Source organism: Vibrio sp. Vb1127, assembly GCF_033338735.1.
GTDB classification, from domain to species: Bacteria; Pseudomonadota; Gammaproteobacteria; order Enterobacterales; family Vibrionaceae; genus Vibrio; species Vibrio alginolyticus.
On sequence record NZ_JAWOTF010000001.1, the window covers coordinates 115,343 to 346,028 of the forward strand.

General features: G+C 43.7%; 194 protein-coding genes and 2 pseudogenes (2 of these 196 cut by a window edge). 86 read left to right on the plus strand and 110 right to left on the minus strand.

Features of this window, described 5'->3' with window-relative positions; all coding sequences use genetic code 11:
* The 8 genes from R7H07_RS00545 to R7H07_RS00580 form a co-directional block, all read left to right on the plus strand.
* Positions 1-236: the 3' portion of a hypothetical protein gene (locus tag R7H07_RS00545; RefSeq protein WP_206958846.1), read on the plus strand. Its footprint begins 352 nt before the window's first position; 236 of the gene's 588 nt are visible here — the last part of the coding sequence; its start codon lies off the left edge, out of view; it ends in the stop codon at positions 234-236.
* 382 nt (positions 237-618) lie between these two features.
* Entirely contained in the window at positions 619-819 is a 201-nt protein-coding gene (locus R7H07_RS00550) for a hypothetical protein (RefSeq protein ID WP_193285748.1), read from the plus strand.
* A 51-nt stretch (positions 820-870) separates the two neighbouring features.
* Positions 871-1,380, plus strand: coding sequence for a hypothetical protein (locus tag R7H07_RS00555; protein WP_206958843.1), 510 nt, complete (start codon positions 871-873; stop codon positions 1,378-1,380).
* A 17-nt stretch (positions 1,381-1,397) separates the two neighbouring features.
* A complete protein-coding gene (locus tag R7H07_RS00560; protein ID WP_206958840.1) occupies positions 1,398-2,438 on the plus strand; it encodes a S49 family peptidase in 1,041 nt (346 codons plus the stop codon).
* An 84-nt stretch (positions 2,439-2,522) separates the two neighbouring features.
* Positions 2,523-3,365 (plus strand): hypothetical protein, encoded by an 843-nt coding sequence (locus tag R7H07_RS00565; RefSeq protein WP_206958838.1) that lies wholly within the window; start codon positions 2,523-2,525, stop codon positions 3,363-3,365.
* A gap of 37 nt (positions 3,366-3,402) precedes the next feature.
* Positions 3,403-3,567, plus strand: coding sequence for a hypothetical protein (locus R7H07_RS00570; RefSeq protein WP_169644173.1), 165 nt, complete (start codon positions 3,403-3,405; stop codon positions 3,565-3,567).
* A 9-nt stretch (positions 3,568-3,576) separates the two neighbouring features.
* Entirely contained in the window at positions 3,577-4,200 is a 624-nt protein-coding gene (locus tag R7H07_RS00575; protein WP_206958836.1) for a phage baseplate protein, read from the plus strand.
* Positions 4,201-4,205: 5 nt separating this feature from the next.
* Positions 4,206-5,954: a hypothetical protein gene (locus R7H07_RS00580; RefSeq protein WP_206958834.1), complete on the plus strand. Its 1,749-nt coding sequence runs from the start codon at positions 4,206-4,208 to the stop codon at positions 5,952-5,954.
* A gap of 246 nt (positions 5,955-6,200) precedes the next feature.
* Here the strand turns inward: R7H07_RS00580 and R7H07_RS00585 are convergent, their stop codons facing one another.
* Together R7H07_RS00585 and R7H07_RS00590 are read right to left on the minus strand one after the other, a co-directional pair.
* Complete coding sequence (locus R7H07_RS00585) at positions 6,201-8,657, minus strand: ABC transporter permease (protein ID WP_206958832.1); 2,457 nt, start codon at positions 8,655-8,657, stop codon at positions 6,201-6,203.
* Positions 8,657-9,349, minus strand: a complete 693-nt coding sequence (locus R7H07_RS00590; RefSeq protein WP_005376323.1) for an ABC transporter ATP-binding protein — start codon at positions 9,347-9,349, stop codon at positions 8,657-8,659. Before R7H07_RS00590 ends, R7H07_RS00585 begins: the two co-directional genes overlap by 1 nt.
* Between R7H07_RS00590 and tesA the strand changes: the two genes are divergently transcribed.
* From tesA to R7H07_RS00610, 4 genes are all read left to right on the plus strand, one after another.
* A complete protein-coding gene (gene tesA / locus R7H07_RS00595) occupies positions 9,348-9,950 on the plus strand; it encodes a multifunctional acyl-CoA thioesterase I/protease I/lysophospholipase L1 (RefSeq protein ID WP_054575991.1) in 603 nt (200 codons plus the stop codon). The two genes, R7H07_RS00590 and tesA, sit on opposite strands and share 2 nt — an antisense overlap.
* 82 nt (positions 9,951-10,032) lie before the next feature.
* The gene (gene fabV / locus R7H07_RS00600; RefSeq protein WP_064354774.1) at positions 10,033-11,232 is read left to right on the plus strand and encodes an enoyl-ACP reductase FabV; all 1,200 of its coding nucleotides are present in this window, start codon (positions 10,033-10,035) and stop codon (positions 11,230-11,232) included.
* A gap of 180 nt (positions 11,233-11,412) precedes the next feature.
* A complete protein-coding gene (locus R7H07_RS00605) occupies positions 11,413-13,326 on the plus strand; it encodes a sensor domain-containing phosphodiesterase (protein ID WP_017634164.1) in 1,914 nt (637 codons plus the stop codon).
* A 71-nt stretch (positions 13,327-13,397) separates the two neighbouring features.
* On the plus strand, positions 13,398-15,053 hold the full coding sequence (locus tag R7H07_RS00610; protein WP_206958830.1) for an ABC-ATPase domain-containing protein: 1,656 nt from the start codon (positions 13,398-13,400) through the stop codon (positions 15,051-15,053).
* A 79-nt stretch (positions 15,054-15,132) separates the two neighbouring features.
* Here R7H07_RS00610 and R7H07_RS00615 read toward each other — a convergent pair whose 3' ends face one another.
* On the minus strand, positions 15,133-15,753 hold the full coding sequence (locus tag R7H07_RS00615) for a DNA-J related domain-containing protein (protein WP_005376328.1): 621 nt from the start codon (positions 15,751-15,753) through the stop codon (positions 15,133-15,135).
* Positions 15,754-15,881: 128 nt separating this feature from the next.
* Positions 15,882-16,721: an isopenicillin N synthase family dioxygenase gene (locus R7H07_RS00620; RefSeq protein WP_005376329.1), complete on the minus strand. Its 840-nt coding sequence runs from the start codon at positions 16,719-16,721 to the stop codon at positions 15,882-15,884.
* A 242-nt stretch (positions 16,722-16,963) separates the two neighbouring features.
* Between R7H07_RS00620 and R7H07_RS00625 the strand changes: the two genes are divergently transcribed.
* Positions 16,964-17,560: a DUF2238 domain-containing protein gene (locus R7H07_RS00625; protein ID WP_005376330.1), complete on the plus strand. Its 597-nt coding sequence runs from the start codon at positions 16,964-16,966 to the stop codon at positions 17,558-17,560.
* Here the strand turns inward: R7H07_RS00625 and cutA are convergent.
* From cutA to R7H07_RS00650, 5 genes are all read right to left on the minus strand, one after another.
* Entirely contained in the window at positions 17,522-17,854 is a 333-nt protein-coding gene (gene cutA, locus R7H07_RS00630; protein WP_005376332.1) for a divalent-cation tolerance protein CutA, read from the minus strand. The genes R7H07_RS00625 and cutA overlap by 39 nt on opposite strands.
* A gap of 14 nt (positions 17,855-17,868) precedes the next feature.
* Complete coding sequence (locus R7H07_RS00635) at positions 17,869-18,120, minus strand: hypothetical protein (protein WP_005376334.1); 252 nt, start codon at positions 18,118-18,120, stop codon at positions 17,869-17,871.
* A complete protein-coding gene (locus R7H07_RS00640) occupies positions 18,104-19,813 on the minus strand; it encodes an SgrR family transcriptional regulator (protein WP_005386283.1) in 1,710 nt (569 codons plus the stop codon). The genes R7H07_RS00635 and R7H07_RS00640 overlap by 17 nt, the downstream gene beginning before the upstream one ends.
* Positions 19,814-19,892: 79 nt before the next feature.
* The gene (locus tag R7H07_RS00645) at positions 19,893-20,126 is read right to left on the minus strand and encodes a DUF3389 domain-containing protein (RefSeq protein WP_005386281.1); all 234 of its coding nucleotides are present in this window, start codon (positions 20,124-20,126) and stop codon (positions 19,893-19,895) included.
* Between the two features lie 6 nt (positions 20,127-20,132).
* The gene (locus tag R7H07_RS00650; RefSeq protein ID WP_005376340.1) at positions 20,133-20,567 is read right to left on the minus strand and encodes a hotdog fold thioesterase; all 435 of its coding nucleotides are present in this window, start codon (positions 20,565-20,567) and stop codon (positions 20,133-20,135) included.
* Between the two features lie 201 nt (positions 20,568-20,768).
* On the opposite strand from R7H07_RS00650, the gene R7H07_RS00655 reads away from it, so the two are divergent.
* Positions 20,769-21,557, plus strand: a complete 789-nt coding sequence (locus tag R7H07_RS00655) for a M48 family metallopeptidase (RefSeq protein ID WP_017634168.1) — start codon at positions 20,769-20,771, stop codon at positions 21,555-21,557.
* A gap of 82 nt (positions 21,558-21,639) precedes the next feature.
* Here the strand turns inward: R7H07_RS00655 and R7H07_RS00660 are convergent, their stop codons facing one another.
* On the minus strand, positions 21,640-22,668 hold the full coding sequence (locus R7H07_RS00660; RefSeq protein WP_047103591.1) for a site-2 protease family protein: 1,029 nt from the start codon (positions 22,666-22,668) through the stop codon (positions 21,640-21,642).
* Positions 22,669-23,090: 422 nt separating this feature from the next.
* Here R7H07_RS00660 and R7H07_RS00665 point away from each other — a divergent pair, with 422 nt between their 5' ends.
* From R7H07_RS00665 to R7H07_RS00680, 4 genes are all read left to right on the plus strand, one after another.
* The gene (locus tag R7H07_RS00665) at positions 23,091-24,326 is read left to right on the plus strand and encodes an outer membrane protein transport protein (protein WP_017821929.1); all 1,236 of its coding nucleotides are present in this window, start codon (positions 23,091-23,093) and stop codon (positions 24,324-24,326) included.
* 20 nt (positions 24,327-24,346) lie between these two features.
* Complete coding sequence (locus R7H07_RS00670) at positions 24,347-26,755, plus strand: VolA/Pla-1 family phospholipase (RefSeq protein ID WP_086047414.1); 2,409 nt, start codon at positions 24,347-24,349, stop codon at positions 26,753-26,755.
* Between the two features lie 136 nt (positions 26,756-26,891).
* Entirely contained in the window at positions 26,892-27,101 is a 210-nt protein-coding gene (locus R7H07_RS00675; RefSeq protein WP_005376349.1) for a YgdI/YgdR family lipoprotein, read from the plus strand.
* 289 nt (positions 27,102-27,390) lie between these two features.
* Positions 27,391-27,948, plus strand: coding sequence for a PhnA domain-containing protein (locus tag R7H07_RS00680; protein WP_005376350.1), 558 nt, complete (start codon positions 27,391-27,393; stop codon positions 27,946-27,948).
* A gap of 127 nt (positions 27,949-28,075) precedes the next feature.
* On the opposite strand, the gene R7H07_RS00685 is transcribed toward R7H07_RS00680, so the two are convergent.
* The 3 genes from R7H07_RS00685 to R7H07_RS00695 all read right to left on the minus strand — a co-directional run bounded on the left by R7H07_RS00685 (position 28,076) and on the right by R7H07_RS00695 (position 31,931).
* The gene (locus R7H07_RS00685) at positions 28,076-28,267 is read right to left on the minus strand and encodes a hypothetical protein (protein ID WP_005376351.1); all 192 of its coding nucleotides are present in this window, start codon (positions 28,265-28,267) and stop codon (positions 28,076-28,078) included.
* 279 nt (positions 28,268-28,546) lie between these two features.
* Positions 28,547-29,566: a TerC/Alx family metal homeostasis membrane protein gene (locus R7H07_RS00690; protein WP_206958828.1), complete on the minus strand. Its 1,020-nt coding sequence runs from the start codon at positions 29,564-29,566 to the stop codon at positions 28,547-28,549.
* A gap of 622 nt (positions 29,567-30,188) precedes the next feature.
* Positions 30,189-31,931, minus strand: coding sequence for a bifunctional metallophosphatase/5'-nucleotidase (locus R7H07_RS00695; RefSeq protein WP_005376363.1), 1,743 nt, complete (start codon positions 31,929-31,931; stop codon positions 30,189-30,191).
* 268 nt (positions 31,932-32,199) lie between these two features.
* Here R7H07_RS00695 and R7H07_RS00700 point away from each other — a divergent pair, with 268 nt between their 5' ends.
* Positions 32,200-33,834 (plus strand): ATP-dependent endonuclease, encoded by a 1,635-nt coding sequence (locus tag R7H07_RS00700; RefSeq protein WP_017634174.1) that lies wholly within the window; start codon positions 32,200-32,202, stop codon positions 33,832-33,834.
* Between the two features lie 153 nt (positions 33,835-33,987).
* On the opposite strand, the gene R7H07_RS00705 is transcribed toward R7H07_RS00700, so the two are convergent.
* A complete protein-coding gene (locus R7H07_RS00705) occupies positions 33,988-34,470 on the minus strand; it encodes a DUF1097 domain-containing protein (protein WP_017634175.1) in 483 nt (160 codons plus the stop codon).
* Between the two features lie 227 nt (positions 34,471-34,697).
* Positions 34,698-35,603 (minus strand): LysR substrate-binding domain-containing protein, encoded by a 906-nt coding sequence (locus R7H07_RS00710; protein ID WP_005376369.1) that lies wholly within the window; start codon positions 35,601-35,603, stop codon positions 34,698-34,700.
* A 301-nt stretch (positions 35,604-35,904) separates the two neighbouring features.
* Here R7H07_RS00710 and focA point away from each other — a divergent pair, with 301 nt between their 5' ends.
* Entirely contained in the window at positions 35,905-37,356 is a 1,452-nt protein-coding gene (gene focA / locus R7H07_RS00715) for a formate transporter FocA (protein WP_054730569.1), read from the plus strand.
* A gap of 137 nt (positions 37,357-37,493) precedes the next feature.
* Here the strand turns inward: focA and R7H07_RS00720 are convergent, their stop codons facing one another.
* The 3 genes from R7H07_RS00720 to R7H07_RS00730 form a co-directional block, all read right to left on the minus strand.
* Positions 37,494-38,063: a YceI family protein gene (locus tag R7H07_RS00720; RefSeq protein ID WP_017634178.1), complete on the minus strand. Its 570-nt coding sequence runs from the start codon at positions 38,061-38,063 to the stop codon at positions 37,494-37,496.
* Positions 38,060-38,599, minus strand: coding sequence for a cytochrome b (locus tag R7H07_RS00725; protein ID WP_005390157.1), 540 nt, complete (start codon positions 38,597-38,599; stop codon positions 38,060-38,062). The genes R7H07_RS00720 and R7H07_RS00725 overlap by 4 nt, the downstream gene beginning before the upstream one ends.
* Before the next feature lie 174 nt (positions 38,600-38,773).
* A complete protein-coding gene (locus tag R7H07_RS00730) occupies positions 38,774-39,016 on the minus strand; it encodes a DUF2164 domain-containing protein (protein ID WP_042520836.1) in 243 nt (80 codons plus the stop codon).
* Between the two features lie 183 nt (positions 39,017-39,199).
* Between R7H07_RS00730 and R7H07_RS00735 the strand changes: the two genes are divergently transcribed.
* On the plus strand, positions 39,200-39,832 hold the full coding sequence (locus R7H07_RS00735) for a hypothetical protein (protein WP_005376385.1): 633 nt from the start codon (positions 39,200-39,202) through the stop codon (positions 39,830-39,832).
* Between the two features lie 187 nt (positions 39,833-40,019).
* Positions 40,020-40,808 (plus strand): EAL domain-containing protein, encoded by a 789-nt coding sequence (locus R7H07_RS00740; RefSeq protein ID WP_054730571.1) that lies wholly within the window; start codon positions 40,020-40,022, stop codon positions 40,806-40,808.
* 27 nt (positions 40,809-40,835) lie between these two features.
* Here R7H07_RS00740 and R7H07_RS00745 read toward each other — a convergent pair whose 3' ends face one another.
* Both R7H07_RS00745 and R7H07_RS00750 read right to left on the minus strand, forming a co-directional pair.
* Positions 40,836-42,095, minus strand: a complete 1,260-nt coding sequence (locus tag R7H07_RS00745; RefSeq protein WP_005376383.1) for a DEAD/DEAH box helicase — start codon at positions 42,093-42,095, stop codon at positions 40,836-40,838.
* Positions 42,096-42,162: 67 nt separating this feature from the next.
* Positions 42,163-42,765 (minus strand): ACP phosphodiesterase, encoded by a 603-nt coding sequence (locus R7H07_RS00750; protein ID WP_054730575.1) that lies wholly within the window; start codon positions 42,763-42,765, stop codon positions 42,163-42,165.
* 556 nt (positions 42,766-43,321) lie between these two features.
* Between R7H07_RS00750 and R7H07_RS00755 the strand changes: the two genes are divergently transcribed.
* Positions 43,322-44,752, plus strand: a complete 1,431-nt coding sequence (locus R7H07_RS00755) for a methyl-accepting chemotaxis protein (protein WP_005376380.1) — start codon at positions 43,322-43,324, stop codon at positions 44,750-44,752.
* 430 nt (positions 44,753-45,182) lie between these two features.
* Here R7H07_RS00755 and R7H07_RS00760 read toward each other — a convergent pair whose 3' ends face one another.
* The gene (locus R7H07_RS00760) at positions 45,183-45,851 is read right to left on the minus strand and encodes an HAD-IA family hydrolase (RefSeq protein ID WP_047103569.1); all 669 of its coding nucleotides are present in this window, start codon (positions 45,849-45,851) and stop codon (positions 45,183-45,185) included.
* Between the two features lie 195 nt (positions 45,852-46,046).
* Positions 46,047-46,556, minus strand: coding sequence for a hypothetical protein (locus R7H07_RS00765; RefSeq protein ID WP_005386088.1), 510 nt, complete (start codon positions 46,554-46,556; stop codon positions 46,047-46,049).
* 145 nt (positions 46,557-46,701) lie between these two features.
* Between R7H07_RS00765 and R7H07_RS00770 the strand changes: the two genes are divergently transcribed.
* From R7H07_RS00770 to glgC, 4 genes are all read left to right on the plus strand, one after another.
* Entirely contained in the window at positions 46,702-47,172 is a 471-nt protein-coding gene (locus R7H07_RS00770; RefSeq protein WP_005397614.1) for a CreA family protein, read from the plus strand.
* A gap of 233 nt (positions 47,173-47,405) precedes the next feature.
* Positions 47,406-48,710 (plus strand): inosine/guanosine kinase, encoded by a 1,305-nt coding sequence (locus R7H07_RS00775; RefSeq protein WP_206957507.1) that lies wholly within the window; start codon positions 47,406-47,408, stop codon positions 48,708-48,710.
* A 236-nt stretch (positions 48,711-48,946) separates the two neighbouring features.
* Entirely contained in the window at positions 48,947-50,695 is a 1,749-nt protein-coding gene (locus R7H07_RS00780) for a formate--tetrahydrofolate ligase (RefSeq protein WP_025767796.1), read from the plus strand.
* A gap of 538 nt (positions 50,696-51,233) precedes the next feature.
* Entirely contained in the window at positions 51,234-52,451 is a 1,218-nt protein-coding gene (gene glgC / locus R7H07_RS00785) for a glucose-1-phosphate adenylyltransferase (RefSeq protein WP_025767797.1), read from the plus strand.
* A 97-nt stretch (positions 52,452-52,548) separates the two neighbouring features.
* Here the strand turns inward: glgC and R7H07_RS00790 are convergent, their stop codons facing one another.
* Both R7H07_RS00790 and R7H07_RS00795 read right to left on the minus strand, forming a co-directional pair.
* Positions 52,549-55,710, minus strand: coding sequence for a chitinase C-terminal domain-containing protein (locus tag R7H07_RS00790; protein ID WP_206958826.1), 3,162 nt, complete (start codon positions 55,708-55,710; stop codon positions 52,549-52,551).
* Between the two features lie 277 nt (positions 55,711-55,987).
* Entirely contained in the window at positions 55,988-56,869 is an 882-nt protein-coding gene (locus tag R7H07_RS00795; protein ID WP_005386077.1) for an AraC family transcriptional regulator, read from the minus strand.
* A gap of 206 nt (positions 56,870-57,075) precedes the next feature.
* On the opposite strand from R7H07_RS00795, the gene R7H07_RS00800 reads away from it, so the two are divergent.
* The 7 genes from R7H07_RS00800 to R7H07_RS00830 all read left to right on the plus strand — a co-directional run bounded on the left by R7H07_RS00800 (position 57,076) and on the right by R7H07_RS00830 (position 63,617).
* On the plus strand, positions 57,076-58,224 hold the full coding sequence (locus R7H07_RS00800) for an iron-containing alcohol dehydrogenase (RefSeq protein WP_047103556.1): 1,149 nt from the start codon (positions 57,076-57,078) through the stop codon (positions 58,222-58,224).
* Between the two features lie 294 nt (positions 58,225-58,518).
* Entirely contained in the window at positions 58,519-59,175 is a 657-nt protein-coding gene (locus tag R7H07_RS00805; protein ID WP_005376394.1) for a lysoplasmalogenase, read from the plus strand.
* Between the two features lie 169 nt (positions 59,176-59,344).
* Positions 59,345-60,079 (plus strand): amino acid ABC transporter ATP-binding protein, encoded by a 735-nt coding sequence (locus tag R7H07_RS00810; RefSeq protein ID WP_005376395.1) that lies wholly within the window; start codon positions 59,345-59,347, stop codon positions 60,077-60,079.
* Positions 60,079-60,876 (plus strand): amino acid ABC transporter permease, encoded by a 798-nt coding sequence (locus tag R7H07_RS00815; RefSeq protein WP_005376396.1) that lies wholly within the window; start codon positions 60,079-60,081, stop codon positions 60,874-60,876. Before R7H07_RS00810 ends, R7H07_RS00815 begins: the two co-directional genes overlap by 1 nt.
* A 9-nt stretch (positions 60,877-60,885) precedes the next feature.
* Positions 60,886-61,704 (plus strand): transporter substrate-binding domain-containing protein, encoded by an 819-nt coding sequence (locus tag R7H07_RS00820; protein WP_206957505.1) that lies wholly within the window; start codon positions 60,886-60,888, stop codon positions 61,702-61,704.
* 81 nt (positions 61,705-61,785) lie between these two features.
* Positions 61,786-62,706, plus strand: coding sequence for an amino acid ABC transporter permease (locus R7H07_RS00825; RefSeq protein ID WP_005376398.1), 921 nt, complete (start codon positions 61,786-61,788; stop codon positions 62,704-62,706).
* A 92-nt stretch (positions 62,707-62,798) separates the two neighbouring features.
* On the plus strand, positions 62,799-63,617 hold the full coding sequence (locus R7H07_RS00830) for an EAL domain-containing protein (protein ID WP_017820958.1): 819 nt from the start codon (positions 62,799-62,801) through the stop codon (positions 63,615-63,617).
* 106 nt (positions 63,618-63,723) lie between these two features.
* On the opposite strand, the gene R7H07_RS00835 is transcribed toward R7H07_RS00830, so the two are convergent.
* Positions 63,724-64,257, minus strand: a complete 534-nt coding sequence (locus R7H07_RS00835; protein ID WP_005376400.1) for an RNA-binding S4 domain-containing protein — start codon at positions 64,255-64,257, stop codon at positions 63,724-63,726.
* 226 nt (positions 64,258-64,483) lie between these two features.
* On the opposite strand from R7H07_RS00835, the gene R7H07_RS00840 reads away from it, so the two are divergent.
* Positions 64,484-65,437, plus strand: coding sequence for an endonuclease/exonuclease/phosphatase family protein (locus R7H07_RS00840; RefSeq protein WP_206958824.1), 954 nt, complete (start codon positions 64,484-64,486; stop codon positions 65,435-65,437).
* A gap of 17 nt (positions 65,438-65,454) precedes the next feature.
* On the opposite strand, the gene cra is transcribed toward R7H07_RS00840, so the two are convergent.
* Positions 65,455-66,435, minus strand: coding sequence for a catabolite repressor/activator (gene cra, locus R7H07_RS00845; protein WP_005376402.1), 981 nt, complete (start codon positions 66,433-66,435; stop codon positions 65,455-65,457).
* Between the two features lie 373 nt (positions 66,436-66,808).
* Here cra and fruB point away from each other — a divergent pair, with 373 nt between their 5' ends.
* From fruB to fruA, 3 genes are read left to right on the plus strand one after another with little or no spacing between them, the layout of a single operon-like run.
* Positions 66,809-67,942 carry a fused PTS fructose transporter subunit IIA/HPr protein gene (gene fruB, locus R7H07_RS00850; protein ID WP_064354756.1) on the plus strand — a complete coding sequence of 378 codons (1,134 nt, stop codon included), beginning with the start codon at positions 66,809-66,811 and terminating at the stop codon, positions 67,940-67,942.
* A gap of 9 nt (positions 67,943-67,951) precedes the next feature.
* Complete coding sequence (gene pfkB, locus R7H07_RS00855; RefSeq protein ID WP_042520798.1) at positions 67,952-68,923, plus strand: 1-phosphofructokinase; 972 nt, start codon at positions 67,952-67,954, stop codon at positions 68,921-68,923.
* Between the two features lie 18 nt (positions 68,924-68,941).
* Entirely contained in the window at positions 68,942-70,681 is a 1,740-nt protein-coding gene (gene fruA, locus R7H07_RS00860; RefSeq protein WP_206957500.1) for a PTS fructose transporter subunit IIBC, read from the plus strand.
* 82 nt (positions 70,682-70,763) lie between these two features.
* Here the strand turns inward: fruA and R7H07_RS00865 are convergent, their stop codons facing one another.
* From R7H07_RS00865 to R7H07_RS00880, 4 genes are all read right to left on the minus strand, one after another.
* On the minus strand, positions 70,764-71,474 hold the full coding sequence (locus R7H07_RS00865; protein ID WP_065275269.1) for a hypothetical protein: 711 nt from the start codon (positions 71,472-71,474) through the stop codon (positions 70,764-70,766).
* 175 nt (positions 71,475-71,649) lie between these two features.
* The gene (locus R7H07_RS00870) at positions 71,650-74,709 is read right to left on the minus strand and encodes an efflux RND transporter permease subunit (protein WP_065275268.1); all 3,060 of its coding nucleotides are present in this window, start codon (positions 74,707-74,709) and stop codon (positions 71,650-71,652) included.
* A complete protein-coding gene (locus R7H07_RS00875; protein ID WP_206958823.1) occupies positions 74,709-75,770 on the minus strand; it encodes an efflux RND transporter periplasmic adaptor subunit in 1,062 nt (353 codons plus the stop codon). Before R7H07_RS00875 ends, R7H07_RS00870 begins: the two co-directional genes overlap by 1 nt.
* Positions 75,770-76,843 (minus strand): efflux RND transporter periplasmic adaptor subunit, encoded by a 1,074-nt coding sequence (locus R7H07_RS00880; RefSeq protein WP_065275267.1) that lies wholly within the window; start codon positions 76,841-76,843, stop codon positions 75,770-75,772. The genes R7H07_RS00875 and R7H07_RS00880 overlap by 1 nt, the downstream gene beginning before the upstream one ends.
* A 160-nt stretch (positions 76,844-77,003) precedes the next feature.
* Between R7H07_RS00880 and vdeR the strand changes: the two genes are divergently transcribed.
* Positions 77,004-77,732: an efflux transporter transcriptional repressor VdeR gene (gene vdeR, locus R7H07_RS00885; RefSeq protein ID WP_005376423.1), complete on the plus strand. Its 729-nt coding sequence runs from the start codon at positions 77,004-77,006 to the stop codon at positions 77,730-77,732.
* A gap of 71 nt (positions 77,733-77,803) precedes the next feature.
* On the opposite strand, the gene gcvT is transcribed toward vdeR, so the two are convergent.
* Both gcvT and R7H07_RS00895 read right to left on the minus strand, forming a co-directional pair.
* A complete protein-coding gene (gene gcvT / locus R7H07_RS00890; RefSeq protein ID WP_206958821.1) occupies positions 77,804-78,922 on the minus strand; it encodes a glycine cleavage system aminomethyltransferase GcvT in 1,119 nt (372 codons plus the stop codon).
* A gap of 260 nt (positions 78,923-79,182) precedes the next feature.
* On the minus strand, positions 79,183-79,806 hold the full coding sequence (locus R7H07_RS00895; RefSeq protein ID WP_206958819.1) for a helix-turn-helix domain-containing protein: 624 nt from the start codon (positions 79,804-79,806) through the stop codon (positions 79,183-79,185).
* 379 nt (positions 79,807-80,185) lie between these two features.
* Between R7H07_RS00895 and R7H07_RS00900 the strand changes: the two genes are divergently transcribed.
* The 3 genes from R7H07_RS00900 to gcvP all read left to right on the plus strand — a co-directional run bounded on the left by R7H07_RS00900 (position 80,186) and on the right by gcvP (position 84,906).
* The gene (locus tag R7H07_RS00900) at positions 80,186-81,481 is read left to right on the plus strand and encodes a serine hydroxymethyltransferase (protein ID WP_005376430.1); all 1,296 of its coding nucleotides are present in this window, start codon (positions 80,186-80,188) and stop codon (positions 81,479-81,481) included.
* A gap of 53 nt (positions 81,482-81,534) precedes the next feature.
* On the plus strand, positions 81,535-81,915 hold the full coding sequence (gcvH, locus tag R7H07_RS00905) for a glycine cleavage system protein GcvH (RefSeq protein ID WP_005376432.1): 381 nt from the start codon (positions 81,535-81,537) through the stop codon (positions 81,913-81,915).
* A gap of 126 nt (positions 81,916-82,041) precedes the next feature.
* Positions 82,042-84,906, plus strand: coding sequence for an aminomethyl-transferring glycine dehydrogenase (gene gcvP / locus R7H07_RS00910; protein WP_017820968.1), 2,865 nt, complete (start codon positions 82,042-82,044; stop codon positions 84,904-84,906).
* A 240-nt stretch (positions 84,907-85,146) separates the two neighbouring features.
* Here gcvP and R7H07_RS00915 read toward each other — a convergent pair whose 3' ends face one another.
* The 3 genes from R7H07_RS00915 to R7H07_RS00925 all read right to left on the minus strand — a co-directional run bounded on the left by R7H07_RS00915 (position 85,147) and on the right by R7H07_RS00925 (position 87,783).
* Entirely contained in the window at positions 85,147-85,548 is a 402-nt protein-coding gene (locus tag R7H07_RS00915) for a VOC family protein (RefSeq protein WP_005388788.1), read from the minus strand.
* Between the two features lie 250 nt (positions 85,549-85,798).
* Positions 85,799-86,626, minus strand: a complete 828-nt coding sequence (locus R7H07_RS00920; protein ID WP_225452537.1) for an MBL fold metallo-hydrolase — start codon at positions 86,624-86,626, stop codon at positions 85,799-85,801.
* A 266-nt stretch (positions 86,627-86,892) separates the two neighbouring features.
* Complete coding sequence (locus tag R7H07_RS00925) at positions 86,893-87,783, minus strand: LysR family transcriptional regulator (protein WP_237289134.1); 891 nt, start codon at positions 87,781-87,783, stop codon at positions 86,893-86,895.
* 108 nt (positions 87,784-87,891) lie between these two features.
* Here R7H07_RS00925 and R7H07_RS00930 point away from each other — a divergent pair, with 108 nt between their 5' ends.
* The 3 genes from R7H07_RS00930 to R7H07_RS00940 all read left to right on the plus strand — a co-directional run bounded on the left by R7H07_RS00930 (position 87,892) and on the right by R7H07_RS00940 (position 90,305).
* Positions 87,892-88,803: a DMT family transporter gene (locus R7H07_RS00930; RefSeq protein ID WP_005388780.1), complete on the plus strand. Its 912-nt coding sequence runs from the start codon at positions 87,892-87,894 to the stop codon at positions 88,801-88,803.
* 195 nt (positions 88,804-88,998) lie between these two features.
* Positions 88,999-89,460: a carboxymuconolactone decarboxylase family protein gene (locus R7H07_RS00935; RefSeq protein WP_042520770.1), complete on the plus strand. Its 462-nt coding sequence runs from the start codon at positions 88,999-89,001 to the stop codon at positions 89,458-89,460.
* Positions 89,461-89,564: 104 nt separating this feature from the next.
* Positions 89,565-90,305, plus strand: coding sequence for a helix-turn-helix domain-containing protein (locus tag R7H07_RS00940; RefSeq protein WP_206957499.1), 741 nt, complete (start codon positions 89,565-89,567; stop codon positions 90,303-90,305).
* A 119-nt stretch (positions 90,306-90,424) separates the two neighbouring features.
* Here R7H07_RS00940 and R7H07_RS00945 read toward each other — a convergent pair.
* Positions 90,425-90,577: pseudogene (locus R7H07_RS00945) on the minus strand (YcxB family protein); the annotation flags it as partial.
* Between the two features lie 234 nt (positions 90,578-90,811).
* The gene (locus tag R7H07_RS23905; protein ID WP_033906523.1) at positions 90,812-91,009 is read right to left on the minus strand and encodes a transposase; all 198 of its coding nucleotides are present in this window, start codon (positions 91,007-91,009) and stop codon (positions 90,812-90,814) included.
* 331 nt (positions 91,010-91,340) lie between these two features.
* Between R7H07_RS23905 and R7H07_RS00950 the strand changes: the two genes are divergently transcribed.
* Together R7H07_RS00950 and R7H07_RS00955 are read left to right on the plus strand one after the other, a co-directional pair.
* Positions 91,341-91,910, plus strand: coding sequence for a DUF6795 domain-containing protein (locus R7H07_RS00950; protein ID WP_050550092.1), 570 nt, complete (start codon positions 91,341-91,343; stop codon positions 91,908-91,910).
* Positions 91,910-93,106, plus strand: coding sequence for a lipase family protein (locus R7H07_RS00955; RefSeq protein ID WP_033906522.1), 1,197 nt, complete (start codon positions 91,910-91,912; stop codon positions 93,104-93,106). Before R7H07_RS00950 ends, R7H07_RS00955 begins: the two co-directional genes overlap by 1 nt.
* Positions 93,107-93,416: 310 nt before the next feature.
* On the opposite strand, the gene R7H07_RS00960 is transcribed toward R7H07_RS00955, so the two are convergent.
* The 5 genes and pseudogenes from R7H07_RS00960 to R7H07_RS00980 all read right to left on the minus strand — a co-directional run bounded on the left by R7H07_RS00960 (position 93,417) and on the right by R7H07_RS00980 (position 96,223).
* Positions 93,417-93,587, minus strand: a complete 171-nt coding sequence (locus R7H07_RS00960) for a hypothetical protein (RefSeq protein WP_162564176.1) — start codon at positions 93,585-93,587, stop codon at positions 93,417-93,419.
* Positions 93,588-93,931: 344 nt separating this feature from the next.
* Positions 93,932-94,426 carry a YcxB family protein gene (locus R7H07_RS00965; RefSeq protein WP_065275264.1) on the minus strand — a complete coding sequence of 165 codons (495 nt, stop codon included), beginning with the start codon at positions 94,424-94,426 and terminating at the stop codon, positions 93,932-93,934.
* A 224-nt stretch (positions 94,427-94,650) separates the two neighbouring features.
* Entirely contained in the window at positions 94,651-94,911 is a 261-nt protein-coding gene (locus tag R7H07_RS00970; protein ID WP_005376453.1) for a DUF5062 family protein, read from the minus strand.
* Positions 94,912-94,993: 82 nt separating this feature from the next.
* Positions 94,994-95,362: pseudogene (locus R7H07_RS00975) on the minus strand (threonine aldolase); the annotation flags it as partial.
* Positions 95,363-96,223 carry an immunity 49 family protein gene (locus tag R7H07_RS00980; protein WP_065275263.1) on the minus strand — a complete coding sequence of 287 codons (861 nt, stop codon included), beginning with the start codon at positions 96,221-96,223 and terminating at the stop codon, positions 95,363-95,365. It lies immediately after the preceding pseudogene.
* A 356-nt stretch (positions 96,224-96,579) separates the two neighbouring features.
* Here R7H07_RS00980 and R7H07_RS00985 point away from each other — a divergent pair, with 356 nt between their 5' ends.
* The 3 genes from R7H07_RS00985 to R7H07_RS00995 all read left to right on the plus strand — a co-directional run bounded on the left by R7H07_RS00985 (position 96,580) and on the right by R7H07_RS00995 (position 100,009).
* The gene (locus R7H07_RS00985; RefSeq protein WP_005376459.1) at positions 96,580-97,194 is read left to right on the plus strand and encodes a PolC-type DNA polymerase III; all 615 of its coding nucleotides are present in this window, start codon (positions 96,580-96,582) and stop codon (positions 97,192-97,194) included.
* A 173-nt stretch (positions 97,195-97,367) separates the two neighbouring features.
* Positions 97,368-99,128 carry an ABC transporter ATP-binding protein/permease gene (locus R7H07_RS00990; RefSeq protein WP_206958818.1) on the plus strand — a complete coding sequence of 587 codons (1,761 nt, stop codon included), beginning with the start codon at positions 97,368-97,370 and terminating at the stop codon, positions 99,126-99,128.
* A gap of 488 nt (positions 99,129-99,616) precedes the next feature.
* The gene (locus R7H07_RS00995; RefSeq protein WP_053307648.1) at positions 99,617-100,009 is read left to right on the plus strand and encodes a hypothetical protein; all 393 of its coding nucleotides are present in this window, start codon (positions 99,617-99,619) and stop codon (positions 100,007-100,009) included.
* 40 nt (positions 100,010-100,049) lie between these two features.
* On the opposite strand, the gene R7H07_RS01000 is transcribed toward R7H07_RS00995, so the two are convergent.
* The 4 genes from R7H07_RS01000 to R7H07_RS01015 all read right to left on the minus strand — a co-directional run bounded on the left by R7H07_RS01000 (position 100,050) and on the right by R7H07_RS01015 (position 103,693).
* Complete coding sequence (locus tag R7H07_RS01000; protein ID WP_017820976.1) at positions 100,050-101,054, minus strand: metal-dependent hydrolase; 1,005 nt, start codon at positions 101,052-101,054, stop codon at positions 100,050-100,052.
* A gap of 328 nt (positions 101,055-101,382) precedes the next feature.
* A complete protein-coding gene (locus R7H07_RS01005) occupies positions 101,383-101,841 on the minus strand; it encodes a hypothetical protein (protein ID WP_005388759.1) in 459 nt (152 codons plus the stop codon).
* Between the two features lie 93 nt (positions 101,842-101,934).
* Positions 101,935-102,963 carry a phospholipase A gene (locus R7H07_RS01010; protein ID WP_005376466.1) on the minus strand — a complete coding sequence of 343 codons (1,029 nt, stop codon included), beginning with the start codon at positions 102,961-102,963 and terminating at the stop codon, positions 101,935-101,937.
* 226 nt (positions 102,964-103,189) lie between these two features.
* Positions 103,190-103,693, minus strand: coding sequence for a DUF2938 domain-containing protein (locus tag R7H07_RS01015; protein ID WP_005376471.1), 504 nt, complete (start codon positions 103,691-103,693; stop codon positions 103,190-103,192).
* 84 nt (positions 103,694-103,777) lie between these two features.
* Between R7H07_RS01015 and R7H07_RS01020 the strand changes: the two genes are divergently transcribed.
* On the plus strand, positions 103,778-104,185 hold the full coding sequence (locus R7H07_RS01020) for a helix-turn-helix domain-containing protein (RefSeq protein WP_206958817.1): 408 nt from the start codon (positions 103,778-103,780) through the stop codon (positions 104,183-104,185).
* A gap of 72 nt (positions 104,186-104,257) precedes the next feature.
* Here the strand turns inward: R7H07_RS01020 and def are convergent, their stop codons facing one another.
* The 6 genes from def to R7H07_RS01050 all read right to left on the minus strand — a co-directional run bounded on the left by def (position 104,258) and on the right by R7H07_RS01050 (position 109,673).
* A complete protein-coding gene (gene def / locus R7H07_RS01025; RefSeq protein WP_054576019.1) occupies positions 104,258-104,764 on the minus strand; it encodes a peptide deformylase in 507 nt (168 codons plus the stop codon).
* A 234-nt stretch (positions 104,765-104,998) separates the two neighbouring features.
* Positions 104,999-105,463 carry an ABZJ_00895 family protein gene (locus R7H07_RS01030; protein ID WP_065275261.1) on the minus strand — a complete coding sequence of 155 codons (465 nt, stop codon included), beginning with the start codon at positions 105,461-105,463 and terminating at the stop codon, positions 104,999-105,001.
* Positions 105,464-105,975: 512 nt separating this feature from the next.
* Positions 105,976-106,515 (minus strand): tetratricopeptide repeat protein, encoded by a 540-nt coding sequence (locus R7H07_RS01035; protein ID WP_065275260.1) that lies wholly within the window; start codon positions 106,513-106,515, stop codon positions 105,976-105,978.
* A 1-nt stretch (position 106,516) separates the two neighbouring features.
* Complete coding sequence (locus R7H07_RS01040; protein ID WP_065275259.1) at positions 106,517-107,287, minus strand: hypothetical protein; 771 nt, start codon at positions 107,285-107,287, stop codon at positions 106,517-106,519.
* Positions 107,288-107,577: 290 nt separating this feature from the next.
* Positions 107,578-109,023 (minus strand): AGE family epimerase/isomerase, encoded by a 1,446-nt coding sequence (locus R7H07_RS01045; protein WP_206958816.1) that lies wholly within the window; start codon positions 109,021-109,023, stop codon positions 107,578-107,580.
* 113 nt (positions 109,024-109,136) lie between these two features.
* Entirely contained in the window at positions 109,137-109,673 is a 537-nt protein-coding gene (locus R7H07_RS01050) for an AAA family ATPase (RefSeq protein WP_149192057.1), read from the minus strand.
* A gap of 38 nt (positions 109,674-109,711) precedes the next feature.
* Here R7H07_RS01050 and R7H07_RS01055 point away from each other — a divergent pair, with 38 nt between their 5' ends.
* A complete protein-coding gene (locus R7H07_RS01055) occupies positions 109,712-109,981 on the plus strand; it encodes a hypothetical protein (protein WP_176225766.1) in 270 nt (89 codons plus the stop codon).
* On the opposite strand, the gene R7H07_RS01060 is transcribed toward R7H07_RS01055, so the two are convergent.
* Positions 109,958-111,301: a magnesium transporter gene (locus tag R7H07_RS01060; protein WP_206958815.1), complete on the minus strand. Its 1,344-nt coding sequence runs from the start codon at positions 111,299-111,301 to the stop codon at positions 109,958-109,960. The genes R7H07_RS01055 and R7H07_RS01060 overlap by 24 nt on opposite strands.
* Positions 111,302-111,516: 215 nt before the next feature.
* Between R7H07_RS01060 and R7H07_RS01065 the strand changes: the two genes are divergently transcribed.
* Positions 111,517-112,392, plus strand: coding sequence for a universal stress protein (locus tag R7H07_RS01065; RefSeq protein WP_047101465.1), 876 nt, complete (start codon positions 111,517-111,519; stop codon positions 112,390-112,392).
* A gap of 43 nt (positions 112,393-112,435) precedes the next feature.
* Here R7H07_RS01065 and R7H07_RS01070 read toward each other — a convergent pair whose 3' ends face one another.
* Positions 112,436-112,825: a MazG nucleotide pyrophosphohydrolase domain-containing protein gene (locus R7H07_RS01070; RefSeq protein WP_005376487.1), complete on the minus strand. Its 390-nt coding sequence runs from the start codon at positions 112,823-112,825 to the stop codon at positions 112,436-112,438.
* Between the two features lie 26 nt (positions 112,826-112,851).
* Positions 112,852-113,280, minus strand: coding sequence for a PaaI family thioesterase (locus tag R7H07_RS01075; protein WP_086047438.1), 429 nt, complete (start codon positions 113,278-113,280; stop codon positions 112,852-112,854).
* Positions 113,281-113,491: 211 nt separating this feature from the next.
* Here R7H07_RS01075 and gloA point away from each other — a divergent pair, with 211 nt between their 5' ends.
* Both gloA and R7H07_RS01085 read left to right on the plus strand, forming a co-directional pair.
* Positions 113,492-113,878, plus strand: a complete 387-nt coding sequence (gene gloA, locus R7H07_RS01080; RefSeq protein WP_017635331.1) for a lactoylglutathione lyase — start codon at positions 113,492-113,494, stop codon at positions 113,876-113,878.
* 11 nt (positions 113,879-113,889) lie between these two features.
* Positions 113,890-114,990, plus strand: a complete 1,101-nt coding sequence (locus tag R7H07_RS01085) for an alkene reductase (protein WP_206958814.1) — start codon at positions 113,890-113,892, stop codon at positions 114,988-114,990.
* A gap of 117 nt (positions 114,991-115,107) precedes the next feature.
* On the opposite strand, the gene R7H07_RS01090 is transcribed toward R7H07_RS01085, so the two are convergent.
* Positions 115,108-115,383, minus strand: a complete 276-nt coding sequence (locus R7H07_RS01090; RefSeq protein ID WP_017635333.1) for a nitrogenase-stabilizing/protective protein NifW — start codon at positions 115,381-115,383, stop codon at positions 115,108-115,110.
* Between the two features lie 241 nt (positions 115,384-115,624).
* On the opposite strand from R7H07_RS01090, the gene R7H07_RS01095 reads away from it, so the two are divergent.
* Positions 115,625-117,475: an acyltransferase family protein gene (locus R7H07_RS01095; RefSeq protein ID WP_206958813.1), complete on the plus strand. Its 1,851-nt coding sequence runs from the start codon at positions 115,625-115,627 to the stop codon at positions 117,473-117,475.
* Positions 117,476-117,555: 80 nt separating this feature from the next.
* Here the strand turns inward: R7H07_RS01095 and R7H07_RS01100 are convergent, their stop codons facing one another.
* The 4 genes from R7H07_RS01100 to R7H07_RS01115 all read right to left on the minus strand — a co-directional run bounded on the left by R7H07_RS01100 (position 117,556) and on the right by R7H07_RS01115 (position 122,557).
* Complete coding sequence (locus R7H07_RS01100; RefSeq protein ID WP_005376497.1) at positions 117,556-118,026, minus strand: RES family NAD+ phosphorylase; 471 nt, start codon at positions 118,024-118,026, stop codon at positions 117,556-117,558.
* A 1-nt stretch (position 118,027) separates the two neighbouring features.
* A complete protein-coding gene (locus tag R7H07_RS01105; protein ID WP_005376498.1) occupies positions 118,028-118,480 on the minus strand; it encodes an antitoxin Xre/MbcA/ParS toxin-binding domain-containing protein in 453 nt (150 codons plus the stop codon).
* A 174-nt stretch (positions 118,481-118,654) separates the two neighbouring features.
* On the minus strand, positions 118,655-120,829 hold the full coding sequence (gene katG, locus R7H07_RS01110; protein WP_206958812.1) for a catalase/peroxidase HPI: 2,175 nt from the start codon (positions 120,827-120,829) through the stop codon (positions 118,655-118,657).
* A 186-nt stretch (positions 120,830-121,015) separates the two neighbouring features.
* Entirely contained in the window at positions 121,016-122,557 is a 1,542-nt protein-coding gene (locus R7H07_RS01115) for a glutamate synthase-related protein (protein WP_206958811.1), read from the minus strand.
* 156 nt (positions 122,558-122,713) lie between these two features.
* Here R7H07_RS01115 and R7H07_RS01120 point away from each other — a divergent pair, with 156 nt between their 5' ends.
* On the plus strand, positions 122,714-123,193 hold the full coding sequence (locus R7H07_RS01120; RefSeq protein WP_005376501.1) for an aminoacyl-tRNA deacylase: 480 nt from the start codon (positions 122,714-122,716) through the stop codon (positions 123,191-123,193).
* Between the two features lie 175 nt (positions 123,194-123,368).
* On the opposite strand, the gene R7H07_RS01125 is transcribed toward R7H07_RS01120, so the two are convergent.
* The 3 genes from R7H07_RS01125 to R7H07_RS01135 form a co-directional block, all read right to left on the minus strand.
* Positions 123,369-124,781, minus strand: a complete 1,413-nt coding sequence (locus tag R7H07_RS01125; RefSeq protein WP_025767833.1) for a coniferyl aldehyde dehydrogenase — start codon at positions 124,779-124,781, stop codon at positions 123,369-123,371.
* A 125-nt stretch (positions 124,782-124,906) separates the two neighbouring features.
* On the minus strand, positions 124,907-125,479 hold the full coding sequence (locus R7H07_RS01130; RefSeq protein ID WP_025767834.1) for a GNAT family N-acetyltransferase: 573 nt from the start codon (positions 125,477-125,479) through the stop codon (positions 124,907-124,909).
* Positions 125,480-125,583: 104 nt separating this feature from the next.
* Positions 125,584-126,042, minus strand: coding sequence for an NUDIX hydrolase (locus R7H07_RS01135; protein ID WP_025767835.1), 459 nt, complete (start codon positions 126,040-126,042; stop codon positions 125,584-125,586).
* A 168-nt stretch (positions 126,043-126,210) separates the two neighbouring features.
* Between R7H07_RS01135 and R7H07_RS01140 the strand changes: the two genes are divergently transcribed.
* The gene (locus R7H07_RS01140; protein WP_005376505.1) at positions 126,211-127,116 is read left to right on the plus strand and encodes a DMT family transporter; all 906 of its coding nucleotides are present in this window, start codon (positions 126,211-126,213) and stop codon (positions 127,114-127,116) included.
* A 79-nt stretch (positions 127,117-127,195) separates the two neighbouring features.
* Here the strand turns inward: R7H07_RS01140 and R7H07_RS01145 are convergent, their stop codons facing one another.
* On the minus strand, positions 127,196-127,510 hold the full coding sequence (locus tag R7H07_RS01145) for a DMT family transporter (RefSeq protein WP_005376506.1): 315 nt from the start codon (positions 127,508-127,510) through the stop codon (positions 127,196-127,198).
* Between the two features lie 394 nt (positions 127,511-127,904).
* Here R7H07_RS01145 and R7H07_RS01150 point away from each other — a divergent pair, with 394 nt between their 5' ends.
* Positions 127,905-129,269: an endonuclease/exonuclease/phosphatase family protein gene (locus tag R7H07_RS01150; protein ID WP_206954164.1), complete on the plus strand. Its 1,365-nt coding sequence runs from the start codon at positions 127,905-127,907 to the stop codon at positions 129,267-129,269.
* A gap of 283 nt (positions 129,270-129,552) precedes the next feature.
* On the opposite strand, the gene R7H07_RS01155 is transcribed toward R7H07_RS01150, so the two are convergent.
* The 4 genes from R7H07_RS01155 to R7H07_RS01170 form a co-directional block, all read right to left on the minus strand.
* Positions 129,553-130,086 carry a DNA mismatch repair protein gene (locus R7H07_RS01155; RefSeq protein ID WP_206958810.1) on the minus strand — a complete coding sequence of 178 codons (534 nt, stop codon included), beginning with the start codon at positions 130,084-130,086 and terminating at the stop codon, positions 129,553-129,555.
* The gene (locus tag R7H07_RS01160) at positions 130,080-130,466 is read right to left on the minus strand and encodes an MAPEG family protein (protein WP_206958808.1); all 387 of its coding nucleotides are present in this window, start codon (positions 130,464-130,466) and stop codon (positions 130,080-130,082) included. The genes R7H07_RS01155 and R7H07_RS01160 overlap by 7 nt, the downstream gene beginning before the upstream one ends.
* A gap of 209 nt (positions 130,467-130,675) precedes the next feature.
* Positions 130,676-131,581, minus strand: coding sequence for an EamA family transporter RarD (rarD, locus tag R7H07_RS01165; RefSeq protein WP_104976592.1), 906 nt, complete (start codon positions 131,579-131,581; stop codon positions 130,676-130,678).
* 102 nt (positions 131,582-131,683) lie between these two features.
* A complete protein-coding gene (locus R7H07_RS01170) occupies positions 131,684-132,406 on the minus strand; it encodes a sulfite exporter TauE/SafE family protein (RefSeq protein WP_005390054.1) in 723 nt (240 codons plus the stop codon).
* 444 nt (positions 132,407-132,850) lie between these two features.
* On the opposite strand from R7H07_RS01170, the gene R7H07_RS01175 reads away from it, so the two are divergent.
* Complete coding sequence (locus tag R7H07_RS01175; RefSeq protein ID WP_206958806.1) at positions 132,851-133,381, plus strand: prepilin-type N-terminal cleavage/methylation domain-containing protein; 531 nt, start codon at positions 132,851-132,853, stop codon at positions 133,379-133,381.
* Between the two features lie 49 nt (positions 133,382-133,430).
* Here R7H07_RS01175 and R7H07_RS01180 read toward each other — a convergent pair whose 3' ends face one another.
* Complete coding sequence (locus R7H07_RS01180; protein WP_025998672.1) at positions 133,431-134,411, minus strand: chemotaxis protein; 981 nt, start codon at positions 134,409-134,411, stop codon at positions 133,431-133,433.
* A 683-nt stretch (positions 134,412-135,094) separates the two neighbouring features.
* On the opposite strand from R7H07_RS01180, the gene R7H07_RS01185 reads away from it, so the two are divergent.
* Positions 135,095-135,703 carry a response regulator transcription factor gene (locus R7H07_RS01185; protein WP_017821556.1) on the plus strand — a complete coding sequence of 203 codons (609 nt, stop codon included), beginning with the start codon at positions 135,095-135,097 and terminating at the stop codon, positions 135,701-135,703.
* Here R7H07_RS01185 and R7H07_RS01190 read toward each other — a convergent pair.
* The 5 genes from R7H07_RS01190 to R7H07_RS01210 all read right to left on the minus strand — a co-directional run bounded on the left by R7H07_RS01190 (position 135,700) and on the right by R7H07_RS01210 (position 143,529).
* Complete coding sequence (locus tag R7H07_RS01190; RefSeq protein ID WP_025767842.1) at positions 135,700-136,587, minus strand: LysR family transcriptional regulator; 888 nt, start codon at positions 136,585-136,587, stop codon at positions 135,700-135,702. The genes R7H07_RS01185 and R7H07_RS01190 overlap by 4 nt on opposite strands.
* Positions 136,588-136,744: 157 nt before the next feature.
* The gene (locus tag R7H07_RS01195) at positions 136,745-138,115 is read right to left on the minus strand and encodes a GGDEF domain-containing protein (protein ID WP_005376517.1); all 1,371 of its coding nucleotides are present in this window, start codon (positions 138,113-138,115) and stop codon (positions 136,745-136,747) included.
* 9 nt (positions 138,116-138,124) lie between these two features.
* Positions 138,125-138,721, minus strand: coding sequence for a response regulator transcription factor (locus R7H07_RS01200; RefSeq protein WP_017635347.1), 597 nt, complete (start codon positions 138,719-138,721; stop codon positions 138,125-138,127).
* Positions 138,714-139,880 carry an EAL domain-containing protein gene (locus R7H07_RS01205; RefSeq protein ID WP_065275251.1) on the minus strand — a complete coding sequence of 389 codons (1,167 nt, stop codon included), beginning with the start codon at positions 139,878-139,880 and terminating at the stop codon, positions 138,714-138,716. The genes R7H07_RS01200 and R7H07_RS01205 overlap by 8 nt, the downstream gene beginning before the upstream one ends.
* Positions 139,864-143,529 carry an ATP-binding protein gene (locus R7H07_RS01210; RefSeq protein WP_206958804.1) on the minus strand — a complete coding sequence of 1,222 codons (3,666 nt, stop codon included), beginning with the start codon at positions 143,527-143,529 and terminating at the stop codon, positions 139,864-139,866. Before R7H07_RS01210 ends, R7H07_RS01205 begins: the two co-directional genes overlap by 17 nt.
* Positions 143,530-143,976: 447 nt before the next feature.
* Here R7H07_RS01210 and ylqF point away from each other — a divergent pair, with 447 nt between their 5' ends.
* Positions 143,977-144,921: a ribosome biogenesis GTPase YlqF gene (ylqF, locus tag R7H07_RS01215; RefSeq protein WP_065275249.1), complete on the plus strand. Its 945-nt coding sequence runs from the start codon at positions 143,977-143,979 to the stop codon at positions 144,919-144,921.
* A gap of 337 nt (positions 144,922-145,258) precedes the next feature.
* Positions 145,259-146,440: an alpha-hydroxyketone-type quorum-sensing autoinducer synthase gene (cqsA, locus tag R7H07_RS01220; protein ID WP_017635350.1), complete on the plus strand. Its 1,182-nt coding sequence runs from the start codon at positions 145,259-145,261 to the stop codon at positions 146,438-146,440.
* Positions 146,441-146,543: 103 nt separating this feature from the next.
* On the opposite strand, the gene R7H07_RS01225 is transcribed toward cqsA, so the two are convergent.
* Positions 146,544-148,589: a response regulator gene (locus tag R7H07_RS01225; protein WP_065275248.1), complete on the minus strand. Its 2,046-nt coding sequence runs from the start codon at positions 148,587-148,589 to the stop codon at positions 146,544-146,546.
* A 363-nt stretch (positions 148,590-148,952) separates the two neighbouring features.
* On the opposite strand from R7H07_RS01225, the gene R7H07_RS01230 reads away from it, so the two are divergent.
* Positions 148,953-149,570 carry an HAD family hydrolase gene (locus tag R7H07_RS01230; protein WP_054577832.1) on the plus strand — a complete coding sequence of 206 codons (618 nt, stop codon included), beginning with the start codon at positions 148,953-148,955 and terminating at the stop codon, positions 149,568-149,570.
* A gap of 89 nt (positions 149,571-149,659) precedes the next feature.
* Here R7H07_RS01230 and R7H07_RS01235 read toward each other — a convergent pair whose 3' ends face one another.
* Positions 149,660-150,208, minus strand: a complete 549-nt coding sequence (locus R7H07_RS01235) for a GNAT family N-acetyltransferase (RefSeq protein WP_005376525.1) — start codon at positions 150,206-150,208, stop codon at positions 149,660-149,662.
* 271 nt (positions 150,209-150,479) lie between these two features.
* Here R7H07_RS01235 and R7H07_RS01240 point away from each other — a divergent pair, with 271 nt between their 5' ends.
* Together R7H07_RS01240 and dcuC are read left to right on the plus strand one after the other, a co-directional pair.
* Positions 150,480-151,604 (plus strand): acyl-CoA desaturase, encoded by a 1,125-nt coding sequence (locus R7H07_RS01240; RefSeq protein WP_005376527.1) that lies wholly within the window; start codon positions 150,480-150,482, stop codon positions 151,602-151,604.
* Between the two features lie 359 nt (positions 151,605-151,963).
* Positions 151,964-153,331, plus strand: coding sequence for an anaerobic C4-dicarboxylate transporter DcuC (gene dcuC / locus R7H07_RS01245; RefSeq protein WP_005376528.1), 1,368 nt, complete (start codon positions 151,964-151,966; stop codon positions 153,329-153,331).
* 103 nt (positions 153,332-153,434) lie between these two features.
* On the opposite strand, the gene R7H07_RS01250 is transcribed toward dcuC, so the two are convergent.
* A complete protein-coding gene (locus tag R7H07_RS01250) occupies positions 153,435-153,791 on the minus strand; it encodes a hypothetical protein (RefSeq protein WP_005376535.1) in 357 nt (118 codons plus the stop codon).
* Between the two features lie 577 nt (positions 153,792-154,368).
* On the opposite strand from R7H07_RS01250, the gene R7H07_RS01255 reads away from it, so the two are divergent.
* The 4 genes from R7H07_RS01255 to R7H07_RS01270 all read left to right on the plus strand — a co-directional run bounded on the left by R7H07_RS01255 (position 154,369) and on the right by R7H07_RS01270 (position 158,445).
* A complete protein-coding gene (locus R7H07_RS01255) occupies positions 154,369-155,601 on the plus strand; it encodes an OFA family MFS transporter (RefSeq protein ID WP_065275247.1) in 1,233 nt (410 codons plus the stop codon).
* Positions 155,602-155,667: 66 nt separating this feature from the next.
* Positions 155,668-157,281 carry a VRR-NUC domain-containing protein gene (locus tag R7H07_RS01260; protein WP_065275246.1) on the plus strand — a complete coding sequence of 538 codons (1,614 nt, stop codon included), beginning with the start codon at positions 155,668-155,670 and terminating at the stop codon, positions 157,279-157,281.
* A gap of 165 nt (positions 157,282-157,446) precedes the next feature.
* Positions 157,447-158,094, plus strand: a complete 648-nt coding sequence (locus R7H07_RS01265) for an AcfA family outer membrane beta-barrel protein (protein WP_054574626.1) — start codon at positions 157,447-157,449, stop codon at positions 158,092-158,094.
* 15 nt (positions 158,095-158,109) lie between these two features.
* Positions 158,110-158,445 carry a YgiW/YdeI family stress tolerance OB fold protein gene (locus tag R7H07_RS01270; protein WP_065275245.1) on the plus strand — a complete coding sequence of 112 codons (336 nt, stop codon included), beginning with the start codon at positions 158,110-158,112 and terminating at the stop codon, positions 158,443-158,445.
* Between the two features lie 80 nt (positions 158,446-158,525).
* Here the strand turns inward: R7H07_RS01270 and yegS are convergent, their stop codons facing one another.
* The 11 genes from yegS to R7H07_RS01325 all read right to left on the minus strand — a co-directional run bounded on the left by yegS (position 158,526) and on the right by R7H07_RS01325 (position 170,639).
* Positions 158,526-159,428, minus strand: coding sequence for a lipid kinase YegS (yegS, locus tag R7H07_RS01275; RefSeq protein ID WP_065275244.1), 903 nt, complete (start codon positions 159,426-159,428; stop codon positions 158,526-158,528).
* An 8-nt stretch (positions 159,429-159,436) separates the two neighbouring features.
* A complete protein-coding gene (locus tag R7H07_RS01280) occupies positions 159,437-160,342 on the minus strand; it encodes a LysR family transcriptional regulator (RefSeq protein WP_005376541.1) in 906 nt (301 codons plus the stop codon).
* 172 nt (positions 160,343-160,514) lie between these two features.
* Positions 160,515-160,940 carry a bifunctional diaminohydroxyphosphoribosylaminopyrimidine deaminase/5-amino-6-(5-phosphoribosylamino)uracil reductase RibD gene (locus R7H07_RS01285; protein WP_005376542.1) on the minus strand — a complete coding sequence of 142 codons (426 nt, stop codon included), beginning with the start codon at positions 160,938-160,940 and terminating at the stop codon, positions 160,515-160,517.
* Between the two features lie 49 nt (positions 160,941-160,989).
* A complete protein-coding gene (locus tag R7H07_RS01290; RefSeq protein WP_065275243.1) occupies positions 160,990-162,291 on the minus strand; it encodes a BatD family protein in 1,302 nt (433 codons plus the stop codon).
* On the minus strand, positions 162,288-164,018 hold the full coding sequence (locus R7H07_RS01295; protein WP_065275242.1) for a VWA domain-containing protein: 1,731 nt from the start codon (positions 164,016-164,018) through the stop codon (positions 162,288-162,290). Before R7H07_RS01295 ends, R7H07_RS01290 begins: the two co-directional genes overlap by 4 nt.
* Entirely contained in the window at positions 164,011-165,081 is a 1,071-nt protein-coding gene (locus tag R7H07_RS01300) for a vWA domain-containing protein (protein WP_065275241.1), read from the minus strand. The genes R7H07_RS01295 and R7H07_RS01300 overlap by 8 nt, the downstream gene beginning before the upstream one ends.
* Positions 165,074-165,652 (minus strand): DUF4381 domain-containing protein, encoded by a 579-nt coding sequence (locus tag R7H07_RS01305; protein WP_017635361.1) that lies wholly within the window; start codon positions 165,650-165,652, stop codon positions 165,074-165,076. Before R7H07_RS01305 ends, R7H07_RS01300 begins: the two co-directional genes overlap by 8 nt.
* On the minus strand, positions 165,653-166,615 hold the full coding sequence (locus tag R7H07_RS01310; RefSeq protein ID WP_053349173.1) for a DUF58 domain-containing protein: 963 nt from the start codon (positions 166,613-166,615) through the stop codon (positions 165,653-165,655).
* Positions 166,616-166,627: 12 nt separating this feature from the next.
* Positions 166,628-167,611: an AAA family ATPase gene (locus tag R7H07_RS01315; protein WP_206958802.1), complete on the minus strand. Its 984-nt coding sequence runs from the start codon at positions 167,609-167,611 to the stop codon at positions 166,628-166,630.
* An 85-nt stretch (positions 167,612-167,696) separates the two neighbouring features.
* On the minus strand, positions 167,697-168,998 hold the full coding sequence (locus R7H07_RS01320; protein ID WP_065275239.1) for an anaerobic sulfatase maturase: 1,302 nt from the start codon (positions 168,996-168,998) through the stop codon (positions 167,697-167,699).
* Positions 168,999-169,112: 114 nt separating this feature from the next.
* Positions 169,113-170,639 (minus strand): arylsulfatase, encoded by a 1,527-nt coding sequence (locus R7H07_RS01325; protein WP_047008268.1) that lies wholly within the window; start codon positions 170,637-170,639, stop codon positions 169,113-169,115.
* Positions 170,640-170,779: 140 nt separating this feature from the next.
* Between R7H07_RS01325 and R7H07_RS01330 the strand changes: the two genes are divergently transcribed.
* A complete protein-coding gene (locus tag R7H07_RS01330; RefSeq protein WP_017635364.1) occupies positions 170,780-171,637 on the plus strand; it encodes a LysR family transcriptional regulator in 858 nt (285 codons plus the stop codon).
* 134 nt (positions 171,638-171,771) lie between these two features.
* Here R7H07_RS01330 and R7H07_RS01335 read toward each other — a convergent pair whose 3' ends face one another.
* The gene (locus tag R7H07_RS01335) at positions 171,772-173,319 is read right to left on the minus strand and encodes an arylsulfatase (RefSeq protein WP_005376560.1); all 1,548 of its coding nucleotides are present in this window, start codon (positions 173,317-173,319) and stop codon (positions 171,772-171,774) included.
* A gap of 306 nt (positions 173,320-173,625) precedes the next feature.
* Between R7H07_RS01335 and R7H07_RS01340 the strand changes: the two genes are divergently transcribed.
* From R7H07_RS01340 to R7H07_RS01350, 3 genes are all read left to right on the plus strand, one after another.
* Positions 173,626-174,012 (plus strand): winged helix-turn-helix domain-containing protein, encoded by a 387-nt coding sequence (locus R7H07_RS01340; RefSeq protein WP_206958800.1) that lies wholly within the window; start codon positions 173,626-173,628, stop codon positions 174,010-174,012.
* Between the two features lie 80 nt (positions 174,013-174,092).
* Positions 174,093-176,447 carry a fatty acid cis/trans isomerase gene (locus tag R7H07_RS01345; RefSeq protein ID WP_206958799.1) on the plus strand — a complete coding sequence of 785 codons (2,355 nt, stop codon included), beginning with the start codon at positions 174,093-174,095 and terminating at the stop codon, positions 176,445-176,447.
* A gap of 18 nt (positions 176,448-176,465) precedes the next feature.
* Positions 176,466-176,657 carry a hypothetical protein gene (locus R7H07_RS01350; RefSeq protein WP_005376565.1) on the plus strand — a complete coding sequence of 64 codons (192 nt, stop codon included), beginning with the start codon at positions 176,466-176,468 and terminating at the stop codon, positions 176,655-176,657.
* 50 nt (positions 176,658-176,707) lie between these two features.
* Here R7H07_RS01350 and torS read toward each other — a convergent pair whose 3' ends face one another.
* The gene (gene torS / locus R7H07_RS01355) at positions 176,708-179,671 is read right to left on the minus strand and encodes a TMAO reductase system sensor histidine kinase/response regulator TorS (RefSeq protein WP_064369292.1); all 2,964 of its coding nucleotides are present in this window, start codon (positions 179,669-179,671) and stop codon (positions 176,708-176,710) included.
* A gap of 43 nt (positions 179,672-179,714) precedes the next feature.
* Between torS and torT the strand changes: the two genes are divergently transcribed.
* Together torT and R7H07_RS01365 are read left to right on the plus strand one after the other, a co-directional pair.
* Positions 179,715-180,764, plus strand: a complete 1,050-nt coding sequence (gene torT / locus R7H07_RS01360; RefSeq protein ID WP_258473774.1) for a TMAO reductase system periplasmic protein TorT — start codon at positions 179,715-179,717, stop codon at positions 180,762-180,764.
* A 64-nt stretch (positions 180,765-180,828) separates the two neighbouring features.
* Positions 180,829-181,284, plus strand: coding sequence for a methylglyoxal synthase (locus R7H07_RS01365; protein WP_005376571.1), 456 nt, complete (start codon positions 180,829-180,831; stop codon positions 181,282-181,284).
* A 77-nt stretch (positions 181,285-181,361) separates the two neighbouring features.
* Here R7H07_RS01365 and helD read toward each other — a convergent pair whose 3' ends face one another.
* Positions 181,362-183,431 (minus strand): DNA helicase IV, encoded by a 2,070-nt coding sequence (gene helD, locus R7H07_RS01370; protein WP_005376572.1) that lies wholly within the window; start codon positions 183,429-183,431, stop codon positions 181,362-181,364.
* Positions 183,432-183,755: 324 nt separating this feature from the next.
* On the opposite strand from helD, the gene yccS reads away from it, so the two are divergent.
* The 3 genes from yccS (at position 183,756) to R7H07_RS01385 (ending at position 186,712) form a co-directional block, all read left to right on the plus strand.
* On the plus strand, positions 183,756-185,909 hold the full coding sequence (yccS, locus tag R7H07_RS01375) for a YccS family putative transporter (protein ID WP_005376573.1): 2,154 nt from the start codon (positions 183,756-183,758) through the stop codon (positions 185,907-185,909).
* 189 nt (positions 185,910-186,098) lie between these two features.
* Positions 186,099-186,329, plus strand: coding sequence for a hypothetical protein (locus tag R7H07_RS01380; protein WP_005376575.1), 231 nt, complete (start codon positions 186,099-186,101; stop codon positions 186,327-186,329).
* Between the two features lie 80 nt (positions 186,330-186,409).
* Entirely contained in the window at positions 186,410-186,712 is a 303-nt protein-coding gene (locus R7H07_RS01385; RefSeq protein WP_042520711.1) for a hypothetical protein, read from the plus strand.
* Positions 186,713-186,895: 183 nt separating this feature from the next.
* Here the strand turns inward: R7H07_RS01385 and R7H07_RS01390 are convergent, their stop codons facing one another.
* Positions 186,896-205,516 (minus strand): retention module-containing protein, encoded by an 18,621-nt coding sequence (locus tag R7H07_RS01390; RefSeq protein WP_206958797.1) that lies wholly within the window; start codon positions 205,514-205,516, stop codon positions 186,896-186,898.
* Positions 205,517-206,377: 861 nt separating this feature from the next.
* On the opposite strand from R7H07_RS01390, the gene R7H07_RS01395 reads away from it, so the two are divergent.
* Entirely contained in the window at positions 206,378-206,629 is a 252-nt protein-coding gene (locus R7H07_RS01395; protein WP_005376619.1) for a YgjV family protein, read from the plus strand.
* Positions 206,630-206,717: 88 nt separating this feature from the next.
* On the opposite strand, the gene R7H07_RS01400 is transcribed toward R7H07_RS01395, so the two are convergent.
* Positions 206,718-206,999 carry a DUF2218 domain-containing protein gene (locus R7H07_RS01400; protein ID WP_005376622.1) on the minus strand — a complete coding sequence of 94 codons (282 nt, stop codon included), beginning with the start codon at positions 206,997-206,999 and terminating at the stop codon, positions 206,718-206,720.
* Between the two features lie 41 nt (positions 207,000-207,040).
* Positions 207,041-209,047: a TonB-dependent siderophore receptor gene (locus R7H07_RS01405; RefSeq protein ID WP_205391201.1), complete on the minus strand. Its 2,007-nt coding sequence runs from the start codon at positions 209,045-209,047 to the stop codon at positions 207,041-207,043.
* 116 nt (positions 209,048-209,163) lie between these two features.
* Here R7H07_RS01405 and R7H07_RS01410 point away from each other — a divergent pair, with 116 nt between their 5' ends.
* Positions 209,164-210,132: a helix-turn-helix domain-containing protein gene (locus R7H07_RS01410; RefSeq protein WP_005382609.1), complete on the plus strand. Its 969-nt coding sequence runs from the start codon at positions 209,164-209,166 to the stop codon at positions 210,130-210,132.
* A gap of 87 nt (positions 210,133-210,219) precedes the next feature.
* Positions 210,220-210,606 (plus strand): Cu(I)-responsive transcriptional regulator, encoded by a 387-nt coding sequence (cueR, locus tag R7H07_RS01415; RefSeq protein ID WP_005376627.1) that lies wholly within the window; start codon positions 210,220-210,222, stop codon positions 210,604-210,606.
* Between the two features lie 42 nt (positions 210,607-210,648).
* Here the strand turns inward: cueR and vctC are convergent, their stop codons facing one another.
* The 13 genes from vctC to rbsD all read right to left on the minus strand — a co-directional run bounded on the left by vctC (position 210,649) and on the right by rbsD (position 223,260).
* Positions 210,649-211,404: an iron chelate ABC transporter ATP-binding protein VctC gene (vctC, locus tag R7H07_RS01420; RefSeq protein ID WP_017635379.1), complete on the minus strand. Its 756-nt coding sequence runs from the start codon at positions 211,402-211,404 to the stop codon at positions 210,649-210,651.
* A gap of 2 nt (positions 211,405-211,406) precedes the next feature.
* Positions 211,407-212,357: an iron chelate uptake ABC transporter permease subunit VctG gene (vctG, locus tag R7H07_RS01425; protein ID WP_005376631.1), complete on the minus strand. Its 951-nt coding sequence runs from the start codon at positions 212,355-212,357 to the stop codon at positions 211,407-211,409.
* Positions 212,350-213,285, minus strand: coding sequence for an iron chelate uptake ABC transporter permease subunit VctD (gene vctD, locus R7H07_RS01430; RefSeq protein WP_017820306.1), 936 nt, complete (start codon positions 213,283-213,285; stop codon positions 212,350-212,352). The genes vctG and vctD overlap by 8 nt, the downstream gene beginning before the upstream one ends.
* 22 nt (positions 213,286-213,307) lie before the next feature.
* Complete coding sequence (locus tag R7H07_RS01435; protein WP_005376635.1) at positions 213,308-214,216, minus strand: siderophore ABC transporter substrate-binding protein; 909 nt, start codon at positions 214,214-214,216, stop codon at positions 213,308-213,310.
* Between the two features lie 163 nt (positions 214,217-214,379).
* On the minus strand, positions 214,380-215,060 hold the full coding sequence (locus R7H07_RS01440) for a Crp/Fnr family transcriptional regulator (protein WP_005382613.1): 681 nt from the start codon (positions 215,058-215,060) through the stop codon (positions 214,380-214,382).
* Between the two features lie 134 nt (positions 215,061-215,194).
* Entirely contained in the window at positions 215,195-215,926 is a 732-nt protein-coding gene (locus R7H07_RS01445; protein ID WP_206958796.1) for a nucleoside phosphorylase, read from the minus strand.
* Positions 215,927-215,936: 10 nt separating this feature from the next.
* Positions 215,937-216,668 carry a nicotinamide riboside transporter PnuC gene (pnuC, locus tag R7H07_RS01450; RefSeq protein WP_017820308.1) on the minus strand — a complete coding sequence of 244 codons (732 nt, stop codon included), beginning with the start codon at positions 216,666-216,668 and terminating at the stop codon, positions 215,937-215,939.
* A 499-nt stretch (positions 216,669-217,167) separates the two neighbouring features.
* Complete coding sequence (locus R7H07_RS01455) at positions 217,168-218,190, minus strand: substrate-binding domain-containing protein (protein ID WP_005373138.1); 1,023 nt, start codon at positions 218,188-218,190, stop codon at positions 217,168-217,170.
* 35 nt (positions 218,191-218,225) lie between these two features.
* Positions 218,226-219,143, minus strand: coding sequence for a ribokinase (rbsK, locus tag R7H07_RS01460; protein ID WP_025767872.1), 918 nt, complete (start codon positions 219,141-219,143; stop codon positions 218,226-218,228).
* 222 nt (positions 219,144-219,365) lie between these two features.
* The gene (rbsB, locus tag R7H07_RS01465) at positions 219,366-220,244 is read right to left on the minus strand and encodes a ribose ABC transporter substrate-binding protein RbsB (protein WP_005373143.1); all 879 of its coding nucleotides are present in this window, start codon (positions 220,242-220,244) and stop codon (positions 219,366-219,368) included.
* An 87-nt stretch (positions 220,245-220,331) separates the two neighbouring features.
* Positions 220,332-221,315, minus strand: a complete 984-nt coding sequence (gene rbsC, locus R7H07_RS01470) for a ribose ABC transporter permease (protein WP_005373145.1) — start codon at positions 221,313-221,315, stop codon at positions 220,332-220,334.
* Positions 221,312-222,817: a ribose ABC transporter ATP-binding protein RbsA gene (gene rbsA / locus R7H07_RS01475; RefSeq protein ID WP_054574641.1), complete on the minus strand. Its 1,506-nt coding sequence runs from the start codon at positions 222,815-222,817 to the stop codon at positions 221,312-221,314. The genes rbsC and rbsA overlap by 4 nt, the downstream gene beginning before the upstream one ends.
* A gap of 23 nt (positions 222,818-222,840) precedes the next feature.
* Positions 222,841-223,260: a D-ribose pyranase gene (rbsD, locus tag R7H07_RS01480; protein WP_005382620.1), complete on the minus strand. Its 420-nt coding sequence runs from the start codon at positions 223,258-223,260 to the stop codon at positions 222,841-222,843.
* A gap of 473 nt (positions 223,261-223,733) precedes the next feature.
* Between rbsD and R7H07_RS01485 the strand changes: the two genes are divergently transcribed.
* Positions 223,734-226,094 (plus strand): EAL domain-containing protein, encoded by a 2,361-nt coding sequence (locus tag R7H07_RS01485; RefSeq protein ID WP_054574642.1) that lies wholly within the window; start codon positions 223,734-223,736, stop codon positions 226,092-226,094.
* Positions 226,095-226,233: 139 nt separating this feature from the next.
* Here R7H07_RS01485 and R7H07_RS01490 read toward each other — a convergent pair whose 3' ends face one another.
* Positions 226,234-226,809: an imm11 family protein gene (locus R7H07_RS01490; RefSeq protein ID WP_053349404.1), complete on the minus strand. Its 576-nt coding sequence runs from the start codon at positions 226,807-226,809 to the stop codon at positions 226,234-226,236.
* 862 nt (positions 226,810-227,671) lie between these two features.
* Here R7H07_RS01490 and R7H07_RS01495 point away from each other — a divergent pair.
* From R7H07_RS01495 to R7H07_RS01505, 3 genes are all read left to right on the plus strand, one after another.
* Positions 227,672-228,313: a murein L,D-transpeptidase catalytic domain family protein gene (locus R7H07_RS01495; protein WP_033906463.1), complete on the plus strand. Its 642-nt coding sequence runs from the start codon at positions 227,672-227,674 to the stop codon at positions 228,311-228,313.
* 326 nt (positions 228,314-228,639) lie between these two features.
* Positions 228,640-229,098, plus strand: a complete 459-nt coding sequence (locus R7H07_RS01500; protein WP_017633653.1) for a hypothetical protein — start codon at positions 228,640-228,642, stop codon at positions 229,096-229,098.
* A gap of 86 nt (positions 229,099-229,184) precedes the next feature.
* Entirely contained in the window at positions 229,185-229,508 is a 324-nt protein-coding gene (locus R7H07_RS01505) for a hypothetical protein (protein ID WP_042522561.1), read from the plus strand.
* Between the two features lie 125 nt (positions 229,509-229,633).
* On the opposite strand, the gene R7H07_RS01510 is transcribed toward R7H07_RS01505, so the two are convergent.
* A complete protein-coding gene (locus R7H07_RS01510) occupies positions 229,634-230,314 on the minus strand; it encodes a DedA family protein (RefSeq protein WP_054577812.1) in 681 nt (226 codons plus the stop codon).
* A gap of 50 nt (positions 230,315-230,364) precedes the next feature.
* Positions 230,365-230,686 carry the 3' portion of a hypothetical protein gene (locus R7H07_RS01515; RefSeq protein ID WP_258484351.1) on the minus strand. It continues 116 nt past the right edge of the window, so the window shows 322 of its 438 coding nt (coding positions 117-438); its start codon lies beyond the right edge, outside the window; the stop codon is at positions 230,365-230,367.

The window sequence follows — 230,686 nt, forward strand, 5'->3', positions numbered from 1 at the left end:
AACCCGTTAAGACACTGAGTGCAAGGTTCATTAAGATGCTCAAAGACTTCGACGCTGGCGCAGGTGTAGATAAACACATGACAACTTTAACCGAAGTCAACCGATTAATTCCACATATGAAGAATGTTATAAACTGTAAAAGACAGCCTACCGTTTACGATTGGTTTTATAATACTAAGATACCCCATGCTGAACTATGTATTTTAATTCAAGAAACTCATGATCAGTTAACATAAAAATAAGCAATAGTCTATATTATTTTAATGTATTTACTATACAAATAAATATATTTTTGGTATAATACTTGTATAGAGTGATTTAAAAGACTTCTATAGTTTTATTCGATATCCTTCCTATGTTTTCGATAAAATTTTCCTTTGTTACCTCTAGTGTTGCAATGCTAAAAACGTTACTCCAAGCGTTTTACTCAACTTATTTTATTAGTGATGAGGCTCCTCCTTTCCTCTATCTAATATAAAGTTGAGGTTTTGCACCATTTAATTGTAGTCAAAAAGTTTACAATTACTCTATACCTTCTAATCACTTCCACAGTGAATTAACAATCTTATACTCTCACTTAATTTAAACCTAATCCAATTTAACAATGGAGGTCAACCCATGCCTAGAAAACGGATTTTATATAGTTCACCCGAAGAACTATTAAATGAATTGATAACCGGAAGTCGTAACATTAAAAATGTATATATCATGCGACTGAGAGCTAGAAATCTATATGAAGATGAAGAGCAATTTGAAATTATCGATGCCGCTTTAAAAATGTATCAAGCTTCTAGAAAAATAAAATCAATCGATTTCTAATCTATCCCCCTACCAATAGCAGCAACCCTATAATAATAAAAAGGAAGTAACATGAAGATAACTGAGCTTATCGAACTATACCCACAGTTAAACAAACAACAATTAATTAAATTGAGAAGTCATTTTTACAGCATTAAAGGTCGCTGTAATAGTAAATGTGAACATCATAAATACTATCACGATGTTGATTTCAAATTTACAGACTTAATTGAATTCATCGACTTTATTCTATCTGAAAAATCGAAAGGTCGTGATTACTTTACAATCAATAACCCTCATATTTGTAGACTCTTTGATAAAGGAGAGTACTCACCTATCAATTGTATTATTCGTAGTAGGAAGCAAAACATTAGAGAAAGTTCTGGATATGAATTCAAGATTTACGACAGTCTGACTGGAAAGGTCGAGTATTTTAATAGTGTGAGGCTTTTCTATGAAATCAACAAGAATGTATTAGACATTTCACTCGCTACATTATATCGACGTATCACAGATAATAAGATTATTAATGTAAACGATGGCGTAACATTTGGCTATATCAAAATTTCCTACATCAAATAACTATAACAAGGAATATCATGAATTATTTAAGTAAAGCAGTATTACAAAAACCTCAACTTTGCAGCCTTAGCTTTTTTGAAACAATCGCAGAGGTTATCGAAAACAAAGAGGCTCGCCAACTAGCATTATCTGGTGAAGCATTGAGTTCACCAAACCCATTAAAAGATAAACTAGAACAGCAAGGTTTTGGTGTATTGGACGTTTCTGGAGTCCTCACCGCCAGACCAACAAATTTCCAAGCGTTATGTGGTGGAACTAACTACAGTGATCTAATTGCCAACATGCAAAAACTAGCTGATTCAGGTAAGAAAAAAGTAGTTTTGAATGTTAGTTCCGGTGGTGGCGAAGCTTTTAACTGCTTCTACTGTGCCAAACAACTACGAAAAATCGCTGATGCTAACGGTATTAAGTTAACTGCTTGGATTGATGGTGAAGCCTGTAGCGCCGCATACGCCCTAGCCTCAACATCACATGATGTTATTGCAGACCCAGAGAGCTACAGTATCGGCTCAATTGGGGTGGTCATTAAGTTACATAACGATAGCGCCGCCCTTGAACAGCAAGGTATTTCACGCAGTTTCGTATACGCTGGAAATAATAAAATCCCTTATGCAGCCGATGGTAGCTTTAAACAAGAGTTTTTAGACGACTTACAAGAATCAGTAAACGAAACTTACACCAAATTTGTTGAACATGTAGCTAACTATCGTCCACTTAGTAAGCAACAGGTCATTGATACTCAAGCAAAAGTTTACAGTGCGGATAAAGCACTAAGCTTGAAACTTGTCGATAAGTTACTGACTCAAGAAGAGTTTCTAACATACATGCATGGTAATAGCGTATACAGCCATAAACCTACACCAACCGCCAAAGCAACCGCAAGTAATAGCAATACCCCTGCTTTTGATAAAGCCAAAGCTACCGCATTAGCGAGTGTTTCAAAGCCTGTAGTTAAGAGTGAACCAGAACAAGAACTAAGTTACGAGCAAGAGAAATTAGAACACAAACTTAAACTTGAAGCGGCAGTTCGTAGAGCTAAAGAGAAACGAGGTTTGTAATATGGCAGAAGAAACCAAACTAGTTTTACAGAAACTCCGTACTCTCCAATCCCTAATTAAAAAACAAAATAAGGATAACAATAAATGAGCATTGCAACCGACACCTTACCAAATATCCAAACTGTTGAAGAACTTATCAAAGAATATTATCGCACTCAAGTGACTAAACCAGAACAAATTGATCAGGAACGTGTTGATAAGGTGGTTAATTTCAACCTAGCCTCTTATAACCTTCCTTATATCTCCACGTCCGCACCTAAAGCATTTAGTTCACGTAAGGATGAAATTACATATCTTTTAAGTGGTAGCAACCTTGTAAAAGAGAATAAACTGTGTGCATATCACCATGAATTTATCCGAGAAGGATTACAACAGCTTCTAGGAAAGCATGCTGAGTTAATTGATCGAGGTTTTAAAACAGTCTCTAATCAAGAACACAATTTATTCCATCAATTGAGTGTTAATAAGCTTATCTTGAAGAAGCCTGATTGCTTGATTGAAAAAGATATTAAATTTCTCAAAGAGAAAGTTTTATCTATTCTTGATGAACTCAACGAAATTGAACGTAAAGAAAAAATGGATGTTGTAAAAGCAACGAATTGGGCGCAAAACAAGCATTCTGAACAGAAAGCAGCTTATGATAAAGCTATTGCTGAATTAGCCGCTAGTGAAGCTAATATCCTAAATGATATGTATGTTAATTTCTCACAATACTTTGATAGCATTGAGTCAAGAGATTATTGGTTCTTTGATAATTTAAAAGATATGTGTGGAAACGCCTCAAACAAAGATATCGAAGAAGTTCTTACCCATTTAAATTTCATCCCTCTTCGTAAATATCTCGCTGATGATAAACAGCATAAACTTTGGGTGAAAGAAAGTGAAGCTGAAAATCTAGACTATAAGAGTATCCAATATAACAAATAAAATGATAACTGCCCCTTTTAACTAAGGGGTTAATAAAATGCCTATGGAATTTATACAACTACCTCCCCTCCTTCTGATCCTCATCCCTATTCTAATTATCAATACCCTATTTGGTAAACCAAAAGAGAAAGATCCTAAAGAAGATTATCGAACAGTATTGAAGAAGATAAAGAAGATTGTGGATGAAGAACTGAGAAAATAAGGAAAGATTATGATCACACCTACCTATTTGATGTCTAATGATGACCTTGGTAGATTTTATGCCGATGCTTTTACCGAAATCCTACCTAGTTATCAAGCTAATGCTACCAAATACCCAGTAAGCGATAAGAGCGTTATCACTTCAAATGTAGTTAAGAGCAACCCTACATTATCACTTACCTGTTACGTTGGTAAGAATCCCCTCTCAAATATAAATGGTAATTTGTTAAGTATTGATGACAAAGAGCAACGCCCTTTGAATGCCCATCAAATTCTTCTCAATTGGTTTAACAAAAGCACTAAGTTAACAATCGTGAATGAGTTTTACAATTTAAATGACTACGTCATTGTTAAATATACGCCTCGACAAGTCAACACAACTGATTCTATGGAATATCGTTTAATCTTAGAACATATCCGAAACGTGTCTTATGAACGAGGCTACTTATTAACGTTTGCCGATGAACAAAAAAGCATTGATGGTCAAAACAAAACTAGCAGCACAAATAACGGCTTTAGTGGGAAGGTGAATAAACTACCTGATTTATATAAAGATGGTTATGTAAATCTCATGGGGTTAGAACAAAAATCGAATGAACAAATTATTAAAGAATTTTTTAACAGAGAAGGTTAATTCATATGGCTCGACAACTTCATAAATTTACAAACACGATTGCATGGAAGCTCGATCGTCCGTCTTGGAATAAGGTGTTGAAAGATAGTAGAAAGCTGGCTCGACAACTCGATAAAGCTAACCCTGAAAATGTTCTTGGTGTTAGTGGTTCTCCTAGAGCTAGGCGACAACGACAACAAGATCAAGACGCTCATATCAAACACTTCCGTAAGCTCCAAAAAGAACAAGAGAAATTCGAGGCTACACAAAAGAAAGTGTTGAAACGCTTTGCTCAATCCACAAGTGCAATTCGTGACGTGGGTGTTGCTGAGAAGAAAGTTTTACTGAACAAGCTCAAACAAGCTTCAAGCACAGAAGAATTGCTTCACCTTGAGAAACGATTGAAAAACCAAATCTCAGATCGCAACCGCCGCGAGAAACAAAGGACACGAGAACTTGCTAAACAGAGCGCACTTATAACCCATCAGCACAATGAACGCCGTAAGGCGGCAGCGTCATCACTCAAACGTGCTGGTATGGCAGCAGGTTTAACGGTTGGTAGTTTAGCCGCTTTAGGCGCACAGCAGAGTTTACAACGAGCTACCGAGCTGGACCAAGCCATTAAAAAGAGTGGTTTAGATGCTATCACGTTTCAAAATATTAGCGCCGCCTCAGAAAAGTTCGGTTTATCAATGGACAGCGTTTCAGACCAGTACAAAGACTTCGCAGACAAGCTCGGAGACTACCAACTAACAGGTGGAGGCGAATTCTCCGATGTGGCTGAGTGGTTGAAGAAGAACAATAAGATCTCCGAGGAGATGCTAAAAGAGCTAAAACCTCTCGAAGCAATGAAGTTGATTCAAGAAGAAGCTAAACGCCGTGGAACGGATATGAATAAGCTCACGTTCCTCATGGAAAGTTTCGGTAATGACGCAATCCTCCAGTTCAAAGCGATGGCTAATATTGAGGAAATTCGAGCACAACGAGAACGATTTAACCTCAACCTCACACAGCAAGATATTGAAACATTAGTAAAAGCACGTCAAAACATTTCGTTAATCGGGGAAGGGTTTGGTCGCCTAATGGATGAATTTCTTGTTGGGTTTGGTGGAGGTAATATCAACTCCATTATGACTGACTTAAAAGAATTACAGCCTACTTTCCGACAAATGGGTGAATCTGTAAGGTCTTTCGTTAACACAGCAGTTAAACATGGTGATGAGATTATCACGATTGGTAAAACAATTGCTTCAATTTGGGTCGGTTCGAAAATCTTCACTGTATTAAGCGGTGGCTTGAGTGTTGTAAATACATTAACAAATGCATTCAAAGGTTTGTTCAAGCTTATTAGCCGTGCAGCAAGTGCACTAGGTCTTGGTAGTGCAACAAGTGCAAGTGTTAAAGGTGGTGCAGCCGCACGAGCAGCAGGTGGAGCACGAGCAGCAGCAGGTATGGCAGCAAGAGCTAACCCTTGGTTAATGGGCGGATACGCTGTATATGAGGGCAGAAAAGGCGGCTTGTTAGATCCTGAAAACTTTTTTGGTAAAAATAAATATACCGAGTTCTTAAATACAAATATCTTCGATCTACTTGGTCGTGCTGGTAAAGAGATTAGTTCAATTCAAACACAACCTCAAAAAGTAGATGTAAATCTTCACGTTCGTTCTGATGTTGATAATTCTGGTAACATCATCCCTGTTGTTCGTGGTGAAATTGACCGCGCTGAGGATGATCGAATGGTGGCATTTTATAGCAACCTATCACCTTCAAACTAGAATCTAAGATATGACATTACCCCACCTTATTGGTGGGGTTTTTTATGTCTAGAACTACACGTAAATCAACTATGAAGATTTGACAGACTCATTAAAATTGTCATACGCTGATGATATCAGTGGTATACAAATTCAAGCATTATCATGTAAGCCACTGATTTAATGGGCTGAGAGTCCCACTGTTTTTGTGGATAACTAAAATAAAAGTGTCATGGAGTGTTCCAAACTTGATAACACTCGCTGCGCTTAAGTGTTTACTGGCGTTAACAATCTTTTCAACAAACTCATCACTACAAGTGCCAACGTAACAAATGTTACAAGCGGTAAAGCTATCCACAATTCGGGGTGAATTTGTGCATTGAGATCGAATCCATATGTCATGACTGCGGCCACACAAACTTCCGCAGCGAATACCGCAACACCACTAGCAATCAACGCCATAATTCCGTACTCGGCCCACAGGGTTGTGTTGATCCGTTTCTTACTTGAACCTAATGTGCGATACAAACGAATCTCTTGTTGACGTTGGGACAAGCTTAACCTCAGTAGAGTAAAGATGAGCAGCAGACCAGCAACAACGCCTAAAAGAGCAAGGATAGTGATTGCTGATACGATTTGCTGAATCAAAGCCTGAATTTTCTCGCCCATAGTTCGGATATCTAAAACAGAGACCGTTGGGTGAGCACGTGACATTGACGTCAACAACGCTTCATTTCCTTCTTCAATCCTATAACTGATGAGGTAAGAACCAGGTAAATTAGCCATCACGTCAGATGAGAAAATAAAATAAAAGTTAGGCTTCATGTCACGCCATTCGACATAACGGATGGTATCTACTACTGCATCGTAATTCTGACTGTTTATTACAAAGCGCAGCGTATCACCGAGTTTGATGCCTAAGTCATTTGCTACATCCGCTTCTACAGATACACTCCCTTTGTTTGTCCATTCACCCGAAAGCACATCATTATATTCTGGTAGGCTATCTCCCCATGTCAGGTTTAGCTCTCGACGTATCGCGTCAGAACCTTCTCCTTCGTAATCAATCTCCTTGACGTTTTGACCGTTGATCTCTGTTAGTCGTCCACGAATTATTGGATAAGCTTGTGACCGCGTAACTCCATTTTTATCTAGGGTTTCTAGGTAGTTATCGAGTTCATAATCACCAATGTTCAATGCGAACACATTTGGCGCATCTGCAGGTAAGGTTCTCTCCCAATCAGCGAGAATATCGCTGCGCACAAGCCAAATGATAGACAGCAACATTAAAGATAATGCCAAAGCACCAAACTGTAGACCGCTGGTTACTGGCGTCCGGTTGATACGACTCAACGCAAGCTTCATTGCAGGATGGGTTGAAACACGTGCAAACAGCTTTGTGAGTATGACGCTAACTGCTGCGAGTACCACAAACAGTACCGCTATACCAGTGAGCACGATCCAAACTAAGGTGTTATCTGCATACAGTAAAAGCAGTGGAACAACGGGAACTAGAACAAGTAACATTCGCTTCCAAGAACGTTGCGCTTTACCCTGCTGTAGCACTTCTAACGCGGGAGTTTTAATCAAGCCTAACAATGGTATACCGAGAGCAGGCACCGTAATCAAGACTGCTGAGATAAATGCCACCAAAAATGGTGTGACACCGTAACTAGGGAGTGGATCGGGTAATAAGTCTTTGAGTGGAATGCGTAATAAATATTCCAGCCCGCTCCCTAACAATAGACCGACGACACTGGCACTAATGAGAAGGATTGTGACTTGAATAAATAACCACTTTTCAATCCATCGGCGGCTCGCACCAAGACTTTTCAACATCGCAATAGTTTGTGTCCGGCTGTTCACGTAATTTTGACAAGTAAGAACCAATGTTGTCGCCGCCATAATGATGACAATCGCTACGGTCAAAGACAGATACTGCGTCGTGCGTTCAAAAACCTCATTACTACGACTGGCAGTATCTTGCGTGCGCCAGCGATCGCTCGGAGAAAGCTGCGTATCATCTTGTAAGCTCTTTAGTATTTTATCATCGGCTTGTAAAAACAGACGGTATTGAACTCGGCTCCCAACTTGAATTGCTCCTGTTTTATCTACGTCACTTTGATGAATGTATGCAGAAGGCATTTGCCGAAATGGATTAAAGCTCAAGCCAGGTTCCATCAATACTGCGCCTGATACAGTAAACTCGGCATCGCCTATCGTGACACTGTCACCTGGCTTTACGTTTAGTTGAGTCATAATCCGCTCATCAAGCCAGAGTTGGTTCTCTTTAACGCGACCGGCCGGATTATTTTCGAGAACGAGCTCTCCCATTAAAGGGTAATTATCATCCACCGCCCTTACCGAAATAAGCTGCATACCATTATCGCTAAATGCCATAGTGGCAAATCGCGTCATCATCGAACGTTCAAGGCTTTCAGTCGAGGCTAACAACGTGTCCGGAATGGGATTAGCAGACACAAACACCGCATCTGCCGTTAATGCGTCCTTCCCTTGCTTGACGATCACCTGCTCCATTCGTTCTGCTAATGCAGAAAGCGCAAAGATACTCGCAATCACGAGAATAAGAGCAACGCTAATAGGCCAAAGGTTCCCCTGCCTTATTTCGCCGAAACTCCAACGTATCAAACTTTTATTCGGCGAGTGCTGTGTTGTACTGTTTTGTTCTGTGGATGTTGCTTCACTTGATGATACTGCAGACATTATATCTCCTCCTTAAGCTCACCCGCCTCCATACGATAGATACGGTCACATCGGCTTGCTAGATGACCATCGTGTGTTACTAAAATCAGAGTTGTCCCGTGCTGTTCATTAAGATCGAATAGCAGCTCAATCACTTTGTCTGCGGTTTGATGGTCAAGATTGCCGGTAGGCTCGTCTGCGAACAACAGCTCAGGCTGTGTCATAAATGCACGCGCTAGCGCAACTCGCTGTTGTTCACCACCAGATAACTGGCTTGGTAGATGGTCGACACGTTTTTCTAACCCAACAGCAGCTAACAATTCCGCTGCTCTTGCTTCATCTTCGGCTTCACCACGTAAAAGACAAGGAAGCGTGACATTACGTAATGCACTCAAACTCGGGATTAACAGGAAACTTTGGAAAACGAAACCTAAAGAGTCAGCCCGAATTTTCGCACGTGCTTCATCGTCCAGTTTTGATAATTCATGACCTAATAAAGTAATTTCGCCTGATGTCGGCGTATCAAGACCAGCTAGCAACGTCATCAATGTTGACTTACCTGCACCGGAAGTTCCGACGATGGCGATTTTTTCTCCTTTTCGGATGTCAACATTTACGTCTTTGAGGATTGTTAATTGTTCTTGATTAGTAGAGACTTGTTTAGAAACCAAATTGGCTTGAACAATAGGTGCATTAAGTACAGGTGTTTGCATGATTCGTATACTTTCCTTAGTTCTATTTTTTTGTTTTTCCGCTACTTCACATGCGAGCGAAAAGCTACTTGTCTTGGGTGATAGCTTGAGTGCAGGCTATCAGATGCCGATCGAAGAGAGTTGGCCTAGCTTACTCCCTGATGCGTTGTCAGAACATGGTCAAGATGTAACAGTTATTAATGCCAGCATTTCTGGCGATACAACCGGCAATGGCTTAGCACGGTTACCTCAGTTGCTAACTCAGCATAGCCCTGACATGGTACTTATTGAGTTAGGTGCCAACGATGGCCTAAGAGGCTTCCCTCCTAAACTTATTACGTCGAATCTTTCAAAAATGATTACCATGATAAAAGATTCTGGTGCGGACGTTGTCATGATGCAAATTCGGGTTCCACCTAATTATGGTAAGCGCTATAGCGATATGTTTTACGATATCTACCCTAAGCTTGCACAGCATCAACAAGTTGCCTTGATGCCATTCTTCTTAGAGCATGTTGTCACCAAACCAGAATGGATGATGGATGATGGCCTTCACCCAAAACCAGATGCACAACCTTGGATCGCTGATTTCGTTGCTCAAGAATTAATTAAACATCTCTAATTTTAATGGTCTAGCTCAATAAGTTTTACGTAACTTTACGTTAATCTATTTTCAATTCCACTCATCGAGGATAGATAACAACATGCGAATAGAACCGTTAATTCAAGGTGTTGTTGCTCGCTCTGCGCACCCCAAAGGGTGTCATGCATCTATTAAAGAGCAAATTGAATACGTAAAGCACGCCCCACAGATCAAAAAAGGCCCAAAACGGGTTTTGATTATTGGTGCCTCCTCTGGTTTCGGCCTAGCGGCACGAATCGCCCTAACGTTCGGTGGCGCTAACGCCGATACCATTGGCGTCTCATTTGAGCGTGGCCCTTCAGAGAAAGGGGTTGGGAGTGCGGGTTGGTATAACAACGTCTTTTTTAAGCAAGAAGCAAATCAAGCCGGGCGTACCGCAATAAATATTGTTGGCGATGCATTCTCTGGTTCGGTGCGCAATCAAGTGATTGAAGCCATTGAAACGTACTTTGAGGGTGAAGTTGACTTAGTCATCTATAGCTTGGCAACCGGTGTTCGACCTAAACCTGAATCTGATGAGTTTTGGCGCAGTGTCATTAAACCTATTGGTGAACCTGTCACTGGCGCTTCTATCATGCTGGAGAACGATAAGTGGATAGAAACCACCTTAACGCCTGCAACAGAAGAGGAAGCCAATGCCACCATTAAAGTAATGGGAGGCGAAGACTGGGAAAGCTGGATTGACACACTCATCAATAACGACTCTATCGCAAACGGCTGCAAAACCATCGCCTTTTCTTACATGGGCCCTGACATTACGCACCCAATTTATCTCGATGGTACGTTAGGTCGAGCGAAAATCGATTTACACCAAACCAGTCATTCATTAAACCTCAAACTCGCCAACTTTGACGGCGGTGCTTACGCAACCGTGTGTAAGGCGTTGGTGACGAAAGCCAGTGTATTCATCCCTGCGCTAAGTCCCTACCTGTTAGCGCTTTATAGAGTGATGAAGGAAAAAGGTACTCACGAACGCTGTATTGAACAAATGCAGCGGCTGTTTACTACGAAGTTATACGATCAAGAGAAAGTGCCAGTTGACGGCGAACGCTTGATTCGAATAGATGACTTGGAACTTGAACCGCAAGTTCAACAAGAAGTCCACGCTCTTTTAGAACAGATGAATGCTGAAAACTTTAAAGAGATTGGTGATTACCAAGGTTTTAAAGATGAGTTTATGAAGCTCAATGGCTTTAACTTTGAAGATGTCGACTATTCGCAAGACATTTCTATTGAATCGTTAATGTCGCTTAAGCCTTGATACTTGTTACCTGTTTCAAGGATGAGATATGTGACAACTATTCCTAGTCCTGAACACTTTTCAGGACTTTTTTTTGTTTCGAGCCCTAGCCACCCTATACTTTATTAAAAAGCGAGAACAAAATAGAGCAGTCTGCATTTTTAATTCACAGGAAGTGAAACCACGTAAAGGATGACCTATATGGGGAGATTGCAAACATTAGACTACGAAATCCCTGAGTCTATGCGAAGAAGTTGGCAGGAAATCGTCAACTTACTGGCTCAAATAACACACGTACCCACCACATTAATTATGCGTATCCATCCGGATCGCATAGAAGTAAATACATCTAGCGAAACTCTAGGTAATCCTTATCGTACTGGCGATGCAGAGCTGCTTGGTAACGGTTTGTATTGCGAGCAAGTTATAGAACAGAAAGGCGAGCTTGTAATCCCCAATGCGCTTGAAGATGAAGAATGGCAAAATAACCCAGACATCAAACTAGGCATGATTTCTTATTGCGGCTTACCGCTATTCTGGCCAAATGGGGAGACATTTGGAACAATCTGTATGCTTGACTCTGAGAGAAACGAGTACAACGATAGTTACCGTCAGTTGCTTGAAACTTTCAAAGATTCAATCGAAGCACAGCTTTCAGTTGTGTACCAACAACATAAACTTCAGCGACTTAACACCGAGCTAAAGAGTCGAATTGAAAATCGTACCACGGATTTAGCCCAGTTAAGTTACTCCTTAACACAAGAAATTGATCGCCGTAAAGCCGCGGAAAAACAAGTGAGCTACCAAAAAACACATGATCAGGGGACTGGGTTTCTAAATCGCTCTGCACTTGAGAACATTGTCCAATACACCTTACAGTCCCTTGATAGTGATCAGCAATCGCTTGTGGTCATCAACATTGGTTTTAGTAACGCTCGCAGTATTCAGACCAGGCACGGGTTCGAGGTCTTTGACAACATTTTAAAAGAATTTCACTCCAGATTAACCAGACACGGTGCTAGCGGATTTATCACTGGTAGACCAAGTTCGAATGACATGGTTTTATTGATTTGGGGAGAGGATATTGAAGCTCGGTTAAATCAACTATTAGATGATATCACTAAAATTAGCGTAGATGGATTTGTCTTCAACAAAACAGAAATACATTTGCACACGTATATCGGTATAGTTCAAGCTTACAAAGATTGCAGCAATGCTAAGCGTATCCTTCAACATGCATGTTACGCGATGCTTCTATGTAAAGAATCCGGCGAACCTTTTAGTTATTTTAGAGAAAATCATTCGGCGGATCTCAATAGTCACAATGAACTGGAAAGTTACCTTTTACAAGCAGTGCGTAACGACGATTTAGTGTTGTACTTTCAACCTCAAGTAGACTCCAAAACACGTAAATGGATTGGCGCAGAAGCCTTGCTTCGCTGGAGACATCCAATACTTGGCGACGTTTCCAACGAAGCATTGATACATATGGCCGAACAAAACGGGCTTATCTTTGAAGTTGGCTCTTTTGTTCTGCGTACCGCGATAGACAAAGCGAAACAATGGTCTGAGTTAATCGATAACTTCAAAATTGCCGTCAACGTTTCTCCCATTCAATTACAAAACGTAAATTTTGCAGAACAAGTGCAACACCTACTCGACACTTTCCATTTGCCAGCACACTTTCTCGAACTCGAAGTAACCGAGAGCGCTCTAATTGCCGATGAAATAGTAGCACGCACAACGTTAAATAAGTTGCACAAACTAGGTGTGACATTGTCACTTGATGATTTTGGTACAGGATATGCCTCGTTCAGCTATTTAAAGAAATATCCGTTTGATGCCATCAAAATTGATAAAAGCTTCGTCCAGCAAATGGAAAAGTCAGATGATGATCGCGAGATCATTTGTTCAATCATACACATTGCAAAAAAACTGGAACTCCAAGTAGTGATCGAGGGCATTGAATCCCACCAACAAGAGCAGTTTCTTATTGGTGAGGGTTGTGATATCGGACAAGGTTTTCTTTATGGTAAACCTATGCCTTGTAATGAATTTGAGCAAAGTTTGTTTAATCAGCGCCTTTCTGGCGGGCAATACGCCTACTCTTCCTAAGCATTCTCTTTACTATGAGGGCGGTGGTTTCTATAATCGCCGCCCGCTTCTATTAAAAGGCCAATATCTTCATGGATCAGTTGACTGCCACGCTTAAGAAAATTGAAAAGCAGAACTACCGAGCTTATCAGCAAATCAAAGGTCAATACGACTTCACTGATTTCACTTTGTTTATCGATCATGTACAGGGTGACCCTTATGCATCGGCGTCACGTTTTCGTGCGACTCGCGCATGGTCTTTGACTGGTCTTGAGTGGCTAAGAGACGAGTCTCCTGCATTTCAAAGAGCTGCACGTGATTTTATTGCGCGTAGTTTTGAACAGTTTGCTAAACAAGAAAACTCAGTATCAATTTCACTGACAGGCCAAACTGTACTGGATAGCACCGCGGTGTTGTTTACTGAAGAAGGTATTGAACTGCGTTTTCGAGTTAACTTACCAGCCGAGGGTCGTTCAGTATTGGGGAAAAAAGCCAACAACATACTGACTTTCCACCTGCCTAAGTTTATCCGTCGAGCAACTTTAGAGCGTGAACTCGACAAAGCCGCTTTAATTAAGCACTGCCAAGTTGTTGAAGACCAAAATGCCCTACGAGAACAGTTAGAGGCCAATAACTTAGTCGCGTTTGTCGCAAACGGCAGTATTCTTCCTCGAATTGCAGGTAATTGCGACCTTCCAATGAAAGAAGCCGTTGAGTTTAAAGCCCCTGAATCTCTACAAGTCACTTTACATGCGCCAAACAAGGGCCATGTCACAGGATTAGGAATTCCAAAAGGTATCACACTGATTGTAGGTGGTGGCTTCCACGGTAAATCTACCTTATTAAATGCAATAGAGCGTTCAATTTACGATCATATTCCAGGAGATGGTCGCGAATACATTGTTGCCGATAACAAGGCTATGAAGATTCGTGCCGAAGATGGCCGATGCGTACACCACTTGAACCTGTCAAACTACATCAACCATTTACCGATGGGTAAAGATACGGCGGACTTTTCTACTCAAGACGCATCAGGCTCAACGTCGCAAGCCGCTTGGCTTCAAGAGTCTATTGAAGCGGGTGCAAGCACATTATTGATTGATGAAGATACTTCTGCTACCAACTTCATGATTAGAGATGAGCGTATGCAGGCATTGGTGGCAAAAGGTGATGAGCCAATTACTCCTCTCGTCGACCGCATTGGTCAATTACGAGATGATCTTGATATCTCTACCATTATCGTTATGGGTGGGTCGGGCGACTACTTAGACGTTGCCGATACCGTCATTCAAATGCACGACTACCAAGCCGTTGATGTGACTGAAAAAGCGAAAGAAGTTATCGCTCAGCACCCTACTCAACGCCATAACGAGTCAGAAGAACGTTTACAGACCTTCCCACCTCGAGCACTGAACCGCGTTGCGTTGATGAATATTCTTACTGACGGCAAGTTCCGTGTGAATGCGAAAGGCAAAGAGTCACTTCGATTTGGTAAAGAGTTTACTGATCTTAGCGCTTTGGAACAGATAGAGTCAGCCGATGAAGTCAACACAATTGGCTGGTTATGGTTCCAAATTGCTCAACTTCCAGGTTGGTGTAATCATCCGGCGAAGGAGATTGAAGAAATGCTGTCTGGTGAGTGGCATGCCGCTCTTCCTAAGCAAGGCGACTTAGCCAAACCACGCACACTAGACGTTATGGCTGCCCTCAACCGCATGCGAAAATCTCAGTTTAAGTCATCATGCTAGTTTTGATACGCTGACAGAGACAGTTCAATCAAAAGGCAGCTATAGTTAGCTGCCTTCCTTTATCTTTATTCTTAGCGAATCATTCGTTTCTCAGTACATTCCACGCTTCACAAAGAACTCTAAATCTTTCTGCATCGCCATTTTCTCGATCAGGATGCCAACGAAGCGCGAGTTTTCGCCATTGTTTTCTAATTTCCGCAGGCGTAGCGTCAGTGTTAAGTTCAAATAGTGACAGTGCCTTTGTCTTATCTACGCTGGCTACTGACGAACCACCGATGAACTTTTGATAAGTTGTCCAAAATTCATTCAACAGTCGACGCACTTCATCTTCGTCCGCTTCGTAATTGCGCCAATCTAAGTAATACTCACGCAAAGGATCATGAATATCGATCTTATGCCTCAAAGCTTCCATCGAAGACATGAGCTGAATATCCATGGCTTCGACTTGAAGCCAGCTATCCGGATACAGAGTATCTTGCAGTTGATATAATGCATTCATGATCAGGAAATTTCTTTTGAATAAATCCTTATCGGGAGAGTCGTCCAGCTTTGAAATATAACCTTGTTCACCCAACGAGCTTGCCAAGGTGTGCACTTTCCAATTAGAGGGCTGTTTTCTCAGAATTTCTAACATTGGCCAAAGCAGCGGATTTTCTATTGCATGAGGCTCAATACTATTGACAGTACGTTGTCCTTCCATTCATCCTCTCTGACACGAGTTTAGGGCCCCATTCACGGCACAAAAAACATAGTTTCCACTTTGTAGCATAAATGCAAAAAGGCCGATAGTCATTCACCATCGGCCTTTGTAAGGAGATCACGTAAAGGTTAAATAACCCCTAGCTCACGTAAACGTTCCATAAGGTAGCTATGTGCAGTGTAGCGCTCAGATAACACCACTTCCGGCTTTGGATGCAGGAACAACGGTAATGAGATACGTGACTTTTCTTGACGGCCACCCGTAGGGTTGATTACACGGTGAGTCGTTGAAGGGAAATAACCACCTGACGCTTCTTGAAGCATATCACCAATGTTGATGATTAAGTTTCCGAAGTCACATGGTACATCGATCCAATCACCCTCTTTACTCTTTACTTGCAGTCCAGGCTCATTGGCAGCAGGCAAAACCGTTAGCAGGTTAATGTCTTCATGCGCAGCAGCGCGAATAGCGCCGGGCTCTTCTTCGCCTGTCATCGGTGGGTAGTGAAGCACGCGTAGTAATGTTTTGTCGCTGTTATTGATCATTTCTGACAACGCGATAGAGAACTTCTCTTGAACGTCCTTAGGTGCGTACGCTTCAACCCAACCTAATAGCTCTTGAGCAAATGCATTGGCACGCTCGTAGTACTCTAAGATTTCAGCTTTAAGCTGCTCTGGGATCTGCCCCCAAGGGTAAACATGAAAGTACTCTTTGATGTCTTTCACTTTGTGCCCTTTCGCCACTTCAGACACTGAAGGTGGGAAGTAGCCATCTTGGGTGTCTACGTTAAAGTGAAAATCATTCTTTTGATCTGAACAGAAAAACTCATGCCAGTTTTTGTAAATTGACTCTACAAGCTCTTGTGGAATCGGGTGGTTTTTCAACACACCGAACCCCGTTTCGCGTAGAGAGGTAACGAACTGTTGAGCAGCATCGTCAGCAAGATAATCGACAGTTTCCAGTTTCATGGCTTTACTTCTTTTTTATTAGACTGAATCATGGATTCTATGGATGGGCATGTTGTAAATCAAACTTTAATGAAAACTGCACGCGCAAACGTTTTAATGTTGAGCAGTTTGCCAATAAATCAACATTTTCAGTGATCAAAAAACCCATTAAAATATCAATTGCACAGCGTTCAATTAAGTGCAATCATTAACACAATCTATGGAGTCCCACTGTAAGATAAATTGAAGGATCAAGTAACTCTATGAAAAGCACCTCGACACTCTTAGGATTAACGATTTTTTATGCCATCGTGTTTTTATTTTCTGCGTTGGAACCTAACTCACGCGCAGTTTGGTTTGCGGAGATTATCCCGGCGATTGGTATTCTTGTTGCTATTTGGGCGATTTCGATTCGCTATCAGTTCAGTAATACGGCTTACTTTTTAATGTTCATCTGGCTCTGTTTGCACACTATCGGTGCGAAATATACGTTCTCCGAAGTGCCATTTGACTGGTTTAACGACATGATTGGTTCAGAGCGAAATAATTTTGATCGCGTTGCGCACTTTTCAATTGGCCTTTACGCATATCCGATCGCTGAATACTTGATAAACAAAAAACGGTTCAACAAAGCGTTCTCTTGCTGGTTTGCTTTGTTTGCTATCATGTCACTTGCTGCTGGCTATGAGATTATCGAATGGTGGTATGCGGAGTTGGCTGGTGGCGATGAGGGAATTGCCTTTCTGGGCTCGCAAGGTGACATATGGGACGCCCAGAAAGATATGTTGTGCGATACCGTTGGTGCAGTGTTGTCGTTATTCTTAATGTCGGCTCAACGTCGATTCTCTCAACCATTCTAAATAAGGGTTAAACCCATCAACAATTGGAACCTGTACGATTTGAGCTACCTCGTATTCGTGCAGGTTTTCTATTTTCTCTTCCACCAATTCATAAAGTTCTCGACGAGTTTTGATCACCAGCAACCATTCGTTGTCAGTACAAATCTCCCCTTTCCACACATAGTGACTTTCAATAGGCATCGTTTGAATACACGCGGCTAATTGAGCATCTAGCAAACCTTTAATGATCTGATCTCGATTTTTTTCATTACTGGTTGTACTTAAAACCATGCAATAGTCATGTTTCATACTCATTTTCTAGCCCTTTATTATTTCATCGTCACTTTGCCGCCAATCATTTTGTAAGCGGGGGTTCCTCTTACTAAAGTATCTCTTGCAAACTCTTGTCCGCAAGCGGGGCAAATACATGGGGTTTGTGTGAAATCGTCAACAATGCGCTCTTTGAAGCATTTAACCAGTGCGCCTTTCCCGCCTTTACGGTACTTAAATAGTTGAGTTTTACATTTAGAGCAAAAGATATCGACGGTTTTCGTCGGTTGTTTTTTATTCGGTTTCGCCATGGTTACTTTCTATATCCGGTTTGACCCATACATTATTAAAATCAAACCAACCTAAGGCATTACACTTTGCATTTTGTAACGCACCGCTGTGGTCTTTATTCACGCCTAGCCAGCAGTGAAACATAGGAATCACCTGACAGCTTTTTACTAACTGTCGTCCTAGCTCACGCGCAGGAAAGTCTGTGTGCATGCCGGCACGCCATTGATCGACAAGTTTAGCCCATTCACTAAAATCGTAACCTGAACTGAACTTCTCAATATCACTGTAATCCAGGAGCCAGCCCGCCAACGCGTCATTTCGGTTCGTTGCAATGCCCATAGCTTTCACCCAGATATCCACTTCCTCAGGCGCGGGCGGTTGAGAATCATAACGAATAAACTCAACCTCTATACCGTGCGGTTTTAAGAGTGTCTTGATGGCCTTGGCAACTACTGGAAACATCGGATGCTTTTTCTGATACGCTACGGAAATTACCTTATTAGCCTGTGGTACGCTGCCCGCTTCCGCTGGCCTGAGGTCAATCCAACCGGGCTTAAGGCCAAAGGCTTGCAATACTCCCAGTTCCATCACTTTATCTTGTGGAACATGCGCGTAAATCTGGTGACTGTTGAGGGTTTGCGAGAGGAACTCTGCCCAACGTGGATCTTTTGCAATTCCGGTGTTTTTGTTTAGTAATAGGAATGTACAGCCAGGGTCTAGCTCTACTTCATCGGATGAACCTTGTTTATCCATCTTCGGCTTTGACAGGCTTGGATAAACCATTGAAGAATAGGCTTCATCGATTACCCACACCTCCACTTGGTCAAGTAAAGGGCGAAAACCAAAGTAGCCATCAAAAGCAGTCAAAATAAGACGCTTATCATCATTCATTTTAACTTGGAACGGCCCTGTCCCTATCGGTTGTCTATCGAAGCTTTCAGAACGCAAAGCACTCGGTAGCAAAATTTTTGCTTGCGACTCACTCAGAGCCAGAGGAAGGTAGCGATCAGGACGGACGAGCTCAATATCAACGGTCCACTCTTGTGGTGAAGACACCCGCTTTATGTGAGAAAACAAGTTCAAGCCATTTAACGCAAGCACACTCTCAAGAACACAACTGGTTGTTAACGGTTCACCATTATGAAAGCGTACTCCACGACGAAGATAAAAACGCCAATGTGTATCAGAAATTGCTTCCCACGTGTGGGCTAAATCTGGTTGAAGTTGTTCATTTTCATCAAGGCGAGTGAGTCCGCTAAAAATTTGTCTGGCGATGTGCTGTTCAGAACGCCGCATCGGTTTCTGCGGGTTTAACATTGACAATGGTCGATAATAAGGCAAACGCACGACCTGCTCGCCCTGTCGATGCTGAAGCCCTAAATAACCTTGGATAACTTGCGTCAATCGTGCCGCATCGTTATCAAGCGCATCTAGAGCCTGACCGATTTTCCCTTCATCGAGATAACGCCTGGCGAGGTTTTCGCTGACGTCGCTTCGATTACGTTTAAAAACGAGTTTCGAAAGTTTTCCTCGACCCGCTGCCGGATGCCACTCAATCCAGCCCTCTTCTTCAAGTTTATTTAGAACAATACGAGCATTACGACGTGTACAAAACAACGCTTCGGTGATGTCTTCGAGCTGAACGTCCGTATCGTGACCGGAAAATTTTTCAAACAGTGTTTCGAACTGAACACGTAAACGAGGGCTACTCATAAAGAGGAAATTCTTATCTTGTTGTCGATAAGCTAAGTTTCCTCATTTTTTCCAAAAAGTGCAAACATCACACTATAAATTATTGAATATCGATACCAATTTCTCGCGAAAGTTCAGCCAGTTGTACCTCGTTGTCCAGCTTGATAGACCATTTGCACTCTGCTCCATGAGATAAAACAACGTTCGCTCCTCTACCCAGCAACTGAATTGCATCGGTTTGCGCTTGCAAGGTTACCATTGCACTGCCGGAGAGCTTAATCACTATTTCACGCTGGGTTGCAATGATTTTTCCTAATGAAAACTCAATCACCATCTTAGTTTATACCGACTTTGTTTTGTGTTGTTTCACAGCGATGGTCAAGCGACTGGTACACACTAAACGGCCTCGCTCATCAGTGATATCGATTTGCCACACTTGCGTTGAAATACCCAGATGAAGCGGTTTTGCCGTACCAATCACATGACCACTTCGCATGGCTCGCACATGGTTCGCGTTAATATCTAAACCGACGCAGTAGCTGCCCTCATCGACAGAGAAGTTTGCAGCCAATGAGCCTAATGTTTCTGCGAGCACGACTGATGCACCACCGTGAAGCATTCCTAAAGGTTGATGAGTAAAGCTGCATACGGGCATGGTTGCTGTCAGGGAGTCGTCAGTGAAATCTGTATATTTAATTTGTAGGTGCTCGATCAGGGTATTTTTTGACGTGGCATTCAGAATCTCTATGCTTACGGGCTTTTTCCATATACTCATTGTTTTACTCTTAGTTTCACAAACTGGTTTGTTAGGTTGTAACGATGTGCTAGGAAGCTAGCATAGACGCTACTTGGGCATAACTTCAAGACGTAACATCTCACCTTCTTTATTAATCAGATGAATAACTTGATCCATGCATCATGTTACTATTTGGGTATATACTATTGCTTCAAAACAAAAAATTAAATGGAGCCTGTTATGAAGGTATGGATGAAAGCCTCTGCTCTTTTAACTATCGCGGGTTTAACAGCGTGTAGCGCATCACCGACGGGTCGCAACCAGATCCTGATGTTTTCAGATCAGGAAATGTCATCGCTTGGCGCTAAATCTTTCGAACAAATGAAGAAAGATATCCCAATCAGCAAAGATCGCAAAACGAATGCCTACGTTCAATGCGTTGCCAAACACATCACTGACACCATTCCCGCTCAATCTGGATTTAAAGACTGGGAAGTCGTTGTTTTTGATAGTGAACAAGTCAATGCGTTTGCTCTACCAGGTGGGAAGATCGGCGTGTATACCGGGCTTTTAGATGTCGCGAAAAACCAAGATCAGTTGGCAACAGTCATTGGTCACGAAGTCGCTCACGTCCTCGCTGACCACAGTAATGAACGTCTCTCACAAAGTCAGTTAGCAAATGCCGGGTTGTCTCTAGCAAACGTTGCCATTGGAGCTTCCGAGTACAAACAGTATCAACAAATGACGATGGCGGCACTTGGTGTCGGTGTTCAATACGGTGTTATCTTGCCATACGGTCGTACTCAGGAATCCGAGGCTGATATTGTCGGGCTGGAATTCATGGCAAAAGCAGGTTTCGACCCACGTCAAAGTGTCGATTTATGGAAAAATATGAGTGCTGCATCAGGTGGTTCTCAACCACCTGAATTCTTCTCAACCCACCCATCGCACAGTACGCGCATTAAAGATTTACAAGCAACCATAAATAAGCTACCTGCGTATAACGCGAAAGCACCAAGATGTGGCTAATTCATTGCTACTTGCTACTATCGTCTACTACTTAAGCTTGCCAAATAAAAAAGCTCCCTAGGGAGCTTTTTAATGATTCTAATCAAGTGCCCAATATCTGTAGCGGCAAACTTAACAAACTATCTCCGAGAGTGGCAAAATACCAGATGATAGAAACAAAACCTCCGACAGAGACCAAGTACCAAGCAAGTGAAAATAGTTGCCCATAACGGGTTAATGGCAATAAATGGCTTTGATGTCGAGCTCTCCATTCCATCACCACTTCCAACATTCCCATTAACAATAAAAACCCTAGCAACGTCAGACCGAAATAGTAACTGATAAAAATGCCTAATAAAGCGGTCGCAATACTGCCAACTAACCCGACCCAAGTGTTCATTGAGAAGGTAATACTTTTGAGCACATGGCCACCATCTAATGGTAAAATAGGCAGCAGATTAAATAGGTTTAGCAAGGCGTTAAACACAGCAAGCCCAGCGAAGATCACCTCACCAGTCATCCAATAAAGCAAAGTAAAAACAATACTAAGTACTAAACCGAAAAATGGTCCCATGATTGAGATAACCACATCCTGCCAGCGCGTGTTTATCTTTTCGTCACTTAGCGCCAAACCACCTAGGAATGGAATCAAATAGATTCCTTTGGTCTTCATTCCAAAATACTTCATCGCTCTAATGTGACCATATTCATGAAAAACCAAACAAGCGATCAACGCTAGCGCGAACTCGATGGAAAATAGCCAAGAATATGCAGCGAGACTTGCAGACGCTAACGCCACTTTAATAACTTTCGCACTTTTAAGTGCTTTCATCCCAAGAGATACGAGACCTATTATACTTAAACGCTTTTCGGATGGTGGCGTAACTTCTGGCACTTGGCGCTCGATGTCTTTTTCATTTCGACAACCTTCGTTGACGAGCTCACCGTTAATTGTGACCTTGTAACTCAATTCAAACGGTTGCCATGTTAAAGAACACTCTAAATGACAGTTCAGGATTTCCTCACCCGCAGAGAGCCTAAACTGGTGTAGACAAGTCTCTGCGGTATTGTCACTGGCATCGATTTGAGACACCAACGTATTATCCCAATATAACTGCTGCCACCCAGCCATCGATCCTTCGAGCCTTAGCGAACGACCTAAAAATTCAACATTCAGTAATTCCAATGCGGTTCCTATTGCGTCTATTGAATAACTACATAGCGAGCGCGAATTATGCCTGTGAAGTGAAGAAACAGCAAAGCGAGCTATCTCTTGATTTGATCGTTATTTAACTATAAAGCTCGCAAAACAATTCTGGTCGTACCATTCTCTTCAAAAATATAACGATAATACATGCCCTTACAAGCCATCGTTTGACCTATGCATCATATTTAAAACGCAAAATACGCTCAAACTTTGACAAGTTATTAAACATACAATTAACATTACATTTACATCATCGTTGTATTTCGCGTATTAACAATTGGTGTAAGTACCACACAACAATTACAAGGACTTCGGTCCAGCATTATGACACCCTAGGAGGGTCAAGGATGAACAAGAAGCACTGCTCTCTGCTTACAATTTCAATATTGTTTGCGTGTAATGCCCACTCAGCGGGCTTCCAGGTAGCTGAACATTCGGCATCTGGTCTTGGTCGAGCATTTTCAGGTGAAGGGGCTGTTGCAGATAATGCCAGCGTCCTTGCTCGTAACCCTGCAGCAATGACACTTTTCAAAGAAGCTCAATTTTCGGGCGCGTTATCTATCATCGACCCTGAAGTCGATGTGTACGACACTGTAAACAATGAACACGCGAAAGATGTCGCCCCTTTACAGATCGTGCCAGCAGGTTATTACATCAGCCCTATCAATGATAACTGGGCCTGGGGCATCGGTATGTTCACAACATACGGTGTTGCCACTGACTATCCAAATGATATTTCCGCAGGTGATATGGCGGGTGACACTTCCCTACTTTCAGTAAACATCAACCCTAATGTCGCTTACCGTATCAACGAGTCTTTCAGTGTCGGTGGTGGTATCAACCTCGTATACGCTGAAGCAGAGCTGACTCGTCACAAAGGCGCACTCGCCGGTATTTTAGGTGGTAATAAGTCCGATAACCTTGTCGGCATGGAAGGTGAAACTTTCGCTTGGGGTTGGAATGTCGGCGCTTTATTTGAGCTAAATGAAAACAACCGTTTTGGCTTTGGCTACCGCTCTAAGGTTGATCTAGATTTTGATGACGGTGAGTTTAGTAGTTACGACTCTGGTCGAGCTTCATCACCAAAAGTTGATGGCCGTTTAAAAATCTCTCTCCCTTCAATTATCGAATTATCGGCTTTCCATCAACTGAATGAACAATGGGCTGTACATTACGGCTGGCAACAAACCGACTGGAGCACATTTAAAGAACTAAAAGCGACCAGTAACGAATGTAATGACGGAGTATGTTTCTTTAAACCTGAGAAATATGAAGACAACAATCGCTACTCCGTTGGTGCAACTTACATACTTAATACAGACTGGACATTCCGTGCAGGCTTTGCGTACGACGAACAAGCAGGTGAAGCGACATTGAGTATCCCTGACAGTGACCGTTTTTGGTACAGCGCGGGCCTAACTTACGCAATGAGTGAGAATTTAACTTTCGATGCAGGCTTTGCACTTGTTAAGAGTAAATCAGGCTCTTTCACTGAGACAAATGCTCTGGGTGAAGAGATTAAGTTTGACTCAGAAGGTACTGCTTACATCAGCGCGGTACAGATGAACTACACCTTCAAATAATGGGATTACGGAGTAAACCAATGAAACACACGTTTAAATTATCAATGCTTTGTTCTGCAATCCTTCTTGCTGGTTGTGGTGATGATACCTCCAGCTCTGGTACTTCCGACAAAGTTCAATTTGAAGATGAAGTCCAAGCATTGCTTGATCGCGAAACATCCATCAGTTTTACGCTTCAAGGAGCGAACGCAGATGTACCGGCACCGTCTTACTTATTAATGGACACAAGCGATGGTACGCTTGGTCTGCCAACTGATGGCGATGATGCTTTAACCAACCCTAGAGCCTCAATGAACACGATGGATGGATGGTCAACGTCTATGCCAATCGTTCTTAACTTCAACGGCGACGGTTTTGCAACGGGCATGCTGTCGTCTGGTGTTAAAGTCATCAAGATTAACCAACGCTTAACCGAGTGGGACGGTAAATCTAACCCAATCGAAGAGGTACTCGTTCAGAATCAGGACTACGTAGTTCAAGCAAAAGGTAGCTCTCTATACATCCAGTTCTTGGCTGCACTTGATGAGTCAAGCGAGTACATTTTTGCGGTTACACAAGATGTTACTGACGTGAATGGTGAGCCAATTGGTACATCAGCAAGTTATGCGACAGTTAAATCGAAAGAAATCGTTTATGAAACTGGCGACCTTGCTTCTGTTCAAGCAGTCACTCAGGCGGTTGAAGGCATTTTTGGTCTAGCTCAAGTTGACCCTAACGACATCGTTTACTCCTCATGGTTCAGTACCCAGTCTGTAGGTGATACGTTAGCGGCAGTCAAAGGAGTAACCGCTACTGGTTTTTCTACTGGCGCAAACACACTAAATACCGTTTACAAAAATGACTCAAACGAAGGTTCAGTAGACTTATCAACGGCCTACACAATAACGCTCGGTGAAACCCAAGACTTTAGCACTGCGCTAGACTCTGACGATGACTTTAGTAAATACATTAGCGATCTAGACGCAGCTAAAACGGCAATTAAAGGCCTTTACATGCAATCAGGTGCCGATGTAAGCGTGACACAAGGTGTGGTAAGACTGCCTCATTACTTGGAAAAAGGCGCAAGCTGGAACATGCAACCAATGGTATCTGCGATGCCAAGCCTAGCGAAGCTAAGCGCAGCATTAGCGGATCCGAACGAGCAAGCAAACATGGTTCAGCAGCTATCAACAGGCGTTTTTGCAAATGATCCTGTTGATGTGACAAAGCTTGCTACAGATCCTACAGAGCAGCTAAAACTTGTTGGAGCTAAGCTTACTCTTACCGATGGTACCCAGCTTGATAGTGAGCGTATTATTACTCGCTACTCGCCTGTTCCCGTAGTGAAATCGGTTGAAGATGTCGAAGTACTGGTCTTCACACCTAAATCTGGCGTCGCGACAGACGTTGTGATTTATCAACACGGCATCACCTCTGCGAAAGAGAATGCGTACGCGTTCGCGTTCAATATGGTAAAAGCAGGTGTGGCAGTTATCGCTATTGACTTACCTATTCATGGTACGCGCAGCTTAGATGAACAACGTTCCGCAAATGCGAATGTACTGGCTTATCTAAATCTTTCCAACTTAGCCGTTGCGCGTGACAACCTACGTCAAAGTGTTCTGGATGTGTTAGGTTTGCGCGCTAGCTTGGTAGTATCTGCTCAAGGCGGTCTTTTAGCTGGAGGTCCTCTGCAAGGCTTCAACCCAATGACGGGTTCAAAAGTCAAAATGCTAGGTCATTCACTTGGCGGTATTGTCGCTACATCTGCCGTCGCAGCAGCAAACAATACATTGGGCAGCTCTACTGCGGATGCACTGTACACCTTTAGTTCTGCATCAGTACAGAACTCTGGTGGACAAATTGGTAATTTGTTACTGGGTTCAGACAATTACGGCCCTCAGATCAAACATAACCTCGCTTATGCAGCATCAAAAGACTATGCGAATTACGCTGATGCATCATGTGCGGATCTAGAAGATAAAACATGTTACGAAGCATTTGAGGCTGCGGCAACGGAAGCTCAAGTAGCAGCGCTAGAAGCAGGTTTCTCACAATTTATCTATGCAGCACAGACTACACTAGACACTGTCGATCCGTTCACAAACGCTTCAGATTTAGTGGCATCTGGTTCGCTAACGACACCATTCTTTATGACAGAAGTGGATGGCGATAGCACAGTACCAAACAGCGTTCCAAATGCACCATTCGCGGGTACTGAACCGCTTGCTAATAAGCTAGGGTTGAAGACTGTGAACAGTACGGACACTACTGTGAATGCAACTGCGAGCTTTGTACAGTTTAATGCTACTGCATCGCACAGTACTTTTGCTTCGCCAAATGGCACTTTGTCTGATATTGATCATCATGTAGAGATGCAGATGGAAAACACTGACTTCTTAATGGATGACGCACTAACAGGTGTCACTAACACTTCTGTTTTGAAGTAATCGCAACGCCCTTCCTACCAAAGCCCAGTTTCTACTGGGCTTTTTCATTTCAATTGTATTCAAACCCACTCATATTTCCTCTGCTATAGTTAAAACGATGTCTTTGCCTAACTCACTTGTTTAAAAGGAAAACTCTATGCGCGTATTGACTGTTATTGCCACTGTATTACTTCTTGCTGCATGCGGAAGTAGCCAATATCTGATGTCGACAAATGAAGGGAAAATTATTACCTCTTACGGTAAACCAGACCTGAACGAGGAAACGGGTATGTACGAGTATGAAGACATGGATGGTAAAGAAATGAGTATTTCAAAAGAGCAAATTGTCCAGATTGTCGAACGTTAACGACAGGCCCTCTGTAAATTAGAGGGCTATGTTCTAGCCACCCTCTCTCTACATTTACCTCTTTTAGGTTTGTAATCGTTGTAGAAATTGACACAACCAATTCATAAACCAAAACAATTAATAGTGTCTTTTATACTTCCGTATTATTTATTTAGCGAATATTTTACATCTTCACCTTAATCAGGTTGGAGTATTGTAAAATCTAATCTTTAATTCGCTAACACCCTTTTATTTCTCAGGATAAAGTGGATAATACCGCCACAAAATAACATTACTAAGGTGAGTCCTTATGTCTATTGAAGCTACTCTGCTTGCGCGCTGCGAGTCAAAATGTGAACTGTGTTCTTCTGAATCTCAACTAACTGCATACGCTGTCCCACCTCACGGTAATGTGACGGTTGATACTGCCATCATGGTTTGTGATAAGTGTCTGGGTGAGATCGATGAGCCAAAAGACATTAACCACTGGCGTTGTCTAAACGAAAGTATGTGGAGCCAGGTTCCTGCTGTACAAGTGACTGCATGGCGCCAACTCACTCGCCTAAACACAGAAAGCTGGGCTCAAGATGCTCTTGACATGATGTACATGGAAGAAGAGCAAATGAACTGGGCAATGAAAGGGATGTCTGCTGACGATAAAACGGTTGACTGTAACGGCACTGAACTTAAGAAAGGTGACGATGTAACAGTAATTAAAGACCTACCAGTAAAAGGCACTAACCAAGTAATCAAACAAGGTACAGTGATTCGTGGTATTAGCCTTGGCGATGATCCAAAGCTAGTTTCGGGTAAGGCAAATGGTGGTCAGTCGATGTACGTGATCGCAGAATACTGCCGCAAGAAGTAATATCGCACTTCAGTCATGTCTACCTCCTCTAGAGTGTTTCTTTTCTAGGGCGTAGGTTGAGTAGGCATGTTTTACAAATAAAAAAAATACCGGCTCATAGGCCGGTATTTCTTACACTATTTCAATATCAACGGTACATACCGATGTCTTTTTGAATATGTGCTGACAAGTCTTCTGCGTAGTAACTGCGTGGCGCAGTGTTATCTACAAATAGAATGTCCAGTAAGTGAGCAATCAGTCCTTTGAAGTTAACCGCGTAGGTTTTCTTATCCATAGAGGTTGGTAAAGCTACATTTGTCATTTGCATTGCTTGTGCCATGATTGCCTCTCTTTAAAAGCAGTAGTCTGTTTAGTTGGTTGTATATTAGTCAGTTTCTTATTGTTTAAGAAATGACAAATTTTACCCATTCAAATTAGAATTTCTAATAAAACAAACTCATTACAAAACTCAAAAATACAAATGAATAATAACGGCATAAATAATCACAATTGCTGTAATTACATTGAATAACTGAACATTACCTGCATAATTGCCCCTTAAGCAACAACATATATTTAACAATATTTTTCGTTATTTCTTTTGATTTTAGTGCTTACTTTATATTTTTTGATTAGTAATATTAACGCTAGTTTGACGCTTCGCTTTATTTTTTAGGAGTGATGCAACCACTGCCGATGTCATCACAACAACTAAAAATGTGAGAGACCATGCTGTCGGAATCTCATATTCTGTTCCAACCAATAGCATTTTTACCCCGATAAACATCATGATTACTGATAATGCTGGTTTTAAGTATACAAACTTGTCTAACATTGCTTGAAGAACAAAGTACAGCGATCGCAAACCCAGTAATGCAAATACGTTCGCGGCTAAGACTAAAAATGGCTCTCGCGTTACCGCGAATATAGCTGGTATAGAATCCAACGCAAACATAACGTCCATTACTGCAATGACACCAACAACGATCAGCATCGGTGTTGCCACCCACTTACCAGCTTGCTTTAAGATTAAGCGATTTCCTTGGTAGTCATCTGTAACTGGCAATACCTTTCGAATCAACTGCTCCGGATATGGATTAACCTCTTCTGCTTCGCCTTTGTCGCGAGCTAGCTTAACACCCGTCCAAATAAGAAAAGCAGCAAATAAGTACAATACCCAGTGATACTGTGAAAGTAACTGAGCACCAACCGCAATCATGACAGCGCGTAAAACTAGCGCACCTATCACCCCCCAAAGCAATGCTCTCGGACGCAAGTGCTCCGGCACACTGTATTGTGCAAAGATGATGGCAAACACAAACAAGTTATCCACGCTTAGCGACTTCTCTAGTAAGTAACCAGTTAAGAATGAAATCGTTGCTTTGTCGTTCGTATAAGCGCTATGTGGCGCGTAAAAGTCCCAGAATAAATGAATAGAACCTGCAAAAACAAAGGCAAGCAAGAACCAAAAAACACTCCAAACGATGGCTTTTTTCATCGTGATAGCGCCACCACGTGTTTGATAGATATCAAGCGTAACAAGAACAAGGGTAAATAAACCAAAAGCACCATACATCGCTAATGATTCTTGAAGAGGCACCGATTGGCTCAATTGGGTGGTATTTTCGATAAGAGACATATTTCCTCCCATGGCGGAAGGACTTCGTTTGGTGACCTTCCGCAGACAATAACAACCAACAGCCACATAACGATTATGTGCTGCTAGTCAATGAATGCGTTGGTCTCGTTGAAGTGTTGACGTGAATGAACCACGTAACACCTTTACTTACCGGATAAGCTGATGCTTAACGAGATGACGATAAGTAAACTTGCGCTAACTACTCCCCAAACGCCGACATAATAACGCCGAGCGTCAGGCTTTCCAACAAAAAAACCTTGTCTTATCGAAATAAAATTCTTATCAAAAATCAGGAAGCACTATAAAAAGAAAGAAATGGATTCAACCACCTGAACTATAGTAAACAGACAAAAAGCAGCAAATGGCTCGGGACAAACTCTTCATTAGTTAGGGCCCTAACGGGGAAGATAGATACAAAAAAGGAGCATTACTGCTCCCTTTTGTAACATCCACATTCTTAGCAATTCAAAAGCCGCTTAGAGGCACAAAGTAGACCAGTGTTGACCAAATTGCGATCCAGGCAACCACGACTGCCGTATCTGCCCAATCTTTATTCCACATACTGCCATCCTCATCAACCCATGTAGTAAGTGGAGAGCAGCAAAATCAATACCAGTATCTATTATCGACGTCGCTTTGTGTAAAGTTTGTGACTTTGATTCAAACAGTTTGGCTCATCGGTCAGGAGTTCAATAAAACAATCAGCCATGGACAAACTGGTCACACGTCCTTCTCCTTTCATCTCCTGCAATGCGTCGTACCCCTCTTTCCCTTTCATCGTATAGGCAGAAGAAGTCCCTCGATACCAAACATCATCTTGAACACCAACCCATTGTTTGCCATCAAAAATCACTAATGATTGAACTCTTTCACCTTTTGGGGCATCTGCGTGGTACTCGAAGTTTAAATTGTAAGTGTACGGATAACTGCCAGATCCAGTGCCTTCTACGCCATTGTTGAGTGCATTATTTATCGCGCCTTCAAGTGCACGGCGAATAGCGCTGCCTTTTACATCGTAAAAGCCGATAGGAACGGCAAAAGGCAACAGCCGTCCGGCAATGTCTGCCACTGTAATGTTGCCAGGGTTCAAAGAGGTTCGCACGCCACCCGCATTATGAATTGCAAATTGAACGTCATATCCACGTTTGTTTAAACAGTGCAGAAATGATCGGGCAACGGAGGAAGCCAACTCACTCTCACCAAATTCATCGGGAATTCTCACATGACGCTTTTTGGTGTCAACACTAGCAATGACTTGTGACTGTAACTGCCTGACCTGAGGAATATATTTATCGCTCAGGATCGCTTGAGTTTCCGGGTGTTTCTTACAAACCACGACATTCGGTTGACCATGGATGAAGTCGCACGCGGTTTCGAATACACCTTGGTCGAGCTGTTGGTTTAGCGTCGAGTCCCAAAAAATACGTCGACCCAGCAACAGTTCATTTTGTCCACTCAACATCGTTGCTTTACCGTGTTCATCAAACTCAATGACACAGTGCCCCATTGTCAAAGCATGGAAACCCGCTTGCACCACATAGGTATCATTAATTTTGATACCGTAGGGATCGTCTTGTCCTAACCCTATTGATGAAAAATCACCTTGCAACCGGTGGCTGTGTCCACCAACAATTATTCCAATACCTGCGACTTGCTCAGCTAACTCTAAATCACCTTCATAACCTAAGTGGCTCAGAAGAATAATATTTTTTATACCTGATGAATGGATTTGTTTTACGGTCGCCTTGGCGGTTTCAATTGCTGAGTGAAAAGGCGTGTCTGCATCAGGGTTTGCGATGTCGCTCATTTTATCTATGGATAATCCGAAAATCGCGACCCGCTCACCATGGAATTCTTTAACAATGTATTGAGCGCTCTGTGTATCCGGTTGGTAACTATATACATCCTTGCAATCACTGATACGGTGAGGTTTTTTAAGTGATTCATTGGATAAATCCCAGTTGCCAGCAAGCAATGGGAACTGAGTACGTTGGCAAAACAATGCAACTGGCTCATTCCCCATATCTAATTCATGGTTACCTAACGCCATTGCATCAATCTTTAATGCGTTCAATAAGTCGGCATTGGCTTTGCCTTTAAATAGTGAGAAATACAGCGTGCCTTGGAAGCAATCTCCGGCATGGAGGAACAACATCCCATGACCTTGGCGCTGAGCATCATCTCTTAACTGCTCGACTCTGGTTGCGATACGAGAAAAGCCGCCAGCACTGACATAGGGTTCTAGCGTGAGTTCATTGTTTATCTTAAGCTTTAACTGTAATGACGTTGGTTCAAAGTAGGAATGTGTGTCATTGATGTGTGCCAGTTTGATTCTCACTGGCTTATGATTGTTATTCATCTTCATCTTCTCTTTTTTCATTCCTTATAATAATAAGAAGTGAATCATGACAGAATCATGAATTTTATGAAACTGCGATTTAGGGTTTCATGTTTAAGTGATCACGATGCTGTCCCCCGGCTTTGAAAACAAGCCTCGCTTGTAACGGTCTCTATTCAGTAAGAGGCTCTCGTAATTTTGTGAACTGAGCTTAACTCAAAAATTCCGAATTCATATATGCTTAGGAGTAGCAAAATAACTCTCGATAATTCAAATAATTGCAAGGAGGATTGAGATGAGACTAGAACGCATCGAAATCTCCGGGTTTAGAGGCATCAAACGCCTTTCACTCTCTTTTGACGAACTCACCACGCTCATCGGTGAAAACACGTGGGGCAAATCATCATTGCTCGATGCCCTTTCCATCGCACTACCTGCCAATGGCTCATTGTATCAATTCAAACTGAAAGATTTTCACGTTGACTACTCAATTTCTCATCCACAAACACAACACTTACAGATCATTGTTTGTTTTAAAGCACAGGATAAAAACGAAGTAAAAGCGGGACGCTACAGACGCATAAAGCCTACATGGTGCACCAACGAAGATGGTGAGCAAGTCATTTACTATCGTATTAGTGCGTCTCGCGATGAGCACGGCATTAATACAAAGTACGCGTTTTTGGATCATAACGGCAAACCCAAAAAACTTCACCACTCAGAGAAACTCGCTATTGAGTTAATGACACTTCATCCTGTAATCCGACTACGTGACTCCCGACGCTTCCCAGATTTAAACCATGTCAACGGCGATGGTAAAAATGCTCGGATTGAAAAACGAATCAACAACACCTGTCGACGCTTATTGGCTATGCCTGGCCATGTGAATAAAGGTGAGATTCGTAGTAGCCTCGACTCAATGCAAACGCTTGTTGAACACTATTTCGCGTTCAGAAGTGTCAGTAAAGGCAACCCACGCAAACCTCGTGATGGTCTTTTCTATACAAGCCCTTCCTCTGATAAAGGCTTGAGTCAGTTCTTGAAAGAAACCAATGACAAACAAAGCCGCTTGCTTTTAATGGGGTTACTCAATGCCTATCTTCAAGCTAAGGGTCCCACCGATTTAAGGCGCTGTGCGAGACCAATACTGATCATTGAAGATCCAGAAGGTCGACTGCATCCAACTCATCTAGCGAGAGCGTGGTCCTTATTGCAATTGTTGCCAATGCAAAAGATATTAACCACCAACAGTGGCACGTTACTCGGTTCTGTTCCACTGTATTCAATTCGACGTTTAATTCGGCTATCAGACAGAACCATCGCTAAGAGTTTAAACTCAACAAAGTTTGGTCGAGATGAGTTGCGCCGAATTGGTTTCCATATTCGTTTTCATCGTTCAGGAGCATTATTTGCACGGTGCTGGTTACTTGTTGAGGGCGAAACCGAAGTTTGGCTTTTTCATGAACTGGCTCGTCAATGCGGGTATGACTTGGCTGCCGAAGGGGTTCAAATCGTTGAGTTTGCTCAATCAGGTCTAAAATCACTCATCAAAGTAGCAAAAGAGTTTGGTATTGATTGGCATGTCGTTACCGATGGCGACCCAGCAGGGAAAAAGTACGCGCATGCAGTGCGAGCACAGCTCGACCATGATCAGGAAAGGCATCGACTTACGGAGTTACCCGACCGAGACATCGAGCACTTTCTGTACAACAATGGTTTTGAACTTTTCTTTAAGGACATCATCAAAGTTCCTCATGACCACCCTATCCCTGCTAAAAAAGTCGTAAATCGTGTTTTGAAAAAACATGCAAAACCGGACTTAGCTTTGGCTATTGTTTCTCATTGTGAAGAGAAAGGCATGGAGTGTATTCCTGTTCTTCTGCGCTGGACACTTAAACGCGTTGTTACCATGGCCAACGGCAATACATGAGTTAGGCGTATTTCACACTCAGCGTATTGTCTTGTAATACAAAAAAAGCACACCAATTTGGTGTGCTTGTATCAAACATCATTAATTTTGATTAAGGGTATTGAGAGGGATAAAACTCAATACACAGTGGATACCAATAAGATCGGGGGTTCACTACTGTGCTTGCTCAGCAAGCGAAGAAGAAGTAGCGGTTGATTTCGTATGCAACCATAGCCCTGTCGCTTTCATTAGATAGCCAAACACACCACCTAGCAACAACGATGGAATGACAAGTTGCCAGTTTCCGTCAGCCGCAAATGTTGCGCATGAACCAATAAAAGTACCAGGGATGTACGCGAGCCAAGCCTGTTTAGCTTGAATACACATGAAGAATGCCACAATAGCGGTAATCACATAGCCAATAATTTCCAACCCCACGTAAGTGGAACCGTGAATAATTACCATTGCCCAGAATACGCCTGTCATATTGGTGATTAAGCTGATGCCTAGTCCTTTCAATCCGCTCGTTGGCGCTGCAAAGTAGCTCGTGCAACCTAAAAAACCAGCCCAAGAAAGCAAACCTAAAGAGATGGCGATCCAACCCCATACGCCAGATAAAATTCCAGTAGTAATAGAAATAGCTAAAAGTGTCGTCATGGTAGTCATACCTACTCGGCTATTATCGTACCTATATGGTTCAATAACTGCCTTCATACATTGAAATCAAGGACACATGTTAGATACATCAGCTCAGCTTATCGGTGATATTGATCACAATAAGATATTATTATTTTCACAATTTACATTAAAAGTTTGACGCAACCGATAAATCAACAGATTTAGGGAATAAACCAACTCATCTCGTAGGCATATTTAATCAACCTTTAAAGAACTGAAGGCTTCCCTTTCATCATTCGCAGCCCCTCTCTTTTAATGCAGTCGACTAATGGGTTTTCTGCCATATCTGAACGCCATATAAATGAAAGCGTCCTTTCCATTTTTAACTCAGGTACATTTAATGCCACAAGGTGACCTGCTTCTATATATCGCTCTACATCTAAATACGGTAAGCAAGTAAGGTACTGACCATTAGCAACTAAACTACGTAACACCGGAACGTGTTCGTACTCGCGCCACACATCCAAATCTTCAATAAGGTGGTGAATAGAACTATCAAATGTTTTTCGTGTGCCAGAGCCATGCTCTCTTAGTACCCACTTCGCTTGCTCTAACTGCGCAAGGCTAACAGACTGATTACGCGCAAAAGGATGATGAGAAGCTGCGACAACAGTAAGATGATCACGACACCATACTTCTTGGTGTAAACGGTTATCATCACAGCGCCCTTCAATAATCCCTAAGTCATACTTGTAATCTAATACCCCATCAATCACCCCTTTTGTACTTTGTACACCGAGAGAAATACGCATTTCTGGAAAGTCATTATCAATGATACTGATAAGGTCGGGAACTAAGTGCTCTGCTGGGGTTTGACTCGCTCCCATACGAATCTCACCACTCAATAAATGTTGCTCATAGAAGCCCATTTCAATCTGCAATGCATCTTGTAGCAAGCGTTTTGCTTTTGGTCGTAACCACATCCCCCAATGGGTTAACGCCATTTGCTTGCCTTGCCTCTCAAACAACGGCCTGCCAAGCATCTTCTCTAATTGCGCAAGCGACATGCTCGTCGCTGATTGTGTCAAAGCCAATTTTTCTGCGGCTTGGCTTACACTGCCGGTATCTGCAACTGCGTCGAAAACCGCTAATTGCTTAAGTGAGTAGCGCAAAGTGTCCTCCATTATTAGTGGGTATTTCCCAATTCCCACAATTGTTAAAGCATGCCCCAATAAGCAATAGAGTTCATTTTACCTAGCCCCGTAAAGTTATCAATTAATTTGATGAGGTTTCTAAATATTATCAATTTTACCTTACTAACCGCTCTCCCTATTCTGAGTACGCGGTTCGGGAACACCGCAAGCCTCAATGGTTTTGAAACCGAAGTCATTGAGGCTCTTAATAAAAACAACAATTTCATTTTTGAGTTAATAACCAAGGATTTTTTATGCGATTACAAATTAAGGAGTCAATATGGCGGTGACCAGTTCTCAAAATCACCAGTATTTTTCTCCAAAAGAGATGATGGTTGAAGCGGAAAAATTTGCGTTAAGTAAGGCAAACAAAACCAGCAGTATGACATTAAGCCTCGCCATTATGGCCGGCGCGTTCATCGGGTTAGCATTCTTGTTTTACATCACGGTGACCACCGGTAGTACGGGCGCTGGTTGGGGCTTGAGCCGCCTAGCTGGTGGACTCGCATTTAGCATGGGATTGATCCTCATAGTGATCTGCGGTGGTGAATTATTTACCAGCTCCGTCCTATCCAGTATTTCTTGGGCCAATAAGCAAATATCGTTCGGTAAGATGCTTTCGATCTGGGGCAAAGTTTACGTTGGTAACTTTATTGGTGCGATGTTCCTACTTGCGCTGGTTACTGCTGCTGGTCTTTATCAGATGGATGGCGGTCAATGGGGATTAAATGCGCTTAACATCGCACAACACAAACTTCACCACACTCTCATTCAAGCGTTTGCACTCGGTATTCTCTGTAACCTGTTGGTCTGCCTAGCGATTTGGCTGACATTTAGTTCTGCAAATGCAATGACAAAAGCAGCAATGACAATTTTGCCTGTGGCAATGTTTGTCAGCAGCGGTTTTGAGCACTGTGTTGCGAACATGTTTATGGTTCCACTTGGTATTGTTATCGCGAATTTTGCACCTGAATCTTTTTGGGCATCTGTCGGTGTGCCCGCGTCACAATACACAGACCTAAACATTAGCCACTTTATTACCGCTAACTTAATTCCTGTCACGCTTGGCAACATCGTCGGCGGAGCGATATTAGTTGGCCTTTCAAACTGGTGTATTTTTCGCCGACCAGAACTAAAAGCAGCGAATATTTCTTCTATCACTACAACTACAACACTGTCGTCAGTTAAGGATTTCACCATGAAAAATGCCTCTTTTGTTAAAGACATTATGAACCCAAAACCAGTCACCATTCGTGCAGAAACGCCAATTGCAGCCGCGCTGGATGTGTTACTTGATAATCACGTAACGAGCGCACCTGTTGTAGACGTACAAAATCGATTAGTTGGCTTCTTCTCTGCTCACGATGTGATGGTAGAACTATGGTGTGAGGACTACATTCCGGTGAAAGACCAAAAAGTCGTCGACATCATGAGCAGAGATGTGGTCGCAATTGACGCTGATGATCGCCTCGTTGATGTTGTGGAATTCCTATGTATCGATAAAGAGCAGTTGTACCCAGCGAGCAGTATGGGTATTGCCACTCGCTTGACGTCTTTGTCTCTCGAAGAACGCGCTAAAAGTATCAAAGTAAGTAAGCCACAAGTGCTTCCTGTGCTTGAAAATGGGCAGATGGTCGGGGTGGTTACTCGTACTGAAGTATTAAAAGCACTACGCCCGATTTTTGGTGAGCGTTTAAACCTAGTGGAAAAAAGCGAGTTAGAAACAGCGTAATTCGCTAAACATTTACAACGTCTATTGGCTTTCAATCGCTATCACTGACGGGTTTATCGATGTTAGTGATGTGATTAAGATAATAAAAAAGCGCTCTTCAAGTGAAGAGCGCTTTTAGTGTATCTAAAAGGAACTAATTACTTCTTAATACCTTCGATATGAAGTTCCATATCGACGTAGCTTGAAGCACCCATTACTGGGATGTCAAAGTCAGCAAGCTCTAGGCGAGTGTTGCCAACAAAGCCAGCGCGCTCGCCGCCCCATGGGTCACTGCCAGCACCAACGAATTCAGCCTCAATAGTAATAGGCTTAGTAACACCGTGTAGCGTTAGATCACCAGTTACATCTAGTTTGCCATTGCCTTTATCAACCACTTTTGTGCTCGTAAAGGTTGCTTCACTGTATTTACCAGCATCGATGAAGTCACCACTACGAATGTGTTTGTCACGTTCAGCATGGTTTGAATCTAGGCTGGTTGTATCAACAACAACATTTACTTTTGAGTCAGCAATGTTGTTTTCATCAAAAGAAAAGTCACCAGAAAATGTATTGAAACGACCTTTGATGAAACTGTAACCCAAGTGGCTAACTTTAAAGTTGATTGAAGCGTGAGCACCTTTGGTATCGATGACATAATCTGCAGCTTGCGCACCAAATGGCAGTGCCATAGCGATAGCTAATCCTGTAGCGAAAAGTGACTTTTTCATTTTGAAGCTCCTAACATTTTTCTTAATGTGTTGTCTTTATCGATAAAGTGGTGTTTTAGTGCAGCAATAGCATGTAAACCTGCAATCAGGATAACTGCCCAAGCTGCATAGAAGTGAATCTCACCTGCAATATCTGATTGGCCTGGGAATAACTCTCCCGCTCCTGGCACGGTGAACCAATTAAACACTTCGATGCCGCGTCCATCAGACGTTGAAATGAGGTAACCTGAAACAAAGATGGTGACCAATAGTAGGTACATGACACCATGCGCTGCTTTAGCAGCAAGCACTTCGTAACGTTTGCCTTCTACCTTTGGTGACGCCGTCACATGTTTCCATACGATGCGTGCCAAAGTTAAAATAGCGAGTAAAATACCGACAGAGCGATGGTAATGCGGCGCAGTTCGATACCATTCGCTGTAATAGCTAAGGTCGACCATCCACAAACCCACTGCAAATAGACCAATAATGCACAGCGCTGATAACCAATGCATCACGCGTGCAGTAAGGTTGTAATTCTTTACCAGTGTATCCATCTCAAGTTCCTAGATATATTCCTAAGTTAATGCTGAGCAAGAAACACTACATTAACCTATTTACGTCATATGAAACAGATTATTTACCATCATTTACATCCAGCCAATGGTGCCGTATCTATCAAGTTGTTCGAATTTTTTGAAGGAACTTTAAATCGTTTGTAAAACTGAAACTTACAGCTTAATTTCTTGTTCTATCTCATACAGCTCTTCGGAAACTTCTAACATTCTGCGTTCAACCAGTAACTTAGCATCTTCAACACCCTTGTTATAATAAATTGGTCCTAGTTTTTCTGTAATAAAATCAATTAGAAACTCACTATCGAACTGGCCAATTTCAACATCTAGCTCGTCTTGCATGTAATCTTGAATGGCGGTGGCCAACGCCTCTTTTTGTGCGCGTTCTAGCTTTATCATTTTTTCCCTTTCAAATTTTTGTTCAACTTCTGCTTCTTTCGTGTTGCTCTATTAAAGATTAGACACGGTCATTTGTGAGAAATTTGGTGTTTAGATCAAGAAGTTGCCGAAGTAAATTAGTCTATTCTCAAAAGACTATGCTAACCTTTTGCAGTTCGTTTTGTAATTATTAAGGGATATTCTTTGCTACTCGACCTAGTTATTCAAAGTGTTAATGATTTTCAAGACGACTGTCTTAAGCTGTGTGAAAAGCATTACCCTGCGGTGCATAACCAAGGCATGAGTGAGCATCATCTTGGTCTCGCGTTTTCAAGAAGGATGGAACATACTTTTCGTCACTTTGGATACAACTGCGTGATAAAGCCAATCGAAGTGTTGGATTCTCCAGACCTTCCCCATCACTATCGAATTTCATCCGACATTGGCACTGTCTGGGTTCTGAGTCACCATATGGTCAGTGCCGGAAAATCTTGCCGGGAAAACTTACTCTCATCAATTACGGAATGGCAGAGTGAATATGGTTATGCCTTACAGCCTAATGACCTACTCTTTTTGGTTTGCGATCATTGGATAAGTCGCAGCAAAACGAGCCGAGAATTGCTTCATTGGTGGATGGGTGAACTACCCGATCAGATCAACGAATACACAGAACAAGGAATCACACTGTACACTAGCGAGTCGCAACTCACGCAATCGTTGGACACTCGATTCGGTATTAGCCCTTGTTACATTAAGTTTGGGCATCCTTTACGGCGTTCGAACAAACAGCAGTTAGTCAGAAAATATTTGCAGTTGTATGCCGTACTGCAATGGTAGCATCAAATTGAAGTGCTGAGATTATCAATTATTTCATCAATTTGTTTGATGTCACTCGACAAACCTACCCATCCATTACCATCGTTCTTGCTTGAGTTAATGAGCACACTTAGATTCATTGCCAATGAAATAGAAAAATTAGCGCGATAACGCTGATGTTGAGACATTGATATAGGTTGTGGTAACAATGATGAGCATCTCGCAACTACTTAGTTGCATCCGGAAACAAGCCGACGGGCAGTATATTGCGAAATACGCGAACTTCACTCTCCGCAGTGTCTTTCAACCCATATATAAGAACGATATTTCCATCGTTGGCCTTGAAGCACTGGTAAGAATTAGCAATGCCAATGGCAACATGGTTAGGCCAGATCAGTTTTTCCAATCCAAAGCGACTCCCACTCAAGATTTGCTCAATGTTGAACGCTTAAGTCGCCTAATCCATATCAAAAATTTCTCTCAGTCTCGCTTTCACACAAAACAATTGTTTCTCAATGTATTACCGGTAGCGGCAGAGATACTAGTCAAAGACATCACGTATAACCGACTGCTAAAACAAACCATTTATGAATCGCATTTGATGAATGAACAAATCGTCATGGAGTTACTTGAATTGAAGGTGGAGGATGAACTCTCTTTGTCTCAAGCTACTCGGGAGTTAAGTCTTGAAGGATTTAAATTAGCGATTGACGATTATGGCGTCAATGCATCGACAACTGAGCGAGTGAGAAGCATTTGCCCAGATATAATCAAGATGGATCGCTCTTTATTGCTAAGGTATGAAAACGGTGATTTTAAAGCGCTTAACGATGCATTATCACTCGCAAAAGCGTTATGCTCTAAAACCGTTATCGAAGGAATTGAAACCGAGCATCAACTTCGCTTAATGAAAAAGCTCGGTTTCGATATGTATCAAGGGTACCTACTTGCTATCCCCCAAACGTTAGACGTCTATGAAGAGGCAAAAACAGCCTGACTATGTAAGAACAAAAGTTTGCGCGGTTTAGCGAGAGCTACGTGATTTACCACGATTTTTATGAATCGCCAATTTTGCTTTTAGCTTACGCTTCTCAGATGAACGACTACGACGACGCCCACCCCCATTTTGTTCAGGCTCAACTTCTTCTACAAGACTTGGTTCGAAACCTGCCAGCCATTCTTGGGGTAAGCGTTGATCAAGCAGGTTCTCGATAGCTTGCAACAAGTACTCCTCATCTCTACTCATCAGAGAAACCGCCAAACCTGACTTTCCTGCTCTTCCAGTGCGGCCAATTCGATGGACATAATCTTCTGCTTTGAATGGCATATCAAAGTTCACGACTTGTTCTAGCTCTTGAATATCTAACCCTCGTGCTGCCACATCGGTTGCAATCAAAGCACGCACCTTACCTTGTTTAAATTCATCCAAAGCTCTTTGGCGGGCGCCTTGTGATTTATCGCCGTTGATAGAAACCGCTTTGATGCCATCTAACTTGAGCTCTTTCGCTAACTCATCACTGCCTTGCTTCGTTTTTGTAAATACAAGCACTTGCTGCCAATTCCGCGAGCCAATTAAGTACGCTAGCAATTCACGTTTCCGTTTTTTATCCACTGGATAAACCATTTGTGTTACCGTTTCAGCAGTCGTATTTGCTGGTGAAACTTCGACTTCAACTGGCGATTCCATGAGTTTATACGCAATAGTTTTGATTCGCTTCTCAAATGTCGCAGAGAACAATAGGATCTGTTTCTCAGCAGGCAAACGTCGGAAGATGCGCTGCAAGTCAGGCCAAAATCCCATATCTAACATACGGTCGGCTTCGTCTAACACGAGCATACCGGTTTTGGAGATGTTTACGTTACCATTAAACAGGTGATCCAAAAGGCGGCCTGGCGTGGCAATCAAAATATCAGCACCCTCTTCTAACTTTCTCTTTTGTACGCCAATGCTTGTACCACCATAAACACACACGATGCGAAGTTCTGTTTCTGCCGAGTACTGATTCAAATTATCAAATACCTGCTGTGCAAGCTCGCGTGTTGGAACCAAAATCAATGCTTGAGGTGTGCCGTTAAGTTTCTTTTGCTGAACGGTTTGTATGATAGGTAAACCAAACGCAGCCGTTTTTCCCGTACCAGTTTGTGCAGCAGCAAGTAAGTTTTTTCCTGCAAGGACGTGTGGAATTGACTTTTCTTGCACTGGTGTTGGCGTCACGATATTTAGATTGCCTAGCGTCTCGATTAGCTTTTGTTCGATGCCTAAATCAGCAAAATTAACAGACATGTGTAACCTCATTATTTTTGGAGCGCAGAGTTTACCAGAGCCCCTAAAGCCATACTACTTTTCTATCTCATTGAGTTGAGTCATTAAGCTGTTGCTGAAAATCATACGACTGGCGCAAAACATCTCGATAAAGTGACGAGAACTTCTCTTCTAATTCGGTGTAATCACTTTCAATCACTTTAAATGTTGTGGTTAAGTCTGCCATCCTAGGACTTCTTTGCGACATCCGATGTAGTGCAAATTCTATATTGTCTAGATCTTGATAGGATTGAAGCCATCGGCCATGCCACATTCTGCTGTGGAGCACCAAAAAACGTGGCGGCAAATGTTCATGAACCTCTCGGTTTACTCTCTCGTATGCCGTTTTTACAAAGTGTTCGAGAGACACGGAGTGAAAGTCGTTCCAGTGTTTTGCGAGGCAATGATCCCAAAACATATCTAAAGCGATAGGTGCAAAACGTCTCGCAACACCAGTGAAATGAGGCTTACATTCGTTGACGATTGGATGATGGTCAGTAATACGGTCAACAAATCTATGTAATCTGATGCCATTTGAGATATCGCGATCATACAGCTTGCTTGGATCTCCTTTTACGAAGTCTCCAAGCAAGTTTCCCAATAAATGGCTGTTACTGTGATCTGCGATATGCAGGTGGGCTAGAAAGTTCATTCGACGCCAGTTTTGGCCTCTAGGGCTTGGTGTGACATGAACCTAGTATAACGTCAATTACGACGAGATGAGAGTGTTCCGCTATTCGGCTTCGTTGTCTGAGCCAACGTATTCCGACAAGATAATGCCAATTTCAAGCGCATCTAGCAGCTCTAGGCTCTCATCGTTTTGGTATTGGTCGCTCATTGTGACCTCCTTTATTTTAAGCTCTCTTGCTTTTACTTGCTGACACATATCCACATCAGCAACTCCTTTTTATAGTCTTTATATGACACATTCATGACAGCGAGAAGTAAAGATTTAAAAACCTATGAGCACAATCAAAAGTAAACGATTGCAATTAAGTTTCATATCCGCTTAACACTTTAGAGAAATGACTCTTTTATCAACATTCATGTCAATTTAAAGATATAACATACTGTTATAGGCGTCCTTAGATCTCATTTCTTAAACTAAATTTAGTATTCGTTACATATTTTGCTGATTAACTTCGCATATTTTGTTTCGATATAGCAATAGATTTGGTCAATATCTTTTATCTCTAATGGAGCTTTAAATGAGAGAAGTTGAGTTTAGAACGATAGACAGGCTGTTTATCAAGATGTCTATCAACGACAAAATGTGGGTTATATTCCTACTGTTTTTAGTAGCCCTCACTTCAGTGGCTGGAAGCCGCTACTTCAATGAAATACAACAATTTGAGCAGCAAGCCATCTCGGCGAGCGAAGCGAAGCTTTCTGGTATCGTTGATGCTCAATCAAACCGCGCTACAGAAATTGACGGCGTATCGAAATCGAACCGCGTAAGCGAGAGTTCTTTTGTCGATGGGTCTGTGACCGCTTATGCCAAGTTGCATTCTGGAGAAGTGATTAAGCTGACTCAAAATGTGTCCACACAATACGAATCGTTAAAATCATCAGCTCTATCGTCACTATTACTCAGCTTCTTATGGGTTATTCCTTTTGCCCTATTCTCTTACTGGGTGGCAACGTTTATCGGAGGAGCTCTGTGGGTTTTATATACAACAACCGAAAAAATTGGTGACGGTGACTTAACCTCTCGTCTTGGTTTCCATCCTGGTCGAGATGAATTCGGTACCATCGGCTGTGCGCTAGACAAGTCTATGGATACCTTAAGTGAACTGGTTAATAGTGTTAAAAATAATGCAACGATGTTGAGCGAGACATCTTCTGCATTCGAAAAAGATATGCAGTTGAGTGAAACCCAGATATCTCATCAATATCAAACGCTTGATTCAGTCGCGACGGCAATGGAAGAAATGACAGCCTCTGCAAAGGAGGTATCAAGTATTTCTCAACAAGCAACGACGCAGTCAGACCAAGATGCCCAGAAGATCGAACTAAGCAGAAGCCGTGTACAAAACGTGATTGGCGAGATAGAGACGTTATCTAGCTATATTGAACAAGCCTCTACGTCAGTAACCAATTTAAACGAGAATACGACGCAGATTAATGACGTGATCACAACGATTAACGCCATTTCAGAACAAACTAATCTGTTGGCGCTAAACGCAGCAATCGAAGCAGCCCGTGCTGGTGAACAAGGTCGTGGATTTGCAGTGGTTGCCGATGAAGTACGTACATTAGCAAGCAGAACTCAACAGGCAACAGTAGAGATCCAAGCCATGATTGAGAAGCTTCAAATTGAGAGCCAGAACATTGCTTCAATCACCAACCGAACCGTTCAGCAAGCTCAAACCAGCAGCCAGCTTATTGATGAAATCGGCCATGATGTTACCTCTATTGCCGAGTCAGCACGCTCATTAATGGACATGAGCATTCAGATTTCCACATCTGCTGAAGAACAAAGCGCAGTTGCTAACGATATTGCATCGGAACTTTCAGAAATTCGTAGTCAATCAAGCACAATCAGAGAAGTGGCGGAGCAATCTACCGCTGGCGTCGCTAATCTCACGCAAGCCTCCGTTTCTCTTGGTGAGATATTACAACGCTACCGCACCGCATAAGGTTGTGGAACTTATGATCAACAAGGGCTCCTTAAGGAGCCCTTTTCTTTAAACCGTGTTCAACTATTACCTTCGATATTTTCTACGACATCCAAGTGGATATTTGAAGTGAATCTCAAGTTCTCGCTGTACCGGATGAAATAATGTTCTTAAACAAAGCGTTCCGCTATGCTTGATCTTGCCAATTCCAATTTGCTGCTGGAAAACAATATGAATAATTACAAAGACACAAAAGACATAGAGAACCTGAATTGCCCACTCTGCCAAGGAGATGAATATCTCATTTCATCGGATGGCGAGAAATTCACATGCGCTGCTTGCGGATTTCATACAAAAAACTTCTCATCTATCCAATGTCTACATCAAACGCCTTACCTACAGTCTAAACTTAAGCACATCCACAGCTTAAGTCCGGTTTGCCATTAGTAGGTCAAACAGAGCAGCCACACAGCTGCTCTTTTAATTCATCTAAATGATGGATGCGAATTACACGCTCGTCATCAACACGATTGATAGCTTCACCATTAAATAACTGCACCGTTTTGATACCGGCGTTTAGTCCCGCCTCGACTCCTTTAGGCGTGTCATCAATATAAAGACAGTCACTTGGTAAAAAGCCCATGCTCATAGCACTGTACATGATTAAATCGGGCTCAGGCTTCCAACTATTCGCATCGAATGCCGAGAACACTTTCCCTCGGAAAGCATCGAGTAAACCGGTTAACTCCAAAGCGTATTCAATTTTATCTTTAGGTCCATTAGACGCCACACAATATTCGATATTATGCGAATCCAAAAACTGAATTAATCGTTTTGCGCCATCCATCGGCTGTAAGTGACGCACAAAAAGAGACTGGACTTCTTCTCGGTATTGCGGTTCTAAAACATCAATTGGGACTTTGATATCTTTCAATTCTTTAGTATCTAAAAGGATGTCAGCGAGCTTTCCTCCTTTAAAGTGAGAAACGCACTCTTCCATCGTTAACTCAGCCCCATGCTGGTTAAATACATTGACGAGCGCTTGGCAACACAGTCTTTCGCTGTCGACCAACGTACCATCACAGTCAAATATCACGCACTTAATATTGGTAATTGCCATAGCCATCTCCAGACGTCTTAAAGGCTCAAGCCCAAGCTGATTTTAAGAATGTTTGGATTAATCTTATTTGAGTTTGGGATTGTTGAAACGACGAGCTTGGCATTTCATGGAAATAGAAGGGAGCAATTACAGTTTTTCTAAGCAAGATCACCCAACGTCATCTTGCTTTACTTTTTATGCACATTGATGTGTAAGTTAGTCTTCGATAACCACTGAGTCTAACAGTTTTTGCTCGGTGCTTAGTCTTTTAGCCAGATCAGCCACAAACGAGCTTTTGTATTTTGATTCAGAAACAGCAACATCAGAGATGAGTGTATTTCCTTCGAGATGGCTAACAATAGCAGCACCAATTGGGACTCCTGATTTAAAACCAACATATAATTCAAAATCTGGCGTGAGGATAATCTGTGTCAGATATTCAATGATCATATCTTTATCATACTGCTGTTCCCAGCGCTGAGATTGCAAGATAGAGAACATAATGGTCAGTCGATGAAAATCGACCAGAAAAATGTCGTCGGGGTTAAATTCAGAGTCACTTTCCAGTAGTGTGTCTTTGTCGACTACTTGATACGTTGCTTTTTCTAGCGTTTTGAAATAGACATCGCGCCCTTTCAAACTCTCTGGTGTCGGAAATTCAACTTCGACCAGATCATACAGCCATGTATTTTTACGCTCGATACTGGCTAACTGTTGTTCATTCATCTTGATACCTTCGTTTAGAGCAGTACATTAGCATGAAGCCCGCAACAAACCTAGCGCACATAGACCTTTCCGTGGCTAAATTTTGTTTTAGGTGCAAACCTCTGATAGATTTCATCAATATCTTTCCTAGTTAAGGACAAAAATAATGAAAAAGATGCTGTTAAGTGCATTGCTTGCTACTACTCTAGTTGGTTGTTCAGATAACGATGTTGCTGACGTGGGGCTCGGTTGGTTTACTTTGAAAGACATCAAAGTCGGTGAGTTGAAAGACGAGGTGGTAACAGGTGTCACATGTCACATCGCCTCTATCGAAGCGGATTTCAGCTTAGCAGATCCAAGTGATAGCTCAATATCATGTCGTCAGACTGGCGAAATCACACCGGAAATGATTGCAAAAATAGATAAGAGTAAGTCCGGTGAAATTGTATTTAAGAAGTCAAAAAGCATTTTCTTCAAAACAATGAAGGTTCGCCGTATTTATGATGCCGATAACCAAACCTTACTCTACTTGTCTTATACAACAAAAGAGACCGATGGTAGTTTTAAGCATAGCCTTTCGACAGTCCCACTTTGGGGTACCAAGGCTTACGTTGAGCCAACTGAAGTGAAAAAGTAACGCGGGTAAATTTAGTTAGCGCGGAGCAGGCTCTTTCCGGGCGCTGCTGAGCAACAAGTTTAAAAAACAACCCATTGCAATACGACAAGCGTCATAAATTGCAGCTGCTTTGGTTGCTATTTACTCAGCTCGCTGATTTTTTCAGCGAGCAGACTTCTTTGTAATAAATCGCCACGATTTTCATTTTTTTGTGATACAATCCCGCCTCTTTTTTTTCTCACTCAAGAACAAGCATGAAGTTTCCTGGTCAGCGTAAATCTAAACACTACTTCCCAACTCACGCTCGAGATCCATTAGTAAACCAAATCCGACAGGCACCTAAGCTATATCGCCCAACTATTGTTGGTGTCGGTCAAACCATTGTAGATATCGAAGCACGTGTAGATGACGCGTTTTTAGAGAAATACAACCTGAGTAAAGGACATTCGCTCGTTCTTGAAGAAAGCAAAGCAGATGCACTTTACGAAGAACTGGTTGAGCAAGGCCTGATCACACACCAATACCCAGGTGACACGATTGGCAATACTCTTCACAACTACTCAGTTTTAGCCGATAGCAAATCCGTTTTGCTCGGTGTGATGTCTAAGAACATTCAAGTCGGTTCTTTTGCTTACCGCTACCTTTGCCGTACGTCTTCACGCATGAACCTTAACCATTTACAAACGGTAGATGGCCCTATTGGTCGCTGCTACACCCTAATTTCTCAAGACGGTGAGCGTACATTTGCTATCAACGAAGGTCATATGAATCAACTACTTCCGGAAAGCATTCCTGAAGAGATCTTTGAGAAAGCATCAGCCCTGGTTGTTTCTTCTTACCTAATGCGTGGTAAAGAAGAAGATCCAATGCCTAAAGCGGTACAAAGAGCGATCGACTTTGCTAAGAAGCACGATGTCCCTGTTGTACTTACGTTAGGGACGAAGTACGTTATCGAAGGTAACGCACAGTGGTGGCAAGAATACATTCGCGAAAACATTTCTGTTGTCGCTATGAATGAAGAAGAAGGTGCGGCGCTAACAGGTGAAACAGAGCCGCTAGCAGCTGCTGATAAAGCACTTGAGTGGGTTGATCTCGTACTTTGTACAGCAGGACCAAATGGTCTGTACATGGCTGGTTACACCGACGAGAAAGTAAAACGAGAAACCACACACGACATCCTTGAAAGCTCCCTCGAAGCCTTTAACCAGTACGAGTTTAGTCGTGCGATGCGTAAAGAAGACTGTCAAAACCCAATGAAGGTCTACTCTCACATCGGCCCTTACCTTGGTGGACCACTAGAGATTAAGAACACTAACGGTGCAGGTGATGCAGCCCTTTCAGCCTTACTGCATGACATGGCAGCAAACTCTTTCCACCAAAAAGAAGTGCCTAACTCAGAAAAGCACGAAGTACGATGCTTAACCTACTCCTCGCTTTCTCAGATCTGTAAATACGCAAACCGAGTAAGCTATGAAGTGTTGACGCAGCACTCTCCTCGCCTATCGCAAGCGCTTCCTGAACGAGAAGATAGCTTAGAAGAGACTTATTGGGATCGTTAAAACGACAGCTTTAAAGCTAAAAATATATCAAGGTCACCATTTGGTGGCCTTTTTGTTTTTGTCTAGCACTGTAACGAGTAGATTTTGTTAGTATGTCGCACAATACGAAGCAGTAAACTCTTTACAAGCCTAACCGAAACAGTACCATCACCAAGCAGACCTTTGCCTCACAATAATACTCGTTATAACTCAGGTAGTTTTTCAACGCTACCTGAGTACCACTTTGGGGATTCTCCATGCAGTCAGATATCGAAATTTGCCGAAAAACACCACTTTCTTCTATTGATGTTATCGCGGAAAAAGTAGGACTATCACCCGAAGAGTATGACACTCACGGGAAGCACAAAGCCAAAGTCCACCCAAAATGTTTGGAACGACTCAAAGCAAATGATGACGGTAAACTTGTACTCGTCACTGCGATCACGCCGACTCCTCTTGGCGAAGGAAAAACCGTTACGACGATAGGCCTGGCGCAAGGTTTAGCAAAGCTTAATCAATCTGTTATTGCATGTATAAGGCAACCTTCGATGGGACCCGTCTTCGGTATTAAAGGTGGCGCAGCGGGCGGCGGTTATTCTCAAGTAGCTCCAATGGAAGAGTTAAACTTACACCTTACTGGTGACATTCACGCAGTGACAGCGGCGCACAACCTTGCTTCAGCCGCTCTTGACGCTCGCTTGTTCCATGAGCAACGCGAGGGTTATGATGCCTTTGAATCACGCACCGGGTTAAGAGCACTTAAAATCGACACGGCAAGTATTACTTGGAAACGAGTGATGGACCATAATGATCGTGCACTACGTAAAGTCAAAATTGGCCTCAATGATGCAGGAAAAACCATCAATGGTTTCGAGCGTGACGAAGGGTTCGATATTTCAGCTGCTTCCGAGTTAATGGCTATAATTGCACTAGCCAAAGATTTAAAAGATTTACGTCAACGTATCGGGAAAATTGTCGTAGCGTACGATTTGAACGGAACCCCCGTCACTACGGAAGATCTACAAGTTGCAGGAGCAATGGCAGTAACACTAAAAGAGGCGATTGCACCAACACTGATGCAAACTCTAGAAGGTGTTCCTACGTTGATCCATGCAGGTCCATTTGCAAACATCGCCCATGGAAATTCATCCATTATCGCGGACGATATTGCGCTAAAACTGTCAGGTTACACGGTAACTGAAGCCGGTTTTGGTTCGGATATGGGATTTGAGAAAGCGTGTAACATTAAAGCTGCTGCCGCCAACAAAGCCCCGGACTGTGTAGTGATCGTAGCAACATTACGCGGCCTCAAAGCGAATTCCGGACACTACGATTTACGGCCAGGTATGGCTATTCCAGATTCCATTTTTAATCCGGACCAAGCAGCATTGGAGGCTGGGTTTGAAAATTTAAAATGGCACATAAATAACGTTCATAAATACGGTTTACCTGCTGTCGTTGCCATTAACCAGTTTCCACAAGATTGTGTGAAAGAGCTTAAAGCTCTTGAAGAGCTGATTCACCAATTTAATCCCGAAGTTAAAGTAGCCATCAGCACCGCTTTTTCGCAAGGCGGACAAGGCGCAACGGAACTAGCTCAACATGTTATTGATGCGTGTACCACGCCTGTAGAGTTTTGTCCGTTATACAACAAAGAGCAATCATTACTCGAAAAGCTCATGGCAGTATGTGAAGCGGGCTATGGAGCAACCAATATAGAAATGACTCCTATCGCGACTGAACAGCTCAAACATTTTGAGCAATTAGGCTTTAACAACTTAGCGGTTTGCATCGCGAAGACACCACTATCTATAACCACGGACTCCGCAGTCAAAGGCGCACCAACTGGTTTTACCGTCCCAATCCGCGAGCTGCGCTTGTGTGCGGGCGCAGGATTCATTTATGCATTATCTGGAACCGTGATGACGATGCCAGGCTTACCTGATAAACCCGCATTTATGAATTTAGATCTTGATGATGAAGGAAATATCGTCGGTCTCTCTTAGTGCAGTGATAACGTATCGCTATCAGTGATAGTGAACATATTCATTGAGTGAGTGGTCTACTTACCTATCCACTCACTCTCAACAACTGTGAAAAGAGTTGTCTCAGGCCTTCTACTCTTGAATTGTTGATACAAAGCTCTCTTGCCTTACATCAACGCGCCTGTTTTAGACCTTTAGAGTTAAGACGCTAACCCTAAGCCTTGTTTAGCCATAGTTATTAAGCTAGAAAACCCTATTTATCTTCTTGTTTTGTAGCCACTTTACATTGTAAATCCATACTTGTTGACCTCTCCTTTCTACAATTTTGCGCCAATTTGATGCACGGGCTATTTAGCGCTTCACTAATATGGTGCAGTTGTCTTACAGTGAAATTTTAACCTCCTTGATTTTTAAGGAGATATTCTATGGCTCGATTCTTGTAGTAGACTTTTCACTAATAAGCACATTAGCACATGCTTTTCAAAACCTCTGCGTTGCATACCACCTCCTTCAGGTTAGCACCGTTTTGATGCATGTCAGAAAAGGGAAAGGGAATACTATGGAAGACGCACTCGCCGTAATTTTAGCAGGAGGGATGGGGTCTAGACTCAGCCCACTCACCGATGACAGAACCAAGCCAGCCGTACCTTTTGGCGGAAAATATAGAATTATAGATTTCACACTAACCAATTGTTTACATTCGGGTTTACGCAAGATCCTTGTTTTAACCCAATATAAATCTCATTCACTTCAAAAACACTTACGAGACGGCTGGTCGATATTCAATCCAGAGCTAGGCGAGTACATTACTGCTGTTCCACCACAAATGCGCAAAGGTGGTGCATGGTATGAAGGAACCGCCGATGCGATTTATCACAACATGTGGTTGCTATCGCGAAATGATGCAAAGTATGTGGTTGTGTTATCCGGCGATCATATCTATCGAATGGACTACGCCGCAATGCTTGAAGAGCATAAAGAGAAAGGTGCTAAGCTCACCGTTGCCTGTATGGATGTTCCCGTAGAGGATGCTTCAGCATTCGGTGTAATGGGCACCACAGAAAACGGGCTCGTTACTTCGTTTATAGAGAAACCTGAAACCCCACCTACTCTTCCTGGAAGCGCGACCAGAAGCCTTGTTTCTATGGGAATATATATCTTTGATATGGATGTTTTGAAAGAAGCGCTTGAAGAAGACTCAAAACTCGATTCATCAAGCCATGACTTCGGAAAAGACATCATACCTAAGCTAATTGATACCGAATCCGTTTACGCTTATCAATTCTGTGGCAGTAAAGGGCGCGTCGATAAAGATTGCTATTGGCGCGACGTGGGTACCATTGATTCCTTCTATGAAGCGAATATGGATCTACTAGAACCTGTGCCGCCAATGAACCTTTATCAGTCTAATTGGGCGATTCGTACTTACGAGCCGCAGTTTCCACCAGCTCGTACTGTATCGTCGGCCACGGGTAATGAAGGCATTTTTATTAACTCCATCATTGCTACCGGTGTCATCAATTCCGGAGGCTCGGTACAGCACTCCATTATTTCCTCTAATGTACGCATTCAAGATAGTGCAACGGTAGTCGATTCCATCATTTTTGATGACGTAGAAGTCGGTGAAGGAAGTCAGTTGGTCAACTGCATAGTTGATAAACATGTTCGTATTCCGCCACATACTCAAATTGGCATCAACAAACTTGAAGATGCGAAGCGATTTAAAATCTCAGACAAAGGTATTGTCGTCATACCTGAAAGTTACCAATTCGATTAAACGACAAACTATCACAACAAAAAAGCGCACGATAATCATCGTGCGCTTTTGTTTAAGTGCCTGTAAACATTAGGCTATAACAAATAATCCATAATAATTAGATGTTACATACCGTTGACCAGCTACCATCTGTACCCGGTTCAGCCGCTGTCCACCAGTTCGCTTGGTAAACCACACCGTTGTGGATGATCTTATCACCTTGGTTAGCGTGGCTTGGATTACCTGCCCAATCCGTTTGTGGCAGAGCTGGGTATGTCACTAAACCTGTCGTATCACACGTACCTGGTTCAGTGGTACCACCACCCGTGCCCGCATTTAGGTCACCAATTGGTAGATCTGGCTGTTCAAACTTAAACGCAAACTCTTTACCACCAGAAATCACTGAGTAGTTAGCCGGACCAGAGATTGGTAGATAGTAAACCATATCAAGCTCGTAAGTGCCGCCCGCTGGCAAGTCTTTCCATGCTGGTAGAGAGAACGACACACGGTGCATTACGCCATCTAAGCCACCAATGTTGTTTGCTCGAGTATGTCCAGAAGCAATCACTTTCAAACCACCACCTGATTGGTCTTTCGCATTGTCCGGCGCAGATACTGGGATATCGAATTGGAATTCAGTACCGCCAGGGATCGCTTGACCAGTGTTGTTCGTAAACGTGATTTTCGGGTTAATTGGGTAGTTTTGGTCGCCAACTTTGAAGCCGCCAACACTAACAGTAATGTCTACTGCTTCAGTTGGTGTTGGACCAGTCGCTACTTTGTTACCGTAAGGCGTCGCAGACTTAAACTTGTCGTAGATAGCTTTGGTCATAGTGTTACCCATGTGGTATTCACCATTACCCGCCGCACAAGCTTGTTCAGTTGCATCTACTGCCGTACGATTACCATTTGCATCCAGTACGTAACAGTTGTAGTCACCGGCTAGTTCCCAGAACATGATACCGCCGATCTCTTTATCGATAACGTAATCGGCTTTCACCTCGATAGAAGCTTTATCTTCCGTAGATAGGAATACGCTCTTCTCCGCGTTCCACAACCAAGGTGCTACAGCAACGCTATCGTAATGACGAGTATAAGTACCAACAAACTTATCTGAAGGATCATTAACTGGGTCAAGACCGTAAGCAGCTGCGTAAGAGCCCCATATACCGTTTTCTAGGTTCTTAGCATGCCACATTGGGTTAGAACCAGCGCCCATTTCGTTTCCTTTAGGGTCGGTATCATGCCACATGTTGTCGATACCAATAGCGCCGTGACCACAGTTGTTCTTCTCACCTTCACCTGTGCCCGGTTGGCACTCTGCTTGGTTTGGTAGTGCCGCTCGGCCCCAAAGGCCATTTTCACCACCAGTAACACCTTGCCAACCACGGGTGTAGTAAGGAACACCAATGTTAATACGACCTGCTGGCATAGAACCACGGAAGTAATGGTAAGCCCAGTCTGTGTTCAAGTAACCGATACCACCGTATGCAGCAGTGCCGTATACGTTCCACTGCGCTAGCTCAGAGTCTTTACCTGTATCGAATAAAGCCGCGTTATGACCAACGTGATCATTCCAAGCCCCATGCAAGTCGTAAGACATGATGTTTACGTAGTCTAGGTACTTAGTTACATCGAAGGTTTCCATCCCACGTAGCAAGTAACCTGAAGATGGTGCTGCGATAGTCAGCATATAATGAATACCATCTTGCGCGGATGCCGCATCAAGTTTCTCACGCAATACTTTCATCAGCTCTTGGTAAGACGCCCATAAATACTGACGACGTGGTTCCATGAAGTCTTTGTCGTAAGGGTTACCAGCACCAGCCATTGACGTCGGGTATTCATAGTCGATATCCAGACCATCGAACTTGTACTGACGCATCATTTCAACGGCAGAAGTTGCGAACTTCTCAATACCAGCATGATTAATAGAACCGTCCGCATTCGTCGTCATGGTGTAGAAGCCACCATCAGCTACACGATCGCCGTTCGTATCGAAGTGACCGCCCGTTTCAGCCCAACCACCAATCGAGATTAGCGTTTTAACATCATGTTTTTGCTTGTAAGTTGCTAGTGCACCAAAATGACCTTTAAAACCAAGAGCGGGATCTACCTCAACGCCTGGCCAAGTTTTACCTGTAGCAGGGTTGTTAGGATCATTTACGTCGCCAACGTTTACTTTGCCGTCAGAACCAATGCTCACAAACGCGTAGTTAATGTGAGTAAGTTGTTCCCAAGGAATGTCTTTAACAAGGTAAGTCGATTGTGGGTCGTCACCTGATCGCCAACTGGTGAAGTAGCCGATTACACGACGTGGGTGATCAGCCCCCATTTTCTCACGGCCTTCTTCGTCATAAATAGAACAGTAAGGAACATCTACACCCGTTGTTTGATAAAGACCATCAGGACGACAATTAGATGTCACTACGCCGCCGTTTACTGTTAACGTCGCAATTGCAGAATCTGCTGTTGCTCCAGCATCATCGGTTGCTCTCGCATAAACACTTAATGAGCCAGCTTGTGAAGGGGTTACATCCAGCGTGTATGGCGCTGTTGTAGCAGTGCCAGCAAGCACACCTGCAACATAAAAATCAACTTTAGCAACGGTACCATCCGCATCCGTAGCATTTGCAGTCAGTGTTACGGAACCACCCAGGTCAATAGAGCTCGCAGAAAGCGCGACATCCACTGTCGGCGCTTCGTTACCAGGTTGCGCTGATGCCACAGTTAACGTCACAACACTTGCCGTACTAACGGCACCTGCATCGTCATAGGCCTTGGTAGAGAACTCGTGCTGTCCTTCAGTTGCTGTCCACGATGCAGCATACGGCGCAGACGTTGCCTGACCAACTAATACACCATCAACAAAGAACTCTACTTTGCTAACAGTCCCATCAGTATCTGCCGCATCTGCAGCTAGGTTAACAACATCACCCGCAGTCACAGAAGCCGACGCAGAAGGCGATGTCAGAGTAACCGTCGGGACTTCATTCTGAGGTGGATCAACCGGTCCAGTGCCATCACAAGCGCCAAGTGTTTCCCACTCGCCCCACTCACCAGATTGCGCTGGATTGTTGTTTTGCGTCCAGTAACGCGCTTTATAAGCATTACCTTCATGCTGAACTTGGTCGCCACCGTTATAAACTTTTGATGATTGCCAAGTTTCTAGAGGGGCACAGTCAACTGCTGCGTAGCTATTGAAGGCCATAAGACAAGAAGCGGTGAGTGTGCTTAGTGTGAACACGTTTTTCACTGCGTTGCCGTTTTTAAGGTGCATAATCGCTCTTCCTTAAGTTATTGTTAAAACAATACTAAATGCGCTAAACGAAGCGCATCTATACTTTTATTTCGACGTAAAATAACTTAAGTACAAGTTGGTGATTTCACACTATCTATTTACGAGTTTTCCACACCGCCTCGCAACAATCCACTAAATGATTGCAACAACGTACCTATTATTTGGCACCAGTAACTAATTTTATAACTCAAATAAATATGTCACTCGCAAATTAATAAAAAAGGTAAAAAAAGTCGCCATTTTGAAATAAAGATCACTAAGCCTTTGTTGACCTTGGCGTTTCATTAAAATGCCGCTTGTACTCGCGACTAAACTGTGATGGGCTCGTGTAACCGACCATTCTCGCTGCATCATTAACACGTCTCCCCTCTAACTGGATCAATTCGCGCGCTTTGTTAAGTCGAACTTTCTTAATATATTGCAACGGAGATTCAAGCGTGACATTGCGAAATGCTTGATGGAAAGCAGACACACTCATGTTGGCTTCTTCAGCCAATGCTTGTACGTTCAACTGTTCATGATACGCTTGATGCACGCGATTTAGTGCTTTAGCGACCCTCGCGTAAGAACCTTCTTGATGTGCTAGGTCAAATAAAACATACCCCTCTTTGCTCACCAAAGTACGATACACAATTTCCTCAAGAAGCAGCTCGCCAAGCATGATGACATCAAGCTCGTTACACATTGCTTTCATTAACCGCTTGCACGCATCCAACATACCTTCATTCATACGTACCGACTTAAGGCCGCAACGGGTTGCATCCAGACACTTATTACTGAATTTCTCAGCCTCTAATTTTTTAACGAGTTTATGAAGAAGCGTTGGCGAAATATCTATCGAAATGCCAAGTAAAGGCTCATTGTTTGTCGCAAACGCTTCGCACTCTAATGGCATGGGAACCCCGACAACAAGGTAATCTTCGGGCCCATATTGCACTGGTGTATCACCAATATGAATGTTCTTATGCCCTTGACCCAATACGATGATGCCGGACTGATAGACAAACGGCTGGCGATGATTCCCTTTGCTACTGCGATAAAACCATACGCCATCTATCGCTGTTTTCTTCATACCTTCTAGGTCATGCAGCCCCTGCTTTTCAACATATTGCTGCATGATATCTGCGAGAGTGTGCATTAGAGTGCTCCATCAATGACCAACGAGTTTGGTCTCTATTATCGTTTCGAGCACTATACTTCCTCTCGACTTTAACTTTCTAGCTCAAGAGCATTAATTTTGTAGAAATAGGCAAATTATTTGCAGAAATCGACCTGTTAACGATCGTTAATCAGGACTAATATGCATGTATTCAATCTCCTTCACTGGAAGCAAGAGGGCTAATAATGAACTTTTCTTATGTAAACCCAACCAAGATTTTCTTTGGTCAAAAACAAATCGCAGCAATCAAAGAAGCTATCCCATCCGACCAAAAAGTTTTAGTGGTATACGGTGGTGGCTCCATCAAAAAAAATGGCGTGTACGACCAAGTAGCAGAAGCTCTTGAGGCACATGAATGGCTAGAGTTTTCAGGTGTTGAACCAAACCCAACCAAAGAAACACTCGATAAAGCAGTCGCAATGGTAAAAGAGCATGGCGTTGACTTTATTTTAGCGGTAGGTGGTGGTTCAGTCATCGATGGCTCCAAATACGTAGCAGCGGCATCAAAGTATGATGGTGATGGTTGGGATATCATGATTGGTAAGCACCAAGTCACTGAAGCGACGCCTCTAGCTGCAATTTTGACATTGCCAGCAACAGGCTCAGAGTCAAACATGGGCGCAGTTATCACTAAAAAAGAAACTCAAGACAAACTTCCGTTCATGTCTCCAGCAGTGCAGCCAAAATTTGCCGTGTTAGACCCAGATGTAATGAAAACACTGCCAGAACGCCAGCTTATCAACGGCATTGTTGACGCATGGGTGCACGTATGTGAGCAATACTTGACGCTTCCTACCGGTGCAATGGTTCAAGATGGTTACGCAGAAACACTGCTGAAAACTTTAAAAACACTCGGAGAACAGTTTGCGGAACGAGACGACGATATGTGGCGCGCAAACTTAATGTGGTCTGCTAACCAAGCATTGAATGGGTTAATTGGTAGTGGCGTTCCACAAGACTGGGCGACACATATGATCGGCCATGAATTAACGGCTCTATGGGGCGTTGATCATGCGCGTTCTCTTGCAATTGTCCAACCGTCGTTACTTCGTAACCAAATGCAGTTTAAGCGCCCTAAGTTAGAACAAATGGGTCGCAACGTATTTGGTCTTGAAGCAGGTGAAGATTTAGCAGAGCGCACAATCGAATCTATCGAAGCGTTTTATCATCAACTTGATGTCGCAACTAAGCTCGAAAACTATGGTGAGAGCCGTGAACAAGCTATCGATGCCATCATTGATCAACTAAACAAACACGGCATGACTGTTTTAGGTGAAAACCAGGCGATCACACTTGAACGTAGCCGAGAAATCTTAGAGTTAGCTGTCTCATAACTGCAACAATTCTTCACTGCCCTTCCTAGGGTTTAACGGTATTGTGACTTAACAGTCACAATACCGTTTTTTTATGCTATTTTGTAAGCCACATCACGTTCAAAACGAGGAGGCTTCTAAAAACAACGATTCCCTCCAGACAAAAAATCGGCCGTGTTGGTTAGTAAAGAGACAACTGTCCAGCTTTACACAAATAAAAATAATTGAGATCAAAGAACGAGTTAACTCGTTAATTAAGTTTTGATTTGTTGTAGTGATGTACTACATAATTTTGTCTGTTCGAGAAAACACTTTATGTGGCTAGTTGTTGTCGTATTAGCATTCATACATATCATCAGTATCCGTAAAGGCTCTAAATGGCTCTTTTACGTTTCTAAACCATTACCAGTGCTCTGTATGCTTGGTATTTTAATTCAGTCCCCGGCTTACCCAATGCCATATGCGCATTGGATTTTGATTGGCTTATCGCTCTCGTTGCTTGGTGACGTGTTATTAATGCTCCCTAGAGACAAGTTCATTACAGGATTAGTGCTCTTTTGCTCTGCACATCTCTCCTATAGTTATGGTTTTGCCATCATGTCAGCGTGGCATTTTACACCTTGGCTCCCAATTGCCTTGTTCGGACTCGGTATATGCGTCTACTGGTTGTTCCGACCGGATCTCGGTAAAGAAAAACGGCCAGTTGCTAGTTATATATTGGTACTGATGACTATGTGCTGGGCTTCGATCGAGTATTATTTGAGTGGGAAAACACAATCCTCCTCTTTTGCAGTGCTCGGAAGCTTTATCTTTATTATCTCTGGCATCGTATTGGCTTTCGAACGCTTTGGAGGACGGTCAATATTTTCACGACAAGTTGTCATGGTGACCTACTATTCTGCACAGACACTAATGGTTATGTCTGTTGTTGCGATTGTTGTTCGTTATCCGTATCTCGTTGAACTGAGTTAGTCATACTCTAGACTCTAGACTGCACCAACATTAAAGAAACATGGATGTATCTTGTAAGCGATCTGAATAGAGTCTTAAAATCATCGCCTAAACATTAGCTTATTCTTAATGAAATTACGCGCACAACTTGCTATTGTAAAAGGATATTTTTCCGTTATAGCGTGCCCCTTTGAAAGAGAATACTCCCGTCGTTGAGTTTAGCGACGTAAATAAGTGGTATGGCGATTACCACGCTCTAAAAGACATCAACTTCTCCGTGCATTCTGGCGAGATCGTCGTGGTGTGTGGCCCTTCAGGTTCCGGAAAATCAACGCTCATTCGTTGCATCAACCATCTTGAATCGATTCAAGAAGGCCAGCTTCATGTGTTCGACCAGCCTTCTCACGCAAAATCTCTCAAGCCCGGTAAAATCGGCATGGTGTTCCAACACTTTCACCTTTTTCCTCACTTGACTGTACTGGAAAACCTCACCTTAGCGCCGATTCGCACACTCAAATTATCAAAACAAGAAGCTGAAAAACGCGCAAAACATTACCTAAAGCGAGTCAATATTGAAGAGCAAGCGAGTAAGTATCCTATCCAGCTTTCTGGCGGTCAGCAGCAACGCGTCGCGATTGCCCGCTCCTTGTGTATGGAACCGGATTTACTCCTGTTTGACGAGCCAACTTCAGCGCTTGATCCGGAAATGATCAACGAAGTGTTGGATGTCATGGTTGAGCTGGCTCAAAGCGGAATGACGATGATTTGCGTCACGCATGAAATGGGATTTGCCAAAAAAGTAGCGAACCGCGTGGTATTTATGGATGAAGGCCAAATCTTGGAAATGAACTCTCCAGTCGCCTTATTTGAGACACCACAGCATCCACGCACCCAAGCATTTTTGAACCAAATTTTAAGTTACTGATGATAGTTCGCGTAATCAAACCTGTCCTTCAAGCTTTACTGCAAATGACGCTCCTCTTCATAGCGATTGTGTGGGTGTTGGACTCTGGTGCCGACGCTATGGGCTATCAATGGCAATGGGAGCGCGTACCTGATTACATCGCTTTTTATGAAGATGGCGAATGGTGGCCGGCAGAACTTATTGATGGGCTATTGGTCACGCTTAACATCTCTGCTATTAGTCTATTTTTTACCTTAGTGTTGGGGTTGGTCACCGCGTTACTAAGGCTTAGCGATTCGAAAGTCGGCAATGTTATTGGTACCACTTATGTCGAAGTAATACGTAACACGCCGTTGTTGGTGCAAATCTATTTACTCTACTTCGTGTTTGGCCCCGTGATTGGTTTGGACCGATTCAGCACCGCCGTTTTGGCATTATCCCTTTTCCAAGGTGCCTACACCGCGGAAATATTCCGTGCAGGTTTAAACAGTATTCCTAAAGGGCAATTCGAAGCAGCACAAACTCTCGGACTATCACCGTTTTACACCTACAAAGACGTGATTTTGCCTCAGGTTTTACAGCGCACATTACCGCCATTAACCAATGAAGTGGTTTCTTTGATCAAAAACTCTTCCATTGTAAGCGTGATGGCGATTTTTGATCTAACGACACAGGCACGCAACATCGTCTCAGAGACGGCGATGCCGTTCGAAATTTGGTTTACCGTGGCAGCAATTTATCTTGCTCTCACTCTGTCACTTTCTGGCTTGTCTGCATGGCTAGAACACAAACTCGGAGCCAGTTGGCGCAAATTATAAGGAGATAACATGAAGTTATTCAAAGCGACCATTACTGCATTATTAGGGCTAGCCATAGCTATGCCTACAATCGCGAAAGAAGATGTCGCCACACCCAATGTAGATCAAATCAAAGAACGAGGCACTTTGCGCGTTGGTATGTCAACATTTGTACCTTGGGCAATGCGTAACAAGCAAGGCGAGTTAATCGGTTTTGAAATCGATGTTGCCAAACGCTTAGCACAAGATTCAGGTTTGAAAGTGGAATTCGTACCGACTGCGTGGGATGGCATTATTCCCGCACTACTGGCGAAAAAGTTCGACGTGATCATCGGTGGCATGTCGGTTACGCCTGAGCGTTCCAGAAGCGTCTTGTTTACTGAGCCCTACTCGCACTCAGGCGTTCAAGTAGCAGCAAACAAAGAACTCGCCTCTGGTTTTAGCGAATTTTCGGATTTTGACTCACGACGCGTAAAAATTGCGGCTCGTCGCGGCGCATTCACCGTTCAAGTAGCCAGAGAAACCTTCCCGAAAGCGAAGATCCTGCAATTTGATGACGACGCGCAAGCGTTCCAAGAGGTGCTGAATGGTAACGCCCACGCGGTAATTGCTTCTAGCCCAAAACCAGAACATGAGACAGTGAAACACAGCGACAAACTATTCCTTCCATTCTCTGAGCGACTATCACAAGGTAACGAAGCCTTTGCAGTTCGCTTGGGGGAAGAAGATAAAAAGGCCTTTTTCAATAAATGGATTGAAACAAGAACCCAAGATGGATGGTTAAAACAACGTTATGAATACTGGTTCTCGACATTAGATTGGCAAGATCAAGTCGCGCAAGGCCAGTAATCTAAATGGCTCGTGGACGCCGCGAGCCTATACTCTCCAATCATCCATTTTACTTTTCCATAACTTATCGGAGTCAAATTTTTGGGCGAACACACTACCACTCGCACAGCACCCGCGAAATCCAGCACAGGCTACCTTTTACCGCAATTAAACACACTAGACTGGGTACTACTTGTTATGTGCGGTATCGGTGGTGTTTGGCTGTACCATCGGTCCGCTGTTGGTGTGCATTATTTGTGGCAGTGGAAAGAGGCGCTTGAATTACTTTTCACGCCTAGAGCAGGTGGTGGTTTGCCCTACTTCTTCCAAGGTTTGATTTCGACGTTAAGGCTCAGTATTTGGGGCATCAGCTTCGCATTAGTGTTTGGCACTTTGTTAGGCTTAGCACGCTTCTCTCGTTCCGTTTGGTTGCGCACACCTGCCAATGCGTTTATCCAGTTAGTGAGAAACATCCCTCCGTTGGTGTTTGTTTTTATTTTCTACTTTTTCATTTCTAACCAATTGATCCCGTTACTCGGTTTGGAAGATCTTCTACGAAACTACAACGGCGAACCAAATGCACTACAGCGCTTTCTGTTTGGGCCTTCAAACCTTTGGGAAAACCTTGCCTCTGGCGTGTTATGCGTCGGCTTACTCTCTTCTGCCTACATTGCAGAAGTTGTGCGCGGTGGTTTACAAAGTATCGACCAAGGTCAGTGGGAAGCGGCTGACTCATTGGGCTTGTCTCGATGGGTGAAATACCGATTTGTTATCGCGCCACAGGTGCTTAAATCAATAACACCTGCACTTGCCGGTCAAACAATCTCTTTGGTGAAAGACACCTCTATTGTTTCACTGATTTCGATACAAGAAATGACGTTTGTTGGGACAGAGATGGCAAATTCATCAGGGTATATATTTGAAATTTGGTTGATTGTCGGCCTTGCTTACTTCTTAATCTGTTTTGGTCTGTCACTTATTTTCCGCCATATTGAAGCAAAATCGGAAGCCATTTCAAATTAACTCAACCGCATATGTAATTAGGCACATTTGATTCTTCAAATCAGAATTGCACCCTGTTACATTGGCAAGATGCTAAATTTTCGGCGTTTTTCATGGAGTTAAAGAATCAATCCGACTACGAGCGATACATAAAACAAGATAATCTTGGTGAATATTACGTAGTTCTCAATCAATTCACTTTTCACAGTGTTTATCAGCCAATTTTTGATAGACGCCAACGTATTATTGGTATGGAAGCCTTACTGCGTATTCGTGGCATTGATGGTTCCCTAATTCGTCCTGACGTGTTTCTGGCCAATAATGGTCTTGATCCCTACTTTCGCTTATGTGTAGAGTTTTTATCCAGAGCAATGCACATTCGAAATTTCGCACGCTATTTCGCAGGGACGCCGATCAAACTGTTTCTTAACGTCATGCCTCAAACGCTACTCACACTAACCAAAGACATGGGCTTTAAAGATAACGGCCTGCTTTACAAACGCCTTTCCGAACTTGGTATGAGCCCATCAGACGTAGTTTTTGAAGTAGTCGAAGAGTCATGCGGAGATACGGATTTATTAATCAAAGCCGTACAGTTAATGAAAGCAAATGGTTTTATCTTTGCTATCGATGATTTTGGCGCCCAACATTCTGATATCGCACGTGTTCAGCAGCTCTGCCCTGACATCATCAAAATCGATCGTTCCTATTTACTAGACTACTGCGCCGGAGAAACCTTTTCCATACATAGCGCCGTTGATCTAGCGGATCATATGGGAGCAAAAGTCATTATAGAAGGGGTTGAAGAAGACGTGCAGCTACAAGCTATGTATCAACTTAATTTGGATTATTACCAAGGCTTTTACTTAGGAAAGCCTTGCGCCATTCATCACTGGACAGATAGCCTAAACATCGAGACGACAGTGCATTAACACTACCCACTTACAGCACAGTGAAACCAAAAAAGCGCCGATATAATATGCTCGGCGCTTTTTAGTTTTACTCAGATGTCACTTATTTAGTTAAGCGTTCATTTCCCTAGAAAAAATCAATAGAATTACGTCCACTCTTCGGATCACGAGTGGCTTGCGGTTTGTCTTCTTTTTTGCCTTTCTTAGCAGACTGAGACAACGCTTCTTTCTGCGCTTTACGCTCTTTATGTGCCGCTTTACGGCCTGTTGATTTAGGCCCAGAGGCTTTAGGTGACTTACTTTGACGAGACTTATCTTTACGAGAAGACTGCGCTTCTTTTTTCGCTTTCTTTTCTGCTTTTTGCTCTGCCGTTTCAGGTTCGGTTACTGGCGCATCGCAAACCACAACATAATATTCCTGGTTAAACTCAAAAAAGTCACCATCATACATCTTGCGGCGCTTACGTGTTTCTAGTTCACCATTCACCGCGACGTAGCCTTCCTCGATGATATGTTTTGCTTCGCCGCCACCGCTGACCAAGTTTGCGATTTTAAAAAGCTTGTACAGTTCGATTGGATGCGCATCAACATCGATGCCAATCGCTTCGATCTCAATCTCTTCGCCTTCTAAATACTCTTCGTGGTCGTAATCTTGGGTCATGTTACTTACTCTTACTATTTGATGCCCTGAAGTTTAAACGCAATGCTTAAAAATAGAAACCTCTGCCGATGTTCAATCACCGATTCGCCTTGGCATTTGAGCACCTCTTAACCCATTTAACTTGTCGCTTGTTAGCTTGTATACCGATGCGTAGCTCAAACGAAGCTGCAATTACGCAACCTGAAGGTATATACTCTCTAAGTTATTGTTGAAAAGAGCGAATACTTTGTCTCAACCAAGTAGAATTACCTTTGTCACTGCGAACTTGTTTAATTTTGTCGCACCGCCTAACGCCTACTATGATTTCGAGAACATATACTCGTTAGAGCAATGGCGAGACAAACTTTCGTGGACGCAACGTCAAGTTGAAAAACTGGAAGGCGACGTGATTGGCTTACAAGAAGTATTCAGTATCGAGAAGACCCAGGCATTCTTTTCAACCATCGGCTACCCCTACTTTGCGACCGTTGACACCCCACATGTTGAGGATGAGTACATTTACTCAAGCCCTGTTGTGGCAATCGCCTCTCGGTTTCCAATAGAAAAAGTACAAGCGGTAGAGTTTGACTTAGCAACGCTTGAGCCTTTTGGAGTAAGTGTTGCTCCAGAGTTCAGTCGCAAACCTATCTATGCCCAAGTAATACATCCTGTACTTGGTCATATCGCCGTTTACGTAACGCACCTGAAATCTCAACGCCCGGCCGACTCAGAACAACCAGAAACGTCTAGCACGATTATTGGGCGCTGGTTATCCACCCAGCAAAGAGGCTGGGAAGCAGCGATGTTAAGAGACGCGATGCAAAAGAGGTATCGAAAAGAACCAATGCCGACAGTGTTAATGGGCGATATGAATCAACCTATTACTCCTATCAGCGTTAACAGCGCATTGGTATCCAATACTGGTAACAGCGTCACTGAATTACAACTCAAAGATGGTTGGTTATTGCAAAGTGACGCTCAGAAGGATGAACGCCCCGCCACGCATTATCATTTTTCCACTGGGAACGTACTCGACTATATCTTGCTCTCACAAGAGTTTGACACCTTATCAGATATATCGGTTGCCGAGGTTGTTGACTATCAGGTGTCTAACCAACATCTGATCAACCCGATTTATGACAGAGATAAAAACGCCAGCGACCACGCATTTGTGGCGCTGACGGCTGAAGTAAAGCTTTGAGCAACCTATTTAGTTACTTAGTGACGTTTCACAATTTTACGCGGGATAAGTTCTACGCCAGGCTTGTAACGCTTGGCGGAAGCGTTGAGTGCTAACTCCATTGCGCTGTCCGCGATCAACTCAAACTGTTGAGGCAAAGAGTTGATTTTCACAGGCAAGAAGTCCAGCAGTCGATTATCACCAAATGTCGCTAAACGCACCTTTCCCATCAGTTCTGGTTTTTCTAGCATTACATCCAACACACCTTCTAACAGTGTGTATGACGTTGTAACAATGGCATCCGGCAATGCGTTCTCTATTAACCATCTCTCTAAGACTTTCTTGCCTTCTTCCCGGGAGAAGTGTTGTCCATAACCCACTGTTGCCGTTTTGCCACCTTGTTGAGAAGCAGATAGAAAACCGAGCTCACGCTCTTTTGAGACTTGAAGATCTTGCAATGCACCGATTAAGCCAATGGACTTAATATCCTCTGACAGTACTGACTGAGTGAGTTCAAGTGCGGCATCAAAATCTTCGCTGATGACACAACAAAAGTGCTCATCATCCATTGGACGGTCTAGCGCGATAACTGGCGTACCAGAATTTTGCAACTTAAGGTAATACTCGTTTGCAGTGGGCATACCACTTGCCACAAACAACGCATCAATGCGACGACTGACTAATGCTTCCGCCACCTTTTGCTCTGTATCAGGATCATCATCAGAGCAGCCAATCAAAATTTGGTACCCCGCTTTCCGAGAGTTCTGCTCTATCAGCTTTGCAAGACGCGCATAACTGGTGTTCTCTAAGTCTGGGATGATAAGCCCAAATGAGCGTGAATTACCTGCCCGCAAGGAAGACGCCGCATGATCTGGCTTATAATTGTACTCATCTACAACGGCCATCACCTTTTTCTGAGTCTTCTCGCTGATGCGGTATTTCTGCGCTTTTCCGTTAATCACATAGCTTGCAGTTGTCTTAGAAACACCCGCTAATTTGGCTATTTCATCCAGTGTCATATTCTAAACCTTATTCTGTGCGCGCGATCATATTAATACATCAACGATCTTTCGATAAGTTGAATTATAAGCTGAACCGATTCAGTATAAAAGCTGAAAGGATTCAGCAAAACTTAAAAATTGACGTAAATCACCTGAATACACAACAAACCAATTTGTAGGCTAGGCTATAGGACAGCGGCAAAGGCTCGTTTGTTAACCTCAGTTTTTAAAACAGTTTTTCTGAGTCTTTTAAAAAATTTACCAACAAGCTGAATCGATTTAGCTTGAAAGATAAAAGGTTTGAGGAGTGATAAGCGCTCAGAAGAAGCGGCGTTCAACTTCTCACACAGAATACATTTTTAAATTGATACCTTAAGGCTGGAGAAGCACCATGCTTAAGCTAAATAAGAACGACATTACCCTCTCGCAATCAGCGACAGATAAGTTTGAAGCAATAAAGAGTATTGCTCATAGCCTGACTGATAAAGGCCTAGTTGAGCAAGGTTACGTTGAAGGCATGCTAAACCGTGAAAACCAAAACTCTACGTTTTTGGGGAACGGTATTGCCATACCGCACGGTACAACCGACACTCGTGCAATGGTGAAAACAACGGGTGTTGCTGTGCACCACTTCCCACAAGGTGTCGACTGGGGTGATGGCAATACTGTGTTCGTCGCTATCGGTATCGCAGCTAAATCTGATGAGCACCTTGGCATTCTTAAACAGCTCACCAAAGTGCTAGGCGCAGATGGCGTAGAAGAGCGTCTGCGTAATGCAAAAAACGAAGACGAGATCATCGCCCTACTACACGGTGATGTTCAGCTTGAAGCAGACTTTGACGCTTCTTTAATTCAACTGATGTTCCCTGCGAGCGACATGCTACAGATGAGTGCTGTTGCAGGTGGTCTGTTGAAAAATACGGGATGTGCTGATAACGAATTCGTTGCAGATCTCGTTACCAAACAACCAACTCACTTAGGTAATGGCCTGTGGTTAATTGGCAGTGACAAACATGTCACTCGCACAGGCGTGTCATTTGTCTCGACGGCAAACGACTGCGAATATGAAGGTCAAAAAGTGCGTGCACTTGTCGCGTTCGCGGCATGTAACAATGCTCACCAACCTATCCTAAAAACGCTTTCTAACATTGTGTTTAACAATGAACACGGCAAGCTTTTAGATGCATCAGTAGAACAGATTCTTGCTTTGTTCAAAGGTGAAGAAGTCACAGCCGCATTTTCAGAAGAAGGCAATACCGCTGTATTTAAAATCAAAAACTCTCACGGCCTACATGCTCGTCCTGGGGCAATGTTAGTCGCAGAAGCGAAAAAGTTTGAATCCACTATACGTGTTACCAACTTAGACGGAGATGGAAAAGCAGTAAACGCGAAGAGCCTAATGAAAGTCATCGCACTGGGCGTTAAGCACGGTCACCAACTTCAATTTACAGCAGAAGGCCCTGATGCGCCGCAAGCCTTGGAGTCTATCGGAAATGCAATCGCTTCTGGCCTTGGTGAAGGTTAAGGATCCGATATGACAAACAAAACAAATAAGGTTGTCACTATTACGCTCAACCCGGCATTGGATTTAACAGGTTCAGTAAATGAACTAAACGTTGGTTCCGTGAGCTTAGTACAGCAAAGCAATCTCCACGCTGCAGGTAAAGGTGTCAACGTAGCAAAAGTGTTGAGCGATTTAGGCGCAGATGTCACGGTTACCGGCTTTCTTGGTAAAGATAACCCTGAGCTATTCCATCAGCTTTTCAATGACATCGGCGTTAAGAATGAGTTTGTAGAAGTACAAGGTGCAACTCGTATCAACGTCAAGCTCGTTGAGGCTAATGGAAACGTTAGTGACATTAACTTCCCTGGTGTTCAAGTTACGGCAGAAGAAATCGCGCGCTTTGAAGAAACCCTATTCCGCCTTGCTGAAACACACGATTACTTTGTATTGGCAGGCAGCCTACCGGGCGGTGTTACTGCAGAGCAATGCGCTGCATGGATAGAAGCACTGCATCAACAAGGCAAAAAGGTGTTGTTCGACAGTAGCAAAGCCGCATTGAAGTCAGGTATTGATGCTCACCCATGGTTAATTAAACCTAACGATGAAGAACTTGGTGATTTTGTTGGCGAACATCTAGCAACACCTGAACAGTGCCAAGCTGCAGCGCAAACACTGAGCGACAAAGGCATAGAAAACATCGTGGTTTCTATGGGACCTGACGGTGTTATGTGGCTCAACCAAGGCGAATGGCTTAGTGCAAAACCGCCTCGAATGCATGTCGTGAGCACCGTTGGCGCAGGCGATACGCTGGTCGCTGGCTTGTGTTGGGGCCACATGCAACTGATGCCTAAAAACGATTTATTGCGCTTCGCTACGGCACTTTCTGCTTTGGCAGTTAGTCAAGTTGGCGTAGGGCTAACCAGTCAGGAAGAACTGGAAAATATCAAGCGACAAACTGAAGTTAGCGCGCTTTACCCTATTACAAACTTAGAACAAAACTAAGGAACAGAAGGTTATCGTATGAATATTGCCATTATTACTGCCTGTCCGAGCGGTGTAGCAAATAGCATCCTTGCGGCAGGATTACTAGAACAAGCCGCCGCAAAATTAAACTGGAATGCCAAAATAGAATGTCAATCAAGTGTGGTTGAACCAACACTATTGACGGAAGCTGACGTTGCACAAGCAGAAGTCATTGTCATTGCGGCAAATACTAGCGTCGACACTTCTCGTTTTGTAGGAAAAAAGGTTTACCAAGCGGAAATTAGCGAAGTAGCAAAAGACGCAACTGCGTTTCTCCAGCAAGCGGTTGAAAACGCCACTTTACTTGAAAAAGCAACCACACTTGCAGCCCCTATCACTACAGATACAACATCAGCATCAAAGAAGATTGTTGCAATCACGGCATGCCCTACTGGCGTTGCGCATACCTTTATGGCGGCAGAAGCTTTAGAAGAAGAAGGCAAGCGTCGTGGCCATCAAATCAAGGTGGAAACTCGTGGTTCAGTTGGCGCTAAAAACCAACTGACTGAGCAAGAAATTGCAGACGCCGATCTGGTGATCATTGCTGCGGATATTGAAGTGCCACTTGATCGCTTCAACGGCAAAAAGATGTACCGCACGAAAACAGGTCCAGCTCTGAAGAAAACAGCCGAAGAGATGGACAAAGCATTCGAGCAAGCCACGGTGTATCAACATTCTGGTTCTGCAAATTCTGCTTCGGCAGCAGACGAGAAGAAAGGCGCTTACAAACACTTGATGACAGGGGTATCGCACATGCTGCCTGTGGTTGTCGCTGGTGGTTTGATCATCGCCCTATCGTTCGTGTTTGGTATTGAAGCATTTAAAGAAGAAGGCACACTAGCAGCAGCCTTGATGAACATTGGTGGTGGTTCTGCATTCGCATTGATGATTCCTGTACTTGCTGGCTATATTGCGTTTTCAATCGCTGACCGTCCGGGTCTGGCTCCTGGTCTTGTTGGCGGTATGCTAGCAAGTTCAACGGGTGCTGGTTTCCTAGGTGGTATCGCAGCTGGCTTCATTGCCGGTTATGCAGCGAAGCTCCTTGCGGACAAAGTAAAACTCCCACAATCGATGGAAGCGCTTAAACCAATTCTGATCATTCCATTTGTAGCAACATTGTTCACTGGCCTTGTCATGATCTACATCGTAGGCGGCCCAGTTTCAGGCATCATGAACGGCCTGACTGACTTCCTAAACAACATGGGTTCTGACAGTGCAGTACTACTGGGTATTATCCTTGGCGCAATGATGTGTTTCGACCTAGGAGGCCCGGTAAACAAAGCCGCTTACGCATTTGGTGTTGGCCTTCTGGCTTCACAAACTTACGCACCAATGGCGGCAATCATGGCCGCAGGTATGGTTCCTGCGCTAGGTATGGGTTTAGCGACCTTCATTGCGAAGAACAAATTTGAACAAAATGAACGTGAGGCAGGTAAAGCATCATTTGTCTTGGGCCTGTGTTTCATCTCTGAAGGCGCAATTCCATTTGCTGCGAAAGATCCAATGCGCGTGATTCCATCTTGTATGGCAGGTGGCGCGCTTACTGGTGCCCTATCGATGCTATTCGGTGCGAAATTAATGGCACCACACGGCGGTCTATTCGTGCTGCTAATTCCTAACGCAATTTCACCAGTATTAATGTATTTAGTGGCTATTGCAGCGGGTACAGCGGTAACTGGCTTTACTTACGCATTCTTAAAAAGCAAAGCAGAAGCGAAACAAGAAGTCGCAGCTTAATTAGAGCGACTCCGGTTAACAATGCCACCCTCGAATTTGGCATTTAGCACCTCCCTTTAATTCCGGTTAAGGGAGGTGTTTTTTATTCCGCAGCCGGAACGGCTACAATGTCTACTTCCCCACTGCTCATATCCACCGTTGCTTGATAAGCGCTATGCGGGTCACCGTAGTGCTTGAAGGTAAAGTGGTAAACGTTAGCTGGCGTCCACAAGGTTTTTGATTCTGCGGGCAGAATGTCATAGCCGTCTTGCTGATAAAGCTCTGTCGCCATTACATTTGCGATTGCCGCCTGCTGGTTAGCGTCTCGATCCACCTTTGGCTCTAGTGACGGGTTACTTGGATAAGACTCACCGTTGTAACTCATGAGTCGATAGGAGCCATTACTCCAAACGATAAAGTCCTGCCAACCATTACTGTAACTGTCGGCTAGTACAATAGGCGTGCGAGTTACCGACATTCGATTAATAACGTTTCCCTCATTATCAAACATATATGCAGAGCAGCCACCACTACCACAGAAATAGCGATCTTGAAGCAACACTATGTGTTCTGCCTTGCCGTCGCTGTTTAGGTCGGCGCTACCCGATAGATAACGTAGATTGTCTTGCTCGAGCGACAGCCCTTCAGGGGCTAAAACCTTACTATCAATCCAACTGGAAATGACTTCAGCACTAACACTGTTGACTTTAGGGGCAGGTTGTTTGGTTTCTGTCGGCATGCTATCCGTCGCGGTGCAGCCAACCAAGGTGAAAGAACCAATGAAGAAGAGTCCGTTTAATATGCGCTTATTCATGTAATCTCAATCTTTGATGTGTCGTTACATGAGTATACGCATGATTTGCATTGTAATCGTAAGAAAATCATTAAAATCAAGCAAATGAATGGTTTGGTATATATTAGTAAGATCAAAAAAGCCCCGAAGAAAACCTTCAGGGCTAGGCAGGAAGCTGGCAAATAGCCAGGAGTCCCTATGCAGTGGTCGGTTTTACCCTAAACAGAATTGCAAACATCACTGGCACCACTATCAGTGTCAGTACAGTAGCAAAACCAAGACCTGCCATAATCGTTATTGCCATCGAGCCAAAGAAGGCGTCGAAGACCAGTGGAATCATCCCCAAGATAGTTGTTAGCGCAGCCATACTTACCGGACGAACGCGGCTTATCGCACTATCAACAATCGCGAGGTAAGGATCTTTACCTGACTCCAACTCAAGGTTAATTTGGTCAAGCAACACAATACCGTTTTTCAAAATCATGCCACTTAGGCTTAACAAACCAAGGAATGCTGTAAAACTGAACGGCATGTTCGTGGTAAGCAAACCAAAAGCAACGCCAATGATCGCTAACGGAACGGTGAACCAAATTACCAACGGCTTTTTGATTGAGTTAAACAATAAAATAGTAATGATGAACATCAACAAGTAACCCATCGGCAATGAACCGAATAGGCCTTCTTGTGCATCTTTGGATGATTCGTACTCACCACCCCATGTGATTTCGTATCCTTCTGGAACATGCAATGCCATCACTTTAGGCTGTACACGAGCAAATAAGCTTGCTGCCGTGTCGTCACTCAACACATCATGGTCCGCGAGAACGGTTAACGTACGCTTACGGTCACGACGCTGAATTAGCGGCTCACTCCAATCCAGTTGAACGCCATCAATCACTTGATCAACCGGAATATACGTTTGCAACGAAGGGCTCCAAATGGTCACGTTTTGTAGTGATTCAAAATCTACGCGTTCTTCTTCAGGAAGACGTGTCATAATTGGCAACGTATGTGTACCATCACGCAAGTAACCTAAGGTGCTACCACCAAACGTCATTTGCAGTGTGCTTGAAAGATCTTCTTTCGAAATACCTAGGCGACGAGCTTTAGACTCATTGAAAGCGGGTACAAGTTCCTTGGTGCGCTCTCGCCAATCGTGACGAATGTTTCGGGCACCAGGGTCGGTATGAAGGATGTCTTCAACTTGCACCGCCAAGTCACGTAAAACTTGTGGATCAGGGCCAGTAATACGCGCTTCGATCTTAGACGCTGGTGATGGACCAAATTCCATCAATTTAAACTGGAACGTAGGCGCATCAAATGTTTTCGCCAGATTCGCATCTAACTTATGCAGCAAACCAAACATTTTCTCACGATCAGTCGCGCGAACTTGGAACTGAGCGTACGCTTCGTAACTTTTTTCTGGTTGATAGGTTAAAGCAAAACGCTGTAGACCCTGCCCAATCGAAGCAGAAACAAAGTCAATATCATCTTGCTGACGAATGTAGCTTTCGACCTCTTCAGCTTTTTTGATCGTTTCACGGATGTCAGTACCCTCTGGCATCCACATATCCACGTAGAACATCGGCGTATTCGATGGTGGGAAGAACTGCTGTTTTACATTACCAAATGCCACGACAGCACCCACTAATAGCGCCACCATGCCAGCAACGGTAAGCCAGCGGAATCGTAATGCAAATTTCAGCGATGCCCCAAATACGACAAACAACCAGCCTTTATAAGGATCATCTTCGCTAGTACCCTGCTCTTTGTTTTCCTCTTTCAACAAAAGATCGGCAAGGAAAGGCGTCAGTGTAATAGCGGTAATCCAGCTTAAAAATAGTGAGAAACACAGCACCCAGAATAAAGAGCCCATGAACTCACCTGTCGCATCTTGCGACAAGCCGATAGGTGCAAAAGCCGTAATTGCAATAACAGTTGCGCCCAGCAAAGGCCATTGTGTTTGCTTTACAATATCGACAGCCGCTTGAACTTTGGTACGCCCTTTCTTTAGGCCAACCAATATGCCTTCCACGACAACAATCGCGTTATCAACCAGCATACCCAAGGCAATAATTAACGCGCCAAGAGAAATACGATGCAGTTCGATGTTGTTGTAATTCATCAAAATGAAGGTACCAAATACCGTCAATAACAACACAACTCCAATGATGACACCACTGCGTAAACCCATAGTAAACAGCAACACAATGATTACGATCGCCACTGCCTCCGCTAGACTAATTACAAACGCTTTAACAGATTCATCCACCTCATTGGCTTGGTTGTAAAAGTAGTTCATATCGATGCCAGCAGGCTTGATAGACTCAAGGCTCGCGAGCTCCGCATCCAAACGTTCACCAACCTCAACCACGTTCACACCCGATGCAAACGAGATACCGATATTAATCGCTTTTTGACCGTTAAAGAGTACGACGTTGCCTGGCTTCTCTTGAATACCGCGAGAAATCGTTGCTACGTCTTTTAGACGAATTAGATTTCCTGTGTCACGGCCATGAATGATCAGATTTTCTAGTGCTTCTACAGTGTTTAAGGTGCCGCTTGGGCGAATAACAAGGCTTTCGCCATTGACCATCACTTCCCCTGCTGAAACCACATTGTTTTGCTGGTTCAACAAGCTCGAAACCACATTCATGTCTAAGTTCAGTGCAGCAAGGCGATCAAGTGAGATCTCAACGAATAGCATTTCTCGCTGATCGCCCGTGATGTCTACCTTACCAACACCATCAACAAGCTCGATTTCACGGGTCAGGTAATCCGCATAACGTTTCAGCTCTACATAGTCGTAATCGTCACCAGTGAGCATTAACATCACGCCATAAACGTCACCGAAATCATCAATGATCTGTAAAGACTGAACACCTTGAGGCAATGATGGTCGTAAATCATTAATTTTACGGCGCATTTCATCCCAAATTTGCGGCAGTTCATCAGGACCATAGTCCATTTCCATGCTCACCGTTATTTGAGACATACCATTAGAAGACGTAGAGGTAATTTTGTCGATATAAGGGAGTTTTCGAATCTCTTTTTCTAGAGGATACGTCAGCTCTTCTTCAACTTCTTTTGACGTCGCGCCAGGGTATGTTGAGATGATCATGGCATCTTTGATCGTAAATGCCGGGTCTTCTAATCGTCCAAGCTCCAAAAATGACGTTAAACCACCAACAGCAAGGATAATAATGAACAACCAGCTGATGACTTTGTTTTTTATTGAATACTCAGCAATGTTCATTATTGGTTATTCTCCACAACATCCACATGTTTACCTTCGCGTAATTTACGCAGATTTGAATTAATCAGAATATCGCCCTGGCTAACACCTGACGACACAATGGCTCCATTGCCATTCACTTGAGAAATCATGACAGGCACCCGTGTGACAATGTCACCTTCTTTTTTCCACACAAAGAACTCATTCCCTTCACTGCCTGCTTGAAGCGCCGTGACAGGCACACTGTAACCATCAATAGAGGTAATGCCCGCCTTCACCATATCGACCAAAACGCTTACGCTGGTTCCCGGTAATATCTCTGTTTTTGGCTGTGGCATCGTCAAGTACATTTCGTAGGTTTGAGTTTCAGCGTTGGGTTCACTTGTGTGCTCTAAATAGTCCAAAGCAAATCTGCCATCGATGCCGGAAAAGGTTGCTCTAGGCTTGTAGCTCATGCTGTCTGAGTTTGGGTCTACCATCGCTAAAACATTGTCGGAAAGCTCAATACGCACGTAAACCAAATCGTTTTGGTATAGGTTTAACACGGGTTCACCAATTGCCACACGCTCAAAACGTTCTTTGAAAACATCAGATACTTTACCGGCGAACGGGGCGAATAAACGGGTGTAATTCAATTGATTGGTCGCGTTATAGAAAGTAGCCTCAGCTAGCTCTTTATTGGCTGTTAGCTCATCAAGTTCCGCTTTTGAAATCATTTGACGTGCATGCAAGTCTTCACCGCGTTTAAGCTGACGAATTGCAAGTGTGTATTGTGCTTCTGCGTCATTCACGGCTTGCTTCTCTTTGCTATCATCTAGCTTTGCGATCATTTGCCCCTGCTTCACAACGTCACCCGCTTTAACCAATACGTGCTGAACTTCCCCAGCGCGGCGAAATGCTATTGGCGTTTGTTCTGCAGGCACTACTATGCCTTTGAACGCGCGATGTTGACTTTGTACTGGTGCATCCACCGAGATAGTCGACACAAAAAGTGGCTGCTCGACGATAGCTTGGTTTTCATTTTTGCACCCTGTTAAAACTGCAAGTGCAATCGCAGAGATCGTAAGTAGAGAACGTTTCATTAAATGCCTCCCTCACGAACCCAAGCTTTCACCACTTGTCCTTCAACCAGTCTCTCAACACCAGCAATAACAACGTAATCATTGTTATCAAGCCCGGCTTTCACACCACCTGCTGCGTCAAGTGAGACAGTGACTTTATTGACCTGCTGCGTGCTTCTGTCCATTACCCAAACTTCACCTTGCGTCCCATTTTTGTTGACCCAAGCAGACTGAGGTAACGTCATCGCGTCCGATACATGTTGTTTAGCCATGTGTACCTGCCCTGTCATACCTGTCAGCAAATTGCGATCTTCTGGCCGAGTGATGGTCACGATCGCCTCATAACTATTGGTATCGATGTTTGGCTGCGTCGAAATTTCTTTAAATTGCCCAGGGATACGTTTTCCTGGCTCGCTATCCATCGTCACCCACATATCGGAGTTTTGCAGTGACTCAAGTGATACAGATTCCGCATAACTTACTGGCAAGGTGAAAGATACATCCAACGTCGTGTTATCAATGAGATTCAAGATCTCCTGCTTCTCTGCTACTACTTGAAACGGGTTGACATAGGTATATGACACAATGCCATCAAACGGTGCGTGAATTTTGGTATAGCTCAAATCGGTTTTAGCTTGTTCGTAGTTCGCCAATGCCGCTTTATATTGAGTTTCTTTCTGATCGTACTCATCAGTACTAATGAGTTTTTTTCCGTAAAGGTTTTTCGCGCGGTCCCATTGTGTTTTCGCTAACGCGTACTGCGCTTGAGCGGCATCTAACGCAAGCTGAAGATCTTTAGGGTCTAACGTTGCGAGCACTTCACCTTTTTGGACTTTTTGACCCATGCGTACACGTAATTCATCAACCTCTCCACCAACCTGAAAAGAAAGCTGCGCGCGATGTGTTGCATCAATACGCGCTAAAAAGGCGTGCGAGTCTTCAAGTTCTAGGTCTTTCACCGCCAGTAATTTTACAGGTTTGATTAAAGGTTCAGACGGCTCAGAAATGGCTTTATTACACCCAGTTAGCATCCCAGAAAGACTTAATGTCACCACTGCGCCAACTAAAGTGCGCTTTAAATATTGTTTTCGCACCCGCTTTCTCCGTAGGTTTTATATATTACACAGCCGTGCAGTATAAGCAGAATTTGAAATTGATCAACATATTTTCCAGGTGGATAGCAAATTAATTAGTCAAAGCGTTCGGTTTCTGGTAAAAGTAAGCGCGTGATTAATATTCGGGAAAATTCGAACTATGAATGAAAGAAAGCAGGGGCGTAGAAGTGCTGAAGCAGCAGAACAAACTAAGTGTCTGATCCTTAAAGTGGCAGCAGATATGTTTTGTGAACTTGGTTACGAGCGTGTCTCGCTGCGCAATATCAGTGAAAAGGCTGGTGTTTCACATAGTTTGATCCGTCACCACTTCGGCAGCAAAGAGAAAATCTGGCAAGCGGTTAGCGATGCAATGGACGAGTTCATGCAGTGCTATATGGCTGAACTCATCAATGAAATGCCGGAGAACACACCTTCGAATAGAAAAATTTATCTGTTTATGGTTCGCATGCTAGCATTTGCTCTCGTCAATCCTCATCCAGTACAGATGATCGCCGATGCCATTCGACAAGGCGATGACGGTGCTCTGCTGCAGTATTTCTTAAAGTCAAAAGATGAGTTCGCTGCGATATTTACCGGAATTTTCGAGCAGTACAACAGCGAAAACCCTAATGCACAATTTGATCAGTGGGAATCAAAGTGGCAAATGTTGATCTTCGCACATGGTGCTGTCAGTCTCGCGCCAATGATGCAAGAAACATGGCCGGATATTGCAGATAATCGCGAAAAACTGCTGATCAAGCATTGGGAATTGTTTAATACCATTATGGCCTCTCAATTTGGGATCCCAAAAGAAGAGATGATTCATCCGGAAAAGCTTGAAGATATCGTTATTGATATGTGCTGTACTATTGATGAAGCAGTAAACTAAAAGTAAACAAGCGAAAAGAAGACATAAAAAATGCCGAGCTACAAAGCTCGGCATTTTTGTTTCAATTCGTTTTAACCACGGTAGTAGCGTTGTGGTACGAACGGCATTTTTTCAACTGTCATTGGTAGCATTTTACCACGCACTTCAGCGAACACTTCAGTACCAATCGCCGCCAAATCCGCACGAACATAACCCATTGAGACTGGCTTACCTGCATTCGGACCCGCCGTACCGCTGGTTACAACGCCAATTTTAACGCCGTCAGCATCAAACAGTTCAACACCTTCACGCACTGGCGCTTTGGTTTGACCTACTAGACCCACACGCTTACGCGCCACATCTTTAGTCTCAATCTGCTTAAGAATAATGTCTGCGCCAGGGAAACCACCTTCACGTTCACCACCAATACGACGAACTTTTTGGATACCCCATAGCAAGCTCGCTTCAACAGGTGTTGTTGTTGTGTCTAGGTCATGACCGTATAGACAAAGGCCACACTCAAGACGAAGCGAATCACGAGCACCAAGGCCAATCCATTCAACTTCATCTTCAGCAGTCAGTTTACGTGCTAGCTCTTCCGCTTTGTCAGCAGGAACCGAGATTTCGTAACCGTCTTCGCCTGTATAACCACTACGAGAAACAATGCACTCGGCGCCTAAAATATCGACTTTACGAATATCCATGAACAGCATTTCAGAAACTTCTGGTGCAAAACGCGCCAATACAGCCGCCGCTTTAGGGCCTTGGATTGCAAGTAGAGCTCGGTCTTCGATAATTTCTAGCTCAACACCAGATGGTAAATGCGCTTGTAGGTGTGCGATATCTTGCGCTTTACATGCTGCGTTCACAACCACAAACAGATGATCGCCTAGGTTAGCCACCATCAAGTCGTCCATGATGCCGCCCTCTTCATTAGTGAAAAAAGCGTAACGCTGTTTACCAGACTCAAGATCCAAAATATCCACTGGAACTAATGTTTCTAGGAACGCAGCTGCACCGTCACCAATTAGGCGAAGCTGTCCCATGTGAGAAACGTCAAACAGACCTGCCGCATCACGAGTATGTAAGTGTTCCTTCTTTACGCCTAGAGGATACTGAACAGGCATATCGTAACCCGCGAACGGGACCATTTTGGCACCAACTTCAACGTGAAGTGCGTGTAGTGGTGTTTTCAGTAGTTCTTGAGTCATTTTCGTCTCCATTTAGATAGACCCGAGAATGCTATCGGCATTCGATGTGTTTCCAATAATAAACATGGCTCATTCTATTTTGCACGAACAAGACGTAGATCGACTTGCAAAAGTGTGACTCTTAACATTTTAATCACAACAAATCGTACAAAAAAAGCGCTTTAATGAGCAAGTTCTCATCAAAAAAGCGCCTTTTCATCATAACGACCACCAACAGCAATCGTTTGCTTTCACTATAGGAAATTTACAAGTATTTATCACTATTTGGCTGTCACCCACAAAATGAGCGCATCTTTCTCGCTAACACTGGTCAACATATGTCCCATATTTGCATCGTAATAAACGCTGTCTCCCTCGCTTAAAACAACAGGTTCGTAAAACTCAGAATAGAACATGACCTCACCAGATAAGATAAGCAGAAATTCTTCGCCATCATGACGAACCCAGTCTTTATATTCATCAAAACTACGAGCTCGAATTTGGCTCTTAAACGGCATCATTTTCTTATTGGAAAGTTGTGTCGCGAGCAGTTCATGTTCATAAGTTTGTGTTGGGTGTGGTTTACCTTCATTCTTCTTGGTAACATCCCTACGCCCTGTCGCTACCTTTTTTCTAGGTGGCTCAAATAGTTGTGGCATGTCAATTTGTAAGCCAAGTGCCAATTTTTGCATCGCTTGAAACGTCGGGGAGATCTGCTCATTTTCTATTTTGCTCAGTGTAGATCGAGCAAGCCCGGTTCGCTGACTGGCCTCTTCTAATGTGATACCGAGTTTCGAGCGGATATCCTTAATACGCTGGCCCAGTTTTAACGGCTCGATATTTTGGTCATGTTGCTCTTTTGCCAACGTCATCGATGGGTATTCATCGTAAATACTTTCTGCCATAAATCCCTCTATAGATATCCATATTTTTTGTCTTACTCGCATTGTGCATGAAGCACATAGTGGATAGAAGTCCACCAAGTGAATTAAACCGTGCTCTTGTTAACAAATTTTGAAATCTTGTTTCCTATAGGAAATTTTTGGTTGATTGTTCCCGTCACAGGCGCTATGTTACCAACTTGTTAGATGTAGAGATGCATATTTCCGTAAGAGATTGGTAAAGGAAACACGCAATCCAACGGAGTTTTTGCCCAAATTTAGGGCCGGATGTTCACTCTGTTCTGCTACGCAGTTCAGCTGTTTTTGAGGACAAATGAACCACAACCGCAAATCATAACTCATCTATTGCGGGTTCATTTTCAGATTTGGAAGGTCAACTACCATGAATAAGAGTTACCCTAACCACAGCTTGGAAAACTTTTTCTCTACCAACCTCTCTGCGACAGATGATGCTGTCTTTGCTGGAATTCAAGCGGAATCCGCTCGCCAAAACGAACAAATCGAACTTATCGCTTCTGAGAACATTGTTTCTAAAGCGGTAATGCAAGCTCAAGGCACATGCCTAACAAACAAATACGCTGAAGGCTACCCAGGTCGTCGTTACTATGGTGGTTGTGAGCACGTAGATACAGTGGAAGCCATTGCTATCGAACGCGCAAAAAAACTTTTCAATTGTGAATACGCAAACGTTCAACCACACTCAGGCGCACAAGCAAACGGCGCAGTAAAACTAGCACTGCTTCAACCTGGTGACACCATTCTTGGTATGTCTTTAGACGCAGGTGGTCACCTGACGCACGGTGCACGCCCTGCACTTTCTGGTAAATGGTTTAATGCAGTTCAATACGGTGTTGATCGCGAAACACTGGAAATCAACTACGAAGATGTTCGTGAGCTAGCACTTGAGCACCAACCTAAAATGATCATCGCAGGTGGTAGCGCTATTCCACGTACTATCGACTTTGCAAAATTCCGTGAAATCGCAGACGAAGTAAATGCAATTCTTATGGTCGACATGGCACACATCGCCGGTCTTATCGCAACAGGCGCGCACCCTAGCCCACTGCCACACGCACACGTTGTTACGACTACAACACACAAAACATTGCGTGGCCCTCGCGGCGGTATGATTCTTACTAACCACGAAGACATCATTAAGAAAATCAACTCAGCCGTATTCCCTGGCCTACAAGGTGGCCCACTGATGCACGTTATCGCAGCCAAAGCGGTCGCATTTGGTGAAGCGCTTGGCCCTGAATTTAAAACTTATATTGATTCGGTGATCAATAACGCAAAAGTCCTAGCGGAAGTATTGCAAACTCGCGGTTGCGACATCGTAACTGGTGGCACAGACACGCACCTAATGCTGGTTGACCTTCGTCCGAAAGGGTTGAAAGGCAATAAAGCAGAAGAAGCTCTAGAGCGTGCTGGGATCACATGTAACAAAAATGGCATCCCATTCGATACAGAGAAGCCTATGATTACATCGGGCATCCGTTTAGGAACGCCTGCGGGTACAAGCCGCGGCTTTGGCGCTGAAGAATTCAAACTCATCGGTAATTGGATTGGTGACGTACTGGACGGTTTAGTGAACAACCCTGAAGGTGACGCAGAAGTTGAAAAACGCGTTCGCAAAGAAGTAAAAGAACTTTGCAGTCGCTTTCCTCTATACCAGTAAACGATTTTTTTAAAATCATAATAATTCCTGACAAGTTATTCGGAGATTAAGCAATGGACAAAACACTGAAGTTTGCAGATAGCCACGAGTGGGTACGTGACAACGGTGACGGCACAGTAACAATTGGTATTTCTGAGCATGCACAAGAAATGCTAGGTGACGTGGTATTCGTTGACCTACCAGACGTAGAAGACGAAGTTGAAGCAGGTGAAAGCTTCTCTCTCGTTGAATCTGTAAAAGCAGCGTCAGACATCTACGCACCAATCACTGGTGAAATCGTAGAAATCAATGAAGAACTAGAAGACAGCCCAGAGCTAATTAACGAAGAGCCGTACGAAGGTGGCTGGATCGTAAAAGTGAAGATGTCTGATGTATCTGAACTAGATAACCTGAAAGACGCAGACGAATACCTAAACTCTATCGAAGAAGAGTAATTAGGATGTGACGAAAGCTGTTCCCTAGCCTGTTTAGAGAACAGCTTTTTTTCTAGGTTCGGACGTATAATTTAATTTATCAGTAACGCAAATCCGTTACCCGAACCAAGGAGTAGGTAAAGGACAATGACTGAATTACTTCAAAGCCTCAGCACACAAAACGAGTTCGTTGCTCGCCACAATGGACCAAACAAATCTGACCAACAGAAAATGTTGGAAGCGATCAACGCAGTTAGCCTAGATTCGCTTATCGACGAAACCGTACCAGCACAAATTCGCCTAGAGCAACCAATGAGCTTGGCAGAAGCGAAAAGCGAAGCAGACATGCTGGCAGCAATGCGTAAGTTCGCCGATCAGAACCAAGTTAAACGTACATTCATTGGTCAGGGTTACTACAACACCTTCACGCCGAACGTGATTCTACGCAACGTGATGGAAAACCCGGGCTGGTACACTGCTTACACCCCTTACCAACCAGAAATCTCACAAGGTCGTTTAGAAGCACTTCTAAACTACCAACAAATGGTGATGGATCTTACTGGTATGGAAATCGCGAACGCGTCATTGCTCGATGAAGCAACGGCAGCAGCAGAAGCGATGACACTTTGTAAGCGTGCGGGTAAAAGCAAGAGCAACGTATTCTTCGTTGCTGACGACGTTCACCCACAAACCATCGAAGTGGTAAAAACTCGTGCGAAATTCATCGGCTTTGAAGTCTTGGTTGGTTCTTTAGAATCACTACCAGAGCAAGACGTGTTCGGCGCACTAGTTCAATACCCAAGTACAACAGGTGAAGTTCGTGACCTAACGGACATCATCGCTAAAGCGCAAGCAAACAAAACACTAGTGACTGTAGCAACGGACCTTCTTGCTTCTACCCTACTTAAACCTGCTGGTGAAATGGGCGCAGACGTAGCAATCGGTTCAGCACAACGTTTTGGCGTGCCGATGGGTTACGGCGGTCCACACGCTGCCTTCATGGCAACACGTGACAAGCACAAGCGTACTATGCCAGGTCGTGTTATCGGTGTTTCTATCGATACTAACGGCAACCAAGCACTGCGCATGGCAATGCAAACGCGTGAACAGCACATCCGTCGTGAAAAAGCGACATCAAACATCTGTACTGCTCAAGCACTGCTAGCGAACATGGCGTCTTTCTACGCGGTTTACCACGGCGCAGAAGGTCTACGCACGATTGCTCGTCGTACGCACCACATGACAGCCATCCTAGCCGCTGGCCTAACTAAAGGCGGCTTCGAGCTTGCTCACAACAGCTTCTTCGACACCATCACTATCAACACAGGTGCACAAACTGAAGACCTATACGCGAAAGCACTAGCCGCAGACATCAACCTACGTAAGTTGGGTACTCAGCTAGGTGTGAGCTTCGACGAAACCACAACCGTGGCAGATGTAGAAGCCCTATTCGCAGTATTCGGTGTGAAAGAAGAAGTCGCAGCACTATCAACTGAAATCGCAGGCAACGAGTTTGCAGCCATTCCAGAAGCATTGCGCCGCACAACAGAATATCTAACACACCCTGTGTTTAACACGCACCACAGCGAAACACAGATGATGCGTTACCTAAAACAGCTAGAGAACAAAGACTTCTCACTCACGCACGGCATGATCCCACTGGGCAGCTGTACGATGAAGCTGAACGCAGCAGCAGAGATGATCCCAGTTACTTGGCCTGAGTTTGGTTCGATCCACCCGTTCGCACCAGCAGAACAAGCAGCTGGTTACGCAGCACTCGCAAAAGACCTTAAAGAAAAGCTATGTGAAATCACTGGCTATGACGCATTCTCACTACAACCAAACTCTGGTGCATCGGGTGAGTACGCAGGCCTTATCGCGATTCAACGCTACCACGAAAGCCGTGGCGAAGGTCACCGCAACGTATGTTTGATCCCAAGCTCTGCGCACGGTACTAACCCTGCGACAGCATCTATGGTGTCAATGAAAGTGGTTGTGGTTAAGTGTGATGAAGAAGGCAACATCGACATCGACGACCTAGCAGCGAAAATCGAGAAACACAAAGACAACCTATCAAGCATTATGATCACTTACCCTTCTACGCACGGCGTTTACGAAGAGAAAGTGAAAGAAGTGTGTGAAATGGTTCATGCCGCTGGTGGTCAGGTTTACCTAGACGGCGCTAACATGAACGCGCAGGTTGGTCTAACATCACCAGGCTTCATCGGTTCAGACGTTTCTCACCTAAACCTACACAAAACCTTCTGCATCCCGCACGGTGGTGGCGGTCCGGGTATGGGTCCTATCGGTGTGAAATCTCACCTAGCTCCTTTCTTACCAGGGCATATTGAAGACGGTGTAGAAGGCGCAGATTTCGCAGTATCAGCAGCAGATATGGGTAGCGCTTCTATCCTGCCTATCTCTTGGGCTTACATCGCAATGATGGGCGAAGCTGGCCTAACAGATGCTACAAAAGTAGCAATTCTGAACGCAAACTACGTGATGGAAACACTTCGCCAACACTACCCTGTTCTTTACCGTGGCAAAAATGGCCGCGTAGCGCACGAATGTATTATCGACATTCGTCCGCTGAAAGAAGAAACAGGTATCAGCGAAGAAGACATCGCGAAGCGTCTAATGGACTACGGTTTCCACGCACCAACTATGTCGTTCCCTGTAGCGGGCACGCTAATGGTTGAGCCAACGGAATCGGAAGATCTAGAAGAGCTAGACCGCTTCTGTGATGCGATGATCGCTATCCGCGAAGAAATGGAGAAAGTGAAAAACGGTGAATGGCCACTGGATAACAACCCACTTGTTAACGCGCCACACACACAAGTTGATCTTTCAGCTGAAGATTGGGACCGCCCTTACTCTCGCGAGATTGGCTGCTTCCCGTCTAAAGCGACCAAATCTTGGAAGTACTGGCCAACGGTAAATCGCGTAGATAACGTATACGGTGACCGTAACCTAATCTGTTCATGCCCAAGCATCGATAACTACGAAGATTAATTTTTGTAGAATCTAAATAAACAAAGGCGAACCGATTGGTTCGCCTTTGTTTTTGGTGTGCCGCCGTAACATTTGTTGATACATCGAGAAGGAATGATGGCTAGTTATTGTTTGCACAAAAGTGATTTAGAAATACAGTGACTTCTGAGAACCTTTGAATTAGCACTAATATCTCAGAGCCTTAAAAGCTTGTTGGAAACTCCTCATGAACACTATGTTATGCAGGTGCTGTGTAGTTTCTCAGTTCAGTTGCAGTAAGTCCCACTTATTACCATAGAGATCTTGGAACACCACCACTGTCCCGTATTCTTCCACACGAGGCTCTTCATTAAATACAACACCATTTTTCTTCATCAACTCGTAGTCACGCCAAAAATCATTAGTTTGCAGAAACAGGAAAACACGACCACCTGTTTGATTTCCTACTGCATGCGTTTGCTCCGGTGTACTCGCTTGAGCTAAAAGTAGGTTTGTACCATTGGAGTTTGGAGGAGAAACTTGAACCCAGCGTTTACCACCACCTAGGTTGGTATCTTCAACCAGAGTGAATTGAAGTTTTTGAGTATAGAATTCGATAGCATCGTCGTAATTTTCAACGACTAGAGCAATGTTTCCGATTTGCTGCTGAACAGTTTTGGCCATGATGATTTCCGCTGTGTCAAAACGCTAATTGTACTCTATTTTGAGACTTTTCTAGAAAGCACATAACGCCTTGCAAATGTGTAAGGCACACAATACGAATGCTTACGCACGGCGCCTTTGTCACTAGAACCGACAAACAATATAGCTGCCACCAGTGTCGAATCTTGATTGAGCAACTTATTAAAGCCTTAGCTATAACTCAAGAGCAAATCTCTAACCTAATAAAGAAGGCTGCTCGTATACCACGGTATTATAGTTCTTCTAGTTTTCCCTTAGCTAAATCTTCTTGTTGCTTAAGGAACATGAAGAAGTTTGCCTCACTGATAAACGGGTTACCGCTTGTGCCGAGCTTCTTCCTATTTTCAAAAAGGAAATTTTTATGTGGATGGTTCGAAAGGTTAACGTTCACAATAGGTGCCTGTAGTGAAATTTTTCTAATTTTCTCCATGCTAGTCAGGAACTGGCCAATAACTTCTGGATCATTGCTACTTACGCTATGCCCACCAACGATAAAAGCACGATATTGTTCGCCATTATCTTCAACAGTGAAGTCTAAGGAATAATCACCTTCCGTGTGGCCAGGTGTGAGATAGAACTTAAACTCATGTCCACCAATAGCCATAGAGCTATCGCTTTTTATCTCTATGTCTAAGTTTGGAGGAAGGAACTTGTTCTCACCTTCGCTTTTGTTTGATTGCTGTATAGATAGTTCATGAGCGCTTTTGGTCATCACGACTTTGGAACCATACTTCTCTTGAAGTAACTGGGCGCCTCCAACGTGGTCAGAATGCCCATGAGTTACCAATATGTGCGTTATTGGCTTATCTTTTAGCCCTAGCTTCTCTAGGTTGATAGGTATCCACTCAGAGTAAGGGAAGTCAAGCGTATCAATGATAACGAGTCCGTCGTCTGTAGCAATGGCATATGATGAGACCCACTTGTCTCCTACATAATAGACATTATCAAACATCTGAAATGGTTCTACATAACCGTTCTTATCATTCATTGCTGGAACATATTGACTTAAGGAAGCAAAAGACGAAGCACTGAAAAGTAAACCTACAATAATTTTTTTCACGAAATCGCACACAAATATATCCTTAATAATTTCTTATAGAACTTCGCGGATGAGAAAGCTCTAAACGATTTTCAGAGGCAAATACAACTGCAAATACTTTCTACTTAGCTTGAGTTTTAGCTGACCGAATCACTTGTAAACTCGAATCCCATTAACTGCCTATGTATTCATGATTCTTTTAGAGGTTAAATAAATGAACTCAATTGAAGCAGAGTCATGAAGCTTCAATTGAGGTTACCGGCACAGCACAATGTGATAAACCTCTTTCAAGCAAACATTTGAATGCGATTTTTCCAATTTAAGACATGTTCAATAAATGCATCAACTCTTGCAGGCCTTTTATCGCGGTCTCGATACATAATGAATACTTCTTTACCCGAGCATTGCCATTCTGGCAACAAAGGCAGCAGGTTATGTTGATCATGATTTAGCTCATGAAAGTAATAGGTTGGAATCCACGCAATTCCTAAACCATGGATGACGGCGTCTCTAACTAGCAGTACATCATTTGAAGTGAATTGAAACTTTAGCGGATGATCAAATGTTTCATTGGTGATTTGATTAACTAATTTCCATTGGCAGTCGTTGTTTACCGTAATTAGGCGATGATGAACAAGTTGTTCTGGATGGGTAATCGGTTGGTGTTGTTCTAAATAGCTTCGTGATGCACAAAGCGCAAATGGAATCGACCATAATTTCTGAGCAATCCAGTCTTGTTCAATAAGATCACCAAGACGAAAACTAACATCGACACGGTTAGATACAAGATTGATTTTTTCATTCTGTACATCTAAATCGATACATATCTTCGGATGTTGCTCTGCAAATTCATAAACGCACCGCTTTAACCACATCTGTGTCATGTTAATTGGCGCTGATATTTTGATCGTTCCGCTTAAAGACTGACGCTCAGTCGCAATTCTCGATGTCACATTACTTAAGCTAAGAAGTAACGGCTCACAGAGTTGATAATATTTTTCGCCATCAGTTGTTAACGCAAAGTGGTGTGCACTGCGGTTAAATAGTCTGCAATTTAAGTTTGTTTCCAGCCTTTTTAACTTCCGGCTTAGCGTGGCTAACGGGACATTAAGACGCTCAGATGCTTGTGTTAGGCTTTGATAGCGAGCAACAGAAACGAATAACAAAAGGTCATCCAAAGAGTGACGTTCCATATTTGGGATTAACCCTCTTAAATTTGGCTATTAAAAATCAAATATGAAATATATAGCATTATCGCGTCAAGTTAATTTTTATCAGGAAGATCTATGTCTAAGCATTTATCAATTTGGTGCGGTGTTGTTGTCGCTATCTTTTTTTGGTCTAGTAACTTTAACGTAATAAAGGCTATTAATAGCGATGTCTCTCCTTTGGATTCAGCGACGTTACGATTTTCCGTTGCAGCTTTAATACTCTTACTGATAAGAGGTACTAAACGCTCTCCATATGGAGCCAAACTCACACGAAAAAGTATGTTGTCGTTGTTTGTTATAGCAACCGTGGGTGTAACTATCCAAAACTTCTCTATTTTCTCTGCAATGAGATTTACTACCCCAGTTAACGCAGCGGTTGTTCAGGCAAACCTACCACTTGTCACTATCTTGTTGTCGGGCTTTATTCTCAAGACTTCCATTTCGGTTAAAACTATTTTAGGTGCACTAATCAGTTTTTGTGGAGTGGTAATCGTCATTACAGGGGGAAATATTCATTCTATTAGCAGCAATAGTAATATTGGTGATCTATACATGTTATTTGCTTTAATTAGTGGGTGTTTATACACAATTCTAGCGAAGCGTTTAACATCTCATATCCCAGTAACTCAGCAGTTACGTTGGGTGTTAAGTATTGGTGCCATTCAAATGGTCGCTATAGCGATGTACCACGGCGACTTTAGCCGTAGCTTAAATGCCATAACATTTAAAGACCTAGCATTAATAGCTTACATGAGCCTGTTTGGAACTTTGATTGCTTATTACTTTTGGATGAAAGGCGCTATCGTTCTTGGTCCAGATAAGATGTCTCCATTATTTAATATTATGCCGGTATTCACTCTACTGATTTCGTTCATTTCTGGTGAGCAGGCTCAATGGGAAAATGTTTTAGGCGTCTTTATCGTTGCGGCTGGTGTGTATATAGGTAACTCAGCACCTTTTGCTCGTTTACGGAAGGTGGTGGAGTAAAAATAGACGCCAACCTTAAGTCCATTATTTAGAGCAATACTTTGTTAATTGGCATAAGTTTTCTTGGTTTCCAATAGGTACACTTTTCGCTTTCGTCGTTCACTCTTTTATCTAACTTTATTGAGTACATGTCGAAAATCTTCAATCTTTTGCTAAGAGCGTTTTTTACTATGTAAAAAACAGAGGAGAATGACCATGAAGAAACGACTCAACTATATTGAAGTAGCGCCAAAAGCAATAGAAATCCTATACGCTCAGGAAGCTTACTTCCATGAACAATTTAGCCAATCAGAAACCATGAACATGATCATATGGGAACTGGTTAAGTTACGCATATCGCAAATCAATCAATGTGCATTTTGTATCGACATGCATAGTAAAGATGCGCTTCAGTTAGGTGAAAAGCCGGAACGCATATGGGGGCTTAGTGCATGGAAAGATATGCCATTCTACAGCGATGCAGAACACGTTGCACTAGGCTGGGCTGAACTACTAACTGCTGGCCTACCAGTAGATGATGATACCTATCAGCTGACCTTGAATACCTTTGGAGAAGAAGCTATGGTCAACCTAACAATTGCGATCAACGCGATCAATAGTTGGAACCGAATAGTTAAGGCATTTAAGCCAAAGGTTGGAGTCTATAAACCTCGATAATTCTATTTGACGGTTCTTACTTGTAAGCCACTGCTTATACCTCAACTTAATAGGATGAAAATTACATGTGTATCACTTTCTCATTTAAGTTGAGGTTAAATAGGATGATTCATTTGAACTTAGAATTTGATATTTTAAAACCTCAAAAGGCTTTAGCTGGCTATGTTCAAGCCATTTGGTCAGCATCCGTCAAACCTGATACGACGCAAACCGTACGTAAACAATTACTCAGTGATGCTGGTACAGGTGTGGTATTCATTTTACAGAATGAAGTACAAATAGATGGTGAGTGGCAGACGCCGGGGGTTGTCCTACTGCCTATAAGCATTCTGGCACATCAGGTCTGCCTACCGCCAGGCGCGGTGATGACTGGCGTACGCTTTCATCCTGCTGTTGGTTATCAACTATTTGGTAAACGTCTAGAACAGCTATTGCGGATTCAAGACGACCACCCTTTGGCTTCTTCTGCACTAGCAACATTTGAGTCTCTGCAAACAGCTCGTTCGCCATATGCAAGGATTTCTACGTTATATCGCTGGGTTCAAACACTGATTGAGGAATGTGAACCGCAGTATGTCGGCCACATTATTGACCAACCTACAGGGACCATCAGTCAGCGCCAGAGAGAGCGCAATTTTCAGAAATGGTTGGGGATTACTCCTAAACATTACCAACGCATTAAACGAGTTAAGCACACTTTAGAGCAACTCCGAGCGCAACCCGATCTTACTTTATCGGAGTTGGCGCTAGAGCAAGGTTTTTCCGATCAAGCACACATGACTAGAGAGTGTAAGCAGATTGCGCGCATGACACCGAAGCAGTATGTCCGAAAGAGAAACCTCTAAACCTTATTAGCTTTCTACATCAAACCCAATTGATTCAGAATCGACCATATACTTGTTACAATGTTCGATCATATATCACCTACTTTTTCGATCGCTCATTCCAGCTTGATGTGAGTTGGTTAGCTCGCTTTTGATGCCGCGTGCCGCTCTACCATAAACGCGATCGCTTCTTCATTTAAGCAAGATTTGCTGATGTATTGGCGTTGTTTACCAAGGTGAAGGATAAAGCCCAAGTCAGTTTGTTCGAATTGGTCGATATCATTGATAGCTAGGTAGAGTTGGTAATCATGCTGTTCAACACGGCCACAGTATTCAGTGCCTCGGTCAGTCAAATTCTCGGTATTAGCATAGGTCGAGCTCCAACGTTGAAGTATTCTCTCTGGGTGCTTTTCTAAGGTTGTTAGGACTTTTCTTACTGGCTCTAGTCAACTAAAGCTTGTACTTGCCTATCTGTCATCGGACTCTCAGCATCCTTTAACACCGCCCAACGAAGAGCTTTTTGCATGTCATTGTTTTTCGAGCGTCATCAACAGCCAGTGTAATAACTGCACAATATGGAACCAGTCGAGAGTAACATTCGCTTTCGGAAGCTCATCTTTGACACCACTCCAACCTGCCCAGGCACATCGATGAGCTTTATAGTGAACTCGAGGTATTTTCGCTGTGATATAGCAATGGTGCTGAAAAAGTTGAGATGGCGCCATGTTTTATCGGTTATAAAAAAACAACCATTTTCGCGGTAGCTATTGTTAACTGGTCTTCATGATAAGAATTCAGAATGAGACAATGAGTATGCAAGCTTACGAAATGGACGTGGATAGGTACTTTAACGAATAGCTCGGTATTTTTTTGCCAGAGGGAGTCTACTTATGTTTACCCCATGAAAGTAATAGACATGTCATTTACATTATTTTTTAAAGTATGCCTAGATATAAGCTTTGACATGACTTATTTTTGAGAATTGGGGCGGTCCTAGGCTAGCACTTGAGAGCATTAGGACATAGTATCGTCTCACGCGTGGATATGGGTTGACCTATGTACAATATTGGTAAACAAATGACTAAAATACTGGTTTCCCTTATGAGTGCCACAATATTATTGCTCTCAACAGGTTGTAACGCAGATATGTTTAATTTCTTCAAATTAAAAAAGTTTCAATACATACTTAGCTCAGAGATCACTGGTCGCTTATACTTAGACGGGAAAGCGTTTACTAGCGAGGTAGTTTATCTACACACGGCTTTTTCTAAAAACCGTTATATCACCGAGACAATTACGTCAGAAAATGGTTATTTTCATTTCCAACCTACATATCACTATCAGACGTTTAAAGAACCTGCCCTTCATGAATCCTCTAGCTACATTGGTATTTACATTTTTGTAGATGGCAAAAAATACTACTTACTAGAGGCTCGTTTTTCTGACGTGAAACCCTATGAATTTATTTCAGATAATCTTCTTGATTTAAGTTGTGAGATTAATTCGGACGAATATCGTTACTTTTTTAAAAATAAATTTGTTGAGAATGGCCTCGATCTTGAAATTATTAGTAGGTGTGATTTGAAAGGATTTTCTGAAAAAATATTACTAAATAAGGACACGTAATGGCAAAGTTAACACCAAAAATGGCTTCAGAAATAGCGGATATTCCTTACAAAGCTTATGAAAATAATGGCCGTTTTATCATGCCGGGCAAAAACAGTTTTTCAAATCACTTTTCTTTTTCTGAAGATGATGTATTTGATGGTTTTACAGGCGGTGTAGCGGGTTTATCCAATGTACCGGTATTGCGTAAAGTTATCCCTGGCTTGATGAGAACTTCAGAGGCGTTTGCAGTGGTTGGCACTGGTAAAGGTTCTACATTTGAGAATGAAATTGTCATTTCAATTCGAGGAACACAAAATGCTAATGACTGGATCACAAATGCGAATATAGGGGTGAAAGGATCACCAAACGGTTCGCCCGCTCATGCTGGTTTCAACAATTGTTTTCAAAGTCTTAGCCCCAAGTTGAAGCAGTATATTATGCAGATGAATCCTAAACCAAAACGTATACATTGCGTTGGGCACAGCTTAGGTGGAGCACTCGCATCACTTTGCGCTGATTGGGTGCGTAATGAGATGAAGGTCAGAACCACCTTATACACCTTTGGCGCTCCTAGAGTTGGTCTGGAAGCATACGCACGCTCATCGGAAAAGCTAAACGATGGTGTTTATCGATGTACGCATGGTGCTGATCCTGTACCCAAAATACCGCTTTGGCCATTTATTCATGCTCCAATCTCAACAGGCGAGTACCGCTTGGACTCTGGCACTGGGTTAAGCATATCAGCCCATTTGATGGCAAGAAACAAAAATCCGGGTTACTTAAACACTGCTTCCTCGGATTCTTGGGGAGCGTTGAAGAGGAAATCGAATGACCACTTATTTACCCCTATCCGTCTAAAGTATGAGCAACGAAATCAAGCTTCTTTTTCGGAGTATTGGGCCGATAGAATACAGGGCGCACTTATCACCTATTTGAAAGATGTGGCTCTTTTGTCAACGGTAACGATTCAAGCAGGCGTGATTGCTGGCTTGACCTTTTATGATTGGCTTTCAAGAAAGCTAGAAGCCGTTGCTAAATCATCTAAGCGCAATGAAGAGCAACTAAAAGGCTTATTAGGCCATATGCTTGTTTTTGCCGGTCACTATGGGACCATCGTTGAGGATCTATCCGCCCGATTCATTAGATGGGTTTTCGAAAGAACCATTGGACGACTAGTCAGAGTATCTAAACAAGCGATATCGTTGCTAAGTTAACCTAACCATTGCAATGGCATAGTAACGTGAATGCTTAGTTAGAGGTGAACTCGTCACCTCATAAGTTAACTGGTGACATTGACATAACGCCGCTAAATGGGATTCTTATTAAGCACTTTTTAGATGAAACTTTCTAACCAAATCGGGTCGCGATTTATCAAAACGAATTTGAAAATAATGAATTTTTCACTATTTTCAAATTCGTGATTAGGAGCCAAAATGTAGGTTTACAGTTTCAACTGTTTTTGGATTTCTGTTGGAAAAGTAACTTAAACAATTGACATTAAATAGATTTAATGGGAAATGGCTCTTACAAAACCCGAACTGCGCCCCCTTCCAAGCTGATGATGATGTAGGTTCGATTCTCGCTGTACACTCCATTCTCATAGGCTACTTTACCTAAAGCTTCGAACGCCTCCCATGGGGCTCGAATCGCAATTCCATGGATAGCCCCCTCAAATCGAATAAGTTTCTTCCGCATAGAAGTTACCTTTAGACGCATAAGTCCAACACTGGCCACATGAACTTTATTAGGGAAAACCCAACAAACTAACGAATGTCAAACCTTTGCCGAACATAGTAATCGAGCAAAAATGCTCTAGAAGTTGGCGTCATCACTGTAGGCTCACAATAAACTATCTCATTGTCACTTTTTTGGTTCAGTTTACACACTAACTCCGCAGCACACTTAAGGAGTCCATATACTGGAAAGACGCAACCAGAAACACCGAGTGTAGTGGTTCAGATTTTGAGCCTGAATCAGAGCTACCCCATAAGCATCAAACCCTAAGATCAAAAAAGCAAACCCACGGACTCGCTTTTTTGTTAGCTCGCTTTTGATGCCGCGTGCCGCTCTACTATAAACGCGATCGCTTCTTCATTTAAGCAAGATTTGCTGATGTATTGGCGTTGTTTACCAAGGTGAAGGATAAAGCCCAAATCAGTTTGTTCGAGTTGGTCGATATCATTCCAAGCGAGGCTGCGGTCAACTTTACCGCTTTTGTAGCGCACGCCATCTGCATTCACTTCAAACACCACTTTACTGCCGCGGCTTGAGCTGATGGTTTGACGCCACAGCCACCAAGTTCTTTTGAAGTAAACGCTACACGCTTCAATCACACTCAATACGATAAAGAACCAACCGACGTAACCGTTAGGTAGCAGTTCAAACTCCAATAAAACCACACCAAAGATAAGAAACAGCATCCCTTTTAGGTACGCTTGTGGGAACTTCGTTGGCTGGCTAGTTTGATCATAACACTCAGCAAAGAAAGGTTTGTCGAGTATGTATTCTGTAGTGAATTCGAAATCTTTAGACATGTATGGTTACTTCAAGGCTTCTGTAAATGAGTAATCTTGGTTGCACTCTCGCAACACCTGCATTGTAGCGCTTCTCGGGATTTATCTTTAGTCATTTTGATTCAGTTTTGTAAATCAATGATACCGCCACGCCAAAAGACCTCGGTGCACTTGCCAAGAGCAAACAAGGCGAACCATTTGGCTCGCCTTGCTAATTAATAACCTGTGTGACTTGTTGAGGTTTTCTACTTTAGAGGGTCGTTGTCTGGCAATGCACTGTGTATCCAGACTGCCAGTCGGTGTTTGATGCTTGCGCCGTCTAGCTTGCTTTCCGGTAGTGGCGTGATCTGTTTGGCGTCGACCAAGAATAGGTAAATCGCTTTTACTCTCAGAGGTTGTGGTGACTGAGGAAGGTCAAAGCCTTGTAGCTTCGCCATCTTCCCACCAATCTCTAGTGCCTTCTTAACCAGTTTGTCTTCATTGTGAAGCTTGGAGCTTTTTGACATTTATAAATCCTCTTCTTCGCTTCAATTAAGAATACATGAAGTGTCACGTATGGCGTGTTAGTAAGCTCGCATATTGATAAGTTTATGTCTTACCACCGAGTAACTGGTTGAAAAACGACCTTAATTCTTCGTCACCAAGGCTGAGCAGGTAGTCACCGACATACCATTCAACGATGGATTGATGTGGATGTGCCGTGACTTGCGGATTACCAAACCAAATGCCCTTTTCTGTAGCGAAAGTATGTTGAAGTTCTTTCAACTTTTCACAGCTGAAAGGCAGGATAAGGTGCAACATGTTTGCTTGCGGTTGGGTTGGTCTTACCGCCAAAGATGGGAACTCATCAATGATCTTGTAGATTTGTTTTGTTCGCTCAAACAGAGCCGGCATTTGTGCCAACCTTTCATCAAACTGCATTGCCGCAGACACCACATAAGGTGTTCTACTAATGATTTATTTAGAACAGAGATCATGCTCACCGTAAACAAGCCATTTAGGTAAATATGCGGCTTCTGGAATCGTCCAGCCATACTTATCGTATGCTAATGCAGCAAGACCAGTCAGTTTCAGAGAAACATTTCCTTTTGGCGAATAGCGAACATCTTCATTTATGTAGAACTGGTAATGCGCCTCTAACGCATCCCTCAGTGCCTCTTGATAATGTGCCTCATCGCCATCGATAATGGCAACAAACACATTCACAAATGGAATAAACAAAGAGTGTACATATGGCACTCTGGTTGATTCTAAGTATTGCGGAGAAGATTTCTCCATCACAGTTTGCAATAACTCAGGTAACGCTGATGAATTGCTAAATACACCGTTAACGAACTCGACTAGCGCAACATCGAATGGATCTTTTAAACGCACTAACGACTCATCCATGATGGTCATCAGCTCTACGCAGCGCCAATCTCTCGCGGCCATCGTTAAACAGATTTCATCCAACCAAGCATCCATCGTTCCCCCTGCAACAGAACGGTTACCTACTTCCGAAAAATGTCGGTGCCCAACGGAGAATTCAACCACTTGGTCTGAATGATTGGCCAGCAAGTAGACGTTATTCAGTAACTCAAGCGCCCTTTTTATATAAGCTGGCGAGGCCTGATGTTGTCCATATTTTGAAGCAGTAAAAAATGCCTGAAGCGAATCCCAAGCATCGCCTTTCATTCTTTTAAGAGGTTGCTTATAAAAAGATTGTTTTTCATCAAGCATTCTTTCCCAGAAGCTGTAGAAATCTTCATCTTCTTCACGAAAAATACGCAATTTTCTTTCTTCAGGTATCTCTAAATAATGATTCTTCATTGGTTCCATCGTTCCCTAGCCTCTCATTATAAGTTGTTCTAATTTTTTGCCGTGATGATATTCATACTCAAAATCAAGCCGTGAATGATGCCGAAGTTGATTTATAAAATCAATTTATAATCAGTATGTTGTATCGAAAGTTAATGCTTAATTGAAATGAATCGAAAAGCCGAAAAACATTTGAAATATAAGGCTACCGCACAAGCCGCGATGGGTAAGCCAGAACGTACCTGTCCATAAACAGTGGACGACGAACACTGACTTTGTGGAGTAAAGATAGACAGATATTCACCATTGTGTTCGCCTTTCTTTTTCTGTCGCTTTCGATAATACTCTTGCACAATATTACTCAGCTGGAAAATTTTATGCCTCAAGCAAACTCTGTGGTCGTACTCGACTTTGAAACCACAGGTCTCTCTCCTACTTTAGGTGATCGCGCAATAGAAATTGGTGCAGTAAAGTTAGTCAATGGCGAGGTTGTCGATAGTTTTCAGCAACTCATGAATCCCGGTTTCAGAGTGAGTTCTTTCATTGAGAACTACACCGGCATTACCAACAATATGTTGCGATCGGCACCAAGCTGCGAAGAGGTAATGGCGTCATTTAGTGAGTTCATTGCAGGCGAAAACCTTATCGCTCACAACGCGTCCTTCGATAAACGATTTTTAGATGCGGAGCTTGAACGAATCAACTGTGGTTATTCGGGTGAGTTTGCTTGCTCCTTACTAGTGGCAAGACGGCTCATTCAAGAAGCCCCATCACATAAGCTAGGTGAACTTGTTCGCTATAAAAATATCGACAACGACGGTGTTTTCCACCGTGCACTAGCCGATGCGCAAATGACAGCCAAGCTTTGGCTCTTAATGGTCGAAGGGATAGAAAACTCAGGCGTCGAAAAACCAAGTTTTCAGTTGATGCAAACGGTCAGTAAAACAGCCAAAGGAAAAGTCGACCTGCTACTCGCCAAAAGCCGTGCGTAACCCCCTCCGAACTAAAAGCTGATTCTAGTCTCTTCGACGTTTAAGTGATTTTCGATATACATGCGATATTGGTTATCCCAGTTAATTTCCTGATCCGAAAGCGGTAGTTCGCTGGTCTCACCAACCAAACTGGCTTACTATGCCAGGTACCTAAAACGCTTTGTGAGTCACTCATGAGCAGAAAAAATAACAAAAATCTCAGCATTCTTCTTAAACTCAGCACCTTTATTGCACCTTATAAATGGCGGGTTGCGGCAGCCTTGGTTGCCCTTGTCGCGACAGCAAGTTTGACGTTATCCGTTGGCTATGGAGTGCGCATTCTTATCGACCAAGGCTTTGCTCAGCAATCATTGCAAGAGCTCACCAATGCGATTCAGTTTATTGTCGGTGTCACATTGTGTATTGCCATTGGGACTTTCTTTCGCTTTTACCTTGTCTCTTCCGTAGGTGAGCGCGTTAGTGCGGATATTCGCCTTGCGGTGTTTAACCATGTGATTACGCTGCATCCGAGCTATTTTGAGACCAACAGTAGCGGCGACATAATGTCGCGCCTGACTACCGATACCACATTGCTGCAAAGCATTATTGGTTCATCGTTCTCGATGGCGATGCGTAGCGCTTTGATGTGTTTTGGTGCCATCATTATGTTATTCGCTACCAACGTTAAGCTCACGCTGATTGTGCTTGCTTCTGTGCCTTTGGTTCTGGTTCCGATTTTGTTTTATGGACGACGCGTGCGTGCTCTCTCTCGCCAAAGTCAGGACTCAATGGCCGATGTTGGCAGCTACGCTGGAGAAGCGATAGAACATATTAAAACCGTGCAAAGTTTTAGCTCAGAGTCGCATGAACGAGCGGCTTTCGCTGTCGAGGTGGAAAAAGCTTATGAAGTAGGTAGACAGAGAGTAAAACAGCGTGCGATCCTGATATCAGGCGTTATTGTGATTGTGTTCAGCGCGATTGCAGGCATGCTTTGGGTAGGCGGCAGCGATGTGATTCACGGAAAAATGTCTGCGGGTGACCTAGCCGCATTTGTGTTTTATGCCATTATTGTTGCCTCATCGACTGCAACCATTTCCGAAGTCATGGGTGAATTGCAAAGAGCCGCAGGTGCTACCGAACGGCTGATTGAGATCCTTCAAGTAGACAGCGATATTAAAGCGCCGAACAACTATTTGCCTGTCCGTTCCGACATGCCTGCTGAGGTTAACTTTAATTCGGTGAGTTTCAACTACCCTTCTCGCCCAAATCAACCAGCAATCAAAGAATTAAATCTAACCGCTGAACAAGGAAAAGTACTGGCGTTAGTCGGCCCTTCTGGTGCAGGTAAAACAACACTATTCGAACTGCTGCAACGATTTTATGACCCACAGCAAGGGCAAGTGTTGTTTGGTGGTGAAGATATTCGACAGTTCGACCCAAACGAGCTTCGACGCCAAATGGCGCTCGTACCACAACAACCAGCGCTGTTTAGCCATGATGTTTTTCATAATATTCGCTACGGTAATCCTGAAGCGACGGATGAACAAGTTATCGAAGCCGCGAAAAAAGCCCATGCCCATGAGTTTATTGAGAAGCTTCCCGAAGGCTATCACAGCTTTTTAGGCGAGCGCGGCGTTAGGCTATCGGGCGGACAAAAGCAGCGCATTGCGATTGCTCGCGCGATTCTAAAAGATCCAAAAATCTTACTGCTAGACGAAGCTACCAGCGCCCTTGATAGTGAAAGTGAACATCACGTTCAACAAGCACTTGAAGCTCTAATGAAAGGACGCACAACGCTGATCATTGCTCATCGTCTTTCGACTATCCAACATGCGGATAAAATTGCGGTGCTCGACAATGGCGAATTAGTCGATGTTGGTAACCACCAATCATTAATGCAAAGCTGTGAGTTGTATCAGCGACTTGTGGCATTGCAATTTAAGCACTTGGAGTAACGCCTAGTTAAGCGCTCAAAAATAAGCAAAGGCGGCCCAAATAATTTAATAACAGGAGTTTAACGATGTTTTTGTGTCAGTTCAGCGAGCCTTGGCGAGACTAGGAATCTAATAGCTGCGCTCTGAGTGGTTAATGAGATATTTAGACCATGAAGAGCTAGGATAGAAGATCCCACATCATGTCCCATCGTCGCTGTACAAGGTGACGAAATACAAAAGATGCCACTCGCAGTTAAACGAGCGGCATTAAACCAAGCAGCTCGCCTTTTAACAAAGGAATTCCAGTAACCAGCGTATTCTCCCTTCAACTAGAAACACTCGTTCACAACTACCATATAAAACCCAATCAGCTTCACTTGTAACAATTCAGGTTTCAAAAATAGGAAATCATTACTGAAAAAGTTTACCGCGTTTTGTGTTGCTATCTATGGTTACAATATTCGAGACATCAATGCCTTTAAACCAAGCAACACAAAAGCGGCACCGATATGAACAGCGAAGCGAATCAACTATTTTCTTATCTATGTCAGCGATACGATGCGCTTTCTCAAGAGCTTGAGTCTCGCCCTTTTCCTGAATTTTCTGAGACTATTACTCATCCTCTTGGGCACTGTTTAGTCCGTTGCCCAGCAGGTAGCCAACGCTTTTCTATTGTAGCAGTCAACTTTGCACCCTCCGTTCGCGGGCAAGGCGTGCTTACTGCATTTATCGACTACATCAAAAGCAATCCTTACCACTACCAAGGTGTTGAGGTTGCAATCATTGAAAACAAGAACTTAGCTAAACGGCTTTTGTCTCTTGGCTGGAAGTACAAGTCCCTGTTTGGCAAGATTTTCTTCGCTAGCAAGCCGACCCTAGTAAAGGACTTTCAGTCTGCGTAATAGTTATTACGAAACCGCATCGACATCCAAAGTAAAACCATCACTCAAAATCCGTAAGCATGTTGAAAAAAACTTGGCGATCTTCTGCAGTACTTCCTCGATGAGCAGTGTATTCAACGTGCGCGTCTGCGCTGGCTTTTGGGGATAGATTGATGCCCCATAACGCATTAATTTGGTTTGGTACGATGGAATAACGCATATCAACAATTCGCATTTCATTATTCGGATCCGTCGCTACAAAACCGTTTGAAAACCAACGGAAACGTTCGATGTCTCTTGCTTGTTGCGATTGCGGGTTTAGCCACGGAAATTGCTCTTTTATATTTAACTTTGGAGTTGATTCGCCAGGGTAAATTTTTATTGAACGCCCCACCCTTACGGCATCTACATAGTAGCTCTCTTCCGTTTCATAAATTAGTTTCCAAACCAAAAGATTGCTGAAACTTGGTTTGGCTTTTAATTGTATAGCGTTGTGTTGTCGCTCTTTGACGATTTCCCAACCAGCTACTTCTGCTCTATCTCGTTGTATCGTTCCAAGACTTAGGTAAGCCAGGCACCATAAAAATGCAATGCGGGCATAGTTTGGGCTTCGCTTCAGTGCAACAAACAAAAGCAATATTAAAATAGGGAGTGTGAACGCGGGGTCGATTACCGAAATAGTGTTCCAAGCATAACGCGTGTTGCTTATCGGCCATAGAAGCTGTGTTCCATAACTGGTGCATGCGTCTAATAACGCATGGGTACTATAACCAAGCGCGCAGTAAAACCAACTCTGCCGGAAGCTTAGTCCTCGCTTTTTTGCGAACAATGGATACAACAACAAAGCACAAATGAAACTACCAAACGGGATAAACAAGAGCGAGTGAGTAAATTGGCGATGGTATTCCAAATACAGCAAAGGATCAGTTGAAGAACGGATTAGCACATCTAAATCCGGAGCCATCCCAGAGACCACGCCCAACACGCCAACAACTGCAAGGTTTCGCTTGTTGCTCACCGCCAGTGGCAAAGCTGCACCCAATAAACCTTGCGTTAACGGATCCATCGTTCACTTCCTTTAGATAGATGAAGCTCAGCTGGAAAGCGTACACGCTCAATAGTCGGTTCCAATTTAAAAACCAGAAGGTTCTTCGACATAAATTATCCGCATTTAAGTGGAAAACAATACACGACTTAGTCATGCATTTGCTTGTTTAGCAACAAACACCTTGATTTAGTGTAAGAAGGAATCACGCCGTTCGCTAGTGAACGAACAAATCTGAGTCTAGGCTTGTTTGTTATTTCAAACCCGAAGGTTTATCTGACGCGAAAAAACAAGGCGAACCAAATGGCTCGCCTTGTTTCAAATTTACTGAACGATAAACGACAGGTGTTTAGTCTTGAGGATTCTCTTTCGCGTTGATTTCAGCGTAAGTGTGCAGCAGCTCCGTCAATGTTTTTACCCACGCAAAAACATCCGAAGGTGCATTTTCGATTAGTTTTTCCACTAGAGCACAGTGTGTTTCTAGCGTGATGGCCTCTTCCAAACGGAATGAGATCGCGTAGAAATGCCAAAGCACCAATCGCGTCATTCGCTCGCTATTTTGCTTTGCGTTGTCTGAGTCATCAAACGCTTGTTGAATTTCACTCAGTGCGATTGCTGTCATGCGTAGCATTGCATCAAGACGTGCAGACAACATGCGGTCTTCACTATCCACTTCTTCTTGATCAAAAGTGAACAGCTCATTCATCACGTCTTCTGGCACCATTTTACTGATCATACGAGCACTAAACTCTTCCAGCTCATGGCGAGGCATAGTTACAAGACAATCGAAGGTGTAATCACGAAGCATAAAATCACTCTAGGTTAGAAATCAATTTCAGCCTCGCATTCTAAATATTGAAATTTCAATTGCCAGTGTTAATTTCTATCCATCTACGAAAAACTACAAAACACCGTTGATTGCAATACCAACACCAATCCGCTGCTGATTATGATCATAGTCGATCAAGCTCTTACCATAACCCGCTGAGTATTGTGCGTACCCCTGAACTTTGCCCCAAATCGGAAATGACACACCCAGTTCTGCAAAACCCTTATGTGTTTGAAAGTTCTGGCGACCTAAAAAGGTAAACTCGTAACCATTCCACTTGTAAGCACTCGATAGCTCAAAGTGTCCCATATAGTCTTCGATATCCGGGTTATCATCACCTTTGGGATCATTAGGCGATGTCTTTTCATCTTCAGGTATACGCCACCAAGGCTGGATAGAAACCGCAAAATTGTCTTTTGCAAAGGTTACGTTGGCATAGACACGGTTCCAACTGCGCGATAGCTCCTGTCTCTGACCGTTAGACTCATGTTCAATACCAAAACCTAACCAAGTCGAACCATCAAGTGGTTTCCAGTCTGTTGGGGTGTAGTAAAAAAGCTCTGGACGATAATTGGTTTCACGGAATGGACGAGATGCTGCACCCGTGTATACCTGCCAAAATGATTTAAGAGTCATTCCAAAAAACAGACCATCGCCATCAAATAACAAGTCATCATAGTTCATTGGTACTTTAAAACTGATTTGGAACTCCGCCTCTTCCTTACGCAGTTCATCGCCGTATTTGGTGTCAGCATACGCGCGTTTATTTACTCGATCACTGTACGTAAACGGAAGAATATAGTTAACGCGATGCGCGACCAGACTAAACGGTTCGAACGCGTTTTCTCGTTCTGATTCCAAACGCTTGTCGACCAAACTTTCCTGAAGTTCTTCAGGCTCTTCAATTTCTGGATCTGCGGGCACTGTGCTGGTTACTGTGTCAAGCTCACACTGCGCGCGAATGCTCTTTATGGTTTCTTCACCTTTGCTTTGCTTTATTTTGTCTAGCAAACATAAATCATAAGCACTGGCTGTTTCTCCCATCGCAACTGGCGCTGCCAATAAACTCAGTATTGATATCCCTGCCACTTTTGAAGCCATCTGAAACCCTTAATATTCTTTATGTCAAACCAGATAATTTTAGTTTTTCTTGGTAAACCGCTTGCCATTCTGACGTTAAGGCAATGTTAAATGTCCGCCGACTTTACGTCTTGGATAAATGCAACAGACTTCGAACATATCGGTCAACTATGATCAAAGCGCAAAAAACAACCAAGAGTTGAGCATCATAGATAAAAACCACTCGTTTGCATGATGCTCATGTTATCTATGCAAAATACTGGCTCGTAACTTTGATTGCAAACCCGGCTATGAATAAACCCAAACCATAACCCAAATGCGCCAATGTGCTAAGAAAACGGGCTTTCCAAGGTGTTGGGGTTTTACTCGCAGCAAAACCAAATCCTAGACAAGGTTGAATGACCAAAAATGGGAAGATCAACGTTACCACGCCTGTAATTAAGCTGGGCATTAGACTGGGCTCTACCAACCAATGATGACCAAAAACAGTAACGTGAGCCAAAGCGAAAGTAACGCCGATGGCATAATGCAAAAACCAGCCAAGTGACTTTTCTCCCGGCATCGCCTCTGACGCCATAATTGGCGCATGCATAAGCTTTCCTTGGGGCATGTACAAAACCCAGCGCGCAACCAACGCATAGTTTAATGAAGGAATACCAAACACTCTCCTTTGTAACCATGCCCATAAATCCATTATCAAAGTGGCACCAATCCCTATTAGCACCGCTTGCAATCCCATTAAAAGCAGCATTTTTCTCTCCTCAAGTTTTTGATTTGTTAAGGTCTTAGTTGCATGCTACAACTTAAAGCCAACTTGAAGTCAATGGGGAATAATATGGATATTGCAGAAGTGGTTAGAAAATCAGGATTGCCGACTTCAACGCTCAGGTACTACGAACAGCTGGGGTTAATTCGCTCGATAGGAAGGAATGGATTGAGACGCCAATATTCACCAGAGGTACTCAATACACTCAATTTAATTAGTTTGGGGCGTATCGCTGGAATATCGCTTAACGAAATGGCAGAAATGTTGAATCAATCAGAAGTTTCAAAGCCATATATCGATCGTGACTTACTAACGAAAAAGGCACTTGAGATTGATGAGCAAATAAAACGTTTGAAAGCGGTGCGAGACAGCCTAAACCATGTTGCCACCTGCCCTCATGAGGCACATATGGACTGTTCTTCATTTCAGAAGCTTATGAAGGTCGTAAAGCGTTATGTCCCCCAAAAGCAGAGATAAACCGCTCTCCCTACCGTCCTATTCTTGATTTACAAGGAAGTAACTCGCGGTTGTGAGTTACTTCCTTTCATATTACTTAGCTTGCGATTTTACGTACTTCTTCACTTTTTTCATCGCCATTTTTTGCTTCAGCGGTGAAAGGTAATCAATAAACAAGTTACCCGATAGGTGGTCAATTTCGTGCTGCATCACAATCGCCAAGAACTCACCGCTCTCAATTGTAATCGGGTTGCCATCACGGTCTAGTGCAGAAACAACAACTGACGTGTAACGCTCTACATCTGCGTAGTACTCAGGAACAGATAGGCACCCTTCTTGACCAAGTGCTTTGTTTTCTCCGCTCACCACTTCTGGATTGACTAAGATTAAAGGATCATTGCGTTCGTCAGAGATATCGATGACAACAACCGCCTCTTTTCTGCCTACTTGGGTTGAAGCTAAACCGATACCATTGCCCGTTGCGTAAAGTGTTTCTAGCATATCGTCTATCAGCGTTTGTACTGTCGATACATCAGTGACTTTTTCTGCTTTTACTTTAAGCCTTGGGTCTGGAATGGAGAGAATTTCGAGGACTGCCATACTTACCTTTCATATCTATAAATCGTAATTCGTGGAGAATTATACACACGTTTCTCGATACATAAACCTGCTAAGCTATCTTGCGCACAAGGCATAAACCATTAACTCAAACGACAACACAATAAATGGGTTTGCCTTTTAAACAAAAAATCCTACAAACAGGAAACTAAAACGCCAGCACATTATGGCTGGCGTCTTGTCATGATCCTAATTGAATCGTTTGTTGTATTTTATCTACTGACTTTCCTTGGCTTTGAGTAATACTCTAATCGCCATTTTCTCACCACTTTTTAAAATTAAGTAGGCGATGCCAATCGTTATTAGCATTATGATAGCAATAAAAATACTTACCCCACCGAGCTCAGATAATAAATAAAACGGAGAAATATCTAACGACATTAAGATAAGAGAGAACACTACCAAACTTGCTAAAGTCCACAGTAAAACAGCATACCATCTTGTTTTTGATGGCATTACATCTCCAGTCTTGTAGCCGAAGTAATAACCAACACTCATGGCTGGGATTAACGTGCTAAGAAAGCCTGTACCACTCATTTCTATCCCAACAATATATTCAATGGCCAACAGCAATGCAGCCCAACAAACGGACGCCAAACACAACAGAGACGTAACAAGAAGTACCGATGGTGGCTGGTTCATTTCTGATTCTGAATAGTTACTTTTTAATTCCACTTTCATTTCTTTCCATTTATTTGAATAAAATAAGCGTTTTAGATCATGCTTCCGCTTGGACAACCTAGAGAAACAACACCACAAGAAATACAACTTGTAGCTTTTTAAATAGTTTTATTTTCATTTAACCTAGATTCCAACTAACTGTTATTTTTTAAAACTAAACCCTCTCTCTCAAATTGTATATTCAATAAGTTTATTCATATGGGCCCAATGCAACCATGTTAATACGTTCTATGTATCAGAAACAATTCATTTATTTCCAATGACACTAGTGAGATTATGCGACGTGATTGGAATCTCACTTAAGTTTTCATGGACCTATCGCGCTGAAAATTGAAGTCTCTACCTGTCATAGAATAAAAAGCCATCAAAACCAGTGGTTCTGACGGCTTTTTATTTTCTATTACACACTCGATTATTGTTGCAGCTTCGCTGTGGCTTCTACTGCTTTGTAGAAGTCCAGCACTCTCTGTTTGAGGTTCGATTAAAACCCTATAAAACATTAAGCCGCAATATTAATTGAGTTGTTCTATATAGCGATTCAGCTCTACCGCATATGTTTTTTGATCAATCGCAGTGTCACCTATTTCTTCATCTAGAAATCCAAGTAGCATTTGTGCACCACCTTCACCATTATTTAACGCTTGCGTCAGGTAATAGGCTGAAAGCACCTTATTTTCAGGTAAACCACAGCCATCATCATACAAACATGATCCTAAATAAAATTGTGCACTAGCCAACCCATCATCAGCAGCCTCTGAGATTAAAGAAAAGCCCCGCTTAACATCCATGACTTTTGGCTCTTTCAGAAGGATTACCCCTAAAAGCTCTTTACTATGAACATCATCCACTTCGATAGCTTTGATCAATAAAGACTTTGCTCCTTGCACATCACCTTGTTCATAAAATTTATTTGCTTTGCTGTACAACTGCTCTGGAGCTTCTCGGGCCTGAGTTAGGAGGCTTTCTGTCGTTTTAGTTGCCTCAAACTTTGACGTAGTATCGTTACATGCCGTAACAAGGAGCACTACTAATAAAACGTTAACAATTCTCATGTTATTCCCATGTGCATTTGATAAACAAGACTGCTGTCGAGTATGAATCGTCATACTGACCGCTTACAATTTGAAACTTTGTATTGATAGGAGCTTTAGCACTAGCTTCACACATATTGGCAATTTGACCACGAACATAAACACTCGAATCAAAGTTATACTTGTCTTCTTGAGAAATTATACTTGCTAATGAAACTCTAGATAGTTGAGGAGCTTTCCCATATTCCCTTTCGACTTTCAAATACTTCACATTAACAATCAAAATGCAGCCAGATGATTCTAGATTTGCATTGTGTACTCGATTAGCTAGTACTCTAACGTTTTGTCGGATAATATCAAAGAGAAGCATAGCTCTGCCTTTCTGTAATACCATCCCTAAGGCCATGGCCCTTCCACTATTTGCTTTCATTGCAGTAGAAGCTAGAGTTGACGACTGTATTGGAGCTAGAGACGAAAATTTACGTGAAGGAATAACAGCTTTGTTTTTCCAGTGCATTCGATCGGTTAACATACCAGACTTAACCGCCATGTTGCGATCTATCTGTTCCTTAAGCTTTTGTAACCTTTTCTCACCTGTAATATCATTTGGAAGCTTACGTAATGGTCCCGCAAGAGAAGTATCTTTTATGGTATTAACGGGAATTTTCTCATTATCTAATTTGCTTCTTAGTTCGACACAAGAGCTAAATAGTTTGTCAGCTGGATACATGTAATTAATGTAGTTTATTGATAACGGCGTATCTCTCTCGTGCGTTAGTATAGAAATGTACATAATGATTCTCTCAAAACCATCATTATGAACAGGATTGCATAAAGTTCCAAGCTCTAAGTTGTCCTAGTTGTGAGATATACCCTAATCAATGAAAGTTAATTTATAGTTAGATATTTGTTAGAAACACTCAGCGGTCATTGCAAATAAACATTCGTTAACTATATGTGTTGTCACCATTATATGTAAGATTATTAAAAATAAAGGCTAACCAGTTGGTTAGCCTTTATTGATATTACTGCTACAATTTGGCTTTTACGCGGACTTTAACCAACACATCACCATCGACCAACCTAAGGTCGAATATTGGTGAATGTCGCGATGGTGACTCCATCACTTTGTGACGACAACGATTTTACGTCTGCGCTAAAGTAATACGGATTAAGTGGCATTTTGCTCTCTGATGGTCGTGCGTAGTAAAGCTTGGCAGGCTGTTTTGCCATTTGTTGCGCGTACAAATACCCGACCAACGCATGTTCAAACTGGTGGTAACCATTTCCCCAATGGAACGCTTTGGTTGATTTAGGACTCAGACCGACTCCTCCATATTGATGATCCACCCATACGTCCATAAAAGTGGGTAACGTGTATTGAAGCGTTTCTTTCATCGAACCATCGACAAGAGAAACTGTCATTGCCGCTTGATCGAGCTCTGCCCACTCCCAAGACGAGCTATAGTGCTTGTATGGTCTTGATTGCCAAGCAGGAATGCTCTCTTGCGTCCATTTACTCTGCCATTCTGGTGAGAAAAGCGCTTTGACTTGCTCAAAGTTTTGCTGGTATTGCGCTTGCTTAAGCGTGTGTTTCATTCCTTTGAAACCAAACTCTGTCCAATTGGAATTCTCCAACAACTGACCATTGAGATACGTCATCCAATACGCTTTGATGGTGTGTCCAAAATCATTGTGTTTCGCATCTGGCATCATTACCGCTTTGTGGTGTATCGCGCCATAAAAGCGCTGCTCTTTGTCGGAGTGGTAGTTATCCAGCATCACTTGCGTCAGCCATTGTAGATCTTGCTTCCACTTGGCTTGCGCTGGCTCTGGTAAAAGTGGCGCCGTTAACAACAAGTAGCCATTAATTTGGTCAAGTTGAGCGACTAACTCTTGCTGCTTCTCACTTTCTCCATCACCATCTTTCAAAACCCACGCCAAACCGCGATCATCGCTTCGTCGGTATTGTTTAAATATAAACGCTTGCTGGTCGATAAGTGCTTGTTCAACCTTTGGATCTTGCGTCAAGTAGTAGTACATCGCCAAGCCCACCAAGGCGTAAGCTTGGTCTTGAGAAGTTCGCTGTTGCCACTCCATCCCCGGTTTTCCACTACGCGTAAAGCTCACGAAACCGCCGTTTTTCTCATCTTGTAGATGATCAATCAGGTAATAAGCCCCTTTCTTTGCCAGCTCTAATGCTTGTTTGTCACCCGTAAGATGAAAAAGCACGCCATAAGCGTAAGTTTGACGCGATTTCATGCGTGTGTATTCGCGATCGAAGTGCGGGCTAATCCACCTTTTGTTTAATTCTTCACACGGCTTTTGTGGGTCGAGAATGACACCGTTATCACAACGAAAAGTCGGAAAATTCCCCGCAGGTTGTCCATGCGCGCTTTCCATCATCCAATATGGGGCTAGGCCATTCGTCACATGGTTTAACCAATCATCCCCCGAAGGCAGGCCTACATCAGCAAAGCTGCTCATGCTCGTCGTTGCGAGCAATAAGGTAAGATATTTAAAAGACATAACACTCAATTAAGTTATTGAATTTTATCCAGTATAAATAACTCCCTTTACGCATATTGTCGTCGTGGTCACAATCGCCTTACACATTTGTTTGCATCAATCATCTTTCAGCCTTATTCGATGATTGAGCCGCGAATAAACGCTACTCTGTCTTCGACTGACATTTTGGGCACTTCGATCAATTGATAACCAAATTTGTGATAAGCGCTGGCCATCTGTTGATACGTAGCCACCGCTTCAGAAAAATCTTGCTTTCGCTCTTCGTCGTTGCTGAATATCGATGCCCAAGGTGGAAAAATGAATACTTGAGAATGATAACGAAGCATCTGGCAATGCGTGATGAGCTCATGCGAGATTGGAAGTTGTTCCAACTTACTGTAGCCATATACGTCCACAATACTGCGATCAAAAAACACGTCCCCTTGGTGGGCATTGAAAGCTCGGTAATTGCTCACTTCTGCCTTCATCATTTCGTCTCGAAAAGCTTGTTTGTCATTCCAAGGTAATGCTGAACCGTGATTGGCAACCTGCGTTTGTATTACTTGACGGCCGGTTTCTGGCGCGCAGATAAAGCCTTGTGTTTTTAGTTGTTCGATAACCGAGGTTTTTCCTGCACCGGGACCACCAGTGAATACGATGAGTTTGTTCAAAATCTTTTCCTTATTTTTTTGTTTGAGTGAAGTAATGCGTGTACAGCCAAGAAAATGGGCATCATTTGGCGTTTGAAATTGGCACGCCAGCGTTAAGCGAGATCGGTAGTGGGAAATTTGGGGGAATAGAACTGAGCAGTGAAGAGATTTACAAAGTAAGAACCGAAACGACGTGTTCATCGGTTATGGAAAACGGAGGAATGCTGAGCGAAGCAAGCTCGCCCAAAATACTGGGTTGGGAAGTGGTGCGATTGGTTCTGATGGTTAACGCGTCAATTGGATATCTATATCAAGAAAATGGCACCTAAGCCTAAGAACGCAAAGAAACCGACGACATCGGTAACGGTCGTCAATACTACCGAGCCAGCCACGGCGGGGTCAATGTTAAACTTCTTCAACGTGAATGGTATCAACGTACCCGATGCCGCGGCCGCCAAACTATTGAGGAAAATGGCACAACAGATAATAAACGCCAATGGCCAAGAGTCAAACACCATGTAGACGACACCCGCGATGACTAATCCCGTGATCAAGCCATTAATGGTGGCGATTTTTAATTCCTTATTCACCAATAGCTTCAAGTTACTTTGGTGCAAGTGGTTTAGTGCGATACCTCGAATGGCCACCGCTAAGGTTTGGCTACCCGCGATGCCGCCCATGCTCGCCACGACAGGCATTAAGATCGCAAGCGCAACGACTTGCTCGACCACATTATCAAAAAGCCCAATGATGGCGGAGGCTACGAAAGCGGTCAGCAAGTTAATCACCAGCCAAAGTGCTCTTAGCCTTGTCGCCACGCTTAATGGTGTGAACAAATCTTCTTCGCTTCGTACGTTTTCTGCCACTACAGCTTGTAGGCTGAGTTCGCGCAACGTAATCGCGATGGTCGCCATCGACAAGACGCCCATAATTTTGCCACCAGCCATGATAGGAAACCAATGTGCTCCACCATCAATCGAGACTTGTTTGCTGACGCTTTGAATCGTTTGAATATCTTCTAGAATTGGCGTAACTACGGTCAAGTCGGTAAGTTTGATATGATTTTCGTGCAGCAACAGGGTTTGCGGCTCTATCGTACCAATCACACCACTTGCATCACGCACAATAATCAACCGCACTGGACTTTGCCCACGTTTTAGCAGCTCGGTTTTGATGCCTCCTACGCTGTTTTTAGGGTTTGCGACCAGAAAGTGAGGCTCGGCATAACGTCCAACTTTGTTGTCTTCATACGACAATGCTTGTTGGATATGCGCGACAGACTCTTCACTTTGATCAATAAGGTATTCATCTACAAATTCGGTCGGTAGAAAGTCCGCAAAGATGATCAGTTCTGAATCCGTTATGTACGCCAAGCGTTCATGTTGTAAGTCTTTATTGAGTGATTGATGAATGTGCTTGGCAGTGTCGTATCGGAGCAAATTTAATACCGTCCAATACTTCTCAGGCGGCACTGCTTCTATGACACGCTTACGGTAAGCAATGTTGACCGATTCCAAAATGTTCGCAATCTGTGCTTCTTGATAGTCTTTCAAAAAGCTCAAGTCTTCGGTCGATTCTATCGCTTTAATGATCTCAGCAAGCAAATGTGGCACTTTGCGGTTAATTTGCAATTGGTTGGAATCTATCATTACTTTTACCTATAGCTTTCACTACCACATTCGCCGCATTGACGATATGTGCTATCCGAAGGCATGAATTCTTGATGTTAAAATTCTAGGCGATAGTTGACTTAATTGCGGAATTTATATTTCGCTCGCAGAAACAAAACGCCTCTGCATCAGTTCATGGTATAGACTTGAATGTGTGTCAGGCTCATTCGCCTTGTTTGATAATGGAGTAATCAATGGCACCTGTATTTTTTCTGACTCAGCAGGCCGCCTTACCAAGTCGTAAGGTGCTTCGTAAAGTGATTCAATTTTCGACAGCGCTGGCTCAGCCTATTGTAGTTTTAGTGGAAGACCATCGCCGAAGTGAAGATCACGCATTCGCTCATTTTCTCAGTTTCAACTCTGACCATATAGAAAAAAGACAAGCTGAGTTTGAAGCTTGGACCTTAAAGTTCAACGCATTAATTGTCGAACTTTGTGAAGAAGAAGAGCTTGAAACACCAACGCTCTCTTACGAGCATTTCAAAGGGAGCCATTGGGTTGAGCAAGTTGCGAAACGACTTGTTGACCACACTGACTTACTGCTCGTGGGACACTTTAACAAACACGAGATTCAAACGATGCTCACAGAACTAGCACAACAAGATTGCGACTTGTTGCTACTGAGTGAGCGTTCATGGCCTTCTCACGCCAACATGCTTTGTGCAATCGACCCACTTCATCGAGGGGATGAAAAGTCGATAGTAGATAAAGCCATCGTCTCGCGAGGCTCAAAATTAGAACAAACCTTAAGCGGGAAAATGACGCTCGTTTACTGCCGATACGTCGCGCCATACCTCTCTCGCTATCGTGCAGAGATATTAAGCAACCAAAAAGCAGGCATTACAGATTTTATTAGTGCGCAAAGGTTAACTCGAGTACCACTACTGCTGCCAGAAGGAAACCCTGAAACGGCGTTACCAAAAGCAGTTAAGCAATCACAAGCAGCGATTTTGATTATGGGGGCATGTAAACGAAGCATGTCATCTCAATTTTGGTCTGGCAGCACTGTAGACACGTTACTTGATCAACCACCTTGTGACCTACTGTTGGTCAACAGCTCCAAGGGCTGACTAGGTATTCCCTATTAACCAACCCTTTCAATACCAAGCGCAGTTATTGGCTCTTTACATCTTCTAACTGCGCGGCTTCATGCTCTGCGTTCAAGGCTTGTTTCTGCTGCTGTTTTATCTCATCCCAACTGCGTCCCGACTCAATCGCAGATACACGCTGATCGTATTTGTTGCAGGCTCTTTCGAGTACTTTCTCAGGATCTATACCCTTTTCTCTTTCCAGCGCTTTTAATACGTTAAGGTAGTTCCACAACACATCGCCTAACTCGTCTTCCAAATGACAAAGGCGATCCTCACGAATCTCTTCGCGGACTTCATCAACTTCTTTGCCAATGGCCTCCAGATAAGTCTCTACGCCTTTAAACCAAGTGTTGGTTTGGTCATATTGAGATTTTCTCGTCGCAATTGCATACAGCTCATCAAATTTCTTCATTGCCTCTCCGTAGAACACGTTTTTATTTATGCCTTTTTAGGACGAATAAACTTCCCTTTAGCCGTCACTCTAACTTCGCTATTGACCCGCAATTGAGCCACCAGTTGATATATACCGCGTCGTTCACCTTCACAGTGTGCAGTAATCGTGACTCGATCATCTAACTGAATAGGTGCATGGTAGCGCACATCCAACTGCGCCGTAAGGGCTTGAATGTCTCTAGATAACAAACAATGCGTCATTGCACCATCGAGAAGCGAACTGGCAATACCACCATGCAACAGGTCTGTGTAACCTTGATGACGCGGTAAAACGTGAAACTCTCCGACAACAGAACCATCGGCTAGGTATTGGTAGTTCACGGCCAAAGAGTTCGGATTCACATTAATTGAAGAACAAACCGTACATTGATGATGAGATTCGTGAGTGTAATGACAATAGCTGTTTGTGGACATGATAGTTACTCGGTTTCTCAAAAGAGTAATTAGCATATGCCAACAATTAAAAAGAAACGGCGAGTAATCTTTGTTTGCATGTTGCAGGGCCAGCAACCTCGCTTTTCATAACACTAAATAATCATTTTAATAATTAACGATAATTTCCAGTTTATTTAGAGTGGCGATATGGTTTGCATAGTGATTACGCAACGTTATGAAAAGGCGACTTATGAAGTTTCTCCACACGATGATCCGTGTAGCTGACCTAGACAAATCTATCGAATTTTATACAAAAGTTCTGGGAATGAGTGTTTTGGATCGTTTTGAAAACCAAGAATACCGTTACTCACTGGTGTTTGTTGGTAACACTGATCAACCAGATGGCGCGACCATCGAGCTAACTTATAACTGGGATACCGACAGTTACGACTTGGGTAACGCATTCGGACACATGGCACTGGGGTCTGAAGATATTTACGCCGCTTGCGAAAAAATTAAAGCGCTTGGTGGCAACGTTACTCGCGAGCCAGGTCCAATGAAAGGCGGAGAAACTCACATCGCGTTCATTAAAGATCCCGATGGTTACCAAATCGAACTCATCCAAACTCAAAAATAACGAGGTTTCCTATGACAGACGCATTATTTCAACCCATTCAACTTGGCTCTCTCTCATTAAAAAACCGTATCGTTATGCCTCCGATGACGCGCTCTCGTGCTTCTCAACCAGGTAATATCGCTAACGATATGATGGCGACCTACTATGCTCAACGTGCTGAAGCGGGCCTAATCGTTGCTGAAGGCACACAAATTTCGCCAATGGGTCAAGGCTATGCATGGACACCAGGCATTTACAGCCCAGAGCAAATTGCTGGCTGGAAAAGGGTAACTAATGCGGTGCACGAGAATGGCGGCACTATCTTCGCGCAATTGTGGCACGTTGGTCGCGTGACTCACCCTGATAACATTGGCGGTGAGCAACCTATTTCTTCTTCTGCGCTAAAAGCAGAAAACGTGAAAGTATTTGTCGATAACGGCACAGACGAACCGGGTTTTGTCGACGTGGTTGAGCCACGTGAAATGACCAAACAAGACATCAAGAACGTTATTGAAGAGTACCGCCAAGCCGCCCTAAACGCGATAGAAGCCGGATTCGATGGTATCGAGCTTCATGCAGCGAATGGCTACTTGGTTAACCAGTTTATCGATTCTGAAGCGAATAACCGCACCGATGAATACGGTGGCTCTATTGAAAACCGTCTGCGTTTTCTTGGTGAAGTGATAGAAGCGATGACGCAAGCTATTGGCGCTGAGCGTGTTGGTGTTCGTCTTGCACCATTCACTTCGTTAAATGGCACCGTTGATAGTACGCCAGTCGAAACCTACACCGCCGCTGCAGCGCTGCTTGATAAACTCAATGTGGTTTACATTCACATTGCAGAAGTAGATTGGGACGACGCGCCAGACACTCCGCACAACTTTAAAACCGCAGTTCGTGAGGCGTACAAAGGTACACTGATTTATGCCGGTCGTTACAACGCTGAAAAGGCGCAACACGCGATCGAAAGTGGTTTAGCTGACATGATTGGCTTTGGCCGTCCGTTTGTTGCAAACCCAGACTTACCAAGCCGCATCAAACATGGCTATCCACTGGCAGAACATGACCCTGCCACATTGTTCGGCGGCGGTGAAAAAGGCTTAGTGGACTACCCTGCGTATCACGCGGGTTAATTCATCTACGTAAAGCTGATTCGCAACTCGCGACAAACCAATAGCTAACCCAAAAGAACCTTGCTCTTCCCCCTGTGACGCCAAGATGCAGGGTTCTTTTTAGGCAAGCCACCAGAATTAACGTCTTTGACAAGATGTACAACCTCGGCACGCAGAGCGCGTCGTTTTACTGAGCAAACGGCGTTGTACTTTACAGTAAGCATTCTTTAAAGCACGACGACCTGAAAACCAATCATCCGGTTTAGTGAGGATTAAGTAGCCGTTAAACCTCTTAACCAACTCGGTTCGGTTGTTTTCGATAAATCGGCTATCAAACTCGATGTCGAAGTAATCCAAAGCCTCTTCGATACAAGTAAAGCTGGCAATTTTTTCCTGAATCGTATTCTCTGTCATCGTTTCTTTAGCGTAATCATTTTCAATGAAGTCTAAGTGCCTCGCGCTTTACGTTCTTTGATTTAGCGCTTCTTAAGATCATTCTTTATGGGGTTTCCATATTGAAATTCAATTTGGGAATTCGTTAACCCACCTAGCATTTTCATTTTGACAATCACTTTAAGGCACTGATTTAAATAAACATTATTTCTGGTTCATATTTTGCTCTACTTCATTAAACGGAATGTTGGAGCAACACGATATGACTTACAGAGCAGAAGTAGACGGATTAAGGGCGATTGCTGTCACGTTGGTGATTTTGTTTCATGCAGGAGTTGAGCAATTCGCTGGTGGCTTTATTGGCGTCGACGTATTCTTTGTGATCAGCGGCTATTTGATCACTGCCATCGTGATTAACGACTTAGAAAACCAGAAGTTCAGCCTTGGTGATTTTTATGAGCGACGCATTCGTCGCATACTCCCCCTCTTACTGGTGGTGATCGCCGTCAGCTATTTGATGTCTTGGTGGCTATTTTTGCCGCAAGCACACAAAGACGTTGGTCAATTTGCAGTGTCTTCCATTCTCTCTTCATCCAACATTCTTCTGTATTTGAAAGGCCACAATTACTTCGGTTTAGAAGATCAAGCCAACCCGCTGTTCCACACATGGAGCTTGGGCGTTGAAGAACAATACTACATTGTCATTCCTTTGCTACTCATGCTACTCGCTCGTGGCAAAAACGCGTTTTACCTGACTTTTTTTATCACGGTATTTGTGCTGAGTTTGATGACTATTGTCTACGCGAGCAACGATCCTGATTTCGCTTTTTACATGATCTTCTCTCGCGCTTGGGAGCTGGCAACCGGTTCATTACTCGCATTAGTGATGAGAAAAGTCCAAGTTCAATCTAACGATACTCTAGCAACCATTGGCATCGTTTTGATATTGGCTTCCTCGCTTTTGTTTGAAAAATCGCAAGATGGCGCGGGCATTACGCTGCTGGTGCCGGTCATCGGTAGCGCGTTGGTGATTTTGTTTGCCTCTAAAGACAATGTCTGCGGTAGATTACTGAGCCTAAAGTGGGTCGTGTTCGTCGGCTTAATCAGCTACAGCTTATACTTGTGGCACATTCCATTATTTGTCTTTTACCGCTACGTGTTGGACACAACACAAGACATCAATATCCCACTTTACGTTGTCACTCTTTTTGTACTTTCTTACTTCACTTGGCGCTTTATTGAAAAGCCGTTCCGTAGCCGAAAAGCCATGAGCATGCGCACTGTGTCCGCGGTTATTGTGTTGTTGACGTTGCCCTTGCTAACGCTCGGCGTTATCGGTCATCAAAACGGTGGTTTTCCAGAAAGAAGCGCATTTTTCGAGGCTATGCGCGTTAACAACGGTTATGGTTTAGATTGCAACGGCAACACCAACGTTAACGATGTGTGCTCGTCTGCGCCGCAGCCCGCCATCGCTGTGTTAGGCAATAGTCACAGCATGGTTTACGTGAAGCGTCTATCCGAAGTAACACCAACTGGCGTGGTGCAACTTACTCAAGATTCCTGTGCGGTCGGTTATGTCGACATCCTAGAAGCTGCTGGCTCAATTTCTTGCCGACAGTTCTTCAATGAGGCTGTCGATACCATCCTAAGTACCCCTTCCATTCGTCGTGTGGTTATCTCTTCTAATTTCAATAAAGAGCTTTCACAAGCCGATTATGAAGCATCATTAACCAAATTATTGAATGAACTGAAAGGAAAGGAAGTGGTCGTTTTCGGTCCAACCCCTTCTGCACCGTTTGCGGTAGGAGAATGCCTTTGGAAAGCGCGTTTGTTTGGCGAGACAGAAGAGTCTGCCTGCGACTTTTCTCCCAAACAACATCACCCTCAAAACGTGGCGAAGTTAGTGAACTACTTTGAGCAATTTGAGCACGTTGAGTTTGTCGACTTGACCGATGCCATTTGCAGAAATGGCGTATGTCGAATGAGAGTTGGAGCAAACAATGCGATGTATACGGATGACAGCCATTTATCTTACAAAGGTGCTGAGTTGGTGCTTGGGCATTACCTCAACACTACAAATGAAGCGCAACAGTTCACTTACGACCGACAATAACCAAGGGAATAAACTTTTATGCTTCAGCGCTTATCTCAGGTAAGCGCTGAATGCTTTAAAGCAAGACAAAGCCAGCGCGTCTATTTGAAAATTCGCGGATCAAACGCGAAATCGAGCTTTTCGGCTTTCTTGATGATCTCTTTCATTTTGGGATGATTTGGATTCACCACATAGTTTTTATCACGAGGTGAAATCGTTGAAGGCACTTGCAGCGCGGCAAACTCTGGATGAGGATCATTGAGAAACTGATCACCAATGTACTGCGTAGACTCGCTCGCCGGTATTGCTCGCCACGTCACAGGGAGATCTTCTTCATCTAAGGTGGCGATGAGGTATTCTGGCATTTCAATACGATATAAATCGTAAAGTTTGGTGATAGCAGGATCGTTGTTTACGTGAACAAATACTTCCAACGAGCAAAGGGATTCCGATTCAGAGAAGTAGAGGGCTTCGGTTCCTTTTGAATTCCATCGCCCTCCAAACAACTTTGCGCCAACGGGGCTGAATGGCGTGTCAGCGAATTTCTTTTGTGTGAGACGATAGAGCTTCATATTACGAGAATACCCCGTGCTCTAAACGGCCGATCAAATCTTTTACGATTTCAAAATCCACCGTGGTCGAGACCATATCAAGTGGACGTTTTCCACCTAAGCCGTACACATTCTCTCTCATCCATTTTAACGCGCGCTCTTCGTCGTCAAACAGTTCTGTCGCGAGTTTCAATAACATCGCTAATCGATAGATTGCATCACTTTCTTGCGTATTGAAGCGTTCATCGTTTTTTAGACGACGCTTAACCGTGCTGACAGGTATCAATGTGACGTTTTGAAACTCACTCTGAGAAAGCTTCACACGCTCAACAATATTGCGATACACCTTTGGCTCAAAGCCTTTGTGAACCGCATCAGTGCGACCTGTTTCAGCGTCTTCAATACCCAACATAAACCAGAAATTGGCTTTATGAGGTTGTTTCGGTTTGAAGCTTTTTAATGCTGCAGTTGCCATATCAAGCTCCTATGGTTCATATGGTCCATTTATTATGGTTCAAATGAGCTTAACTTTCAATCAAAGTAACAATCAAAGTAAAAAGATAGGTAAAGAAAAAGGCGAGCTTTTCGCCCGCCTCTCTTACTTATTCATCAACTTTGTTTACGCATCTATCGATGAACATCGTTTCACTTATTGCAAGTCAAAACGATCCGCGTTCATGACTTTCGTCCATGCGGCGATGAAGTCATGGATGAATTTTTCCTGATTATCATCTTGCGCATACACTTCCGCATACGAACGCAGGATCGAGTTTGAACCAAAGACAAGATCCACTCGAGTAGCCGTCCACTTCACAGCGTCGGTTTTACGATCACGGATTTCATATTGATTAGCACTCACTGGTTTCCACGTATATGCCATGTCAGTAAGGTTCACGAAGAAATCATTCGACAAAGTGCCGACTCGGTCAGTAAATACGCCCTCTTTTCCACCGCCGTAGTTACTGCCTAGAACGCGCATACCACCGATAAGTACCGTCATTTCTGGCGCCGTTAGTCCCATAAGCTGAGCACGATCTAATAAAAGCTCTTCTGGCTTAACCGCGTAGTCTTTCTTCAACCAATTCCGGAAACCGTCAGCAACAGGCTCAAGTACTTCGAATGATTCAACATCCGTCATCTCTTGGGTGGCATCACCTCGGCCTGGCGCGAATGGCACAGATACACCATGACCTGCGGCACGCGCAGCCAGTTCAATACCTACGTTACCAGCAAGCACGATAGCATCTGCAACACTACAGCCCTCTTCTGCTGCTATTTTTTCTAGCACAGCAAGAACACGGCTTAGACGTTCAGGTTCGTTCCCTTGCCAATCTTTTTGCGGAGCCAAGCGAATTCTCGCGCCATTTGCACCGCCTCGGCGGTCAGAGCCACGGTAAGTACGCGCACTATCCCACGCCGTACTTACTAACTCACTAATGGATAGGCCACTTGCTTCGATTTTTGTTTTTACTAAATCAACATCGTAGTCTGCCTTACCTGCGGGCGTTGGGTCTTGCCAAATAAGATCTTCGCTTGGCACATCAGGGCCGAAATAACATGATTTTGGTCCTAGATCGCGGTGTGTCAACTTAAACCAGGCACGAGCAAAAACGTCATCAAAGTACGCAGGGTCATTTTGGAACTTTTCTGCAATCTTACGATATTCAGGGTCCATTTTGAGCGCCATATCGGCGTCGGTCATGATTGGATTGTAGCGCTTAGAACCGTCTTCAACATCGACAGGCTTGTCTTCTTCTTCAATGTCGATTGGCTCCCATTGCCATGCACCTGCTGGGCTCTTTTTCAGTTCCCAGTCATACTTAAATAGTAGGTGGAAGTATCCGTAGTCCCATTGTGTAGGGTGTGTTGTCCAAGCACCTTCAATGCCACTCGTTACCGTGTCACGACCAATACCACGTGTTTTGTGATTAATCCAGCCAAGACCTTGCTCATGAACGTCTGCTGCTTCGGGCTCTGGGCCAAGGTTTGCGGCATCACCATTACCATGACACTTACCCACCGTGTGACCACCAGCTGTGAGCGCGACGGTTTCTTCATCGTTCATTGCCATTCGCGCAAAGGTCACTCGCATGTCATGTGCTGTTTTGAGAGGATCTGGGTTACCGTCTACCCCTTCAGGGTTCACATAGATAAGACCCATCATTACTGCAGCAAGCGGGTTTTCTAAATCTCGCTCACCAGAGTAGCGGCTGTTATCAGCGTCACTTGTGGCTAACCATTCTTGCTCAGAGCCCCAGTAAGTGTCTTTTTCTGGGTGCCAAATGTCCTCTCGTCCAAACGCAAAGCCAAAGGTCTTAAAACCCATGGATTCGTACGCCATGTTACCGGCAAGGACAATCAGGTCTGCCCAACTTAGTTTGTTGCCATATTTTTTCTTGATTGGCCATAAAAGGCGTCGAGCCTTATCGAGGTTGGCGTTATCTGGCCAAGAGTTGAGAGGAGCAAAGCGTTGGTTGCCTGTAGCAGCACCGCCACGGCCATCCGCAATACGATAACTGCCCGCTGCATGCCATGCCATTCGGATCATTAAACCACCGTAGTGTCCCCAGTCGGCAGGCCACCAGTCTTGGCTATCAGTCATTAAATCTTTTAAATCTTTTTTAAGTGCTTCGACATCTAGCTTTTTCAGTTCTTCTTTGTAATTAAAGTCCTGACCAAATGGGTTGGTTTTGGAGTCGTGTTGATGCAGGATGTCTAAGTTCAAGGCATTCGGCCACCAATCCATCACCGACTTATCTGTAGATGTTTGCCCACCATGCATAACTGGACATTTACCTACCGAACCGCCGTTTGCTTTGCTCATATAATGCTCCTTCGTGTCGTGGTTGTGGTAACCACTCTTTGTTATTCAATAAATCGAATATCCACCTCAAACAGCGTAGTCCATACACTGTTTTTTTAGTTAACGCCAAGTCAAAATTTCAAACATTTCAGCGAATAAATAATTGTTATCAAACATGTACCTATATGTAGAAAATATGGATAGAGATCAGTTTAAGTCCATACCTGAATACTTAATCCCAGACAGCCTCGCCATGTTGTGATCCCAGGTCGCTAAATCATGATGACTAAATTCATTCAGAGCGTGATGACCACACGCCCTCGCCATGACTTGCATGAGCTCGACCGAGGATTCGAAGAAATTTTTCAGTTGCTGGGATGACTTTTCAACGTCGAGACGCTGCCTCAAATCGGCATTTTGTGTCGCAATGCCTGCCGGGCAATTATTGGTGTTGCAGATGCGAGCCGCGACACAACCGATCGATTGCATCGCACTGTTTGCTATCGCTACTCCGTCTGCTCCAAGTGCCAACGCTTTGACAAAATCCGTAGGAACTCGCAACCCACCGGTGATGATTAATGTGACACGGTCACTTACGCCTTTTTCATCTAAGTACTTACGTGCACGAGCTAACGCAGGGATGGTGGGTACACTAATATGATCACGGAACATAGTTGGCGCCGCACCCGTGCCACCACCGCGACCATCTAAGATGATGTAATCAGCCCCAGCATCAAGCGCAAACTGAATGTCTTGCTCAATATGGTTGGCACTGAGTTTAAATCCAATTGGAATACCGCCTGTGATGCCACGAACTCTGTCAGCAAACTTTCTGAAATCGTGAGTAGTGTGAAGATCTTTGAACGTTGGTGGTGATATCGCTGGTTGTCCCTCGGGGATGCCTCTCACCTGAGAGATCTTACCTACATTTTTATTTGCAGGCAGATGACCACCCGTGCCCGTTTTTGCTCCTTGCCCGCCTTTGAAGTGAAACGCCTGAACATTAAGAAGCTTAGATTCGTCGTAGCCAAATTGAGCACTAGCAAGCTCATAGAAATACCGTGAATTGGCGGCTTGCTCTTCCGGTAACATGCCACCCTCACCAGAGCAAATCCCAGTCCCTGCCAACTCTGCACCTTTTGCTAGTGCAATTTTCGCCTCTTCAGAAAGTGCGCCAAAACTCATGTCCGACACCAACAAAGGAATGGCGAGTCTGAGCGGCTTACGCGCGTTTGGTCCCACAATCAACTCGGTAGACACAGGAACGTCTTCCAACAACGGTTGTGTCGCCATTTGCGCCACCATGATTTGTATAGCATCCCAATGTGGTAGCAAATGCCTAGGAACCCCCATTGCAGCCATCGGACCATGATGACCGAGTTTAGAGAGTCCTTCTCTCGCTAATTGGTGGATAAACTCGAGGGTTGGCTCTTCTTGAGTAGCAGACGCCGTTGGTTTGTCTCTTTTCTCTCGCTTTTGTTCCGGTCCCTCTTTACCGACTTGCTCTGCGGTAAATCGCTTGTGTGTACCATCACAAAAAGGAGCATTGGCGGTATGCTTACATTGGCAGAGATAGGCATCTTCGTCTTTTTCCGCACTAAAGCTCATTGGCTTTAAGCCGGTTCCCGAATGAGACCCATCGCAGTAAGGTTGATTTTTAGAACGCCCACATCGGCAGAAGTAATATTCTTGCCCAGCTTTCAACTCTACTTTGATCGGCTTGTTATCAGCGATGATTGGCTTGCTCATGTTGCCCCCTATTTATTATTGTTAACCATGCTTTCTCGCTGGCTTGCAATAAGCGTAGAACAGGAGCGTAAAGAGCGTCAGTGTCGCCGAGTAAAATGCGCGATTGTCGCCCGACTAACCTATACTTTTTATGGGTCTCATACACGTGGAGGCTATATGACGATTGCAACCCGATTAGATGAATATTTGACTGAGCATAACATTCACTTTCAAACCGTGAATCACAGCCACAGTCATAGCTCGCTACAAAGTGGTGTTGCAGCAGGTGTGCCTTTAATGAATATCGCAAAAGGTGTGATTCTAGAGGATCATGAAGGGCGTCATATGATGGCGGTCTTACCTGCCAACAACAAAATCAGTTTGTCGAGATTAAACGACGAGTTTAACGCCACCTTCCACTTGGTGAAAGAGCGTATGGTTTACCGACTCTTCACCGATTGTGAACACGGCGCTATTCCACCGATTGGTAGTCCTTACCACATGTCGACAGTTTGCGATGAAAGATTAGCAAACTTGGAACATGTCTACCTTGAAGCTGGCGATCATGAAACTCTGATTAAGCTGGACCGAAAGGCGTTTAAAGAACTGATGAACGACTGTAGATATCTAAGATTCAGCAGTGAAGTTCTGCATTAAACTTGCCAAGATCTCTCGACACTTCCTGAACAAGGCTCTTTCAGCAAGAGCCTTTCTTTGTTTTGTTGGTAGCACGCGAAGGAAGTTTCTCGAACTTTGGTGCCCAGCGTTTCAGAGCATATAGAAACAAAAAACCGCCTATTCGGGCGGTTTTTTATCAATCAAATCATAATTATTATCGAACAAAGATCTTTTGGATCGCTTTTATCGCCATAGCCCTACGGCGCATTAATACGCTCGTTCTTGGCAACCATTTCGGTGTGTGAAGAATGGTTTTCGCATGACTAAAAGTTCTGAATCCTTCCTCTCCGTGATAATGCCCAATACCCGATTCACCAACGCCACCAAAAGGCGCATCTTCAGCGCCAACATGTAAAACCGTATCATTAACGCCGACGCCACCACTGTGGGTGTTGCGTACAATATGTTTGATGGTCGATTTGTCGTCCGACATAACATACAGCGCAAGTGGTCTTTGGTGCTGATTAATGTAGTCAATCGCTTCATCAACGGCATTGTAGGGCTTAACAGGTAGAAATGGCCCGAAGATCTCCTCTTGCATGATTCGCATATTCGGCGACACATCCGTGACCAAATGAGGATACAGAAGTCGTTCCTCTTGGGGCGACGCTTCAACAGTGTGAAGGTTAGCACCTTGCGCTTTTGCATCCTCAAGTAGCGCAGTCAAACGATCATATTGTCGTTGGTTGACAATATGGGTCAGCTTTTGATTCTTGTTGGATTTTAAATAGAGCTTTTCAAAACGTTTTAAGAATAGCGAAATGAACTCTTCGACACGTTCTTGCGGTACAAATGCGTAGTCAGGCGCGACACAAATCTGGCCTGCATTAATGCATTTACCAAACAAGATAGCATCAACGGCTTTCTTCATGTCTGCATCTTTTGCAATGATCACCGGGGACTTTCCACCCAACTCTAACGTCACCGGGGTAAGGTTTTCCGCTGCCGCTTTTGCCACTGCGCGACCAACACTCGTAGAACCCGTGAACAAAAGGTGATCGAATGGCAGTTGGCTGAATGCTTGTGCGACGTCTGCTTCACCCTCAAAAACTTCGACATACTCAGACAACCCACGGCAAATATCGACGATGACTTTATTGGTTTTTGGCGTAAATTCGCTGAGCTTCATCATCACGCGGTTGCCAGCAGCCAATGCTGTCACTAAAGGCGCAAGGCTCAAAATCACAGGAAAGTTCCACGGCGAAATGATCCCGACGACACCTAACGGTTGATACTGAACGGTGACTTTAGAAGGTGCGAGCAATAAGCCGGATTCGCGCTTGCTGGGTTTGCACCATTTTTTTAGTCGTTTGAGGGTATAATTAATATGCGAGACCGTTGGCAAAACGTCGGTCATAGCGGTATCAAATTCTGAGCGATAGCCAAAATCGTCACTTAACGCTTCAACCAGAGCTTGTTTGTTCTCAAGCAGCGATTTTTTTAACAAAACGAGGCGCTGTTTACGTTCATCCACACTAGGATAAGGTTCGGCTGCATATGCCGCTTTTAAGCGTTCGAGGCTTTGCTGTAACAAGTTATCTACTTCAACCTCTGTGATTGCGTTCATGATGCTTCTCCTAACCTAGTTTCTACCAATGACGCCCCAAGTTAACACGAGCGCAACAATGTTACTATTGTAGCGCTCGTGAAGTTAGAGTTCGAACTCTGATTAAAATATCTCTAGGGTGGATACTACGTCAAACGTAGTTCATAAATGCCTAGTCGTTGAGAGCGGTCAAGCATATCGAACTCATGATCAACGTATTCTTTTAATGTGGCGCCTGCACGCTCAGCAATATTGATGCTAGCGATGTTATCTTCCATACAATGGAACTGAATGAATTGTGCGTGCCCTTTCTTCTTCAAAAAAGGGATCAATACTGCGAGTACTTGATCAATCACACGATGGCCTCGTCCATTGTTGGCAAGCCAGTAGCCAATTTCAGTAACACGTGTATGTGAATCCACACCTTTAATACCAATAACACCCGTAAGTTGCTCATCAAAATAAATTGCGCACCAGTGGGAATCTAGCGCATTACTGTTCACTCGCTGGGAAATGTAGTTCACGGCCTCTCGATGATTCGTGACAGAATCCGTCCAAGGTAGATAGCCCTCAAGGCTCTCTCGGTGAGTGTTCACAACCTCTAGTAAAGCGGACGCGTGTTTCGTGTTGAGGGGCTCAATTGAGACCCTTTGCGAGACGGAAAAACGCTTCTGTAAGTGATTTCCTTGATACGTCTCTTGGCATGTGACTTCATCCATAGATGTTATTCCTTTTTATTGTGAACGCTCAGCGCAAATCCTAACGCTTCATTTTATGAGAACAAACCTCTCTATAAAAACTAATCAAAGCCGTTGCCGTTCATTTAGCCCTTTTGATCGATCAGCGTAAATGGCGTTAGTGATGCCACATCTACATAATGTTTCCATACATGTTCATAGAGGTGATGCTGATTGGCAAACGGAGCCAGCTGCTTAGCTTCTTCAAGCGTACACCAGCGATACTCGGTATGCTCTTCGTTGAGAACAACTGATTGGTTAGGCGGACAAAGTAGCACAAAACATGGGATAACCATGATACGGTTATTTTTTGCTTCGTAGAACTGCTCTAGAAAGTCTGCTGTATGTAACTCAACTTGGTCAATTCGTGTCTCTTCTTTTAACTCTCTTAAAATGGTTTGCCACCCGGCTTCACCCGCTTCGATACCACCTGCAACATGGCACCAATAGCCACCTTTTACGCGTTTGAGTAACAGCATTTTTTCTATGCCATCAATTTTTGAAATGACAACGCCTGAAACATGCGTTGCTTTTATCGGGATCATGTAAGCTCCTTAAATATCGAGTTTTTATTGTTACGCTGAGAGAGACAGATTAATTGCTACGTATTCTACTGTTTATTCATCTTGTCGACAGAAGTGTTTGAGTTGAGAGGATTTAATCGCTAACTAAGTATGCTAAAGTGAGATCTGTCGCAACAAATGAGCAGTAAAATGTCCAATTCATTCAACACTATGATTCCCATCGGTGTGCGCTTTATGGTGCTTTCCGCGTTCGGCTTTGCTCTGATGTCGGCTACAGTAAAGCACGTCGGCAACTACGGTATCCCCGTTTTTGAAATCGTTGCAGCAAGAGCGCTCGTTTCACTTATCATTAGTTATTTCGATGTAAAGCGAAAACGAATTTCTGTATGGGGCAATAATAAGCCATTACTATTTGCACGCGGTGCTGTGGGTACGATGGCTCTGATGTGTGTATATTATTCAGTGACCACCTTACCTTTGGCAGAAGCGACGATATTCCAATATATTCATCCGGTATTTACTGCACTACTCGCCGTATTTTTCTTGAAAGAGCGCATCCAGCCGTCAACTTTCCTTTGTATTGCGTTGTGCTTACTCGGCATCTATATCATGGTAAGCCCAGAAACTGGGCAAGGCTCAGATAGCGCTTTACCAATGTTTAGCGTCATGATTGCGATCTTAGGCGCATTTGGTAGCTCAATTGCCTACGTCATTGTCAGAAAACTGAGTCAGACAGAAGACAGCTCAGTGATCATTTTCTATTTCCCGTTGGTTGCTCTCCCCGCTTCACTCTTACTGATTGGCGACGATTTTGTAATGCCCGATCTATATCTGACTTTCATGTTGGTTCTAGTTGGTGTCTTTACCCAAATTGGACAATTGGGGTTAACCAAAGCGATGCAAACTCAACAAGCGGGTAAAGCCTCCGCTTATTCGTATATCCAGATCGTATTTTCTGTGTTGTTGGGCATCATTTTCTTTGGCGAGGTTCCGATCATTTGGACGTACGTCGGTGGCGGTCTGATTGTTACAGGCGCATTAATTAATGCGTTTGGTCATCACTTACGGTTACCTTTTATTAAGCGCAACGCTTGATATACCTCGCCAGAACCGTAAACACGACATTTAGAAAAACAGCCAGAGTGACTCTGGCTGTTTTGTGTTTAGCCTAACGTTAAGCTGATATTTTTAACCCTGCGATACCAGCGACAATCATTAGCAAGCTTAAGGCTTTGATAAGTGTTGCTGGCTCATTGAACAGATAAATACTCACGACTGCCGTACCTATTGCGCCAATCCCTACCCATACTCCATAAGCAATGCCTAAAGGCAAGGTTCTTAACGCAATGCCAAGCAACCAAAAGCTCAATAACATAAAGACAATAGTGAATGCCGAAGCACCGAATTTGGTAAACCCTTGTGAATATTTAAGACCGACAGCCCATGCGATTTCACACAAGCCCGCAATGAAGAGAATTCCCCAAGCCATGTCACATTTCCCAACGAGATGGGGTCGTCCCCGAGAAAAGATAGAGCGGTGAGGTCGTCCTCACTTCTGATTGACTGCTTATTATATACGGAAATCTAAACATAAAAAATAAAACACGTCGATAAGCATACAACTCAAACATCTCATGCACGCTTAAATTCTACGCTTTTCTTTTTAACGGTGGCGGACTCTCTATTTCGCATCAATAACGACACCGTTTTTTAACAATTTACATATAACCTTCTGGTGTTGAAAGTGTTGCATTTATTGCACAAATCACACAAAAACTAATTGAACATGTAAATATGAAAACGTTTGTGTGACTAATATCGCTTAAAACAATGACTGATGACTTTAATATTCAGCCGAATTAATTATAAGGTATGACGTACCCATGAAAGCAATCAAAACCTCTATCGCTGTCCTTGTTGGCGCCGCTCTACTATCTGGATGTAATGACGATACTGAATACGTCAATGTCCAGCCTAAAGAAGTAAAAATAGCGACTTACAACCTCTCTTTTGACCGCGCTACCTTCGAAACTTTGGTAGATGAAATGCAAATTGAACCAACGCAGCAAGCTGCGTTGGTCACCTCTTATTTAGACGGTTCAATCGCAGCCGAAGACAAAACCACTGCGGAAAAAGTCATTCAAATTCGTAACGTTGCAGCAATCATTCAAAAGAATCGTCCTGATGTTCTTATGATGGCGGAATACAACAACGACGGAACAGGCGAAAACAAAGCAGCCATTGAAGGATTCCAGAAGAACTACTTGTCTGTCGCGCAAAGTATCGATGGCGCGGGCGGTGAAGCAAACCTTGAGCCTATTGAATACCCTTATGCTGAATCTTACTCAACTAATACAGGGTTGTTGAGTGAGTTTGATCTCGACAACAACGGAACCGCAGGTCAAATGCCAGGTGATGCATGGGGCTTTGGCATGTACCATGGTCAATATGCATTTGCCCTTATGTCTAAGTATAAAATTGACACAGCAAACACACGTACATTCCAAGCATTTAAATGGAAAGATATGGAAGGTGCGAAAATTCCAACCATTACTATCTGCGATGGTTCGCAAAAGATTCCAGACGGCATGAAGTGTGGTGATGAATGGTACTCAGCGGAAGAATGGGATCAAGTGCGTCTATCTTCGAAAAACCACGTTGACGCACCAATCATCATTCCAACTCGCAATGGCGAGGAAGTTGTACACTTGTTGATGTCTCATCCTACTCCACCAGTATTTGACACCGGTAAAAACAAAGCGCAAAACGCAGCAGAAGTGGAGTTTTGGCATCATTACATTCAAGGCAAAGACTACTTTTACGACGATGCGGGTAAAACAGGTGGCTTAACGAACGGCGCTAAATTCGTAATGATGGGTGATCAAAACCTTGATCCAGTGGCTGGTGACGGTATTAGCTCTGTAATGCAAGAGCTGCACAACGATCCATTGGTTAACCAAACCGTGATGAATGGTGAGCTTTACCCAACAAGCTTTGGTGCAGCTGAACACGCTGTTGACCGCAGTTCAACTCACTCATATCCGAATCGCATCACTTCAACGTTTGGCTTAGGGGTAGACTATGCCTTGCCTTCAGCAAATTTGAATGTAATAGACTCTGGTGTGTACTGGTCAGCGTCTTATGAAGAGGGCCGTAAACTATTTAACGATGCACGTATCGGTAAGTATGGTGATGGTAAGGATGTATCTTCCGACCATCGCATGATCTGGATTAAAGCACAGTTCTAGACTGCATAAAAAAAGCCAACCACAAGGAGTCGTGATTGGCTGTATATATTTGTGAACAAGATGGTTCACTAACAACGTCAGTTGGCTAGGTGACCCTCGGCTTAGAAAGGGTCACTCATACTAAAGCATGAGGCGTGCCAACTTTTCAGCGCACAAAAACAGGTTGTTATTTAATCACTTTCATTAAAACTTAACCAATAGCTACTGTTTGCTCACAGAATAAATTGCAATTTGCAAACCACCATTGGCATTTCGCAATAAACCTGATCTTTAGCTCTTGCTTTTATTGCTTCCTAGCTAAGTCGCGTGCAAGGATTAACGCAAGTCCGAATACTTGCAAGAAGAGTCCGATATTCTTGTACCAAGCGATCTTTTCATCCTGCTTTACCATTACCTCATTGAGCTCTACATTCTCAATGTAGTAATTATCGATGCGGTCTCTATACGAAGCTTGTGCCTGATTTATCTTTGACATTAGTTGAGGAAGTTGATCAATTTTTATTTCATCCGACTCGTTATGAACCCAAGAAGATAAATGCCCTGCTAATACCTCTTCTAGCTCTAAAGGTATCGCTACGCTCTGACTTATGTGCACATGCAGCAGTAAGGCTTCTCTTTTCCTTTCTAGGGTTTCCACACTGTTCCATGCGAGTTGGATGGAATACAAGTTTTCTGCTGTTTGCTCTGCGAGCTGCGAGTGCTGTTTACCCAACTTATCAAGGATTAAGCTAGTAACGATGATCGCGCCAATATTCAGTACTAATCCAATCAGAACGAGTACCCAAGGTGGTGGAATGTAACGTCGCAGACTTACCATAACTTATCGTATGGCAGGTAAATCATATTTAACACAACCAATGAAAGTATCACCAGAAATGTCACCTGCATCCCTCTAATGCGCTTTTTCAAGTCTTTTCTCAATATGCCTTTAGCATGAATAACTCGACCAATTACAAAAATAATACCGGTGAGATGTATCCATGTTGGGTAAGCACTATTGAATTCTAAAAGTGCCATTAAAATTAGGGTGATGGGGATATATTCTGTCGCATTGCTCTGGGCACTACGAGCAATTTGTAGAGCCTCTACCCCACCATCGGCATAAGCAATTTGATTTAAGCGACGTTGCTTAATTACTTGAACAGCCAACCAAATAATGAGTATTGCGAGAATGTTGGCATACAGAGCTGTGATCATATGTCGTCCTTCTTGATCTGGTTTTCACTAATATAAGCGTGTCACTTGGCTATAACTATAGCGGTATCATTATGATAATGCGTCAAATAATCTCAAGTTATGATTTCTATTCGGGCAAAAAACGAAAGCCAATGCTTCATGACATTAAAAATGCCCTCGAATGGAGGGCATAAGAATAAAGAAGCTAATATGTGAGAATATTGAAACCACTATAAGGGGTGTTTGACCAGCTTTTTGCGCCGATGCCCTTTGATAATACTTTCAAAAATTGTGAACAACAGCCCTACCCAAATAAATGCAAAGGTCACCGCTTTCACTTCGTCAAACAACTCGCCAAAAAACATAACTGCCAACACAAACTGCAAGCTTGGCTCGATGTATTGCATTAGACCGACGGTTGATAAATTAGTTATACGTATTGCGATAGAATAAAATACGAGTGGTAAAAGTGTGATAGGTGCACTGCCAAAATACAAAAGCAATGTTGTGGTATCTGTGCCCGAAGCCAGTTCGCCAGTTGCCCATTGTTTATAGAGCAAATAGGCGAGTGCAACTGGAGTCAGTAACAACGCCTCAACAAACAAGGTTGTACTCCAGTCATAATTTATCTTCTTCTTGTACAGCCCATACAAAGCAAAGAACAACCCCATCGTTAGTGCGATAACGGGCAGCTGACCATAGTGAATCACTTGGTACATAACACCAATTGTTGCCAGCACGATTGCAATAAGTTTGCCTTTTGAGAGCTTATCCCCAAGAATAAATACGCCCAGCGCAACAGATACTAATGGCCCAATAAAGAAGCCTAAGCTGGCATCGATGACCCGATGATGGGTCAAAGCCCAAGTGAACGCACTCCAAGAAATACACATCAAACTGCTCGCCACAAACGTGTACCACAAGGATTTTTTATCAAGCCAGATTTCTTTCCAATTCAGCCCTCGACGGGTTATCCCAAGTACAATTAGAAACCCGACAGGTACAGACCCAATGATTCGCCATGCTAGCAACTCATCCATAGAAGCATTTGGTAAATAACGATAATAAATTGGTAGCAATCCCCAGATCACAAAGGAGAATGCTGCCATAAAAGTGCCATAACGAGTGTTATTCATAAAACTATCGCCCATCTAAACGACCAATTTGGCGTAAGTAAACAAGTCCGCCATACATAAAAAGGAATGCAATCCCGCAGTGACTTTATGATGCAGATGGCATTATTGGCTCAACGCTTGTACGACGGCGGTAAAGCCACTCACAAAACACAACATAAGTGCCCCAAACCGAATCTTTTCTTTTGGTAACGACTGGGTAGTTTTCATTGCTAGCCAGTAACCAAGCGCCGCAGCAGGTAATAGAGGAATAGTAATGACCAAATGATGCAATGTGAAGAAGCCCACTGGGATTTGTACTATTAGTGAAATAATCGAACTGAAAACAAAAAAAGCCGATAAGTTGCCGCGTAACTGATTTGCTTCTTGATGCTGCAACAATAACGCCATCGGAGGGCCTCCAATCGCAGAACTGGTACCAAACAACCCAGAAAAGAAGCCAGCACATGTCATACGCGAAGGCGTAGGCTCAACCCGAAAAGGTAAAACACTCACCAAGACTGCAAACAGCACCAACAAACCAATCCAAAGCGTGAGAGTTTGTGTAGATACAAAAAAGAGTAGCAAGCCACCAGCAATTGATCCCGGCACTCGCCCAATCAACGCCATCTTTAAGCCGCCGATTTCAACACTACTGCGGTGCTTCATCGCATTCATCAACGAAATAAATAACGCGACTAAACAGATTGGCGCAGGAACATATTCTGGCGCCCAAAGAATCAGTAAAGGTGCGGCAACAATAGCCAAGCCAAAACCGATTGCGGTCTGGACATAAGAGCCAAGAAATATCAAACCTATTGCAAGGAAGTTTATCGAATCGAATTCCATTTAGATTATTCTTATATTTGAAAAATAAACACAAAACCAAAGCACATTCACATGATGAATACCTCAGGCATACTGCGATATGAATTCCGCGTAGCATTCATCAAAGTGAATAAAAAGACAATCCATTTGTGCGGTTCGCCCTCATTTGCATTTTGTATTTCATTCCGCTGATGTACATGTTTGCTTACATCGAAGAGGATTCATGCTCGCCTGTTCACGCAGCATTTCTTCAGCGGAATTAATGACCTCTTAAAATCTAGCAGAATTAGACCCGTGAATTCTCCATTGCATTTAATGGATTCAGTCAATTAGTGCGGCGTCGGTATAGCACTTTACAACTCACCTCTTTATACTACTGATCGATTTATCATTACCGTACTTATTTACACAATAAACAAGTGTACGGTCAGTGTTTTTCTACCTTTAACTTGCTGTGAAAATAATATGAAAAAACAAACGGGATTTACTCTAATAGAGTTAGTCGTAGTTATTGTCGTGCTCGGTATTCTTGCTGTCACTGCCGCGCCACGCTTTTTAAACCTTCAAAGTGATGCACGTGAAGCTCGTTTGGAAGGAATGAAAGGCGCTATTGCGTCAGCATTAGGCGTCGGTTATGGGAAAATGGCGATTGCGGGATTGGAAAGCAAGCCTTACGTTTCAAACTTCGTAGACAGTGCTTTAATTGCAGATTTACCATTTGACGGCTGTAATATTGGTGGTTCAAAGCGCTGTGTTTTTTTATATGGATATCCTGATTCTGATAGCGAATCGATGAAGTTACTCGTGCAAGGACTGAACGAAGAAGACTCGGATTGGAAAACATTTCATCACCCGGCTGGTTCAACAACTCGCGAAATGGTCATTGCTGCAGCCGACGAAAAAAGAGCTAGCCTTACACAATGTGGAATTTTATATGGGCCACCGCAGACTCCAAACGAGAGTTACACCTTAGATATTCTTCCCTGCCCTCAATAAAAATAAGGCTGCCAATCGGCAGCCTTATTTGTTTCATCTGATCGGTTTTTTACGCAAAGTTAAACACGTATTTATCCATCATATTCACCATGCGGCCAATCTCTGGCTTGGTAATCGTATCATTTGCGCCAAGAGATAGTGCTTTCGCTCGGTTATCCTCACTCATCAATGACGAGAACATAATGATCGGCATTTCATGAAACGCTTCGGTATCTCGTAGTCTCTTCACTAAGTGCATACCATCCATTCGAGGCATTTCTACGTCCGTAACCACCGCATCTAATAGCTCTTTAACTGGCAAGTTTTCTTCTTTCGCAACCTCGATCAAGCTCATCAACTTCTCATGCGCCTCACCACCGTCTTTACATGTGATCACATTGTAACCTGAAGAAGCTAATGTATCTTGGATCAAAGAGCGAATAAATGCTGAGTCATCCACCACCATGATCGTTTTAGCATTACGCTTACCGACCATTCTCTGGTTGAGATCCACCGACTTGTCCCCTTTCACATCGTATTTTTCCATACTCAGTTCTGGGTTGATGTCTGCGATGATTTTTTCAAAGTCGAGAATCATGATCAGGTTGCCTTCTTTACGGACAACGGCTACTACACAATCTTGTTCGCCCGCTTCCAAAAACTGACTTGGTGATTCCACATCATTCCAAGAGATACGATGAATACGCGAAATGCTGTCAATTAAGAAGCCATTGGTCATTTTGTTGAAATCCGTAACGATTACAAACTTGCGCTCCAGATCTTGTCGTGTTGGCACACCTAACCAACCAGCTAAATCCACTAAAGGCGTCAGTACATCTCTGGATGAGAACACACCAATCATATGAGGTTGTGCGTTTGGATAATCGGTTGTTTCTGGCACGCGAATCACTTCTCGTACTTTCGCAACGTTAATGCCGTAATAACAAGTTTTTGTGCTGCCATCTGGCAATGTTTTTTCTAAATGAAACTCGATGATTTCAAGCTCATTGGTACCACTTTCTGTCAAAATGGTGCTGGTTACGTTACTCATAAAGCCAATTATCCAACCAAAAATACGCATCAGAAAAGTTTGATGCAAACGCCATGAGAAGCCGTTCTCTGGCTAAAAATCCAAAAGTCCTTTGTAGTCGTTACAACAAAATTTGTAAACCATCAAAAGGACGGCTAACGCACATTTCCATACCAAACCATGTAAAATTGTCTCATTTTTGAACACGACATTATGAGTGGCCAAAGTGCGAATTAACACCTCCACTTTTAGCGGCAGAGTCAATGAAAAGTTTAGAAATAATTTGAAGTAATGTTCAGCGTCCATAGCCAAACCTATCTAACAGATATCATTACAAAGTTGGCTAGCGTGCTCATGCCTGGTGTAGAACACGCTCTCTTCAAGTGGCTTGGTATAAAACTGCGCTTGCTAACACACGGGTTTAAATCGAAGCGCTAGAAACATCACAAGAAAATCTGAAGGCGTAGAACACTGAAAGAGCACTTTCAGTTTGTTAATTTTTTGTCAGCGTAAGTTTTAAGCAATTATCCTATCACTAGGTATTTCAATACCTGACATCACTATTCCCATAATCAAGACACTGATTTTCACTTTTGGAAAGAGTCATTTTCCTTCCTCTTAGCAAGGTTTTTCCTACAATCCTATTCATCCAATTGCGCTGTCGCCTGACAGCACACTAGTTGATGTATTAGGTGAGGTTCACTTTGAATAATGTTCTTATTATCGACGCTCAACCATTGTATAGCGAAGCACTTGCTTCTCTAGTTGAATCTGTAATCAACGCAGCTGAAGTGATTCAAACCACTGACAGTGCGGAAGTGATGGATCTTGTCCGAGGCCAAAAGATTGATTTGATTATTCTAGACGTAGTGCTTGGCGACCGCGATGGTATGCGTTTAGCCAAAAACATTTTAGCGACGGGATATCGTGGCCGACTGTTATTTGTTTCTTCACGCGACTACTCGAGTCTTTCTAAAGCAGCGTACGAAATGGGCGCAAACGGCTTCTTAAGCAAACATGAAACAAGAGAGACCATTATCGACGCAATTGTGAGTGTTTCACGCGGTTACTCAATGTTTAAGTCGACTCACACACCATCGTCGGGTAACGTAACACTTTCAAATCGCGAAGCCATGGTGTTCCATTATCTTGTACAAGGCTACTCAAATAAGAAGATTTCTGAACAACTTTCACTCAGCGCTAAAACAATCAGCACCTACAAAACGCGTATTCTGAAAAAGTACCATGCGGACACGTTGATTGAACTTCTGCATACTATTCCTCAGTCAGAAAACATTGAGTTTTGCCGCTAAGCGCTCATGTATTTTGCAATAGCACCGATTAACAACTGGTGCATTGCATCATGTCTTAAGCTTTGCTTCACCTGTACAACCACTTTTGGCCAGCCATCTGGGTAAAAATGCTCTGGCACTCTTATAAATTTATATCCATCAATTGGCGCCTGATATTCAAGTAGCACGGTTGCGGCGCTTTTTTGCTTAATTAGCTTCAATACGCTGCTTACGTTGTCTAGAGCCGCAATACGGTTGATGACCATACCGTGGCTTTCCATTGCACGCTTAACGAGCTGCTCTTTCTCTTTCCAACCGATAATCTCTAACATGATAAAGGGAAGTTTGGCTGCTTCTTCTAGGGTGGTAATTCCCAGCTCTTCAGGGACAACTAACACAGCAGGCGCATAGCCGATGAACTTCTGATAAACAGATTTCGGAACATCCTCGTTGAAGTAATGTAATTGCGCATCCACTTTGCCTAGGATTATCTCTTCTATCGTATACTCTGTAATCGTTGCTATCGAAATGTGCGCCTTGGGAAACAGCGCCATTAAATCCATTGCAAGTAAATGCCCAAATGAGTATTGAGCGGTTTGCGGTAAACAAATGGTGATGTCTTTTTCGTAATTTTCCGGTTCAAACTCATCTCTAATTAGACAAGTTTCAAGCTTCTCGAGTGCATCGGAAATTTTAGGTAATTGACGTTTTAAATAGTCCGTCGGTTCCATGTGGTGAGGATGCCGAATAAACAATTCATCGTTTAGCTGGAGTCGCAATCGGGCAAGGTATTTGCTAATTGACGCTTCGCTCTTCCCCATCGCTTTCGCAACGGGCTTGAGCTGACGGTGCTTATCCAGTAAGACAAGTATTTTAAGTAAGTTTAAGTCGAGATCTTTGTTCACGTGCGACACCAAATGTAAGGTCGAGAATAAATAGAGCAATCACTATTTGTTGACTGCTCTAATATAAAAGACCACTCATTCTGTTTGGTCAAATTAATCAAACAGTTATGTCATGGTTATGTTCCGTAACTTAACATTGAGTCAATACTAGCGCTGCTTAATGGGACTTTTGTCTGTGTTTTTTCATCTCATAGAGATCTTCATCTGCACGTACAATAACGTCCTGAAGCGTTTCGTGTAATTCATTCGCTGCGATACCAGTACTCACACTAACTTCGATATCCAAGGTCTTTAGTCGGTTATCTTTAACGACACTACGAAGCTTCTTCGCCAATATTGAAGATTGACTGATACTGCAACCCGGCAGAATCGCAACAAACTCATCACCACCAGTTCGAACTAGATAATCACTATTTCGAAACACTTTAGACATAGCATCAGCAATAATCCCAATAACTTCGTCCCCTACATGATGACCGTAATGGTCATTGATTCGCTTGATCCTATCGCCATCTATTGCAATGACGGAATATGGCGCGGTTTCCAAACGACGTTTGAATTCGCTATCTTGAAAAACTCTGCGGTTAAACAATCCCGTTAAATCATCTTTCGTCACGTTCGTCAGTGCTTTCGCGAGGCGAAGTTTGCTCTCTTTAGATTCATAAGCTTTGTTGTAATACGCTAAGGTTACGAAAAAGAAGATGATAAACAAGAACACGTAATCCAATACAATTTTACTGAATGGGTACATGTAAACGATAAGATTGTTGTTGTCTGCGACATATGATTGGGTGTACGCGAATGATGGAAAGGGGTAGCCAGCGAAATAAATCACCATTTGCTTGTTCCCATTCGCTATTTGAACATCTACCGCTTTCCCATCATTGTAAAGCGGCGAGAGGTACAATTGTTCCGAGAACTCCCCCACTAACTCACCTTGAAAGTAAACCGGACTCATGATGCTTATCGCCATGTCGTCGGAGTATGTCGTTTTAAATGGTAGGGAAAACAATACCCGGTCCGTCAGTTGCTCTTTCCACGCAGCTAACACACAAGAATAATTACTTTTACACCAATCAACATCAAATGTGGCTTTCACTCCCTCTAGCGCTTCAATCGGTCTCTCTAAGATGAGTTTGTTTCCAGTATAAGAACGAAAATACATAACGGCATTTTGTCGATTGAACGCATTTGATAAATACGCTTCAGCCTGATGAAGCGATTTCCGTGCAACAGCTTCAACGTAATTGAGTTTTTCATAAGGTGACAGGGAGTAAATCGCATCTTGAAAGCTCAGCTCTGTTTGCGCTTCTACTTCACTCACGCTCATGCCTTTGTATTGCTCGAGCTGCGCTTCCGTCAATAACCCCATGAGAATCACTTTTTGTTTTATTTTGGCTAAATTATTCGCGTAAGTGTTGAACTGCTTTACTTCATAAGAAATTAACACCGCACCAATCATTGTGACAGAAGTGACGAATAGTAATGTTGCGATGAAAAGAGACAACGCGATACTTTTAAGTGTCATGATGCGGTCTTACGCCCCCGCCACTCTTGTTAGCTCAACAATGTTCTTTACGTTAAATTTATCCAATAGACGGCGTTTGTATGTGCTGACTGTTTTATCACTTATTGATAGCACTGAAGCGATTTCTCTATTGGACTTTCCTTGTAGTAAATACTTCATTACTGCACTTTCTCTGCTTGAAAGTTGTGGCATTTCTCGAACGCTGTTAACAACTTGCTTAAATTTGAAGAAGGTATACCCCTTCTCTACCGCTTCTATCGCGTCTTTAAGAATGTCGTGATTTTCCGATTTACACACATAGCCATCAGCGCCAGAACGAAAAGCCATTTGGCTGTACATTTGGCTAGTTTCAGCGGAGAAGAAAATGACTTTGCCTTCATAACCATGGGATTTGATACGTTTGTAGAAATCAAACCCATCGCAATCTGCCAAGTTCACATCTAAGATCAACAGTTGAATTTCTTCCTTTTTCAATATTTGTAATGCCATCTTCGCTGATGTTGCAGTAAATACCCCATTTGTTTTCCCTAACTCTTCCAACAACGACTTGATCGCAACACAAACGAGAGGATGATCGTCAAAGATCAAGTAATTCAATTTATTCATATCTTTCATTTAGTATGGTTATGGCTTCTAGTGGCATGGGTTTATCAATGTAAAAGCCTTGGCAAAGATCAATGCCATACTCACGTATCGCTTGCAATGTGACTTCGTCTTCAATACCTTCCGCGACCAGTCGTATATTCAAACTTTTCGCTAACGCGCAAATAGCAACAACGATGTTGCGTTTTTTGATGTCGCATTCGACACCTTGTACAAACGAACGATCGATTTTTAACTCGTTGAATGGCAGTTGAGCCAGTTTTTCAAACGTCGATGACCCCGTGCCAAAATCATCTATTGAGACAGTGACACCGTTCATCCTCAACTTGAGTAAATTCTTGTACAGGGACGCGCTAGTCTGAAATGTATCTCGCTCTGTAATTTCAATGGTGATTTGTGATGGGTCAATCTCGCTCTCTAAACATTGCTGTAAAAAGTAATGAGAGAACGCCGTATCTTCTAAATTTTCATGGTCTACATTGATGGATACGTTTTGCGTCAATCCTCGGTGTTTCATGTCATAGATAACATTACTCAATACAGCTTGAAACAACTCTCCTGAAAGGCGGCAACGCTCTACAATTGGCAAAAAATAATGAGGGGGTAACACACCATAAATAGGATGATTCCAACGCGCGAGCGCTTCATACCCAAGCACTTCCCCACTTTGCACATCGACTAAAGGCTGGTAATAATTTTTCACGCGCCCTTCAGCCAGAGCAAACAGGAATTCTTGATCTTCCACTTCAATAGGTTGCGCAAAGCTGACTTGTTTCGCTTTTTCATCTTTTATTTTACGTAACAAATCAACGACTTCATTTTCATCGTATGGCTTGGGTAGCTTCCCTAATACTTCAAAGCTAAATCCCTCGCACATGGCTCTTACCGCAGAAATAATGGTCAATTCCATGGCACTGACCAGTACAACTTGCCCCTGGTACTGGACTTCATCGAGCATTTCCATCATATCGATGCCGTCTTTTCCGGGCATTTGGATATCACAAAAAATTACGTCAAAATGTTGTTCCTGCACACTCTGAATAGCAGCATCCACACAGTTAAAGGGGATGGCTTGCGCGCAATAGCGATCCAATATTTGCGTGAGTATTGTGGTTTGTAGCGGATGGTCATCAATCACCATCACATTAAATTGTGTATTCATTTGTCTCTACCCAATAGTTTATGTTTTCGATCTCCTGCTCGATTCGTAAAATTAGCTCCGCTGTTCGCCTGTCAAACTCCGCAGCAGTAACTCGTTCTGCCTCAATACAAAGCTCAGCCAGCATGCTTACCCCTATCGCCCCAACCGCTCCTTTGATGCCATGAATGACCCGTTTTTTGTCTCGCTCAGTCGATGCGGCGTTTAAGTTTTTTATATCTGTAGACATTGATTGACTAAACACGCGCGCAATCTCTTTTGCGTCCTGTGCTTTGAACCGTTTAATCCAGCCGGGCAGCCTACCCCTCTCTTTTTCGCCAATAAATGGAATCAAAACGGTTTTTAATTGATTAAGGTCATAGGGCTTGTAGAGCACATCATCAATGCCGATATCCTGTGTACGTTCAATGGCAAGACGAGCATCTTCTGCTGTCACACCGATGATTGGAATTGCTTTAAATTCGGAGTTTTTCACGTGCCTAACAAGCTCATAGCCATCCATTTCTGGCATATGAAAATCGGTCAGCAGCAACACAACGTTTTCATCTTGGTTGATGTATTCCCATGCTTCGCGGCCGTTATTCACAATGACAGGTTCGATTCCAAGTTCATGAAGCTGCATTGCTATCACACTTTGGTTAATGGGATTATCTTCTGCGACCAGTACCGTGCCGAGAACCCAAGAAACCACTTCTTGATTTACGTCACTAAGCTTGGTTTCTTGCTGCGTTTGGCTGAGCAAATTGAACAATGTATCTGGATATTGAATCTCTCTTAGCGTAAGACTGCCAAGTACCCTTTGTTCGTCACGCAGCATTAGGCCATTAAAACTGGCATCGCTGTCGTGTATAGGGTGAAGGTTCGCCACCATTGTTTTTAACGTCGCTGGACGCATTTTCCACGCGTCACACCACTGGCGAACATTAAGTGGTAAGCTCTCGCTATACGTCCAGTTCAAACAAACGTCTGGCTCAGAGTCGCAATGCTCAATTGGCAGTCTGACGGTAATCGTCGTGCCCAAGCCAAATTGTGAATCGATGCAGAGCACGCCGCCCATGCAGTCGATCAATCGGTCAACAATGCTTAGCCCCAATCCAGTACCGCCATATTTACGCGTAATAGTGTCATCCGCTTGAACAAAAGGATTGAGAATGCCTTCGAGTTGGTCATCCGTCATGCCGATACCTGAATCTGCCACTTTCAAGATAAGCTGCTTTTCATGAAGAATGACACTGATTCCAACCTCGCCTTCCGCAGTGAATTTCACCGCATTGGAGAGTAGATTGGTGGTAATTTGCACCAATCGCAGCGCGTCGATTTCAATGAAAGCATTCGAAAATGGTTTGATTGTCACTTTGTAATCCAAACCTTTCGCGAGCGCTCGTGGTTCAAAGCTTCGAAACACATCGCACAAGGTTTTAAGCAAGTCAGTCTTAACTGGGGCGACGGTTAAGTGCCCTGCTTCTAACTTTGAATAATCCAGTACTTCGTCTACTAGCGTATTCAAATGATTGAGCGAGCGTATGGCTTGGGCAATTAACTCGCGATTTGAATCTGCCGTCACTTGGTGATTTAGAAGATCGAGGATGCCGTGCGCTGCCGACAATGGCGTTCTTAATTCGTGACTCATGGTTGCCAAAAAGTTTTCGCGCGCACGTACCGCGGTTTGCGCTTCTTTTTGCGCATCGATTAACGCCTGCTCACGTTCTTTTTGCTGGGTAATATCTTGAATAACAGTCAGTACAAACTTGTTCTTACCGCTAGGAGAAGCGATGACTTTGCGTTCTCGATATACATGTTTAATATCAAGTTCACAGCCCGATGAGGCAACCTCTTCTGAAACACGCTTTCCAGCAATAACAGTGGTCAGTTCATCAAAATTATTCACCAGAGGAGCGTGCGTAGAATCACTTTTCAACTTACATTGTTGGCACTGTTTACTGTTGTAGTTGGCACAATTACTCATCTCCATATGGTTATTTTCACTATGGATAAAAACCAAGCTATTGATCTCTTTGATTATGTCCATCAGCCATTGCTTTTCCGCTTCCTCATTGTCAGCATTAAATTCGGCTAACCTCACTTTAAGTCGCATGTGAGATAAGATGAAATACGCCGCAATTAACATGAGACAGAATATGAATGAACCAGCAACAACAAATGTAGCGATCTGCTCCGCGTCATAGCCATAAGTCAGTTTGAAGCTTCGGTGAGAACGCAGCAGTTTTTCGATCTCGTTAGAATCAATGGTTTCGATGATGCTGTTCAACATGTGTTGAAGTTGTGTATTGTGGTTTGCAACCGCAAATGCATTAGAGAACGTCAAAACGTCCTCCGCATTGATCACCAAGCCATCGACTTGATCTTGTGCAATCATGTTGTGAACGATGTCGTCAGGAATGTAAGCCACATCCAAAACGCCCGATTTCAAATCGGTAAGCAGCTTTTTCAAATCATCATAATGATCAACTTGGCCTTGCTGCCAAGTGCCCAAATGAACTAACCCTTGCTTTTTCAAAGTGAGCAGAATACCCGCTTCTTTCAGTGCAGATTTATCGCGCTTGCTCTGCTCCGCTTGGATAGCCACGTAATTACTGTGCATGAATGGTTTAGTGAACAACCAGTCTGACTTAGGTAGATCACCCACATAAGAGATGGGGACTATATCGGCATCAAATGCCGTTAATCCATTGGAAAGGCTCGACGTCGGTTTCACATACTTAAAGCTCAAGCCAGTACGAGACTGCAATAAGTCGATGAAGTCTGGAAAGAAACCGTCTAACTCACCCGTTTGCGAATCTCGGTAGAGAAACGGATAAGCTTCGTCACTGCTGCTGTAAGTTATCACTAGTTTGTTTTGATGATTACGTCGGTAATCTACCAATAACTTATCACTGATATGGTAAGGATTTTTCGAGGCGACGGAGCGAATGTTTTTTCCATTTTGCTCCCACTGAAGGATTTTGTTGATGTCATCGATCAGACGTTGTTTGTCCAACGAAGCGATAAAACTCACCTCTTCGTTTTTCAACCAACTGGGAATATCGACAACCCCTTTTACAATGTCATTCAAATCCAAATATTGGGTAATACCAACATAAGTGTAAATCAGCGCGTTCGCTTTACCTCGCTTAACTTCATTAAACGCCTCTAAACGTGTTTTAACGTAATGTATCTTATCGATACCGCGTTCAGTGAGGTTGTCACAATATACACTGCCCTCAACACACACCCATTTAAGATCACGCGCATCACTATCTCGGTAAGTGGCATTCCGATACCAAACAGCGATAGTGCTCGAAAAAAAAGGCATCGAAAACAAGAAACGCTTTTCTCTTGCTGCTGTTTTACTAAATCCAACCGCACCATCAATCCTCTTGCTTTCGACATCCGCAAGTAAAGACGGAATATGCTTGTAAGTCCGAAGTTCTAACTCATAATCCAAAGCTTTAGTAATGTTAGACAAATACTCAAGACTAATTCCGTACGAAGGACCAACGCTACCGTCAAACGAGTCTTTAGCTTCGTCTTGCGCAATAACACCAACGATGACCTTCGGTTTAGGACTCTGTTTGGCAGTTGAGCAAAAAGAACTCGCTAAAAAAATTAAGGCGACGGACGATACCGTAATACTTCTAAGAATACTGAGCATGACTGCTTCCTCTGAATGGAAGCTCAGACTAGTTTTTGTCAGATAAAAGTCAAACTTCGCTCAATAGCGAAATAAAAATAAAGCTTTGATATAAAACCAAAAAACCAAAATTCGTCAGAACAATCTGACAACACAATCCACCTTTGACTACACAGTGTTTGCGTTCGGTCTCTCACCCAGACGGATATTCACTGCGAGTCGGTATACATAAGGGATGTGTGCTTTTAGGTTTGCACGCCATAGCTTTTTACTTTCATCTTGAATGATTCATCATCATTCCATGATAAACTGGCGTATTAACATGAAAGAAAGCTCAACTCCGCGGTTTCGAGCAGCTTGAAGTAAACACAGTTTTAGAAAATGCGTTCTAGTATTGTGTCACTCAAGATTCACATTGCTACTTTTACAACCGCTGGAGCATTAGAAAAATTAAGGTATTAAATTCAAATGGTTAATAACTCAATCCAGTGGTTTCCTGGCCACATGCACAAAGCACGTAAAGAGATCGAAGAAGCAATCCCTCAAGTGGATGTGATCATCGAAGTACTGGATGCTCGTATTCCTTTCAGTAGTGAAAACCCTTTGATTTCTCAAATCCGTGGTGACAAACCTGTCGTTAAAGTTTTGAACAAACGTGATTTGGCCGATCCAGAATTAACTCAACTGTGGATTGAGCACTTGGAGCAAGAGCAACATGTAAAAGCAATGGCGATCACGACTTCTGAACCACAAGAAGTGCATCGAATCATGGAGCTTTGCCGCAAACTTGCCCCACACCGAGAAGAAATTGGTAAAAACATTCGCACCATGATCATGGGCATCCCAAACGTTGGAAAGTCGACGATCATTAACGCCCTCGCAGGTCGAACAATCGCTGTAACAGGTAACCAACCCGCGGTTACACGTCGTCAACAACGTATCAACCTGCAAAATGGCATCGTATTATCTGATACTCCAGGAATTTTATGGCCAAAAGTGGAAAATCCACACAGTGGCTTCCGCCTTGCGGCTACCGGCGCGGTAAAAGATACAGCGATGGAATATGACGAAGTCGCATTCTATACCATTGAATACCTAGCAGCTCATTATGCAGACAAGCTTAAAGAGCGTTATCAAATTGAAGAGCTTCCAGAATCAGATATCGAGATCATGGAAGAAATTGGTCGTCGCCGCGGTGCACTACGTGCAGGTGGACGTGTTGACTTGCACAAAGTATCAGAGATCTTATTGCACGAACTTCGTCAAGGCACTTTGGGCCAAATTACATTAGAACGCCCAGAAATGATCACTCAAGAACTGATTGAAGTCGAGATTGAAACCGCCCGTAAAGAAGAAGAGAAAGCGAAGCGTAAAGAAGAGCGTCGTAAGCGCTATTTACGTAATAAGCGATAAGCTTGTCTCTTATCTACTCATGTTTCAAGGCGCGATTTTCGCGCCTTTTTTGTTATCTAATGCGCCCATTTTTTTCACTTTTCAAACTTTATATTCCTCATCCAAAATCCCAGATATGAAGCACGAAAAAACACCGAAAAATCGCCGTATAAACTTTAAGCACAAACTAGTTTAGACCCCGGGCCCCTATAGAGTTACAGCCACCATCCAACCCTCAAATGTCGAGTTTGCAAGGGTCTGCAAACTTATGCAACCTGGTTAGTGACACTCTCCCCAAAATCCGCAATATGAATAAGTGTCAGCGCTGGCGTTTTTCCATATGAAGAAGAGATTTATTATGAGTGAAACTATACAAAGCAAACCACTTCCCTCCTTTATCGAGGAACGCCTAGATTTTTATATTCAAGATCTAATCGAACCGAATGAGAACAAAAAACACCTTGTTCTTGGTAAACGCCCACCGTGTAATGCCGTTGTCCTGCAAAGCAATGATTACCTTGCACTGTCTCATAATAAGGAGATTCAAAACGCGCATCGTGATGCGATTTCCCAGCACGATGACAACGTCGTGATGTCCGCGATTTTCTTACAAGACGATGAATCGAAACCTGTATTTGAAACGCAACTAGCCAGTTTCGTTGGTATGCCTAGTTGTCTACTTTCTCAATCTGGTTGGGCTGCGAATGTCGGTTTATTGCAGACTATTTGTGCACCGAACATACCTGTGTACATTGATTTCTTTGCACATATGTCTTTGTGGGAAGGCGCACGTATTGCCGGAGCACAAATTCATCCGTTCATGCATAACAACACCAGTCACCTAAGAAAACAGATTTCACGTCACGGTTCAGGGATCATTGTTGTGGATTCGGTTTACAGCACTATCGGGACCATCGCTCCTCTACGTGATATCTACGAAATAGCACAGGAGTTTGACTGCGGCCTGGTTGTAGATGAATCACACTCTTTAGGTACACACGGTCCACAAGGTGCGGGGATACTGCAGGGTCTTGGCTTAACTCATAAGGTAGATTTTATTACCGTTAGTCTTGCCAAGACATTTGCTTATCGTGCTGGCGCGATTTTAGGCCCAGAAAAACTGGCGAAGACGCTTCCATTTGTGGCGTACCCTGCAATATTTAGTTCTACCGTATTACCGCAAGAGATCATTCGGCTAGAGAAAACACTGGACGTCATAAGAAAATCAGATGATAAGCGAGATATTCTGTTTGAAAGAGCCAAGTCTTTAGCCGTTGGTTTAAAACGCATTGGATTTACTATTCGCAGTGAATCACAAATTATCGCATTAGAATGTGGTAACGAGAGAAACACTGAGCGAGTCCGCGACTTTCTCGAAGAGCGAAATGTTTACGGCGCAGTGTTTTGCCGCCCTGCAACTGGAAGGAACAAAAACATCATCCGTTTTTCAGTCAATGCAGACATGACAGCTGCTGAAGTTGATCATGTACTCACTGTCTGCCAACAAGCATTTGCACACCCTGACTTAGAGTTTGTGTAAGTTAGTGTGTAGATAAAACTAAAGAGCTCAACAGTTTTGCTGAGCTCTTTATTCGTGTTATTCGTTGTGAGCAACTCGCCTCAAGAAAACAAGTCGCGAATGATTAGATCCAGTTTGCGATTTTATCGAACAAACGATTTTTATCCGCCGGTTTTACGATGAAGTCAGACATACCCGAAGACCCAATTTTGTCCAACGTGACAGGTGAACTATCCCCTGTATGTGCAATAATAGGTACCGACGCATAGTTTTTATCCGAGCTTCGAATTCGCCTAGACGCTTCTACACCATCCATAATTGGCATTTCGATATCCATCAGAATGAGATCAACATCTTCTTGCTCTAGTGTATCCAGAGCCTGCTGCCCGTCTTCTTTCTGAATCACTTCAAAGCCTTGCTTTTCAAGTAACATTGCCGTGAATTTACGCAAAGATTCATTATCATCCACGACCATAATTGTGCGCTTATTTGAATTATCTAACGTCACCGAGGCCGTTGGTGTCGGTACATAGCTTGAATCATATAAGAGACGCTCAATAGTTGGTTTAGTATTCAATAACCAGGCTTGCGTTTCGATCCAAATAGGTTCATATGCAGCCTTACGTGCTCTCTGAGTCGGATGATGCTCAAAAAGATAAACTATGCGTGCTTCAGTGAAAGACAAGAGAGATTCTAATCTATCCAATTGGTTTGCTCTTGGATCTAAGCTCTCAAGATCGATAAAAATCAGATCGAATTCGAACTCGTACTCTTTCTTTTTGAGTACTTGGTTGGCATCTAAAATCGTCGAGTCAAAGCCCATAAAACGGCTAATATCTGTTACTTTAGACACCAAGATATCTTGGCTAGTCACCGTTAGAATGGTTTTGAGTTTAGTCAGATCGTTTTTGATTTCAGTAACGGTATCAGATGTCGTTAGTGGGAAAGTTAACGTAAATTGAGACCACTCCCCTAACTGAGATTGACACTCAATGTTCCCCCCAAATGAACGCATGACTTTTTTACAAAACGGTAGACCCAAACCATAACTTCCTGATTTGCCAGTGGTGTAAAAGTCTTGAAAGATATTGCGTAGAACATCAGGAGCAATGCCAGCACCATTATCGGTTACAACAATTTGATTAAAGCGTTCTGAACTTATCATGGATACATGTATGTGAAAATCTTCAGATTTACGGTGATGGAAGGCATTCTTGAAGAGGTTATACATAACGTATTTAAGTAATGTATCACTACCTAGAAACTCAAACTCACTTCTCGCATCCAGCGATATGGCAAACCGATCAGTGGCACGTTTATAACTGAAGCTTTCAATTGCCTGTTCAACGACCGAGTGAACTGAATATTTTTTGAAGCTAGAACGAGAAACTCGATTTTCATCAATCGAAGTTAGCAATAAATCGATGGTTTCATTACCCGATTGGATAATGTTCATTGCATCCTGACTCACTTCACGTAATAAGGTGACATCCTCTACACTCATGACGTACTGCTCTTTTCCTGCCTCTTTCATGTTGGGCAAGATCGACTGGATAACATCTATTGAAGTGCAAAGCCCACTCAACGGGTTACGCATTTCATGTGCGATCCCTGCCCCGAATGATTTTGCCAGCGAGACTTTCGCTTCATGTTCAACTTGGTTACGAAAATAGAACAAATTACCGAAGACATAAATAAACAGAAAGATTGGCACATGAGTCCAATCCATGGTCAAGTCAAGATGGAACCCTTTTGCAACCCAAGCGAAGAATGTTGCTAAACCTATCCCAGCAAAGGTTTGAGCAAACATGACCCTAGTAACATGAACCAGTAAAATGTGTAAGAAAATTGCAGACATAAACGACATAACCCATACATTGGACCAGTCATTCATCAGTAACATATAAAAAAAGAAAAACGGTAAGCACAGCGTTATCGTCACTTGGTAGTAAATAGGAACATAATCTCTCCAAGTCGATGATAAGCGGTTTCTAAAAATGATGCCGAAAAACAATAACGAGCAAAACAATCTAAGAGATAAATTTTCATAAGCCTGTGGAAAGGCAAACTCCCAGACAAAGTAGTACAGCGGAAAGCCAAGAAACCCCATCCAGCCAACGAGAGTTAGGTTTGGTTCTGCATATTGATAAACCTTACGTATCGAGTCCATATAATCTGTTTTGCTTACTCCGCCTGACGCACAATAGTGTGATTTTGATTCACTTTTATCGTTTTATTATTAACTAATTATATATTAATCATCATTTATAAGCAGCGCGAAATGACGTAAACAGCTCGCAATACTTATCTTTAGTTTCAATCTTTTAAGACAGCTACACTTGATTTACAACCAAATAAACAAAGTTGCATATAGTTTAGTGCAATTTTGCGATAATCGCTCTGTATCCAATTGGATGTTAATCTCATTTTGTGTAAGAAACTTAAGTCGCGCCTTTGGCACGACTTTCCAACGATTCAAAAACAGCACTCACCGCATATAGCGTGGTGAAGAACAATTGGCTTGGGGTGTGTTATGAATTCTGTCCAGATAAAAAATGTCATTTTTGATGTAGGTAATGTGTTGGTACGCTGGTCTCCAGTAGAAATCGTTCGCTTAACATTTGGTGGTTCCGTAGAATCAGAGAAAATGGCTCAGATGCTATTTTCATCACAAATCTGGAAAGATTTAAATAAAGGGACGATCTCCGAAAGGGAAGCAAAACAGCGTTATCAACGTGAACACCAAGTAACGACGGAAGAAATGGACCGCTTCTTTTATTATGTAAAACACACTCAAATACTACTTTACGGCAGTATAGAGCTGTTAAAACGAGTAAAAAGTGCCAGATATGGCGTATATGCGCTCACAGACAACATCAACGAAATTGTGGAACATCTTCGTACTACCTATGAGTTTTGGCCACTGTTTGATGGAGCAATCATCTCTTCTGAAGTTCAATTACTAAAACCACAAGCGGAGATCTACCAAACTCTACTTTCAAATTATCAGCTTAACCCCGAAGAGACAGTATTTATTGATGACATGCCTTACAATGTTGAAGGTGCCCGAGCAGTTGGCATGGCTGCTATTCAGTTTGAAAATGCTCAGCAATGTGAGCTCGAACTAAAAGCCATGGGGGTTAACTTCTAGAAAGCTTTTAATAAAACATAACGTTAGGGTGCATAAACAAAAAAGAGCAGTGTTGAGACTGCTCTTATCTAATGTTTTAGAACGCTAGGTTAGGAGTAAATCACGTTTTCCTCAATCCCACTAACTAATGACTGGGCGTTCTTCCAACGGAATACTTTTTCTAACACCTCTTTGCCATCAGGTGCGCGCCAAGTTCGCTCTTGATCCTCTTGTCCACCAATGTGGCGATAGAATTCAATCGCAGAAATGTTTTGCGACACAACTTCTAAATAAAGACCTGTGTCTTTAAAGTACTGCTGTTGCCATTCTGCGACAGCAAGTAATAGCTGCTTACCAATCCCACGACCACGGTAACTGTCATCAACATGCAATGCGTCAATAAAGGTTCCACGCTCGAAATCATGGTTGCCGAACACACAAACAAAGCCAAGTAGCAAACCTCCCTCCTCCGCCAAGACAATGTGCTGATTGAATGGTGGGTTGGTCAAACGGGTTTGCCAAATCAGTAGTTTGTCGTCAATCGCTTCTTTCTCAAGATAGTTATCACTAAGAATGCCACGGTAATGACGCTTCCAGCTATCCGCATGAAGATGTGCAATGCGCTCGTAGTCCTTATATTCCGCTAATCGTAAATCCATTACGTATTCCTATTTTCTTACATTTTTGCTTCTTTATAGAGTCTCGGTATATTCCACCTTTATAACACTTGTTTCTTGGCAGATTTTATACACCTTAAGCCAGAGCTCATTTTTTAATACTACTCATTATTCAATTAAAAGCAAAATATCCCATCAAGTTCCTTAATCTACACCCAAAGGAATAGTCACATTTGTCTAACTTTAATTTGACTTACATGTGTACGCTGATATTCTGGCGAACAGTTGTTAGCTCAAAGTTAGGGATACACCTGTGACTCAAAACAAACCACCTGTTATCTGGTTGAATACATTAATATTTTCTGCCAGTTTTGTTCTGACTTTTATTGTAATGCCTTGGTATGCATATCATTTTGGACTGGGTTGGGAACATCTAATTTGGGGAGTGATTGCATTTAGTTTTACTAACCTTTCTATTACAGCAGGCTATCATCGTCTCTGGAGCCACAAAACATACGAAGCTCATCCTATTTTGCGCGCCATTTTTGCGATTGGAGGAGCATTTTCTTTGCAAAATAGTGCATTACATTGGTCTTCTGATCATCGTGTGCATCACAAACATGTCGACAATAACGATAAAGATCCGTACTCAGCCAAGCGGGGTTTTTGGTATTCTCACATTGGGTGGATGTTACGTGATTACAATAAATCAAAGGAAAACGAATATACAAACTGCCGTGACCTAAAGCGCGACAAAATCGTCATGTGGCAGCATAAGTATTATGTTCCACTTGCCCTACTGACTAATATTGGTTTCCCAGTCATACTAGGACTGATCTACGGTGATATCTGGGGGATGTTATTGGTCGTTGGTGCAGCTCGACTCTTTATGAGTCACCATACAACTTTTTTCATTAACTCCCTCGCACATATTTGGGGTAAGCAAACTTTCACAGACAAAAACACTGCTCGCGATAATGGTGTACTCGCCTTTTTCACATTTGGAGAGGGTTACCATAATTTCCATCATATTTTCGAGAATGACTATCGCAATGGCGTGTATTGGTGGCATTACGACCCAACGAAGTGGTTGATAAAGTCATGTTCTTGGCTAGGACTCACATCTAAGTTGCGCACAACGCCTACATTTAGAATTGAAAAAGCCCGTGCGAGTCAACTTTTGAAGAAAGCAAGAGAAAAGCTAGAATCGAAACCGAACACGCAAACAATCCTCGATCAGCTACAGCACGAGTTTGATACTTTAGTTCATCACATGCAGGAATACTACGAGATGCGCAAAGAAGTACTCGGTGCCAAAACTGCCAGTGTGGTAAAAAAATACGAATGTTCTGTAACGAAAATGAAGTACCAGCAAATTAAAGCAGAGTTCGAACGGCAGCAGCGTAGTTGGAACCTTATGGTTCGTCGATACGCATAGTTTATCCTCATTCTTACGATTACTTAGCTTCGCTTCGGCGAAGCTTTTTTGTTGTGAAGAGTGTTTTCCAATAATTGCTTACTGAGTAAAGTCTTTTTCCTATTGTGAATCAATTCACTCTTTATTCATTCACTTTCCTAGTCATATTTTCCTTCCTATAAATAGCTTCAAACCAGCACATAACACTTAGAAAACCAAATTCCAACAATACAATCTAACGAAATTATTTATTAAATTATTATTTGTCTCAGATCATGCAAGCCCCATATTTGTCTCGTGCCACAGCTAAGAATTCTGTAAATTCCTTGTCATAAACTGAAACAGTTTCTTTCTTTTTTACATAACATTCGGAGATCCCTATGTTAGAGCTCTTAATTGGCTTAGTGGTTACCATTGCGGTGGGTTACTTTATTGTCAAAGGCTATAAAGCTGCGGGCGTGTTACTGACCGCTGGTATTGCTTTACTTCTTATGACTGGCGTTTTGGGGCACGACGTGCTGCCGTCAAAAATCACCTCAACTGGTAACATGGTGACAGATGCGCTTGAATACGTGAAATACATGCTTCAATACCGCGGTGGCGGTCTTGGTATGCAAATCATGCTGCTTTGTGGTTTTGCGTCATACATGACTCATATCGGCGCGAACAACGTGGTAGTGAAACAGTTCTCTAAACCGCTTTCTGTCATCAAGTCTCCTTACGTCCTTTTGGTAGCGGCTTACATTGTGGCGTGTTTAATGTCTCTTGCGGTAAGTTCTGCAACAGGCCTTGGCGTACTATTAATGGCGACATTATTCCCAATGATGGTCGCGATGGGCATTTCTCGTCCAGCAGCCGTTGCAGTGTGTGCCTCTCCAGCGGCAATCATCCTTTCTCCTACTTCTGGTGATGTTGTTATCGCAGCAGAAAAGTCTGGTTTAGAGCTTGATGTGTTTGCGGTACAAACTGTGTTGCCTGTTTCTATTTGCGCAATCATCGTCATGGCAGCGGCAGCGTTCTTCTGGAACAAATACTTAGATAAGAAAGAAAATACACCAATGGAAAAAATTGATGTATCAGAGATCAAAGCTGACGCACCAGCGTTTTATGCAGCTCTTCCTTTTCTACCTATCATCGGCGTTTTCCTATTCAACGGTCGTACCATTCCAGGACTTAGTCTAGACATCTACACTATTGTGGTTGGTTCGATTTTCCTTGGAGCTCTGATCCATTATGTTGTAAATAAGTTCGATGGTAAGAAATCACTAGAAGATTTAGATTCTTGTTACGCAGGCATGGCTGACGCGTTCAAAGGCGTTGTGATGCTTTTGGTTGCCGCAGGGGTTTTTGCACAAGGTCTGATGTCTATCGGAGCTATCGATAACCTACTTCATCTAGCAGATAATGCTGGTGCAGGCGGCGTTGCTTTAATGCTTATTCTAACTGCATTGACAGTTGCAGCAGCAATTGCAACGGGTTCGGGCAACGCGCCTTTCTATGCGTTCGTGGAGTTAGCACCATCTTTGGCTGCGAAAATGGGATTAAACCCTGCTTTCCTAATTATCCCGATGCTTCAAGCATCAAACCTAGGCCGTACTATCTCACCAGTATCTGGCGTAATCGTTGCGACATCAGGTATGGCAAACATCAGCCCGTTTGAGGTTGTAAAACGCACATCCGTTCCAGTTCTAGCAGGCCTTATCACGGTGATTATTGGTACTATGGTGCTTGTTCCAATGAGTGCCTAACGGTATTGCCACGATCAAACTAAAAGCAATATCCGAACAAAATTACGTTTAATTAAAAACGCCAGCAAATGTGCTGGCGTTTTTTTTATTCTAATGTGTTGATTTACGCTGACTTAAATCGGTCAGGAATCTTAGTGATACTCTCTCTGTAGCTAAACCATAAGTAGGTAACGGCAAGCGAAAAGAATAAATATGAAAGTGCGAATACGATTGGAGACGTGATTAATTCCGCGGACATTCCCCACATCACACCGACTACGGTTATCGTCAACTTAGAAAGCATACCGCAAATGAGTAGGAATAAAGCAAGCTGTGGAAAGCGCGAGCTGCGAAATGCGAAGAAATAACAGCTACCTACCGCTAAAGAAGCAATAGATAAGCCCAACATAAATGAATGGATGTGGTCTGCTGATGCGATACCAGCGGATACCGAAGCCATGAGTAATAGGAACAGTTTCATAAGTCACCTCACAACAAATCTAAAAAGCATCCCTTCATAAATGAAAACTCATTTTTCACTATATTCTGCGCCTAAAATCAGCAATTACAAGTTACTTTTTTGCTCACTTAATGTACATAAAAGCTAATCAGCTTCAATTATTACAAAAGGTTAACAATTAAAAATTAGGAAACCCTTTGCATCTGATACTTACGACAGTCAGATGATAAATTCGCCATTTTTGTTACAGATGGTTAACATGGAAACATTTAGAAATTTTTTATTTGAAATGTGAACTGTGCACTCAACAGCGTAAAACCTCTCTCTCTTGACTCATCATTCGTTATTAGTGAACAAAAAAATGTCACTTTTTTACAACGTTCTTACTACATACAAAACCATGAATTCACATCCACTTTTAATGTTGCAAATTATTTTATCAGTAACCGTAAAAAGAGATTCCAATCACATATTTATTGGTTATAATCCGCGCTCATTGCGTTAAACGTTGAAAAACGCAAACTAATTTTGAGAAAAAACATCTTTAAACCAACCTTCTTTGCGGCATTGCCAATAAGAGGAAAAACTGAGAATAAAAATGAGCAAGATTGATAAAGCTATGCGCATCCTGTTAGCAGGGTTCTGTATCAACCTTTGTCTTGGCATCCTGTATGCTTGGAGTGTATTCAACAAGGCACTGGTAACTGAATCAGGCTGGAGTGCTGCAGAAGCTTCTGCACCTTACGCAACTGCAACCATCACTTTCTCTATCTGTCTTCTTATTGCAGGTATTCTTCAAGACCGCATGGGCCCTCGAATGATCCTTATCCTAGGTACTGTTCTTACAGGTCTGGGCATGATCGCTTCTGGCTTTGTGAACTCTCCACTAATGTTGAACATTACATTCGGCGTGATCACAGGTGCAGGTATCGGTTTTGGTTACGCATGCCTATCACCTTCTGCGATGAAGTGGTTCCACGCTTCGAAGAAAGGTATGGTTAACGGCATTATTGCGGCAGGTTTTGGTCTAGCGGCTATTTACCTTGCGCCAGTAACTTCTGCGCTAATAGACAGCATGGGCATTCAAACTAGCTTTATGGTTCTTGGTTTTGGTATCCTAGCGATTGCGGTTCCTCTTGCAGCAACCATCAACAACCCACCAGCAGACTACACACCTGCGGAGCCTAAAGTAAAAGAAGGCCAAGCACCTAAAGCGGTGAAAAAGTCAGATGACTTAACTTGGAAAGCAATGTTGAAAACGCCACAGTTCTACTCTCTATGGATCATGTACGCGTTTGCAGCTTCTGTTGGTCTAATGATCATTGGTAACATCACGACAATCGCAAGCGTTCAAGCAAACTTGCCAAACGCGGTTTACCTAGCATCTATTCTTGCTGTATTTAACTCTGGCGGTCGTGTTGCCGCGGGTATGCTTGCAGATAAAATCGGCGGTGTTCGTACGCTTCTACTTGCGTTCGTTCTACAAGGCGTAAACATGGTGCTGTTCGCGACGTTCGACTCTGAGTTTACACTGATCATCGGTACAGCAATCGCAGCGGTAGGTTACGGCACACTTCTAGCGGTATTCCCTACTCTAACGGCTGAGTTCTACGGTCTGAAAAACTACGGCACTAACTACGGCGTGCTTTACACAGCATGGGGTATCGGTGGTGCAATCGGCGCAGCGGTTGTTGGTTTCTCGATGACAAATGGCGACGGCTACACCTTGGCTTACACAATTTCTTCAGCAATGATGGCAGTATGTATCGTACTTGCGTTCATCACTAAGCCATTGTCTGATGCGAAAGTAGCACAGCTAAAAAACGCATAATTGCGAATTGATTTGATAACAAAAAGGCTTAACCTATGGGTTAAGCCTTTTTGTTATCGGTCGTTTATGGAAAGCCCTATCGAACTTGCACCAGACTACTATCTAGAGAACTTCATTAAGCTGACTCATCACGCAGTAACTTGGTACAGCGATTTACTGACCAAGGAAGAACACGCATGGCTTTGCTCGTTTGATTCTTTGAGCAAACACGCCCAGTGCCTTTTGGTACGTTTATACAGCCGAAAGGGATGTTGGTTTCGAAGTGATAAACTGAGTTATCAAGAAATACCTTCTATCAATGAAGCGCTGGCGGAATTGAGTCAACATGAGTTTGTAGCCCTTTCCCCACCCCTTTCTCATCAAGAGTTAGCGGCCAATTTACTGACCAAACCAGAAATCTCTGCGCTTTATCCCGAACTGCCGAAATCACTCAAGAAAGACGCCCTTGTCGAACGTTTGAGTAATGCGGAATTTGATCGTATAGAGAAGCTTGAGTTTACGATCGTCAAACTCAATTCAGCTCATATGATCGACGTGTTGCTCACTCTGTTTTTTGCCAACACCCATCAAGACTTAAGTCAGTTTGTGCTTGATGACTTAGTTTTGCATCAGTTCGAGCAATATCAATTGAGTAAAGTGCGCCGTTTCTTTGATTCACGTGAGCAAATAGACCGTTTAATTGAACTGAGCCAGTTGGCCAACCTGTACTGGCAATTTGACCGAAAAGACAAAGCCAATCTCGACTTATTAATTGAGGCAATGCCTCAGCCCGTTAAACACCGTTACGTAGATCGTAAACGCGAGCACATGTTGAATGACATAGCACGTGATTACGAACGGCTTAATGATCTAGAGACCGCCCTATCTCTATTTGGCCAAACTCAACTCACACCGAGCCGAGAACGACGCGCACGTATCTATGACAAATTAAACCATGATGATTTATTTTGTGACATTGTCACAGATATGCTTAACTCACCGATCGATGTGTCTGAGCTCGAAGTTGCACAAAAACTTGAGCAACGGTTAAAACGAAAACAAGGCGAGAAAGTGCCAAGAGTGACGAAGCCAACCTGTACGGAATACCGCCTTGAACTGGATTTATCTCAACAGAGAGTCGAACTCGCCAGCAAAGCGTATTTTGAGTCCTTAGGCTGGACTGTATTTTACGCCGAAAATGCACTGCTTAATGCATTACTTGGTCTCACTTTTTGGGATGCGATTTTTGCTCCTATTGAAGGGGCATTCATTAACGCTTATCAACACCGTCCTTTAGATTTATATCACTCGGATTTTGTTACCAAGCGCCAAGCTTTGATAGACACCGCTTTTGCCGAACTAGAAGCGGGCAACACCCAGATGTTATTGACAAAATACGATGAGAAGTTTGGCATCAGTAATCCATTTGTACATTGGAATTTAATAAGTAAAGAGCTACTCGAAACAGCACTCAACACTATCCCAACCAATATGCTGATGGCGCTGTTCAAAATACAATTGAGCGACCTTAAGCTTTACCGTAATGGGATGCCGGATCTCATTGCTTTTAAAGAAAACGAGTTCGAGTGGATTGAAGTGAAAGGCCCTGGCGATAAACTCCAGGATAACCAATGGCGTTGGATCAAAGAGTTTACTCGCCTTAATGTCCCGTTTGCGGTGTGTTACGTCGCAGCAACTTAACTTACTCTATATAAAGAGCTTGGTGTTTGTTCACTCAAACCGCCCCTCGGTTATCGCCCCTTGCTCTTTTTTCTAAACATTTTTTCGTTTCTTCACGATCGCTTCACGCTTCTTCACACAAAATGCGCTTCTACTCACTAAGTTGATTTGAAGAGGCAAAATAAAATGAACAAAACACTTCTTGCGTTACTTGTTACCTGCTCAGTTTCGGTATCTGCGGCTCCTTATGTAGGTCTGGAATATGGACTAGGCACCACTGACCATGATTTGGAACCTCACTTTTCAACTGACAACGTAACACTCAACCCTGAGCTTGAAGACGGTATTTTCTCAGGCTTTGTCGGTTACGCATTTAATGACAACTGGGCATTGGAACTGGGTTACAGCCAGTTTGACCTTGATGATAGTCGTTCAAAAAACCTAGGTATCAAGTCAATCGATGGCAAAGATTACCATCATGAAATGGATTGGGATGCGTCAATCAAAGCCAAGCAAGTGTCGTTGGCTCCTGTGTTTAACTATGCATTAAATGATAAATGGACAACAAAATTCAAAGCGGGTCTAACGTACACGGAATACAACGCCAAGGTTTCTAAACATCAAGAATACGAACTTGTCACGAACGACGATGTGGAAATGACCAACACGCTTTTCCATAGCGCGGAGAAAAACAACGAGCTAGGCGCAATGTTCTCAGTGGGTGCGGAATACAGAATTTTCCCGCAGCTCACCATAGGTGTAAACGCAAAATACCAACTAGACAGCTACGCAAACACTGCATCCTTTAATGTAGGCACAACTTATTACTTCTAATATCAGGAGAGGATAATGAAAAGAGTATTGTTAACATCCATGCTTGCCCTACTTTCAAGCTCGGCTTTCGCCGCGTTTAATGGCCCAGAAGTCAGTGCAATCAATGCGGTGAAAGAGGCGCGCAACGCAACCGACGACAGCGCTGTAGTGCTAACCGGGCATATTGTTCAATCATTTGGTAACGAGACTTACTTGTTCAAAGACAACACTGGTGAGATCGAAGTAGAGATCGACAACGAACATTGGATGGGTCAAGAGGTGACACCAAAAGATACCGTAATGATTCGAGGAGAGGTTGATTCAGATTGGACAACTACGCAAATAGACGTTGAGACCATTCAAAAACGTTAAGAAGTTGACGATACCTCAACACAAGCAACACAGCCACATTTTAGTGGCTGTGTTAAGCAATAATCATGGAGAACGCTCGTTTAGCTAGTCAAGCAAGGACAATCTTGCGGTACGACTAATCGTATACTCTTAGGCTGAACATCAAATCTAATGGTTCTCGAATGATAGGGTTCTCCATCTAAATTAAGAGGTAATGGATTCGGGAAGTCTATCTCCAACCAGCTTGCTCTTGTGTACTTCACAAACTCTCCTTTCTCACTCGGGTTATTGATCTCGTCGATTACTTTAGGCAGCTCATGAGGTAAAAATGGGCGCACCAATGTTAGATCCATCAGCCCATCATTAATCATCGCTTTTGGAGCTAACTCTTGCCCACCTCCAGCAAGGCGCCCATTACAAAACGCACCGAGCAACATTTCTCCCTGATACGCACCACCTTCAATCGTTATTGTTCCGTCATATGGTTTAAAGCCAAGTGCTTTTACAACACCAGTTAGCGTATAAGCTCCACCGCCAAGAAAGTTTTTGAGTTCAACAGGCGTTTCTGCTGTAACTTCTGCGCCAAACCCTGCTGTTGCCACGTTAATAAAGCAGCGATCGTTCGCTTTGACGCAATCGACCAAAGCGGACTGCCCCTCAACAGCAAGAGATAAAGACGCCTTAATGGAATTAGGTACTTGAATAGCGGTAGCAAAGTCATTGGCGGTACCAAGGGGAATAATGGCTAACTCAGGGCGTTTTTCTTCGTCAATTTGAATAATCGCAGAAGCCGCCTCATTGACGGTCCCATCGCCACCAGCGACAACAATACGTTCAATGCTTTCATCAACCGCTTCTTTTACTAGCCGCGGCATGTCTTGAGATTCCCACGTCACACGCACCTGTACGTCGATGCCTTTGTCTCTCATTTTCATGATTGCATCTCTTAACTCTGGATTCCCAGCTTTTTTTCCGTTAAGGATGGCACGTATTGTCTTTTTCATTGCACTTCCTATTGGTTGATGACTTTTCCTGCTTGCTTAATCTGTGAACGCAACCACTGATGGGCGCTGTCGTTTGTGCGACTAGGATGCCAGATTGTGCAAAGCTCATACATTTGTTCATCAAATGGCATTGATAAAGATTTAACATGATAGGTGTTATTGAACAAGTTGATCATCGACTCTGGCATTAAACCAATGTATTCACTACCACAAATAATTGGGAGCATTTCTAGTACGCCTGAGGCTCGATACTTAATCTTTCTCTTATCCAAGTCGACAATGTCATCGGCGTTTAACAGGCTCTTACGACTCTGCCACTGCGAAACTACTACGTGTTCTTCTTCAAAAAATTGTTCAGCCGTAATCTCGTCATTCAGGCGGGGATGCGCTTCGCTACATACCACCACCAAACGCTCCGTAAGTACAGTTTCCAGTTTTAGCACCGTTCTTGCTCTTGGTGTGATATCAATGATCAAATCGTATCGTTGTAACCGCAGATCACTTTCAAAATCTTCCGTAAAAAGCGGATGTACTTCTAATGCAACATTTGGCGCCGACACACGGATTTGTTTCATGACTTGAGGTAGCAACTCAAAACTTGCAACGGACACACAGGCAATAGAAAACACTCTATTCGACACTTTAGGGTCAAACTCACTAGAGGCCGATAATGTCGAAGTGAAATTTTGTACTGAAGCTAGAAGAGCAGGATAAATATCCATCGCAAACGAGGTAGGCTCGACACCTTTAACGCAACGATGAAACAATGGATCATCGTAGATATCACGTAGCCTTGCTAGCGCTTTACTCACCGCAGGCTGGGTGATGTTTAAACGCGCCGCCGCCCGAGACAAGTTACGCTCTTCATAGATGGCAGTGAAAATGGGAATAAGATTAAGGTCGGTCGGTTTCATGCTATTAAATTTTTCAAAAGTCACTTTCTCTATTTTAATCTAACAGCATGATCCTTCACGTAGCCAAGTGCAATAAATGGGCGGTATCGCTTGTTTTAATGAGTTTTAACTCAATTTTGACGCACTTCATTCACCACATAAACTGGCACCATAGTGCAACGTAAAGCTTGACTTAGGCTTTGCCTAGGTAAGGGGTAAGAAACTCGCTGACTTCCTCGCCGCATAAACCAGTTTCTACCTCTATACCTGCTTGTTTTAGAATCTCGATACCTCGACCACTGTTGCGTGGGTCGGGGTCCAATATGGCTACGACGACTTTGCTTATGCCGGATTTGACTAATGTCACCGCGCAAGCTGGCGTGCGACCAACAAACGAACACGGTTCCAGCGTAACGTATGCCGTCACCGATTCTAACGAGCCTTGATACGCATTCAGCGCTTCCACTTCCGCGTGATTGCCACCAATCGCTTGAGTATGACCTTCAGAAACGATTTGATTGTCTTTCACTAACACGCAGCCAACCGGCGGGTTGGGTTGACATTCAGGAAGCGCATTTTTGGACACTTCCAATGCGCGGCGCATAAACTCTTGGCTCATTTGAACTCTATTCTCTAATAAAAACGAGGCGCTATATTAGCGCCCCGTTTTATTCATTGCCATCTCTTCCAATGACTTTGTCCAGTTCTGGTAACGCTCGCGGAATACGGAATTTAAAGCGTTTTTGTTTGGTCTGGACTTTGCGCCACATCGACTTCAGTAAATGAGCGCTATTTTCACCATTTTGCATTCGCGACGCACTTTTTTGCCACGATTCACTCGTATCGGCTTTGGTCATTTCTAGCTCGGCCGTATTTAAACGCAATTGTTTGTACAATATGGTCCTTGCTTCAGACCAACGTTTAGCCTTTAACAAACGGTGGAACGTCAGCCATGCTGGTGTCGGTCTGTTGCGGTAGTAACGTTTAATGGCTACCAATGAAATAATCACAAAACCCAGAAATACAAGCGTGGATACAATCCATGCAAAGTACGTTTTGATGAAGGATTTCAACGTGTGCTTCGCAGCAAATGTTTTGCCCTCTAACATCACCGTTTCCACTTGCTGAGTCTTACTGTTCCACCAACGAAACTCATAATCAGGCAGGGTTAATTCACCACCTTGTTGAATCACGTACACGCTCTCTTCTGTGCGTGTTGACTGGTAATCACCACGTGTTTGCGTATCTGTCAAACGGTGGGGTTGAGGATACGCTTGATAACGGGTTGTTGATTCTCCTTTCAACAAGTCTGGTAGCAATACAGATAGTGAATCTTGAGCCGAAATGGTGATTTTACGCGTGATTGCATCCCCAACTTTGAGTGACTCAGTGGAGGTATCCCACTCTTGCTTTACCTCTACATCTGTTGCAGAAAACCAAGGTGTCTCACCACTCAGCAGGCCCGATGGCAAGGCGGTTTTGAACTTAATCGGCTGCGTGTAAAGTGTGCCTGACACCTTCTCGCCGTCCGGCGCAGACACCTGAACGCCCACTGCGACAGGTGGAATCACAAAATCACCAGAAGCTTGAGGATACAAAGTCACTTCCCAGCGTTGACGCGACCAAGTTTGCCCCTCTTTTTGCTCAGTAAAGTTGGTTGCTAGTTGATTACGCTGTTTGGCGATAACATTGGGCATTTCAATATTGCCAATTCTCGTACCCCCCGTAAACCAACGCGGGGTTGCCACTTCGATGGTTAAAATAACTTGCTCATTGACGCTAAAGCTTGGTGTTTTACGCTTCTCTCCAGCCGTTGGTTGTTGACCAACCCACGCTTGTAACTCTACACCATGCTCTCGTTGAACGTCACGAATATCTTGAGCTAACACACTACTGCTCAGGAGGAAACCGAAACAGATAACTACCCACAAGGGTAAAGCAAAGGGCGTAAAACGGTGGCTTTTCATCATTGCACCGCCTCCTCTGTATTTTCGCTCGCAGTAGAGGTTGATTCTCCGGTTTCTATTGAACGCAATTGAATCTGAAACTTCGCATTTAAGAAGTATTTAGGATCCGCTTCGACTCGCTTTAACCATTTGTCGGCTAATTCTTGGCTACCTATGATGTCGTCTGCATTTAACGTCTCTTTAATCATCAACTCCGCTGACGTTTTTTCATCCGCCCCTTCTGCGGTTTGAGGGTTATCGCCTAGCTCGGTTGATGCTTCTTGCTCTGTTCCTGCCTGACTCTCACTCATCCGGTTGATGTCCTCTACAATACCACCAATCACTTTCAAGTTATGCTCAACATCCGGTCTTAGCCTCTCGCTCAACGTTGGCTTGTTGGCTAGGGATTTTAACAAGTCACGTGCAGCCAAATATTCACGCTGACGCGCCAATGCACTCGCCGCATTATAAAGACCGTAATCTCGAACCTCTTCGGACGGGTCGTTTTGCATTTCCAAAAACGCACTGTGGGCGAGTTCAAACTCGCTAGCGTAGTAGTACGCCGTGCCTTTGCGTAATGGATTGACAAAGTGTTTCGCGGCTTCTAAATACGCTTGTTTGTTAAACAAACGCTGTCCTTGTTGGTCTGGCGTTAGCCACAAATCCCACCACCATTGCGCTACCTTGTCGAAAGCCGTCACTTTTTGCACAACTTGTGGCTGCTCGGCTTTAACAGAAATGTTCTCCGCCAACGCACTGGTTGGCATCAATAACGTGCCGCTCACCATTACAATCACGCACCACTGCACTAACCACCCTTTTCTAAACCACAGCATCATGATCAGCGCGATTGGGAACAGAAGCTGATATCCCATGTCTTTCCAAGGCATTGAAGATTCGCCATTAAGCTGCATATTGCGCTCAACGTATCGATTCAGTTGCTCGATATCACTATTATCGACGGTCACTTCCACCAATCGACCGTTAGTCTGACTAGCCAGTTTTTGTAGAGAATCCAAATCCATTGGGTTGTTACTCACAATGTCAGCATTCCCTGCCGCAAGAATTAACAGTTGATAAGGTTTGCCCGAGAAATACGCTTGGTATTGCTCAATCGTGGCCGGGTTCACGCCGTCACTCACCAACAGAACAGTGGAGCCTGGTTGACCTTGCAATTGTTGGTCAATTAACGGCAATGCTTTTTCGGCAAGCTTACCTTGCACGGGCATAATTTCTGGCGTAATGGCCGCCAAAAACGGGTCAAATACTTTGCTGTCTTGAGTTATAGGCATCGCGACATGAGCACTGCCCGCGAACACGACTAAACCCGTTTTTCCGCCTTTTCGCGCGGCTAGCAAATCGCGTATTTTCTGTTTGGAACGCTCAAGGCGGCTTGGTGGGAGATCTTTTTGCAGCATCGAGTCGCTGTTATCAAGCACCACAAGCATAGAGGCTTTATCTTCGCCAAAGGGGGAAGATTCACGTTGCCACGTTGGGCCTGCACAAATCACAATGGCGATGAACACAATCAGCATCAAGAGCTTAAGCGGCAGTTGCTTACGCCAGCCTCGCTCACCTATCGTCAAAGCATTGCGTAAATGTTCGGGCAGAATATCCTTCCAGCTTGGCTTGCTTTCTTCTCGCCAGCGTAACCACACCAAGAAAAACATGGGGACCAAAGCCAGTAACCACAGTGGTCGAATAAAATGAAACTGCGTAAAGAATTGCGTCCAACTAAGAGAATCAAACATCGCTCTCTCCTAATGATGATCGTGTAACAGCCCTTCTTTTGAGTGTTGCGACGCTGAACGCGAGCAAATGCATGATGACCACTAACGCCATCAAATAATGATGAAGGCTTTGTTTTGGGCGGTATGTAGTGCTTTCGTAAAGTTGAGGTTCCAGTTTGCCAATTTCGTCGTAGGCAGCCGATAGTTCATCACGGTTGAGTGCTTCAAACGCTTCACCGCCGGATTCTTTCGCAATGCGATGAATTGTGTCCATATCCAACGCGGTTTCACCTATCGTTTCCGGATCACCCATCGCAATCACGTGCACTCTCACGCCTTTGGCTTTCGCAACTTTCGCCGCATCAATCGGTTCAACAAAACTGCCCGTGTCGTTACCATCGGTTAATACAATCGCGACTTTTTCACGGTTTTGATCTTGTTCTAAAGCACCACGCGACTTATCGCTTTGCTCAAAAACTTTAATCGCTAAGCCAATCGCATCACCAAGATGGGTACTCTGCCCTGCCATTGCCACATCGGTTTGGTTAAGCAGTTCGAGCCACACTTTTTGGTCTGCGGTAAATGGCGTTTGCACGAAAGCAGCATCACCAAAAAGCACCAAGCCTAATCGGTCACCTTTACGAGACTGAACAAACTCCGACAGCACTTCTTTTGCCGCATCAAGACGAGAAATTTTTTCGCCTGTACGTGAGGTGAAATCTGGCTCGGCCATGGAGCCCGAAAGATCCACCACCACCATCACATCGCGCCCTAAACTCTCGCGAACTTGAGGCTCGCCTAATACGGTGGGTTTTGCCATCGCACACACCACCAAAAGCCATGAGAGAATTAACGTTGCTCGTTGCCACCAACTCGGGATCAACTGGCTTGCACCTTCTGATGGCGTCTCGCCAATCGCTTCCACCAGCTGACTAAAAAACGGCACTTTGATCGCCATTTGCTTAGTGCGATATGCAGGCACCAAGTAGTACACCACCAACGGCAAGGGCAAAACCAGAAACCACATTGGGTGAGCAAATTCAAAACCAGACAAACCAGTTATCGATGCAAGAAGATCATTCATGTTGACCTCCCTGATGTGCTTTGCGTTTCAATCGTGGTGATTTATTTGCCGCGCTTTTTTGAGCATCACAACGGTGCTCACTCACCCAGTTTTTCGCACGAGCAATAAGCGTTACTCGCTCTTCGTTGGTTAGCGTAACGCTTGGGTCAACAATACTTTGTAGCCAGCACTTTGAAAGCTCATCGTTAAAAACCATTTGCGAGTTTGCTTGAGAGTCTCTGGTTTGCGGATACAGCGCATCGAGCTTGCGCAGAAAGGCGGTATCAAACAATTTCGCGTTGCGGCTATCAATATGAATCAGCACTATTTTAAGCACAGAGAACAATACTTTTGGCATGTCTTTGTCGCTCGGGTTGATTTGCGAAATCGCCAGTAGAGCTTCTTTTCGGTAACGATTATGCCACCATTGCCGAGCCAAGCGATATGCGAAATATACCAATGCAATGAACGCAACCGCCGCTAAAATTTTCCAGCCAATAGTTTGCGGGTACCAACTCACGCTAGATGGTACGGCCACATCATGCAGCTCTCTGAGTATGTAGGTACTTGGAGGTGTAGGAAGATCACTCATTTAACGCCCTCCTACCAGTTTTTGGAATTGTTTAATGTGCTCACCTGTCGTATCGAGTTCGATGTGCGGAAGGTGTTTCATCGCCATAAGTTGAGAGAGTGATTGACGCTGTAAGCTAGTTCGAGCCTCAAGCTTTGCGCTCGCAGCTTCTACCTTTGCTTTGCTGTCTAAATTGAGTTGATACTGCCCGTCACCAACCACCCATTTCGATTTTGCCAAATCGTCTGGTAGCGCTTGTTCTAATGGGTCACTGACCATCACTGCAAGAACATCGTTGTGCTGTTGTAGCTGTTTAAGGTGATCAAGGTGGTGCTCCTCGCAGTCGCTCCAGTCGCTGATAAAAATCAAAGTGGATTGCTTGAGCTTCATGCGTTTAATAAGCTCAATCCATTTACTGAACGTTACTTTTTCGGAATTGCAGGAGTCCACATTGAGCGATTGATTGGCTTTAGCGAGACGTTTAAGTTGCGCCAGAAGATCGTTTTGCGAACGCTGTGCCTTGCTGTGAAACAACGCCTGCGGGGATGCGATGACAAAACCGACTCGGTCGCCATCTTTTAATACTCGCCACCCACACATCGCTGCGATCTCTGCCGCGACAACTGATTTCATTACTTGCGTCGAAGCAAAAAACATTGTGCTTCTCTGGTCGACACACACGATTACGTTGCGATCTTTTTCTTCTGTATAGCTGCGCACGTGCGGCTTACCTGTACGCATCGTAACTTTCCAATCAAGGTTACGAATATCGTCACCCAATTGGTAATGGCGCAGCTCTTCGAAGTTCAATCCACGACCGCGAAACAACGAATTGTGTCGGCCAGAGAGTACGCTACCCGCTTTTAGATGAGGAAGTAAACTGAATGATTCTGCTTGTGCTTGCAGACGTACTAAACGAGCATAATCGCAGTACAAACGGGGATCCATCCCCTGTGATTTTGGCGCAAGAGTTGGCTTAGCCATAATGCCTCCCACTTACCCAATTTCTACACAGTCTAGCAGCTCTTGTACGACTCGTTGATGATCGACCCCATCTGCCAGTGCATCGTAGGTCAAAGAAAAACGGTGGCCCAATACAGACGGAACCATGGCACGCACATCGTCAGGAGTAACGTGGTCACGTCCTTGCATCCACGCATACGCACGAGCGCATTTGTCGAGTGCGATAGAAGCACGAGGACTAGAGCCAATCTCAATCCATTTTGCTAAGTTTGAATCGGCATAACGCTCTGGCTTACGAGTCGCCATCACTAACGCAACGATGTAGTTTTCCACTAGGTCTGATACCACGATGTTTGGTAACTGACGACGCGCTTCTAGCACCACGTCTGGCTCGATGTGTTTTGGCGTAATAGTTTCGCTGCTGGTTTCCGCACCCAATTCTTCACTGCGCACCAAACGAATGATGTCACGTTCTGCGTCATCTTCTGGATAATCGACGGTAACCTTCATGATAAAGCGGTCCATTTGCGCTTCTGGCAGTGGGTACGTGCCCTCTTGCTCTACTGGGTTTTGCGTTGCAAGCACCATAAATAAGTCTGGCAATACGTGAGTTTTATCGCCTACTGTGATTGTGCCTTCGGCCATGGCTTCAAGCAGTGCCGCTTGTACTTTGGCAGGTGCACGGTTGACCTCATCAGCAAGTACAATGCTGTTAAAAATGGGCCCAGGTTGAAAGTGGAGTTGCGGCTTACCATCCAGCTCTTGATAAACCTCAGTACCCGTCACGTCAGATGGTAAAAGATCCGGCGTAAACTGGATTCGACCAAAACTGGTGTTTAACAAGTTCGCCAACGATTTTACGGAACGTGTTTTTGCCGTTCCCGGTAAACCTTCTAGCAGAATATGCCCATTTGTTAATAACCCGATGACTAAAGCTCGAACCACGTGGCTTTGTCCAATGACGCTTTTTTCTGTTTGTTCGATGAGTTCTTTTATCGCTTGTTGTGCGTGGTTCATAGGATACCTTTTCAATGGTTTAAGCCGTCTTTTCGATAGTTAAGTATAAGAACAAATGAAATAACTTAAGGTTATATTCACTATGTTATCTTTGCGGTTCTTGAGATTGGAGAAGTTGTGCAAGACCAACCAACATCGGTAACGCATAATCAAAGAACATTTTGATTCCCGAACACAAATAGTTTAGACCACTCTCACCATTCGGCGTTTTGATCAAACGGTTTTTTGGGCACTCACCCCAACAATAAGGCAAGTAAGGGCATTGCTTACAATACGTCGGCAATGAATCGCGTTTTGCCATGCCAAAAGTATATTGTCTTGTAGAGAAGGCCATTTCATTCAGTGAGTGTTCATGAATGTTGGCGAGTTTGTATTCTGGATACACATAGTGGTCGCAACTGAACACGTCGCCATTGTGCTCAATCGCCAACCCTTTGCCACAAAACTCCGCCGTCACGCAAAGCTGAGACGGTTTCCCCATTACTTGCGCCACCGCGGTTTCAAACAGATTAACCAGCACACGGCCAAGATCGTTATTCACCCACTCTTCAAAGGTCGCCATTAAAAAGCGTCCCCAGTCTTCAGGATCGACTGACCAATCCGTTACAATCGACATTGGATGCCCCGGTTTAGCCAGATCACTGCCTTTGGTTGGGATCATCTGTTCGTTCCAAAACTGCGGCGCGGTTGTTTGGAAGTTGTTGGCTTCTACCACCGGCGCAAACTGAATATAAGTCACACCCAATTCTTGGGTTAAAAATCGATATACTTCGAGCGGGTATTTCGCGTTGTGACGATTCACCGTGACCAACGCGTTGAATTTCACGCCATGCGCTTGGAGCTTATCTACCGCTTTCATCACCAGATCAAACGTCGGCTTACCGCTGCGGGTTTTGCGATATTTGTCGTGCAGCTCTCGTGGCCCATCAATCGACAAGCCAACTAGGAAGTTGTGTTCTTTTAAAAACGCACACCACTCATCGTTTAGCAAAATGCCGTTGGTCTGAAGGTCGTTTTCAATGCGAACGCCTTTCGGCTGATGTTTCTTTTGCAGAGCTACGACATTACGGAAATAGTCCAGCCCAAGCAGCGTTGGCTCCCCACCCTGCCATGAGAAAACAATTTCTTCGCCATCCTGACTTTCGATGTAGCTTTTCACGAACGCTTCCAATGTTGCGTCGTCCATTTTTGGCTGCTTTTCTTGGTGCAGTAGATTTTCTTTATGCAGATAAAAGCAGTACTGACAATCGATGTTGCATTTTGCTCCGCCCGGCTTTGCCATCACATGGAATCGACGGTCATACGCCTCCGGAACCGGTGATTTAGACGCCGTTTTAAGAGGAACAATAGGCATGGTAGTAGAATGGCGAGGGGAAATCTTACTCATACGTTTCTCACTATTAAATATACCCAAATAACCTCGTGAGCTTTGTACCACAAGAGTGAAGCTATTTGGGTATATAGCGCTCCGAAAAGCGCTATGGATTATCGATGTTCTTTATTACTTAGAAGACTTAGGTACGAATGAACCTGCTTCCATGCGAGGTGGGAACTCTTTAAACGTACCCATTACCTCTTTCACTTTCTCTACCGCTGGCATCATTAGGAATGAACGCTCGTACATCCAACGAGAGTAACCCATACCTTGGTCACCACGTTCGAATGGGTCGATACTCAAGTCGAAGATCAATGGAACACGAAGTTTAGTAAACGGCTTGCGCCATACATCCATGCCCGTTTCATTCTCTTGAATCATAAAGTGGAACTTGTACTTTCCTTGGCGTAATGCCACAAGATCGCCGTCATCGCTCCAGTAAACGAACTCATTACGAGCAGATTTGTCTGATTTACCCGTTAGATATGGCAGTTGGTTATAACCATCTAGGTGAACTTTATAGTCCATATCACCAACTTTCTTGCCTTTTAGTAATTCATCTTTAACTTTGGTGTCACCCGCTGCAGCAACCAATGTCGGGAAGAAGTCCTCTAATGACATCATGCCGTTGAACGTTTTACCTGCTTCGATGTTTCCTGGCCATTTAATCAACATCGGCACACGGAAACTGCCTTCCCAGCCAGTGTTTTTCTCAGAGCGGAATGGTGTCATCCCTGCATCAGGCCACAAATCAACCATAGGACCGTTGTCAGTGGTGTAAACAATGATTGTATTGTCATCCACACCCAACTCTTTGATCTTATTAAGTAGCTGACCGATTTGATCATCGTGCTGCTTAACACCATCCGCGTAGAAACCAGCACCTGTTTTACCTTTGTATTCTTCAGGAACATGCGTGAAGTTGTGCATGCGAGTGGTGTTAAACCAAGTAAAGAACGGCTTATCCGCTTTTACTTGTTTTTCTATGAAGGTTTCCGCAGCATCAAGGAATTCACCGTCAACATTTTCCATACGCTTACGCGTAAGTGGACCGGTATCTTCAATTTTGCCGTCAGCGTAAGAGTGGATTACGCCACGAGGGCCAAATTTCTTCTTGAACTCTGGATCTTTAGGATAATCCACGTTCTCTGGCTCTTCTTCCGCGTTCAAGTGATATAGGTTGCCGAAAAACTCATCAAAACCGTGGTTGGTAGGAAGGTGTTCGTCTCGGTCGCCTAAATGGTTCTTACCAAATTGTCCGGTTGCATAACCCATTTGCTTAAGCACGGTTGCAATCGTTGGATCTTTTTCCGAGATACCTTGCGGAGCGCCTGGTAAGCCCACTTTTGATAGACCAGTACGTTTTGGCATTTGACCGGTAATGAATGCAGAACGGCCTGCTGTCGAACTTTGCTGTGCGTAGAAGTTAGTGAACTTCGCACCTTCTTTAGCAATGCTATCGATGTTCGGCGTGTTGTACGCCATCATGCCTTGGTTGTAGGTACTAAGGTTCCAGTAACCAACATCATCACCAAAGATGACAAGAATGTTGGGTTTGTCCGCTGCGTGTGCAACTGCAGATGCAGCGCCTAATGCTAACGTACATGCGTTAAGTACGAGTTTTTTACTGCTCGTTTTGGTCGCATTTTTCATATTATCTCCAAGAGTTCGCTAGTGCGTAAAAATGGTATTCGCTTTTCAATACCATTGTTGATATAAGATAAAGCACTAATTTCAGGCGATAAATGCAGTCAGAATTAGTTAACCTATAAATTAAATTTATGAGTAACGTTATGGACTTGAATTTGATCCAAACTTTTCTTGTTGTCGCGGAGTTCCAATCTTATACGAAAGCCGCGGAACAATTGGGGCTTACACAACCCGCTGTGAGCGCTGCAATAAAGCGTTTAGAACAAGTGGTCGATAAGCAATTATTTGTCAAAAAAGGGCGAGGTATTGCACTAACATCCACCGCTTATCAACTGCTACCGCAATTCCAGCAAGCGGTTAATATCATTGATAATGCGATATCCGATAAGAATCATTTTGAAGTGTGTTGTTCCGAAATTTTATTGCACATTATGGACCCGATAAAGAACACTATTTTTTATGAATCACCACCCGAAAAGTTCTTATTATTTGAGCTGTTAAGACAACAAAAAGTCGATCTAGTAATCGATACGGTGATCACGAAAGATGCAGCGTTTATTATTGAAGATGCTTATGAGGAAGAAGCCGTGGTTATCTGTAGTGAGAACCATCCCCGTGTACACGGCACGCTCACAAAAGAGCAATTTTATGAGGAAACTCACTGTTTATTTTCAGGAAAATGGAACAACATGTCGGGGTTCGAGCAACTAGCAAAGGAAACAATTCAAGAAAGAAAAGTCGACTTGATCACATCTTCGCTAGCGGGCATGGCGCTGTATGTCGCCCAAAGAGACAGTTTAGGGATCGTGTCTCAATCTTTTGCAAACAAGTGGAGCAAAGCGCTCAAACTTCAAATTTTGCCCTGCCCCATTTCGATACGCTCTATCCCTTACAAGTTCGTTTACCATAAGCGAGAGGTAAACAACCCAGCCCACATCGCTCTACGTGAAAAAATCAAAGCCAACTTAACGGCAGCCCACTACGAACCAATTTGTTTATAACTCTTGTCAATTGAAGCGTTAGGCGTTTTCGTCATCAAGCTTTCTACAAACCTTAATAGATAGAATTTTACAGATAAAAAAGAGGCTCACGTTAATGAGCCTCTTTCTATATGTGATACTTCACTTAGCTTTTCCTACTTATTTGGGTTCTCTTTTAGTTTCTCCATCACTTGATCGAGCGAGAAGCTTGCTGCTTTTTGCCTTGGTGGGAACTCTTTAAACGTTTCAAGGAATCTGCCTACGTAAGCTTGCGCAGGAACAAGCATGTAAGCACGGTCTAGCATCCAATCGTAGTAAGTGTTAGAAGTGATATCAGCCACTTCGTAAGGATCCATACGCAAGTTGAAGATCTTAGGAACACGAAGTGTGGTGAATGGTTCAGCCCAAATACGCAACGTGCCTTTTGCTCGTTGCTCCATAAAGACCAGCTTCCATTTGTTATAGCGAAGTGCAGTTAAGTCTCCATCATCTGAGAAGTAAAAAATTTCTTCTCGTGGGGCCTTATCCTCTTTACCAGTCAAATATGGTAGGAAGTTATAGCCGTCTAGGTGAACTTTGAATTTCTTACCATTCGCACTATAACCTTTGAGCAATTTCTCTTTGATATTGTCATCACCCGCGGCAGCAACAAACGTTGGCATCCAGTCCATGTGATGCATGATATCATTCGAAACAGAGCCAGCTTTAATTTTACCCGGCCAACGTACCATCGCAGGAACTCGGTACGCACCTTCCCAGTTGGTATTTTTCTCTCCACGGAATGGCGTTGTACCTGCATCTGGCCACGAGTTCATGTGTGGGCCATTATCGGTGGAGTAAAAGACGATTGTGTTGTCTTTAATACCCAAATCATCCACTTTTTTCAGTAGCTGACCTACATGGTTATCATGCTCGACCATACCATCTGCATACTCGCTGATACCTGTTTTTCCAGAGTTCTCTTCTTTCACATGAGTACGGAAGTGCATACGAGTTGCGTTCCACCAGACAAAGAAAGGTTTTTCAGCCTTGACGGCACGATCCATAAAGTCGAGTGCCGCATCTAACGTCTCTTCATCCACGGTTTCCATGCGCTTGCGAGTTAGAGGTCCTGTATCCTCAATTTTGCCATCAGCGTACGAACGGATAACGCCGCGCGGACCGAACTTTTTACGAAACTCAGGATCTTTAGGATAATCGACGTTTTCTGGCTCCTCCTCGGCGTTCAAGTGATAAAGGTTGCCAAAAAATTCATCGAAGCCGTGATTAGTAGGAAGGTGCTCATCTTTATCACCTAAGTGGTTTTTACCAAATTGCCCTGTCATATAGCCCATCGGCTTCAGCATTTCGGCAATGGTTGCGTCCTCTTCCTTCAAGCCAAGATCAGCACCTGGAAGCCCCACTTTACTCAAACCTGTTCTAAGAACGGTTTGGCCCGTAATGAAAGTAGAACGGCCCGCTGTACAAGATTGCTCACCGTAATAGTCAGTGAACATCATGCCTTCTTTGGCGATACTATCTATATTTGGTGTTTTGTACCCCATCAAGCCAAACGTGTAAGCACTGAGATTGGACTGGCCAATATCATCACCCCAAATGACGAGAATATTTGGTTTCTCTGCTGCGATACTGCTACTTGTCGCACCGATTAAAGCGGCGGCAAGAATCGCTAATCGGCGTTTAACGCCATATTTCGCTGTCATATAAACCTCTGTGTGTATTAGAAAAGTGCTTCCTGCAACAGAATGTATAGTTCACAAATAGCGGATAAGCGAATTTACTAAATGAGAATTCTTTCTATCTTTGCCTAACATTACACCGTTATTTGTAGCTAATACGCACTCCAATAGCACTTTAGTTCAGAGCGCCATCGCACCATTCATCACTACTGGTAATCTCAAGTATTAAGATTGTCTACGCATATCACAGTGCTCATAAAGTACCTGATTGCTTTTACATAAATATTAATGATAATACGTTTTACTACTATTAATAATTAAGGTACCCGTGTGCTTGACTCCAAGGTTTCAAATGGAAAAACTTCCCAATGCCAACACAACGGCGTTCACCATAATGATGAGGAGCTATTACTAGATAAGCGCACTCACTCTGTGGTACTCAATTACTTGCCAAACAAGAAATCTGTTCAATTAACAAGCATTCAATTTAAGCTGCTGCAAACTCTCACTCACCATCAAGATCAAGTACTTAGTAAGCCTTTTCTTTACGAAACAGTACTAAAACGTGAATTTACTGAACATGATCGAGCACTCGATATGCACATGAGCAGAATGAGAAAGCGTCTAGTTCACGAAGGCGTTCCGACAGACAGAATTCAGACAGTCCACCGCCAGGGTTACATTTTCAAGCGCTCAGACAATCAACAGAAAAATTAACGCTAATTGACCCAACTTTTGGTAATTGACCGCTTATTTTGCTTTAATTAATGCAAATTCTAATCACGTAAAATAACTCAATGAATTTGCGCTTAATTTTTACACTTTGCATTGCTACTTTGTTTGCCGGCTGTGCAACCTATGCTGGTCTTAACTATGATCAACTGTTTGGTCCACAGCTCGTGCGTGAACGCACTGTTGACGTGGAAACCCCTCAAGCAAACTTCTTCCAAAGCGAAGTTAAACCCATTATGGATAACCGCTGTGTCGTCTGCCACGCGTGCTACGATGCACCATGTCAGCTTAAGCTCACTTCTGTTGAGGGCATTGACCGTGGTGCGAGTAAAGCACTGGTATATGAAGGAACAAGACTCACAGCCGCAGCACCAACACGCTTATTCGAAGATGCAGAAACAACCCAAGAGTGGCGCGATGCGGGTTTTCATCCGGTTCTCAACGAACGTGATCAAAGCATGGCAGCCAACATTGACGCAGGCCTTATCGCACGTTTGCTACAGCAAAAAGAGCGCCACCCATTGCCTGACCAAGTCCAGTTAGAAGGCTTTGACTTTTCGATAGACCGAGAGCAAACCTGTCCAACGATTGAAGAATACGAGCAATACGAAAAGGATAACCCAACCTGGGGCATGCCTTTTGGTATGCCAAATCTATCAAACAGTGAATACCACACACTCATGACTTGGTTGGAAAACGGCGCAATAATGAACGTTCACCAACCTGTTAGTGAGAATGAGCAAGCGCAAATAGATAAGTACGAAGCATTACTTAACCACTCTGATTTGAAAAATCAGCTGATGGCTAGGTATATATATGAGCATTTGTTTTTATCTCATCTCTACTTTTCGGAACTCGATGAAGATCCCCGATTCTTCACGCTCGTCCGCTCTGCTACACCACCAGGACAGCCCGTAAAACGTATTTCAACGCGTCGCCCGTATGATGATCCAGGGGTTGAACGCGTGTTTTATCGAATTATTCCAGAGCAAGGGACCATAGTAGATAAAACTCACATGCCATTCGCGTTAAACAAGCAACGCATAGAGAACTGGAAAACTTGGTTTATTGATGCTGATTACATGGTTAGTCAGCTACCGAGTTATGAACCAGAAGTTGCTGCAAACCCGATGACATCATTCATCGACCTTCCAGTGAAGTCGCGCTTTAAGTTCATGCTAGATAATGCGCAAAATACAATAATGGCATACATCAAAGGCCCAGTTTGTCGTGGCCAACTGGCATTGAATGTTATCAATGATCGCTTTTGGGTGTTTTTCCTTGATCCAGATAAAGCAGACATCCCAGAAGTAAATGAGTTTTACCGATCTCAGGCTGATAATCTAAAACTACCGGCAGAGCAAGAAAGTAACACGCTACCTGTTACCAACTGGGTCAAGTACGCGCGTCAACAAGCTCGCTACCTAGAGGCTAAATCTGAGTTCACTAATAACTGGTTTAAAGAAGGTGAAAACCTATCCACCGATGTAATTTGGGATGGTAATGGCACCAACCATAATGCGGCATTAACGATATTCCGCCATTTTGATAGTGCTTCTGTTGTTCAAGGGTTAGTTGGTGAGCAGCCTAAAACAGTGTGGATTCTTGACTACGCGCTACTAGAGCGTATCCACTATTTGCTTGTTGCTGGGTTTGACGTTTACGGTAACTTCGGCCATCAGCTCATGACACGAATGTTTATGGACTTCTTGCGTCTAGAAGGCGAAAGTAACTTTATCTCGTTGTTACCCGCCGATATGCGCCATGAACTTCAATCTAGCTGGTATAAAGATCAAAGCCCGCAGTTGAGTGACTTTTTACAACGAAATGTGAAGCCGTTTAACCAACCAACCAGCGTTCAGTATAAGAGTGACGATCCAAAAACGGAGTTGGTGGAGTTGTTGAGCGAACATGTTTCAGATGTGCTTCTGCCTCGCTACGAAATTCAAGGCACGGCTCTTTCTGCGAGTAGTGAAAAGCAACTAAAACGTATTGACCACGTTCGTGGTGAAGGCCTAAAAACCGTTCCGCAAATCACTATGCTTATGGTGAGAAGTCAATCAGGGGAAGATGAACTGTTCACCTTACTTCACAACAATGCACACACAAACATCTCTAGCTTGTTTGATGAAGAAAGTAACCGTGACTTTGCTAACGATGATATGACCATTGTACGCGGCGTTGTGGGAAGCTACCCTGCGGCATTTTTCTCGATCAACGAAAACCAAGTAAAAGATTTTGTCGATCAATTTAGTGCCATCCAAAACGAGTCCGATTACGTTAAGTTATTGGATAATTTTGCGATTCGTAGAAGCTCAGAAAAATTCTGGTCATTTAGCGATCGTTTACACAATTGGTACCGTACAAAACAACCGATCGAATTTGGATTACTTGACTATAATCGTTTTGAGAATCGATGATGATTTAAGGGGGTTCTCATGGGTATCCGAGATAACATTGCCGCTCTTGAACAACAGATTTACGTTGCTTGTTCTGAGGGAGACTACGAAACGGTCAATATGCTTGAGCATCAACTCGAATACTTGCGTGGCAAAGTGGAACATCCTTTTGATGATGACCCTTATGCCCTAGACACTCGATTCGAGTGGGAAGATGACATGACCGAATAGAAAAAACCTCCGGAAAGCCGGAGGTTTTTTTATTTTCAATGCTCGATGGATTACTTCGCCATTAACTCATCCAGAGCTTGAATTGATGCAGACACTTGAGAAACTAAATCATCTTTAGTCGCATTATAGGTATCTAGAGGTTGAGGCGCGGCTTCAATTGCTTGGCAAGCGTTCATTAGCGCAGTTAGTCCTAAACTTCCTGCACTGCCCTTTAATTTATGGGCAAGGTTCTTTACTTCTTTACTATCATTGTCCTCAGCAGACGCTTGCAGCTTGCTTAATACATCGGTGCTGGTGGCTCTAAACAGATTAATAATGTGCAACATCTTATCTCTGCCCAAGATTTTCATATCGGACTCAATCACGCTCGGATTAATGATAACCACATCGGGTTCCTTTGTTTTAGGTGCTTGAACGACCTTTAATTGTAGCTCTTGTTCTTGAGGCGAAATTTGATCAAACGGGGTACAGTCGGCATTTTGTGGCAACAACAACGGCTTTCCGTCTAGCGCATCCTGAATCAATGCCGCGAGTGCCTCTTTTGCCAATGGCTTAGGCAAGTATCCGTCAAAACCAGCGGCTAGATAGCGCTCAACTTCTTCCGCAAAAACGTGCGCAGACACTGCAATCATTGGCGTGACGGCAAGCGCTTTATTGGCCGGCTTATCACACTCAATCCGCTTTAAGCGTTGGATCAACTCAGTTCCATCACAATCAGGGAGGTTGATGTCGACCAAAGCGATATCAAAATCTTGTGTGCTGATCAGTTGCTCTGCTTGTGAGCCGTTTTCTGCCATCACGACTTGGTGCCCCATGCTTTCTAGAAAACCTTCCGCGACCACTCGGTTGACTTCATTATCTTCTACTAGCAAGACCTTTGCTTTCACTTTGCAACGTGCGGTTGCCACGGTTCCTGTTTCAACAGGTTCGCTTTCCTCTAACGGAATAGAGAACCAGAATCGGCTACCATTTCCCTCTTCGGAATCGACTTCTAAAACACCGCCCATCGCTTCAATGATTCGCTTACTGATGGCAAGTCCAAGCCCCGTGCCTCCAGTTTGGCTCATCCCACCTTCAGCTTGCGTGAAGGCATCAAACAACGTTCTCTGGTATTTTTTGGCAATTCCTATTCCAGTGTCTGATACTTCAAACAGGACTTGCGACTCGTCCTCAGGGTTCAGGCTAACGTAGATATCAATTTCTCCTTCGTCAGTGAACTTAATCGCGTTACCAACGAGATTGTTCAGCACCTGACTGATTCTGGTGACATCCCCTTTCCAGTAGCGACTAACATCACTTTCAATATGGTAGGAGAACAGCAGCTTCTTCTCTTGTGCTCGACTGTTCATTAACTGGAAAGTGTCCTCCACCATTTGGTGTAAATCAAAGCCCATGTGACGAATTTCTAAATGCCCCGCTTCAATCTTGGAGTAATCCAGTACATCATTAAGGATCGCGAGCAACGTTTTACCACTACGATTAATGATTTCCGCATAACGCTTTTGAATTGGGTTGAGGCCTGAGTCAATCAACAAGCGTGCTGTCCCCAACACTCCGTTCATTGGCGTTCTTATCTCATGGCTCATCGTCGCCAAGAATGCCGATTTTGCTCGGCTCGCTTGCTCTGCTTGCTTGCGAGCTTTAGCGTGATTCAAAACCTCTTCATTCAAACGGCGGTTTGCTTGTTTTAACTGCGAAGTGCGCTGCTCAACGAGCTCTTCTAAATGCTCTTTATGCTCCTCAAGCTCTCGCTTGGCTTGAGCTTCACCCTCTGCTACCACTTTTAGTGCTTGCGCGGTATTACGAGCCGTGATAATGGCCTGCCCCATATGCGCCAACTCATCTTTGCCTTTCACTTCCAACTCAACCGCTAAGTTACCCTGCGCCACAGACAGCAACGCAGCGGAATATTCAGCTAACCGCTTCACAACAGAAAGGTACACCACACGCCATAAAATCAGCACCAATACAATCAAACCAACAATTGAAATAACGGTTAAAGACCACTGAGCGAATTTCAGTGTGCTGGTCAATTGGTCTACAGCGACGGTAGTGGTTTTGTTTGAATCATCAACCAATTTGTTGACCGTGCCATTAAGCTCTGAGAACAACTCTAATGTCTTTTGCATCAGTTGTTGTGACTGTTCGTTATTCTCGTATTGCTGCATCAGTATAGAAAATACGACCTGACGCTTACCAAGCTCTATGAGCAGTTGGCTCATTTGCTTAGAGCGCGTAGGATCTTCCACAGCGAGTACACGGCGTTGCATGATTTTGAGGTTGCTATCGAAATCACTTTGAACCTGTTGAATTCGCTCAATATTCGTTAATGTCCGAGCCTCTTCAATCTGATTCAACATTTTAAAGGCCAACAAGTGCAGTTCATGTAATCGCTCAGTCAGATCAAGATCGACCTCCACCAGTGCATCTAGCGCCTGATAAACTTGCGATTTTTTATTCGATTCTAATAAGTCATAAATATGCGTGACGTTAGCAACAGCAATGGTGCTTGTATTCTGAACTTGCGTACGAGTTAGTTGTTCTAGCTCTTCACTGAGCAGACGCATTTCTTCAACACGAGTATCTATCTCTTTTGCAAGCCACAGCTTTTTTTCAACCGAAACACCGAGTTCTGCCAAATTGTCGATAACGTTCTGGACGTTATTCTCTAAAGCTTCTAACAATTGAGAATCGAACGACTCACTCCCGAGCTCCTTGATGTGAGTGAGTAAAGACTCGAGCTGTTCGAACAGCACTCGCCCTGACTCCTTTCTTTCCTGCTCGTTTCTTGCGTTCGACAACATTTGTACAGACGAAATAATACGAGTACTCAACTCAGAGACTTGTCTCGCCTCAATCATGGCGGGAATCGCAGAATCCACGACATTTCTTTCGGTTTTGGCAACCAAAGAAAATCCAGACACACCAATAAGTGCCGATAACATGACCAGTATTGCCATCGCAATGAAAGACAACAAAAGTTTACGACCGATGCTTGCAGTTGCTAGCAGCATATTTTCATGACCTTAATGTTCGTGTTCAGCGACATATTACGTTATATTTTGCAGTGTTTACTTAATCTATGCCAACGAACTTCATTTCATGGTTAAAAATCAACACGCATTTCGCACATTTTTCAAACATTCTGCAGCCACTTTAACCCTAGTTGCTTCTTTGCCAGCGGTTGCCGCAGAGAAAATATGTGCAATATACCCTCACCTAAAGGATTCATACTGGTTGTCAGTAAACTATGGAATGGTGTCCGAAGCGAAAAGAGAAGGTGTCGAGCTACGAGTCCTTGAAGCGGGCGGCTACCCAAACAAAACCCGTCAAGAACAACAACTCGCACTGTGTAACCAATGGGGAGCAGATGCGGTTATCCTTGGGACCGTGGACCCACAGGCTTACGAGCATTCACTTAAAAATTGGGTGGGGAATACTCCCGTTTTTGCTACTGTGAACCAACTCGACTTGGATGAAGAACAAAGTGAGTTGCTAAAAGGGACTGTCGGTGTTGACTGGCATTGGATGGGATACGAAGCGGGTCAATATTTGGCAGCTCGCCATCCAAAGGGGTCAGGAAAAACCAACATTGCCTTACTTTTGGGGCCGCGAACTCGTGGTGGTACGAAACCCGTTACTGCCGGATTTTATGAAGCGATACAAGGAAGTGATATCAACATTGTTGACTCATTTTGGGCAGACAACGACAAGGAGTTACAACGTAACCTAGTTCAACGTGTGATCGATATGGGAAATATAGATTACATTGTTGGCAGTGCAGTGGCGATTGAAGCGGCCATCAGTGAGCTGCGCAGTGCCGGCAAAGCTGAGGAGATCGGTTTAGTTTCTGTGTACTTAAGTCATGGTGTATATCGAGGCCTGTTACGTAACAAAGTGCTCTTCGCACCAACAGATAAAATGGTGCAGCAAGGTCGGCTTTCCGTGATGCAAGCAACGTATTACTTAAGAGGTGAAGCTTATGACAAACATGCCTCACCAACCATCAAACCACTGACTCCGAAGACGCTTCATGACGACACGATCGAAGAATCGTTATCTCCGTCAGAATATAGGCCGACATTCCGTGTTAAGGCTGTTGATTGAAAGACCAAAAACGTGTTCTATTGAGCCACAACAATTTTAAAATCATACAAACGGAAACATCTTGATGCAAAAAACCATTCGTACCATGCCAACCCATAAACATGTGGCTTTGGTTGCTCACGACAACTGCAAACCTGAGCTACTTCGCTGGGTAAAAGAAAACAAAGAAAAGCTACAGAGTCACTTCCTTTACGCAACTGGCACGACAGGACACATGCTGAGTAAAGAAACTGGACTTGCGATCAAGAGCATGATCAGTGGTCCGATGGGCGGTGATCAACAACTAGGCGCTCTCATTTCAGAAGGCAAAATCGACGTTCTCGTTTTCTTTTGGGATCCACTGAATGCCGTACCTCACGACCCAGATGTTAAAGCGCTTCTTCGTATTGCTAGTGTTTGGAATATTCCTGTAGCAACGAACCGAGCCACCGCTAAGTTCCTGTTTAACTCCCCTCTTCTTGAGCAAGAAGTAGACATCGAAGTACCGGATTACGAAGCCTATCTTGCTGAGCGCATGTAAGCTTTGATGCCAACCAAATAAAGCAAGGGCGATACCAAGTATCGCCCTTGCTGTTTTTAACATTCTAAACGTTGCATTTAACGGGAAGTCACTATGGGATAGTCACCATTAACGAGCTCTTGAACGAATGCAGATCCCGCACCAGTATGCGTGATCCAAACCTTCTCTTTCGCACGTGTAATCGCCACGTAAAATAGCCTGCGCTCTTCTGCGTAAGGGAATTTGTCTTTGGACTCCGTCAACGCACCATCAATGTGAATTTGCTTCTTCTTAGCGGGGAATTGCCCCTCATCCACAGAAAGAATAATCACAAAGTCAGCTTCGCGTCCTTTACTCGCATGGCAAGTCATAAAGCGAATATCGAGATTAGGGAAACGTCGCAACCAATCGTCGAACAAATCGGGCTTATGATAATGGTTACGTCCTAGCAATAAAACTGACTTGGTTTGCTTGGCTTGTTGATTCAAGTGATCCAAGATCTTTTCCACTTGATTGCTCGGCGCGGTATGTACGCTCTTCTGCTTGCGTTGTTTGTGGCTGTTTAGTGTTTTCGGCAACTGCGATGGGTTTTGCTGCACGAATGTATTCGCTACATCACCAATCTGATTGTTGAAACGATAAGTTGTATCTAAGTGATGAACGGTAGAGTGAGCAAAGCGTTCTTTAAAGCCAGTGATAAGATCGACATCCGCTCCTGCAAACTGATAGATCGCTTGCCAATCGTCGCCAACAGCAAATAACGTGGCACCTGCTTGTTTCTGAGTGGATTCACACAGTGCTTCAATCAATGCCAGACGATCTGGAGAGATATCTTGATACTCATCGACCATAATAAAGCGCCATGGCGAGACAAACTTCCCTTTATTCACATAATCTGTCGCACGACTGATCATGGTTGGGAAATCCACTTGGTTGCTTTCTTTAAGCATTTTCTGCCACGCTGTAAAACATGGCCAGCATAAGGCGAGTTCACTATTTAAACGCGTATAGTCTTGGTGGTTTACGAGCTTTTCTTGTACTTGCTTTTTGGTCAACCCTACCGCCGCTAAATGAGACAGCTGCGAATCTAGCCAAGCGATCAGTTTTGGATTTTCTGAATGGCTTCCTAACTCATCATCCCCTTTTAGGTACGCAATCGGCCATTTGTCTAAATGTTTTTGCCAACGTTTAAAGTTGGTGGGTGTCATCCAATGTTTTTTCAACCAGTCTACACACCATGCCGTTCGTTGATTTTCGTCCAACGCTAAAGGGCTAATTTCGACAGGTTGCTGTTCGACTTGTTTAAGAATATACAAGCCCAACTGATGGAATGTGTTGACGCGCACACCGTCTGCCGCCATGCCCACTTTATCTACTAAGCGTTCTTTCATTTCAGTCGCCGCATCACGACCGAACGCTAACATGAGAAGCTCTTCTGCTTGAGCCTGATGGCTTTGCAACAAATAGGCAACTCGTGCGGTTAAAACGCTGGTTTTGCCCGAGCCGGCACCAGCAAGAACTAAGTTGTGGTCGTCGTTGAGTAATACCGCATATTGCTGGGATAAATTCAAAGGAGAGGATTCAATTTGATTAAACAGCACTTCCCAATTTGGACGTTCTGCTTCTAGCCAATCGCGATTACGCTCACCAAGCGCCTCAGAGGTATCAATGAGCCAAGGCTCTATTTGCGACATACGATTCGGCATTCGCATTTTGGCTTCTTCTAGGGTGGTTTTCATCTCGCTTAACTCTTGGTTAAGACTTTCAACCCAGGAGACCACTTGAGAATGCGATAAGTAAGCAGGCAAGTGCTTTAGTTTGTAAAGCTCTTCTTCCCACTTAGGTAGATACTCAGCCAGTTTTCGGCACTGAGTGTTGTGCCACTCTTGATATTGACGAACGGCCTCAAGCGCGAACTTTCGGCATTGTGGCCACGGTAAACCTTGGACTAGCCAGCTTTGTTGTTTGCCTTCGTGTTCATGAGCAAAAAACTGTAAAGAGCTCCATAATAACCCACGCTTTACGCTAACTTTGCCATTCCAGATCGTAAAAGGAATATGTTCTTCACTGCCTATCGAGCTTAATAAAACACTGTTCTCTTTTATTTCGACGTGATGGTACTCATTTTGAATAAAAAACTGTGCTTTGCTAGTGGCAGTAAGCTGCATGAAACGTGCGCCTTTTAGTTTAGAAGTTGTCGATTTATATCATTTTAAGGCGCTAAATTGTAGCAACGGCGAGCTCCTAAGTAAGCTTCTTCTTCTATTCTTTAATAAAATTCACATTACTGTCGATTTAATAACCTAAAGCTGAGGTTATTTGAAGCTGGCTTTACAATCCTCAATACATGACCTGGCAGCTTTAATATAAGTCAATGACATCCCTGCTGATTTTATCAGCAACCACGAATTTTTCTTAAAGTAAATCATAAACGCGCTATAGTGGGTCTGGTAGTATTCCCCCTGTTCTTCATCGGAAACATAAGGCGCATTGTGCAAGCAACTTCTAAATTTCGGCTCTATTGGGCAAACAAGACCATAAATTACAGCGTTCTTATCCTAATCACCTTACTGGGTGTAGTTATCCCGACTTGGTACTTCGAGCAAAACACGCTGATAACGCCATTAATATTAGGCGTTATTGCTGCTGCTTTGGCTGAAAGTGATGACAGTTTCACTGGACGCATCAAGGCTCTGATTCTCACCTTTCTCTGTTTTGCGCTTGCTGCTTTTTCAATTGAAATCTTGTTCGATACCCCTTGGGCATTTGCATTAGGGTTATTTATCTCAACCTTTGGTTTTATCATTCTTGGGGCGATAGGTCCTAAGTACGCGAGTATTGCTTTTGGTTCGTTGCTGATCGCTATTTATACTATGCTTGGCGCACATGAAAGCACCAACATTTGGTTTCAGCCACTACTGCTTTTGACTGGTGCCGCCTGGTATTACTTCATGTCCATGATTTGGCAGATATTTTGGCCCCTTCAACCGGTGCAACAAAGCCTAGCCAATGTGTTTTTCCAAATGGCGAATTATCTTGATGCGAAAGCCAAGCTTTTTCACCCTGTGACCAACTTGACGCCACAACCGCTGAGGATTGAAGCTGCAAAATGCAATGCTGCCACGGTTACGGCACTAAACGCTTGTAAAACCACATTACTTAACCGATCGAAACGGGGTCACATTGATGGGCCTAGTGACCGATTTTTAAATATTTATTTCATCGCTCAAGACATTCACGAACGAGTCAGTTCTAGCCATTATCGCTATCAGGATTTAGCGACCGAATTTGAACGTTCTGATGTGCTGTTTCGTTTTAAATATCTTTTGGAGTCTCAAGCCCAAGCGTGTCGTGATATTGCACTAGCCATTCAGCTAGGAAATGAATACTCCCATACCGATCAATCTATTCTGGCATTAGCTGAAGTACAAAACTCTCTTGCTTATCTAGAAGAACAAAAGCAAGGGCACTGGAAACGTCTTCTGATGCAGTTAACATATTTATTCAACAACTTAGCGACGGTAGAAAAACAGCTTAATAACATTAACAACCCAGATGTTGAAGGCCTCGAAGAAGATACCCTCGCCGATACCAACCCACACACGCTAAAAGCGATGTGGCAGCGTATATCAGCAAATTTACACAAAGATTCGATGCTGTTTCGGCATGCATTACGTATGTCAATTGCCTTAACGATTGGCTATGGAATCATTCAAATATTCAACATCGACCGAGGTTACTGGATACTCTTAACCACTTTATTCGTATGCCAACCGAACTACAGTGCCACTCGCCAAAAATTGACGGCAAGAGTAATAGGTACATTAGCTGGTTTGTTGATTGGTGTACCATTGCTGACTTTTTTCCCTTCTCAAGAAAGCCAGTTAGTATTTATCGTTATCTCTGGTGTGATGTTTTTCGCCTTCCGGATGAACAACTATGGGTACGCGACTGGTTTTATTACACTGCTCGTCCTCTTCTTATTTAATCAACTAGGTGAAGGTTACGCAGTTGTCCTTCCTCGACTAGCAGATACCCTCATCGGGTGTGTGCTTGCAGTAGGAGCTGTATTAGTTATTTTGCCCGACTGGCAGTCGAGAAGGCTTCACAAAGTTATGTCGGATGCGATAGAGGCGAACAAGCAGTATCTCGATCAGATCATTGGTCAGTATAGAATCGGCAAGAAAGACAATTTGAGCTACCGTATCGCTCGCCGCCAGGCCCACAATAATGATGCCTCACTCTCTTCTGCGATTAGTACGATGCTGGCGGAGCCTGGCAAATATCGCGCAGCTGTGGATGAAAGTTTTCGCTTCCTAACGTTAAATCACGCAATGTTGAACTATATTTCTGCATTAGGCGCGCACAGAACTCGCATCGAAGATGAGTCAATTCATAAACTCGTTTTAGATGCTCACCGTTGTATTCATCAACATCTGGATGTACTTCATAAACAGCTTCACCAGCATTGTGAGGAGTGTGACCTATCTAATATTGATGATGCTGGACTCGAGCAACGCTTAAATGAATGGCGCGATGAAGACGACAGCTCTGCCCGCATGGTATTGCAGCAACTTCATCTTATCTATCGCATGCTCCCAGAGCTTCATTCACTTGCTAGTAAGTTTGCCGTCAGGGTAAGTTAGTAACATTCAAACCATATGTAAGAGGGAAGCGCTATATCGCTTCCCTTTTTCTTTTTACGTTTCCATCTACCCCAAAGTGGGTAATTATGTACCTTCTTAGGAAAGATCTGACGTATCACTTAACACACCTTGACAATATTCGGACAAAAAGCAATCGATCAAATTCTAATCTATTTTGGTTGAATAAATATGTTGTATCCAAAGGATGAAGAATTTCGGGCAACGACGGATAAACCGAATCACGACGAAGGTATTGAGATGAACGCACAACAATTTAATGAACTTAAGCAAAAGCTCAGTGATTTAACGGCAAGTCAGTTAAAGTCATTACAAGGTGAGATCAGCGTGAAACTAAATAAAGCGCAAAAACCGGTTCTATCTGGTGAAGAAAGAGAAATGCTTGCCAAACTGTTTGCCTAATCAAGTCATTGATATAAAACACTTGAACGTTTTATAAACTCCACCTATGCTCTCACTATCATAATGTTGGGAGTAGTGATATGCCTGTATCGGGAATTCAATCTGGATACCACATCGTTCAGATGTCACAACAAATGGCCGAGAAAGCTGCACATGGCATTAGCAATAATGTAAGTAAGGTAAAAGAAAAGCTTTCTGATCACAACATCGATTTAGCTGCGGTTGCGGATGTCGCAATAACAGCCTCAACACCTAGCCTTCCCTCTCAAAAAGTTGAATCTCTCAGCAACCTCGCACAAGCCGCTGGTTATAACCGAGTTGGCGCGTCTGTCATAGAGAAAAACAATGAAATCATTGGCAGCTTGCTAGACATCCACGTTTAGGCGATTTAACGTCAAATTATCGCTATTTTAATTTCCAACTATCACTATAACGTCGTAACAAGATAACCCCTTTGCTTCGCTCTTTATTTCTATTTCGATTCAAATACTCCTGTTTAAAATCAAGCTTTCCCGAAAAAAATGGGCGGCTTATCAGAGCCGCCCATTTTTGTGTTATATATAGGTTTATCCGTTATCAATAACACCGTTGTTCAGCAATGACTCTACAATCTCATTGGAGCTGAGACCGTTGAAGTCGATTGAAGTACCTAAGTTTTCCACGACAATAGTCTGTTGAACATTTGCATCCGTCGTAATGTTCAGAGAAACACTTTCCGTCGATGCATCGTAGTCTGCCGAAATGTGACCAAGCAGATCATCCATGTCGATCATTGAGTTATTGAGATCAGAGATAACTTCACGTAAATCGATGCTGTCTTCGTTAACAGTGAAGTCAGTAATGGTATCCACTGCCCCTTCATCAACGGAGTCTACCGTCCACTTGAAGATATCGCTGCCGTCTCCACCCGTTAAGATATCTGAGCCTAAGCCACCGATAAGAACGTCATCGCCATCGCCACCCAGAATAACGTCGTCACCGTCGCCACCAATCAAATTGATACCTGTGTCTCCACCGACTAAATAGCTGTCGTCCACTGCGGTTGACTGGTCAATATCGTCGCTATCACTACTCACATTCAAACTAATTTGGACAGGTGAAGACTGCGCTTCATCGCCATTAGATTCCGTTGATATCGCCGTAAGCGAAATATCGTAAGAACCGACATCAATACCACTGTTAGTATCTGTTGCGACAATTTCTAGCGTATCAATTTCATCGCTTGGTACTGTCCAAGTGGTACCATCGAAGCTAATGCCTGATGGAGAAACGCCACTTGTTACCTCAGCACTAGCTGGTACGCCCGTTAGCTCCAAAGACAGCACCTCGTCAACATCAGTAAGCGCCGCCATGATTCCGACAATCGCTAAACCTTGACTGCTCGCGGTTTGGCTAGCCGCAATTTGACGAATGTAATTAAACTGAGGATTGATACTCAATGTAGGTGCATCAGCTACAGGTGTCACATTGATAGTGAAGTCTTGATTCGCCTCCAATGCGGTACCCGATGCATTTTCGAAGTACACGCCGTTGTCCTCGACTTTCACCGATAAAGTGATTGAAGCTGCGTTGACATCTCCTGCATCCACAAATACACCCTCAGAAGCGTCTGTTGCTCCAAGAACGGAGTTAATATTATCTGGTGTGCCCATTAGGGTTATTTCACCAGCCATCCCCGCCCCAACAGTCACACCACTACCTGCTGGCGGCTCGACACGAAGGTCGCCCTCGGTAACTGTAAGAGTCACGGTCATGCTTTCATTTGCTTGTGCGCCCGCAAAGTCGACGTCACTCACACTAATACCCGTTACTTTCTGGCCATCAGCTTCATTGATCGTATCCGTTACCGACGCTGCAGTGATTTCAGGTGCGTCATTGGTAGCTTCAACATTCAACACTGCTGTGCCCGCGATTGTAATTGGGTCTGGAGCGCCGTTAGTGGTTCCGTCATCTGTGATTTCATAAGTGAAATTAACGTCACCAAAGAAATCTGCTGCGGGTTCAAACGTCCACTCTGTCGCACTCACTTGAGTCAACGTGCCGGAAGTTGGGTCCACTAACGCAACATTATCGACGGTCAAGTTGTCTGACTCAGGATCACTTGCGTTGCTCAGCAACTCAGTAGCCGTAATAGTTACCGAACCACCATCTTCTTCCGTACTACTCAACGTTACCTCTGATGTTACCGGTGCATCGTTCACCTCAGTGACTTCGAAGGTCGCCGTTCCTGACACCGTTTGAGGATCAGAAACACCGTTCGTTGTACCGTTGTCGGTAATGTCGTAGGTCAGATCGACCTTGCCGTTGTAGCCAGGCGCAGGAGTAAATGACCATGTACCTGTTACGTTGTCGAAATCCAATGTGCCGCTGCTTGGGTCAACCAACTGGACATTACTCACCATCAAGGTGTCGTTTTCAATGTCAGAAGCATTCGCTAACAAATCAGCTTGGGTAATTTCAACCGCCGTACTGTCTTCTGCGATATCAGAAAGTACCACTTCAGACGTCGTTGGAGCATCATTGACTTCCGTTACGTTGAACGATGCGCTGCCGTTAACCGATTTAGGATCGAATGCACCACTTGTCGTGCCATCATCTGTAATGGTGTACGTGATTTCAACTGGACCGTTGTAATCTGGTGCTGGGGTAAATTCCCACTCTCCCGTACCACTGTTGAAAGTAATGCTACCCGAATTCGGATCCGTTAACTGAACATTGCTGACCGTGAGGTTATCGTTCTCTACGTCTGTCGCATTCGCAATAAGATCCGCTTCAGAGATGGAGAACACACCACTATCTTCTTTAATATCCGGTAGCGTCACTGGCGTAGTTTCTGGGGTATCATTCACCGCTGTCACTTCAATATTGAAGCTGCTGCTGTTGGTATTTAGGGTGTCATCTACCCCACCAATTACGATACCTTCATTACCTTGGTCATCGACTGTCACGTCCACCTGAACGTCACCAAAGAAGTTCAGGTCTGGATTAAACTCAATCAGACCGTCTGCAATGGCATTGTTTAGATCGGCCACTGTGCCTTTCAGTTCAACGGAGTCCGTACCATCACCGCTCACGGTTAGGTTGTAAGTAGCGATGAGCGTTGGATTAAGCTCCAAGATACCGCTGTCGACGTTCACATTGAGTACGTATTCAGCATTCGGATCATCGAGTACGGCATCAATATCGGTAATGCTGAAACCATCAAGCAGCATTGGCGTATCTTCTGGTGTTTCCACATCCACGGTGTTGACGAACTCTGGACGATCGTTCACTGCTTCAACATCAACAGTGACATCAAACTCCTCTGCGGAGCCCAAGCTTTGACTGCCATCGAGCCCAGTATCAACGGCTTGCACTTTGAAATGCAGCGAACCATCCCATGAGTTATCGTTGCGATCACCAGAATTAAACACCACTTGATCCAAGTCTTGAGCATTGATTTCTAAGACAAAAACGCCGCCGCCTTGGTCAGTAAATACTGTCCCATCAGGTAATGAAACGCTCGCCCCATCAGGGACATTTGAGACCTCAACTCTCAGCGTCTCTGGATCATTTTCCTGGTAGTTTGCACCATCTCCGATGGACTCTTTGTTATCAACCACTAACGCATTTACATTAATAACAATGTCTTCGCCCTCATTACCTGCAGCCGAAGTGTCGGGGTTCACATCAACATCATCACCAATAGGATTGACAATAAGCGTAAAGTTGTTGTTTCGTTCCGTTGGAACTTGTAGCAACTCCTCTTGAATGAAGACCGTAATACCTATCTCAGCCTCGCCACTAAAGTGTTTTGGCGGTTTAATTTGGATGTCACTCAGGTCAATGGACGTCTGAGTGAGATCTTTTAGTTGAATACTCCATTCGCCCCCACCGTTGTTCTTAACAACATAATCAGAGGAATTGGATTTAACGATAAAGTCATCAGGAAGCCCCGTTAACTTGAGTGAAACGAAACTCTCAGAACCGTCATTATCGTTCAGGCTGATCGAAACACCAGAGCCCGATTGATTCAGCGAAATTAAAGTATCTTCGTCACCAATCACCGTGATTGGCTGCGTCGGATCGGCACCTGTAATGGTAATGTCATCAACGACTGGCGTAACTTCAAATGTGACATCGTCAGTGAAGGTTCTCACATCTATATTATCGCCAGAGTTATTCAAGATAGACTGATCAAACACAGCTTCATCAGTAATTTCTCCCTCGATATTAATCTTGACGGTATTTTGGCCACCACCTACGGGGTAATTTTCTTTTGGCTTAAACAGAACATTGTCAAGCGCACCAGCTAAAATCTCAGCTTCATTAAACTCAATACTGGTTCCTAAGCTGTTACCATTGGCATCAACAAACTCACCTAATGTTGTGTCATCAAGCTCTAACTTGATGTTCGTTAGTGTTTCTCGACCACCTTGAGTGTTGTTAAATTGATCGGCAAAATCAACACTCAAGTTAAGTTGGATTAAGCCATCTTCGTAACCAACACCATCCGCCGTGGGAACGTCGTTATTTAGATCAGTCACAGGTTGTTTGTTTGCATCCAAGCCGAAAGTACCGACGATATCTACTCTTACATTTGGTGTGACATCGCTATCCAACGGCTGATCCCCGGCTGAACTCGGAACGTCTGCAACCGGTAAAACCTGAACTGGAAACTGGACATTATTTTCTTTTTCATCACCGGACTCAGTGTCTTTAGTGACAAACCGAATTGGCAATTCGAAATCACCTGCGTAATCTTCTGCCAAGTGCATCGTCAAACCATCAAGGCCAGTAATATTTCCACTCGCATCGATATGGGCTTGGAACACGTATTTACCATTGACAAAATCAACATCCGTCCCCGTGATCACCAAACCAGGAGGAATGCCAGGAGCTGTCGGGTCGACGATAATAGTCAAGACATCCTCCACACCATCTGCATTAATCGCATCGACTTTCGACGTCAACTGAGCACCAAGGTTAATAGAATTGTCTTCCAACGCTTGAATTTGAACATCATCAGCCACCTGAATCTCTGCCGCTACACTCATTTTCGGTGTGAGGACGGTTGGAAACTCTAGTGTCACATCCGTTTGACGCACGACCGTCGCATCTTTTTCGTTGCCCAAATCTTCGCCCAAATCATTCACTTCTGCGTAAATGGTTAAGCCAATTTGAGAGAGACCACCGTTATCGCCATCGTCGCTGTCATCGTTTGGTGTTAAATCAAGTCCAGACGGCGCTTTAATTGAGAAGTTGTCTTCATTAGTTACTGTCCAACGACCTCCACCTTCATTTAGTGCACCGACGATAACCAATTGGTTGAGGATCTCAGGGTCCACATTGTGAAATTGAACAACAAGTTGAGTCACCACTTCATCTGAAGACGCATCAAACTCTTGGTATTTAATGATATGAGCGCCAGATTCGCCCCCCATAGAAGTGTTGATCGTAAAGTCAATGTTACCTTGATCGTCTGACTTCACGATATCGGTAGCACCACCACCACTTTCAGTGACAAGCAGACGGGTTTGGTCGTCTATTGCCCCCGTCTTATCCTCTGGCTCAACGATTGGATTAACTTGGACATTCACCGTACCATTGATGGTTTTCTCAGCGATACCTTCACCGGGATTCGAAGCGTCAACATATTCATGGTCAATCTCTTTCACAGTGACGGTTGTGGTCAAGTCAAAGTCAGTACTTGAATCCTGCTCCAACTGGACTTGAACATAGCCACTTTGAGAGATTCTAGCGGAAAAATCTTGTTCTGATTCACCAGCTTGCGGTGAAAGCGTTAGTGTTCCAGAAACAAGCGTTTGTGCCACACCATCTACATAGACCGTGCTGCCTGGAGGAAATCCAGAGATGGTTACATCACTAAAGAATTCATCGGTATCAGGGCTTTGTACGAGCGTCGGTTTCCAATCGATGTCAAAGCGCGTATCTTCATCTCCCTCCGATCGAACAACGTAGTTATCTTGAGCGTCAATAACGGGTTCGACCTTGATCCTTACCTCTCTTTCAATCACACGACTATGACCATCATTCTCGGTAACAATGATCGTCCCTGTAATCGCAATGTTTTCAGTTGAAGAGGCTTCCGGAATAATTTGAATACCGGAATTAAAATTCAGCCCAGTGATGTTTGCTTCGTAAATCGGTTGACCGTTACCATCATAGCCAACAAAGGTGAGGTCAACGCTTGAACCGTCTGAATCTACGACACGAACACCGTCGGGGATGTTGGACAGGATAACAGTAATGGCTTCTGAATCATCCAGAGGTCTATCGGCAACTTCACCTGATACAACCGAGAAGTTGAGGTTTACAACACCATTCTCTTCAATAGTCGTCTCTATCCCGGCCACATCTCCGTCTACGAATCGGTTCCAAACGTTCCCCGCGTCAATTAATACCGTGTCTGGTATGTCAGCAACACCTTTTACACCAACGATGACAGTCTTACTGCCCAGTGACAACACATCTTCTGTCGTACCGGTAGACAATGATGCTGTGTCTTTCACAATGCCTTCGACATTGAAAGTAAAGTCATCATTGCTGTGCAACGGAGGAAGAACTTCGACGTTCGCTAATTCAGACTCTGGCACTTCGTAATAGAGTACATTGCCGCCTGAGTCGGTCACTTCTACTATCTGACTTGGGTTTGCTGAGTCCAACCACACCAAAGTAACCCCATCAATTGAGAAGTTAGAAATGCGTACAAATAACGCTTCAGAACCATCTAAGTCCGCTGATGGTTTCATGGTGATCACTTCACTTAATTGGAGTGGGTCGTGATCAGTGACAGGGTCTACCGTATTTTGAGTTCGAGCATTATCCTCAAACACATTAATTCGGTTTACAGTAAAACTACCTTTATCCGCAACTGGGTTTACATCAATAATGATGGTTTCGGTTTCTGAGCGAGCGGTATCTTTCCCAAGCAGTGGATTGTTGTTTTCCGTCGTAATAGCGGTGACATCAATTCTGATTTCGCCCGAGAAGTTATCTATCGGATCAACTTGAACTTCATCAATTCGGCTTGCATCCACCAGATAAACACCACTGGATTTTGGTATCGCACTACCATCTGAATAGACTAACTCTGCGTTACCTTCTCCTTGTGTAAAGACAAGCTCGTACACAATGCCTTCAGGGTTACTAGTGTCTTGGGTTTCAGCCGTGATGTTAAGTGCGACATTGTTTCCATCTTCATCAACCGAGTAGTTAAATTCACTGTTTGCCGTCCACGTTGCAATATCTGCAACGGCAGCAACTTCAATGTCTAAACGACCATTAATCGTATGATCTGGCGTACCATTGTTAAGAATTTCCACGCGGATACGAGGATCGATACCAGAAGCATCGGTTGATGTATGACGATCTGGTACGAAGTACAAGTTATCTAGCGAGACAAGCTCACCATTGAATGACTGCTCAACATTTGATGCGTCGAGAACAACCGTATTGCCCACAGATGTTAATTCAATGTAGTTGCCACTGCCGTCTCTGTAGTAGAACGTACCGTTGTGAGTATCAGCATCTCGAATAGTGATGTCACCTAAGCTCTCGTTACGGTCGATATCATGTAAATTGATAACCAAGTCGACTTTCGCAGGGCTAACATCCAGCGTCGACAAGTTGTCCTGAGTATTTGCAGAGTCAACGCCCACAACGACACCATCACGCCCTTGGTCTTCGAACGCAGTAACGGTAGACGTGTCAATTTGCGCATTGCGGTCTCTTATCGAGATATCCACATCGGCATCTGCGATATCGCCATCACCATCGGTTGCCACAACGTTGATGGTGAAATCAATCGAGTCGGTTTCGGTATGGTCAAGATCGTCATTCGGACGGAATGACACACTGCCATCGGTTCGAACAACCAAACGACCGATTTCAGTATCCACTCCGTCAAGAACCTTGTGAACAAATACGACTTGGTCGCTGCCGTTCAAATCGACAGAATCAGAATCAACACCGTTTTGCTTAAAGTAAATGCCTGAATCATCAGCCGAGAATGAAGTCACTTGTGCGCCGTCAGCACCAAGGTCATCATCCCCCTCTACAGGGTCTCGGAATAAACGAACCGTGCGACTGCCTTGTCCCTCAACACGCGAAATAGATGCATCGTGCAAGGTTGGAACATCATCGGTAATCGTCACTGGTAAGTTAATACCTGCCATATCACCATCGACATCGGTCGCAAAGACTGGGAGATCAAGTATGAGTGTATCTTCGCCTTGAGTTGAGTGATCTAGCGCACCCTCAAGCGTAAACTTGTAAGAGCCGTCAGCGTTCAAAACTAGCGTGAACACTGAGTTACCATCAGGTGTTTGACCTTGATAAGTAAAGTTGTTGTTGCTTACCGCGGTTTGAACTAACGTCACCGCAAGACCACCTGAAGTGACTCCTGGTATCGGGTTAGAAGTAAGATCCAGCTGATAAGAGACAACGGTATCTGCCCCTTCCACCGTATCGAAATTGCCCGTTGCTTCTAGGCTGTCTTTGTTGGTTGCCTGAGAGCCGTTGGCAAGGTCATCCTCATCAACCGCCAAAGCATCTGCTGATTTAATTTCGGGAATGTCATCAACTACGGTAATTGGAAGATTCAGTGATGATGACGTGTCACCATCAAAGTCTGTTACTGTAATTGGAATATCAATGACAAGGTTGTTTTCACCTTGAACAGCGTCATGGTCGATTGGTCCCAACAGCTCAAATTGGTAGCTGTCATTATTCGCATCAAGAGACAGCGTGAAGATCTTAGTTGATGTGCCAGTAATAACCGCTTCGTAACTGGTTACTCCACCATTCGTGCCTACTAGATTCAACTCGATGCTGCTGCCGTTCGACGTTAAACCAGACACGACTGCATCGAGGTCTGAAACTTGGTAGCTGACAATCTTGTCTGCACCAGCAACGACCTCAAATCCGCCGTTCAATACCGTAGAATCATTACTTGTCGTGTCAGAGCCACCGGAAAGATCATCTTCATCAACGGTTTGTTGGCTAGAGTCTGTCACTTTCACAATAGCTGGAACATCGTCCACCACGGTGATCGGCAAGGTGATGTTATTGGACACATCGCCATCAAAATCAGTCGCGTTGACTGGGAAGTTGATGACTAACGAGTTTTCATCGTTACCCGCAGGATGATCAAGTGCACCTAATAGTTCAAACTCATAACTGTCAGCTGAGCCATTTAGCGTCAGTTTAAAGACGGTATCCGTCGTACCTTGTACGTAAGCCCGGTACTCAATCACACCATTTGAATTTGAAAACTCAACCAACTCAAGCGGTTGACCACCTGAGGTAAGTCCAGAAACAGGCGACGTTAAGCTATCCAACTGGAAGCTAACGATAGAGTCGGCACCATCAGTAACTTCAAAGTTGCCACCAATGATATTGGATTCTGGCGTGTCGTCCGAACCTTGGCTTGGAATATCATCCTCATCCACAGACAAGGTACTACCAGAGCTAATAGCATCAATGGTTGGTTTGTCATCTACGATCGTAACTGGCAAGGTCGCAGTGATGGTATCGTTGTCGCCATCCGTGATCTTCACAGGTAGATTCAACAAAATCTCATCAGAGTTAACCGCGTGATCTAACTGACCAGATAACTCAAAGTCGTATTTACCATCTTGATGAAGTGTCAACGTGAAGACCGTCACTCCACCCGGAGTTTGTCCCACGTAAACAAGCGCGTCAGCAGTTGAAGCGCCAACGTCTTGAGAAAGTGTTACCTCTTCTCCACCCGATTTCAGGTTCGGAATAGGATTTGAGCTCAGATCCAATTCGAAAGCATCAATACCATCTGCGCTAGTGACTTCGAATTCACCTGATACCGTTAACGGCTCTTTAGTGCCATCAGAACCAAGAGGTAAGTCATCTTCGTCGACACGTAGACTTTCAATATTGGTAACAACTGGAACATCGTCCACAACGGTAATTGGCAATGTGAAGGCTGGTGAAGTATCACCATCATTATCTGTCGCAGTCACAGGGAGGTTAATAACAATCTCGTTTTGCTGATTACCATCTGGATGATCAAGCGGCTTCTGTAAATCGAACTCGTAGGTGTTGTTCGTTGCATCCAACGTCAGTTCGAAAACCACTTCAGCAGGATTGCCAGCGACACCTTGGTATACGTTCACGCCGTTTGCGCTAGAAGACAGAACTAAGGTGATAGCGTCACCATCTGAAGTCAGTGACGCAACTGGCGTGGTCAGGTCACTCAGCTGAATAGAAGCAACTTGGTCAGCACCTTCGGTGATATCAAAAGTACCTGAAATAACAGTATCTTCTGCACTTGCAGCATCCGTACCTGCTGGTAGGTCATCTTCATCAACGGTTTGTTCGCTGCCTGCTAGTAAACCGTCAATGGTCGGAACATCATCCACAACCGTAATTGGTAAGGTGATGTTGTTCGACACGTCTCCATCAAAGTCAGTCGCGTTTATCGGTAAATTGATGACCAGTTCATTTTGGCCATCAGCATTTGGATGATCGAGAAGAGCGAGCAAATCGAACGTGTAGCTGTCATCAGAGGCATCGAGGGTTACACGGAATACTGGTGTCGTCGTGCCATCAATACGAGCTTCGTAAACTGAAACACCACCTGCGTTTGATACTTCAACCATAACCAGTGATTGACCACCAGAGGTCAGGCCTTGTACTGGCGTCGTTAGGTCAGAAACGCTGTACTCGACAATGCCATCAGAACCATCAGTCACGATGAAGTTACCGGCAATGCTGTTCGACTGTGTACCATCAGATCCGACTGTTGGGATATCATCCTCATCAACCGTTTGCACACTTGTTGCTTCGATTCCACCAAGTATCGGCTTGTCATCAACGATCTTGACAGGAATTGTCTCAGCAGAGGTATCGCCATCAAAGTCTGTTGCGATGATTGGGAAGTTCAGTGTCAACTCATCACTATCTACTGCGTGGTCGATTGGACCTTCAAGCGTGAAGTTGTAACTACCATCAGTATTCACTATCAGAGTAAAGACCGCTTCAGTACCCGCTGTCGCCTCGTAAGTAAAGCTGCCATCACCGTTTGCGGTTTCCGTCAGTGTGACTGCCACGCCTTGTGATGTAAGGCCAGCCACTGGTGTTGCTGAAGCATCAAGCTGATAGCTCACTACTCGGTCAGAGCCTTGTGTGGTGGTGAAGTTGCCATCGATTGAAATCGGGCCAGTCTGATCCGAACCAATCGTGCCTAAGTCATCTTCGTCAACGGTAATCGCATCGACATCGGTAATGGTCGGCTTATCATCCACAATGGTGACTGGGATCGTTTCTGTGGTGGTATCACCATCAAAATCCGTTGCGATGATTGGGAAGTTCAGTGTCAGCTCATCACTACCCGTCGCATGGTCGATTGGACCTTGCAGCGTAAAGTTGTATGAACCATCCGTATTCACGGTCAGCGTAAATACTGCTTCAGTTCCTGCTGTCGCTTCATAAGTGTAGCTACCATCACCGTTTGCAGTTTCAGTCAGGGTCACTGCCACACCTTGTGATGTTAGGCCATCAACTGGCGTTGCAGCCGCATCCAATTGGTAGCTTACTACCCCATCAGAGCCTTGCGTTGTAGTGAAGTTGCCATCGATTGAAATTGGATCTGCGCCGTCAGAGCCAATCGTCGCTAAGTCATCTTCATCCACACGGATCGCGTCTACGTCAGTGATGGTTGGTTTATCGTCAACGATGGTAACAGGCAGTGTTTCTTTCGACGTATCGCCATCAAAGTCTGTTGCGATAATCGGGAAGTCGATTTGCAGGCTGTCGCTATTCACCGCATGGTCTAGTGGACCCTGCAGAGTAAAGGTGTAGCTGCCGTCTGGCTTCACCACCAATTCAAATACGTCATTGCCATTTGCTGTGGCAGTGTAAGTAAAGCTGCCATCACCATTTGCTGTCTCTGCAAGCACGACAGGCTCACCATGAGAGGTCAACCCTGCTACTGGATCTGCCGTTGCATCAAGCTGGTATTTAACAACGCTGTCTGAGCCTTCAGTTGTGCTGAAAGACCCCGACATAAACGCATCATCGTTTTGGTCTGAGCCAATTGTAGCGAGATCATCTTCGTCTACTGTCAGTGGAACAACGTTATTAATGGTTGGAACGTCATCAGTAATCGTGACTGGAATGGTCGCGGTCGTCGTATCGCCATCAAAGTCTGTTGCAATGATTGGGAAGTTCAGTACTAGCTCATCGCTGTTTAACGCGTGATCGATTGGCCCTTCCAGACGGAAGTCATATGTACCGTCAGCATTCACATTCATGGTGAAGACAGGATTGCCATCCGCGGTAGCCACGTAAGTAAAGCTGCCATCGGCATTCGCAGTCTCCACCAAAGTAATAGGCTCACCTTGAGAAGTTAAACCTGAAACAGGATCAGCCGTTGAATCAAGTTGGTAGCTCACCACACGGTCTGAACCTTGAGTGGTCGTAAACGCGCCTTCAACAAACACAGCGTCAGTTTGGTCTGAGCCAATGCCTGATAAATCATCTTCGTCTACAGTCAGAGGCACGACATTATCAATGATTGGTGCATCATCCGTAATCGTGACTGGAATGGTTGCCGAAGTCGTATCACCATCAAAATCGGTGGCAATAATTGGGAAATCAATCGTCAGGCTATCGCTGTTGGCGGCATGATCAATCGGGCCTTGCAGCGTAAAGTCGTACGTACCATCTGTTGCGACATTCAACGTGAAGACTGGATTACCGTCAGCGGTCGCAACATAGGTAAAGCTGCCGTCGCCATTCGCGGTTTCCACCAAGGTAATCGCCTCACCTTGAGAGGTTAGCCCCGCAACAGGATCAGCGGTTGAATCCAGTTGATAGCTCACCACTCGGTCAGAGCCTTGTGTGGTAGTAAACGCGCCTTCAACGAACAGATCGCCGCCAGGGTCGGAACCCACACCGGTAAGGTCATCTTCATCGACACTTAACGCATCCACCGCTGTGATGGTCGGTACATCATCAACAATCGTAACTGGAATGGTTTCAGTAACGGTGTCGCCATCAAAGTCGGTTGCGATAATTGGGAAGTTGAGTGTCAGTTCGTCACTATCAACCGCGTGATCAATTGGCCCTTCAAGTGTGAAGTTGTAAGAGCCATCAGTATCTACTGTCAGAGTAAATACTGGATTGCCACCCGCAGTCGCTTCATAAGTGAAACTACCATCACCATTTGCGGTTTCTATCAGTGTGACAGCCACGCCTTGCGACGTTAAACCGTCAACCGGTGTTGATGTGCCATCGAGTTGGTAGCTCACCACTCGGTCTGAACCTTGTGTGGTGGTGAAGTTACCATCAATAGAAATCGGATTGCTTTGGTCTGAGCCAATTGACGCTAGATCATCTTCATCAACCGTGATTGCGTCGACGTCAGTAATCACTGGCTTATCGTCCACGATCGTCACAGGGATAGTGGCATTTGTGGTGTCGCCATCAAAGTCTGTTGCGATGATTGGGAAGTTGAGTGTCAGCTCATCGCTATCTACCGCGTGGTCGATTGGCCCTTCAAGCGTGAAGTTATAAGAGCCATCAGTGTTCACTGTCAGCGTAAAGACCGACTCAGTGCCTGCTGTTGCTTGGTAGGTAAAGCTGCCATCAGCGTTTGCGGTTTCAGTTAGCGTGACTGCCACGCCTTGTGATGTGAGTCCAGCCACTGGTGTTGCTGAAGCATCAAGCTGATAGCTCACTACTCGGTCAGAGCCTTGTGTGGTGGTGAAGTTGCCATCGATTGAAATCGGGCCAGTCTGATCTGAACCAATCGTACCTAAGTCATCTTCATCAACGGCAATCACATCAACATCGGTAATGGTCGGCTTATCATCCACGATGGTGACTGGGATCGTTTCTGTGGTGGTATCACCATCAAAATCCGTCGCGATGATTGGGAAGTTCAGCGTCAGCTCATCACTACCCGTCGCATGGTCGATTGGACCTTGCAGCGTAAAGTTGTATGAGCCATCCGTATTAACGGTCAGCGTGAAGACAGCATCGGTTCCCGCAGATGCTTCATAGGTGTAGCTACCATCACCGTTTGCAGTTTCAGTCAGCGTCACTGCCACACCTTGTGATGTTAGACCGTCAACTGGCGTTGCAGCAGTATCTAATTGGTAGCTTACTACCCCATCAGAGCCTTGCGTTGTAGTGAAGTTACCATCGATTGAAATTGGATCTGAGCCGTCAGAGCCAATCGTCGCTAAGTCATCTTCATCCACACGGATTGCGTCTACGTCAGTGATGGTTGGTTTATCATCAACGATGGTGACAGGCAATGTTTCTGTTGAGGTATCGCCATCAAAATCTGTTGCGATAATCGGGAAATCGATTTGCAGACTGTCGCTATTCATTGCATGGTCTAGTGGGCCTTGCAGAGTAAAGGTGTAGCTGCCGTCTGACTTCACTACCAATTCAAATACGGCATTGCCATCTGCTGTGGCTGTGTAAGTAAAACTGCCGTCGCCGTTAGCAGTTTCAGCAAGCACGACAGGCTCACCATGAGAGGTCAATCCTGCTACTGGATCTGCGGTTGAATCAAGCTGGTATTTAACAACGCGGTCCGAGCCTTCAGTTGTGCTGAAAGAGCCCGACATAAACGCATCATCGTTTTGGTCTGAGCCAATTGAGGCGAGATCATCTTCGTCCACCGTGAGTGGAACAACGTTGTCGATAGTTGGAACGTCATCAGTAATCGTGACGGGAATGGTCGCGGTCGTCGTATCGCCGTCAAAGTCTGTTGCAATGATTGGGAAGTTCAGTACTAATTCATCGCTGTTTAACGCGTGATCGACCGGCCCTTCCAGACGGAAATTGTATGTGCCATCAGCATTCACGTTCATGGTGAAAACCGGATTGCCATCCGCGGTAGCCACGTAAGTAAAGCTGCCATCAGCATTCGCAGTCTCTACCAGAGTAACTGGCTCACCTTGGGAGGTTAGCCCCGAAACAGGATCAGAAGTTGAATCAAGTTGGTAGCTCACCACACGGTCTGAACCTTGGGTAGTGGTGAACGCGCCTTCAACAAACACAGCGTCAGTTTGGTCTGAGCCAATACCTGATAAATCATCTTCGTCTACAGCCAGAGGCAAAACATTATCGATGATTGGTGCATCATCCGTAATCGTGACTGGAATGGTTGCCGAAGTCGTATCACCATCAAAATCGGTGGCAATAATTGGGAAATCAATCGTCAGGCTGTCACTGTTAGCTGCATGGTCAATCGGGCCTTGCAGCGTAAAATCGTAAGTGCCATCTGTTGCTACGTTTAACGTGAATACCGGATTGCCGTCTGCGGTCGCCACATAAGTAAAGCTGCCATCACCGTTGGCGGTTTCCACCAAGGTAATCGCCTCACCTTGAGACGTTAGCCCCGCAACAGGATCAGCCGTTGAATCCAGTTGATAGCTCACCACTCGGTCAGAGCCTTGAATAGTGGTAAACGCGCCTTCAACGAACACAGCGTCAGTTTGGTCTGAGCCCACGCCGCTAAGGTCATCTTCATCGACACTCAACGCATCCACCGCTGTGATGGTCGGTACATCATCAACAATCGTGACTGGAATGGTTTCAGTAACGGTGTCGCCATCGAAGTCGGTTGCGATAATTGGGAAGTTGAGTGTCAGCTCATCACTATCCACCGCGTGATCAATTGGCCCTTCTAGCGTGAAGTTGTAAGAGCCATCAGTATCTACTGTCAGAGTAAATACTGGGTTGCCACCCGCAGTCGCTTCATAAGTGAAACTACCATCACCATTTGCGGTTTCTATCAGTGTGACAGCCACGCCTTGCGATGTTAAACCGTCCACTGGTGTTGCTGAAGCATCGAGTTGGTAGCTCACCACTCGGTCAGAGCCTTGTGTGGTAGTAAAGTTGCCATCAATAGAAATTGGATTGCTTTGGTCTGAGCCAATTGACGCTAGATCATCTTCATCAACCGTAATGGTGTCGACGTCGGTAATAACAGGCTTATCGTCCACGATTGTCACTGGGATAGTGGCATTTGTGGTGTCGCCATCAAAGTCTGTTGCGATGATTGGGAAGTTGAGTGTCAGCTCATCGCTATCTACCGCGTGGTCGATTGGACCTTCAAGCGTGAAGTTATAGCTACCATCAGTATTCACCGTCAGCGTAAAGACCGCTTCACTACCCGCTGTCGCCTCGTAAGTAAAGCTGCCATCAGCGTTTGCGGTTTCAGTCAGCGTAACTGCCACGCCTTGTGATGTAAGGCCGTCAACTGGTGTTGCAGAAGCATCAAGCTGATAACTTACCACTCGGTCAGAGCCTTGTGTGGTGGTGAAGCTACCATCAATAGAAATCGGGTCAGTCTGGTCCGAACCAATCGTGCCTAAATCATCTTCATCAACAGTAATCGCATCAACATCAGTAATAGTTGGCTTATCATCCACGATGGTAACAGGCAATACGATTTGGCTTGTGTCACCATCGAAGTCTGTAGCAATAACGCTAAAATCAAGGGTTAAGCTGTCGCTATTTGCCGCATGGTCAATTGGACCTTGCAGCTCAAAACTGTACGAGCCGTCGGTATTCAAAATTAATGTGAAAACTGCACTGCCATTTGCCGTTGCGCTGTAGGTGTAACTGCCATCTGCATTTTGCGTTTCGGCAATGGAAACGGTTTGACCTTGAGATTGCAGGCCATTTAAAGAATCAGCGTTTACATCCAACTGATACTGTACGACGCCATCAGAACCTTGAGTTGTCGTAAACTGACCTTCGACCAGCGTTGACTGTGATTGGTCAGAGCCTACCAAACTTAAGTCATCTTCATCGACGGTAAGAGCGACAACGTCATTAATGGTTGGCACATCATCGGCAATGGTTACCGGTAGAACAAGTGAACTGGTGTCACCGTCAAAGTCCGTTGCGACAATAGTGAAGTCTAGAGTTAAGCTATCGCTACCCACAGCATGATCGATTGGACCTTCAAGGGTAAATGAATAAGAACCGTCAGGGTTCACTTGTAAGGTGAAGATAGCGTCCCCTTCTGCCGTTGCAGAATAGGTAAAGCTGCCATCTAAGTTAGTTGTTTCCGTCAGAGAGATAGATCGACCCTGTGATTCCAACCCATTGAGTGGATCAGTGCCGCTCTCTAATTGATAACTTACAACACGGTCTGAGCCCTGAGTCGTCGTGAAGCTGCCTTGCGCGAGCACAGAATCGCTTTGATCGGAGCCGATGCTTGATAAATCGTCTTCATCGACGGCTAGTGCCTTAACGCCATCAATCGAAGGAACGTCATCTTGAACTTGAATGACAATTTGCGCTGCTTCTGGTGTGTTCGAACCGTCGGTAATCGAGGAACGGTCACCATCCGCATCTACCGCGTAAACTGGCAGTGAGAAAGTAAGCGAGTCATCGTTAGCACCCGTATGGTCAAGTTGTTCATACAAGTTGAATTGGTATTCGCCCAATGCAGGTGCATCAATCGCCACATCAAATACGGTAATACGCACACCATCCAGCTCAATGAAGCCTTCGTAAGTACGTACGCCGTTACTCTCGGACGCTAGTTCTAGTTGAACAACCTGCCCTTGAGATTGGAGTTCTCCACCAACATTAAACTCTGTAGGTTCCAATTCATAGTGATCAATGATGTCACTACCGACCGCTGTCGTGATCGCCCCAGTACCACTTGTTACTGCCGCGCCTTCCTGTGAACCTTGGTCAACCCCCGCCTCGTCTAAAGACAATCCCGTCACATTCTCAATCACTGGATTATCGCCATCGAGGATGGTCATCGTAAAGGTGTTGCTTGCCGTATCTTGGTCGAAATCGACGATTGTGGTTGGCAAAGAGAGCTCAATCGTATCTTCACCGTTTGTTTGTTCTAACGGCTTAAATTGCTCAAATTGGTAGGTACCATCAGTATTCAAACTGATGGTTAAGACGGTTTCATTCGAGCCCGCAATGGACAAGGTGATAGTACTGCCGTCTTCAGAGAGTACCGCTTCTGTCGCCTGATTATCACTCAGTAGGCCATCGAACTGACTAAGTCCTTCTTGATTAAACGTGACCGTTGCCAATTGATCACTACCAATATCAACAAAAGTGCCAGTAATTGGTGTAGAAGAAGATTCAACGTTTTCAAAAGTAACGTTCTGCGGCGCAGGATCATCGCCATCAATAACGGTTGTCGTAAAATCGATAGGCGCTTGAATGCTATTACCACCAATATCTGCGCCAGTAATATCAAAAGCAATATTGATTTGATCACCGACGATCGATACTTGGCCATCAGCAACAGACGCAACATGGTCAATACCCTGGCTAATCGTGGTAACGACCTCTAACTCTAAATCACGACCTAAAGATGTCGCTTCGATCTCGATACGAAGCACTTCGTTACCTTCTTGAGTACCGATAATGGCATTTTGCGCTTCGTCATAAACGAACGCCACTGGCTGACCACCAGAGGTAATATCACTGTTAAGCTCAGTCAACAAAGACTCTAAAGAAGACGTTTCGGGTACAAATGAAGCAGTATCAAGTGCGAGATCCCCTGCTTCAACCAGCACACTAGACGAAATGGTTTGCGGGTAGCTTGATAGAGAAATTGAGCCTTCTGTTACGCTAGATTGCAGTGACTGCCCACCATCAGCAAAAATCGTGACATTCAAACCGTCATCTTCGTCGCGATCATCTTCTCCGCTGCGAGTCGCAGACGTTTCAAAAAAAGTAGAAGCGAGTACTTCCGGGTTATTATATTCAACCGTCACGTAGCCAGCATTAGCCGAGCCTTCAGCACCTGCGCCAGCAGCTGTTGCTTCTAAGATAGCGGTAGGGTCAGCTCCGTCTAAAATAGCTTGCTGGATAGCGGCAATATCGTTGGCGTCGAAGTCAGCACTTCCAATAGCCGTTGGGTCAAAAGTCACCAAGCCATTAACTGGAGATTGTACCAATACTGGTTCTAACGGTTCAGAAGAAGGCACAGGAAGACAAGCAACACAATTTGCATCGACCAGATAAAGCTCATTATTTATCTGTACGTCGAGAGAAGCATTATTTTCTGTGATAATAATCTCGCCAGGTCTTAACTCATCCCCCGCTTTTATGACCTTAACGTTTCCATCCAGGCCCAAAACCAAAACTTCACCTTTGACAGCATTTACAATCGCGCTCTGCGGTACCGTGTGCGTACTCATCTGACCTCCGCTAATGGCTTACGTTTCCCATTAACCTTTTTAGATAATTTCTTATTAATTTAGTGCGGCATACTGCACACCTTTATACGATTAAACTAAGTATTGAATCATTAAACAATCGATAAATACCCTACTACCAAGCAACATAAGTAAAACTTACTCGTAGTCACAGAAATGTGACACATGTGCTGACGCGTAGATATCGAATAATTATATGAAATTGATACCTTATTCTGATTAAGTGTAGTTGTTTTAAGAAAAGAAGAGAGATGAAATCATTCAGCTAAACGCCAGACTGCCGGTTGCGATCAATAATGGAAGAAAAGCAATGAGAATGTTGTATACACCGGAGCGTGATGACATCTTAATCAATATCGGTGACGAAAAAAACGTAACGATTAAATATTGAACAACATAAATTGCAGGACAAAATGCAACGATAAAAAAGTGGCTTACGATATGAATCCCCGCACACCACGAGTTCGGTTTTGTTCTGATATACAGCAAAAAAAACACGAGCAAGCTAATAATAAAATACATAAACACAGCACTTGAAAATAATTATCATTTTCAATCATATGTAAATATTCCCTTACTTTCAATGGTGTTTGAGCTATTAATGTCATCGTTATTATCAATCAACACAATAAGTAAAATTATCAGTAATTCCAGTCCTAAACGTTTGCGTAATCGCTAACCTTCTCTTAACCTTGATTTGAGGCTTTTATCACGGTTTTTCCATTGATATAGTGCGTCCATACAACAAAAAAAGACCATTCGAGGCATGGAGCTTCCTCATTAATCTCAAGATGAGAAGAATTGGTACCGACAAAATTCGGCAGATTTTAAGAGGGTCAAAAAATGGACATGAATATGGTTGAGATTTTAGGTTATGCAGCTTCAATCATGGTCGCTATTTCGCTAACTATGAAAGATATTGTTAAGCTTCGTATCCTTAACTTTATTGGTTGTGCGCTATTTACTGCTTACGGACTAATGATTGATTCTTGGCCTGTAGTACTAACTAACGGTTTTATTGCTTGCGTTAACATCTACTTCCTAGCAAAAATGCAGCAGGAAAAAAAAAGCCTAGAGCCTGAGAAAGCGCAATAGCATTCAAACAATAAAAGCCCGCAAATCATAAGATTGCGGGCTTTTGCTTTTAACATTCCCTTTCTATCACAGCATCCTTAAACGAGCGCTAACGAACCCAGCTAAGTGCTAGTGTTTCTCGACGAGAAAACATGTCCACATGCGATGAAATGATCGCCTTCACCGTATTCAGTTTCTCTTCTGAATCCGCCTCACAGGTTATAGTTAAGCTAGATGCACAAAGGTTAAACTCAGCTTTTCCCGTCGGAAATGTCACCAAACCGCTATTTTCATTCCAAGTAGCAGGAACTTTTCGTCCAAAATGCCGACAAAGCGTCACTAAGTATTTGTCAGCGTGTTCGCTATCTATTCGGGTGCTTTCTTTAATCATGAACTTACTCGTTACTTTGAAACGTCCTATGAAGAACCTTGTTAGAATTGATAAGCTGCAGAGAGCTTGAAGTTGCGACCCGGCTCGTAGTCATCAAGCGTGAAGCCACGTGCAGTCCCCGAACGAGACGCATGAGAGCTGTACAACTCGTCAAATACATTATCAATACCAAAGGTCACCGACAGCCCATCAATATCAGACGGCACCCATTGAGCGTATAGATTATGCACATCATAACTTGCTTTCTTTGGCTGACCATCAAAGACGTTGTCTTCCTCTAGAACAAACATTGAGTTCCACCCGAAGATCGTTTCTAAAGCGTCTGACTGGTAATCCAAAGTTAGAGCAATGCTATCACCCATATCAATGCTACGCCCATTGCCCCCAGCAACAGGACCACCAGTATTCTTGTTTTTGGTGTCCGACTTAGAGTAAGAAAGTTTGCTGTTAAACTTGTCGTAACCATAAGAAGCACTTGCTTCAAAGCCTTTAATCTCAACATCACCTAAGTTGTAAATCAGGTAAGTTTGAGTCGCGTTTTGGTACTGATCTGCAATGTAATCATCAATTTCCGTTTGGAATACCGTAATATTCGCCCCAAAGAAATGCTTATCAAAGGTTTTATCAAAACGAACACCACCCTGCGAGTTCAATCCCGTTTCTGGCTTTAGCCCATCCTCTAAAAATGCAACGTCTTGGTAAGCAATAAAGGTTTCCATTAGCTCTGGACCTTTAAATAGAGAGCGTGCACTCGCAAACAACGTCCAATCTTGCGTCACCGCCCATTCTGCTGCTAGAGCCCAAGTCACATCATCATAATTACTGGTTCCTGTCTCAGCTTTGCGTTTGTAATCATCAAAGCGCATACCTGCAGTAATAAAGAAGGCATCAGAGAAGAAGAACTGATCTTCTACAAACAGTGCGGTTGAAATCGCCGATTCGTCCATAAACTTACGACTACCGTAGTAACTCGAAGACGTTTTATCCATGTAGTCGAAGCCATAAGTGACTCGATTATCAAACTCACCCAACATAACATCTGACTGGAATTTGCCATTCAAACCAAAGTTTTGGTTTTTGGCGGTGTTCTTTGATAAACGGTTCGAGGGCCAACGAGGGGCCATCACCGTTTCGTCACGTTTAATTTCTGTCTCGGTATTATAAAGAGTGACGTTTCCTTGGTGTTGTTCGCCTCGCAACTCGTAACTCAAGGTAATGGTATCGCGGTCATAATCCGTAGGGATAAGTAACTTGCTCGACAGGCTATTATTTGCACTACCCGACATATCAGGACGCGGACTGTAATCTCCACTGTCTCGGTACATGTCATAAGAGAGCTCAAAACGATGGATGTCATTTAGTTCATACCCCAGCTTAGCCAGAATGTTGTAAACATCACCTGCAGCACCGTAGGTTTTATTGCCATCACCATCTTCAAAATCATCACGCGTAACGTAATGGCCATAGACCATCGCATCAATGTTTTCGGACAAAAGTCCGTACAGTGTCAACGAACCTTGTTGGTTGTCGTTGGATGCATAGCCGCCATAAACACGCGCACCAAACTTTTCATCGTAACGAAGTAAGTCACGAGCGTCTTTCGTTTCAAAGTAGACCGAACCGCCTAACCCGTTTTGAGTCACAGAGTTATTACCTACCTGAATGTCCGCAGATTTGAGAATGTCAGGGTTCAACGTCAAGTTACCAATATGATGGAACATGCTCGCATGCTGAGAAGCACCGTCAAGACGAATGTCCAAATCGGTTTCGCTCAAACCACGAATCGTAATACGTTGATTCACAGAGTGTGTGCCACCAACATCCACACCGGGAATATCGCGCAGTAAATCAGACATATGATCGGCTTGCTTCAGTGACATGTCGTCCGCAAACATCGACTCAGTGTTGCTGGAAACTTTCGTTCCCCATACAACGACCTCTTCAAAATGTGACTCAGTATCTTGAGCTAAAACAGGGGTTGATAGCGCCATTCCCACTGCAAGGCAAAGGCTTGAAAGCTTGATAGGTGAACAAGCAGGGCTTTCCATAACTTCATTCCTAAATATTAATGATAATAATTCTCAGGTATAATAAACATGAGTTTTATAAATACAAAGGCGATTTGGTTATGCGAAATCGCACAAGTGTTATGAGGAAGTGTCAAATGCAGGAAGTCACAACAAAACGAACTAAAATTGCCAAGATAGCTTTAACCCAAAGACTAGAGGCGACAGAGAAACAATGGATTGTCACGCAAGGCCAACCTTGTCAAACTCAACTGGCCGAAGGTAAGTTCCTATCATATCAGTACAATGATCAAATTTTTGTTCATGGCGGGCGTTGTCTAGAACTTATTGATTCGAATATTGTTTCTACTGCACACGCCTCACTGCTGGTCACTATTCTTTTAGAAGGTAGACTCTCGTTTGGCTACGACGATTTGCAATTTGATTTAGACGCGAGCGACGGCCCTAAGGGTGTAGTGGTGAACTTACTCAAACCTGCAAATTTTCGTCGTTCACTGCTCAAAGATAACCTCATTAATAAGATCAACATATTGGTTAAGCCCCAATGGCTAGAGGCCCGCCTTGAGCAAAATTGTAGTCATCGAGCCTTTTTTAACTCTCATCAGGCGTTTCAACAGTTGGAGCCTAACCAGACGCTATGCGAGCTGGCCGAAACGTTAACAAATAGAGAAACACCGCAAGAGTTCCAAGAAAAGCTAGAGGTCGAAAGCTTGATCTATCAAATATTACATCAAGCCACCAAGCAAATTCCTAAGAATTTCAGTGCTAAAAACAGCAGTATTGAACGACACATTGACGGTCGGATTGAGGATATTGTCAGCTATATTGAAACTCACCTTGATCAAGAACTACGCTTGGAAAAGTTGGCGAGCCAATTCTCAATGAGTGTTTCAAACCTACAGCGTCGATTTAAACAATCACTTAATATGACCATAAACGGCTACATTCGTTTTCGACGTCTTGAGATTGCTAGGCAACATTTGGAACGTGGCCTAGTGACGATAACAGAAGCCGCCTATGAAGCCGGATACCACCACCCTTCTAACTTCACTTATGCCTTTAAAAAGGCATTTGGTGTGCCACCACATGAAGTGATTAAAGAGTAAGGAGACTCTAGGTAACTGACTGTTATTTAGGAGTGTCTTATCCACAACATCGGTATATACTCGCCTTAAACGTTATGGAGGTTAAACATGAATATTGGTGCCGTCGCGAAGCTCACTGGGCTTTCATCTAAGTCGATTCGATTATATGAAGACAAAGGGATCATATCTCCACCAGCGCGTAGCGACTCTGGCTATCGCGAATATTCAGATAATCATATTCAAGAGCTTAACTTGGTATCACGCGCAAAAAGCGCAGGCTTTTCGTTGCAAGAATGCAAAGAGTTCGTACAACTTGCTCATAACCCCAACCGCAAAAGTAGCGAAGTAAAAGCAAGAACCATGGACAAACTGAGAGAGGTTGAAGAAAAAATTGCACACCTCATGGAGATCAAAACGCAACTTGAAGGTTGGGTTTCTTCTTGTCCTGGAGATGCAGAGAGCCGATGCCCAATCATAGACGAGCTCACCAAGTAAGCCCGCCTATCTATTGATCTCGTTAAAAACGAACTAGCTCGCTTAATGATAGGTACACATGCGCTTACCGTTTAACTCTATGATGTTAAATGGCGTTTCGTAGATGTCCTCTAGCGTAGACGCTTGAATAACCTCTTCAACCGCACCACTCGCCACAACCTTGCCTTTCTTAAGCGCCAATATGACATCTGAGTAACACGCCGCGAAATTAATATCATGAATCACGACCACCATGGCTTTATTCATGTCATGGGCTAACTGCTGCACAACTTTCATGATCTGAAGAGAGTGTTTGATATCTAAGTTATTAAGAGGCTCATCAAGAAAGACATAATCTGTATCTTGTGCAATCACCATAGCAATAAATGCAAGCTGTCGCTGACCACCACTTAATTCATCCAAGTATTTGTCTTGAATATCTTGCAAATCTAAGTAGTCGATTGCTTGTTCTATGACCTCATGATCTTCTTTAGTCAGATTTCCTTTAGAGTATGGGAAACGACCAAAAGAGACTAACTCTTTTACGGTAAACCGCATTGTAATCGAGTTAGCTTGGCGAAGTACTGCCAGTTTTTTCGCTAGCTCTTTTGTGTCCCATTCCGCGATTTCCTTGCAATCAATGATAACACTACCGCCATCTCGCTCCGTTAAGCGCGAGGCCATAGATAACAGCGTGCTCTTTCCCGCGCCATTTGGACCGATAATCGATGTTACCTTGCCCTTTTCAAACTGAGTATTGGCCTCGTCTACGACTTTGTTTGAACCGAAAGCCTTCGTTAATTTATCTATTACTATCATATTTATACAACTTTGTTTTTCAGCAGCAGGTATAAGAAATACGCACCGCCGATAAAGTTAATTACGACACTCAACGTCGTCTCAAAACTAAACACGTTTTCGATTATCCATTGCCCAGCAAGTAGTGAACTTATGGATAGAAACGAACATCCGACCAATAGCGTTTTATGTTGGTAACTTCGGAACATTTCTCGGCTTAAGTTGGTCACTAGTAAACCAAAGAACATGATTGGCCCTACCAAAGCCGTAGAAATAGCAATCAAAACCGCCGAGATAATAAACACATTTCTTGTCACTTTAGGTACATCAACACCCAAGCTTTTCGCATTGTCTTGGTCGAGCCAAAACACATCTAAAGTGCGATGCATCCTAAACAACAACCAACATGCAAACATCAAAGCCGGAGCACTAAAGTAAACCAAGTTCACTTTGACATTATTGAAACTGGCGTACAGTTTCGACTGAACAATTGCATATGTGTTTGGGTCCATCAGCAAAGAAAAGAATGACGCCGCATTGGAAAATAGCTGACCAAAGATCAAGCCGACCAATAGCAACGTAATCAGGTTCTTGCTTCCTTTTGAAAAGTAAAACCCAAACAGCAGTAGCGAAAACGACACCATTACAATTACTGCAATCGCGAAATTGACGTACAAGTTAAGAACTAAGGTACTCAACCCACCAAAAATCAACACGATCAAAATTTGGGTTAACACATACAGCGCATCAAAACCCATGATACTTGGCGTTAAAATTCGGTTGTGCGTAATGGTTTGAAATACAAGTGAAGACTGAGCAATGGCCACACCCGCTAGCACTATCGCCAATACTTTAGGAACTCTACGAGACAAAAAATATTGGTAGTTGTCAGCCGTTAGCCCAATACCAATAAACAGACACGCGAAAAGAATCGCAATGCCACCTAGCAGCAGGATTTTCGTTGAATCACGCATGTTGCTTACCTCGCAACAACATAGCGATGAATACCACGCCACCCAATATGCTGATCACGATAGAGATTGGCATTTCATGAGGGAAAATAATTAAACGACTCACCAAGTCGCAACACAACACTAAAATCGCCCCATACATGGCCGTAAGCGGAATGTTCTTTTTGAGATTATCGCCATAAAAGTGACTCACGAGATTCGGCACAATCAGCCCTAAGAATGGCAACTGGCCAACAATCATCACGACACTTGCTGACATGATGGACACCAATAGCACGCCAATCGTCACAACCTGCTGATAATTCAAACCCAAGTTAATCGCGAAATCTTTTCCGATACCTACGGCAGAGATCCTTGCGGCAAAAAGATAGCTGAGTATAACCATTGGTACCGCGATGTACAGCAGTTCAAAATCACCACGCAAGATGTTAGCGAAGTTTGCGACTGTCCAAGCATTCAGACTTTGAAGTGCATCATATTTGTAAGCGATAAACGTAGTCATGGATTGGATGACATTGCCGAAAATAATCCCGACAAGCGGCACAAAAACCACGCTCTTAAATTGAATGCGCTGAATAAAGAAAACAAACGCCAGCGTCCCAAATACCGAGATGCCGAACACGAGCCAAAGGTGATTATCATTACCAAAGAAAACCACGCTCAGTACGTAGCCCAACATGGCACATTCGATCGTACCAGTTGTAGAAGGTGCAGCAAATCGGTTCTGGCTGATTTGCTGCATGACAAGACCCGCAATACTCAAGCCAGCACCAGCAAGCAATATGGCAAATAAACGTGGTATACGGCTGGTAAAGAAAAGTTCTAATGCTTTCTCATCACCTGAAAAGAGTTGTTGGGGCGTCATGTTTGCCACCCCAACAAATAACGAAACCGTGCTTAAAACCACAAGGGTTAGCAATAACTTCTTCAAAGTTAACCTCTGCTATCTTGGATTACAGTTCAACGGTTTGCTTTATCTCACTGACCATTTTTTCTGTTGCTGTCACACCAGACATCGACAAGTACCAAGCGTCCACATCTAAATAGGTGATTTTATGATTTTTATATGCCGCAGTCGCTTTGACTAAGTCGTTATCCATGGATTTACGAATATCGTTATCCGGCGTACCTGTCAGAGAATTTCGGTCAACCACGAGGATATTTTTCGGGTTAGCTTCACGAATAAACTCATAAGAAATGACATCTCCGTGAGTGCCCGTTTTCACGTGCTCAACCGTTTCCAAGAAGCCAAAGTCGTTATAAATGACGCCAAATCGCGACTGGGCACCAAACGCGCTGATGTTGTCACCCATGCTTAAAATCGTTAATGCATCATTTTTGTTCGATTGGTTGTAGTCGCGGATTGCTTTGAATTGAGCATCTAGCGCTTCAATTTTCTGCTCTACTTTTTCTTCGATATTGAAGATCTTACCAATATTGCGCCATTGCGCTTGCGTGCCTTCCCAATAGCCTTGGTTTTCTTTCGCCGCGAAAACAACTGTAGGGGCAATTTCACTCAGCTCTTCATATTTCGCAGACGCTCGCGGACCAACCAAAATCAAATCCGGTTTTTGCATGTAGATGGTTTCAAAATCAGGTTCAAACAAACTACCCGCAGAGGTGTAGTTATCTTTGCTGTATTTTGAAAGGTAACTAGGAAGATTAGACGAGTTAGATACTGCAACAGGATCGATACCAAAGTTGTCCAGCGCATCTAGCGGGCCAAAGCCAATCACAACCACACGCTCTGGGGATTGCTCTAGCTCTGTTTGACCCATGTAGTGGTCAATCACAACTTTAGCAGCGAAAGAAGGAGAAACAGTAAATAACGACAGCATAGCCGCACCGACGAATTTTTTCATTTTGTTAAGCCTTAATGAGATCTATTATCATACGCGTTCGCAATATAACGCTACTCTTTAATGCATTCAACAAAATTTAAGGTACTTTACATTAGTTACGTTTACTCAAGACTTAGATATATCAAAGACTTATAAAACTCATCAATTTCAATACCTGGGCGTATCATTCATGCGCTTCAATAAACGCTTTGAGTGCCAGCTCATCAATAATCTCCAAACCGTTGTCCGTTTTGGTAATCAATCCCTTTTCAATCAAGTCCTTAACTGCACGTCGATAGACTCGGCCTGAGGTACCAAACCGCTCAGCCTCTTGGTTCACTTTATCAAAGCCACCAAGCAGCTTATCCGTCTGATTACGGACGAGAAGATCATAGGCAATGTTGTAAGTAATGGGATGCAACAAACGATTAGTGTAGATATCCATGGAGTCTTGATAATCCTCAGCCAATGCTGAAGCGAAGAACACCATCATTTGGGGATGATTTTGCAGTGCTTCGGTTAGTTTTTGGATACAGATAACATCAACCTGCATATGTTCATCTGCTATCACATTCCATTGACAAGGAGTCTGAGTGAAGAACTCCATTTCACCATAAATATGATAGTCGCAGTTAGCTTCCCCTAATTGAAAACGTCGTCCATTTGCGGCCAATATGTTCATCGAGACTCGACCTACTGGCACAACATACAAGTACTGAAGTTGCTCACCTTGGCGGAGAATTGCTTCCCCAGCATCAAAGTAACGCGAATTTATTTGGCATTGATAAATCAAATCGCGAAAGGTGGCACTCTTTTCTTCAAGGTATGTTTTGAAGCGACCAGTCGGATAAGGGCTGATTTTCATTTTCTGCTCTCTCAGAAAAAGTTACGGACAACTATTTAAGGTGGATTGTACCCCGTAACTCCAAATAAAAAAGCGACAGTGACCTGTCGCTTTACATCTATTCTGTTTATGTGACTTACTGAGATAGAGACTGGCTAACGCTGAGCAACCAAGGCTTCTAATGCCGTAATCGCGGCACTCTTCTCACCTTGCATCATTACTTTGGCCTCATCAACGTACTGACCAACACCTTCTTTCACATCTTGTTGATACAGCACCACGTTGTTTAATATCGAAGCCACATGAAGGCCTCGTAGTCGACCGACCGTAAACAGCGCAGAGGTTTCCATATCGGCACCTAAGATGCCTTTCTTGTTCCAATGTTGGCATATTGCATCCTCGTCATCGGTATAGAAACTGTCGTGAGAACGCACCACACCAAAATGATAATGCACTTTTTGCATCGACAAGTAACGCTCAACTTCCTTTAACAGTGAAAAGCTTGCGTAGGCTGGATAATACGAATCGACATACGCTTTAGAGCCGCCCTCATCTCTTACCGCGCCTTCGGCAATGATCAACTCGCCAAGATGAATGCCTGATTGCATTGCCCCCGCCGATCCAACGCGTACCACATGAGTCACACCGCACTGTTTTAGCTCTTCCACTGCGATGATCATCGATGGCGCACCTATACCTGTACTACATACTGAAACAGGCTTGCCTTTGTAGTTGCCGGTAAACACACGGTACTCGCGGTTTTCCGACACCATTTCTGCATCATCAAATAATACCGCGATACGATTCGCTCGATCTGGCTCGCCGCATACAATAACGAGGGAAGCGATTTGTGTTTCATCCACTCCGATATGAGGTTGTTTGGCCATTTTTCGTTCCTTACGCAGCAGCGTGCGCTAAGGTTTTATCGCCATTGCGCTTAGCGCTACGAGCCCACTCACGCGTGCCATTGGCAGCGATGAACATAAGAATCGCGTACTGAACAGACATTGCGTAAACACCTTGCGTCGCGTAGATACCCACACTGATAATATTAATCACAACCCATAGAATCCAGTTTTCGACGTATTTACGTGTCATCAGAATTTGTGCAACAACAGAAAGTACTGTCATGGTTGCATCCCAGAACGGGAACGCGTCAGGTTCAAGCACCGGTTCAGCCAAGTCAGCACCAAAGAGATTCAAGCTATCAACAGCAATGTTTGCTAGCGCAAAGAAAAATGGGTCGATATAGATCGTTAATAATGCGATACATGCAACGCTAATAGAGGCAGTAGTAATAAGTTTCTGTTTATTTAACCAGCGAACCTCCAGCGTTTCACCTTGTGCGTTTGGACGAGTCCACGCATACCAGCCGTAAATGTTCGCACAGAAGAAAAACAATTGAAGAAGCAATAATCCGTATAACTGAATTTGAAAAAAGATAACGGCAAAAAGCGTGACATTCAGCAAACCGAATAAGTAGTTGATGGTTTTTTCTTGGCTGGCAAACCAAATGCAAAGCAGTCCAAAAACGGTACCGAAAGCTTCGATCCAGCTCATTGCGTAGCCGTCGCCAATCGGAATGTTAACGAGAGTATTATTAATATCGAGTAAGGCAAAGAGGTCCATAACATGTCCTTTATTATTTTGTTTGGAATACGCTTATATTAGAGCGTGATCCCCAACAAAAAGGAGGACATTTGTCCTCCTCTTGATGCACTCGATCATAATTCAGTTCAATGTTTACTTGAAAGCAATAAATGATGCTATTGAACGGTGTTGGAAATAGACGTGCCTATGAGTCCAAGCCTAGATAGCGTTTTTTGAATGCAGAAGCTGATGCAAATAAAGCTGACGCCAAAAGTGTAATAATAAAGCCAATTGCGTACTCAAATGCTTCATTAACCAGTAGCTGATAGCAGCTCACAAAAAAAATCAATACAACTGTAATAACATTAACTCGGTGAAACCAAGGGTGTTTTACAGATAACTTAGCGTAACCTTTTGATAACATTTGACTAATCCGCCAGACAACAATTAATAGTTTTATTTATAATCAACGACGATAGTAAGGCTTTATCGTATAAAGAGAAACGACTTTTTTAATTTTTTAGCTCAACATCACACGTCATTCAGTGAGGTTTGACTTTAACCTCTTGACGCTTTTTCGTTCCACTAGAGTCGGCTCTAATTGTACGACCTGTGCCTCTGTTGATTTTTCATCCAACTTTCGGACAAGAGTCTCAACGGCAGCCTGCCCCAAACGGTACTTAGGCTGATGAATGGTAGTTAGCGATGGCGACATAAATTTCGCGATATGGATGTCATCGTAACCAATAATGGATAGGTCGTCCGGCACTTTAATACCGAGCTCATTTGCGGCGTTAATCACACCCATCGCCATCATATCGTTAGAGACGAAAATCGAGCTGGGTAATGCGCCACGCTGAGCCATTTTTTTGAACGCTTGATACCCACCCTCACATTCGAAGTCAGACTCAATGATCCAATTGGCATTAAATTCCAAGCCCGCTTCGTTCATTGCTCGCTTATAACCTTCGTATCGCATTTGCGCTTGGTGTTTAATCAAAGGGCCAGTGATGCACCCAATTTCGGTATGGCCGCAATCAATTAAGTATTTCGCCGCTAAGTAACCGCCACGAAGTGAGTTGTCTTGGATTTTATCGCTTGTAAATAGCATCGGCCCCCAGTCCATTACCACAACTGGGATATCTGGGTAACGCTCAAATACATCGATACGCTCTCCTTCTAGCGACGAGCACATCAAGATCAAACCATCGACACGCTTTTGCAATAGCGTATTAATGGATTGACGCATACGTTCGTTATCACCCTCGGTGTTACATAAAATGAGGCTGTAGCCTTTTTGGTAGCAGCTGCGTTCGACGCCTTTTACGACTTCGCCAAAGAATGGGTTGGTTGAGGTTGTCACGAGCATACCAATGGTTTTGGTACGATTGACTTTGAGGCTACGCGCCAACGCAGAGGGCGCGTAGTAGTTAAGCTCTTTTGCGGCATTGTTAACGCGTTCAGAGATCTCTTCGCTCACAAAACGCGTCTTGTTAATAACATGGCTCACTGTTGAAGTGGAAACCCCTGCCAGTTTTGCGATGTCTTTCATCGTCGCCATGTTACTACTCCTATTTTAATGAGGCGTTGTGCGCCTTATTGTTCAGCGAGAAACGCGTCCACCTCTTCGCGGGTTGGAATCGACGTTTGCGCGCCAAAGCGGGTCACAGAAATTGCAGCCGCCGCATGTGCAAACTTAATCGCTGATTCTAAAGGTAAACCTTCTAGGAGACCAGTGACGAATGCCCCATTAAATGTATCGCCCGCTGCGGTAGTATCCGTCGCTTCAACGCGGAAACCCGAGATGATTTCGCCTCGACCGTTTTGGCTTAGCCAAACGCCTTTTGCACCGAGTGTGATCATGACAATTTCTATACCTTTACCATGTAGCACATTCGCCGCTTCTTGCGCGCTTTCGTTGTCTGTTACAGTAATACCTGTCAGAACTTCAGCTTCGGTTTCATTTGGCGTAATCACGTCAATGCAAGACAGTAATTCATCAGACAATTCACGAGCTGGCGCAGGGTTCAAAATTACGTTGGTTTTGGCATCTTTCGCTACACGCGCAGCTTTCTCAATGCCGCACATCGGCGTTTCCAATTGCATTAGCAAGTAATCTGCTTGGCGAATACGCTCTAAATCTGGCTCAATCGCTTCTGCTGTCAGTTTGGCGTTCGCTTCAGCTGAAATGCAAATGCTGTTCTCACCACTGTCCGACACTTGAATCATCGCGATACCTGTCGGGCAATTTGGCTGCATCTTCACACCAGTGATATCGATGCCGTCCATTTTGAAGTTTTCGCGAATGTTAATGCCGAATGAGTCGTCGCCCACACAAGCGATAAAACCTATGTCTGCATTTAATCGCGCCGCCGCGACGGCTTGGTTGGCACCTTTGCCACCTGGGATAACTTGATAGTTGCGACCATGCAGCGTCTCGCCTGGGCGAGGGAAAGAAGGCACTTGAAGAACATGGTCAGCGTTTACACTACCTAACACCACTAACTTATTCATACGGTTATCCTCGGTTCTGAATGAACCCTTTTTAAAAACTGTTTAGGAAAATACATTAGATGACTTTAACTTCTCTTCCTGATGAAGGAGTCTCGATAAAAAGCCAAAGGCATCTATACCCCACACTTTGCAGTATTTTGGGTAAGTTTGCCCTCACCTCCTAAACGACAGATATAAACGGAGGAGAGAGCAAAAATTAGGATGATTTATTGAACTTAAAACTTACTTAGTGACTACTTTTAGTGGTACTGGGATGTACTCTTCTACTTCTTCACCTTTCAAAACTTTGTCAGCCGTTTCAACACCTAAAGCACCGATAAGGTCTGGTTGCTGAGCAATAGTTGCCGCTAGTTTGCCACGGTTAACTGCTGCAATGCCGTCTTCCGTACCATCAAAACCAACGATAACGACATCTTTGCCAGAAGCTTGAACTGCGCGAAGTGCACCTAGCGCCATTTCATCATTCTGTGCAAATACCGCTTGTACATCCGGGTTAGCCGCTAGCAGGTTTTCCATTACGTTTAGACCTTTCGTGCGGTCAAAGTCAGCCGGTTGGCTAGCAAGAAGATCCATATCGCTGCCCTTCACGGCATTCATAAAGCCTTCACCGCGCTCACGCGCTGCCGATGTGCCCGCAATACCTTCAAGTTGAATGACTTTTGCTTTTTCGCCGACTTTTTCCATGATGTAGTGGCCTGCCATTTCACCACCAATTACGTTGTCCGACGCGATGTGACTCACGACTTCACCACGGCTTGCACCACGGTCTAATGTCAACACAGGGATCTTAGAACGGTTCGCCATACGAATTGCATTAGACACTGCATCAGAATCCGTTGGGTTGATAAGAATTGCTTTTACGCCGCGAATACTTAAATCCTCGATGTTCGACAGTTCTTTACTCGGGTCATTTTGCGAGTCCAGTACAATTAAGTCGTACCCCAATTCTTTCGCTTTTGCTTCCGCACCGTCTTTCATCGTTACGAAGAACGGGTTGTTTAGCGTCGAAACCACAATCGCCATGGTATCTTGAGCTTGCGCCGCTACCGATACGGTTGAAGAAAGAAGTGCAGCAGAGATAAGAGTTGCAAGTTTTTTCATCGTTCTAGTCCTTTGTGTAGGGTGAGCCAGTACACATCCCCTGACTCGGTTTGTATTCACTGTTTTATATATACAGATTGTTATGAATTACTTGTTTTTGTTGTCTACCAATACCGCCAGCAAGATAACCACTGCTTTTGCAATCATTTGGTAGTAGGAAGAAACATCAAGTAGGTTAAGTGCATTGTTCAAGAAACCGATGATCAGCGCACCAATCAAGGTACCCATGATACGGCCTTTACCGCCCATCAAGCTGGTACCGCCAAGAACAACCGCTGCGATAGCGTCTAGCTCGTAGCCCATACCTGCTGTTGGCTGCGCCGAAGAAAGACGAGACGTTACAATAATGCCTGCAAGCGCTGCTAACATACCGCAGATGGCGTAGACACCAATCTTCACTCGGTCTACATTGATACCTGATAGACGCGTCGCAGACTCGTTGCCGCCTAGTGCGTAAACATAGCGACCAAAGCGTGTGTGGTTAAGTAAATACCAAGCCGCTGCAAACACAACCACCATTAACCAAACAGGAACCGGAATGCCTAGCGCGTAGCCAGTACCAAACCATGCAAACGCATCCGCGGTGTCAGTAAAGCCTGTCGAGATTGGTCGACCTTCGGTGTACACCATGGTCACACCTCGTAGTAACGTCATGGTAACCAGCGTAGCGATAAATGCCTGCACCTTACCCTTCGCAATAATGATACCGCTGATCGCACCTAACGCTGCACCTGCGACTAAAGCAGTTGGAACCGCCACCAGCACAGGAACCTCAAGCGCAATCATGCTTGCCGCAAAGGCACCACACAACGCCAATACCGAACCAACACTTAAGTCGATGCCTGCTGTTAAAATAACTAATGTCATACCCACTGCGATAATGGCATTCACGGAGGTTTGACGAAGAATGTTGAGAATGTTGTCGACCGTAAAGAAGTTCGGGTTCAAAAATGACACAACAACGATCAGAAAGATCAGAGCTATCAGTGATTTTTGTTCAATCAGCCACTCTTTTGTGAACAACTTCTTGTTGCTCGTTTCGGTTGGTTTGCTCATGGTATTCGTACTCATGCTGCTTCCTCATTGATCTCTTTGCCTACGGCACAGGCGAGTAATTTTTCTTGATCGGCGTCTTTCGCATCAAATTCGCCAGTGATACGACCTTCATGCATCACTAAAATACGGTCGCTCATGCCGAGCACTTCAGGCATCTCGGAAGAAACCAAGATGATGCTCATGCCTTCGGCCTTAAACTTGTTGATGAGCTGATAAATCTCTTTTTTTGCTCCGACATCAACACCACGTGTCGGCTCATCCAGAATCAGAACTTTAGGTTTCGTCATTAACCCTTTCGCTATCGCAACTTTTTGCTGGTTACCACCAGATAAGTTGCCGATGATTTGATCTCGCGTTGGGGTTTTAATGTTGAATAACTTAATAAAATCTTCCACAGCAATCACTTCGTCGCTGTGTTGAATCTGGAAGCCTTTGGTCAGCTGGTTTAGCGAACAAAGTGACATGTTCTCCTTAACCGAAAGACCTAAAACCAAACCATCGCCTTTGCGATCTTCAGAGATGTAAGCGATACCATTTGCCAAGCCATCTTGCGGGCTAACCGGGTTAATAGTTTTGTTATCAAGATTGATAACACCATGCTCACTAGGTAATGCGCCGTAAATGACTTTCATGAGTTCAGTGCGGCCTGCGCCCATCAAGCCAGAAATTCCAAGAATCTCACCACGCTTGAGAGTAAAGCTCACATCCTGAACGCCAGACCCAGTCAAACCAATGACTTCAAGACAAGTTTCGCCATGTTGGACATCAATACGTGGATATTGCTCTTCTAATTTTCGGCCAACCATCATTTCAATTAGGCCATCTTCATCAGTGTCGGACACCTTGCACTCACCGATAAACTTACCATCACGAAGCACCGTAATATCATCACAGATTTCAAAGATTTCTTTAAGACGATGCGAAATGTATACGATGCCGCATCCTTGCTCGCGGAGCTCATTAATCACTTTAAACAGTGATTCCGTTTCGGTATCGGTCAGTGCGTCCGTTGGCTCATCCATAATGATGACTTTCGACTCAAACGAAAGTGCCTTTGCAATTTCCACCATTTGTTGTTCACCAAGGCTTAAATCGCCAAGCAATGTTTTTGATGAATGCTTTACATTGAGACGTTTTAAAAGCTTGTCAGCTTCGTCATACATTTTGCCCCACCGGATACGCCCTAAGGAGCCGGTGAACTCTCGTCCCAAGTAAATATTTTCGGCAATCGTCAGTTCAGGAATCAGGTTCAGCTCTTGGTGAATAATGCTAATACCAGCTTCCTGTGAATCGCGTGGACCTTTAAAGGCCGCCAGCTGACCTTGATATTGAATGCTCCCCGCATCCATGTGGTAAATGCCTGTCAACACCTTCATTAACGTTGACTTGCCTGCTCCATTTTCACCCATCAGCGCCATAACACGGCCTGGATAAACATTCAGGCTTGCTTTGTCGAGTGCTTTTACGCCCGGAAACGCCTTCTCAATTTCGCTTAGTTGTAGAATGGCTTGAGTCATAATCTGTCCTCAATATCTCTGGCTTAAAAAACCACGCCCGCTTGGAAAATAACGTTCGCATATGGCGAGCATTCGCCGGTTCTTACGATAGCGCGACTTTGGGCCGTGCGTGCTTTAAACGCTTCATGTGACACGTAGCTCACCTCAATAGATTTGCCCGTCTCTTCACTCTCTTTGCTCAGTTCGTTGAGCAACGCTTCATGCAAAACTGGGCTTGCATCAGAGAACTCTTCCGCAATGATGACCCCTTCGATTTGGGACTCAGATAGAATTACGCGAACAGTATCAAGAAAACTTGGTACCCCATGCGTTAGCGCCAAATCGATTCGCTGAACATGCTCTGGGATTGGTAGACCAGCATCACATATCGTGATCTCGTCGGTGTGGCCTAGCGTCGCCACCAAGTAAGAAATATCTGAGTTAATTAGAGTACTTTTTTTCATCTCATCGACCTTTCGGTTACACGTTCATACAACCATGAGCGCCTGTCTTAAAGTGTTTTCGTTATTAACAGAAAACTCATCGAAACGTTTCGATGAAATAATAATTCGTCATCGCAATTTGACCAGTGTGAGATCGATAAGGTGTGAGAATGATCTGTAATTCAATTGTCATTGAATAGGAAAAGTGCACTTGAGTCACACTTTACCATCGAAACGTTTCGATGATGGTATTTCCCTGTCATTACGGTTAGGTTTTATACAGGGAGGAAGGAAAAGAGACGTCCAACTACTGAGAAAACCTCTAGTTAATAAGCTCGAAACCTTTCACGTCATCACAATTCTTAGATAGCTGCCTGATTTTGGAGAACGCTCACCTTACAATCTGGTTACAATTTGCCAAAACACATCATCCGTTCAGTACCTTACCTGGTACGCGACGTTTGTAGGGACACAAACGGAAACTAAGAACCATAATGAAGTTAAGCAATAGAGTCATTTTGCTTGTCGCGCCAGTGATCTTATTAAGCGCGTTAGTATCTAGCTATATTATTTATAGCATTCAAAAAGTGACGCTCATCAAGCGGGAAGACAGCTATATTCAGTTGCAGATGGAAAAGCTGGCCGGGCAGTTTCGACAAGCGAATATTTTTCTTAATAGCTATGCCTATACGCTCAGTAAAAGTGATGTATTACAAGACTATTTGGTTAATCATAACAACCCCTATCGTGAGCGAGTCTTGTTTAATCGATTAGACGAGACCGCTGAAGTATTAAGCCATGGTTACAAAGGCGATGCGAGCATGGCGATCCTCGACGGCAAACAAAACCTTCTCTACTACACAGAAAACAAATATTACGAATCATCGGGCGTGGTCGACCCAAAGGTATTAGAGTACATATCACGAAGTTTCAATGAGAGAGAGGCTTTCAGTCACACTGGCTTTATTTATAACTCCAGTGGACAAAGCATTCTTCTTCAATATGAGGTCGTCGACAAAAGAACGGGGACTCACCCTTTGAGCTTTGACTCGAAAAATGTGTTTTTTGTGGTAGTTTCCGTATCACTTGAAGCCTTTAACGAGATTAAGCATGACATCGAGTTTGACACGCACAGCGTGATTACTTTCGCCGACAAACCCATTTATCTTGATATTCCTCTCGCTCAAACCATTGAGCTGCTGCCGCACTTTTATGCCGTGCTTTCTCCTGCCGAATATTTAATGTGGAATAAAGTCGATAAAGTGTGGCTAGAACTTGCTTTCTCCTTTGGCGTAGCGGCGTTTTTCACTATCACATTAATCATTTTGGTGTTGTACCGCTATGTGTTGCGCCCTGTTTCTCGCCTTGATAAGCAGCTGAACGAACTTGAATCTAATCAACGTGACAATATTGAAAAGCTAGAAACAAACGATGAAATAGGACGCCTCTCTGCACGCTTTTTTGATATGTATGAGGAACTTAATGTCATCTATAAAAAGACAAAACGCCTAGCTGAAACGGATCACCTGACGCAACTCGCCAATCGCCATCGTTTTCATGAGCTTGCCACTCGTGAACTTATCTCCCCTTCGCAGTTTCTGTGGGTTGTTTACGTCGATCTTGATAACTTTAAATACGTGAATGATAAATACGGGCATGAATTGGGAGATAACTTATTAAAAGTGTTCTCATCACACATCAAGAATGCTTGTCAAAAGTTCTCGCACGATTACAACAGCCCCTGCTTTGCCGCCAGGTTATCTGGTGACGAATTTGCAATTTTGCTGAGCTCAAATCAAGAGGTAAAACGCTTGCCTGATTTGCTTGCATCAGAGTTACTAAAACCGATTAGTAATCTCAGTTCATCTTGGAGTAATTCATTTCCCGTTACGGCAAGCGTAGGTATTGCACAATATCCTCAAGACGGTACTGACATCGCGAAGTTACTCTCCAGTGCCGATGCGGCTATGTATCAAGCAAAACGGGCAGGGAAAAATCAATACGCCTATTATTCAGCCGCTCTCAATATTGAGTCTCAAAGACGAAGTCAGCTTGAACGTGCGCTCCGAAAAAGCAATGTAGAGGAAGAATTCCACCTTGTTTTTCAACCCTATATGAACAATCGAAGCAACGAAATTGAGGGGTTAGAAGTCTTGTTGCGCTGGGAAGCCGAAGGTATCGGCCCTATCCCCCCAAAGGAGTTTATTCCAATTGCAGAGCAAGCCGGATTATTTGATAAAATTGACCGCTGGGTTTTCGCAAATGCAACGGCGGAATACCATCAATTAAGGAATATTTTCGGTAAGGATATTGTTCTTTCGGTCAATCTTTCATCAGCAGAGCTAAACTCGATAGAAATGGCAAACTACATCCATGAACAAGCGACACTGCACAGTGTTAAACCAGAATGTATTGAAATAGAGATAACTGAAACCTTTGCCGCAGAACAACAAGGCACGGCCCTACTTGATGAGCTATCAAAGCGTGGCTACCGTCTTGCAATTGATGACTTTGGTTCTGGTTACACATCGTTAACTCAGCTCGTTCAGTATCCGGTTCAAAAAATCAAATTTGATCGAGAGTTCCTCGTTACATTGATGAACACCAACAACGGCCATGTGATCAAACCTATTATTGAGCTATGCCATGCCCAAAATAAAACGGTTACAGCAGAAGGTATTGAACACAATATGATGCATGAATGGCTATCGGCATACCGCTGCGACTATATGCAAGGCTATTTATTTGGCAAACCAATGACTAAAGAACAATTGAGCTTGTGGTGGCAATCGGCAAATGACGACAGTCGATTTGATGCGTCCATGGTCAGCTCAATTAGGGTTTCAAGAACATAAGTTAAGGGGAGACGTACAGCAGTCACAACTGTGGCGGCTGTATTTAGCTGTATATGAGCTTCATTGATAGATGCTCAGCTTTTGTTCCCCCATACCTATATTTATGACTTTAGTTGAGTAAATCACTATTTATTCGTTTTTAAACCAGCACTTCCTTGAAATCCAAACCGGTCAAATTCAGCGCTTTGACGCTATCGTACAAGCCACCTTTTTTGTCCGTGCAAAACGTTCTGAGCCCAGCACCTTTTACTCTGAACAAGTCAGATTCATTAACGGCTTCTCTATTCAAAACGAGTTTCTTAAACGGTCTAGCACGACTTAGCTTACCATGACGAAGATTATACTCGGTAGCAGAGGTATCAATGGCATCAATTTGAGTGACAATGTTTAATGCTCGCCAAGGCTTTCCTTGTAGATTTAATGGTAAAAATTCGACATTCTCGCTCAACACATCGAGCTTATCCGCAATAGAAGCGGATACAGCAAGAGTAAAAGATCCCCATGCTGCAATATCAGGCCTGGGTAATGGCTTTTCACCCTTAACGTCTAACCATTCAATATCAATACTTTTCCAACTGGCTTTAACAGACTCTCCATAGAGTTGGATAGGTTTGCTTGCCGTTACTTGAAGAGACATTTCCAATGGCGACTCTTGCAACATTGCAAAATCATTAACATTGGGAGTGACAATAAACACTTTATTAAATGCTGTCATAACCGTCCTTAAATAATTTTGAGCGCTTTTCTTAATGAGACGAGCGCTTTCACACCAAACCAAACCAAACCAAACCAAACATAATAGATAGAGTTTACTTTCATGTTCAAAAATTTAATGAATTAATATCTGGTGTTCTTATCTTTTAATTTCGAAGTTTTATTATTTATATATTTAATCCACACGATAGAATTATTTTTTCAATTTTTACTATGTACCCTTCCTTATGTAATCGAATAAATTAGAGAATAAACAATAGCACGCATCACTTCACTTTTGTCGAGCTCATCACTCTCACTTAAACGATACATTCACAAGTTCAATTTTTGAACGACTTAGACTTAGCTTTGTCAATCGTGAATTAAAAACAACCGATTCACCGCTGTTTTACTGCCTTTTCTTACCACCCTGTTGTTTATTCATACATTATAAATGCACTTATACACATAACGATTCGGCGTTACGATTTGTTACGAGTTAAATCACAAACTTTTGAGGTATTGGATAAAGCGTAGAAAAAGAAAACACATTGAAATAAAAAGAGTTTCTAAAGTACGAAAAATAAAACGCCGTTTTTATAAATTAGCAACTTCACAAATATCCTTAAACACAGTTTTATTAATTACATATATCAGATATTATTTACGCCGAAGTTTATAGAAACCATCGTTAAACTTCATATTTTATATAAGTTTCAATTAGTTAGTTTTTAACTCGAAAACTTATCGTCAACCCAATATTAAGCACCTAAGCGTGCAATAAGAAACATTGGGAATAGAATTATATTGATGTGCATGTTGTTTTAACGAATGCATGAAGCAATCGGTAAATTTGTAACACCATAGAGTTTTATTTAGCCAAGATGAAAAAGTTAATTTTATTATTTACATGTGCGCTGTTGTCTGTCTCACCTTTTGCTTTTGCAAAACAATCAGATAACGAACCCAGGGATCATTTACGACCAAAGCAAGCTGAACATGTGTTTAAACAAGCCAAGCTAGATGGCATAGTAGACTTTAAGTTGTTCAGTGACGCTTACATCGCTTATCAGAAGACACCCGATAGAAAGAAGTCGGTACTAACGATCATCGACTATAGTAAACCATCAACTGAAAAGCGTTTTTATGTGGTTGATTTAGATAAAAAGAAGCTAATCTACAATACGTATGTTTCTCACGGCGTGAACAGCGGAAAGAAAACAGCGACACAGTTTTCAAATGTCGTGAACTCGCGAAAAACATCATTGGGCACTTTTTTGACTGATACCACTTACTACGGCTCAAATGGCTATTCACTTCGATTAGATGGGCTAAGCTCTGGATTAAACGACAAAGCTCGCGAGCGTTACATTGTCGTGCACGGCGCCGATTACGCAAACCCTTCCTTCATCAAGAAGAATGGATACCTCGGACGCAGTTGGGGTTGCCCTGCTTTGCCAGAGAAGTTGTCTCGCGAGATCATTGACACCATAAAAGGCGGCAGCGTTATTTACGCAAGCGCATAATATCGATGCGACACATATGGGGAAGAAAAAGAAGATTCTATTTCTTCCCTAGTAATAATCCTGTTAGCTTAATCGTCCTGTGCAACGACTCTCTTTCCATTTTCGCTTACTCGAAAGCGAAAACTATTGTGTTATTCGCTGATATACCTAAGTGCGATCAGAAAACTCTGTTCATCCCCCTTCCATCTCGTTAGTATACGCTGAGTTGATCAGACACTGGCTTTCATCGTTATCATAGTGCCACTAAGATTCCTTAATCATGGTGGGTAACTGTGGCTTTATATGTTTAGGGTTACTTCTTGCGTTATCTACACCGTATATTATTGATGCTTTCTTTGTCCCTGCTCTCAGGGCTCATCACAGCTTCATATGCGCATGAGTGGCACCACACCAAACATTACACTTCCGAGCGCCTACTTAAACTCTCTCAACAAGACGATTTTGAGCTAGCACACACTGATTTTCATGCCTCAGCTTCTCTGAGCTCTTGGGGTTCAGAAAGTTACTACCTACATATAAAGCGCGAGTTGTTCGGGCTTGTCTCCTGTCGCCGAACATCAGCTACTGATGGCGTTTTATCATCAGATTTTACTCCTGATTATTTTTTACTTATTGCTTTCTCTTCTCCACCACTACTGGAGTTGGCAAAACAAGCATCTCGCTTACCTCTAGACAGTTATGGCGGACTCATGAGTCAACGCTCTCTTTATCGCCTCTCAGGAAGAAAGGAAGCGAACTTAATGTACGTCTTTACTCATGGTCGCAACGCCTTCTCTGTTGTTTAACTTTTTATGACATACAGAGAACACGAAAATGTAACGATAAGAGCCAATATGCTCATTGTTACTAGAACCAATTTGAGGTCCATATAATGACAAGAATCGCTACAACCATCGCACTAGCATTACTATTTTCAGCGGGCTCAACCTTTGCAAACACAGAAACTAAGCCAGAAGAAATGAGTAACGACACTCTGTTAGAGTGTGCCAACGTTTCTAACGCACGTATTGCAGTTCCGGAACACAGAGCGATGTTCAGACACTACTTAATGTCTGAGAGAGACTACAGCTTTGACCAGCTATCGTCTGCCGAACTTGAATTTAAAGCAGCAGATAAGAATGAGTCTGAAGTAGAGAACATCTACAAGTCTCAGTGCAAAGAAGTTGGCGAATACCTATATAGCATTGGCTATTAAATTCGAAACCCTAACGACACTCAAAAAGAAAGGCGCAATGTATGCGCCTTTCTTTTTACTGACAAAAACCTGTCGATTAGAGGTCTAATCTGCATACAAGCTTAAAAGTGCAAATCAAAGTAAACTTATTGGGAAAACTCTGACACATCCTTGGGTTTACAGGTCGCTCGACGTGCTTTAACAAACAAGAAACTAAGCACTCCAATCACAAGAGTAATTATTGGTGCCGCCATTAATAGCATTGTGATTGCTTTGCTCATATTTTCTGGTAGCAAAGGAAGTAATGAACCAAAACCGCATAATATCAGCGTCCATAAAATCGCACTCAGCCACGCAAAGTAATGGAATTTACTAATACGTTTCACTCGCAACCCCATCATTAATGGCAATAGGGAACGAACAACCGGAATAAACCGCGCGCACAAAAGCGCAACCAATCCATGTTTACTGAGTAATACGTCGACTTGTTCCAAACGCTTTTGAGGAACCGCACTCACCCAGCCTTGAACCTTAGGTAAGCGATTTAGCCACTTGCCTTGTAAATAAGCCGCCCAACTTCCCAACCCCGCACTAACAGCTATCACCAACATGATCATAATTGGGTCAAGGACGCCAACCGCCGCCAGCGTACCGGATAATACGACGACACTGTCGCATGGGAAAGGTGCAGCAGGAATAAAACCACTTTCCAAAAAGATACTCACAGCAACAACAAAATAAACCAAACCTGCACTGCCTGGCGCCATTAACGCCGTGAAATCTTGATGCCAAAAAGCACTCAAGACCTGAATGATCGAATCAAACATAAACCGCTCCTAAGCATAATTAACCAAAAGTTGCAAAAACATGGAATGTGTTAGCGAGCATGTATAAAGCGGTATATGAAATTCGACTCTTTTCTCACGCCGATTCTGTATTTAGAGTGAGTAAAAATACTTTCAATACAACAACCTAAAGCCTCATTACCGATGCGTTTTAGCCGCTTCATCGAGTAAATTGCCGAACGATGCGCCCACCATGCTACATCAAGCATTTCAAACCATTCGGGTTCTACATCGTCGTTCGAGCTCATTTCCTTAGCATGGATAACCCTCAATATATTCCGGCTGTTTAAACTCGGATAGTCTTGTTGTATTGGAGAGATAGGATGTTCTGAAAAGTGCTTCGACTTAGCGTCA

Bases quoted from the DNA above. Each gene is read 5' to 3' on its own strand.
- R7H07_RS00550 (WP_193285748.1), top strand. From the start codon at position 619: ATGCCTAGAAAACGGATTTTATATAGTTCACCCGAAGAACTATTAAAT.
- R7H07_RS00555 (WP_206958843.1), top strand. From the start codon at position 871: ATGAAGATAACTGAGCTTATCGAACTATACCCACAGTTAAACAAACAA.
- R7H07_RS00560 (WP_206958840.1), top strand. From the start codon at position 1,398: ATGAATTATTTAAGTAAAGCAGTATTACAAAAACCTCAACTTTGCAGC.
- R7H07_RS00565 (WP_206958838.1), top strand. From the start codon at position 2,523: ATGAGCATTGCAACCGACACCTTACCAAATATCCAAACTGTTGAAGAA.
- R7H07_RS00570 (WP_169644173.1), top strand. From the start codon at position 3,403: ATGCCTATGGAATTTATACAACTACCTCCCCTCCTTCTGATCCTCATC.
- R7H07_RS00575 (WP_206958836.1), top strand. From the start codon at position 3,577: ATGATCACACCTACCTATTTGATGTCTAATGATGACCTTGGTAGATTT.
- R7H07_RS00580 (WP_206958834.1), top strand. From the start codon at position 4,206: ATGGCTCGACAACTTCATAAATTTACAAACACGATTGCATGGAAGCTC.
- R7H07_RS00585 (WP_206958832.1), bottom strand. From the start codon at position 8,657: ATGTCTGCAGTATCATCAAGTGAAGCAACATCCACAGAACAAAACAGT.
- tesA (WP_054575991.1), top strand. From the start codon at position 9,348: ATGATTCGTATACTTTCCTTAGTTCTATTTTTTTGTTTTTCCGCTACT.
- R7H07_RS00590 (WP_005376323.1), bottom strand. From the start codon at position 9,349: ATGCAAACACCTGTACTTAATGCACCTATTGTTCAAGCCAATTTGGTT.
- fabV (WP_064354774.1), top strand. From the start codon at position 10,033: ATGCGAATAGAACCGTTAATTCAAGGTGTTGTTGCTCGCTCTGCGCAC.
- R7H07_RS00605 (WP_017634164.1), top strand. From the start codon at position 11,413: ATGGGGAGATTGCAAACATTAGACTACGAAATCCCTGAGTCTATGCGA.
- R7H07_RS00610 (WP_206958830.1), top strand. From the start codon at position 13,398: ATGGATCAGTTGACTGCCACGCTTAAGAAAATTGAAAAGCAGAACTAC.
- R7H07_RS00615 (WP_005376328.1), bottom strand. From the start codon at position 15,753: ATGGAAGGACAACGTACTGTCAATAGTATTGAGCCTCATGCAATAGAA.
- R7H07_RS00620 (WP_005376329.1), bottom strand. From the start codon at position 16,721: ATGAAACTGGAAACTGTCGATTATCTTGCTGACGATGCTGCTCAACAG.
- R7H07_RS00625 (WP_005376330.1), top strand. From the start codon at position 16,964: ATGAAAAGCACCTCGACACTCTTAGGATTAACGATTTTTTATGCCATC.
- cutA (WP_005376332.1), bottom strand. From the start codon at position 17,854: ATGAGTATGAAACATGACTATTGCATGGTTTTAAGTACAACCAGTAAT.
- R7H07_RS00635 (WP_005376334.1), bottom strand. From the start codon at position 18,120: ATGGCGAAACCGAATAAAAAACAACCGACGAAAACCGTCGATATCTTT.
- R7H07_RS00640 (WP_005386283.1), bottom strand. From the start codon at position 19,813: ATGAGTAGCCCTCGTTTACGTGTTCAGTTCGAAACACTGTTTGAAAAA.
- R7H07_RS00645 (WP_005386281.1), bottom strand. From the start codon at position 20,126: ATGGTGATTGAGTTTTCATTAGGAAAAATCATTGCAACCCAGCGTGAA.
- R7H07_RS00650 (WP_005376340.1), bottom strand. From the start codon at position 20,567: ATGAGTATATGGAAAAAGCCCGTAAGCATAGAGATTCTGAATGCCACG.
- R7H07_RS00655 (WP_017634168.1), top strand. From the start codon at position 20,769: ATGAAGGTATGGATGAAAGCCTCTGCTCTTTTAACTATCGCGGGTTTA.
- R7H07_RS00660 (WP_047103591.1), bottom strand. From the start codon at position 22,668: ATGGCTGGGTGGCAGCAGTTATATTGGGATAATACGTTGGTGTCTCAA.
- R7H07_RS00665 (WP_017821929.1), top strand. From the start codon at position 23,091: ATGAACAAGAAGCACTGCTCTCTGCTTACAATTTCAATATTGTTTGCG.
- R7H07_RS00670 (WP_086047414.1), top strand. From the start codon at position 24,347: ATGAAACACACGTTTAAATTATCAATGCTTTGTTCTGCAATCCTTCTT.
- R7H07_RS00675 (WP_005376349.1), top strand. From the start codon at position 26,892: ATGCGCGTATTGACTGTTATTGCCACTGTATTACTTCTTGCTGCATGC.
- R7H07_RS00680 (WP_005376350.1), top strand. From the start codon at position 27,391: ATGTCTATTGAAGCTACTCTGCTTGCGCGCTGCGAGTCAAAATGTGAA.
- R7H07_RS00685 (WP_005376351.1), bottom strand. From the start codon at position 28,267: ATGGCACAAGCAATGCAAATGACAAATGTAGCTTTACCAACCTCTATG.
- R7H07_RS00690 (WP_206958828.1), bottom strand. From the start codon at position 29,566: ATGTCTCTTATCGAAAATACCACCCAATTGAGCCAATCGGTGCCTCTT.
- R7H07_RS00695 (WP_005376363.1), bottom strand. From the start codon at position 31,931: ATGAAGATGAATAACAATCATAAGCCAGTGAGAATCAAACTGGCACAC.
- R7H07_RS00700 (WP_017634174.1), top strand. From the start codon at position 32,200: ATGAGACTAGAACGCATCGAAATCTCCGGGTTTAGAGGCATCAAACGC.
- R7H07_RS00705 (WP_017634175.1), bottom strand. From the start codon at position 34,470: ATGACGACACTTTTAGCTATTTCTATTACTACTGGAATTTTATCTGGC.
- focA (WP_054730569.1), top strand. From the start codon at position 35,905: ATGGCGGTGACCAGTTCTCAAAATCACCAGTATTTTTCTCCAAAAGAG.
- R7H07_RS00720 (WP_017634178.1), bottom strand. From the start codon at position 38,063: ATGAAAAAGTCACTTTTCGCTACAGGATTAGCTATCGCTATGGCACTG.
- R7H07_RS00725 (WP_005390157.1), bottom strand. From the start codon at position 38,599: ATGGATACACTGGTAAAGAATTACAACCTTACTGCACGCGTGATGCAT.
- R7H07_RS00730 (WP_042520836.1), bottom strand. From the start codon at position 39,016: ATGATAAAGCTAGAACGCGCACAAAAAGAGGCGTTGGCCACCGCCATT.
- R7H07_RS00740 (WP_054730571.1), top strand. From the start codon at position 40,020: ATGATGAGCATCTCGCAACTACTTAGTTGCATCCGGAAACAAGCCGAC.
- R7H07_RS00745 (WP_005376383.1), bottom strand. From the start codon at position 42,095: ATGTCTGTTAATTTTGCTGATTTAGGCATCGAACAAAAGCTAATCGAG.
- R7H07_RS00750 (WP_054730575.1), bottom strand. From the start codon at position 42,765: ATGAACTTTCTAGCCCACCTGCATATCGCAGATCACAGTAACAGCCAT.
- R7H07_RS00755 (WP_005376380.1), top strand. From the start codon at position 43,322: ATGAGAGAAGTTGAGTTTAGAACGATAGACAGGCTGTTTATCAAGATG.
- R7H07_RS00760 (WP_047103569.1), bottom strand. From the start codon at position 45,851: ATGGCAATTACCAATATTAAGTGCGTGATATTTGACTGTGATGGTACG.
- R7H07_RS00765 (WP_005386088.1), bottom strand. From the start codon at position 46,556: ATGAATGAACAACAGTTAGCCAGTATCGAGCGTAAAAATACATGGCTG.
- R7H07_RS00770 (WP_005397614.1), top strand. From the start codon at position 46,702: ATGAAAAAGATGCTGTTAAGTGCATTGCTTGCTACTACTCTAGTTGGT.
- R7H07_RS00775 (WP_206957507.1), top strand. From the start codon at position 47,406: ATGAAGTTTCCTGGTCAGCGTAAATCTAAACACTACTTCCCAACTCAC.
- R7H07_RS00780 (WP_025767796.1), top strand. From the start codon at position 48,947: ATGCAGTCAGATATCGAAATTTGCCGAAAAACACCACTTTCTTCTATT.
- glgC (WP_025767797.1), top strand. From the start codon at position 51,234: ATGGAAGACGCACTCGCCGTAATTTTAGCAGGAGGGATGGGGTCTAGA.
- R7H07_RS00790 (WP_206958826.1), bottom strand. From the start codon at position 55,710: ATGCACCTTAAAAACGGCAACGCAGTGAAAAACGTGTTCACACTAAGC.
- R7H07_RS00795 (WP_005386077.1), bottom strand. From the start codon at position 56,869: ATGCACACTCTCGCAGATATCATGCAGCAATATGTTGAAAAGCAGGGG.
- R7H07_RS00800 (WP_047103556.1), top strand. From the start codon at position 57,076: ATGAACTTTTCTTATGTAAACCCAACCAAGATTTTCTTTGGTCAAAAA.
- R7H07_RS00805 (WP_005376394.1), top strand. From the start codon at position 58,519: ATGTGGCTAGTTGTTGTCGTATTAGCATTCATACATATCATCAGTATC.
- R7H07_RS00815 (WP_005376396.1), top strand. From the start codon at position 60,079: ATGATAGTTCGCGTAATCAAACCTGTCCTTCAAGCTTTACTGCAAATG.
- R7H07_RS00820 (WP_206957505.1), top strand. From the start codon at position 60,886: ATGAAGTTATTCAAAGCGACCATTACTGCATTATTAGGGCTAGCCATA.
- R7H07_RS00830 (WP_017820958.1), top strand. From the start codon at position 62,799: ATGGAGTTAAAGAATCAATCCGACTACGAGCGATACATAAAACAAGAT.
- R7H07_RS00835 (WP_005376400.1), bottom strand. From the start codon at position 64,257: ATGACCCAAGATTACGACCACGAAGAGTATTTAGAAGGCGAAGAGATT.
- cra (WP_005376402.1), bottom strand. From the start codon at position 66,435: ATGACACTGGATGAAATAGCCAAATTAGCGGGTGTTTCTAAGACAACT.
- fruB (WP_064354756.1), top strand. From the start codon at position 66,809: ATGCTTAAGCTAAATAAGAACGACATTACCCTCTCGCAATCAGCGACA.
- pfkB (WP_042520798.1), top strand. From the start codon at position 67,952: ATGACAAACAAAACAAATAAGGTTGTCACTATTACGCTCAACCCGGCA.
- fruA (WP_206957500.1), top strand. From the start codon at position 68,942: ATGAATATTGCCATTATTACTGCCTGTCCGAGCGGTGTAGCAAATAGC.
- R7H07_RS00865 (WP_065275269.1), bottom strand. From the start codon at position 71,474: ATGAATAAGCGCATATTAAACGGACTCTTCTTCATTGGTTCTTTCACC.
- R7H07_RS00870 (WP_065275268.1), bottom strand. From the start codon at position 74,709: ATGAACATTGCTGAGTATTCAATAAAAAACAAAGTCATCAGCTGGTTG.
- R7H07_RS00875 (WP_206958823.1), bottom strand. From the start codon at position 75,770: ATGAAACGTTCTCTACTTACGATCTCTGCGATTGCACTTGCAGTTTTA.
- vdeR (WP_005376423.1), top strand. From the start codon at position 77,004: ATGAATGAAAGAAAGCAGGGGCGTAGAAGTGCTGAAGCAGCAGAACAA.
- gcvT (WP_206958821.1), bottom strand. From the start codon at position 78,922: ATGACTCAAGAACTACTGAAAACACCACTACACGCACTTCACGTTGAA.
- R7H07_RS00895 (WP_206958819.1), bottom strand. From the start codon at position 79,806: ATGGCAGAAAGTATTTACGATGAATACCCATCGATGACGTTGGCAAAA.
- R7H07_RS00900 (WP_005376430.1), top strand. From the start codon at position 80,186: ATGAATAAGAGTTACCCTAACCACAGCTTGGAAAACTTTTTCTCTACC.
- gcvH (WP_005376432.1), top strand. From the start codon at position 81,535: ATGGACAAAACACTGAAGTTTGCAGATAGCCACGAGTGGGTACGTGAC.
- gcvP (WP_017820968.1), top strand. From the start codon at position 82,042: ATGACTGAATTACTTCAAAGCCTCAGCACACAAAACGAGTTCGTTGCT.
- R7H07_RS00915 (WP_005388788.1), bottom strand. From the start codon at position 85,548: ATGGCCAAAACTGTTCAGCAGCAAATCGGAAACATTGCTCTAGTCGTT.
- R7H07_RS00930 (WP_005388780.1), top strand. From the start codon at position 87,892: ATGTCTAAGCATTTATCAATTTGGTGCGGTGTTGTTGTCGCTATCTTT.
- R7H07_RS00935 (WP_042520770.1), top strand. From the start codon at position 88,999: ATGAAGAAACGACTCAACTATATTGAAGTAGCGCCAAAAGCAATAGAA.
- R7H07_RS00940 (WP_206957499.1), top strand. From the start codon at position 89,565: ATGATTCATTTGAACTTAGAATTTGATATTTTAAAACCTCAAAAGGCT.
- R7H07_RS23905 (WP_033906523.1), bottom strand. From the start codon at position 91,009: ATGGCGCCATCTCAACTTTTTCAGCACCATTGCTATATCACAGCGAAA.
- R7H07_RS00950 (WP_050550092.1), top strand. From the start codon at position 91,341: ATGTACAATATTGGTAAACAAATGACTAAAATACTGGTTTCCCTTATG.
- R7H07_RS00955 (WP_033906522.1), top strand. From the start codon at position 91,910: ATGGCAAAGTTAACACCAAAAATGGCTTCAGAAATAGCGGATATTCCT.
- R7H07_RS00960 (WP_162564176.1), bottom strand. From the start codon at position 93,587: ATGCGGAAGAAACTTATTCGATTTGAGGGGGCTATCCATGGAATTGCG.
- R7H07_RS00965 (WP_065275264.1), bottom strand. From the start codon at position 94,426: ATGTCTAAAGATTTCGAATTCACTACAGAATACATACTCGACAAACCT.
- R7H07_RS00970 (WP_005376453.1), bottom strand. From the start codon at position 94,911: ATGTCAAAAAGCTCCAAGCTTCACAATGAAGACAAACTGGTTAAGAAG.
- R7H07_RS00980 (WP_065275263.1), bottom strand. From the start codon at position 96,223: ATGGAACCAATGAAGAATCATTATTTAGAGATACCTGAAGAAAGAAAA.
- R7H07_RS00985 (WP_005376459.1), top strand. From the start codon at position 96,580: ATGCCTCAAGCAAACTCTGTGGTCGTACTCGACTTTGAAACCACAGGT.
- R7H07_RS00990 (WP_206958818.1), top strand. From the start codon at position 97,368: ATGAGCAGAAAAAATAACAAAAATCTCAGCATTCTTCTTAAACTCAGC.
- R7H07_RS00995 (WP_053307648.1), top strand. From the start codon at position 99,617: ATGAACAGCGAAGCGAATCAACTATTTTCTTATCTATGTCAGCGATAC.
- R7H07_RS01000 (WP_017820976.1), bottom strand. From the start codon at position 101,054: ATGGATCCGTTAACGCAAGGTTTATTGGGTGCAGCTTTGCCACTGGCG.
- R7H07_RS01005 (WP_005388759.1), bottom strand. From the start codon at position 101,841: ATGCTTCGTGATTACACCTTCGATTGTCTTGTAACTATGCCTCGCCAT.
- R7H07_RS01010 (WP_005376466.1), bottom strand. From the start codon at position 102,963: ATGGCTTCAAAAGTGGCAGGGATATCAATACTGAGTTTATTGGCAGCG.
- R7H07_RS01015 (WP_005376471.1), bottom strand. From the start codon at position 103,693: ATGCTGCTTTTAATGGGATTGCAAGCGGTGCTAATAGGGATTGGTGCC.
- R7H07_RS01020 (WP_206958817.1), top strand. From the start codon at position 103,778: ATGGATATTGCAGAAGTGGTTAGAAAATCAGGATTGCCGACTTCAACG.
- def (WP_054576019.1), bottom strand. From the start codon at position 104,764: ATGGCAGTCCTCGAAATTCTCTCCATTCCAGACCCAAGGCTTAAAGTA.
- R7H07_RS01030 (WP_065275261.1), bottom strand. From the start codon at position 105,463: ATGAAAGTGGAATTAAAAAGTAACTATTCAGAATCAGAAATGAACCAG.
- R7H07_RS01035 (WP_065275260.1), bottom strand. From the start codon at position 106,515: ATGAGAATTGTTAACGTTTTATTAGTAGTGCTCCTTGTTACGGCATGT.
- R7H07_RS01040 (WP_065275259.1), bottom strand. From the start codon at position 107,287: ATGTACATTTCTATACTAACGCACGAGAGAGATACGCCGTTATCAATA.
- R7H07_RS01045 (WP_206958816.1), bottom strand. From the start codon at position 109,023: ATGTCTTTTAAATATCTTACCTTATTGCTCGCAACGACGAGCATGAGC.
- R7H07_RS01060 (WP_206958815.1), bottom strand. From the start codon at position 111,301: ATGATAGATTCCAACCAATTGCAAATTAACCGCAAAGTGCCACATTTG.
- R7H07_RS01065 (WP_047101465.1), top strand. From the start codon at position 111,517: ATGGCACCTGTATTTTTTCTGACTCAGCAGGCCGCCTTACCAAGTCGT.
- R7H07_RS01070 (WP_005376487.1), bottom strand. From the start codon at position 112,825: ATGAAGAAATTTGATGAGCTGTATGCAATTGCGACGAGAAAATCTCAA.
- R7H07_RS01075 (WP_086047438.1), bottom strand. From the start codon at position 113,280: ATGTCCACAAACAGCTATTGTCATTACACTCACGAATCTCATCATCAA.
- gloA (WP_017635331.1), top strand. From the start codon at position 113,492: ATGAAGTTTCTCCACACGATGATCCGTGTAGCTGACCTAGACAAATCT.
- R7H07_RS01085 (WP_206958814.1), top strand. From the start codon at position 113,890: ATGACAGACGCATTATTTCAACCCATTCAACTTGGCTCTCTCTCATTA.
- R7H07_RS01090 (WP_017635333.1), bottom strand. From the start codon at position 115,383: ATGACAGAGAATACGATTCAGGAAAAAATTGCCAGCTTTACTTGTATC.
- R7H07_RS01095 (WP_206958813.1), top strand. From the start codon at position 115,625: ATGACTTACAGAGCAGAAGTAGACGGATTAAGGGCGATTGCTGTCACG.
- R7H07_RS01100 (WP_005376497.1), bottom strand. From the start codon at position 118,026: ATGAAGCTCTATCGTCTCACACAAAAGAAATTCGCTGACACGCCATTC.
- R7H07_RS01105 (WP_005376498.1), bottom strand. From the start codon at position 118,480: ATGGCAACTGCAGCATTAAAAAGCTTCAAACCGAAACAACCTCATAAA.
- katG (WP_206958812.1), bottom strand. From the start codon at position 120,829: ATGAGCAAAGCAAACGGCGGTTCGGTAGGTAAATGTCCAGTTATGCAT.
- R7H07_RS01115 (WP_206958811.1), bottom strand. From the start codon at position 122,557: ATGAGCAAGCCAATCATCGCTGATAACAAGCCGATCAAAGTAGAGTTG.
- R7H07_RS01120 (WP_005376501.1), top strand. From the start codon at position 122,714: ATGACGATTGCAACCCGATTAGATGAATATTTGACTGAGCATAACATT.
- R7H07_RS01125 (WP_025767833.1), bottom strand. From the start codon at position 124,781: ATGAACGCAATCACAGAGGTTGAAGTAGATAACTTGTTACAGCAAAGC.
- R7H07_RS01130 (WP_025767834.1), bottom strand. From the start codon at position 125,479: ATGGATGAAGTCACATGCCAAGAGACGTATCAAGGAAATCACTTACAG.
- R7H07_RS01135 (WP_025767835.1), bottom strand. From the start codon at position 126,042: ATGATCCCGATAAAAGCAACGCATGTTTCAGGCGTTGTCATTTCAAAA.
- R7H07_RS01140 (WP_005376505.1), top strand. From the start codon at position 126,211: ATGTCCAATTCATTCAACACTATGATTCCCATCGGTGTGCGCTTTATG.
- R7H07_RS01145 (WP_005376506.1), bottom strand. From the start codon at position 127,510: ATGGCTTGGGGAATTCTCTTCATTGCGGGCTTGTGTGAAATCGCATGG.
- R7H07_RS01150 (WP_206954164.1), top strand. From the start codon at position 127,905: ATGAAAGCAATCAAAACCTCTATCGCTGTCCTTGTTGGCGCCGCTCTA.
- R7H07_RS01155 (WP_206958810.1), bottom strand. From the start codon at position 130,086: ATGGTAAGTCTGCGACGTTACATTCCACCACCTTGGGTACTCGTTCTG.
- R7H07_RS01160 (WP_206958808.1), bottom strand. From the start codon at position 130,466: ATGATCACAGCTCTGTATGCCAACATTCTCGCAATACTCATTATTTGG.
- rarD (WP_104976592.1), bottom strand. From the start codon at position 131,581: ATGAATAACACTCGTTATGGCACTTTTATGGCAGCATTCTCCTTTGTG.
- R7H07_RS01170 (WP_005390054.1), bottom strand. From the start codon at position 132,406: ATGGAATTCGATTCGATAAACTTCCTTGCAATAGGTTTGATATTTCTT.
- R7H07_RS01175 (WP_206958806.1), top strand. From the start codon at position 132,851: ATGAAAAAACAAACGGGATTTACTCTAATAGAGTTAGTCGTAGTTATT.
- R7H07_RS01180 (WP_025998672.1), bottom strand. From the start codon at position 134,411: ATGAGTAACGTAACCAGCACCATTTTGACAGAAAGTGGTACCAATGAG.
- R7H07_RS01195 (WP_005376517.1), bottom strand. From the start codon at position 138,115: ATGACACTTAAAAGTATCGCGTTGTCTCTTTTCATCGCAACATTACTA.
- R7H07_RS01200 (WP_017635347.1), bottom strand. From the start codon at position 138,721: ATGAATAAATTGAATTACTTGATCTTTGACGATCATCCTCTCGTTTGT.
- R7H07_RS01205 (WP_065275251.1), bottom strand. From the start codon at position 139,880: ATGAATACACAATTTAATGTGATGGTGATTGATGACCATCCGCTACAA.
- R7H07_RS01210 (WP_206958804.1), bottom strand. From the start codon at position 143,529: ATGCTCAGTATTCTTAGAAGTATTACGGTATCGTCCGTCGCCTTAATT.
- ylqF (WP_065275249.1), top strand. From the start codon at position 143,977: ATGGTTAATAACTCAATCCAGTGGTTTCCTGGCCACATGCACAAAGCA.
- cqsA (WP_017635350.1), top strand. From the start codon at position 145,259: ATGAGTGAAACTATACAAAGCAAACCACTTCCCTCCTTTATCGAGGAA.
- R7H07_RS01225 (WP_065275248.1), bottom strand. From the start codon at position 148,589: ATGGACTCGATACGTAAGGTTTATCAATATGCAGAACCAAACCTAACT.
- R7H07_RS01230 (WP_054577832.1), top strand. From the start codon at position 148,953: ATGAATTCTGTCCAGATAAAAAATGTCATTTTTGATGTAGGTAATGTG.
- R7H07_RS01235 (WP_005376525.1), bottom strand. From the start codon at position 150,208: ATGGATTTACGATTAGCGGAATATAAGGACTACGAGCGCATTGCACAT.
- dcuC (WP_005376528.1), top strand. From the start codon at position 151,964: ATGTTAGAGCTCTTAATTGGCTTAGTGGTTACCATTGCGGTGGGTTAC.
- R7H07_RS01250 (WP_005376535.1), bottom strand. From the start codon at position 153,791: ATGAAACTGTTCCTATTACTCATGGCTTCGGTATCCGCTGGTATCGCA.
- R7H07_RS01255 (WP_065275247.1), top strand. From the start codon at position 154,369: ATGAGCAAGATTGATAAAGCTATGCGCATCCTGTTAGCAGGGTTCTGT.
- R7H07_RS01260 (WP_065275246.1), top strand. From the start codon at position 155,668: ATGGAAAGCCCTATCGAACTTGCACCAGACTACTATCTAGAGAACTTC.
- R7H07_RS01265 (WP_054574626.1), top strand. From the start codon at position 157,447: ATGAACAAAACACTTCTTGCGTTACTTGTTACCTGCTCAGTTTCGGTA.
- R7H07_RS01270 (WP_065275245.1), top strand. From the start codon at position 158,110: ATGAAAAGAGTATTGTTAACATCCATGCTTGCCCTACTTTCAAGCTCG.
- yegS (WP_065275244.1), bottom strand. From the start codon at position 159,428: ATGAAAAAGACAATACGTGCCATCCTTAACGGAAAAAAAGCTGGGAAT.
- R7H07_RS01280 (WP_005376541.1), bottom strand. From the start codon at position 160,342: ATGAAACCGACCGACCTTAATCTTATTCCCATTTTCACTGCCATCTAT.
- R7H07_RS01285 (WP_005376542.1), bottom strand. From the start codon at position 160,940: ATGAGCCAAGAGTTTATGCGCCGCGCATTGGAAGTGTCCAAAAATGCG.
- R7H07_RS01290 (WP_065275243.1), bottom strand. From the start codon at position 162,291: ATGATGAAAAGCCACCGTTTTACGCCCTTTGCTTTACCCTTGTGGGTA.
- R7H07_RS01295 (WP_065275242.1), bottom strand. From the start codon at position 164,018: ATGTTTGATTCTCTTAGTTGGACGCAATTCTTTACGCAGTTTCATTTT.
- R7H07_RS01300 (WP_065275241.1), bottom strand. From the start codon at position 165,081: ATGAATGATCTTCTTGCATCGATAACTGGTTTGTCTGGTTTTGAATTT.
- R7H07_RS01305 (WP_017635361.1), bottom strand. From the start codon at position 165,652: ATGAGTGATCTTCCTACACCTCCAAGTACCTACATACTCAGAGAGCTG.
- R7H07_RS01310 (WP_053349173.1), bottom strand. From the start codon at position 166,615: ATGGCTAAGCCAACTCTTGCGCCAAAATCACAGGGGATGGATCCCCGT.
- R7H07_RS01315 (WP_206958802.1), bottom strand. From the start codon at position 167,611: ATGAACCACGCACAACAAGCGATAAAAGAACTCATCGAACAAACAGAA.
- R7H07_RS01320 (WP_065275239.1), bottom strand. From the start codon at position 168,998: ATGAGTAAGATTTCCCCTCGCCATTCTACTACCATGCCTATTGTTCCT.
- R7H07_RS01325 (WP_047008268.1), bottom strand. From the start codon at position 170,639: ATGAAAAATGCGACCAAAACGAGCAGTAAAAAACTCGTACTTAACGCA.
- R7H07_RS01330 (WP_017635364.1), top strand. From the start codon at position 170,780: ATGGACTTGAATTTGATCCAAACTTTTCTTGTTGTCGCGGAGTTCCAA.
- R7H07_RS01335 (WP_005376560.1), bottom strand. From the start codon at position 173,319: ATGACAGCGAAATATGGCGTTAAACGCCGATTAGCGATTCTTGCCGCC.
- R7H07_RS01345 (WP_206958799.1), top strand. From the start codon at position 174,093: ATGAATTTGCGCTTAATTTTTACACTTTGCATTGCTACTTTGTTTGCC.
- R7H07_RS01350 (WP_005376565.1), top strand. From the start codon at position 176,466: ATGGGTATCCGAGATAACATTGCCGCTCTTGAACAACAGATTTACGTT.
- torS (WP_064369292.1), bottom strand. From the start codon at position 179,671: ATGCTGCTAGCAACTGCAAGCATCGGTCGTAAACTTTTGTTGTCTTTC.
- R7H07_RS01365 (WP_005376571.1), top strand. From the start codon at position 180,829: ATGCAAAAAACCATTCGTACCATGCCAACCCATAAACATGTGGCTTTG.
- helD (WP_005376572.1), bottom strand. From the start codon at position 183,431: ATGCAGCTTACTGCCACTAGCAAAGCACAGTTTTTTATTCAAAATGAG.
- R7H07_RS01380 (WP_005376575.1), top strand. From the start codon at position 186,099: ATGTTGTATCCAAAGGATGAAGAATTTCGGGCAACGACGGATAAACCG.
- R7H07_RS01385 (WP_042520711.1), top strand. From the start codon at position 186,410: ATGCCTGTATCGGGAATTCAATCTGGATACCACATCGTTCAGATGTCA.
- R7H07_RS01390 (WP_206958797.1), bottom strand. From the start codon at position 205,516: ATGAGTACGCACACGGTACCGCAGAGCGCGATTGTAAATGCTGTCAAA.
- R7H07_RS01395 (WP_005376619.1), top strand. From the start codon at position 206,378: ATGGACATGAATATGGTTGAGATTTTAGGTTATGCAGCTTCAATCATG.
- R7H07_RS01400 (WP_005376622.1), bottom strand. From the start codon at position 206,999: ATGATTAAAGAAAGCACCCGAATAGATAGCGAACACGCTGACAAATAC.
- R7H07_RS01405 (WP_205391201.1), bottom strand. From the start codon at position 209,047: ATGGAAAGCCCTGCTTGTTCACCTATCAAGCTTTCAAGCCTTTGCCTT.
- R7H07_RS01410 (WP_005382609.1), top strand. From the start codon at position 209,164: ATGCAGGAAGTCACAACAAAACGAACTAAAATTGCCAAGATAGCTTTA.
- cueR (WP_005376627.1), top strand. From the start codon at position 210,220: ATGAATATTGGTGCCGTCGCGAAGCTCACTGGGCTTTCATCTAAGTCG.
- vctC (WP_017635379.1), bottom strand. From the start codon at position 211,404: ATGATAGTAATAGATAAATTAACGAAGGCTTTCGGTTCAAACAAAGTC.
- vctG (WP_005376631.1), bottom strand. From the start codon at position 212,357: ATGCGTGATTCAACGAAAATCCTGCTGCTAGGTGGCATTGCGATTCTT.
- R7H07_RS01435 (WP_005376635.1), bottom strand. From the start codon at position 214,216: ATGAAAAAATTCGTCGGTGCGGCTATGCTGTCGTTATTTACTGTTTCT.
- R7H07_RS01440 (WP_005382613.1), bottom strand. From the start codon at position 215,060: ATGAAAATCAGCCCTTATCCGACTGGTCGCTTCAAAACATACCTTGAA.
- R7H07_RS01445 (WP_206958796.1), bottom strand. From the start codon at position 215,926: ATGGCCAAACAACCTCATATCGGAGTGGATGAAACACAAATCGCTTCC.
- pnuC (WP_017820308.1), bottom strand. From the start codon at position 216,668: ATGGACCTCTTTGCCTTACTCGATATTAATAATACTCTCGTTAACATT.
- R7H07_RS01455 (WP_005373138.1), bottom strand. From the start codon at position 218,190: ATGGCGACGATGAAAGACATCGCAAAACTGGCAGGGGTTTCCACTTCA.
- rbsK (WP_025767872.1), bottom strand. From the start codon at position 219,143: ATGAATAAGTTAGTGGTGTTAGGTAGTGTAAACGCTGACCATGTTCTT.
- rbsB (WP_005373143.1), bottom strand. From the start codon at position 220,244: ATGAAAAAACTTGCAACTCTTATCTCTGCTGCACTTCTTTCTTCAACC.
- rbsC (WP_005373145.1), bottom strand. From the start codon at position 221,315: ATGAGTACGAATACCATGAGCAAACCAACCGAAACGAGCAACAAGAAG.
- rbsA (WP_054574641.1), bottom strand. From the start codon at position 222,817: ATGACTCAAGCCATTCTACAACTAAGCGAAATTGAGAAGGCGTTTCCG.
- rbsD (WP_005382620.1), bottom strand. From the start codon at position 223,260: ATGAAAAAAAGTACTCTAATTAACTCAGATATTTCTTACTTGGTGGCG.
- R7H07_RS01485 (WP_054574642.1), top strand. From the start codon at position 223,734: ATGAAGTTAAGCAATAGAGTCATTTTGCTTGTCGCGCCAGTGATCTTA.
- R7H07_RS01490 (WP_053349404.1), bottom strand. From the start codon at position 226,809: ATGACAGCATTTAATAAAGTGTTTATTGTCACTCCCAATGTTAATGAT.
- R7H07_RS01495 (WP_033906463.1), top strand. From the start codon at position 227,672: ATGAAAAAGTTAATTTTATTATTTACATGTGCGCTGTTGTCTGTCTCA.
- R7H07_RS01500 (WP_017633653.1), top strand. From the start codon at position 228,640: ATGCTTTCTTTGTCCCTGCTCTCAGGGCTCATCACAGCTTCATATGCG.
- R7H07_RS01505 (WP_042522561.1), top strand. From the start codon at position 229,185: ATGACAAGAATCGCTACAACCATCGCACTAGCATTACTATTTTCAGCG.
- R7H07_RS01510 (WP_054577812.1), bottom strand. From the start codon at position 230,314: ATGTTTGATTCGATCATTCAGGTCTTGAGTGCTTTTTGGCATCAAGAT.